Consider the following 176,313-nt stretch of genomic DNA (forward strand, 5'->3'; position numbering starts at 1 on the left):
TAGTACCTTGCGCTTCCTTAGTGGTTAGTCGATGTGTACCCCCACAGTGGACTTTCACCACCTAGATAGTTGCCATGCCTGGCACACACAAAAAAGAGACACAAAAGTGCCTCTAATTTTCCTTTATTAATTCCTCTAAAACTTTTTGAACCCTGTATCCTTCTTTAAAAGATACCAGCTTTCCTGAATCACCTTTGATTGCTTTAAGCAACTCTCCGGCTAGGCTGCTTGTTTCAGAACTTTCAAGTGGGATGATTTCCCCGTTGTCTGCAGCCGTACTCTGGGAAAGAATACCCCAGTTCACCAAATCCAATGTTCCTTTGTCACCGAAGACTTTAAATGAAAGATGCTCTTTCTGTCCAATACCAGCTATTCCGTTAAACAGAACAGGAATATCTCCTGGAAGCTTCATTGAACTGATAAAGCTTGTTTCGGACAAAAGTTCATCCTCAGGATATTGAACAAATGAATTAATATCGCCCATTTCCCCGAAAAGATCCTGGATCATTTGAATAAAGTGGGGAGCTACTTCCCGGATAAATCCCCCCTGCTCTCTGCTTGAGATCCATTCATTTTTCTGCCACGCGCGAGGCCATTGGGTAAATTGCAAATGAAGCTCTACTTTTTGTATTTTTCCAAGCTCTCTGCTTTGTATCTTTTCTTTAAATACCTGAAAGGCCTGGCTATATACCATAGGAAAGTTCATGGCATGGACAATATTGGCCCGTTCAGCGGCTTCAACCATTTCTTTCGCTTCTTCAACAGAATTGGCAAGCGGCTTTTCACACAGCAGATTCTTGCCTCTTCTGATTATATCCATCGCAATTGAATGATGGAATTTAGGCGGAACTCCTAAATAAATGAGCTCGATCGTTTCGTCCTGAAGCATGTCCAAATGATCTGTGTACATTGCTGTATCCGGCAGCTCAACCTTAAAGTTGTTTAAACGTTTAACGTTTCGATCACAGAGGGCTGCAATTTCAAATTCTTCATGCTGCTGAAATTGACGTAATATCCTTTCACCGATAGCTCCCATTCCAATTAGCCCAAATTTAACCTTTTCACTCAAAATCCTTCACCTGCTTATATAGATTCATAGCACCCAGAAGAATTATATAATTTATTTGAAAAATACAAAAGTTATATATTTATGATAATTACTTCTTGAATAATGTTCTTTTAAATATCCTTTGTTAAACTTGTCTGTTGATATCCGTTCAAAAAGTTCAGCAACCCGCGGGCGGTCCGGGTACCTCCTCGGCCCATGCCGCGCCTGTAGGGTTTCCCTTTGACTCGCTTCTCCCGCAGGAAATTGAATAACCATCTGTGAATAAAAACCTCACGAAGGATATGCTAATGCATTTTCGTGGATCCCGCGACTTCCGCTCCATCAACTTAGTGCCAAATTCAACCATGAGCTTTAACATAGCCATTAGATAAACTCTTTTCCCTTTTTTATTACAATCATGTTTCGTCTTTCGAAAAACTGGATATATAAAACTTACTTTTTAAATATAACTTTAGGGGGAATTTTATTTGTTTGGTTCTATCTGGTTCACTTTGGCTTCGTGTGCTTTTTTTATGGGATTGGTCGCTTGGATTTCTTATTTGAAAACAAAAGGCGAGGTCAGTGATTCTGCCGGATATTTTTTAGCCGGGCGAGGACTGACTGGTGGATTTATTGCAGGTTCTCTGTTATTAACAAACTTATCTGCTGAACAGCTGATTGGATTAAATGGACAAGCCTATAGAACAAATTTATCAAATATGGCCTGGGAGGTAACTGCTGCATTTGCTATCATTATTATGGCCGTTTATCTGCTTCCGAAATATCTGGGAGGAAGCTTTACGACACTGCCGGAATTTTTAAGCAAAAGGTTTGATGAAGGAGTCAGAAGATACACCGTAATACTTTTTATGCTGGGATACATACTTGTCACGATTCCTTCGATGCTTTATTCAGGTGCTTTAGCAGTATTAAAATTATTCGATGTACCTGAACTGTTCGGTATATCCTATGTGTCTTCCGTTTGGCTGGTTATCTGGATTATCGGTATAATTGGCGCCATTTATGCCATTTTCGGCGGCTTAAAAGCAGTAGCTGTTTCCGATACAATTAATGGCATTGGTTTATTAATTGTTGGTATTCTGGTACCAGTCTTGGGATTCATTGCTCTGGGCGATGGCAATGTGGTTGCTGGAATGAAAGAAATTGCCGTAAGTAATCCAGAAAAATTGAATTCAATAGGCTCTAAAGAAGACTCAGTCCCATTTGGAACGATTTTCACAGGAATGATCTTTGCGAATTTATTTTACTGGGCTTCCAACCAATATGTTATTCAGCGCACATTAGGTGCCAAAAATCTGGCTGAAGGCCAGAAAGGTGTTTTGATCTCAGGTTTTTATAAGCTTCTTGTTCCAGTGTTTATGATGATTCCCGGCGTCATTGCTTTTCACTTGTATGGTGATTCTCTCAGATCAGTGGACCTGGCTTATCCAGCATTAATTTCAGATATACTTCCTGCCTATTTATCAGGGTTCTTTTTGGCAGTCCTTCTAGGAGCGGTTTTCAGTTCTTTTAACTCCTTATTAAATAGTGCTGCAACCTTGTTTGCGCTGGATATTTATAAACCACATATGAACCCTGACGCAGATGACCATAAACTGATCAGCGTCAGCAAATGGTTTGGAACCTTCCTTGCCATTGTTTCCTTATTCATTTCCCCTATGCTAATGAATGCTTCAGAAGGCTTGTGGGATTTAATCAGGAGATTTACGGGGTTTTTTAATATTCCAATAATTGCGATCGTCCTTGTGGGCATTTTTTCAAAATATGTACCTGCCGCAGCAGCTAAAGCAGTTATTTTTTTTCATGTGATAACCTATTACATGCTTGTCTGGGGAACTGACCATTTATTTGGCATAACTGTACCTATTCACTTTATTCATATCTATGCAATTATGTTTGCAGTTGAAGTAGCCATTATGCTTGTCATTGGAAAAATAAGACCCAGGGAAACCGCTTATCAATTTAAAGTGAATCCGAAGGTTGAAATGATTCCATGGAAATTTGTACTGCCTTTATCAATTTTACTCCTTTCACTCGTCGCCATCACCTATGTCACTTTCTCTCCGATCGGATTGGCATATGAAAAAGGGGTTGTGTCTCCTGCATTTTGGGCTATTATAGGAGGGATTGCCCTATTAACAATAGGCTTATCTTTTATTTCCCTGAAGGTTTGGGCGAACAAATACGAACACTATCTAGAACTGCAAAATTCAGGACTTGTCAAAAACAGAGATAACAAAGCCAGACCCCAGTCTGTTTATTTGAAAAAATCACAGCCGATTAAATAGGGCTGCAGATCTCCAGCACTCTTGCTGGAGATTTTTTTTAGTTAATTATACTGGCCAATATATGGATAGAAAAATATAGGATGGGAACCCTGAATATAACAATACTTTTAGGAGGTATTATCATTGAACCTGGATAAAGATATGCAATTCGAAATCAAAAGCTGCTTTGCTCCGAATCTTTACCGTTCGCAGACCCTTAAGATTTTGGAGGTAACCCCGAGCAGTGTTGTCATTCAAATGGACAGATCCAGCGGGCGTGGCGTTTTTCCTGCAGAAAACTTCCATTATTGGATTAAAAGAGGTTCACTCATTAAGCTGAACGACCATCATAGAAGAACTTCCTAAAATACTGAATTTTTAGGAAGTGTTCTTTATTTTAAGACCATGTTAAAGCTCCAAGTTGATTTTAGCATTATATTGATGGAGCGAAAGGCGCGAAGATTCTCGAAAATACATTCCCATTTCTTTCGTGCAGTGTTTATTCGAAGATGCTAGTTTAGTGTCCTAGGGAAAAACGGGTCAAAGGGAGACCCCGCAGGAGCGTCATTCGCCGAGGACGCTCCCGGATCGCCCGCAGTTCGCTGAGCTCCTTGAGCGGAAAACAGCAGGCAAGTAGTTTAACAGTGCAGTTTAACAGAGATTATTTTATAAATAAGACATGAGTTGATCCAGGAAACAGGCAGGTTTTTTTGAAGCCATAGGCCCTGTAGAAGCAATCAGCCTGTTCAGTGTCTGTATGCAGAACAATTAGAGCAAAATGTTCTTTTGCATAAGATAAAATATGATCCATCAGCTGAATGCCCAATCCTCTTCTGCGGTAACTGTTTGCCACATAGAACCTTCTTAGCCTGCCAATGTTCATTTCATTTGAATAAGGGTCTTGATTAAGACCGCCTATTGTATAACCTCCCCTGAGTGGTCCTTCACACCAAACAGCCCTTCTCCCCGGTCAGAGAAGGTATTTATGCCACTTTGGTATTCGTCAATTAAGCGCGATAAGAACCTAAACCCTTCAGATTTACTCTCAGCCAGCAGACTATTGAGGTCTAATATTAACAAGTGATCTATTTTAAAAAAGTGAAATTCTTCCATAATGCCTCCTTTAAATACCCGAAGATTTTTCATATTAAAATTATATTTGGATTATCTTCTTGGCTGCAAAGGGTTTGAAGAAACAAATATATGTTAATAAGCAGTATTAGGAACATAAAGGTTATTAATAGATAAGGAGCCGTATACATATGCCTTCAAATGAGCAGATTCCGCATGATAAAAGTCTGGATAATAGTCTCGCATTAATGCAGGAAGGCTATTTGTTTATTAAAAATAGGACGGAAAAGTACCAATCTGATCTATTTGAAGCCCGCTTGCTCGGCGAAAAAGTCATTTGTATGAGTGGTGAAGAAGCAGCAGGCATATTTTATGATAATAGTCTTTTTCAGCGTAAAGGAGCTGCTCCAAAGCGGGTGCAAAAATCGCTCTTTGGCGAAAATGCCATTCAAACAATGGATGGTGAAGCACATATACACCGGAAACTTTTATTCATGTCACTCATGACCCCTCCACACCAAAAGAGGCTGGCACATCTTGCAATGGAACACTGGGAGGCTTCCACGCCCAAATGGGAAGGCGTCAAACAAGTGGTTCTTTTTGATGAAGCAAAGAAAATCTTGACCCGGATAGCCTGTTCGTGGGCTGGCGTTCCTCTTGATGAACAGGAAATTGCAGAGCGGGCGGAAGATTTCTATAACATGGTCGATGCTTTTGGTGCTGTCGGACCTCGCCACTGGAAAGGCAGAAGAGCCAGAACCAAGACCGAAGACTGGATAAAAAGTATGATCAGCGATGTTCGGGAAGGTAAACTTAAGGCTGAAGAGGGTTCAGCCCTTTACGAAATGGCATTTCACACAGAGCTCGATGGCAGGCAGCTCGGTACACAAATGGCTGCCATTGAACTAATCAATGTCTTAAGGCCGATTGTTGCGATAGCCACATTTATTACCTTCGGTGCGCTTGCTGTCCATGAGCATCCGGAGGTAAAAGTTAAGCTTCAGTCCAGTGATCGCGAATATCCCGAAATGTTTGCCCAGGAGGTCCGTCGCTTTTATCCATTCGGTCCATTCCTTGGCGCAAGAGCAAAAAAAGATTTTGAATGGAAGGAAGCGGAGTTTAAAGAAGGAATGCTGGTGCTGCTAGATATGTACGGAACCAATCATGATCCCCGCCTTTGGGATCGGCCTCATGAATTCCGTCCTGAACGCTTTAAAGAATGGAAAGGGAGTCTATTCGATTTCATTCCGCAAGGCGGCGGAGATCCGGCCAGAGGACATCGCTGCCCTGGTGAAGGCATTACGGTCGAAGTCATGAAAGCAAGCATAGATTTTCTGGTAAACAAAATTGCGTTTGACGTTCCAGTACAAAATTTGAGCTACAGTTTAGTCCGAATGCCTACTTTACCTGAAAGCGGATTTGTGATGGAGAATATTAGGTGGAAATAGTAAAGAAAGCAGCCTGCAACCTTGTTTAGCAGGCTGCTTTCCGTTTGGAATAAATTAACTAAATTATGAACTTTACGAAGAAACTGCTAAAACTTGAGAACAAAATGGTGAAATTGCAAAGAACCCTCTAAAACTCACAAACAAATTCAGTAATTTAACGAAGAAATCATAAAAATTAGCGAATAAAAATAAGCTGGCTTCCTTTTTAATAATGAATCATGTCCTCATTGCTAAAACCGCCAATTTTTATCATAATAAAATTTGCAAGAATAAGGTGAATTCTATCTTTCACAGGCAAAATTATCTTTATCCCGATCATGTTTTGAGTCATAAGCAGGATGTGTCGATGGAACTCCATTCGGATACACTTTTCTCAACTCTGTGCAGTTTTTGTAAGACTCTGATTGATTTCCTGATGATGAAGTACTGCTGTTGGATGATCTGCTGTCAGCTTCTGAGCCGCTTGAGGTATTGCCAGTTCCAGAACCTGACGATGAACCACCCGCACTGCTGCTCTCCGAAGAATCCAAATCTCCCCTGGTTGTTCCTTCATTTCCAAACGCCCAGAGACCTTTATTAGCTTCCCTTGCTTCCCTGCCAAACTTTCTAAAGTATTCACTGTATTTAACATCCGGATTATAGGTTGATGGTTCAGCGTACCCGTTAAGCACTAAATGGGCGTTGAACATTTTAGCACGTATTTCGCTTTCGTCCATATCATCTGAAGGGATTTCAAGCCAAATGAGTCTCAACAGACGGCCATATCGGTCTGTATCAGAAACGTCCTTTTGCATCCAAACTTTTTTCCCCGTTAACTTGGATGAGGTAAATTGGCTGGCTTCCTTGCCGTATTCTTCAACTTTTGTTGTCGATTCCGGCGTGTTGACCCCAATTAGCCTTACTTTTCTTCCATCGGATGTTTCAACCGTGTCTCCATCAACTACCCTCCCAATAGTCACTAGCTCAAGACCTAAGCTGGAAGCATTCTGTTCTTCTTCCTGTTGCCTTTCTGATTTTTCCTGCTTTTCTTTTTCTGCTTTCTCAGCTTCTATCCTTGCTTTCTCCTCGGCCTGTTCTTTTGCTTCCTCTTTCGCCTTCTCTTCAGCAAGCTTTTCTTCCTCTGCTTGCATTTTCTCCTCGGCTTCCCGCAGCTCTTTTTTAGCCAATTCTTCCTGTTTAGAAGTGTCTTCAATGTCCTGATCTGTTACAGTATCGGTGGTCTCAGAAAATGTAACAGCCAAAATGAGTGAGAGGACAAATCCTGCAGACATGACCCAGCCGGATTTTTTAAAATTGGTTTTATATCTGCGGTACTGATTGTTTAAAAACAATCCAATTAAAAAGACAGCCAGCCCGATTAACGCTGCTGGAGTAACGATTCCTAATAACAGCATAAATAAAATAACAAAAGTAAAAAAAACTCCTCTAAGAACCTTCAATCCCTTAATTCTCTCCCCTTTTAAAAATTCCTTATCAAGTATGCCATAAAACAGCCAAACATTTTTAACCCAATTTTTTTCACCTTCAAATCAAATAACACCAACCCGGTTAAGAATTGGTGCAGCCAATAATTTTATATGGTTATTACTTTTTCCCAAAAATTTGTTCCTGCAGCCTTCGCCCGGTCGGAGTTGCAGCTAAACCGCCTTCTGCTGTTTCCCTCAACGCAGACGGCATAGTTTGGCCGATCAGGAACATGGCATTTATGACTTCGTCGCACGGAATACGGCTCGTGATTCCAGCAAGTGCCATATCTGCTGCAGTCATAGCATTTGAAGCACCCATGGCATTTCGTTTCACACAGGGAACCTCTACAAGTCCGGCAACTGGGTCACAAACCAGCCCCAGCATATTTTTCAGTGTGATCGCCATCGCTTGCGATGCCTGGCTTGGTGTTCCGCCTGCCATTTCCACGATGGAAGCAGCCGCCATACCGCTTGCAGATCCAACTTCTGCCTGGCAACCTCCAGCCGCCCCGGAAATGGAAGCATTGTTTGCAACCACAAAGCCGAAAGCCGCTGAAGTGAATAGGAATTCGATCATTTCCATGCGAGTTGGATTTAAAACTTCCTTTACCGCGAATAATGTACCAGGCACAACTCCGGCAGATCCGGCTGTTGGGGTAGCGCAGATGGTTCCCATTGCTGCATTCACTTCATTGGTGGCTACCGCTTTGCTGACAGCATCAAGCAAAATATTGCCTGATAACGCTTTGCCGCTTTTAATATATTTTTGAAGAAGAACAGCATCTCCTCCTGTCAATCCAGTTACAGACGTCACTCCGTTCAGGCCGCGCTCTACTGCCTGTTCCATTACTGTCAGGTTACGGTCCATCTTTTCGATAATTTCCTCACGAGTCCGACCGGTAACTTCTATTTCCTGCTGAATCATTATTTCAGCAATTTTAACCCCTTTATTTTCAGCGAGCTCGACAAGCTCGGCAACATTTCTAAACAACATTAGTATTTCCCTCCTGGTGCAAAGCGTCTAATCATAGAGGTTTAAAAAGTCCGGGAAAAATAGCAGTCGACTCTCTGCGTCAGCTTGCTTCTCGGCTTTTTTGTCCTCCTTTTCGAACAATGTTTATTAGTCAACCATTCTAATAATTTGGGTAATATTCGGAAGCCCTTCCAGCTCGGCCATCACGTCTTCGTCTATTTTCTGGTCCACTTCAATGACCATGATCGCCATTTTCCCTTTTTCCTTGCGGGAAACTTCCATATGCCCAATATTGATTTGGTGTTTTGATAAAATGTTTGTAACAGCGGAGATTACACCGAACTGATCGTTATGGACGACTAAAATAGCAGGATGCTCACCTGTCAATTTAAGTTCAAATGAGTTTAGCTCAGTAATTTCAATCGTTCCGCCGCCAATGGATATGCCAACAAGTTCCAAGTCACGTTCTCCCTCTGACAGCTTGATGCGTACAGTATTCGGATGGTCTGTAACCGTATCTTCCACTGTGAAAATTACCTCTATACCTGCTTCTTCTGCTAATTTTAGTGCAGAAGGGATGCGCTCATCAAAAGTATCAAAATCAAGAATTCCGCCAACAATGGCCACATCTGTTCCATGCCCTTTATAAGTCTTCGCGAAAGACCCGTATAAAGAAATCTCTGCTTTGGCCGGCTGCTTTCCAAAAAGGGTCCGGGCAACCCGGCCGATTCGTGCAGCTCCAGCTGTATGTGAACTTGACGGTCCGATCATAACAGGACCGATGATATCGAATGCAGATCTGTATTTCATTTTGTATGCCCCTTTACTCTAATGGTCGTTATTTATCTTTTTAGCGGCAAAAGAAAATTGTAACACATAGGTTCTAGATTTAAATACATTTTCTCACTATGTTTATACTGGTTATAGTCAGCAAGGAAAGGGTTGTCTTATTTATGTTCGATAGCTGCTTCAGGATGCAGCTCATTAATGGTTCTGATTTTCTGCAAATAATTATAAATCGTAAATTTAGAAACCCCCAGCACAGAAGCTACATAGTCTGTTGCCCCCTTAATAAGGAATGTTCCTTTATCTTCAAGCTGGCGTACACATTCAACCTTTTCATCAAGTGTCATGAGGGAAGGCGCCTTTTTAAATCCTTGAAGCACTTGCTCGACCATCCCGTGGATAACGTCCTGGACAGAGTTGTAGAAGTTTTCGGATTTGGAATGACTGTCATCAAAGCCGATGAACTCCTCAATTTCACCGTTAAATTGCATTAACAAACTTATATCGTAATTAAGGCAAAGTGCGCCAATTACCTTATTTTCATCACCCCGAAGAAAAATCGTGGATGATTTCATGACATTTCCCTTTTTTGATTGAGTTTTATAATTCGCTATATCGTTTACATCATTATCATGCTTGGCTAATTCATTTAACACGAGATCAGTAATGGGAGATCCGATCTTCCGGTCTGTTACATCCCCGGCAATATGAATAAGCGATTTTTTCAAGTCGCTGAAATCGTGGACGGCCACTTCACAGCGGGAACCAAACATTTTTACCAGCATATCAGCCGTCCGGGTCGCCAAGTCGAATACAGGCTTATGGCATTCCTTCAATTTCTGTCACTTCCTTCTGTAATCGCTTTCATTACTATACTACTCTATATTTCTCAATAATTGAATCATAACATAATAATACATTAATTAAAATAAAATTTTAATAGATACAAAAAAATTGTAATGAAAAAGGCAATCTGCTAATATTAAGCAAATTGCCTCCCGTTACTTTTTCTTTTTTCCAAAAAAGAATATCCCTGTTGCCCCCCAGGCAAGAAAAAGAGCCAATGTTATAAAGAAAAACGGCCAGGCTCCAACCCCTGCAATCAAGGACATTGAGACAGCTGTAAATAATCCTCCTCCTACGAATGGCTCGAAGTACAATTGTGTATAACCAAAGCCCTCCATTGCCGGCGACTCTTTTTCAGGATCAACAATTTGAATGAGCAGAAGACCTGTTGCTGTCATCCCCATTGATTGTCCAAGACACCCTATTCCCCGTTCAAACCAATAGTCCGGCATGATTTTTGGCGCAATTAACACAAAAGCAATCAAATTCCATGCGATTCCTGTAAAACTAAGCAATAGGAATGGAATCAGGTAGTTTCCAATCACGGATAATGAAAGTGAAGCAATGGCACTGGCAATCAATAAATCCAGAGAAAGGCCCTGAATCCTATTAATGAGCTTAGAATCAAGTATGCCAAACCGATCAAATTTCCCGAGTACCAGTTGAATAAGAACTCCTCCAAACATGGCAATCGGAAAAATGGGTACATATTTGACAATATACGTGCCAGTCCATTCACCCCATGTCAGCTTTTCCAAAAATACGAATGCTTCCAAAATAGCATATCCAATGAGGATTGCCAATCCGATAAAAGCTGTATGAAGGGTCAGAGCCTCAATAAGTGTTGTTCTGACTGGCAGCTCTCCCGCTTTTTCCCTATTCTCTTTTTTAACAAGCCCTGTCCATTTACTTTTAGAGATATCGTGTGGATTCTCCAAAATATTTGTTTTGCCCTTCCGCGCTCCCCAATTGATAGCAATGATGCCGATGACTACGCCGGAAATAACTCCAATGGTTGCCAGGCCAAGTGCAATATCCTTTCCTTCTTCAAAACCCAGATCCGCAAAAGTATCTGACAGACCTGCAGAAGTCCCATGACCACCGAGAAAGCCAATTTCCAGGAGGGCACCTGCCAAATGAGGCAGCCCAAAAAAAGGAGCAAGCACAAAATAAGCGAGAAGTATGCCAAATACATATTGTCCCCAAGCAACCGTATGGGCAAAAGAGATTTGGGGTCCTGCTGTTTTCCACATTTTCCTAAAGCTCGGAATCTCTTTTCCTAGGAATAGACAGGCAAAGACAATATTGATTAACAAGCCGGGCAAATCGCTCCATACCTCTACCATTTCTTTTTTAAAGATACCTCCTGATGTTGGAGCACCTTCTCCTATGTAACGATCGCTCAATTTCCCAAGCACTTCTGGTCCCAATAGAAGCATTAGCAATCCGGCAATAATGGAGCTCGGTAAAAATATCTTTTGGATAGCAGGTGTTATAATGCGAATGGCCATCCCTATACCAAGAAAAATAGTTAAAACAATTAAACTTAAACCAATTACTTCTCCTGACATCCAACCCTCCTTTTAATAATCTTTTTGTTTTCCTGTACCCGACTAAAACAGTTAAAAACAAATAAATAAATGCCACATCCTCAATGGCTGTGGCAGTAGTTTTTTAAACATTTTTTAAAACCAGGTTTAACCTGTTTACACGCTCGCTCTTTTCCTCTTCGGATGCAAGGTCGAACTTTTTTAATAGATGAAAAACTTCATTTAATAAATCCTGGGTATGTTCTTCCTGGAAGAAGGACTGGAATAATGGTTTCATATCCTCTGGCAGAAATTCTGCCTGCTGTTCATATTTTTTCTGTACATCTTCTTGTGAATGGTCTAACTTACATTCGCTCATTGATATCCCTCCTGAATTTCAAACTGTACTCTTTGCATTTTACTATGTCAGGGCACATTATTCTAATTTACCTTCCTCCACCCTATTTTAAACCTGTAAGCTTCTGCATAGATTCTTCAATATTTTCGAATATAATAGAAGTAATTGATCTGAAATGAGTGAGTCCTATGAAAAATCTTTCTTTAAAATTGGGGTTATTGTTTCTCCTAATCCTTTTCGGGCTAGAAACCTTTACGTTTTTCTTTTTACATAGCACACTTGTTGAATCTCGTGTGGAAGAAGAACTGATTGCTCTCCAGACAAGGGGCAATTCTCATCGTGCAATCCTGGAAAGACATTTTGATAACGACACCATTTCCCATGTAGCCTTAATGGAGTCTGAAGCAAATACAGATGTGGTAATTACAAATACCAATAAGGAAATTATTGGTTCATCTGTAAAAAGCTCCATCATTCAAGAATATATTGATAGGCCCATTCCTTCAGTCCCCAAAGAAGGGCAAACGATCGGTGATAATTGGACGGATGAGGATTATATCTCTACCGTAAGCCCCATTAAACAGGAAGGCCAGCTTATCGGCTATGTTTATATGTTTCAGGATACTGTATGGATTCAATCCCTTATTTCCCGTTTAAATGAGCAGTTTTTGCTTGCAGGGGTCATTGCTGTTACCTTTACCATTACGATCATTATTTTTCTATCAAAAGCACTTGCAAAGCCTTTAATAAAAATGAAAGAAGCAACCTCGCAAATCAGCAAGGGAGATTTTTCTGTCTCCCTTCCTAAAACAGGTGATGATGAACTTGGGGATTTGGCACAATCGATACAGTTATTAGCCAATGATTTAAGTTACTTAAAAGAGGAACGCAGCGAGTTTTTATCAAGCATTTCACATGAACTTCGCACTCCTCTCACCTATATTAAAGGTTATGCGGATATCGTCCAAAAACGAAACCTTACTGCAGAGGAAAGAAATCAATATTTAACGATTATCCTGGAAGAAACAAACCGCCTTTCAGATATGGTTAAAAATCTATTTGATTTGGCGAAGATTGACAAAAATTCTTTTGATATTCACAAAACACCGATTGATCTCCATGATTTTATGAGAAAAATTGAAGCAAAATTCGCTCCAGCCTTTATGGATAAAAGGATGATACTTGAAGTAAATTGCCCGGAAGTTATCCAATTAAATGCTGATGCATCCAGACTGGAACAAATCATCTTTAATCTTTTGGATAACAGTATTAAATATTCTTCACCAGATGGTAAAACAGCCATTAATGTAAGCAGGCACAAAAAGAATATTGTTATTAGGATAAAAGATAAAGGAAAAGGAATTCCGGACCATGAACTGCCTTATATTTTTAATCGCTTCTACAGAGTGGATAAATCACGTACAAGAGCCCTTGGGGGAACGGGGCTCGGTCTAGCCATTGTAAAAGAGCTTATCCATGCCCACGGAGGGACCATAACTGTAAAAAGCAGAGAAAATGTTGGAACTGAATTTGAATTGGTTTTTAAGGGAGACAATGTATGATGAAAACAATATTGCTGGTTGATGATGAAACAAGAATGCTTGATTTAATTTCTTTATATTTAACACCGCGCGGCTACAATTGCATTAAATCAACTTCAGGCGCAGATGCTTTGCTTTACCTGGATTCCCATTCTGCAGATCTCATTCTTCTGGATGTGATGATGCCTGAAATGGATGGCTGGACAGTATGCCGGGAGATCAAAAAATTTTGGGATATTCCAATCATTATGCTGACTGCCAAAAGCGAGAAACCTGATATTGTCAAAGGCCTCAACATTGGAGCAGATGATTACATTTTAAAACCGTTTGATGAAGAGGAATTGATCGCAAGAATTGAAGCGGTCCTTAGAAGAAGTAAATCAGACGGAAATACGTTAAACTTTAAGGGATTAGTTTTAAAAGAGGATTCATTTGAACTGCTTTTTAAAAACAAACAAATCCTTTTAACCCCAAAAGAATTTTCTATGCTTAAGCTTTTTCTCGCTAACCCCAACAAAGTTTTTTCAAGAGACCATTTGATTGGTTCCGTATGGGGATATGGTGTATCTATTGAAGATCGCACTATCGATTCACATGTCCGCAATTTACGTGAAAAACTGCGGAAAGCCGGTTTCCCGGCTGATGATTATCTGCTGACTGTCTGGGGAGTCGGCTACAAATGGACTGGAAAGGAATAATGAATGTTTTCTGATATTCTTGAATGGATTTCAGCGCTGCCTTTATTGGGAGCACTTTTTAGTATTTTGATGAATGTAGGAGTCGCCATTACAGGGGTTCTCCCAAGTGCCTTTATAACGGTCGGTACTATTGCCGTATTTGACATGAACTGGGGTTTATTCATTTTAATTATTGGAGAAGCTGCTGGAGCAGTCGTAAGCTTCATTCTGTACCGTAAAGGGATCTCCAGGCTATTCTCCATTTTTCCGAAGAACCAAAATAAAGATAACAAATTTTTGCTTAAACTTAAAAATGCTGAAGGTACTACTGCCTTTTTTATCGTTATTTTACTAAGGATTCTGCCCTTCGTTCCATCTGGAGCAGTAACGCTTACTGCAGCATTTAGCAAAATGGGGTTGCTTTCATTCAGCCTGGCCAGCACACTTGGGAAGATTCCCGCTTTAATTATTGAGGCATACACAATCTCGGAAGCACTTAAATTAAAAACAGAAATTCAAATAGGCATTATTTTATTAGTTTCCGTTATCTTTTTGCTTTATTTGACATGGAAAAGAAGAGTTAATTAAAGGACAGTTTATAGCTGTTCTTTTTATTTTGGATTTTAATTGACCTAACCACTTATCAAGTAAATATTATGGCATCCTGACAAACCCTGTATTGATATACATAAAATGAATGTGAATCCGGACATTAGGAGGAGTTAAATGATACTTAAAGCGATGGATTTAAGCCTTATGGCTGAACACTTAAACACTCATAAAGCCGTTATAGAATAGTTAAAGCTATTTTTCTGTTCCGTTGAAAATCCCGAATTACGGCAGGTCCTCTATGAACAAATTGTCATTAATGGACAATCACGTAAGGGTAATGATTAGCCTGATGGATCCTCAAATCAATGAGAGCATCACTGTATCAATTTAACTCAAGTTAAACCAGTCTCAATTGATTGTAAATCCCCAGCTAATCAGCTAACTGAACAAAATATCACAATAGATGGCCGCCATACCGCAATGTCGATGGCACTTGACAATTTTACATCAGCATTGAGAATGAAAGCTGAAAACGTCAAGAACATCCATTTTCAAATGGCACTTCAGCAAATCAGGCTTCAAGATAAATATTCTCATATTATAAAAGAACAGGGCTGGGAGCATGTACCTGATGCATCACGGGAAGAACAGATTGAGGCTATGAAAGCCTTTAAAAAGAAATATTCTAAATAAATCCCATTAAAAAACAGCATCTTTTCTCTCCAAGAAGTGTGTTGATGCTGTTTCCTTTTCCATTTATATTATCTTCGTTTCTGAACGTAGATTTTCAATTCCATACCTTTTCACAAATTTATGAAAAGCTTCTCTTTTCTTGCCGTTTTGCTGATAGATTCCTATTAGTTTATCAATGGTTGAATATAGCTGGTCAGGACTCAGGGTTTCCATAAAGAGGGTTCCTGCTTCGGCATCTCTGCCTTTTGATTTCCCTCCAATATATAAGTCATAAGTCTCTTTCACCTTCATGATTCCAATATCATTCATGAGTGGTTCCCCGCAGCCAACCGGACATCCAGTATAGGCAGGCTTTAGTGTAAAGGGAACAGGTTTGCCCGAAATTCTCTTATTTATTTCATTCGCAATTGGCATTCCCTCTTCTTCTGCCCCCTTGCAAAAATTGCAGGTCCTCAAGCTTTTTACATAGCTCCCAACCGGGTAACAATTCAGCCCGGTTTCTTCAAACTCTTTAATAATTTCCTCCTTCCTGTCAGCATCGATTTCAATGTAGAGCTGCTGAAATGTCGTTAGCTCCAGTTCGTCATTTTCGTCCATATATTTCGCCAAAACCATAAGCTGTTTGGCTGACAGCTTGGCACCAAAGCCAATGCCGCCGTTAACGGCAAGTTTTACTTTTTCTTTTGTATCGCTCATAAAAACACTCCTTTATCCAAGTCATAAACAACGAAAACGTTCATCAACTCTATTATACAATACCCCACTATAGTATATAAAGAATTATATCGATTTTTTCCAGGTATTTAAAAAGAGCTTACACCCTAGTAGTATAAGCTCTTATAACCTTCAATTTTTATGTTTACTCAGCTGGGGACAGCTCATTTTCTGTTACCCACATATGATTTTTAACTTCTTCCCCATCTGTTGTAGTAAAATCAACCATATAAACGGTCATTTCCTGCACAGAATCAATTTCAGCTGTTGCACCTTCCATGCCCTCCATATGGCTTGCATTTACTCTAACCTCGTCACCTTCTGCAAATGGCTCCTCACCGGCATCCGCTAATTCTTGGTGGACTACCCATTTATGATTTTCTACTCTTTCACCGCCAGTGGTTGGAGTATAGGAAATAGTATACACCGCTGTATCATAAGCACCAACGATCGTTGCCTCAGCGCCCTCCATGCCTTCCATATGTCCATGTGTAATGATCGCTTTACTGCCGACTTCATATTTTGGATTTTCAGCTTCTTTTAATCCTTCAGGGACTTCACCCGATCCGGAGTGGTCCATACTGGCATGTTCTCCAGAATGATCAGTGCTTTTTTCGGAAGTTGTATTATTTTCAGCGGTTTCTTCAGGGGTTGCTTCCTCTCCATTTCCACTGCAAGCTGATAACATAAACACTGTGGCCAAAGAGATACACCCTGCTGCTAATTTCTTTCTTTTCATTTTTCCAACATCCTCCTTTTAATTTTGAACATATTATCACAATAAATTGTGCAGAAAATAAGGAGTAGCTATACACCAATCTAAATAATGATTCCTGTAGGGTATAAACCTCAAATACAAATAGGTTTATTGGCCTAACTCAAAAAAACCCCTGCTTCTGGCAAGGGCATTACTTCATCTAATCCATTATACTGATTCCATTGGGAATACTTCCTACCTCTATGGTTTCTACTACTTTATTATTTTCCAGATTTAATACGCTGACAGTATCTTCAAACATATTTGTAACATACCCATATTTATTATCAGAACTAGTTATAATCCTATGTGATCCTTTCCCTGTTTCAATTGTAGTCTGAACCTTTTTTGCCAATGTATCTTTAGAAATGGCAAATTATCAATACCTATTGAAATTAGAATACTTTTAAAAATAAACTCTGCTTCGCTCCTCCAATTAGAAGCATTTCCTGAGAAGGAATGATCTCAATCAGCCGGATGGATGATTTGCAGGAGGACCAATTGAAATACTATAAATAGAAATGAAAACAGAAGCTGCATTATTGAGCTCCTGTTTCGGTTATCCCTTTTCCCCTATTAAATGCTCCAATAAGTAATGGTATCCAGAGTACCCAGTAATATCATTAGTGCACCGGTAACCTTTTGAACTCCTATTCCAAGCTTTCTCCCCTTTTTCTTCATCAGCTTTCCGCCAAGTCCAAGATACCAAATTAAGAAAATAGCAATAATTAGCGGGAGTGAAGTCCCAATTGCAAAAATGGCTGGAAGAAGCGGTCCATAACTAACTGCTATTGCCATTGGCATAAGTGTAATAAAAAATAAAACGAACATGGTAGGACAGAAACCTAGTGTAAAGCTGACACCCATCAAAAAAGCACCGAGCGATCCCTTTTTTTGCAACTTATCCGGAATACTTCCCAATGTAAAACTCTTATGAAATTTCATAACACCTAATAAAAATAAGCCAATTAAAATAAATAACGGTCCTACAATTTTTCTGAACCATGGAAAATAAGCAGTTAAGGATGTCCTAATTTCCATCCCGAGAATCCATACAAGTAACCCAAGGCCAGTAAAAACAACAATTTTACCAAGAATAAAAAACAGAACCTCTTTCCACGCAACCCTTTTCTGGATGGATTGATTTCCGTAAATGGTAATCGCCCCAAGGTTTCCTGTAAATTGGCATGGCGCTAAAGCGCCAACGACCCCCAAAACAAGAGCAGAAAAGAGAGGAACTCCCTTTGTGTCCAGACCTAAATTAATTAGAGGCTGGCTTAAAAAATTACTGATTTGGCTAAAAAATTCATACATAGTTTCCTTCTCCTAAGTGTTTCACGTTTTTAACATGAATTTCCCCTAACTAATTTGTAACATGAAACTATGAAGAATTTAAGGAGATTGTTCAAAAACGCCATAAAAAAACAGACTCCTTGACAGGATGCCTGTTTTTTGTTGCATTTGGTTATATGATTAAGATGCCATTTTACGGCATTCTTCTGCACACTTAAAGCATGCTTCAGCACATTTTTGGCAATGGTCGTGATCATGCATTTTGCATTCATTTCCGCATGCTTCACAAATATTCGCACAAAGGCCGCAAATCTGCTTTACAAACGGGCTGTTTGACTGCATTGATTTTGCAGCAAACGCGCAAATATCAGCACATTCCCTGTCCATTCGAATACAATCTGCCATCATTTTTAAATCTTCTTCTCCAAAACATGCATCATAACATACATAACATGCTTCCATACATTCAAGACAAGCTTGGATACATTGTTCATATGACTGGTTGTACACTTTATCACCCTTCTTTTATATCTTCTGCATAATTAATCTACCCCTACATTGATAGAGTAAACTGCATATTTCCTGCATATTTATCAGCTTAAAAATCTACAATTATGACGTACTGTTTCCAAAGAAAAACGGAATATGAGAGGTCCCACATTCCGTTCATCTTTTTACTTAAGAATTCCTTTTTCAACTATAAGTTCCCAATTGCTTCCGCTATCTTTTGTAAAATAAATATTCCCATTAAAAGAGACAAAGGTCATCTCCTGCTCATTCTGAGGGTTTTGAGCAAAATACATAACTGCATCCTCTTTCATCTCAGGCAAAGTGATTTCCGTTTCAGATTTATCAGATAGGGAACGCTTTATTAATTTGGCATTTCCATCGTAAGTTCCATATATCAGGCTGTCATCTGTAAAGAATACTGATGTACCTTGTCCGCCTTCTGTAATTTTTTCAAAATTTTCTCCTTTATCGTCGGATAGATAAATAGCCTGCTGTCCCGCTGCCGCCAAAAAATCTGATTTTTGCGGATGTACGGCCACACTGATTAATGTATCTTGAAGTCCGTTAGCTGGTACTTCTTTCCATGTTTTAGCCTTGTCTTCACTTAAGTATAATTTTTCAGTCTCCATAATCGAGTTTTTATGTGGGTTCATGACAAAGATCGCCTGATTTTCATATCCTACTCCCATGACATGGAAATCTGTTTCTCCTTCAAGAGCCATCATTTCAAGTGTCTGTCCGTTATCAGTGCTCTTTTGAATACCTAAAGGATTAGGAAGATTGGAATCCTGCCCTGGATGCCCGCTTGTATAAAAACCTTCTTTTGTGGCACTAAAACCCATATAATCATTGTTTTGCTCTTTTGTTTTATACCATTTTCCATTTTCAAAAATTTTTAAGCCATCATGGGTAGCAAAGAAAGGAGCTCCTTGGTTCCCCGCATAGCCAACACCATGGATGTGATCAATTTTCCCATCAAACGGTTCAAAAAATTTATGGTTTGCTATAATCTCTTTATTGTCATCTGTATTTTGGCTCTCTGTTTGCCCATTCTGCTCCTCGACTGCAGTTTCGTCTTCCGTAACTTTCGGTTCTTCGTTTTGGCCGCACGCGCTTAACCCCAATGTAAGTCCAGCAGCAATGATCCATAATTTCTTCAACTTCCTCACTCCAACATTCTATTTTTCTGCTTTTGTGTCTTATAAGTGTCTAAAATAACAGCTTGCTAATGGAAAAGCAAGGAGAATAGCCACTTTAAAAGCTGTATTTTAAGTAGAGGTTACTAAAAACTTATGCAAAAAGTGTGCACGAAAAATGATAAATCAATGAAAATTTAAATATATCAACGAAAACATGTATTTTATCAGCGAAAAGTCCAATATATCAACGAATCGGAAAAATTCAGCTTTTATTCATCTAAAATAAAATAAAGAGCGGAGATTCATCTCTCCGCTCTCACTTTTATTTCTGTAAGCCAGGCCCATTTCGTTCTTCTTTATACGGCTCTTCTTTCTTCACATACGAGAAGTCATTTCGATTGACTGGTACAAACCCTTCTGGCTGATAGAATCGCAGCAGGTCTTTGTAAACAATGTTATCTGACATTTCAAGCTCTTTTTTCGCCTGGTCTGATAATGGTGCACACACGCTCGCTTCAGCAATTTCGCCTGTTTCAGTGTAGTAGCATGTCTCTTCCACTTGTGTAAACTCAGGTGAAATGAAATCTCCGTTTCGGAAAGGCACGACTTCGCGATGCTTTTCAGATAGTAAGTCTGAACCCATTTCTAAATAATCCTTTGTATCGATACCCAGCAAGTGAAGTAATGTGGGGCGCACATCCACCTGTCCGCCAATATTATGGTTTACCCCACCATCAACTCCAGGTACATGAATAAACACCGGTACTCTCTGCAGCTGTGCATATTCGAAAGGAGTAATTTCTTTCCCGATGACCTCTGCCATCGCCTCATTATGATTTTCCGATATTCCATAGTGATCACCATACATGACAACAACTGTATTATCATATAAGCCAGATTCTTTTAAGTCATTAAAGAATTGCTCAAGAGCCTGATCCATATAGTTGGCTGACTGGAAATAGTGATTGACAACATTATTATCTGTTTCTGCCGCTGGAAACTCTGTATCCCACTCATCCATCTTAAATGGGAAGTGATTCGAAAGTGTTATAAATTTTGTATAGAATGGCTGCGGCAAGCTTGACAGCAGCGGCATGGATTCCTTGAAAAACGGCTTATCCTTCAAGCCATAGTTTTTCGTATTTTCATCGTTCATATTGTAGTACTCTGCGTCAAAAAATTTATCATACCCCATTGTTTTATACATTTCGTTCCGATTCCAGAATGTTTTATAGTTTCCATGGAAGGAAGCGGAAGTATAGCCTCTTGATTTTAAAATGGCAGGTGTTCCATGAAAAGTATTTTGCGCTTTCGTGACGTAAACTGCCCCCTGTGACATTGGATATAAGGAAGTATCCATAATGAATTCCGCATCAGATGTCTTTCCCTGGCCAGTCTGGTTAATGATGTTATCAAAATAAAATGTTTTTCCATCATGGGCAAGGGAGTTTAAGAATGGCGTCACTTCTTTTCCATTTAGTTTGTAGTCGATGATAAAGGTCTGGAGTGACTCCATGGAAACGAAAATAACGTTCATACCTTCCGCTTTTCCATAGAATTCAGGATTTGGCGGAGCATACTTGGCTTTCACGTAGTTTTCCACTTCGGTAACATCATTATTATCCGCTAGCGCTCTCTGACTTGCAGATTTGGCATTTTGCACAATATCGTATACGGTAAAGTTATAGGCACCAAGATATTTAACTAAATAATTGCGGTCAAATGAGCGGGTCAGCAGTTCCGGACGATCACTTTCAGCAATTTCGAGGTTGATGAAAAAAACAATGATTCCTGCTGCGATTACAGCCAGAGCAGGTTTTCTGCTAACTTTCCTTCCAGGTTTGTACCATTTTTTTATCGCAAGAAAAATCAGTAAAAGGGTATCGGTAAAATAAAAGATATCTAAAGGAGACATTAAAGAAAGAGCACTGTCCCCAAGCTGTCCTCCATTCACTTTTGCCTGCATCAAGACTGGCACGGTAATAAAGTCGTTAAAGAATCGGTAATAAACGACATTTGCATACAGCAAAAAGGATAAAAAGAAGTTTAAGCCGATTAACATCCCGGACTGAATCTTTCCTTTAAAAAACAGGGCAAATCCTAGGAATACCAGAGTAGAACTTAATGGATTCAGAAATAGCAAAAACCTTTGTACATCATTATTAATTCCTAAATTAAACTCAATTAGATACGCAATATACGTTTTTAGCCAAAACAGAATAACTGCCAGAAAAAAAACAGCCAGGCTGCTTTTCGCCAGCTTTTTAGGCGATTTTAAAAACTGTCCCATAATGTTTCACCTCTTAAATTGTAAACATGCGAAAAACTTAGCAGCAGCTAAGTTTTTTTATTTTTAAGTAAATATGTAAAGCTACCATTAATTCTTGGTGAATGAATGTAAAATAATATAGCACAGTTTCAGCCTAATGAAAACAAAAATCCCTGCTATATCTTTCGCCTTTTTCTTGCAAAATACTACAAACTTAAAATAGCGCCGCAAATATTTCACTTTAAACGAATTGAATCTGGTGGTAAAATGGATTTTCCTTTCATAATATTGCTTCTTGGCGAGTAATGATTTTAAAAGGGTACAAGCTAAAATTAATTACAAATGATTGGAGAATCCTCATGAAGGAACGTTTTTTATTTTTTACTGCAGGGCTTCTTATACTAACGATGGGAGTTGCCCTAATTATTAAGTCGAATCTTGGTGCTTCTGCATGGGATGCATTAGCTGTCGGTGAATCTCAAATGTTCAACTTAACGGTTGGCACCTTTGTATTCATAAATGGAATTGTACTGATTTTTCTTAATGCTTTTTTAATGAAGAAAAAGCCTGAAGTGCTTGCAGCGATTTCAATCCTGATTATTGGGGCCCTTATCGACTTTTGGCTTCTGATTATCTTTAAGGATCTATCTCCCGCTACACTTGCAGGACAATCCTTTGTCTTATTATTTGGCATAATGGCAATGGGGGTCGGTGTTGCGATCTATTTGCAGGCAAAATTCCCGGCAAGCCCGATGGATACACTGATGGTTGCCATCCACACCCGTTTTGGTTTAAACCTGAGGAACTCCCGTATTATCAGTGAAAGTTTCGCCCTCCTGCTTGCCTTTTTATTTAGAGGAGCTATTGGCGTTGGAACCATTGTAGTGACACTGACACTTGGATTGGTTGTGCAATTCTTTTATCCGAGATTTGAAAAGATGCTTGAAAAAATGCAGGCACCGAAAAAGCCGATTATTACTGAATAGAAAAAAACAGCCTGGTTCTGATCGACAGGCTGTTTTTTATCTTTTTAATACCGTAAAATCTTTCCACTCTTCCGGCAGCAGAGCCTGATACTTTGTGTGTAAATACCGGTCATCAATTAAGACAATTATTCCTGTATCGTTTTCAGAGCGTATCAGTCTTCCTCCTGCCTGCAGGACTTTATTCATTCCAGGGTAAGTGTAGGCATAGTCATACCCATTCTTTTCTTGCTTATGAAAATAATTTTTCATAATATCTCGTTCCAACCCTATCTGGGGAAGTCCAACTCCAACCACAAACACTCCATTCAGCCTGTCTCCTTGCAGGTCAACTCCTTCCGAAAAAATTCCGCCCATAACTGCGAACCCAAGAAGTGTTTCTTCTGCATTTGGTATAAATGCTGCAAGGAAATCTTCCCTTTCCCCTTCTTCCATTCCTGGCCTCTGTATGATGGTCCTAATGTGCAAATTCTCATCCAGAAATCGTCGATATACCTCTTCCATATACTGATAGGATGGAAAGAAAATAAGGAAATTGCCTTTATTGCCTTTCAGCATATCCTTAATTGTTTTAATAATGGGTTCAATAGACTCCCCACGATCATGAAATCTTGTTGATAGAGGTTGAATGTAAACCTCAGTCTGGTCCTTTGAAAAGGGAGATGGAATAGATAATGTGTAGTCATCCTTAGAAAAACCAAGCATGTCTTTAAAATAGTTTAACGGCTTTAGAGTAGCCGAAAAAAAGATGGTCGACTTAAGCCCTTTCCCTGCCCGCTGCAAAAGATATGAAGGATCCAAACAGAACAATTTGATTCGGATATCATTCCGTTGTCTTTGGATATAAGTAACAAATCTTTCATCATACAGCTGTCTGATCCGGATAAAGCTTTGGACAGCAAAGTATGTATCCAGTAATTCGAATTCAGCTACATGCTTATTCAGGAAAAGATATTTCTCAGCACAAACTGCAAATTCTTGGAGCCCCTGAAGGAGTTCATCCGGATAATCCTTTTCTACAATTGCCTGGCGTTCACCGCACTTCTTTCTCAGCTCAATAAATACTTGATTCACCCGCTTAGCACTTTGTTGAATCCCCTCGTCCATCCCTTTAAAGTTCCTGCTCAACTGCAAAAAGGATGACTTATCCAATGAAGATGAATACATCTCCCTTGCACGGTCGACCAAATTATGTGCTTCATCTACAAGGAGAACGGTTTTCTTTTTTTCTTCTTCTATGAAGCGCTTAAGAGACACCCGGGGGTCAAATATATAATTATAATCACCAATAATGGCGTCCCCTGCATAAGCTGCATCCAATGAGAATTCAAAGGGACATACTCTATGCTTTAGCGCATATTTTTCAATGGTTTTTCTATCTATCAAGTTTTCATTTGCCAGAAGGTCGAGAATAGCTCCATTTATCCGGTCATAATATCCATTGGCAAATTCACAGTACTCCTTTTGGCAATTGGTTTCTTCCTTAAAGCATATTTTGTCCTTTGCTGTAATGGTTACCGTTTTATGATTCAATCCGCATTGTTCCAACAATTTTATGGCTTCTTCAGCTGCCTGGCGGGTGATGGTTTTTGCCGTTAAATAAAAGATTCGCTGGATTTCTCCTTCCCCAATGGCTTTTATAGCTGGAAAAAGAGCCGAAATAGTTTTTCCGATTCCGGTAGGAGCGTTGGCATACAAGCTTTTTCCCTCGGCAATCGTTTTATAGACTGCACCCGCGAACTTCCTTTGGCCTTTGCGATAGTTAGGAAAAGGAAAGCCCAATTCGCGGATGCTTTTCATCATATCCTTTTTGTGCAGCATCCTCATTTCTGCGTAAGGAGCGTAGGATTTCAATAGTTCCTGTATAAAATGTTCCAGTTTTTCATAGGAAAAACTTTGCCTAAATCTCTTCTCTTCATTTGTATCACTCTGAACATAAGTCAATTGAACGGTCATCCTTTTTAAATGATGATCCCTGGCATACATAAAAGCATAGCACTTTGCCTGAGCCCAATGTACAGGATATGTATCCTCGTTTATGTCTGTTATTGGCCGGGAAACAGACTTAATTTCGTCTATTATTCGTTCATTGTTTCTGTGAAGCAGTCCATCGCAGCGACCCTCCAGAGTAAATTCCAGATTTCCATAAAATAAGTCGGCAAGCAAATGCACTTCCTTTTGGTCGTCCTCCCCATACCGTTTCTGAATGCGCTGATGTACCCTGGTTCCCTCCGAAAGGGACAATGCAGAGCGAAAACCTGTTTCAATGCTGCCGCTTTTATACACATATTCAACTAGCGACCTAACAGATAGTTTCACTTTATCTTGCATCGATTTGGCTCCTTATATTAAATAATGACCTTATTATAGCACATATGTTCTATATAAGATAATATTTGCAAAAAGCGGAAATGACGATTTACACTTAAATAAGCAGAACTTAAAAAGGGGTGTGAAGGTATTGTTCAAATTAGGGCAATAGCGAACAAATGGTGAAAAAATTTATACTTTGGACGATGTCTCTATGTGCTGTTTTATTTCTCGGTGTTCTAGCCTATTTAGCTTCAATGGATATGATTTCAGATAAAGTAATGACTGAAGTGGCTGGGAGCATTACTGAAGATGATATTAAGGTGCTTTCGAATGACCCTGCTGTTAAAGATTTAATTGAAAGTCATTCAGTTTCTACAGTTAATTTAGAAGAGACCTCTTTGCCAATCACTACAAAAGAGGAGGCTGTTAATAAGATTTCTCAAGACTTCTCCGTAAAAGAAATCCGCAAGGTAGCTTCGAAAGTAAAAGGCGGCCTGACTCCTGAGGAGAAAAGTGAAATATACTCTCTTTTGACTGATAGGTTAACAGAAGAAGAACTCACTGCTTTAAAAATTATTGCCATAAAGGAAATGAAGAAATAATTAATGCTCAGCTAAGGTCTGACAATTCCAACTAAAGAACTGTTTGTTTTTTTATTCTGAAAATTTGGTTATTTGACCAGGCAAGATTGGTTCCTCCTCATAAATTATAAGGGAAGGAGGGATCAATAATGTACCAATTGGCATTATTATATTTAGCTTGTATGCTGGCAGGCTATGGTTTGACAATGGTACCTGTTACTGCAGTCATTACATCAGGTATTACTAGTTTCTTCACTATTGTCGGCGGCCTGGCCATGCTTGTATTCGGTCTAGCCATTCTTTATCTTGGCGTAAAGGCCTTGCTCGGAAGGTAAGCTTCATTTGATTATTTATGCATCGGCTAATGCCGATGCTTTTTCCTTTTTGCCCCGACTACCTTTACTCAGCCAGGAAAGGCACATTGCTTTTTAACAGTTCTGACCAATGTTATAATGATTCAAAAAGTCATGGAGGATTATAATTTGCAATCTTTAAAAGACATCGGGCAAGAAGTAATAAATAAAAAGCTTGAAATAACGAAACAATTCAATGGGCTTTTAGAGGAAGGCTATGTAAAGCGTTTAAAAGCTTCACAACACGATTTAGATGCAGTAAATGAATGGAGATCCAACCTCATCGGTTTTTTGGGAGAAGCGATCATGGAGAGGAATCCAGAATCTGTGGAAGAAAAAGTCGCTGAATGGGCAAAGGCTACAGGCGAAGGAGCAGTTGAAAGCCAGCTTCCGTTGGATAAAGCTCTAAAAACGATTAGCGCATACCGTTCTTTAACTTGGAAAGTGATTAAAGAATATGTAAAAACTAATTCTGTTGATCCAATGGAGCTTATCGAGGTATCAGATATTATTGACCCTATTTTGGATAACGCAGCATCCATATTTAGCGCTTCCTATGTAAAAGACCATAAACGCTCTTTGGATTTAGCAAAAGAAGCAATTCAGGAACTATCCGTACCTGTTATTGCACTAACCAAGGAAGTAGCAATTTTGCCGTTAATTGGCGAGCTCGATACATATCGTTCGAAGGTTTTGATTGAAAAGTCATTGCAAAAATGCTCAGAGCTAAAGGTTAATACGCTGATTGTTGATATGTCCGGGGTCGCGATTATCGATACAATGGTTGGACATGAAATTTTCCAGGTCGTAAAGGCTTTAAATCTGATTGGTGTTAAAGCCATTCTGACCGGTCTTAGGCCTGAAATTGCCCAATCAGTCGTTCAATTGGGTGTAAGTTTCGCAAATATCCAGGTGATGAGCAATCTTCAAGCCGTTATTTCACAAATGTCTATAGAAAATAGCATTTAAAGAAAGCCAGGCAGCACACATTGATTGTGCAGCCTGGCTTATAATGGGAACAGTTAATCGGCTGGGTAACCCTGAGGTGAAGCGAGCTCAATTCCATTTTTATAAAAGGTTTCCGCAATTCCATGACGCAGACGGCTTTCAAAATTTTGCTTTGCTTCAAAATGGGCAACTGGGACTTCGATAAGAAAATCCATGGCTTTATTGCGAAAATCAACAAAACGGATATCTGGAGGTGGTTTAAGCAGCACCCCGTCTGCATTTGGAATCTCCCGTACTACTACTTCGTGGAGCAGTTCTTCGACTTTTTCTGTATCTGTTCCATAGGCAACACTTATCAGTACTTGTGCCAGCATTTCTGAACCTGTCCTGTTTTTTATTATTTGTTCTATAAAATACTGGTTTGGTACGATTAGCGTCCCCTCTTTGGCTGTCCGGATGATCGTTGATCTTAAACGAATACTTTCTATTTTTCCTATCTTATTATTGATTTCGATCATCTCCCCAATTTCAACCGGCCTTTCGAACAAAATGATAATACCTGAAATAAAGTTTCCGGCAACATTCCTCATACCGAAACCAATACCAATTCCAAGGACGCCCAATATCGCAGCTGCAGCGCTTAAATCCAGCCCTACGGTCGTTAAGCTTATCCCAAGAGCAGCAATCATAACCGTGTAGTAGACCATCCGGTTGAATGAGTAACCTAATCCTCTGTCGACCCCGTAAAACTCATAAACAGATGTTAACAGATATTTGGTTAATACCTGAACCAGCCGGTGTGCAAGCGAAACAGTTAAAAATGCGACGATAAGTAATTTGAGAGTAACATCTACTTCACCTGCGGTGAACAAGATGTAAGAAAGCCACTTTTCCTTGGAAAAGTAAAACAGAAAGAGAATGATAATCCCATAAAAAGCGGCCCAATTTACTAATGAGGCAACTCCTTGAAGAATACGCTCGTTTTGGATCGACTTCTTTTTCCCCGTTTTATTCAAGACCGTGTTGATCATCCATTTTGCAGCCAAAATTACGCCAGTAAAAAAGAGAAATAGTGCAGCTTCTTGTATAGTTACATTTTTTATTAATAGTATAGATACATTCAATTCTTCCATATAACACTCACCTGTTTAATTGCTAATGTTTATCTATTCCTTCTTTTAGGGCTTATTAAACAGAAGAAGCGTTCAAACCAGCTTTGTGTTTAACAATGACAAAAAAAAGGAAAGGTGAATATTAAATACATAATGTAAGGTTGGGGTATGTGAATGTGGATTAACAAACCATTTTTTAAATATGCAACAGGCATAATTTTGGTTTTAATCATCATTTTTCTTTTAGGAAAAATTGATTACTTTCTGTGGCCAATCCGTGCTTTGATTGCCACAATCTTTTTTCCTTTACTAATTGCTGGTCTCTTCTATTATATTCTAAGGCCGCTCGTTAGGCTGGCTTCCAATATCATGCCAAAAACAGCAAGCATACTACTAGTGTTTGCGGCGGTAGCTGGCTTGATATACTTAGGGAGCAGTTTTGCCGGATCCTTGATAGGCAATCAAATTACCGAATTAACCGGGAATTTGCCTGAAAAAGTAAAGGATGTATCCAAAGAAACAGAAGAAGTGGTTGAAGAAAACAATATGGGAATGTTTTCATACAAGAATCTCGAGAACAAGGCTGTCTCCTATTTTAAATCGATTTTATCCGGTGCAGGCGAAAACATCATGAATATATTCAGTACGATTACCAGCATCGCTACAGTACTCGTCGTTGTACCTTTTATATTATTTTACTTTTTAAAAGATGATCATAAGCTTCGCCCCTTCCTATTAAAATATTTGCCGGATAAACACGAGCATGAGGGGAACAAAATTCTTACAGATGTGGATAAAACCTTATTTTCCTATGTCATTGGACAGTTCATTATCGCAGTTGTTGACGGGACACTTATGTACATTGGTTTCCTCATTATTGGTCTTGATTACGCTTTAATCTTGGCGATTTTTGCGATGTTCCTGACAGTCGTCCCATTTCTCGGCCCCATTCTGGGAGTAATCCCTGCCATTTTTGTCGGCATGATGCAAAGCCCAACAATGGTGCTTAAAATTTTAGGCGTACTTGTTGTTGTACAGCAGCTGGAAGGAAATCTTGTATCTCCTTATGTAATGGGCCATAGGCTGAACCTTCATCCCTTAACGGTCATTATTTTGCTGCTCGTAGCAGGATCCCTGTACGGCTTCATCGGAATTCTCATAGCCATTCCTTTATACTCAGTTATTAAGGTGCTGGTCAAAGACTTCAAGAGATTTTACAGATTAAGAACAAGAGAAAGTATTTTATCGGAAGAATAGTTAGTTGTTTAGTTGGAGCTGCCAAACCGGCAGCTCCTTTTTTGGGGAGATAATTCGAATGATATGAATCTTTATTAATAAAACAGTATAATAGGAATTGTATGGAAATATTTTGAGAGGGGTTTTATCATGGCTTACCCAAACACAAACGAAACAATAAGTTTATTAAAAGAAATCGTGTCTATCCCGAGTCCTTCCGGAAATACGAATGAAGTGATTAAATATGTGGAAAAGTTTTTAAATGAGCTGAATGTAGAAACTAAAAGAAACCGCAAAGGCGGTCTGATTGCAACTCTGCCAGGCAAAGATGATGCCAATCATCGGATGCTCACAGCACATGTCGATACTCTTGGTGCGATCGTAAAAGAAATTAAACCGAGTGGTCGCCTTAAAATTGATTTGATAGGCGGTTTCAAGTACAACTCTATTGAAGGCGAATATTGTGAAATTGAAACGTCCTCCGGCAAAAAATTTACCGGCACAATACTTATGCACCAGACCTCAGTCCATGTATACAAGGATGCCGGCAAGGCAGAAAGAAACCAGGATAATATGGAAGTCCGTATAGATGAAAAGGTTCAAAATGCAGAGGATGTCCGCGCTCTTGGCATTGAGGTCGGGGACTTTGTTTCCTTCGATCCTCGCGTTCAAACGACACCTTCAGGGTTTATTAAGTCCCGCCACCTTGATGACAAAGCAAGTGTCGCCATCCTTCTACAGCTTATTAAACAGGTGAAGTCGGATAATATTGAGATGCCATATACAACTCACTTTCTTATTTCCAATAATGAAGAAATCGGCTATGGCGGCAACTCAAACATCACACCTGAAACGGTAGAGTATCTGGCTGTCGATATGGGTGCTATGGGAGATGGGCAATCAACAGATGAATATACAGTTTCCATATGTGTAAAGGACGCAAGCGGCCCCTACCATTACGAATTAAGAAAGCGGCTTGTTCAGTTGGCACAAAAGCATGAGATTGGCTACAAACTCGATATCTATCCTTTCTACGGATCCGATGCATCAGCTGCTATCCGTGCCGGACATGATATCGTACACGGATTGATTGGGCCAGGAATTGACTCTTCCCATGCTTTTGAGCGTACACATGAAGGTTCAATTGAAAATACAGCCAAATTGCTGTACCACTATGTACAATCAGAGATGGTACTATAATGTTATTTTAAAAAAACTGCACCTCCAATTGTTAGATGTGCCTAACAATTGGGGGAGGGCAGTTCATCTTTATGGCGTTTTTTCTATTTCCGGGGGCCTCTTCCCTCTTTGCAGCTCCCAGATGGAAAGGCCGAAATCCATTTGCAGGTGAGGATTATCCTTAAAATGCTTCCAGTCCCCTCCCCATTCAAAACCGAGGTCCTTGGCAATCCCGACAACCTCCAACCAATCTGCTCTGGCATTGCCATTCCCGTCGTATTGCATGTCCCAAATCACCTGGCCATCAACAGACAGCAGCGCAAAATCAATGGCCAGTCCAAAGTTATGGTAAGACTCTCCGCCCTTTGCATGTGTAACAATGCTGCCTTCTTTTGAACGCCCGTTTTCATAAAGGGCGTCCTGCTCTTCGATACTTCTAAAATCCTGGGTAATCACCACATTAATCCCTCTATCTGCGGCCTTCGCAATGAGCTCATCCTTCTTCTCTTCAACCACAGGATGCAGAGCGGTTGGAGGCGGCACATCTTTTAAAAATGGTTCTTTTGCTTGCTGTATATATTGATAGAAAATGAGTCCAACTGTAGTTATGACTAATAAAAATAGAAGAAAGCTCCCTAATTGTTTAAAAAACAAAATATTATGTCCTTTCTTTGCTAGGTCTTGAAGTAGATACGTCTCTTATTTTAGCAAGATTTTGAGGAAAGTTCACTTATAAGAGGCTGTATTGTACCAATGGGATTTTTGGGCTACGAAACCGGCTGTTTTGCGCCCTTTTCACGTCGATTAAAACAGTTACTTCGTTCATTTCAACCTGCCTTACATCGTGGGTCGTTGAATGTGTCGAAATCTGCTTTTTTCGTCGAACCGTACTCTATTTACGTTGTCAAAGGGTTATGTGTCAACTCCTACCTTTGCTCACAGCACTTATTACATATATAAACTTAAGAGATAAATTACTATTTTATAACCAAAAAATACGCCGGCAAGAACCGGCGCATTCCTTCATTAATGTTATTATTGATTTTCCATCCATTCTGGTTTGCCAAAGCCTTTGAACTGTTCATCAATGACTTTCTCAAATTCAGCTGACTCAACAGCCTCTTTTAGGTCTTTGGCAAATTGGGCATCTTCATTTTTCGTGTCAATGACCACACGATTGCGGTATTGATCCGGCATTTTTTCAAGCTGCAGTGCATCAAGCAGATCCATTTTTGCAGCTAAGGCAAAGTTCCCTGGAACAGCTGACAAATCTACACTGTCTACCGCACGAGGAAGCTGGGCAGCTTCGATTGGTTTAAATTTAAGGTTTTTTACATTGTTTTCTACATCCTTCTCAGAAACAGTAAGCGGATCTGCATCCGGATTTAATGTGATTATTCCTGCATCCTCGAGAATCAAGAAAGCGCGTGCTGCATTTGTTGGATCGTTTGGAATAGCAATCGCTGCACCGTCTTCAATTTCTTCAAGTGAAGCGAACTTTTTAGAGTAGATTCCCATCGGTGCGGTTGGAACCACCACTACCTCCGATAACTCGATGTTATGTTCTTTTGCGAAGTTTTCCATGTACACTTTATGCTGGAATAAGTTTGCATCCAGATCTCCTTTTGAAAGAGCCAGATTTGGCTGGATATAATCACTGAATTCAACTACTTTCACTGTATAGCCTTTATCTTCAAGTACTGGTTTAATTGCCTTGCTAACCATGTCACTGTATGGGCCAGATGTAGCCCCGATTGTAACTTCCTTTTTATCGCTGCTTGCTTCTGAGGATGAATCTTCGCTGCCGCATGCTGCCAATATGCCCAATGTAAGTACAAGCATGAATAGTAATCCAAGTTTTTTCATTTCCCTTTTCCCCCTGTTATGTTTTTTAGACTATCGTCTATAGGTTCGATTCATTTAGTGGAGGTTTAAGGCTATCGCCGAGATTCCGCCGCCCCCACTTCTTTATCTATCTTTTATCAACTAATCTTGCAATCCTGTCTCCAGCAAATTGGAATATTTGGACCAGGCAAATTAGAATAATAACGGTTGTAAACATAACTGTATTATCATATCGGTAATATCCAAAGCGAATGGCCAGGTCACCCACACCTCCGCCGCCAACAATGCCTGCCATCGCTGAGTATGCGACAAGGCTGATGACTGTGATTGTAATCCCCTGGATAATTCCAGGTTTTGCTTCAGGGACAAGGACGTCCTTTATAATCATCCACGGTGATGCTCCAACAGCTACAGCTGCTTCAATCACCCCTTTATCGATCTCACGCAAAGACTGTTCGACCATTCTTGCGAAAAAGGGAATGGCTGCTACTGAAAGTGAAACAGATGCTGCAGTCGGTCCAATGGTTGTGCCAGTAATCAAATTGGCTAAAGGCAAAAGTGCAATCAGCAAAATAATAAATGGAATAGACCGTACCATATTGACGGTAAAGCCAACAATACTTTTAAAAGCTGTATTCTCCAAAAATAGCCCTTTATCTGTTACAAATAGCAGCACGCCTGTCGGCAGGCCCACAACAATGGCTATTATTATTGAAATGCCAACCATATAGATTGTTTCAAAGAATGCTTTATTTAGTTCTGGCAATATACTTAATAAACTATCAAGCTGCATCCCGAATCACCTCCAAATTTCTTGTTCGATCAGTAATATAATGGATGGCACGTTCTATCTCGAGCGGCGCACCTGTAAGTTCCATCACAAATATCCCAAGCGGTGTTTCCTGTATATACTCAATTTTTCCGTGAAGAATATTACCTTTAACTTTAAATTGCTGAAATACATCTGAGATGACGGATTCCTCTGCGATGCTGCCCTGGAAATATATTTTTATAATCTTTCCATTCCGTTCCTTTAAAAGCTTTTCGGGCAAATCAAATTGAAGGATACTGTTAATAAAGTCTTTTGTCAGCGGCTGCTGAGGATTTGAGAAAAGATCGTACACTTTTCCCTCCTCGATCACTTTTCCATCCTGCATGACGGCCATCCGATCGCAAATATCTTTAACAACCTCCATCTCATGGGTGATTAATACAATGGTTAAACCAAGCTCTTTATTAATTTTCTTCAAAAGTGACAGGATCGATTTCGTTGTGCTCGGGTCCAATGCAGATGTTGCTTCATCGCATAGGAGGACGGATGGATTGTTGGCCAATGCCCGGGCAATTCCAACCCTTTGTTTTTGACCTCCGCTTAACTGTGAAGGATAGACATCCCGCTTATCCGTTAACCCCACCATATCAAGCAATTCTTTCACTCTCGCATCTATTTCGCTCTTGGTCTTATGTGCTGCTTTTAAAGCAAAAGCTATATTTTCAAAGACTGTTTTCGAACTAACCAGGTGAAAATGCTGGAAAATCATACCGATTTTTAATCGTGCCTGGCGCAGCTCTTTTTTTCCTAATGAGGTTAAAGATAGTCCATCAATTTTTATTTCCCCTGAAGTCGGCTTTTCCAATAAGTTTAAACACCTGAGCAACGAGCTTTTACCTGCACCGCTGTATCCTACAATTCCGAAAATTTCTCCTTTTTCCACTGTAAGCGACACATGGTCAACACCTGTTACTCTCCCTTTTTTTGTTTCATACACTTTTACCATATCTTTAATTTCTATCATGCAGATCCCCCCGTTCATTCGCCCCTATTTCAAATAATCTATTAAACTTGCCTGTTGATTTCCGCTCCAAACAACAAAGCGCCAAAATCATCAAACAGTTTTAATATAGCCTTTTTCAAATAAAAAACCTCTTTCCATTCGGAAAGAGGCATCGCGTATGTATTACGACTTATCTTTCAGAATAAAATCATTCTGCAGGAAGTGGCACCGTTCCAAAATGGAGGTTGCCGGACGTCATTGGGCCTGATCCCTCAGTCACTCTTGATAAGTTAGCTATTAAGTTGTTAGTGAAAATATTATATCCATACAAAAGAATTGTCAATAAGCTTTTTATATTCAAACAATTAAAGGAAACGCTTTCAACGTTGCGGCTGTAAGAAAAAAGTTTTTATAGGAAATATTTATAATTGTTTGTTTTGTTTTAATAGATGTCCTGCGGGTAAATAAAAAGCAAGAAATAATTAGACAAGGAGGAAATTCCAAAATGAATCGAGACCAAACAAACGGCAATGTTGATCAATTAAAAGGCGAACTGAAAAAACAATACGGCAAATTTACAAATAATGAATCAAAAGAAGCTGAAGGAAATATGGATAAAATGAAAGGCCAAGCTAAAGAAAAATGGGGCGATGCCAAAGAAGCCCTCTCCAAAACTTTTAATGATTCAAGAGATTAATAAAAAAGTAACCAACGCGTTCGAGCCGTTGGTTACTTTTTTTCATTTCTATGTTTCATTCCAATATAAATGGGTAATAAATTAAAAAGCTGTTTTCGCACCAATGTAACGTGGCTTCCAGTAGGAATTATTCATGTCACTGATTTCTACACCTCGAGATGAACCAGCATGAATAAACTTGTTATTCCCAAGATAAATTCCTGCATGGGATGGACCTGCTTTATACGTTTCAAAGAAGACAAGATCCCCTGCTCTTGGTGTTGAAACTGACCTTGTAGCACTCCAAATGGATGCTACAGTACGAGGAATGGAGATTCCTACGTTGCTATATACATAGTTAAGGTAGCCGCTGCAATCAAATCCTGACGGCGTGCTTCCCGCCCATGCGTATGGAACACCTATATATTTCTTTGCTTCTGCTATAAGCTCGTCAACCTGTGATGCAGTCTGGGCTGCTACTTTCGTTTCTGTTGTCTGGCTAACTGCAGTCCCTTTAACCTTTAAAGTTTGGCCTGCATAAATAAGATTAGAAGAAAGATTATTCATTGCCTTTAATTGTGAAACCGATAAGTTATGGCGAGATGCAATTCCGGAAAGAGTGTCGCCTCTTTGAATTTTATAGACACTGCTGCTTCCTGAAGAAGCTGTTGCTGCAGGTACAGATACACTTTGAGATGTGCCTTTGACCTTAAGCTTTTGGCCTGGATAAATGGTGTCACGGCTAAGCCCGTTTAAATTCTTAAGAGCGCTGACGGAAAGGCCATGTTTTCTTGCAATTCCCCATAAAGTATCGCCTGATTTCACTGTATAGCTGACTGCTCCACTGCTTGATGTACCAGTTGAAGCCTCATGACTGTGCGGTGCCAACAGAGATAAAGACTGCCCTGTATAAATCGTCGAACCAGAAATGTTATTCCATTTCTTTAATTCTTCCACTGACAGATTATTATTAATGGAAATTCTCCACAATGTATCGCCTGACTGAACTTTATATCTATTTTCATGAGCACTTGCTTCACCATTGAACGTTGTAAACAATAAACCAGCTGTCGCAGCCATTGTAAGTAGTTGTTTTTTCAAGTTGTACACTCCTTAAATTTCTTTGACAACCTAATATTAGTAATAAAACTAGTAAAATCCTACCTGAAAATATTGGAGGGATTGGTAAAACTATCTCCCCGTTCCCAAACTTCCCTTAATAACCTAACTCTTCCAATGGAATCTAGTAAATTTAACCCAGAAAATAATAGAAATTTAAACTATTAATGGAAACACAAGAGCAATATACCCCAAGTTGATTGAATATTTACAATAAACTTTTTAATAGAAAATACCCCCAAAAATAAAAAAATCCCGTTCTTTAGCTGTTTATCTTACTTTTAATAACGAATATAAATAAAAAAAGCCGGTCTAAGGACCAGCTTTTAATTAATGACTGTTTTTCTCCAAACTCTTTTGTTCTCGATTCGGTTTGTAAGTCCCATGGAGTCGAGCCTCTCTAAAAAAGGAATCATATATTTCCTGGAAAGTCCCAGGACTTCCTTGGCATCTCCAACTTCGAATTCAGTACCTGTATCTTTTTTTAGTTTGTCTACTGCTTGTCCGAAATGGTCTCCATGCCAATAGAATTGCCCATCAAGTGGCACAATTGTTCCCTGCTCTTCTAAGAAACGCTTCAAATCTCCTTTTAGAACTTCTGGAATCCCAGCAGAAAAATAATAGTCATCGAAATGCTTTACTTTTAAACCATCCTTTTTTAATTCAGCCAGAAGATTCTCGATGCGTTTTTGCCAGTTTTGCGGGATGTGCGGATGGAAATCGGCATTTTGCAAGTATTGCCCTTTTCTTCTGAAAATTTCACCTTCAGTTCCAAGGCTTATCACAAATTCAACAAGCATTTTAGGATATTCTCTCAGCATAATCTGAAGAAGTTCTGCTTTATTTAACCCCTGCTTCATCGGGTTCTCATGATGAAACTCATGTAAACGGTCATATATTTCTTCTTCAATACTTTCTTTTATAGCAGCAAGTGTAAATTCTTTGCTGTTTATATTAAGGAAATCTGCATCCGACAGGGATTCTTTTACTGTCATTTCATCTAGTGATGTTCTGGTAATTATTTCGGAAAGCGACAAACTCTTACCTTCCGTTAACGCAGCCATGATTCTATCTTTAGGGCTGCCCTCTTTTTTCTTGCTTAATTCCTCTATGGTTTTTAATCCAAACCGATATTTCTCACCGTTAGGATCAATTACCCAGCCGCCTCCGATTGTCTCCTGGGGACTTGGCCTCCTCAAAATAAACCGGTCTCCTCTTTTGGTTACAATCTCCTCGTCCAATCGCAGCTGGCAGAGAATTTCTCCATCATTATCGTTTAATTCATTACGATCGAAAAATACAATTCTTCCCATTACTTCAGCTGTCCCAATATGGCATTTAATCGGCATCCGCTGTTTTATAATATGTTCAAGATTTTCAACCATTCTAACAGCTACATCAATGGTTTTCGTTACGCTAAAATGCTCAGAAGAAACAAGCACTTCTCCACGCTCAATGTCTTCCTTAGATACCCCGGAAAGGTTAATTGCTGCCCTTTGCCCTGCAAAGGCGGTAGTTGCAGGCTGATGATGCACCTGAAGCTGCCGAGCTCTTACCTCAAGTCCTTTTGGCAGAATCTTAAGAGGCTGCCCTTCTTCAACCCATCCTTCATAAACCGTTCCTCTTACTACCGTTCCTTGCCCCTTTACGGTGAATACCTGATCAATCGGCAGGCGGAAAGCCCCTTTCGCATCCCGGGTATCCTGTTCTTTCAAAGTATGAATGATTAACTGCTTTAGTTCATCAATTCCGTTAAGGGACAGACTATCTGTTAATACGAAGGGAACATGTTCAAATACTGTTCCTTTAAGTTCCTCGATTATTTCTTCCTTTACAAGGTCAATAAATTCCTCTTCTACTCGATCAATCTTCGTAATAGCAACAATCCCATTTCGGATCCCAAGAAAATCAAGAATCTCCAGGTGTTCTTTTGTTTGCGGCATTACCCCTTCATCAGCAGCAACTACTAAAACGACTAAGTCTATTCCCGCTACACCGGCTATCATCTGCCGTATAAAGCGTTCATGTCCGGGAACATCCACGACAGATATTTGAATTTCCTCATCTTCATATAAAGGTGCAAACCCGAGCTCTATGGATATTTGCCGTTCTTTTTCTTCTTTCAGCCTATCAGTATCTACATTCGTTAAAGCTTTAGTTAAAGTTGTTTTTCCATGGTCGATATGACCTGCCATGCCTATAGTAAAATATCTCTTCGTCAAATCTGCCACCTACTTCTATATACGTTCTTTTTAACTGTATCCTGAAAAAAAGAATCTTTCAATAAACAGGTATTATAAAGACAAGAAAGCCCCCACTGCACCGCTGTATTCCCCATTCTTAATAAAAACCGGATTTAAGCCAAGCATGTTGGTATAATGCTCTAAGCGGTTCTTAAGCAGCTTATTATTTTTGAGAGTATTTCCAATATAAACGATGTCTTTAATTTGATGCTGGGAAGCAGACTGCATACTTAAAAGTACAATCGTTTCTGCAATCATATTGGTTAGGCTTGCTATTTTATCCTCATTGCTTACCTCTTCATTAATGCGGACTTTTCCAAAATTGCTGGCGGTCAGGCTGCCGTCTATTGGAGGTTTGGAGGGGTGGTAGATATCTTTAACCAGCAAATCTGCAGCCGCAGCTTCCCCTTTTCTTGCCAGAGAAACCAGCTCTGAAAAGCCGGTTTCTCCAGTAAGCAATTTCCCCAGCCCCAAAAATGTGCCTCCGCCGATACCGCTCCCTAATATTCGGGTATATTCCCTGGCCTTGATAAGATAAATGGATGTACCGGTTCCAATATTAATGAGCAAATAGTTTTCCTTCGTTTTCCCTTCCTGCTTCATCAAAAAATCTGCTCCTTCACAGCTTGCCTTAAATTCAGAAACAGGAATGGCATTTGGAAAGAAATCATTTTTTAGTAATTCTGATTGGCCGCCTGTCAATGCTACTGATGCCCCAGCAGCAGTCATCTTCAGCCAATTCATTGAATTCTGTAAGTCATCCATTGAATAAGTCTTATAGTGAAAGCGTCCACTTTCTTCATAAACCATTTTCAGCAATGTACCGCCCGCATCTATCCCAACTTTAACAGTTCTCATGAAGATTCCTCCTTTCTTGCAGATTGCCTACCTTTTCCTTTTGAACGGCATCAGCAGCAAAAGAAACAGCAATATGGCAGCCCCTTCAAGTGATAATATGTAAACAGGGTACGGACCAAAATAATCCAATAAAGAGGCATTATCCGGTTTATAGGACAGGAACATATAATTTCCGTCTGTAAGTTTGTTTGCCATAAAAGCAACAGCTGCACTTATATTTAAAAATAGGACGGACATGAGCATTCCTTTACCTGTTGGCCTATATTGATGGACAAACACAAAATACAGGCATGTCCAAATAATAAGATCATGGGTAATAAAAAATTGAAAATAACGAAAGTGGGGAAAGCCTAAAAACAGCTCGGGAGTCAGGAGGGCCATCAAAGCACCGACTATCCCAATGAAATAAACAATTTGGAAAATGGCTTTAGATTTAGTTGCCAGTAAAACCAAACATAGAATTAGGCTAATCGAACAGAGATGGAGTGGCAAAGTGTAGGAAATATCCCAATAACCACCTTTGTAAAGCCATATATGATAGAAGAGTTCCATCGTAAAAAGCAAGAAAAACATTACCTTCCTGACTTGTCCGTCAATGTGGCGAAGGCGATCACGGAATATGAACATAATACCGGAAACTGCAGCAAATAAGGCAAGCATTAAAAGATGAGAACCTGTAAAAGCAATAAAAGGGAAAGCATTATAATCATGAGAAAAAACTCCGGCCATAATAACTCTCTCCCTTCAGAACATTTATCTTTTAAATTAATGTTTAATTGCTACATTCCTTCTTTAAGCAAAGGCTTTGTTAAATTTGCCTCTTGATTTCCGCTCCAGGCGCTCCCTTTCCGCAGGCGGTCGGGGAGCGCGCCTTTGTGGGTCTACCTTTGAAACGCTGCTCCTGCAGGACATTGAATAAGCACCTCGAATAAACCCGCACGAAGAACATGCCAATTCATTTTCGAGATCTCGCGCCATCCACTCCAATCAGCAGGGTGCTAAAATCAACAAAGCCAAAACAAAAGAATATGGAAACAAAGAAGATTACGATAAAAGATCATCTCAATGGGGATATGGATGAAAAAATATTATCTATTTAACATGTTTACTGTGCAACCCTTACTGATTAAACCAAAGCGGATCATCATTATCAACTTCTCCATTATAATTTATCAGTATTTCTTCTCCCGCCTTTATATCCTTATAGGCAAAAAAATCAAAAGTGTGGTTATCAAAATTAATATCATAAACAGCATTTGGTTTATAGGAATGGTTGAAAAGCATCCCATAGCCTAATAGAATTGCACTGTGTTTAGCTCCGTATTCGAAGGCATAATCAGCAAGAGCGGTTTTTTCTATATGCTGATGCTCTTCATTTGGGTAAGGCAGGACTGGTGCTTCATGGATCAGCTCACCCTTTTTAATATCACGTGTGGCAAATACTCCTCTGTTATGTTCGCCATCACTTAGCGTAGATGTTTTGATTTCAATCATTTAGTTACCTGCTCATTCTCGTCTATGACGTGTTTTATTTTTATGTTTGACAGTTATGTCTAAAGAAATAACTTTTAAAGGAATTTAGGGAGATCATATCTTATTTTCCGATAAGCTTATATTCTCCAAATTCTAGCTTTTTGGTGGTTTCAAGCTGTATTAATTTAGGGAACCCCAGTTGAATTTTTTGTGAGAACAATGGGCCGTCATATACAAACGTATGATACTCTCCCGATTCTCCCATTGGGCAAACAGCTTTTTTTTGGATATCTTGCAAAAAGGCAGCATCAAGTTCCCTGCCCAGCCAGGACGGATCCAGTACATCCTCTCGAACACGAATTACTCTGGCCATATAACCTGATTTCACAAAGGTTTCTAGTGCCTGGATACTATCTTTTTCCTCCATCCAGAGAGGATAAACAGCATTAATTCCTGCTTCTTCTGCCACCTTTTCACCCCAATGGCGATGTCCTGCTAAGTACAGGTCACCATATGCAATGCCTGTAAGATTAAACTTATCTTTTAATTTTTTTAATTCACTAATATAACGTTCTGTGTACTCTTCAAAGGAACAAGAAATGAATTCTACAGGTATAGATAATGCTTTAGCCTGAAGATGAATCAATTCGGTCTTTTCACCATGGCCAAAAGTTCTGCCAATCTCTGCTGGTACAGTTGTTATCAAACATGCAACTTCCACACCCTGCTTTACTAAAACCTCCAAAGCCAGGCAGCTGTCTTTGCCTCCGCTCCACGATAAAGCTACTCTATTAGCCACATAATCACCTTCTTACCTTTCAAAATTTGCAAAGGATAGGCTAGCTATCCTTCTATTTTCAATTAATTTAAAAATTGAAACTCCGTGCTGCTGCCTGTCTGGCTCGCTGTTACTTCAAGGCGGGCGTCGATTCTTTCCTTTAATTCCGGGACATGGGAAATGATGCCAACAAGCCTGCCGCTGCTTTGAATATCGATTAAAGCCTCAATTGCCTGATCTAATGATTCAGGATCAAGTGTGCCAAATCCTTCATCAATGAACATCGTCTCAAGAGAAACCCCTCCGGCATATTGCTGGACTACATCAGCCAAGCCAAGTGCAAGGGCCAATGCCGCTTTAAAACTTTCTCCCCCTGATAATGTTTTGACATGCCTTTCCTGGCCTGTATACTGATCGAACACAAGCAATTCAAGACCGCTTTGCGCATTTCCCTTCGAACGGTCCGTTTTTCTCAGCAATTGGTACCGGCCGCTTGTCATCCGGGTTAATCGCCCATTTGCTTCTCTAAGTATATCGTCCAAAAATGCAGCAAGCACAAACCTTTCAAAAGTAACTCTGTATGTGTTCTGCCCTTTGGAAATTTCATATAAATGTCCAATCACTTTATAACGTTCTTCAAGCACCTTCATTTTCTCATTAATTTCTGTTATTTTTTGTGAGGTTTCTTCATTATGCTTCTTTTTCATATACAGATTTGTATATTGATCCTGCAGCTGTTTTAGATGGTCATCTGTTTCTTTCAAGAGAGCTTGCAGACTTTCTATGTCTGGCTTTTCAACACCCTCTAAAAGCTGTAAGATCTCCGAATAGCGGTCAGTTACTGACCGTACTTCTTCACGATATTCCCGCACTTCTAATTCCAGGGCACGAATCTCATGTTCGGATTTTTTCGCATTTCGGTATTCTCCATATACGTCAAACCCTTGATCCTTCATACGCTGAACAAAGTTCTGTCTTTCAACTGCCAGCTTTTCTTCAAGCTTAACAGCTTGCCTTTCAATCGTCTCCATTTTTGCCTGTTCAGCCATATAGGCAGCCTTTGTATCCTGGTATTTCTGTTGTGCAATTTCCAAACTTTTTTGCAAAGTCTCCAGTTTATCAACCGCTTCTTTTAGAGTGGCCTGGTAAGCTTCAATGGAACGCAGATTTTCCGGAATAGCCTCAGTCACCCTCGTCAAATTGCCTTTCTTTTCAGCATGGAGAATGGCGATATCATTTATTTGACTCTGCATCCGTTCTATTTCTGCACCTAGTGCTTCCTTATGCTGATGAGATTTTTCCATTTCTAAGGTGCAAGCTTCCAATCTTAAGCTCTTTTTCTTTAACTCCTCTTGAAGATTCAAGAGATCCTTTCTTTGTGCAAGAAGAGTACTCTTAATAATCGGCAGATCTCCCTTTTCCATATCCGGCCGCTGTTTTTGTATAAGTTTGAATAGCTCACATAAAGTATTTTCAATAGATTTCATGTTTGATTGAGATTCATAGAACGAAGACTCCGCTTTTGCTTTATCTGCTTCGATTTCGGCTGCATGCTGTTTGGCTGCCTTTAAATCTTTTTCATCAGGAATATCAGTTTGCGATGCAGCCGGATTTGGATGATGGTCTGAGCCGCAAACCGGACAAGCTTCTCCATTTTGCAGCTGATTTGCCAAGATGGATGCTTGCCCATGCAGCCATTTACGTTCCAGCTCCTCAACAAGCATTCTGGCATCTTCCAGCCTGGATGCTGTCTGTTCAAAGTATCTTTTCTTTTTTTCGAATACTTCGAGTGCTAGCGTATAATCGCCCTGCAGGTCTTCATATTTATGAAGCCGTTCTATTTCCTCAGCCATTTTTTCCAGCAGCCGGTCATGTTCCAAAAGCTTTAAATGACTCTTTTCAATTTCCTGTTTTTCCTCAGCCAATACTTGAATTTTATGATCAGAGGTTTTAATTGCTTCATCCTTATGCTTTTTTTGAAGGCGGAGGGTTTCCAGCTTTTCTTCAAGTGCACGAACCTGCTTTTCTACTTCAGCATAAGAATGGATATCCTCTTTCATGTTTTGCAGCCGGTTAACATTCTCCCCAGCCTGCTTTCTTTCATCTTCACGTTTCTTTTCAGCTTCCCATCTTTCTTCGTTCTCCTCTAACAGCCTAGCTAGGGAAGCAATGCTTTTCTTTAGTGCAGTTAGTTCCTCTTTTGAAACGTCCAAGTCCTTCTTTAATTCATGGCAAAGCTGCTCCTGCTGGCTAAGCAAAGCTGCTTTCTGGGCAAGGGAAATTAGATTTTCCTTCCCGGCAAATTCTTCTTTTAATCCTTCCAGCTCATTTTTTCTTTGTTTCAGTTCGTCTCTTGCCTTTAACTGTTTGATAATCGTTTCTGCTTCATACAGCTTTTTCTGGAGTTTGTCTCTTTTTTCTTTCTGGCTCTTGCCTGCAGCTGTTAATTGCTCAAGTCCTTCCCTCATTTGCCCAATTTCTGCATCAATAAGCGGCAGCAAAATTGTGTCATTTACACTGCCAGCTTCCAAATACTCAATAAGTTCCTCATTAAAAACTGCCTGGACCTGGAGTAAAAGCTGATCACGAAGCTTTACTTGGTCTTCAACTGTTCTTTTTAAATCAGAAGCATCTTCTTTAAGCTTTTCTTCAATCCGCTTATAAATCTGGGTGTGAAATAGCCGCTGAAGAATTATTTCCTTATCCTTGCTCTCTGAGGTTAGAAGTTTTCTGAATTCTCCCTGTGGGATCATCAGGATTTGCCTGAATTGGTTGCTGTCAATAATCATGATTTCCTTTATTTTTTCATCGACATCTCTTACATTTGACGCAAGAAGCTGCCGGCTTCCATTTTCATCATAAATATAAAGTTCAGCTTTGGCACTTACTATTGTTGTACCATCGCCACGTTCTTTTTTCTTTTCCTGTTGAGGCGATCTGGAAATGTAATATGATTTATTTCTTAATGTAAATTCAAGAGAAACCTCAGTCAGTGTTTCATTTTTGGCAAACTGGCTTCTAAGTTCCGGTCCATTGCGGTCCTCACCGCTTGCTTTTCCGTAGATTGCATAGCTAATCCCATCAAATATGGTTGTTTTCCCCGAACCAGTCTTTCCGGAAATGACAAACATTGTTCGGTTCCCAAGTTCTGTAAAGTCAATTTGTTCACTATCTGCATAAGGGCCGAACGCTTGCATCTTTAATTTTAATGGTCTCATTTTAGCGCTTCCTCCCTTAGCACTTTTTCAATCACATCGGCCATAACCTGTTGTTTATCTTTTGTAAATTCGGAAGTAGTCATCTGCTCGTAAAACTGCTTAAAAAGCTCAAGCTCTGACTTTTTCTCTTCCTTCATAGAAATGAAGGAGCTTTTTTTCTTCATATCTGTAATAGAAATCTTTCGTTCAAGATGAAGTACATTTGGATATACCTGCCGCAGCTTATTGATCGGATCCAATAATGCCCCTTCATCCAAAAGTGTGATTTTTAAATAGTCATCCAGATTTTGTTTTTCATAAAATGCTGGATCCATCAGCTCTTCAAGATATCCTTCGACCTCTCTTAAATCCTTTTTAGGCTGTAAGGAACGGGTACGAAGATCGAATTCACCATTTTCTTTCATCTCAATAATTGAAATTGATTTTTCCTGTTTCGCTTCAGAAAAGGAATACTTTAAAAGCGAGCCAGAATAGCGGATTTTGTCATGCTTGATGGCATCTGGGCTATGCAAATGCCCAAGAGCCGTATACGAAAACGGATCAAAGCAGTTAGAATGGACACAGCCTGAACCACCGACAGAAAGAGTCCTCTCCGATTCACTCGTCGCCCCGCCAAGTACAAAGGCATGTCCAACAAGAATATTGGGTTCATTTGGATTTAAAGTTTCTTCAATCTTCCCGACAATTGCCTTCATGGCATCATCATGTGAATGGATTCTGTCATCATCAAGCAAATGCCTGACCATACCAGGCTCTGCATAAGGGACAAGGTAAAAGTTAACACCCTTGATATGTATTGGCCTAAAATCATTTACCAGCTTTCCTGATAAATAGAAATGGCTCTGTCTGTACCACGAGCTGCCAAAGGAAAGCCTTTCGGCGCTGTCATGGTTTCCGCCAATTGCTACTACTGGAGTTTTAAGTTCTACATTTATTTTAAAAAGAATTTCATTTAACAATTCTACAGCATCAGTTGGGGGTACAGACCGGTCATATAAATCTCCTGCGATAACAACAGCATCCGGCTTTTCTTCTTCAACCACTTCAACAAATTTATTTAGAAAATGGCGCTGATCTTCCGTCATGTACACCCCATGAACCAATTTACCTAAATGCCAATCCGCCGTATGGATAAGTTTCATATCAATCACCCTCTTTTCCCACCATGATTCCTTATCTACAATGTTACCATTATAGCAAATCAAAAAATTGAAGTACTTCTGCAAAATAAGGAAAATCCTTAAAAGAACATTCGTTCTTATTATAACAGAAAAATTTTCCAACAGGTAGATTATCAGGAAAATTAAAAAGAGCCTATTCCCTAGGCTCTTATATACTTCCTATTAAAGAATCTTCCTGAAACAACCTTTACTCCGCGGAGTGTATTCCTACACTGTACTATTCGTTACCTTTTCCCGCTCTTTTAATTTTGGGAAATTAATAAATATGGCGATTATACCACTGATTCCAATCAATAATGGATAAATTGAGTAAGACATAATGCTTACCGGAGAAATAGCTGCGAGACCCGAAGCAGCCAGCATCTGCCCACCGTATGGGATCATCCCTTGTACAAAACAAGCGAAAACATCAAGAATACTAGCAGATTTACGGGGGTCTATATCATACTGATCAGCAATATTTTTAGCAAGGGGTCCTGCAATGATAATGGAAATGGTGTTATTTGCTGTAGATACATTTGTAAGTGAGACAAGGGCTGCAATTCCAAATTCGGCTCCCCTGCGGGAGTTTATTTTGCTTGTAACTAAGTGCAGCAAAAATTCGATTCCCCCGTTAAAGCGAATGATCTCAACTACTCCGCCAATTAGAATAGCTATGATAGCAAGAGTTTGCATTCCGGCCATCCCTTCTGCAATCATCTGCAAGAAGGAAACCAGCGTATAGCTTCCGTCAGCAATTCCAATCAGCCCTGCCAGCAAGACACCGCCGCTTAAAACAAGAATAACATTCATTCCTAACAAAGCTGCAGCAAGTACACCCAAATATGGAACCACTTTCAGCAAGCTGAAATCCTGGCTGGCTACTGCACTTTCCTGTCCAGCTGTTAAAAATCCAAGAATTATAGCTGTTGCAATGGCTGCAGGAAGTACAATTAAAAAATTCACACGAAACTTATCCGTCATTTTTGTCCCTTGGGTCCGTACTGCTGCAATGGTAGTATCAGAAATAACGGAAAGATTATCACCAAACATAGCACCGCCAATAACTGCAGCCAACGCCAAAGCTACGGAGATATCGGTTTCAGCTGCCAGCGCAACACCAATTGGCGCAAGAGCAACAACTGTACCTGTTGAAGTGCCCATTGATAGAGAAATAAAGCAGGCGATAATAAAAATCCCAACCATAAGTAAATTTTGCGGCACAAAGGACAATGCCAAGTTGACTGTAGAATCGACTGCTCCCATTCCTTTGGCTGTTCCCGAAAATGCCCCTGCAAGTAAAAAGATAATAGCCATCAAAATAATATTGGGGTTTCCTGCCCCTTTCGTGAATATATCAACCTTTTCCATAAATGGCGTTTTCCTGTTCATGGAAAGGGCAATTCCCGCTGTTATTGCCACAGCCACAATAATCGGTACTTTTTTAAAATCACCTGTTGCAAGGCCGCTTCCAATAAAAATCAGAAGAAAAGCCAAAAGGGGCAATAAAGCCAACGGGTTACCTTTTTCGTTTGTTTTCATACTTATCCTCTCTCCTTAGTTGGTTTTATTTACATAATAAAAAGACCTCTTCAAACAAGAAGAGATCTTTGACATATCAATAGTCCCCTTCTTATCTGCCAAGCATAATGCTTGCTGGATTTGGCACAGCGCTCACGTGAGCCCGCTGCCGAGACATCTTAGGGCCAGTCCCTCCGTCTCTCTTGATAAGTTAAAAGTTATAAAGTTATCATTTATTAACTCTGTTTGAAAATTATACAGGAAAATGATTAAAGTTCAAGCTTTTTTATATAAAAATTCCCTGCCGATTTTTAGCAATACATAAAAATTAATAATTTTATCCTGATAAAGACATACTAAGGAAAAAAAGGAGTGAAATGATGTTCGATCGAAAGGTTATTCGTTTTTTGGTTGGAAGCACAATCATATCAAGTTTATTCAGTGTCGGGATTGTGATCTTGACCATTCTGCATCATTTACGAATTCAGGAATTAATACTTGATACGAGAAGAAGCCTGCAAAACTCCAACTTGGAATAATGAAAAGCCGCTAATAGGTAGCGGCTTTTTTAATTCCCAGACAATTAGCCTTGTATATTAGATTCCAATATTAGTGCAGGTCCTGGGAATGAGGCTGGGGATGTCCTTCTTTGATTTCCTCGAAAATATTATTAGACTGTTGTGGCGCTGGCTGTACCGGAGTCTGTAATATCATCCCGCCCATCAGTCTTTTAAACTCACCTCTTGTTAAAGGCTTTGCATCATCTATTAATTCATATCCAAGCTGGCCATTCGGTTCGAGTGTTGCCACTTTCACATCAGAAACCTTTGTAATTCCGTTCGTCCTAAGCCTCATTTCCAATTGATCAGCAGTAAAGCGGAGTTTTCTCATATTTGCGGGCTGAAGCTTCCCGTTTTCAATTACAATTTTCGATTTTCCGGTTAAAAATTTTTCAATAAAATTAAACTTTACCTGCAAATACTCCATCAAAATTAAAGATCCAATAAAAATGGCAGCAGCCACAATCGTTTTCCATACACTTGTCTCAATAATTGGCTGAATAATGATAGAACCAATTGAAATCATAACAACTGTTTGGGCAAGTGTCATTTGTGAAATAGATTTTCTTCCAGCCACACGCAGCAGGAGAACCCCTGCAAAAACTAAAAGTAATGATTGCCAGGCAAAATTCATCCTGTTAATCCACCTTCCTTTTTCTTTTAGGATGTGGTATAAAACGGACTAATATGCAATCTTTGCAAAATAAAACAGCCTGGCCAAAATGGCCAGGCTGTCTCTGTATGGGTCTGTCGATTATAGTTTAGTTACGTTAGCTGCTTGAGGTCCGCGAGCGCCTTCAACAACTTCGAAAGAAACTTCTTGGCCTTCTTCTAAAGATTTGAAACCTTCAGATTGGATAGCAGAGTAATGTACGAATACGTCGTTTCCGTCTTCACCTTCGATGAATCCGAAACCTTTTTCAGCATTGAACCATTTTACTTTACCGTTTTTCATGAAAAAAATCCTCCTATTGGCTTCAAAAAAGCCATGTGTAAATTCACCATATACACGCTTATAACTTTACGTCCATTACTCATCCAGACCATTGCCTAACGGTTGAAAAAGCAGCTAGCAAAATATAACACGATGCATAACGGCTGATTTAAATTTAGCATTATTAAATAGGAATGTCAACTAATTGCCATGCGTTTGAAAGCACTTTCACCCAGTCTCACGGCTTGTTGTGCAAACCGGGATCTGAACAGCAAAAGGTTAAGTTAACCTTCTTGCTTAAACTCTATTTTAGGTTCTTTTGGAAACGAGAGGCAAAGCATGGGGATTTGTTCTCATTCAGGTAAGGGATCTCTTATCCTCGATTAAAAAATAAATGTTGAAAACGGACAGGCAAACAAACGTTTTGATAGACCCATTCATATAATACAGTGAAAATAGTTAGGAGGTGATTCACATGAACCTTTTAGATTTTTTGAGCCAAAATTATTATATGCTGGTGCCGGCTTTATGGGTGATCGGGTATGCACTGAAGCAAACGCCATCCGTGCCTGATTGGTCCATACTATGGATACTTGTCATTATCTCAGTTACTGTCGGCAGTATCGCATTTGGATTTTCAATAAACGGAGTCATTAATGGAATCATTGCGGCAGGGGTGGCAGTTCTTGGCCATCAAATGATGAAACAAACAGTAGAAGGAGCTTCTGTAAGAAAAAAGAAATAATGTTTTTAGGTGTCCTCGATTTGAGGACTTTTTTTAAGCAGCGAACTCATCGTTTTTTATATGAACGTTTGCTAAAACTAGATAAAAAGAAGTTCAACCCATTTGGGATTGAACTTCTTTTAACTATTATCTATATTATTTTAAACCTGATAAGACATTTTCAATATTTTCTTCAGTCATTTCCTGTGCTTTTAAGAAGCTATATACATGATTTGAAGACCAGTAATCGTAAAGCCTCGCAAGATCATTTCGATCATATACTTTATTTGCAAAAGTGCTGAAAAAATAAACGAGCAGAACATTAACGACATTGGGCGGGAGCTGCTTTCTATTTGCCAGAGTCCCCAGTGCGATTTTTTCCAGCCCTCTAATATTGCCGTCTGTTAAATGCTCTACCATTTCAAGTGGGGATGCAGTTTCACAAAATTGCACAAAATCAGGGTTTTTTAATAGATTTATCATAGGTCTCTCCCCTTTACTATCTTTTATTTATACACATTCGGAGTAGATCTATAAACCCTTTTAGGTATCTTGTATCGAAAATGATATAAATAGCTGTTATTTGTTATATAAATGTTACTTGATTTTTTATGAAATCTCCTGCGATTACCCCCGGAGGAACCCTCCCTCGGTTAACTAAGACTCCACCGTAAAAAGGTGTATGTAATTATATAATTACCAGTGCAGCGATCATGCAGGAAACTAGCCATCTTGCAGGATATTTTCCTTTTACATAATGAACTATAAGCACTATAAAAATACACCAATACATTTCCATAATCTTTTCATTAATAAAACCCTTCATTAAGAAGGGTTCCTGATCATTATTTTGTTTCACGATGCAAGGTATTTTTTTTTAGCCGCGGGCTGTATTTCATTAATTCAATCCTGTCCGGATTGTTCCTTTTATTTTTTGTTGTTATATAATTACGGTCCCCCGTTTCGGTGCATGCTAGTGTAATTTTTACTCTCATATTATTTTCTCCTTTTTTATAAATGGAAAGCTGGAAGCGGGTCAGCCAGTGCACTCCAGTCTGTCCTCATCTCTGGGTCTGTTAACAAGCATTTGTCAAGGCTTGATTCAATTTCTTCTTTATCCATGTCTATTCCAATTAGAACCAGTTCTATCATTCGGTCTCCAAAATCCTCATCCCATTTTTCAAGCAATTCCGGTTCCTCTTCAAGAACTTCAAGTCTTTCTTCTTCCGGATAGACTGCAATCCACTCACCCGCTCCCTGCAATGTTATAGATGGGCCAGCTTGAGATAGCAATCCTGCTATATTATTCCGGGATGCCAGCCATATGAAACCTTTTGCCCTCACAATATCTACAGGCCAATCCTCCAGCCAATGCATAAATCTTTCTGGATGAAACGGTCTCTTTCTTTTATAAACAAAAGAGGAGATGCCGAATTCCTCAGTCTCAGGAATATGTTCTTCATTCAATTCCTTGATCCAACCTGCTCCCTGGCTCGCTTTCTCAAAATCGAAGCAGCCAGTATCAAGGATTTCTTTCAAATCTACTTCTGAATGCACGGTTTCGATAATTCTTGCATCGGGATTCAGCTTCAGTAAAACTCCTTTAAGTTCATCCACACTTTCTTCATCTACTAAATCTATTTTGTTTAAAACCAATACGTTAGCAAATTCTATTTGGTCGATTAATAGATCAACTATTTCTCGGGCATCACTTTCATCCGTTCCCTGTTTACGGTCTAGGAGGCTTTCACCTGAAGCAAAGTCATGCCAAAATCGATTTGCATCAACTACTGTGACCATTGTGTCCAGTCTGCATTTGTCGGAGAGGTTAATTCCATGTTCTTCATCAATATAAGTGAAAGTTTGGGCAACCGGAATAGGTTCTGAAATGCCTGATGATTCAATTAAGATATAATCAATTTCCCCGTCCTTTACCAATCTTTCAACTTCAATCATTAAGTCTTCTCTCAGGGTACAGCAGATACAGCCGTTCTGAAGCTCGACCAGCTTTTCATCTGTTCTTGTAAAACCGCCCTTTTTTACCATGGAAGCGTCAACGTTTACTTCACTCATATCGTTTACGATAACAGCAATCTTTCTATTGCTGCGATTATGTAAAATGTGGTTAAGCAATGTTGTTTTTCCTGAGCCCAAGTAGCCGCTTAGTACTGTAACTGGAATTTTTTTTATCATAAATTTACTCTCCTCATCCCACAAATAGTATTCATTACGATTTAAACTATATCACTATCGCTAAATGATGTTATAGGGGTCTTTTACATTCACCCCTTTGCAAATCGTAATTGTTACGATTTAAATCTTAATAGATATTTAAGCTGATTGCAAGCCGTAATTTTAAAAATAATTTCCCCGACATTTCTCCTATCCTCTCAAAGTGTTCATATTCCCATTTACAAATTCATAGAATTAATATAAAGTTTAAAACGAAATCATTACGATTTTGTATTTAGGAGGAAGTCATGATTCGAATATTTCGCAGCCATATTATCGATATTACAGGCATTAGTTTATTGGCCATTCTAGTTTATCTAATCTCTTTCAGTTCGGGCCTTGATTTTTCTTTTAAGATCCCCCCCTCTTTGCTAAACCTTAACGTTATTTTTATAAGTATTCTAATAGAAGCCCTGCCTTTTGTATTGATTGGTGTTTTAATTGCAGGGTTTATCCAAATTTTTATTACAGAAGAACATATACAGAGATGGATTCCGAAAAATAGAGCCGCAGCTGTAGTCATGAGCTGCGTAGTCGGGGCTCTCTTTCCTGCCTGCGAATGCGGTATTGTCCCTATTATTCGCCGGCTCATTTCTAAAGGCGTACCTGTATACGCGGCAATTGGCTTCATGCTGACAGGGCCTCTTATTAATCCTATTGTTATTGCCTCTACATACATGGCTTTTGGAAATGATCTTAAAATGGCTGGGCTAAGAATGGGACTCGGGTTCCTGGTTGCCATTATTGTTGCTTTTGCAGTGAGCTTTAAATTTAAGTCCAATCAATTGAAGGGTCAGATTCACCTAACCCATAAGCACAACACAAAACAGCGTTCTTTTATAGACCAGGTATGGTCTATGCTGACTCATTCCATTGATGAATTTTTTGATATGGCAAAATATTTGATAATGGGAGCTTTTTTAGCTTCAATTGTACAAGTCTATATGCCCGCGAAAGCTTTTCTGCAAAGTGCCAATGACCCTGTTGCTTCCTTGATCATTATGATGGGGTTTGCCTATGTCTTATCTCTCTGTTCTGAAGCAGATGCTTTTATTGGAGCATCCTTCAGCAGTATTTTTCCAAGGTCCTCGATATTAGGCTTTCTTATTTTTGGACCAATGATTGATTTTAAGAATACAATCATGATGCTTAGTGTATTTCGACTAAAGTTCGTCCTTGGAGTATTAACACTCACTGCTTCGGTTGTATTTATCACATTGCTTATTTTTCAGAACGTTATTTAAGGGGGATTACTATGAAATTTCATTTTCAGCAGGCATTAAGGGCATTAATCCTATTGGCTTTTTGTGGACTGATTTTTCAGCTACACCATACGGGTGATATAACTAAATACATTAATCCCAAATACTCTGGATTAAGCCAATCAGCATCCATTCTCTTTTTAATCTTGTTTTTTATTCAGATTACAAGAATTTGGACTTCAAAAAAAGAAACCGAGATTCATGATCATCATCATAGCCATTCATGCTGTCACAACCAAAATGATCATGAATGTTCCCATGGCCATGATCATGGAGATTCTCCGTTTACAGTAAAAAAACTGTTATCATACTCAATAATTGTTTTTCCGTTAATGACAGGTTTTTTCTTGCCGGCTAAAACGCTCGATGCATCCATTGCTGATAAAAAAGGCGGACTAGCGATACTTGGGAATCAAAATAAAGAGGATGCCGGACAGGAAAATTTTGAAAATATAGACGAAAATTCAGCAGATGATTTTGAAGAATACTCCCTTGAGGATAATTTAGAAGATTTCGAGGAACAAATTGAACAAGACCCTTCTGTTTATGAAGGTGAACAGGAGATTTCAAAGGACGAATTTGAGCAATTAAAAAAGGAGCTAAATTCAAGCTCTGTTATAAAAATGGATGATTTCGTTTTTAGTTTGTACTACGAGGAAATCAGTAAAGATATCAAAAAGTTTAAAGGCAGAGAAATTGAATTCCAGGGATTTGTATATAAAGAAGAGGGGTTAGATTCCAATCAGCTGGTCGTTTCAAGGTTTTTGATCACTCATTGCGTGGCGGATGCGAGTATGATTGGTTTTCTTTCAGAATTGGAGGATGCACCGAAACTTTATGATAATATGTGGATTAAAGTAACTGGGGTCATTGATGCAGCAGCCTATAATGGAGCAGAACTTCCACTTATTAAAATAAAAAAATGGGAAGAAATTGAGGAGCCATTTATACCGTACCTCTACCCTATTAATATCAAGATACTATAAAAAACAACTACTAAAAGGGACTCTGGCTAGAGTCCCTTTTTTCCTTCTAACAAAAAAATTTATAATTAGTCAACTATCTGTAAAAATATACATACATTATTTTTAGTTAATGAATAGGTTTTCTTCACTGCACTTTGATTAACCAGTTCCTTGGACAGTTGGCCAATTCTGCGGAAAACCTTTTTATATGGAGGTAATAATGGCAAATTCAATTTCCAGACAACATGAGTATCAATCTAAATTAAATTTTAAAGAGACCCATATTGCAATTAAAAGCTGTAAAGATTATTTTGAAAGCAGCCTGTCAGAAAGCCTTAATTTATTAAAGGTATCAGCCCCCATAATCCTTAAAGGAGGAAAGGGATTAAATGATAATTTAAATGGTGTGGAACGGACTGTTTCATTTGATGCTATAGATCTCAATAAAGAAAAAATTGAAATCGTTCAATCGCTTGCTAAATGGAAAAGAGTGGCACTAAGCGAATATGGATTTAAGAATGGAGAAGGACTTTATACAGATATGCATGCAATCAGGCGGGATGAATCATTAGATTGCCTTCACTCCATTTATGTGGACCAATGGGATTGGGAAAAGGTCATTTCGTTGGAGAAGCGAAACATAAGCACATTAAAAGAAGAGGTTCAAAAGATATATAATGTCTTAAGAAAAACTGAAAAACATGTCCACCAGCTATACCCTGCACTAAAACCAATGCTTCCGGAAAAGATTTTTTTCATTAGGTCAGATGAGCTCGAATACTTGTATCCAGATAAGGATCCAAAAGAAAGAGAGAATATCATTGCAAAAAAATATGGCGCTGTCTTCATTATGCAAATTGGAGGCCCGATGCCTTCGGGAAAAAGCCATGACAGACGCTCTCCCGATTATGATGACTGGACATTAAATGGAGATATCATCCTATGGTACCCCTTATTAAATAGAGCATTAGAGTTGTCTTCAATGGGAATTAGGGTAGATAGAAAAGCCCTTTTAAAACAGCTGAGAATATCTAAAGATGAGCACCGAAAAACCCTTGACTACCACCAGGCTATTCTTAATGGAAATTTGCCTCATACAATTGGCGGCGGAATTGGCCAATCCCGCCTATGTATGTTCCTGCTGAAAAAAGCCCATATTGGGGAGGTCCAGGCTTCCGTATGGAACGAGACCATCATTAAAGAATGCAAGAAAAGAAATATACCACTTTTATAAAAAGAAAAAGGGCATTCCTTTTATAGGAATGCCCCATACTGTAGACAAACTCGATGAAAATCGGGTTTGCCTACAGTCTTTTTTAGTCCGTCTGTGAAATGGGTCTGTTGATTTCCTTTCCAGGTGCTCAGCGAACGCGGGCGGCCCGGGGAGCCTCCTCGTCGCTTCGCTCCTGCGGGGTCTCCCCTGACCCTTGCTCCCGCAGGAGTCTTCGCACCTTCCACTCCAATCAACAGGATTTTAAAATTGAATGTGGCAGTAGAATCATGCCTATTTTAAAATAGATCTATATAACGCTTGGTGATGAACATTCTTTCGAAAAATAATCCGATTCAACGAGACCAACTGGAGATAGTTGCTTTATCCCAGCTGGTCCACAAGATCACTTAGTCCGCAAGATGGGGCATTCCTTTTATAGGAATGCCCTTTTCATACTTTCATATTTAGAATTACAATTTGAATCGAGAAACAACCACTTGAAGTTCTTCGGCAAGCCTCGAAAGCGAACCAGCAGATGACGAGACTTCTTCCATTGTGGCAAGCTGCTCTTCTGTCGCAGCCGAAGTCTCCTGTGAGGCAGCTGCATTTTTTTCGGAAATCACTTGCACATTTGTAATCACTTCAAAAATTTGACTGCTCAGTGCGGAAAGCTCTTCAACTGAGGATGAAACTTCCTCTACCTTGCCAGAAACCTCACCCATTGAATGGGCAATTTCTGCAAAGGCGACACTGGCTTCACTTGTATCTTCCAGCCCATCTTTTACCTGCTCATTCCCTGTTTCCATTGCCCGGACTGCCTGCCTGGTTTCCTCCTGAATCAAACCAATCATTTCCTGTATTTGATCAGCGGATTGTTTGGAACCTTCAGCTAATTTCCGAACTTCATCAGCCACGACAGAAAATCCTCTTCCATGCTCTCCTGCTCTTGCTGCTTCAATAGCAGCATTAAGAGCAAGCAGATTTGTCTGCTCTGCAATATTAGTAATGAGCTCCACAATATTGCTAATTTCTTTGGAGCGGGATTCAAGCGTATGAATATACTGAGTGGCATTTCCTACAGAGGTATTTATTTCATTCATCTGCCTTACCACATTATCAACTGACTTTGTCCCTTTTTTCGTAAGTATCTCTGCTTTTTCTGCTGCTTCAAGCATCAGCTCACTGCTGGAGGATATGTGATGGATACCTGATGCTATTTCCTCCACAGTGGCAGAGACCTCGCGGAAACGGTGAAGCTGCTGTTCAGTACCCAGGGCATTATTTTGCGAAATTTGGGCTACCTGTTCTGATGCAAGTGAACTTTGTTCAGCGCTGGCAGCCAGTTCTTCACTGCTGGCAGCCACTTGTGCAGAGGTATCTCTAACATGGCTGACCACAGTCCGCAAATCCTTTACCATCTTATTTAAGGATAAAATAAAAGCACCAATCTCATCGCGATTTTTTACTTTTATTTCTTCCTGGCTTAAATCACCGCTTGCAACCTTATCAATGGTTTTAGCGGCCAAGTTAATCGGACGGGATATCATCCTGCTGATATAATAAGCGATAAACATTGCAGCTACAATTGCTGCAAGCGTAATGGCCATTACGAAAACCTGAATAAATTTAACATAGTCTGTTGTCTCTTCAATCCCTTCATTTAACTGTGATTCATAAAATTTTACAAGTTCATCCGCTTTTTGATTAAACTCCTTGCTTACCTGCTTGTCAGAAGTTTCAACTAATGACATATAGGCAATATTATCTTCGAGCTTAAATTTAATTTCTTTATCAATAATGCTTTGGTAACGGTTATGGAGAACTTCAAGCTCTTTAACCAGCTCCATCTCCTCATTTTGATCCGTTACTTTATGTAATTGTTCAATATGATGTTCCATTCTTTTTCGGGCACTTTCATATTCACTAAGATAAGTAGAATCCCCTGTTAATAAATAACCGCGAATTCCTCCAGCTTCATTCATCAGCTCAGCCTTTAAAGTTTTAACGAGAATAACTTCAGAGACATTCTCATCTATTAATTTATTATAATTTCGATTAACGTTTCCAAGTTCATAGTTAGAAAGACCGGCCACCAATCCAAACAAGCAAAGGACTGATAAAAACCCTAGGAACAGCTTCTTTGCCACACTATATTTCATTATTCGTCCTCATTTCCTTCAGTGATAGGAGTTTATACTTATAATTTAACACGAACACTCGCGGCGAGTCAGGTACTTTTTTCCTATTAAATCATTTATTTACAGAAAATTCTTCCCCTTTCGCTAATTTTCTCATTTTAGAACATAAAAAAGCCGTTAATCCTGCTTACGAATTAACGGCAACTATGCAGACCAAAGATCTTTAGGGAGGAGATCTTCTATATTAATGTATTAATTATTACTGGAATGGTGTGGACAAACCCCTCCGCTATTTTCTTATTTTTGATGCATTCTCTATATAATTCATTTATTTTTACCGGTACCGGGCTTTTTTGATGGGTACTCATCAAATTATAAATTTTAGGAACTCCTTGAAGAATTACGTATTATTTCAAGTGTTCCTTACTTCAGTGTGTAGTAGTATAACAGGAAATACTGAAAAGTACACCACAGGAAAAAACAGCACTCTTTTATTTAACGGTCCTGTTCCCTTCCTGCTAACAGGCAAGACTCTAAATTGATCGTGAATGTTTCCAAATCTTCAAAACTTGAAATATCTCTGTCCAACAATGGCAACATTAGCACTCTTTTATTCGCAAAAACATCTTGAATCTCATTTAGATATCCTTTTTCGTTTTCTCGGCGCTTCTCCATAAATTGCCCGTCTGCCTTTTCTGGAATTACTTTATTCACGACCAGAGTATGTACATGTATTTTATGCTTATAAAGTGTTTCAATCGCCTTTATCGTCTCTAGAATAGGGAGCCTTTCAGCATTCAATACAAATAGATATTCTGTTTGATCGTAATTAAGCAGGTAATCTCGTACCTTCATAAATCTATCTTTCCGTTCTATCAACTTTTCATAGATTGGATCTTCAACTGGTTCGCCATCATTCATCCATTCTGCGTAATTCTTGTTTATTTTTTTACGCCGATCCAAAAGACCATCCATCCAGACTCCCATTAGCTCAGGAAGAGTTAGCAAGCGAATTGTATGGCCGGTTGGTGCCGTATCAAACACAATACTGTCATATTGATGAATCGTTTCCAGAATAAGTGATGTAATGCGGTCAAACAAAGCAGCTTCTTCCGCCCCTGGCGACGCAGCAGCAAGGTCTATTTGTCTATGGACTTCATCCAGCATTGTGGATTTGACAAGCCCTTTGATATTATCTTTTACTCCATTGATATATCGGAATGTCTCCTTCTCTGAGTTAATTTCAAGAACATCCAGACCGGTCCGGACAGATGTAATTTCTCCATACATATTGATATGAAATAAATCTCCCATATTATGTGCAGGATCAGTTGAAACAAGGAGGACCTTTTTTCCTTGCTTGGATAGCAGCAGTGCAAGTGCTGCAGAGGTTGTACTTTTTCCGACTCCTCCTTTGCCGCCGACAAAATATATCTTCTTATTTAAAAAATCCAACATTTATTCCCCTTTCTAACAGCAGCGGATTCCATCAAGCGGCGACTTTTCTATGCCCATCCGCAAATGCCAGTCGTGGAATCTCTCGATAATCATTGGGTACAGCTCCAGTGTGTAATAAAACGCCGGGTTTGGAAGCCCGAGCATTTCAGAAAAACAAAGAAGCATGAAAAGATCCTCTTCATCTCTTAATTCTCTGGCCAGTTCAGTCCTGTGCGGCTGTTTGAGGATTTCATCATAAAGGGCAATCGCTCTTTTCATCTTTTCCATTAGGCTCATGCTGTGCTCCTTTCAAAATGACAATAGAGACCGGGTCACCCCGGCCTCCATAACTTTACATGTCCTGTGTCAAAGTTGGTGTATGATCTTTATTGAATGCGCTGAAGGCTTCGACAATGATCCAAAATACAAAGATTAGAATCATGCCGCCAAGAATGAAAAGCAGCATGTTAGCATCTGATGAACCGTAACCAGACCACTGGAATACGACTTGCTGAATCATAGCCCAGACGGTCATGAAGAATACGAATACCATCGGAATAAAAGTGACTAGGTAGTTTCGTCCCTGGCGCTTCAGCCAGATGGAAATCAGCAATAAGCTTATGCCGGCAAGAAGCTGGTTGCTTGTGCCAAACAGCGGCCATAACAAATATCCGCCGGAGCCGAAACCATTTGGACCTTTTGGCAACAGAACCAGCGCGGCACTGGAAGCCACGGCAATAGTTGTTGCCACATGGGTTTTTGTTAATGGCTTTAAATTGTATTCGCTTCCAATTTCAGCAATTATATAACGCATCAAACGAACAGATGTATCAAGTGTTGTAGCTGCGAACGATACAACGATAACCGATACAATGGTGCTGGCAATATCAGCAGGTATCCAGACCCCGGTTGCTAATTGGGCAGCCCCTTGAATGAAGACTCCTAAACCGCCGGAACTTGCTGCAGCAAAGCTCGAGTATGTGGATAAAAATTCACCCTGAGTAGAGAAGAATGTAACAACCGCAATAATTGCGATTAAAGCAAGAACACCTTCTCCTACTGCGCCAAGATATCCGACAAATCTGGCATCAGTCTCTTTATCAAGCTGCTTGGAGGATGTTCCAGAAGAAACGAGTCCATGGAAACCGGAAATCGCACCGCAAGCAATTGTTATAAATAATAACGGAAACCATGAAACATCTGATGCAGCAGCATTTGTGGCCGGTGCTGTTACCTTCGGCTGCAGGAACACCAATCCTAGGTAAAGAATTAGCAAACCTACAACAAGCTGATGGGAATTAATATAATCACGAGGCTGCAAAAGCTTCCATACCGGAAGTGTCGATGCAATATAACAATACACCATTAAAACAATGATCCAGATGAAGAAAGCCATCGCCACACCATTCAATCCAAACAAAACATTGTTTTCGGCACCGCCAAAATAACTGACCAAGTCAATTTGCAAGGCAGGAACACGGCTAGCCAAAACAGCTGTACCATACATGACTGCCAGCGCAATCAGAGATGGAACCAGCATGCTTGCCTTTCGCTTATAAACGGCATATCCAATCCAGATGGCCAGCGGAATTTGGATGAAGACAGGCAGCACGCTTGCGGGAAACTTGACAAACAAATTGGAAATAACCCAGGCAAAAACAGCGTTTACCATAAGTACAAGGACTAAAATAATGAATAAGAACAACATCTTGGCGCGCTTGCCAATAAGCCTATTAGTAATAGTACCAACCGATTGGCCTTTATTGCGAACCGATAATACCAAGGTGCCAAAATCATGGACACCGGCAGCAAACACTGTTCCTAAAATAACCCAAAGGAACGCAGGCAGCCATCCCCAATAAACCGCAATTGCCGGGCCGACAATCGGTGCAGCTCCTGCTACTGAGGTAAAATGATGCCCCCAAAGAACCTTTTTATTGGTCGGAACAAAATCGACTCCATCCTTAAACTTATGAGCGGGTGTTACATAGTTCGGATCAAGCCTGTAAATCTTTTCAGCCACCCATTTTGAATAAAAACGGTAGCCTATGGCAAAAACAGTCATTCCAATGACAGCCAGCCAAATTGAATTCATAGTTAAATCCCTCCTTTTTAAGACCTGATACTACAATCTTATGATAAAAAAAGGATTCCTATTAGTCAATAAATTCAGAATTTTAAATGTAATTTTTGTCTATAAAAACCTTCCGAAAGGGCAAACCTAAAGTAAAAAGATGGGACGGTTATATCATGGATAAAAAAATAGTAAATTTACAAACATCGAAAACACATGAAAAAATGAAAGAACTTGTCGATAGCCTTACATTCACTAAAAACTTTCGATCAGCTTCTGCAGAAGAATGGTATTTGTTCCTTCCCGGCTTCCAGGACCCGCGTACAAAAGGCGCTGCTGGCAAAGCTATCATTCACTATAATCTTTATGGCACAAAAGAAATACTTATTAATACAACCATCATTTATGATGACCCATCCCTCCATCAGCCTGAAATGAAGTATGTCGTCCAGGCCATTTCGGAAGAAGTCATCAATAGGCTCGTCGGATACGCCGATACCCTCCTATCCGTCCATGCCGGAGAAAATTCATATGATACTGAGTATTTGGATGGCTAGGATTACTAATTGATGTTCGAAGGTAAACAGGGATTGGTTTACATAATAAAATTATGATAAAATAACCAGCTATAAAAAATGTGAGATACCTTCCACATAGCTATGGGCTCTATCCAATGTCTTTAAATATAGGATTAAAAAAAGACCTAACCTGGATTGAAAAGGTTAGATCTATACTTATTATTTACATGAAACCAATTCAAACTGAAGATAAACATCCCTTAATGCCGCCTGAATGGCCTGGCCTGCTTTCCCCCGGTAATGGAGTTGAACCTTTTCAATAAGTTCTTCAACTCCATCACCTAGACAATAACCTCTCAAGAGCTGCCGGATATACTCCCTTCCATGCTCGGTTGCAAGCGTACAGGATGAATCGACGATCACCCCGTATTTAAAGTCCAATTCCAACGTAATGGTAATGGAATCATATAAATTCCTGGCCGCCATTCCTTGTGGAAGTTTGGCATGCCCTGCGATGAAATAAGTGTTCATTATTTGAATCTCCTTTTTTCTCTAATAAAGAAGGGATGAATAGCCGGCTATTCCAGAAGGTTACCTTAAAGGGAATAAACGAACCCAGTTCTTAATAATTAATGAACTGAGACTTCTTCAAAAGGCCATGCCGGCAGCTGCTTTCGAAGCGGCTTATCCTCCCTGTAGCCCAGAGCGTATTCTCCTTGCATGATAGTATGGATTTCCCTGGTGCCTTCATAAATGACAGGAGCTTTTGAGTTTCTTAGGAAACGCTCGACTGGGTATTCATCTGAATATCCATATGCACCGTGAATTTGTACAGCATCATTGGCAGCTTCAAAAGCGGCATTGCATGAAATCCACTTAGCAAGGGAAGTTTCCTTTGTATTCCTTTTACCCTGGTTCTTTAGCCACCCTGCCTTGAAAACAAGCAATCTGGATATCTCTAAATTTGCACTCATATTAGCAATCATCTGCTGTACCAATTGATGTTTCCCAATCTCCTTGCCAAAAGTTTTGCGTTCGTGGCAGTATTTTAAGCTTGCTTCCAGACTTGCCTGGATTAATCCTACAGCACCAGCTGCAACTGTAAATCTTCCGTTATCCAGCGCAGACATGGCAATTTTAAAGCCTTCCCCTTCTTCACCAAGCCTATTTGATACCGGCACTCTGACATCTGACAAAAATACCTCGCCAGTGTTTCCCGCACGAATTCCCAGCTTGCCTTTAATTGCCTTTGATTCAACACCAGGAAAGCTGCGTTCAACAATAAAAGCTGTAATACCCTTGTGGCCTATATCATGTTCAGTTTTAGCAAAAATAAGAAAGTTATCTGCTGCATCACAAAGTGAAATCCAGGTTTTTGATCCATTTAAAATATAGGAGTCTCCATCACGGATAGCTGTACTATTCATAGCAGCAACATCTGACCCGGCATTAGGTTCAGTTAATCCAAATGCCCCAACCTGTTTGCCCTGTGCTTGAGGCACTAAATATTTTTGTTTTTGTTCCTCGGATCCCCACTGCAGCAAAGTCATACTATTTAATCCGGTATGGACTGAAACTGCTGTACGGTAAGCAGTATCTCCCCGCTCTAATTCTTCACAAACAATAGCCAGTGTATTATAGTCCATCCCTACACCGCCGTATTCCTCAGGAATGCACACCCCCATCAATTGAAGCTCGGCTAATTTTTTTAAAATAGAAGGTTCAAAATGGCCTTGGCGGTCCCACTCCTGAATATTAGGGATAATTTCCTTATCTACAAACTTTCTTACTAATTTCTTTACACTCTGCTGTTCTTCAGTTAATTCGAAATTCATCATATTAATTCCTCCTAAATAATTTTATTTTGTTTAAATTTTTTTATTTCGTCCGGCTGGTACCCAATTTGTTCTAATACTGCTTCCGTGTGCTCGCCATAGAGAGGAGGGTGATGCCTCATCTTCACTGGTGATTTGGATAGTTTTATCGGAGATCCTGTCAGTTTCAGATCTTTTATTAATGGATGATCCATTTCCACTACCATTTCTCTTGCTTTTATTTGTGGATCATCAAACATTTCTCTAACCGTATTTATTGGACCATTAGGAATCCCCGCTGCATCCAAAATCTCTTTCCATTCTTGTTTTGTTTTTTTAGAGAGAAGCTCTTCACAAATCGGGATGAGCTTTGTCTTATTCTCTATTCTGTTCTCATTGTGAATAAACTCATCCATCTCAGCTAAGACTGGTCTGCCAAGAGCAGCCGCAAATCGTTTAAACTGTTCATCATTCCCAACTGCTACAACCAGTTCTCCATCCATTGCAGAAAACACCTGGTAAGGAACAATATTTGGGTGCTGGTTTCCTAACCGGCCAGGTATTACTCCACTGCATAAATAATTGCTTGCGACATTTATTAATGAAGAAACCTGGCAATCCAGTAACGAGATATCAATTTCTTGCCCTTCTCCTGTTTGAGTGTGATGGTGTAACGCTGACAGGATTCCTATACATGTATAGAGCCCAGTAAGTACATCAGCTATGGCTACACCTACCTTCATAGGACTTCCATCTGGTTCTCCTGTAATGCTCATAAGACCGCTCATCGCCTGAATAATATAGTCATAGCCTGGCAGGTCCTTATATGGCCCAGTTGAACCAAATCCGGTAATGGATGCCATAATCAGAGTTGGATTCAACTCTTTTAAACTTTCATATCCCAGGCCCATTTTTTCCATAGTTCCTGCTTTAAAGTTTTGAACTACAATATCGCTTGATGTGACAAGCCTCCGAAAAATTTCTTTTCCCTCTTCTGATTTTAGATTCAATGTGATGCTTTGCTTATTGCGATTGGCACATAAGTAATAAGCACTTTCACCATTTACAAAGGGTGGACCCCAACCGCGTGTCTCATCGCCTGTTTTGTAATGTTCTATTTTGATAACTTCTGCCCCCAGGTCGCCAAGAATCATTGAGCAAAAAGGGCCCGCCAATACACGGGAGACATCAATAATCCGAATTCCCTCTAGTGCACCGCTCATACTCTCACCTCTTTCGTCCATTTAATAAACAAAAAAGAGCCAGCAAAACAGACAATGTCTTAAGGACACTGAACGCTTTACTGACTCTTATCCAAGGCTCGTCTTCCGGCAAGGAAGATCAAGTGAACAAAGCCAATTTTTTAAAATAACCTTTTTAACTAAAATTCAAGCCGTACATGCAGCAAGAGAATTGCTGTCATCGGTTTGTTAGTCTTATTATATAATAATTTGATAGAATTTTGCAATAATTAGAGAAGATATTTTTCTATAAAGTAAGAAGCTTAATTATCAGCTATTTACATAGACATGGCTTGTTTAGCGAGCATCATATCATTTTGAAGCAATTTATTTAAATTGTAAGAAGGATATAATCCTTTTCTGTACATATAGGAATATATCTGTTCATGGATATCAATTGCCTGATTAAGCTGTTTTTTTAATACCTTTCTTACCGCTGGGGTTGCTGTTTCTGTAATTGCAACCCCATAATTTCTTACAGCAGTTTTTGCAAATGCCAATAAATCCCCTGCCAGAAAGCTGTCTGATGAACGATAGTCAGCAGATTGCTGCGGATGGGGGGCATATGGATAAAATTGCAGCAATTCCCTCAGGTTCATATCCAAACCTTGAATGGTTTTCAGATAAATCTGTCTAAGTTCCTGATCTTGAATTTCTTTTAACCCCTTTTTAAGCTTCATTAAACCGATTGCTTGAAATGCTACCAGCTCATGAATTTCCAAAGTCTCATGCCATGCAAGAGCCTGTTGATAATTTGGCATTATATAATTTCTCCTACCCGTTTTGTCACCCTTAAATTATGTAACAAGAACCAATCTGTGCATGACTACATAAAAAAGCACCAAGCCCCTATGGCAGTTAGGTTAACTTCCCATAGGTGGCCTGGTACCGATTAAATTGCTTTCTTAAACATTCCCTCATACTGTTTGGAGGTTCTAAGTTCAATGGTTAATACCCCTTTACCAAAATGGGCTTTTACCAGGAGCGGTACACCAGTCGTGTTTTCGAATCTGAAGTCTTTCCCTCCGTAGGAGACCGTTGCATCCCGGCCTTTAGGAACGTAGCCTACCGTTACAGAATGATGGTGCTTTTCCACATAACTGACTCCGACTTTATCAACAGCATTGAATAAAGTCGATGATGTCTGGCAAATGCCGCCGCCAATACCCATAACAAGCTTCCCATTAATGGCTTCCTCTGCTGGCTGATACCCATGGGCCTCGTCACTTGGCCCAACTGTTGAATTAAATGAAAAATGATCCCCAACACCAAGAATGACATTATTGATTGCCTCTGCGGAAAGCTCTATGTTTTTCGTTCGACCTGCAACACCACTATTGAAATAGGTCGTATAAGAAGCAACTACAACTTCATCCAAGCCAGGAACATCCTCGGGATTATACCCGCTTTCTGTTACATAAAGCGGAAGTTCAACATCTCCTCCGCTAACCGAAGATTCAAGAATATTCTCAACTAACTCACTTTCTTCCAGTATAATCTCAGGCTGACCCTTTATTACCTTTCCGTCAGGTCCTATTTTATCGAGAATCATCCTTTGATCGTAGCCTTGCTTTGTATCTGTTCCCCTTGCTATTTCTCTGGCCCATTTTTCCAGTTCTGCTTTGTATTTCTCATCCTCGGATCCAAAGCCCATTTCCGCCGGTTTAAACGATTTTAGTAAGGCTTTTGTTTTTGGATCGATAACATTGACAACAACTGGCTTTACTTCTTCTTTTTCTTTCTTTTCTTTAGCTCGCTCCTCTAACTTGGCTTTTTCCCGGGCTTCTTCTTCCTTTGCTTGCTCCTCAGCAGCTTTCTTCTCTAATTCTTCTTCCTTCATACTTTCTTCCGCACACCCAGCTAATCCTAATAAGCTACCAATCAACAATAGTGAAATTCCCCAATTTCTCTTGCTCATATTTCCCCCAGCTTTTCCTAATATTCTTCCTGTATCTCTTTTTAGGAAGTCGTTTCCATTTTCTTATTGTATTCAGCGTTGAGTAAAGGTATTCCTGCGCAACCGCAGCTTGAGTTGTACCTTTTTTTACATTTAAAAACGCCTGCAATTAAGCAGACGTTTTTAATTTATAATCCTCCACACCCCGAATGATTATCCTGATCGTTTTCCGAGGTTCTGTTTTCTTCTTTTGAAACAGACTCCAATCCATACCCTGTAGAACTAATTTCCAACACTCCCTCGGCTTGCCTATTTTTAAGGTCCTTCTCCGCTTCAGTCTGGCCAAATTCAACATTGTCTTTATTCATCTCAAAACCTCCAACACTTTTTTAACCCTTTATACCCTGCAGCCACTCCTGATAACAATCCCTGCATAGTATTTCTTCCCTTTCACTATCCGCTACATCAAATGTAATCCTGTGCATATGATTACCCTCGATATCATCTGTACAATAAAAACACTTTTCACCCATGATGTACCCTCCATTGTTGAAAGTGTTTTTATTTTGAAACAGGAACATCATATTTATACACAAAAAAGTACCAGGTACCTATATAGTTTGCTAAGGTCGTATAGGTGCCTGGTACCGCTATAATTAAGAATTAACTGCTTTTTTCTTCTATATCAGTTTCCCCTTCATATTTTATTACTCTGGCGATTTCATCATTCATATGTTTATTCGAGTATTCCGTTCCGTATTTCGACATGGATATTTTGTAAAAGACAAATCCCAGGATAATCCAGGCAAATACGATAACCCATTCGTATGGCCAAATAAGTGCTGAAGGCATTCCTGGCATATAAAGAATACTTACGCCCAAAGACATAATAACCGCTATCCATCCGATTGATGTACCGCCTTGAAGACGAAACGGCCTCTGCATATCTGGAGATTTTTTTCGCAAAATCACGAATGATAACGCCACCATAAACCATGCTATAACTAACCCTAGTCCGCCTGCATCCACCAGCCAAACTAGTGCAGGTCTGCCTAACAATGGTGCTGCTGTTGATAAAACTGCAATTAATAAGATTGCTTTATGAGGGGTATTATATTTAGGATGGAGTTCACCTAAAGATTTCGGCAGCATGCCTGCCCTTGCAAGTGCATATATTGCCCGGCTGCCGCCAACATAAAATCCAATCCAGCTTGTTAATATGCCGCCAATACCCCCGATGACAAGAAGATTGCCCATCATTTTACTATTGAAAGCTTTTGCCATTGCGTCTGCTGTAACAAGATTGGATTCAGCGATTTCAGAAGGGCTTAACACACGGGAAACGCCGAAAATTACTGCAATGTACCATACTATTGCAAAAATGACGGACACGATTAATAATTTCCCAATTTGTTTTTGAGGAAGCTTTATCTCTTCTGCTGCCTGTGGGATAACGTCAAATCCAACAAACATAAAAGGAGTCATAATGACAACCGTTAACATTCCAGCCATGCCTTTTTCAAACAACGGCTGCATATTTTGCCCGTTTCCTGAGAACGAGCTGCCAGTTATTAATAAAACACCAGCTATAAGAATTAATAATGTCAAAATAAACATAGCTGCAGTTGAAAACTTAATCCCCCGATAATTAATCCACGCGATAAAAATAGAACCTATAATACCTACACCTGCCCATGTGACCGTTACATCCCAATCAGCTATGGTGTACAAATATCCTTTACTATAATTAGGGATCAAAAACTCAAATACAGTTGGCAGAGCCACAGCTTCGAATGCCACTACAGAAACATATCCCAAAATAATGGCCCATGTAGTAACAAAACTTGCAACCCTCCCCATTGCCTTAAAACTATAAACGTGTTCCCCTCCGGCCAAAGGAAGCGCAGATGCCAGCTCTGCGTAAGTTAAACCAACGAAAGTAACAAGCAATCCTCCAATAACAAAGGCAAGAATTGCACCGAGTGAACCCGCTTCAGTGATCCAAAGTCCAGTAGTAACAACCCATCCCCAGCCAATCATTGCACCAAAAGCCAGAGCAAGTACGTCACGATTTCCAAGTGTTTTTATGAATCTCTTTTCACTCATTCACTTTCCTCCACTCATTTTTTTATGTATAAAGATTGAACAAGCAAGAATGCCTAACCAAATATAAACAATATTCTGATAATTTTATTGGCTCAAGGGAGGGTGTCCCTAGAGTATAGCTTTTGGACACCCTCTTTTGGTAAGGCGATAGCTCTTTAAAATTTGGCCTGTTGATTTCCGCTCCAGGGACTCGCTTTCCGCGGGCGGTCCAGGAGCCTCCCCGGTGCATTCGCACCTGCGGGGTCTCCCGCTAACTCGCTACTCCCGCAGGAGTCTCGCCCCTTCCGCTCCAATCAACAGGGTGCAAAAACCTTTCGAGAACAACCTAACCTGTAAACGGAATTAAAAAATACACTGGGCCTTCAATAACTAATTGGTAATACAAATTAAACACTTTGTAATCTTAAACTTTTTTCAACAGTCTGAATAGCATCGGAAAAAATCATGATCATTTTTTCAATTTCTTCTTTTGTAATAATTAATGGCGGTGACAGCGCAATAATATTTGTACCCCCAAAAGTAACTGAGCGAACAATCAATTTTCGGGAAAGACATTCTTCAACCAGCTTTTGTGCAGCCATTTTCTCCGGTCCAAAAGGGATCCCCTGCTCCCTGTCCTCGAATAATTCAAAGGCACCCAGCAAGCCTTTTGCACGGGATTTTGTCACGGATGAATGCTTCTCCGTTAAATACTTAAATCCTTTTATAAGTTCCATTTCCATTTTACTTGCGTGGGCCGCCAGATTTTCTTTTTCAATAATTTCAATGTTTTTCAAAGCTACCGCACAGGAGGTTGGGTGACCGCTATAGGTAAATCCATGGAATAAAACATCGTCCGAAACTTCTGCAAGATTGTCCCTTAATCGTTCAGTTATCGCTACCGCTCCCAGTGGAATATAACCACTCGTAATCCCCTTCGCCATACACATGATATCAGGCACCACATTCCAATTATCTACACCGAACATTCTCCCTGTCCGGCCAAAACCGCAGATCACTTCATCAGCTATCATTAAAATTCCATATTGATTACAGAGATTCCGTACAGCTTCAAGATAACCATCTGGCGGAATAATGACCCCGCCTGCTCCTTGTATCGGTTCAACTATGACAGCCGCAATGGTTTCTGGACCTTCGTTTTCAATAATCCCTCTGATACTTCTTGAAAAGTCAGCATCATTCTTATCTCCCCATTCGCAATTCGTTTTGTGCGCTGCTGCATGAAGAAAATCAGGTGCCAAAGATGTGGTCATATTTTGAAATTGCTGAATGCCGGTTGCGCTTGTCGCTCCCATTGTAATTCCGTGGTAAGCTCGCTCTAATCCAATAATTTTCTTCTTCTCAGGCTGTCCCTTCATTTTCCAATAATGCCGTACAAGCTTAAATGCCGTATCATTTGATTCGGATCCTCCGGAAGTATAGAAAAATACGTTCAAGTCACCTGGAGTTAAACTTGCAAGCTTTTCTGACAGCTGAATAACCGTTTCGTGGGAAAGATTATTAAAAGATGAACTATAAGCAAGCTTGCCCATTTGCTGGCTCGCTGCCTCCCCAAGCTCTTTCCTGCCATGTCCTATATTTACATTCCATAACGATGCGAGCGCATCGATATATTGATCACCATTTACATCCGTTAAATAAATCCCCTTACTCTCTGTAAAAATTCGTTTCGGGCCATTTTCCTGATGCTGTTTCAAAGAAGATGTTGGGTGCAAATAATGTTTTTTATCCAACTCCTGCAGATTCTTTATTTGTTCTTTATTATACGTGACCATTCCTTTTACCTCCTTATAATGGTAAATTCATATAAAAGTTCTAAAAAGTAAGATGCAAGTCTTATGCCAATGGTTTGTATCTATTAGTTAAGGATTTATGTCTCCCAGGATAATGGGTAATAATGATTTAAAGCATTATTGATCATGCTCCCCCGCATTATTTTGTTTAGAATATTACGAATTGTTGCCACCTACTTATTATGCTATTATTTCATTATCAATTATTAGAACTTCAATTTAAAAATGGAAGTGAAGATATGGAAGCAAGCGAGCTTACACTTTACAAGGCTTTAAATCATGAATTAGAAACGATTATTAATACCTGTTTTGACGAAATTTTCGTGACTGACGGCAATGGAAAAGTACTGCGGGTCAATCCGGCAGGTGAGGTTTTTTATGGCATGAAAGCAAATGAAATAGTAGGAAAAAACACTGAAGACCTAGCCAGAAAGGGACTGTTTTCCCCTTCGCTATTTCCTATCGTAAAAGAACGGAAAGAACGGGTATCAATGATTCAAAGAACAAGAACTGGCCATACCATCCACTGTATTGGCAACCCATCCCTTGATTCTGAAGGAAATATTGAATTTATTATCTTTACTTCCAGAGACCTCACAGAGATCAGACAGCTTCGTGATAAGATTGAGCGGACCGAACATTTATTAGAAAGTTTCCAAGAAGAACTTGAAGAACTGCGGAGATTTCAAAATAAAGACCAGGAGGAATTTATCTCTTTTTCACCCAATATGCGTAAAATAGTGAAAATGGTAGAAAAAATTGCAAAGGTAGATTCCACTGTTCTTGTAACAGGAAAATCTGGTGTTGGAAAAGGTGTCATCGTATCTTTAATACATAAAAAAAGCAATAGAAGCAAACAGCCCTTTATTCAAGTTAATTGTGGAGCAATTCCCGAACCTCTCATTGAATCCGAACTTTTTGGATACGAGCCCGGCACTTTTACAGGTGCAAATAAAGATGGGAAAAAGGGATTATTTGAAGAGGCTGATGGAGGTACTTTATTTTTGGACGAGATTGGCGAAATGCCGCTTAACCTTCAAGTTAAACTTTTGAAAGCTCTGCAAGAAAATGTAATTCAGCGGCTCGGAGGTTCCAAACCAATACATATCGATACAAGAATTATAGCTGCAACTAATAAGAACTTAGAATCAATGGTGGAGGAGGGTGCATTTAGAGAAGATTTATACTACAGATTGAATGTCATACCCATTTACATTCCCCCATTAAGAACGAGGCAAGAGGATATTTCCTATTTAATGGATTATTTTTTAGACAAATTCAATAAAAAATACGGCTCTTCTACCTATCTATCTTTTGAAGCAGAGAATCAATTAATTAACTACAGTTGGCCAGGAAATGTTAGAGAATTGGAAAACTTGATGGAACGCCTGGTAGTTACAGCTGATAAGAATGAAATCCAAATGATAGACCTGCCACAAAAAATCATAAACTCCAGAAATGACTGCTCACAATATCTTGTCCAGATCAATGACATTTGCCCATTAAAACAAGCACAAGAAGAATTGGAAGAACAATTAATCATTAAGGCTTATAAGAAATATAAAAGCTCCTATAAAGTTGGTGAGGCACTGGGAATAAATCAATCTACTGCTTTCAGAAAGATTCAAAAGTATATTAAGGATTAATGAGGTACAGTGTAAGATATATTAAAATCTCCTGGCTTTATAGGCAGGAGATTTTTTAAGTAACATATTAAGTCGTCTATTAAGTCAGCGAGATTCTGCTTTTTCTTCTGTAGTTTGGATCGTTTTATCTTTAAGCAGTTCCTCAATCTTCGGCTCATCATATCCAAGCTTCTCTAAGATGTCTTTCGTATTCTCTCCAAGCTTAGGAGGTGCTTGTTTAACCTCAGCAGAGGAATTGCTTAACTCGAAAGGCAGCCGCGGAAGCTTGAAGCCTTTGATACTTGAATGCGGGACATTCTTCCACATATTAATGGCTTCTGCTTGCTCATCCTTTACAACTTCTGAAATCTTTTTCACCTTTGAACTTGGTACTCCAGCCGCTGCCAAAAGCCGAACCCATTCATCAGCAGGCTTGGATTGAAGAATATTTTCAATAGCCACTCTTAAATTCTCACTGTTTTCAACTCGTTTGGGGTTAGTCTCATATCGCGGATCTGTAACCCATTCATCTTTCCCAAGCACATTGCATAAGCGCCTAAATAAGGAATTATTCGATATTCCAATCATAACAGGTGCATCGCTGGCATAAAAAGCTCCGTATGGTGCAAAAGCAGTATGGCCGGCACCATTTTTCTTAGGTTCCTGTCCGGTTGCAAGCCAGGATAGCATATGATAGCCCACCCAAAAGACGCCTGTTTCGTAAAGTGAAGTTGTGACCAATTGCCCCTCACCTGTTTTTTCTTTATGAAGGAGTGCAGAGATAATACCAATTGCTCCCCACATAGCACTTCCCTGGTCAAGAACCGAAACGGGCACCCTCGCAATCTCTGACCCTTCTGCTCCATTAATTCCGATAATGCCTGAATCCGCTTGGACAATTGCATCATACCCGGATCTTTCACGCAAAGGTCCATCCTGTCCATAGGCAGACAAGGAGCAATAAACAAGTGAAGGATTAACTTCTTTTAATTTTTCATATCCCAGTCCCATTTTTTCCGCTTTTTTATAACGGAAATTCTCTACAAACACATCTGCTTTTTCAACAAGATCATATACAATTCTTCTGCCATTTTCCTGTTTCAGGTCTATAACAATAGAATTTTTATTTCGATTAATATGGAGAAAATATACGCCTTCCCCTTCCCAAAAGGGCCCCATCCCCCTTGAGTCATCTCCAGTAACCGGCCTCTCAATTTTTATGATTTCAGCACCTAAATCAGCGAGAATCATTGTTAAACTAGGGCCGGAAATGTTTGTAGTTACATCCACTACTGTTACACCTTTTAACGGTCCTGCCATCCTGTCTCCCCCTTTTTAAAGAGAAGGCCCTTCTGATGGGGCCCTCTGGTCTGAAATGATTAATAAGAACGCGGCAAACCAAGAACATGCTGTCCTACAAAGCTCACAACCAAATTATTTGATATAGGTGCTACGATAAACAATCTTGCTTCCCTAAACTTTCTTTCTATATTGTATTCTTTAGCAAAACCATAACCGCCATAAGTGTCCATGGCTGCATTTGCGGCACGCCAAGTAGCCTCAGAAGCAAGGTATTTTGCCATATTCGCTTCTGCACCGCAATCATCTCCTGCATCAAACATTTCTGCTGCTTTATCCCTCATTAATTTTGCAGCCTGGATATCCATGTAACCTCTTGAAATTGGAAATTGAACACCTTGGTTCTGCCCGATTGGCCTGTTAAAAACAACACGCTCATTGGCATATTGAACGGATTTATCAACGAAATACATGCCATCCCCAATTGATTCAGAGGCTATTAAAATACGTTCTGCATTCATGCCTCCCAATACATAACGGAATCCCTTGCCTTCCTCGCCAATCAAGTTCTCGACTGGAATTTCGGCTCCTTCAAAAAAGACTTCAGTGGTCGCATGATTGATCATGGTATCAATTGGGCGGATATCTATCTTATCTGCCTGCTCCTTCATATCAAGGATAAAGAGGCTCAGACCGTCCGTTTTCTTTTGCACCTGGTCTTTCGGTGTTGTTCTTGCCAGGAGCATCATTAAATCTGAATGCTCCGCACGGGAGGTCCAAATCTTTTGGCCATGTACGATATACTTGTCTCCCTTTCTCTCTGCAAATGTTTGAATACTTGTAGTATCACTGCCTGCTGTTGGTTCAGTAATGCCAAAGGCTTGCAGCCTCAATTCACCGCTTGCGATTTTGGGAAGAAACCTTTTCTTCTGTTCCTCATTGCCGTGACGGAGCAATGCTCCCATTGTATACATTTGTGCATGGCAGGCTCCTGCATTTCCGCCAGAACGATTGATCTCCTCTAAAATGATTCCTGCTTCTTTCATTCCCAGGCCTGCTCCCCCATATTCTTCAGGAATGAGAACTGACAGCCAGCCCTCTTCCGTGAGAGCCTTTACAAATGCTGTCGGATAGGCATCTCTCTCATCTGTATCTCTCCAATACTCTTCAGGAAAGCGCTCACATAAAGTGCGAACACTTTTCCGGATCATTTCGTGCTCAGTATTTTCCTTTGTTTTTGTATTTGCCATTTCAATTACCTCCAAATTTTTTCATTTATTTAATGGTTAATGATTTTTTTACTTTCCTTTCCATTCCGGTGGGCGTTTTTCATTAAATGCATAGATGCCTTCCAAACGATCTTCTGAATTCGCACATTTGTAATAAGCCTCAAGCTCGAGTACAAGCCCTGTTGCTAAATCTGTTTCCGTTCCTTTATTTACGGCTTTCTTTAAAGCTTTAAGGGAAAGTGGGGCATTTGCTGCGATGCTTTCTGCAAGTTCAATCGTTTCCTCTATCAGCGTTTCATCTGGAAAAACATGATTTATAAGCGCCAATTGCTTTCCTTCTTCAGCAGTAATTCGTTTTCCTGTAAATAGCATTTCCTTTGCCAATCCTATTGGCAGGATACGGGCAAGCAGCTGGGTACCGCCGATACCAGGAATAAGGCCTAATTTTACTTCCGGAAGACCCATACCCGCCTGTGGAGCAGCTGTTCTAAAATCACAGCTAAGAGCAATTTCCATTCCTCCTCCTAATGCATAGCCATTTACAGCGCCTATTACCGGGTAAGGGAATTCACGGATTTTTTCAGTCACTTGTTCAAAATAATCATGCTGTTTTTTCCAATCCTTTTGTGTCATTCCATTCCGCTCTTTTAGATCTGCTCCAACACAAAAACTCTTAGTGCCAGATCCTGTTATAATGAGAACCCTTACATTTTCGTCATATTTTAAGTCATCCAGCGCTTGGATTAACTCCAATGCCATTTTTGTGTTCAAGGCATTCATGGAATCAGGGCGATTTAACGTCAATAAAACAATGCCTTTTTGCTGATCTGGGTTTTCAATTTTTATCGTTTCATAGGTTTGCACTAACATCCAACTCATCCCTTCAAAAAGTTAATATGAAATTTAGCTTGGCACCGGATATTTTCGTGAGCTCTTTCCTGCCTTCGCTACTTGCCCAGGCAAATCATGCCCAAGTATTTCTTTCAATTTATGAGAAGCTTGAATTAATTTATCCAGGTCAATCGACGTTTTAACACCCATTTCCTCAAGCATGTGTACAACATCCTCTGTACAAACATTTCCTGTTGCACCAGGAGCAAAAGGGCAGCCGCCAATTCCGCCTATGGATGCATCATAAATCGTAATTCCCGCTTCCATGCCGGCAAGAATATTAGCAAGCCCCATGCCCCTTGTATTATGAAAATGGCAGCCAAATTCAAAGTTTCTCCATTCATTTACAGCTTCTTTTGTTAATTCATAAACCTGCTTGGGATTAGCCATACCAGTTGTATCTGCAAGTGTAATTCTTTTGATGTTATGTAAAAGGAGGGTGTCTAGTATTTTCATGATGCGTTTCTGGGGGACTGTTCCTTCAAATGGGCAGCAAAATGAAGTTGCAACTGTAACGTTTAATGCGATACCATTCTCAGATGCAAATTGGGATAAAACCTTAAAGCTATTCAGTGATTCTTCTGTTGTTTGGCGTACATTCTGCTGATTATGCGTATTACTTGCCGATAAGACATAATTAACAGACCTAACACCATTTGCTTTTGCAATTTCGAGTCCCTTTAAATTTGGGACAAGCGCAACAATCTCCATCTCTTCTTCAAATTGTTGGATATGGGAATAAAAATCCAAAGTATTCGCCATTTGGGGCACTAACTTTTGATGAACAAAAGAACCAAATTCAACTTCGGACACATTGGCATCCCGGAAAAAAGTAAAAACTTCCAGTTTCTCTTCAACAGTTAAAACTTTTGACTCTAACTGAAGCCCATCTCTTAAACCCACTTCGTAAATCGTTACATCATTAACTAGCTTCATAGCATTCTATTCCCCCGTTATTTTGATGAAGTAACATTAGCTTTATAAATAGGATACTGTATCCAATCTACAATTTCAATGATTATTAAGAATATTCTTAAACTTCATCCGAACAGTTTTGTCTATTGATGGAGAATTCAAGGGGATAAATAAAATATTATTTTAAAGATAATATTTCTTTTCAGTTCCGTACCTATTTTCCTTGAAATTTTGGTTTCCTTTTCTCCAAAAATGCCTGTGTTCCTTCCTTTTTATCCTCAGTTGACATTAATAATGCTTGAGCTAACTTTTCTATAACTAACCCTGTTTTTATGTCTGTTTCTAATCCTGCATTTATTGATAATTTTGCAAGCCTAACTGCTAATGGTCCTTTACTTATTATTTTTCCGGCAACTTCCTCTGTCTTTGCCAAAAGTTCTTTTGGTGGAACAATTTCTGTAATAAGTCCGCTCATTTTTGCCTCTTCACCCGAAACGATTTTCCCTGTCAGAATCATTTCCAAAGCTTTTCCTTTCCCCACAAGACGTGCCAATCTCTGTGTTCCTCCAGCGCCAGGAATAATTGATAAATTTAACTCAGGCAAGCCCAGTTTTGCATTTGTCGAAGCAATTCTTATATCACAAGACATTGCAAGCTCACATCCCCCACCTAGTGCATAGCCATTGACCATTGCAATAGTTGGTTTTGGGTAGCTTTCGATATAATCATAAACTTGCTGCATTCCTCTATTCACTAAAGTCTCAAGTCCTGTTCTATCCTTTAGTTGTGAAATATCAGCACCTGCAGCAAAGGATTTTTCTCCTTCCCCTGTAAAAACAACACACTGTATAGTTTCATTCAATTCCAACTCGTGAAGAGCCGATTGAATTTCATCTACCGTTTCCATATTAAGTGCATTTCTAACTTCTGGCCGATTTATTATTATAAAAGCAAGTTGATTATTCGTTTCGATTTTAATGTTTTTGTAATTCATATTTTCCCTCCTTTTAAATTTCTTCCTAAATCAAGCTTAAGACACTTTTATGTTTATTTAAGACCTCTCCCAACAAAAAGAATGAATTTTTAGAAAATATCAGGGCTAAATCTTCACACTAACCTTTAAAATTTGGCCCGAAACTGTTAACTTAATCACCAGTTTTTAATATAGATTGCTCTGTACCTATGTTAGTATTCTTGGTATAAATGATTCTTTCAGGTAACCAGTAGGACACCCAACTAGCAGTAATAGCTAAAAAAGCTGCCAATCCAAATGCTAAAATATGAGTCTCAAATGTATCATATCCCCAGCCGCCGATGAACGAGCCTATTGCTCCGCCAATCTGGTGTCCAAAAAAAGCCCAGCCATTTAATAGTCCAAGCAATCTAATTCCATATAAGTCACCCAAAATGGCAGATGACATGGCAATCGACCCTGCCCATACCAAGCCCCCGGTAATTGCAACTAAGTAAAGCTGCATTGGAGTTGCTACGTAAAATAAACTGAGCAGCCCAGAACCGCGCACAAGATAGATCCAAAAGAGAATCTTTTTTCGGGGATAACGGTCTGCGATAGATCCTAAAAATAATGTGCTAAATATTGCTACGACTCCAATCATTCCAATACCAAATGATGCAGTCATAGGTTCAAAATGGTGATCCATTAGCATTGGGACAGCGTGAGAGCCCATAAGATTCATGCCAAAACCGCACGCGAATAACCCGAAAACGATTTGCCAATAAGCTCGTGTCTTCAGAGCATCTTTCCAAGTAATATCCGGCTGGATGTCCTGCCTAATTTTACTCCCTTGAACAGCAGGACCACCATCTGCCCCCTCAGGCACCTCTTCCCGCATAACAAAAATAGCTGAAGGAAGTACAACACAAATGAATAGCCCTGCAAATATTAAAAGTGTATGCTGCCATCCGACTAACTGAATTAATAAAGTTTCAACCGGTGTCATAACTGCAATTCCAGCCATTCCGCCCGTGGATAGGTAAAAGAGCGCCTTTCCCCTTTGCTGAACAAACCACTTGCTAATAAGCGGCGCTAAAGTAATATTGCTTAAAAATGCAAGACCTAGTGATAGAAAAATACCGAAAGAAAGGAGAAATGAAACAAACCCTTTAGAACTTATGGTCCATATTATCGATCCACAAACGCCCAGCAATCCTGTTAACAAAACGAAACGAGTGCTGAACCTTTTTAAAAGAGTTCCAGCCAAGGGCATTCCTAATCCATAAACAATCATTCCTATTGCGACAATGAGTGAAAACTCGGTTCTGGATAATCCCATATCCTGTACCATAGGGGTAAAAAAAGGACCAATTCCCATCCGCAGTCCCATGGTGAGTAAAACGATCACAGATGCCGACGCAACGATGTACCACCCATAATATATACTCCTGCTCTTTGTCATACTGAAAACCTCTTTACATTGGCTGTTAAAAACTCCTTATCCTTCACACTATTCAGCTCTACATTTTCATTAGCCCTGATCATTGTTTCAGCCTCCTTTATCCTTTAATAAACTTAAATCAGACTTCATGTATCGCATCAATGACAAAATCTCTTTTATTAAAATCATACAACATTTCTAGCAGTCTCTTGCTAAGCAACGTAAGTAAAATTCAGCTCAAGCAATAAAAAATTAAGGAATATAAATAAATAACATTCCTTAATTCTATAAAAAAAATTTTATTTTTACTGAATTTTGCTTCTAAGAAGCCTCGCTTCTTTTAAAAATAATGATTGTTATTCAAACACTGCTTTTTATTGTATTCGGCTCTAATTCGTTTAAGAGGTCTTCAATTGCGTTGGCAGGAATTTGTTCCCAATCAATAATGGCATCTAACCATTTATTTAATGATCTATCAAAAGCATCTGGTGCAGTTGAGGAATGGAGATATCTATGAAAATAGTGCATAAATATAAACAACTTCCGGTAACTTCCATCTTTAGAAAGCTGAAAATCTGCTTCCTGTAATATTAGACTTGCAGCACAAAGATGATACATGTAATCCATATAACGTTTTGCTGAAATCTCATCTTCAAAGGTCTTTTCTTGAACGATTGCATCGATTTTTTCTTTGAACTTCGCTGCTTTCTTCAGGCAAAGTTTTGCTGCACGAATAACATAAGCGTTGTTTAAATTAGTAAGCCGTATTCTAAAGTCTTTTAGGAAGACATCCCCAGCCAGTTCCTTATTAATAGCTCTTAATACATCAAGTGCAACAATATTCGTGGTCCCCTCCCATATGGAGCCCAAGTGGGCATCACGTACAAGTTTAGGATTCACCCATTCTTCTATATATCCATTTCCGCCGCGTATTTCCATTGCCTCAGCTGTAATATATCGAGCGCGTTTGCAAATATATCCTTTTAGCAAAGGAGTTAACAGACGAAGCAATGGTTTGTATTCCTCACTTCCGTGTTCAGTTTTATCAAACACATTAGCAGTAAAAAACACCATTGAAGCTGCTGCCTCGGTATCAATAAGTATTTCAAAAACATTTTCTTTCATCAAAGGTAATTTAATTAGTGCCTGACCAAAAGCCTTTCTTCCTCTAGCTGTAACAAGCGCTTCTAAGAAACTCCTCCTCATCATCGCCGATGAACGCACTGCATTTGAGAGTCGAGATGAATTCACCATTGACATCATTTGTTTAAAACCATTGTTAATGTCACCAACTACATAACCTATAGCACCTTCAAAAGAAACTTCCCCAGAGGCCATATCTTTTGTTCCCAGTTTATCTTTCAACCGGTTTATACGATAACGGTTACGCTCTCCGTTCTCCAGCTTTTTTGGCACTAAAAACATCGCCAATCCTTTTGTTCCTTTTCTGGCTCCTTCCGGACGGCCCAGGACTAACGCAACGTCGGCAGAGACGTTTGAACAAAACCATTTTTCTCCCCAAAGCTCCCACTGACCACCAACTTTTTTAGCCATTAAAGTATTCTCTCCAACATCAGAGCCGCCTTGTTTTTCTGTCATAAACTGAGCAGCCGTCCAAAGTTTTCTCATGTCAGTACTTGTCAAATTCGGCAGATAAGTTTTCTTAATTTCATGGCTGGCAAATTGGTCAATAACCCGTGCTGCCGAATCAGTCATGGACATAGGACAGCATAATCCAAATTCTGATTGGGCGAATAAATACCAAAATGAATATTTTAAAACTCTTGAAAATGGAGTTGGCCAACCCATTACCCCTGAACGATGGGACATCGCTACAAGGCCAAATTGACTGTACCCGATTTCCTCCATCCGCTGATAGGCAGGATGGTATTTCACATGATCAACGCGCTCCCCATATTTGTTATAAGGAAAAAATTCCGGCGGGTAACGGTCTGCTTCACGAGATAAATCATCCAACTCCCCTCCTGCTACAGCCCCCATGTTTGATAAAAGAGGACGAACATGTTCATATTCATCTTTGGGAACATAGAAACGTATTAAAAAGTCCAGATTAGGATCTGTTTCGTAAAAGTTAAGACCTCTTGACTCTGGCATTCCACCTAACTTAGCATCCTGTTTCAGAACATCAAAACGTTCATTCATTTTTTAGCCTCTTTTCAAAAAAATTTTTACTATTACAATTGGGTTTTTCCTGCTGTTCGAAGGAGGAAGCTGACAGATTATGAATGTCACTTCCCAATAAAATTAGGTTCTCTTTTATCAAAAAATGCCTTAACGCCTTCTTTAAAATCTTCCGTTTGAAAACAGATATCTTGTCCTTGAGCTTCCAATTCTAAAAGAAGCTTTAAATCTTTATGCAAGTGCTGATTCATAATTTTTTTTGTTATCCCTATGGAGATACTGGATTTTTTTGTTAATCTTTCTGCTATATGAATCGTTTCCTGGAGCAGGATTTCATCAGGTACTACCCGATTAACAATTCCTAAACGTTCCGCTTCAAAAGCAGTAATCCGTTCACCCAAAAACATTAGCTCTCTTGCCCGATGCGGTCCAATTAACAAAGGAAGGAAATGAATGGCTGCAAAATCAGGTATTAACCCCACATTAACAAAACTTTGTACAAAAAAAGCCTCTTCCGAAGCAATTATTAAATCACACAACAACGTAAGGCTAAAACCTGCACCGGCGGCTGCTCCGTTAACAGCTGCGATAATGGGCTTCTCAATTTCAAGAATTTTCATTAACAATGGAAAAGATTTTTGAAGTCTTTTTCTGCCTTCGAGAGGCTTCAAGTCTTTAAGAGCAGAAAGATCCCCGCCAGCAGAAAAGGCTTTATCATGCCCCGTAAGGATGATACATTTTATCTCATCATCTAACTCTGCTTTATCCAAAGCGTGAAGCAGTTCCAATCTCATATCCATTATTAATGCATTACGGACTTCCGGTTTATTTAATCGAATGATATAAATGTTTCCTTGTTTTTCTTCCAAAAGAAAATTGTACTTCATTTGGACCTCCCCTTTCTTATTGCCATCACTTAAATGTCCTATTAAAAAATTTTGTTAAGACTGCACTGGCTGCCAGCTTTGATTCATTTTTGTGATTATTGTATCAGCTTCTGTTACAATGCCTTCAATAATCTCCTTTACGCTAGGATATTGATTAATCCGGCCAATTATCTGGCCGATGGATAATACACCTGCATTTATGTCTCCATCATTAAGCAGCTTTTTATAAGCTTCTCCTCCCATTAAAGGAAGCAGCTCTTCAATCTTGGCATTTTCACCTTCAAGTTCAAGTACTTTAAGTGCAGCCTCGTTTTTGTAAACCCTGTTTGGCTTATTGATGGAACGCTTAATAATCAATGTATCGTTCATACTGGCACTTCTTAATTGCTCTTTAATAGTTTCTGGTAAAGGTGATTCCTGACTCATTACAAACCTAGTTCCCATTTGTATCCCTTGTGCTCCTAGTGATAAAGCTGCAACTAATCCTTTCCCATCAGAGAAACCGCCTGCAGCGATGACAGGAATGCTTACTGACTCTACTACTTTAGGGATCATCACCAATGAGGTAACTTCATCAACCCCAGGATGACCACCACATTCGTATCCGACAATTACAACACCATCACAGCCTAATTCTTCAGCCTTTTTAGCAAATTTAACGGATGGTACAACATGTATAACTTTGACACCGGCTTTTTTTAATTGATCCATAAATTTAGCAGGGCTGTAGCCGGATGTAAAAACAATGTTAACTCCGGTTTCTATGACTCCTTCAACATATTCATCCATCGGTTTACGAATACCAATAGCCAGATTTACGCCAAATGGATTGCTTGTTTTCTTCCGTACATGTTCAATATCATCAATCATTTCCTTTTTTGTAGAATAGGTACCTGCTGTAATCAGTCCTAATCCACCTGATGCAGAAACAGCTGAAACAAGGGGTTCACGTCCCAATCCTTGTAAGCCGCCTTGAATAATTGGATACTTGATGCCTAATAATTTAGTTATATCTGTTTGGAATGGCATATGATTTCCCCCAGTAATATATAAATGAAATTGGATCATTCTCTAATCTAAAGAATGATCCCCATCGTAATACAAATAATTAACCTTGATAATCCGTATGTTCCTCAATGTAATTAAACAACCGCTGGCCAATACTATCTTTTCTCCCGTGTTCGATTTCTTCTACTATATGTGCCACTAGTCCAACGGCTCTTGAAGCAACTGCAAATGATTTGACAACACGGTAATCAATTTCCATGTCAGCCATTATGGCACCTATTGCACCTACAGCATTTAAGGTAATCGTTTTTCCTTTTTTCTCGCAAAATTGTCTATGAATCTCTTTCAGGAGCTGTGAATTCTTTCCGTTAAAGCCTAACTGCTCTGAAATCTCGAACAATTTGGTGGTACGGGGATCTTCAGGTTTATGAACTGGATGACCAAACCCGGGAAGCTGCTGTCCGCTTTCTTGTCTCTCATTAATAATGATGGAAGCAAGTTCTTTAATATCATATTCTTCCCCGTATTTTTGAAATGCTTTTTGAAGCATTTCTGCAACATACTCCATTGCACCCAGATAAACCGTTCCAGCTCCAAGCAATCCAGCCGCCACTGCCGATTGAACAGATTCAGGTGCACCCAGATAGGTTAAACGGGTGGAAATTGAGCTTGGCGTAAAACCATGCTCACAGATAGCCACTAGCAGTGCGTTAAGCATTTTGGATTCATTTTCTGTTGGTTTACGATGCTTTGCACCAAGGAAAGCCATATCTGCTAATGTAATATTTCCAATCAAATCCTCTGTCAGGTTATAGCCATGTACATATATTTTGTCCGGAATGGATTTTCCGATTTTTGTTTGAAATTCCAATTAATTCTTCCCCCTAACTTTATTAAGATATATACCTTCTGCCTCTTGAATTGGTTACTTTAGAATAGCAAAAGTCCCCAATGCAGTTCCGACTGTTTCACCTCTTTCATTGAAAGCTTTTGATTCCACATATTGAATTCGCTTTCCATCATTAATAAGTGTGGCCCTCGCATATAGCGTGCCTTCCTTAACAGGGGCTATAAATTGAGTGGTCAATGAAATCGTTGCTACACGGACCTCTCTTGTTGATCGAATTGTTGCACCAATAATTGAGTCTAAAATAGAAGTTAACGCTCCTCCGTGCAAAACGCCATTTGAATTGCCCAACTCTTTTTTAACCGGCATTTTAATGATGACATCTCCTGGTTCTAAACGGTCGAATGTGATACCCATATGTTTCCAAAATGGCGACTCTTCAAATTCATTTCTTAACCATTGCATATACGTCCTAGTTCCGGTATCATCCATTCTATCTCTCCTGACCTTAGTAAATTTTATATAGTTATAGAACTTTCAATTTTATTTTTCCAAACAATAATGCCATCTAGTGCGGCTATACCCTTTCCTTCTTCAAAAACCCATATTGGATTAATGTCCATTTCACTTATTTTCCCGCTATAGTTCCAGGCAAATTGAGATACTTTTACCAGTACTTCGGCAAGAGCATGAATATCTTTTTGTTTTCCGCCCCTGACACCTTTCAGTAATGGATATCCTTTTAATTCTTTTAACATGCTTTTAGCTTCCTGAATTTGAATAGGCGCTCGCCTAATGGAAATATCCTTTAAGACTTCTATGAAAATACCTCCAAGTCCACAAACTATGATAGGTCCAAATTGAGGGTCTTCCTTTATACCAATAAACATTTCGATTCCCTCCTCCTGGATCATTTCTTCAGCTAAGATTCCATCAATTTGGGCATTTGGAGAATATTTGTGTACTGACTGCAAAATTTCATCATATGCTCTTTCTAATTGAATCGGATTATGAATGTTAACCTGTACACCACCTGCTTCTGTTTTATGCAGCACATCCCGGGATATCACTTTACACACTACTGGATAACTTAGATTATCCTTAACTTTCTCCAAGTGGCTTCTATTTTTTATAACCGTTCCACTAGGAACACGTACACCTAACAATGAAAGCTCCTTCTTAACACGTTCTTCTGTCCATATACCAGATATATCATTTGGTACTTCGCATGATATTAAAGCTTGTTCTGGAGGTTCTATCATTTGTTTTTTACTGAAATTCGAAAAATCAACTAAGTATTTTAAAGACAACATTGTTTTATAAGATGTAGGATAAACAGGAATCCCTGCTTCCTGTAAAATCGTCCTTCCCTTTCCTGTCAACTCACTTGTTCCAGTTATCGTTACAATGATCGGTTTATCAGTTTTTTTGTCGATCTCTGCTATTTTCTGGCATATTTTTGTTCCCAGTTCTCCTCCAAATGTCGTTTGAAAAACGATTGCGTCAACCTGCTCATCGTCAATTAAAACTTCAAGAGTTTCAGTCAAGATATGTTGTTCTTTAAGGGCTTGTGCAGTAACATCAATAGGGTTTAATGCAGATCCATATGGAGGAATAATTGACTCTATTTTTGCAGCGGTTTCTTTTGACATACGAACCATTTCTAATCCTAATGCTTCACTATAATCAGCCATAGCAATCCCGGCAGCACCAGAGTTTGATATTGTCACAACCCGGTTCCCATTTGCTTTTTTACCCCTTGAGAAAACCTTCATTGCATCAATCATGTTATCAACGTCGTTTACAGTGATAAATCCATACTGTTTTGCAATTGCCTGAAAGGTTTCCTCAGATCCGGTTAAAGATGCTGTATGTGACATTGCTGCTTGCCTGCCTAGTTCAGAGCGGCCTGCTTTTAATAAAATAACTGGTTTGTTTAATAACTTGGAAGTTTCTGAAATTTTAATCAGCATTTCTCCATCTGGAATTCCTTCTAAATAGCCAGCTACAACAGTGGTTTCAGGATCCTCCAGCATGTACTCGATACAATCTAGCGAATGTATATCCATCTGGTTACCTGTATTCACAATATAGGAAAAACCAATGTTTTCCTCCTGAGCCAATCCGAACAAGGAAAACCCTATTGCGCCACTTTGAGAAGCAAATCCTACATTTCCAGATTTAAACCCTTTCTCTGTTTCAAAGGAGGTGGCGAATCCCAAAGGTATACTTTCTTTGACATTCAACAAACCAACGCAGTTTGGTCCTAAAATATGAATCCCTGCTTGCTTAGCCTTTTTCAATACTTTTTCTTGTAGTGCCTTCCCTTCCTCACCAACCTCTGCAAAGCCTGAACCAAATAAAATCAAATGATGAACCTGTTTTTTTTCACATTCCTCCAGGATTTGCTGCATTCTCTTAGAAGATACAGCAATTAAAGCAACATCTACTTCTCCAGGTATATCCAAAATACTGGAATAACATGGAATACCCTCTATCTCATCATACTTTGGATTAACGGGATAAATATTTCCTTTAAATTTATGGTTAAGCAAATTTTTAAAGGGTTTGCCGCTTATAGATGAAAAATCCTTCGAAACACCAATAATTGCAATTGATCTGGGATTCAAAAAGCGGTCAAGAGCATTTATTTTTGACATATTATACCTCCTGTTTTTCATCGATATTGACATTTACGGGTTTCATAAGCTTAGGAACATAAATTATCAGGGCTAAAGCTATTCCTAACACATCTGTAAGAATCCCTGGTATTAACATGCAAAGCCCTGCAACCAAAACAATCAAACGGACAAATAAATTTTGCATCCGTCCAAAACCGATTAGATAACCTTCTAATGAAGAAGAAAGCATAAACACCCCAATAATGGCTGATATAACACTCAATGCAATTTCAAGCGGTTCTCCCCGAAAGATCAATGCTGGCTGATAGACAAAGAAGAACGGAACAAGGAAAGTTACAGCACCTAGTCGCACTGCTGTAAAACCAGTCTTCATTGGATTCGCTTTCGCAATGCCCGAAGCTGCAAAAGCTGCCAATGCTACAGGCGGAGTAATATAGGAAACAGTTGCCCAATATACCACAAATAAATGAGCTGCTACAGGATCAACACCAATAGCCACAAGCGCAGGAGCCATAATAATTGCCAGGAATACATAAACAGCTGATACCGTCATCCCCATTCCCAAAATAAAGCTTGTAAGTGCTCCGCCAATTAATATAAGAATCATGCTGTCTCCCGCAGCAGCAACAAGTTCCCTTGAAAACGAAAAAGATACACCTGTAGCTGATAATGCACCAACAATGAAGCCAACACCGGCTATAATACAAACAATTTCAGCCAGTACCTTTCCAACCTCAACAAACATATTGAATAGTTGCTTTACATTCATTCTTGTGGTTTTATTAATCATCGCAATAACCAAAAGTACTAAACTAGCATAGTAGGGTGCCTGCCCCTCGGAATTAAGGATCACTAAAAAGTAGACTAGCAGGACAAGGGCAAAAAGGTAATACCAGCCACCTTTTAATGTTTCTAAGAACGAAGGGATGTCCTCTTTCTTTAACCCTTTTAGGTTATTTTTTGCGGCGTACCCATCCGCCTGTACAATTAACCCAATATAATATAGAAGGGCAGGGATGGCTGCTGCCAGTGCAATTTCATAATAGGGTATTGCCAAAAAGGATGCCATAATAAAAGCTGCTGAACCCATTATCGGCGGAGTAATTGTTCCTCCAGTGGATGCAACTGCTTCTATTGCACCCGCATAGTGCGGTTTATATCCTGACTTCTTCATCGCAGGGATTGTCATTGCACCAGTTGTAATCGTGTTTGAAATAGCACTTCCGCTTAACATTCCAAAGAAAGCACTACTCACGATTGAAACTTTGGCTTCCCCGCCCCGGAATCTGCCAAACAATGATTGGGCTAGCTTAAAGAAGAAATCTCCGCCGCCTGTATGGGTTAGTACAACTCCAAAAACAAGAAATCCAAGAATTAAATTACCTACTGTTGTTAATGCAATTCCTAAAACACCATTGGCGCTCATCATATGATTTCTGGCAATTGTGAAAAAGTCGTATGATTGTCCCTGTAAAAAACTAATTGGCATTTCTGAAGCGATAAGAGGGTAAAGGGATATCAATAAACAAATAATTGATAAAACGAGTCCGCCTGTTCTCCGTAAAGCTTCAAGTAGTAGTCCCCATAGGATAATACTTGAATAAGTCGCCAGCGGCGGTGCGTTCCAGTCCCAGCCCTCCATTATCATTCTTTGACCGTTTAACCCCAAATAGATCACGATAGCAAATGAAACTGAAGCAAAAATAAAATCATACCATTTTACTTTCTGTCCTTTTTTTGCGGGGAAGATTAAAAAGGCAATTGGCATGAAGCAGGCTAAGATATAATATAGATAAGAGTTTTGAATCGGATTAAATCCAAATAGTTTTAAATAGAAAAGCATGTTTATGGAAAGTAAGATTCCAATTAGAGTGGCAATTACAACGACTATTTTCAACAGTATATTTAATCTCTCGGACATCATTTTATCCCTCCGAAACTACCATATTTTTTAAATTAGCTTGATCCCAATTATTTTCGCTCCCTTTCTTCCCTTTCTCTCATAAATAGAATATCAGCCACATAATACTGGCTGATATTCTTGTGTTCATTGCAGATTACTTAACAAGTTGAGCTTTCTTTTCCAGCCAGAATGCAGGGAAGTCATCTTTTGAAATTCCTTCTTTTTTAGCTTCTTCCATCACTTGATCCCAAGCAGACTTCAATTTGTCATACCTCGCAACTAATTCATCATTCTTAGCCTGCTTTTCTTCATCCCAGAGCCCTTTTTCTTCTAGGAACTTTATCGTTCCTTCATGGAACGGGATTCCACGCGGTTCAGTAACGACAAGTTCCTTGTCATACAAAGCTAAGTTTGGCATTGCGTCTTTGTATGCAGAAAAGTTCTCATCCATCGCTTTCAATAATTCATAGATAGTATTTGGATCCTGGTCGGCATACCCCCCGATCAGATACCCATGGCCCATTATGTTTGTGTCACTTTCCATGCCGGCACCGTTATCCATTGTATAAGGTATCATCCAAGAGGCAGTTTCTGTTGTTCGCTCCCAGCCTTCAGTATCATCGGGGTCCATCTCGAGCCAGCGGATGCCGCCTTTGCTGTCGGCTTCAAACATAGCTGATGCAGTAGGATTAATACCCGCTGCGTCAATCTGTCCTTGAATAAGTGCTTCACCTTGACCTGCGTAAGAAGTGATATCAACAACTTCTACATCATCCCAGCTTAATCCCCCGAATGATAACATTGCTTCATTTTTAATATTAACTGACGCATTTCCAGTTACCTTTGGAATTTTCTTGCCTTTTAAGTCCGCTATTGTTTTTATGTCTGAATCCTCACGAACTGCAAAACCATATTGACTAATAGGAGCCCATATTGCACGAACATTCTGAGGACCCCAATCCTGTTGTGCAAACTCTTCATTTCCTTCAAAAGCAAATTGAATTTCATCACCTAATTTGCCAATTGAAGCTGTTTTATCTCTTAGAGGAACCATTCGGCCAACACCACTTGCTGATGGCAGCATTCGAACTTGAGTACCATATTCTTCAGTTAATGTGTTTGCGATAGCTGACATTTCTGCGTAACCGCCTGATCCAACATCATATACACTCCAGGTCATTTGTTTAGGAAGTGAGCCAGAATCGTTACTTGAGGATGAGTTTACGTTAGAAGCAGTTTTCTGAGTTTCATTACTGCTGCAGCCTACTAACAAAATTGAAAGTAAAAAGATTGTAAACAAAAATCTAATTGGTTTGTTAAACATCGATATCCCCCTTTTATTAACTCATCTTTTCTAGCCAAAATGGATTAAACGGTTACACCTCCCAAAAGAAATCGTTTTCATTTACATCTCTAAAAAGTATTTTATATATAAAATATATTTTCGTCAATGAAATTTTAAAAGATTCTGTATATTCTGTAAAAGTTTTATTATCAATTTACCATGTTCATAGTGCTTAAATTAATCCAGGTATTTTAGATATTTATAATAAAGATCTTTTTCTTGTGGTTCTCATAGATGGAGGATTTGAAAGTAACTTGAAGGGCATTGCCTCTTTCCTTCATAAAAGGAGATGTACTGAAGGCTAACGAAGCTCTTAACGAATGCTTTATTAGCCTAGTTATGTTTAAATTAATTAGATATAGGCTGAAATTTTGGTAATGTAAAATCTTCCTGTTTTTCAAACACCACTTCAACAGATAAATCACATTTCACTTTTTCAACATCAATATTAATGATGTTACTAAACATTCGAACTCCTTCGTCCAATTCAATTAATGCTACAGCATATGGGGCATCATCTTTAAATGCTGGGCCACCGCCTCTGCGGGCAATTGTATAAGAATAGATTTTTCCTTTTCCAGTTGATTCAACCCACTCTACTTGTTCAGAAAAACAATGCGGACATAATATTCGCGGGTAAAAAATATGTTTTGAGCAATCTTTGCATTTTTGGATCAACAATTTATTTTCTTTACAGCCTTGCCAAAAGACGTGTGAATCACCATCAGGTATAGGCATTGGTTTTTTCTGTTCAGCCATGATTAATCCCTCCCTAAAATAACAACTGATGTAGAAGACAGGGTTCCGCCTGTACCGTTTACAAGTGAGAGTTTTGCATCTTTTACTTGTCTATCTCCGCACTCGCCTCTTAATTGGCGGACAGCTTCAATTAAGAGAAATATGCCATACATTCCTGGATGGGCGTAGGATAATCCCCCACCGTTTGTATTCATAGGGAATTCACCGCCAGGAGCAGTACGCTGATTACTTATAAAATCTCCGCCTTCACCTGGTTTACAGAATCCAAGAGATTCAAGTGTAAGTAATACGGTTATGGTAAATGAATCATAAATTTGCACCACATCAATCTCATCATGTGTTACACCGGCCATCTCAAAAGCAGTTTTTCCCGATTGTGCTGCTGAGGTAACAGTTAAATCTGGCATTGCCTGGATGGACCAATGGCTATGAGATTCACCTTGGCCTAAAACCCATATTGGTTTCTTCCTGCAGTCTTTCGCTCTTTCAGCAGATACTAAAACGAGCGCCCCTGCTCCATCTGTAACTAAACAACAATCCAAGAGATGGAGCGGATCCGTGATCATCGGAGAATTTAATACATCTTCAATGGATAATGGATCCCGCATTGTCGCCTGAGGATTTAATTGTGCCCACTTCCTGGTAGCTACAGCTATTTCCGCCAAATGCTCAGGTTTGGTTCCATATTGATGCATATGCCGATTTGCTGCCATAGCATAAGATCCGGCAGGAGATGGTAATCCGAACGGTGTTTCGTACTGGGCTGTCAGAACAGGCGGTCTTCCAGCTAAAGATCGCGATTTTTCAGAACGTTGTGTACTTCCGTATAAAATTAAAGCAACCTCACATAACCCTGATTGAATGGCTCCAGCAGCATGCCCCACATGAGCCTCAAAAGCTGAGCCACCTATTTGGGTTGAGTCAGTGTATTTCGGCTGAATTCCCAAGTATTCAGACATAATAACGGACGGAAACGAGCCAACTCCAGGCAAACCCCATAGCCCAGCAACAAAAATGCCATCAACATCATCTTTAGTTAATCCAGCATCTTCCAAAGCCCGTTTTGCAGCAATAGCCTGAATTTGCAGGACTGATTGTCCGTCTTTTACCTTTCCTTTTTCGAGTTCAACATCTCCTACACCAACAATAGCCGCGGCGTTTTTAATTGACATTTCTCCACCCACCCGTTAAATATTTAGAGAAGACTGGAACAATCTTTCTATTCGTACTGATTGTATTGAAATTCTTTTGAATATTCAGACTCCAGCAGCAAGTTTTGCAGTATATATTCAGTCATGATTGCTGGATGTGTAATATGGGACTGTTGATATATTGATGCTTTGTACCAATAATGAATACTTTCTTCCCATGTAAATCCCATTCCGCCATGCAGCTGGATAGCATCTTCACATACTTTCTTATAAATATCTGTGGTAAAAAGGCGGCTCGATATAGCATTTAATAAGGTTTCATTTGAACTTTTCCCAGTTTGAGATGCTACATACACACTATAACTGCGGGCTTTTTCAATTGCTATATGTAAATCTGCAATCATGTGTTTTACTGCTTGAAAGGATCCCACAGGAACACCAAATTGTTTCCTTTCTTTAACATAATTTACCGTTCTATTCAAAACTTCATTTGCTCCGCCGATCATTTCGCCATTTAAACATATTAAATAACCTGTGAGCTGTTCATTAAATAATTCTTGATGATTGCTGTCAGGTCCTCCGATAAAATCATCATTATCTATCCAAACTCCATCTAGCACCAAAGTCCCCTGGGGTTTGGACAAATCCGCTGATTGCTCCGGAATTATGTTAATACCATCATTTCTGGTATTTATTAAAACTGCTGATATACCTCCGACGTTATTTTTAAAAGGGACTAAAATAACTTCTGTATGCTGTAAAAACTGAATGTGCCTAATCTCACCGGTTAATTGGATCTTACCGTTTTCTTCATTTAAAATATTGATTCCCGGCCAATTAAATCCAACCTTATTTTGTGACTTTTCCAGCTTAGGTAAAGCAGATGTTATAAGTTTTTCTCCGGAAATAACCATTTCCAATAATTCCTGCTGCTTGTTTGTTAATTTCAATTGACTTAATAAAGGGACAATAAAACCGGCTACTAAAGAATATGGTCCAGGAAAAAGTTTCTCTCCAACCGATTCGGATAGGTACATTAAATCAAGGGGGCAAACATCTTCTAAGGTTTGCCATTTGCCTTTCGCCAGTACACCCAGCCATCCATTTTCTGCAAGCTTCTTCCATGCACATTGAGAAAACCCATCTTTCTTCTCAGCAACTTCACTAAAAGCCTCGATAGGCATTTCTTTTTTTAACAATGAATGAAGAGCCTGCTTTAACATTTGCTGCTGCTCAGAGAATCGATATTCCATTTTATCTTCCTCCTTTCGAGCTAGGCAATCCCAGTGATTTGGCGATAATATTTTTTTGGATTTGTGTTGTTCCGGCATAAATGGTTTCAGCCCTGGATAAAAGGAATTTTTCCATCCAAACTTGATTATCCCCTTTTATTAAAGATTCTTCTCCTAATAATTCCACACCGACATTGAGTAAATCCTGATGGCTTTCACTCCAAACTAATTTAGCGATTGCCGGTAATGCACCAGTGTCTTCCCCTTGTGCAATTAAAGCAATATTTCGTAAACAAACACTTTTTAATATTTCACAGGATAAATAGGATTGAACCAATTTATTTTGCATAATCGGGCTAATTGCCGGAGAGCTCCCAGCATGTATTTGTTCTTGAAACAATGTAACAAGCTGTTGGAATTCTTGCTGCATTTTTAAGGAACGCTGAGCGAAGTGGATCCCACGCTCATGCGCAAGAGCATAATTAGCCATTTCCCAGCCATTGTTGATTTCCCCTACTAAATCGCTTTTGGGAACAATTGCTTCATCTAAGAAAATTTCAGCAAGTTCTGATTCGCCAGCAATATTTTTAATCGGCTTAACAGTCACGCCAGGCTGATCCAAGTCAAGGATCATCAGACTTACCCCTTTGTATCTTGATTCAGCAGTGCGAACTAAGATATAACATTTATTCGCATAGGGACCATAAGATGTCCATACTTTTTGCCCATTTAACACATAATGATCTCCATTATCTTTCGCCTTTGTTTGAAGGCCTGCCAAATCTGAACCAGCATTCGGTTCTGAGAACCCTTGACACCAAATATCTTCGTGATTAAGCATTCGAGGAAGATAATATTTCTTCTGATCCTCAGTTCCATAACGGATTAAAGTCATCCCAAATATACCAATACCATTTGAATTTAATACTTCAGGGGCATTTATTCGAACCAATTCTTCAATATATACTAATTGTTGTTCAATAGTTAAACCCAGACCTCCATATTCCTTTGGCCAGGCAGGTGCTACCCATCCTCCCAGACCTAACATTTTCCCCCACTCCTTACGCCTTTGAACCCACTTTTCCCCTGTTACCTCTTGATTCCATTCTTTTGGGAAATTTTTCTCTAACCAACTTCGAAAAGAGTCTCGAAAATTCTCAGCTTCCTGTGAATAATTAAAATTCATGTTTTCTCCTCCTTTACTGTACATTTTTTGAAGGCAATATAGCTTCAAAAGTACCAGACACCTTAACTTCTCCCTCATCATTCATAGCAGCCACTTCACTTACGATTTGATTGTTTTCCTTCTTTTCTATTACCTTTCCTGTAACATGAATCCGTTCACCGGGAAAAGTCATTTTACGAAACCGAATTTGCAGTGAATTAACATATTTGCGGGGAATCCAGCTGGTTACGCCTTGTGCAGCCATTCCCATTACTAACATTCCATGGGCTATAATCCCGGTTCCTGCTTTTTCACCTACTTCTTCAACCGTATGGAGAGGATTAAAATCTCCTGAAGCACCAGCATACTTCACTAATTGAACACGGGAAATCGGGTCCTTTGAAATTTCGGGAAAATGGTCGCCAACATTCAAGTCTTCGTAGTATTTCCACATGATTATCACATCCAAAATTTTTTAATGTCGTTCAATTGTTACATTTCTGGAGCGGGCTACCAGGTCGTTGAACTGATTTCTGTATTCAAATTCCAAGGTAATCAGATTCATACCCCCGGAGGATCCTTGCTTAACTTTAACATCAGCAACCTTACCTGAAACAGTTAGGTTATCACCCGCATATATTGTTTTTATAAATTGGTAGCCTTGTTCCCCATGTAAAATTTTTACTGGATTTAAATTTAGCATTTGGCACTTTTGTTCAAAACTATATCCTCCCCATAAATCAATCACTTGGAGGTAGGTCAATGGAATTGGTATTCCTTCATAGCCTTCTTTTCTTGCTGTTTCCTCATCGTAATAGATAGGATTGGGGTCACCGATTGCCGCGGCAAATTCCTTTATTTTGCCTTTTTCTACTGAATACGTATAAGGAGCAAGCTCTAAACCCATTAAATCTTTGATAGCACTCAGTTTTGTTCACCTGCTTTTCTATTTAATTATCGAACAGTTATATAATAGTTTATTTAAAATATTCTGAATTCGTATTCTAAAAAAATTTAATCTATTTTAAAACTTAAACTATTAATAATGCGATGATCTTTTCCTATATTCAATGAATTTAAACACTAGACAATTTACATAAATCTTCCACCCGTTACTTCAAGCACATTCCCTGTCATGTAGTCGGAATAATCGGAGCTAAGGAAAAGAACAGCTTTAGCAATATCCAAAGGTTCGCCAACCCTCTGCATAGGGATCTCGGCAATTTTAAGCTGCCGAACTTTTTCTGGTACTGCACGAGTCATGTCCGTATCAATAAATCCTGGCTGGACAGCGTTTACATTAACTTGGAATTTAGCAAGCTCTTTCGCTGCAGCCTTTGTCATCCCAACAATACCAGCTTTTGCTCCAGCGTAATTTACTTGACCCATATTTCCAACCTTCCCTGCAATGGAAGAAATATTTACAATCTTCCCTTTTTGCTTTTGCCTCATATGGACCGCAGCTGCCTGCATACATAGAAAAGTACCTTTCATATGAACATCCAACACCTGTTCAAACTGTTCTTCCGTCATTTTATGTAGCATAGCATCTCTAGTAATCCCCGCATTATTTACTAAAATATCAATATCACCAAAATGATCAATTGCAGCTTGGATTAATCGTTGAGCACTTTCTTTTTCGGAAACATCAACTTTCTGTGCCAATCCTTTTGAGCCTATCTCTTCTATTTCACGGGCGACCTGTTCTGCTGAATCTAAGTTTAAATCTCCAACAACAACATTTGCACCGTGCTTGGCATAAAACAGCGAAATTTCTCTTCCAATTCCCTGTCCAGCTCCAGTTACTACTGCAACTTTTCCTTCCAGATTCATTAAAAAATCACTCCATTCCATTTTTTGAAAAAAAATAAAAGAAAGATGCTTATAAAACATTGGTAAGGGCTTACATTTATCTTAACTAAATTTTATATAAGAAAAAAGTTTTTGTCAATGAAATTTTAGAAAATTTAGACTAGTGTTAATTTGCTTGTAATTTAACGTTTGAAAGAAAACATTGAAGCTTTACAGGTTTTATTAGTCATTTTCTTAGGAAGGCCAATGGGAGTTTAGATCAGCAGGATCCAGCACTCGTAAATTACAAGAGAGTCAATAAAAGATTAAAATAAAAATTCTCCTTAAAAATGGATGGTGGCAAAATTCATGCTGATCCAAAATTAAGGAGAATAAGTAATTAGAATTTATATAGTCAATAATTTATTGCGGAAAATATCCGCCTAATTTCATACTGATCTCTGTTGCAACACTTTTAATTTTCTCCCCCATTTTTTCAATATCCTGCTCCTTCAGCTGAGCAGTCATACCGATTATCGCAATGGCCATTTCCACACTTTCCTCGTTGTTAAAAATCGGAGCAGAAACACCAACAATACCCTCGATGTATTCACCAAATGTAGCAGCATATCCATTTCTCCGTATTATGGGCAACTCTTCCTTTAATTCTAAAATTTCTTGTTCAGTCAGCTTACGCAAACCATCATTCATTCTTAATAACTCATCTGATTCCTCTTCATCCATATAGGCTAATAAACATTTTCCATATGCGCCATCAACTACTGAAAAATGTCTTCCTACTGAAACGTTAATTCCAAATTCCTCACCTTCAACTTTAGCCAATATCGTGGAGCGTTTTTTTCCAATTCTATTAACAAGAAACGTTGTAAGGCCCGTTTCCTCAGAGAGTTTTTCCAAACAAGGGAGAATAACTGAAATATCAAACAAATTTTCTTTTGCCCTTTCTCCTAAAACAACTAAATAGGGACCTAGACTGTAGCGTTTGGAGCCTTTATCATAACGAACAATCGAAAGCTCTTCTAATTTCTGCAAAATTCGATAACACGTGGTTGGAGTAAGAGAGGTAGCTTTTGCAATCTCTGTTAAATTACTTTTATTATATTTTTTACGGCTGAGCAGTGATAATATTTTGAAAGCGCTATCAACCGCTGGGACATTGTATTTTCTTTTTCCAGTGCTTTCTGCTTCACTTAACTTATTTTCCATTGGCTTTCCCCCTGACAAAGTTGTTGTGACTTAACAAATTTGGTAAATTTAAAGCAGAACTACCTAAAAAAAATGGGTAGATTTATCTCATACAATTATTTTATATATAAAAAAGTTTTTCGTCAACGTAAACATTGATTTTTCTAATTATTAAATATTCACAAAACCTTCCCTCTAAAAATTATTAATAACACGCCTTGTCCTTTAAGTATTCACTGACCCAATAGGAGAAGGGTTAAATCTAAACCTCTGGAACACTTTTATAAGTTAATTAAAGTTTTAATAAAAAAGCCCCTACAAAAGTAGGGGCCTAATATACCATCAATTTAGCTTTTATAACGGGACGAAATAAAATTACTATTTACTTTATTAATCAAACTTTAATCTCCACACCCGCCATTCCCTCTATAAATTTCGCAATAGCCGTATGATCCATCTCCCCTCCGCCCTGAGACTTTGCGTACTGCCATAACTGAAAAACGGCACCGGAAATAAATGCAGGCACCTCTGCTCCTTCAGCTATACCATTGGCAATGGTGAGATCCTTACACATTAAGTCAATTGTAAAGCCCACCTCAAATTTTCTCGATAATACTTGCTGAGGAAATTTGATTTCACTCGAGTGGCTTCTTCCGCTGCTCGTATTAATCACTTCTAACATTTTGTCAGGATTAAGACCTAACTTTGTTCCAACAGCCAGGACTTCTGCAGTTGCCGCTAGTGTAGTAGCACAAAGCATATTGTTTAGTGCTTTAATTGTATGTCCTGCTCCTAACTCTCCTACATGTGTAACATTTGAACCGATATCGTTTAATAGAGAATAAGCACCTAAGAAAACATCCTCATCCCCTCCAGCCATAATGGCCAGGGTTCCGTCTTCGGCTTTCTTAACTCCTCCGCTTACTGGTGCATCTAGCATGTGAATCCCATTCTTAGAAAGTTCAACGCCAATTTGTTTAGTGACTCCAGGTATTGATGTTGTCATGTCAATTAAAGTGCTGCCTTCCAAGAATCCCGATAACAGACCATCGGGCCCCAGGACGACACTTTTCACTATTTCTGCGTTTGGCAGCACAGTTATAACGTAATCATTGTTTCTGGACAGAGCAGAAGGAGATTCATATGGAATGGCACCAAGCCCTCCAAAAAATTGTAATAATTCCTGATCTAAATCATAAACTGATAATTTGTATCCCTTATTTAATAAATTACGGGCAATTCGTCCGCCCAGATTTCCTAAACCTATTAAACCAACCTTCATTGACACCACCGCTCCCAATTTATTACGAAAGTGTCTTATGAGGGCCCTGAGTTAAAAACAACCAGTTATTGAGATATGGTTTACTGATTATCTACAAACTTCTCCAATACAGTCAGAGCCCGCTTTTCCTTTCGTTTTAAGCTTTCAAGTATTTTTTTGAGATCCTTCTCTTTTAAGCCAGCCATTATTTCGCTGTATTCCCTGACGGAATGGTCCATACTGGTTGGATAGGAAAGTGAAATATATCGAAATGGAATTAATTGCCCATTAATTCTCATATATAAATCTTCTAAAACTGTGTTTCCTGAGAAGACAAAGAAATCCTTTTGAAGCTCTTCCAGCAGGTCAAAACATTGCTTAACCTTATTGCCTTCAAGTGTCTCCTCCATTTTAATGATTAAATTTTCAATTTTTTTTAGCTGTTCATCGGTTCGCGAATCCATCAGTTTAGTTAAGGCTATTTCTAATAACCTGTAAACAACCTCATAAAGATCAAGTAACTCTTTTTTTGTTCTTTTTTTTACAAAAACGCCTTTTCGGGGTACCCGTTCAACAATTCCATCCTTTTCCAATATAAATAATGCTTCACGTATTGGAGCTCTGCTGGTGCCGAATTCTTTGGTCAGTTCTAATTCCAATAACCTGTCACCAGGTTTAAGAGCCCCCTCTGAAATTTTAATAGCAATCTCTTCAGAAATTCGTTGTGATAATGTTGTATTTTCAAAGCTCATTGTATCATTTTCCTCACTTATGACAATATGATTCCGGGAAGTTACAAACTATCCCATTTCTACGTAAATCATACCATCTTTAACTACCACAGGGTAGGTCTTAACTTTTCTATTACTTATGCCAAAAAGGGCTTCCCCTGTTTCCAGGCTAAACTCCCATCCATGCCATGGACATCTCAACACTTTTCCTTCAAGCCCAAACTCAAACTGTGAGGGCTTACTCGGAAGCATAGTTCCACAGACTGCCCCCTCACAAATTGGTGCCAGTTTATGAGGACAAACGTTTCTTACTGCATATACTTCTCCGTCTTCAAAAAAGATTCCAATTGATGTTCCATTTATTTCTGTAATTAGCGCCTTTCCTGCTGGAATATTGCTGAGTTCACCAATGCAAAATGCCATTCTTTTTTCCCTCCCTGTTATCTGGTGATTTCTAATTTATTTAAATTAAATAGTTCAGCAGCATTATCATAAAATATTCGCTGCCTTACAGGCTCTGGCAGGGTGGTAAAAGTGTTGTCAGGAAAATCATTATCCCAATGAGGATAATCTGTGCTAAAAATTAATGTTTTTTCAGCATGCATCATTTCGAATATTTGCATAAGGTATTTGCCTTTCTCTGGTTCCTCTACTGGCTGAGAAGTAAAGCGGACATGGTCTAATAAATATTTGCTGGGTTCTTTTTCCAGCCATGGTACTTCCTTTCTAAAATTACGCCAGTTTTGATCCATTCTCCACATTACAGAGGGAACCCAGCTGTAACCAAACTCTGCTGCTAAAACTTTGAGCTTAGGGAATCGAACAAATACTCCTTCGAAGACCATACTTACCAAATTACCATATGCGATCTGCGGGAAATCTGTATGCCTCTCAATATAGCTGGACGGTACTCCTCCTGCCATAGAAACACTTGTTGAAAAGCCGCCTTCAGTTCCCGTAGGATGAATAAGTATTGGTAATCCAAGCTCTTCAGCTGCTTCATAAATCGGATAATAATAGCTGTTCCCCATTAATATATTAAATAATGGCATAAAAACTGCAACTACTCCCTTTTCATGACCTATACGCCTAATTTCTTCTGCAGCTTTTAAAGGATCGTGAACGGCTATACACATCGCCAATTTATAACGCGAGTCTATTGTCAGCCATTCATTTAAAAAATAATCATTAAATGCCCGTGCCAAGGCGGCGGCTTCAATTGGGTTGGGATATACAACTATTTTTCCCGCCTGTACTGAAGTTAAAATTGCATGTTCAATATTGTAGCGGTTCAGCAAAACTTCGCGCATATAGATTGGATCCGATCCACCAGCACCACCACCTGGCGGTTTTGCGTCCAGTCTGATGGAAGTGGATTTTTCCAACGGGGGACGAAGTGGGTGGTCAGGTAGTGTCAAACGGCAATCGAACACTTTTTGCATTGATTTACCTAAATAAGGGAGCAGGCCTTTAATATCTCCGTTAATCCAAGGATGTACATCGGCATCGATGATTTTATTCACTTTGTTTGCTTCCATTTTCTAACCTCCTAAATAAATACCACATCCAGTAAAATATATTGTCGACAATATATTGATTATATGAACCTTATTTCTCAAGTTACTTGGTAAGGTTTGTTAAATAAAACTCGCCGGGTGAATTAGTTTCTTCTATTATATTGTTTATGATTTTAAGTATTAAATTCGTTACTACAATATGATTCTAAAGCCATTAATCCGATTTCATCACGCGCAAACGTATTAATTAGCGAAACTGTAGTCGGCTTCAAAGGAATTCCATCAACTTCCCTTTTTTTCTTTAATTCAAATTCGATTTCCCCTGGCAAATATATTCTTTCATGTCCTTTTGCTGTCGGGGATTCCCGTAAGGTACGGCTTAAATAGGCAACTCTATTCTGGAAGTTACCACCATTTCCAAACCTGTTAATATCTATTGCTCCAAATACATGTCCGCAGCCCCAGGCAGCCTGTTCATGGTTTTGCAGTTCACTTTCAGCAGGCCCTTTAGAAATTCCTCCAACTTCAAAAGAAAATAACGCTCCTGTTAATGCCGCAGATAAAATCTCGTTAATAACAGCTATGCCATAGCCTTTATACCCTCCAAATGGCAATACAGTTCCTTCGACTGCTTCACGCGGGTCTGTTGTAGGTTCTCCATCTTTTGTGATGGCCCAGCCTACAGGCAATGTTTCATTTTCACGCGCCAGCATTCTGATTCTTCCTCTAGCAGATACACTGCATGCCATATCCAATACAATCGGAGGCTCATCACCGGCCGGAATAGCATAAGAAAATGGATTATTGCTTAGAAGTGCATCCTTTCCACCCCAAGGAGCCATAACGGCAGGACCATTTGTCGTGCAAAAACCAATTTGATGATGGTGCAGTGCCTTCATTGTATAATAGGCAGCAGGCCCAAAGTGGCTGCTATTTTTTACACCTACAATTCCAATCCCATATTTTTTTGCACGCTTGATAGCTGTATCCATTGCAATATCAGATGCCAGAACTCCCAGACTCCCTTTTCCGTCAATAACTGTAATTGGTCCTTCGTCTATATCTTCATGTGTGACTTCCAGCTCGAGGTGCCCCTTTAAAAATCCTCTTGCCCACCGAGGCAAATTTTGAACCCCATGAGAGTGAACCCCTCTTAAATCAGCATCTATTAAAACGTCACTAACCAACGATGAGTTTGCTTTATTTAACCCGACTTTCATAAATGCATCATATGCAAATTTTCGGAGCGCTTCTGCACTTACGGTAATCATTTTATTTCCCCCTTTTTAATCTGGGCTCAAACTTTCATAGAATCATATTTGTCATTAATAATTGGGATATCGCTTTTTTCAAGTGCAATACCCATATTAAAAATTTCATATGGCGTTTTGCCTTGAAGCAGCAGATCTTTTATTTCTTTTTCTCGTTCAGCTCTTTTTTGGGCTTTCTGTAAAATTTCTTCAGCTTGTTCAAGAGGTACAACGACAACTCCATCATCATCGGCAACTATGATGTCGCCAGGGTTGACCAAAACTCCACCACAAACCGCTGGTACGTTTATTCCTCCGATTTTTTCAACACTGCTGGTTTTTGAGGAAATTGATTTTGCCCAAACTGGAAATTGGTTAGCAAGTATGGCTTTAATGTCTCTTACAGCTCCATCAGCTATTACACCGGAGATTTTTCTGCCTATTCCAGCGAGTGTCGCCATTTCTCCCCAAAGAGCATTATATGAATGAGTTCCCCGGAATGCAGTAACTAATATATCTCCCGGTTGAGTAAGAGATAATCCAAGGTGCATTGAAAGGTTATCCCCGGGTGTATTAATAGCGGTAACAGCGGATCCAGCAATTATCTGTCCTTTGCAGATAGGTGTAATGGAAGGATCCATTAGTGTTTCTTCAACCATTGACTCGTATATCGTGGAGACACCCATTTCTTTAAATTGTGCAATGAGGCTTGGGTTTGCCCGTTCTATTTGAGAGTAAATTTTGCCGAAATTGGACATTGACATTTTTCCTCCTTTTTTACCCTGTTATTTGCTTATTGCATGCTCACTTTTCCGTGAAGAACTAGTACCTTTCCAGTGTATAAGACACATTATCACAAATAAGCTTATACCAATTATATCTGTTATGTGACCTGGGAATAACAATAATAATGCCGCTGCAAACGCTATTATTCTTTCAGCTATGTTAGCCTTGTTTATCAAAATCCCCATTGTGCCTACCGCCAAAATAACGACACCAGCAAGGGCAGTCGTAATACTTAAAATAATGTCGATCGGTTCTCCTTTCATTAATAGAACCGGATCAAGAACAAACATAAACGGAATTATGAAAGCAGTTAAACCAATTTTCAAGCTGTATACAGCTGTTTTCACCCAATCTCCTTTAGATATTCCGCAAGCAACATATATCGCTGCACAAACTGGTGGAGTAATGGCAGATAATACAGCAAAATAAAGTAAAAACATATGTGCAGCGATACCTTCAATACCCAGGTTTATCAATGCTGAACCGACAACAGAAGCTGATAGTACGTAGGCTGCCGGAGTAGGTGCTCCCATTCCTAAGATGATTGTAATAATCATTGCCAATATTAAAGCCAAAAAGAGATTTCCTTGACTGAAGGACATGGTCACTAAAGAAAACTTTACTCCCAGTCCGCTGGTGTTAATCGTCGTCACTAAAGTCTGTGCTGCCGCAATTAACATTACAATAGTCACCATGCTTTTTGCTCCGCTATCCAATCCAGAAATAATCCTTTTAATCGCTTCTTTAAATTCCTTTTTCGATCTAACATTGCATATAAAATATAGAACAATTGTACCAATATACATCGTATATCCAGCTTTTCCTGCCGTGTATCCTGAAAATAACAATGCTACTAGCAATATCAATGGAACAAATAAAGGGATAAATGTTCTCCAATTAAATGCTTGTTTCCAAGTCGGAATCTCTTCATCGGATAGACCAGTTAAATTATTTGCCCGAGCATAAAAATAGATTGATACCATAATAGATACAAAAAATAACAAAGCTGGTATCAAAGCTGCAATCATAACATCCACGTAATTAAGAGCCAGTAATTCTGCCATAAGAAAAGCACTGGCACCCATAACAGGAGGCATGATTTGTCCGCCTGATGATGCCACTGATTCAACTGCCCCAGCAAAGTTTCTGTTGTAGCCAAGTCTTTTCATGAGTGGAATGGTGAAATTGCCTGTTGTAGCCACATTTGCAACAGTGCTTCCGTTAACGGAACCAAATAATGCACTTGTAACTGTCGCAAGTTGGGCAGCGCCGCCTCGCCACTTACCTGTTAACTTAGAACCTAAATCAAAAATAGTATTCCCTAGACCTAAACTTAGAATTAAAGATCCATACAAAACGAAAATCACCAAGATATTTGCAGAAATAGACATTAATTGTCCCCATATTCCCTGTGTGCCCAATAAGAAGGTTTGCATTAGCCTTTCATAACCAATCCCGGCATGTCTCCATATTCCAGGAAAATAGGGGCCGAGGACAGCATATGTAATCCCGCAGATGACTAAAAAAGGAATAAACCAGCCTAGTACTCTTCTGGCGCCTTCGAGAACAATAATTAACAGAATCGTTGCCATAATAATATCTGTAGTGTTATAAACTCCATGCTGTTCAATTATTCTTGGATATATGGAAATAACATATACAGTAACAATACAAGCTAATAGTATGAATAATAGATCAAACCTCAAAAGCCATTTATTGTTTTTAAACTTAGAGGAACCTGAAAAAATAAGAAAACAGATAATTGTCGCACCAATTAAATGGAGAGAACGCTGAATAATGCCTGGTAAAGTCCCAACTCCCATAGTGTAGATATGGAAAAGAGCCCATGTTAGTCCTATTACGCCGACAAACACGAGATATTTTTTTGAAAGATTACGGCTATTCTTTTTTATCTCGGATTCATCTTCAGTAAATAATTCCTCTAATTGCTTTACCAATTTTGACATAATAAACCTCCTTTCATAGTGACTTCCCTTGTAAAAAACCTCTTTTCTACAAGGGAAGAAAAGGACTATTTAGATAATTAGTTAACTTCTTTATATTCTGGCGGGATTAACTCGTCCGGAACTTCATAACCATTTTCCTTTAAAAATTGGACAGTTCCTGCATGGAGAGGAATTGCTGAACCAAGCGTAAGTTCCGGTATATCAACATCAGCAGCTGCAGAGAATGAATTCAGCCATATTTTCTTTCCTTCTTCTGACCACATAGCTTCCCACATTTTATATCCAGTCTCTTGGGAAACGGAGCTATCCAGAAGGATACTCATCGTAAATTGTACTGTATGAATATTCTCATCAACTCCTTCATAGGAACCTGCAGGGATCGTATTTGTTCCAATATAAGGAAGTTTTTCAGTTATGCTTTTGATTTGATTTTCTGTTAAACCAAGCAGTTTAATTTTTTGCTCTGCTGCTGTTTTTTGAACATAAGAATCGGGAGGAGTTCCTGTCTTTGTTAAACCTACAATTCTACGGTCGGCAAATGCAGCTTGTGCATCTGACATACTGCCAGCATAAGATTTTGGTTGAATACCGAGTGTTTCAAAAACAGCAGTCGTCACTTTTTCAGTGGAGGTTCCTGATCCGCCAAAGGAAAAGTCTTTTCCATTTAAGTCCTCAAAACTATTCACATTAGCTGACTCTGAGACAATAAAGTTAAATGGTGATGGTACAAAATACCACAGTGCCCGGATATTCTCATTTTTTATATCCTTAAAATCCCCTTCACCGAAATAAGTTTGGTAGTCACTAGGAGAAGTCCCCAAAGCCATCTTCCCCTCGCCTTTACTCAATCGCTGCATATTATCACTAGATCCGCCAGTTTCAACTACTGATACTTGAATTTCCGGATTTAATGTACTTATTGCATTTGCAATACCTACATTGTAGCCATAATAGGAAGACGAACTATCTGTAGCAAATAAGCTGATAATTTCACCCTTGCCATTCCCATTTTCTCCATCAACATTTGCAGAACAAGCACCTAGTAGCCCCATCAAGAATATCCCAATCATGCCTTTTAATATTTTCATATAGCTAAGTCCTCCTTAGTCAATGATTCTTTTATAAAATTGTAAAGAAGTTTTACTTCCCCCCCCTCTAAACAAAATACTGATGTATTTATATGATTAAAGTTATTCTCTTTTATGTTCAAAAAAATTAATTAATATTTTTGAAGCACTTACAAACTTATTTAAAAGAAAACCGATTTAAAATGCTGAAATTCAAAAGTGAAAGTTGAAAGGCATGTCTAAAAGGCTAAATAAGTAAAAAAATATATTGTCGACAATATTTAATATTAAACTGATACTATCATATATTTTAAATATTGTAAATATTACAAATATATTTATTATATTTATATTGTTTATAGTATTATCAGCATCCTTGGACTTTAAGAAAAAGCAAATAAAAAAGACCGAATAAAAAATTATTCGATCCCAACTTTTTAATTTTGTACGAAAATTCCATATTTCTGGCATTTCCTTGTCAACGTAGAAGCATCTACCCCAAGCTTCTTAGCTGCCTCTCTTAAACTTGAACTTTGTTTCAGCATATCCTCAATAATATCCCGCTCAATGATTTGCATTTTTTCTTTTAAGGTATAGGTATCTTTACTGACTTTATCTGCAGCTATGTTTGATGGGAGGTCCTTAACTGTAATCGAGTTTTCATCTGTCATGATAAAGGTTCGTTCGATCACATTTTCAAGTTCACGGATATTCCCTGGCCAATGATAACTTTCAAGTATTTTTAATACGTCAGGAGATATTGTTTTGAGAGTTCCATACCTCGAGGATAGTTTTTCTGTTGTCTTTATGATAAAAGGGATAATATCTTCTTTTCTTTCCCGTAATGGAGGAATAGTAATTGGAAGTACATTTATTCGGTAGAATAAATCCTCTCTGAACTCTCCCTTTTCCATCATTTCTTTTAATGGACGGTTAGTAGCACATATAAGACGGAAACTTACCTTCTTGGATTTTGTGCTTCCCAGCCGTGTTACTTCAAAATCCTGCAGCACCCGTAATAATTTAACCTGTAGCTTTAAAGGCAGCTCACCTACTTCATCCAAAAACAAGCTTCCATTTTCCGCAATCTCAATTAGTCCGGGCTTTCCTTTATCACTTGCTCCTGTAAAAGCCCCTTTTACATAGCCAAAAAGTTCAGATTCTAATAAATCACCCGGAATTGCTCCGCAGTTTACCTTAATAAAAGGGCTATCTCCCCCACTGCTTGTCTCATGTATAAGCCTTGCTAAAACTTCTTTGCCTGTACCAGATTCCCCTAACAATAAAACAGGAGAATCAGCTTTGGAAACTTTAGGTATCAAATTAAGTATTTGCTTCATTTGCGGGCTATTTGCAACAATTTTTTCACTTTTAATATGTTCTTTATATAAGCTGAGCTCTCTTAGATACCTTTCAGATCTTTCCTCGGCATCATTTAATTGATTTTCAAGCTGATTTAACTCAGATAAGTCCCTTGCTGTGATGACAATTCTAAAAAGCTTCCTGTCTTTATATACAGGTGTACCTGTAACTAAAACGTTTTTTCCGCTTCTGAACTTCTGAATTAATGAAACTACCTTTCTATCTCTCTTAACAATAACAGCTACAGCTTTAGAAATTGTTCCATTCTTTTCTAGTTCAATACTTGTCTTGCCGATTAACTCATCTTCAGTAAGTCCAGTAATTCTTGTATAGGCAGAATTTAACCTGACACATCTCAGGTCAGCATCACAAATATAAATTCCTTCCTGACATGCATGGATTGCTGCTTCTAGTTCAAGACAGTCTTCAAAATTATTGTGATGCTTAATCTGTTCAGTCTCGATCATCACCGTTTAAAGCTCCTTTCTGCTGCAAAACAGAAATTGGTACTGCGGAAAAAGTAACGGGAAACATAGAAATAAATTGGAACTTATTAAAATAGAATTTATATTCAGTCAATTATCTATTAATTATATCAAAGAGAATATAGGAAGTCAGTGGATTTTTGGCACGTGTCTTGCATATTTCAGACGACATTGAAATTTTAATTACCTTTTGGAATTTAGAAACCAACTATTGATAGTTTGATATTTCAATCAGATTTCCGTCAGGGTCCCTAATATAAATTGAAATAATATTACCCATTGCCCCAGTTCTTTCTACAGGGCCTTCTTCAATTTTAACCTTGCAGCTCCGTATATGTTCTGCTGCCTCATGTATATTTACATTGGCAATAAAGCACAAATCTCCTGAGCCTGGCACTGGATTATGGGCCTTGGGTTCAAACTCACTGCCTTTTTGGTGCAAGTTAATCTTTTGGCTGCCAAATTTTAAAGCTTTTCTGCCTTCCCCAAAAGTAATAACCTCCATTCCTAATACATCATTGTAAAATCGGCAAGACCGGTCAATGCTTTCCACTGTCAATACAAAATGGTCCAATGAATCGATTTTCAAGAGATCTCCACCTTTATGTTTTTTAACAAAAAACAAAACCTCAAAAATCACTCAAAGGTTTTGTCTAATTGCCGGCTATTTGGTTATTGACTGGCATGCTGATCATTAAAATGCTGTTTCCCTAATTGGTACCAATCTGCTCCATTGCTATCAATGATAACTACAGCAGGAAAATCTTTTACAGTTAATTTATAAATGGCTTCAGGCCCTAAATCCTCATAGGCGATGACTTCCATCGATTTGATGGAGCGGGTGATTAAAGCTCCGGTTCCGCCAATTGCAGCAAAATATATAGCTTTGTTTTTCTTCATACTATCAATTACTTCCTGACTGCGATATCCTTTGCCTATCATCCCTTTTAGTCCCCGATCAAGCAGCGATGGCGTATACTTATCCATTCTTCCGCTCGTAGTTGGACCGGCTGATCCTATAATCTGCCCTGGCTTAGCTGGGGTTGGACCAACATAATAGATGGTTTGCCCCTTTATATCGAAAGGAAGGCCTTCGCCTTTTTCAAGGGCTTCTGACATTCTTTTATGGGCAGCATCTCTTGCGGTATAAATAGTTCCGCTGATCAGCACGCGCTCGCCTGCATTTAAATTTTTCAAAACATCTTCTTCAATAGGGCTGGTAACTTTCGTTGCTGACAACTGAATTCCTCCTACAGTCTGACTTCTTTATGCCTGCTTGCATGGCAGTTTAAATTTATCGCTACTGGCAGTGCTGCTATGTGGCAAGGTTCTATCTCAATTTTCACATCCAGGGCAGTTGTATTTCCTCCCATGCCCTGCGGCCCAATGCCAAGTTTATTGATTTCTTCCATCAATTCCTTTTCCAACTGGGCAAGCTCAGCACGTTCACTGCGATGGCCAATTGGTCTGAACAATGATTTTTTTGCTAAATAAGCGCATCTTTCAAAATTGCCCCCTATCCCAATTCCGACTACCAAAGGAGGACATGCATTCGGCCCAGCTTTTGCTACCGTATCGAGTATATATCCCTTAATTCCCTCAAGGCCATCTGAAGGCTTTAGCATCTTCAAGCTGCTCATATTTTCACTGCCGCCTCCCTTTGCGGACATGTGAATAATCATTTCATCACCTGGAATCAACTCAATATGAATGATGGAAGGAGTGTTATATCCTTTGCTTTTTTCCCGGGTAATAGGATGGTCAACGATTGAATGCCTGAGATACCCTTCTTCGTATCCTTTTTTAACCCCTTCATTGATCGCATCATAAATGCTTCCTCCGGATACTTGGCACTCCTGGCCAACTTCCACAATAAATACTGAGACGCCAGTGTCCTGGCACATAGGAACCCGCTCACTTTTTGCTATATCTGCGTTCTGGATCAGCTGCTCCAATATGTCTTTGCCTGTTTCTGATTTTTCATTTTTTAAGGCTGTTTGAAAAGCCTCGACGACGTCTTGGCCTAAGTCAAAATTTGCTTCCTGGCACATCTTTGCTACCTGTTCAACAATCTCCCCATAAGTAATGATTTTCATGTTACCTTCCCCCTTTTCCATCATTAAGGCATTTCAGCTTTTGAAGCTGCAGGAGTAAATTGGATGCTTGTTTTGTGAATTCGATTTTTGCCTTCCCATTCCTTCTTTTCTTCCTTTATATCCTGAAGTTTATGGGCTCCGCGGCTCTCTTTTCTTACTGATGCAGCAAAAGCAGATGCCCATGCCGATCGAACTTTTTCACGAAGCTGAAGAGCCTGAAGGTTGTTTTCATTCTCCAAATTTATTGCGATTAGGTTTAATTCATCAGCAGCTTCTTTCAAGGAACGGGAGGTTCTTTCAATCCCCACTTTTTGCCACATAACTTCTTTTACTTTTTTGATTGTTTCATATTCCTCGATTTTTGAAGAACTATTTTTTAATTCATCTATTCCGAAATCCATAATGGCCGAAATGGCCCCTATTGATTTCTCCTGTACAGCCATCTTTCCCGCACGGTGGCCAAAAACAAGTGATTCTGTTAAGGAACCTCCCCCTAAACGATTAGCCCCATGAAGTCCTCCTGTCACTTCTCCGCATGCATAGAGGCCTGGAACATTGGTCCTTCCCCATTCATCTGTTTGCACACCTCCCATGCAATAATGCTGTACAGGACTCATTATCCACTCACCCGGATGCGCTTTTTGATACAGACGATACAGATATGGACTGTCATGCTGAAGTACATCTTCTTCAACTCCAGAAAAATCAATCAGTACTTTATTTTCTTTAAACATTGCATAGCTGAGTGTGTCTCTTGTTTCAAGCTCTTTTTTTGGATACTTTTCCATAAACCGTTCGTGTTGATCGTTTACAAGAAAAGCGCCTTTCGCAAAAATTTTTGTCATGACATCGATATTTGCGGGATGCTGCAAACGGTACGGATAAAATTGTACAAACTCCATATCAACAAGAATAGCCCCATGCCTCCATGCCATGCCGATTCCTTCCCCGGAAACATCCCTTGGGTTATCGGAAGATTGATAGAGTCCTCCAAAACCGCCTGTTGCCAAAATAACGGCTGGTGAATAAATAATATGAAACTCTTTGCCTTTTTGGATCAGTGCACCTTTTACTTCATTATTATCTTTTATTAAGTCAACCAATGCAGATTGTTCATGAAAATCAATTCTATTTCCATCGCATAATCACGCATTGGTTTTGTAATATTTTTTCCAAGGCCTGTTCCTGCATAAACTCTCCTTGGATAGGAATGGCCGGGAGTAATTACCACTTTTTCTCTCTCGAGGCTGATTCCAAATTTGCTTTCTAATTCATTCACTCTGACCGTACATTCTTCAGCTAAAGCTCTTGCTAATTTTTTATCTGATAAATGCCTGCCGCCTTCTACTATATCCTGTAAAAACTTATCCGGAGAATCTCCAGGAGAAAAGATGGCTGAATGCACACTATCAGAAATAACTGAGGATCCCCCAAGCCCTGCTTTTCCCTTCGTGATCAAAGCCACAGATGCTCCCTCTTCTTTAGCGGAAATGGCAGCAGCCAAAGCTGCCTGCCCCCCGCCGATTACCATTACGTCATATTGATCATATTGAAGCTTCCTCATCTCTTTAGCCAGCTCCTTAATGCATAGCGATTTGCATCCTTATTTAATTCTGCAATAGCTGTTGTTAACGGTATCTCTTTAGGGCAGACCTGAACACAATTTTGGGAGTTCCCGCAGTTTGCTATCCCTTCCTCGCTAATGATAACTTCTAATCTATGATTCTTCTGCTGCGCTCCCGTTGGATGCATGTTAAAGTATTTTGTCTGGCCTAAAGCCTGAGGCCCAATAAAGGGAGAACCGCTATTGACATTGGGACAAGCCTCCAGGCAGCACCCGCAGGTCATACAGGTGGAATACTTGTATGCTTCCTGTTGATCATCCGAAGAAATCAGCGGACCAGCTCCCATAGGATAAGTTCCATCAATCGGAATCCAACCTTTAATTTTCTTGAGGGCACTAAACATTCTATCTCTGTTCACAACGAGATCCTTTTCAACAGGAAATGTCTCCATAGGTTCCAAAACAATCGGCTGTTCCAGGAGATCAACCAATGTCGAACACGCTTGCCGGACTTTTCCATTTATTTTCATGCTGCATGCACCGCAGACTTCTTCCAGGCAATTATATTCCCAAGCTACTGATCTAACTTTTTCTCCCTGTGCGTTAACCGGATTTTTCTGTATCTCCATTAACGCAGATATAATATTCATATTTTTCCGGAAAGGGATGTTAAATTCCTCCCAGTAAAATGCATCATCTTCAGCATCTTTGCGCTTGATTCTCAGCTTAATATCAGCAGCTGCCATGTTATCACCTTCCTTTCTATGCGTTTGATGTTTCTTCTTTCTTCCCTGAAGTGACAATGTCATATCTTCTTGGTCTTGGAGCTATATATTTAAGATCGACCGGCTCATAAGTTAGGCTTGGACCGAAGGGGGTATAAGTGGCAATTGTTGTCTTTAGCCAATTTTCGTCATCTCTTTCCGGAAATTCAGGTTTATAGTGCGCTCCCCTGCTTTCATTCCTATTAAGAGCTCCAACCGTAATAACCCTTGCAAGCTCAAGCATATTTTTAAGCTGTCGGACAAACGGAACGGTTCTGTTATGCCATCTGGATGTATCATCTATTCCGATGTTCTTAAAGCGTTCCTGAAGTTCTTGAAGCTTCTCATCTGTTTGCTGGAGCCGGTCGTTATACCTAACAACAGTTACATTCTCCACCATCCAATCACTCATCTCGACATGAAGCTGGTATGGATTTTCACTGCCGTTCATCTTATAGATCTTTTCAATCTCTTCTTCTTGCTTTTTCTGTTCTTTTTCATAAAGGGATGCTGGAAGGTCTTCACAGGACTTTTCAAGCCCATTTACATAGCTGACTGCATTCGGGCCAGTCACCATTCCGCCATATATCGCTGAAACTAATGAATTGGCTCCAAGCCGATTTCCTCCATGATATTGGTAATCACATTCTCCACAAGCAAAAAGGCCAGGAATATTGGTCATTTGGTCATAGTCAACCCAAAGGCCTCCCATTGAATAATGCATGGCCGGGAAGATTTTCATTGGCAGCTTTCTTGGGTCATCTCCCACAAACTTTTCATAGATATCAAGAATCCCTCCCAGCTTGCGCTGCAATAATTCTGCAGATAGATGGGAAAGGTCAAGGTAAACCATATTCTCCCCGTTGATTCCAAGTTTGAGGTCGACACAAACATGAAAAATTTCCCGTGTTGCAATATCCCTTGGTACCAGGTTTCCGTAAGCTGGATACTTTTCTTCGAGGAAGTACCATGGTTTACCTTCACGATAGACCCAAACTCTTCCTCCCTCACCTCGTGCTGACTCTGACATTAACCTGAGCTTATCATCGCCCGGGATAGCTGTTGGATGGATTTGTATGAATTCTCCGTTTGCGTACCTGGCTCCTTGCTGGTATGCAATACTATGTGCACTCCCGGTATTTATAATGGAATTGGTGCTTTTGCGAAATATGTTTCCGATCCCTCCGGAAGCTAAGATTACAGCATCTGATTTGAAAGCTTGAATTTCCATTGATTTCAAATTTTGGGCTGAAACCCCGCGGCATCTTCCCTCATCATCTTTAATAAGAGATACCAATTCCCAATACTCATACTTCTCTACCAAACCTTCTGCCTCATATTTTCGAACCTGCTCATCAAGCGCATACAGAATCTGCTGTCCAGTAGTTGACCCTGCAAAGGCTGTACGGGAGTATTTAGCTCCGCCAAGCCTCCTGAAATCAATATGCCCTTCTTCTGTCCGGTTGAATTGAACGCCCATTCTGGCCAGTAAATAAATGATGTCCGGGGCAGCCTCGCACATCGCTTTTACAGGCGGCTGATTCGCTAAAAAGTCGCCGCCATAAATCGTATCATCGAAGTGTTCCCATACAGAATCCCCTTCTCCTTTTGTATTGACTGCCCCATTAATGCCCCCCTGGGCACACACTGAGTGGGAACGGCGAACCGGGACAAGGGAAAACAATTTCACTTTCTTTTTTGCTTCTGCTATTTTAATAGCGGCCATTAATCCGGCTAAACCGCCGCCAATCACGATAATTTCCTGTTTTTTCATAAGATCCCCTCCTCCGTTCGAATATCTCAATATAAGGTTCGAACTTAACTGACAAATGAAATTAAGCTTCCGATTCCTAAAGCAGCAAGTGCAACAAATATTCCAAAGCATATATTTCGGACGGTTTTTTGGGAAGCTGGACCGACTGTGATTCCCCATGTTATAAGAGCAGTAGATACCCCATTGGCAAAATGATATGTTGTGCTCAATACTCCGGCAATATAAAAACCCATCATAAAAGGATTTGCCAAATGCTCGCCTACCAGCTGGTGGTTCACTTCCGTTCCACTAATTACAGGACTAATTCTTAACGCCCATACATGATAGATAACAAAAATAAAGGTAATAATTCCTGTCACTCTTTGGAGCAAAAAACTAATGTTTCGCTTATATTGGTATACATGAGCGTTTGGTTTGGAAATGAAAGAGAGATAGATTCCATAAATAGCATGGAACAGGAGAGGAAGCGCTATAAATCCTATCTCAAGAAAAAGCAGAAATGGAAGACTGAGCATAAACTGGACATGCTCATCATATTTCTCGCTGCCCAAAATAGCCAAGGCATTTCCCATTAAGTGCTGAACTAAAAAAAGGCCTAGCGGGATCAGCCCCGCTAGTGAGTGCAATCTGGTAAAAACGAATCTTCTTGAAGATGAAAGAGGCACTACTGTGTTTGTTTGCATTGCTCTTCCCCCAATGCCATTGACATCCATTCCGCTGTGTCAATTTTCTCTAATCGCAAAACAGCCTGGACATGTTCTTCTGCGTTCCAAACCTTGCCCAAGGTCATCGATTTAAATTTTTGAATCAGCTCTTCCCTATCGGCAGGCTTTTCAGGATCCCCTTTAGGATAATCAGTTGCTTCACTGAAGGTTCTTCCATCATTCAGGGTGATGACAACCTTTGCCCCCCATTTTTCAGGATAAGCATTTTCATAATAGGGATCGGCCACTACAGTCACTTTTTTCATAAGCTCCCTTACCTCAGGAGATTGTAAAATTTCCTCATTATAATCGATTAATGATGCAGACCCTTTAATGGCAATCAAGGCTGCACAAAATTGGCTGCTGAACTTAGAGGCGTACACTGTCTCGGGGTTCGGATTATCTGTAATATTCAGGACAGTCTGGTAGGTTTGAATAGAAATGTTTTGTATTTGTTCATGGCTGAGGCTGTTTTCCTTCATGATGGTTTGGACACAATCCATTGCCGGGTGTGTGTGACGGCAGGAAGCATGGATTTTAAAGCTATTTTCAAGAATTTTAAATTCTTTGCCAAGATTTCTGGTGATTTTATCTGTATTATATTTTTCAGACATCGCATTGAAAAAGCCCCTTCTGCCTTCAAGAATCCTGGAGGCAGAGGTAAAATCTTTTTTCGCCAGCAAGGCAGCCAGAGCTCCGTTGTATGCAGCTTTAGCAGTATGAAGCTGTTTTGTGTTTGCCCCATCTTCAATAAATTCCCATAAACCTGCTGCTTGTGTGCCAGCATTTCCAAGAGCATACATCGTTTGCTCTACATTTAACTTCAAAAGCTTTGCCACTGCTGCAGCGGAACCGAAAGTCCCGCATGTTGCTGTGTTATGCCAATAATAATAGTGGGAAGGCGAGACGGCCTCTCCGATTCTATAGCAAATTTCATATCCAACAGCTACGGCGGTAATTAAGTCTTTTCCGTTTAAGTTATACGCTTCTGCCACGGCAGCTGCTGCAGGAATAACAACGGTACCTGCATGGATAATCGACGATTTATGAATATCATCCAGCTCTACAATATGGCTGGATGCTCCGTTGACTAAGCAGGCATTGCCAATGGACGACTTCCCACCGGTAATTAAAGTCGCTTGTTCATTCCCTCCCCACTCCTGAACCAACTCCAATATAGATTGAATCGGTTTTTCATCTTTACCTGCCAGTGCGGATCCATACCAATCTAAAATACAAAGTTTTGAATATTCCACAACTTCATCAGGTAAGTCCTCATATTTAACTTTAACTGCATATTCAGCCATTCTCCTTGATAAGGTCATTTTGCCTCACCTACCTTTGAAGATAATACAGTTTGTAATACACCGATTATGTCGTCGTATTTTTCAACGACATGCGCTCCAGATTCTTTAAGCGCTTTCATCTTTAAGGAAGGACGGCCCGTATTGCCAGAAATCATTGCTCCCGCATGGCCAAAAACAGTTCCTTCCGGCATAGATTCTGTAAACTTTCCAGCAACAAACGAGACTAGCGGCTTTGTAAAACCGCCCTCTTTTAGCAATTGAGCGGCTTCTTCCTCGAAGGAAGTGCCAGGTTCCGAAAAGGTTACAACTGCTTCTGTTTCTTCGTCCTTTTCAAATAAAACAAGAAGGTCTTTAATGTTTGTACCGATCAGGCTATCCCCGCCAATCCCTATGCAGGTTGTAACACCAAAGCCTGCCCTCTTTACCATCCAGGATGTTTCGGCAGTCATTCCGCCGCTCCTTGATATCACTCCGACGTTTCCGGGAACGAAACACCTTTCAGGGCGGTCACCGCCGATGGATCCCATTTTAATCCGATCCTTTGGATTAATCATTCCGACAGTATTAGGCCCAATTATCGTTACATTTTCTTTCCGTGCAGCATACAGTAGCTTTACCGCATCATGCTGGGGGATATTTTCGGTTGTGACCACAATCAGCTTTACTCCATTGGCAATAGCCTCGAGAACGGCATCTAAAGCAAACGCAGGTGGCACAACAATGAGGGTTGCATTAATGTCATGCTGTTTTACAGCTTCGGCCACCGTATCATAAACAGGAACCCCTTGTACGTACTGTCCGCCTTTTCCTGGAGTAATGCCCGCAAAAATCTTAGTACCATAGGCAAGTGTATGGCTGACAATCATGGAAGCTTCCCGGCCTGTAATTCCCTGTACAGCCAATCTGGTGTTTTGATTGATTAAAATGGACATTTAGGACACCCCTCTCATTTTTTTAACCATTTCTGCTGCGGCTTCTTCTATGGTCAAATCTTCACCAAAATAAGTAATCCCAGCATCCTGGAAAATTTTCTTCCCTTCCTCATCATTAACTCCTGCTTCCCGCACTACAATTGGAAAGACTTGAGGATCTATTCCTAATTCCTGAATGGCATTTACAATCCCTCTAGCCATTACGTCTATCTGTGTATTATTGGTGATGTTATGAGCGACAAAAAGGCCTTTAACTCCTTGTTTTGAGAGGATGCCTTTTGTTAACCCTTTTACTTTCTCTTCAGGCGGATTGCCGCCCGTTTCAGTGTAATTTGCAGGGGCAGCACCTAAATTGGTGAGGGCATCAAAGCTTAATAAACTTCCGCCTCCACCGCCGCACATAAATCCGATCTCGCCGCCATCCATTTCGGTATAACGGGCTGTCCCTCGGTAATCAGCGTCATTTACTTTTACCATTTCCTTCTCCAGCTGGGTTAAAGGCCTCCAGGAACGTTCGCTTCCTGATTCAACTTTGCCTTCAAGTTCCGGTTGGCGGTAAAGGGCTGCATCATCTACACCCATAACAGAAGCAGCTGCCAAAACATTTTCATCCTTCGTGAGGACCAATGGATTAATTTCAAGAATATAGCAATCATACTTCATAAACACCTGATATAATTTGCAGAGAATTCCTGTAGCCTTTACTAATGGCTTTCCAGTTATCCCAAGTTTGACCCAGATTTCTTTCGCCTGATATGGCTGAAGCTCAGTAAATGGTTCTACGTGATAGATTACTACCTTTTCGGGTGCATCTTTTACCAGGTCTTCTACTTCTACTCCGCCCTCTGTTGTCGCTATAATAACCGGAATCTGTTTTTGCGGATCAATGGTTATAGAAACATACCATTCCTCATCTATATTAATCTTTTCTTCTATCAATATTTTTTCTACCGGGAAATTTCTCACAGTCATTTGAAAAATCTCATCAGCTTTGGTTTTTGTCTCTTCTACTGTATCTGCAAACTTGATAGCCCCGGCTTTCCCTCTTTTCCCTACCGGTACAAGTGCCTTTAACACACAGGGCTTTCGTAAATGCTGTTCATTGATTTCTTCACTGCTGGAAATAACCGAATGTCTCGGTACAGGGATTCCATTTTCTTTAAGAATTGTTTTACTCGCATCTTCCAACATTCTGCCCATCTATACAGTCCTCCTTTTGGATATTGGATCCTATTTATAAAGAAAGGGAACTTACTTCCCTTCTTTTCTTATACTCCCTATTAGCGATTCTCCAGTTCGATATATGTGTTCAGATACAAGATTAGCGGCTGTTTCTTTATCTCTTTTGGTAACGGCTTCAAGGATTTTTCTATGTTCTGTATTTGAGGTTTCAATTTGTCCGGTTAAAAGGTGTGGAGTTTGCTGCGGAAGGCCATTCCACAATGTCCCAATAAATGAATTAAGACGTTCCCAATTACACCTTTTGACAAGCAAACGGTGAAAATCAATGTTATACTGTACAAAAGCGTCTGCATCATCGGCATTCTCCATTTCTGCAACCAGGGAGGAGAGCTGTTCGATATCTTGGTCTGTTAATAAATCGACACTTTGGTAAACAGCCATTTTCTCCAGCTCTGACCTAAGGGCATAAATTTCTTCAATGTCCTCGATGCTGATTGATTTTACTACAGCGCCTTTATGGGGCTCCAGCTTAATAAGGCCCTCTGATTCCAGCTTTCTAAATGCCTCTCTAACAGGCATTCTGCTCACGCCCATTTTTTCTGCCAGATCTGATTGCTTTAACCTTTCGCCCGGCTTAAAATCCCCCCTGATAATCGCTTCTCTTATTACATTGCATACTTTTAAGTGGAGTGTATCCCTATTCTCAATTCGCAAATCCTGATTCATAGACATATTTCAAATACCTTTCCTTATCCTATTTTAGCTTTAGGATACAGGATCCAAATATTATTGTCTACACTTTTCTGACATTTAAATTGATTTTACAAAAAACCGATCCAGTTCCACCACGTTACAGCCGTTAATATTGTAACGAGCATCATAATAATGGTCATATAGATTCCTGGAATAATAAACTCTTTTTGCCGGATCTGGCCAGTGCTATGGACAATAATATTAGGAGTTGCTTCAACTACAAGAATATATCCATGCAGGCATGCGAGTGATGCAGTTATACAAATTAATACCGGATCTGCACCAGCCTTCGCTGAAAGGCCCATAAATATAGGAATAAGAGTAACTACTGCGGTTGAAACATTGGCAACAGCTAAATGCAGAATTTGTGTGATCATTAATATAGAAGCAACAGCGATAATGGGCGAACGAAGCAAATCGATGAGCCACCCAGCACTCAAAGTGGCTCCAACCAGTTCAGCTGCACCCGAATGATTAAAAGCATAACCAAGCGATAATGTCACACCCATTATAAGGATGGTATCAAAATTGATCTTCACCATGTTCTCCCATTTTGAACAGCCCACACCTGGAAATGCCATTAAAATAACGCCTATCAGGGTAGGGATGCTGGCATGGAGTCCATGCAGCGGTTCAGTAAACCATAAACCTACAATCAGAATTAAGATTCCGATGCATTTTTTCTCATCTGTATTGATATTTCCTAACTCTTTCAGCTTTTTGTCCATTTCCTCTTTCAAATGATGGAATTCCTCATTTTCTTTTGGTAAGGGAAAGGACTTGATTAATATCAGCCAGGATAACGGAATCAAAAAAAGCCATATTGGAACCGTATACATAAACCATTGTAAATAAGATATCTGAATCCCCAAAAATTGCTTTAATAATTCCACAGTCAAAATATTCCCGATTGCTGCGGTCATGACAACTGTTCCGCTGATCGTTCCGCCAAATGCTACACCAAGAAGAATCATTTTACGCAGATTCCCTTCCTTCTTTACCCCAATATGGTCGAGCGCCATTAATGCAACTGGCAATATCAGGGTAGCTCTTACAGCTACTGCAGGGATAAAAAAAGCCTGCAACTGAGGGATGAGCAAAATGCTCGCCAATAAACCTTTAGCTGTGCCGGCCCACTTTGCCAAAATCAAATACGCCAGCCTTTTCGCAAGAGGAGTATCATTAACTCCTCTTGCCAGCATCATTCCTCCTATTATCAAAAAAATGGCAGGTGAGGAAAAACCACTGAAGATGATGTCCATGGTCACAATTTTGAATAACAGCATTAACACAAGCAGCAGCACAGCAGTAACACCCAGCGGCAAAGGCTCAAATGTCCAGTAAAAAACACTTAAGACTAAAAGAGCAAGCATAATCTTGGCCGTGTCACTGTTGCCGGGTAGAACAGCATAAACAGATGCAGATAGAACAACACCCAGCAACAGGGTAAATACTTTTGATGAATCAATTGCAATTGCACCGGAGGGCTTTGGCATAAAATTAACTTTTGCCTTCGTGTTCGGAGAACCCAATATACTCTCCTTCTTTCTTTGCCTTAGGCTCTTTTCTCATAGATTTTTGTTTTTGCCTATGAATTACACCCGTTGATTACACTAAGTCTTCCATCAAAAAGCAACAAACTTTACGAAAACCACAACCTTGGCCTAAATACGGCTGGCTGACTCAACCGGTGTACACAACTGAAAAAATCCTTCCAAATCCTCTAATTCTTCAAGCCTGTACACCAGATCTATAAGTAATTCTTTGGATTCTTCGCTGATGATATTTCCAGTTACATCCTTAAATTTTTCAATTAATTGCTGGTCAGTCATCGGCAGATCCATGCTGCCTATAGCATGCTCAACGAAATGGCCGAGTTCCCTCCCATCTGTTAATTTAACTGCCAGTTTCACCTGGTCTTCTTTAATATTCTCGTCAATCGTTAAGTGAACTTTTGACCTTAAAGCCTTCACCTCCGGCTTATTGACAAATTCGTCTGTAAACTCATTTACGCCTGCTTTTAAATGGAGGAACCCTGCAGCAGCACAGTGGTAAACACTAAATTTCCCTTCAAGCCCTGTCGTAAAATCAGTTTTGCCGGTTAGTTCTTTAACAAGCGGATGGCCTGTAATATGAATTTCTTCTACTTCTTCAGGTTTTAAGTTATGTGCTCTCTGAATGGCTATGATTCCATCAATGGCCGGATGGGTAACAATGCCGCTGGCAAATGGTTTATAGCTGTTCTTCTCAATTTCCCAATTACCTCCCCAGTTATCTGTCAGAAGCTCCAATTTTGTTTCTTCTGATAAAACATTGATAAATCCGCGCTCTGCTTCCAACGCTTTTTTAGAACTTGTAAATCCTTCGCCTGCAATGAATGCGGCCAGCATCCCATTCATTGCCGCTTTTCCCGGATGGTAGGGCTTCGTCATGGTTCCAAACATTTCCCTTAACCCGGTAGGATCTGTGGCGGCTATTCCAATGGCAAAGGAGGTTTTTTCCTCGTCCAGCCCCAATAGCTTGCTCATTGCCGCAGCGGCTCCAATCCCTCCTACACTGCCTGTTATATGCCAGCCTCGCCAATAGTGGGAAGGATATACAGCCAGGGCTAGTCTCGCCTGAACCTCACATCCTATAATGAAAGCCTCTAAAACCTCTTTCCCGGTTTTTTTCTTATATTCGCTATAAGCTAATACAGCAGGAAAAACAGGTGAAGAAGGGTGAAGGACCGTTTCAAGCAATGTATCATCAAAATCATAAATGTGGGAGGACATTCCGTTTAGCAAAGCAGCGAATAACATATCTGCCTTTTCTTTTCTTCCCAGAATAGTTGCTTGCGGGCTGCTCTCCATCAATCTTGAAACATTTAAAACTTTGTCCATTGATTCATGGTGAGCTGCTCCAATAGCAACACCGAGCCAGTTTAATAGACTTCTTTTTGCTTCATATACAGCATTTTCACTGATTTGGCCTAGATTTGTACGGTTGATATTTCTGGCAAGTTGATCGGTTACCATATTCGTCTCTCCTTTTATAAACCTGAATACTGTAAAAGCCCTTTTGCTTTTTTATATACAGGATAATCCACTAATTTATTCCTTACCGAAATAGATGCACTGCCCTTTTGTTCAGCCTCCTCAAATGCTTCTACAATTTCTCTGGCTTCCTCCAGAATTTTTTCATCCGGAGTAAAAACCTGATGAATAACATTTAGCTGTTTTGGATGGATGGCCAGCTTGGATTTAAATCCTGAAATTCTCGCCCGGTCTGCCTCTCTGTTTAACCCTTCTTCATTGGATAGATCAGGGTATACTGCATCCACTGGGCTGCCGATTCCGGCTGCTCGCGATGCATTAACAATTTGGGATCTCGCATAATAAAGTTCTTCTCCGCCATCCGTCAGCTCGCAATCTATATCTAGTGAATAGTCAATAGAGCCAAACACAAGCCTCGAAACTAAGTAATGAGAATTTGCAATTTCAAAGGCAAAGTGAACGCCAGACGCTGTTTCGATAAGGGGCAGCACTTCAAAAGTATTCCCTTTTCTGCCCGCTCTTTCAAGCAGCTCAAGTACTGTTTGGCAAATAACTTTCATATTGCTGCCGCTTTCCGCTTTTGGAACAACGATCCCCTTCGCACCTGATTCCACGGCACACTCGATGTCCTTTCTCCAATACACTGTAGTAAAATCGTTGATTCTAATATATACATCTTTTTCAGCCGGATAATTTAGTAAGTAGTTTTTTGCTCTTTCTCTTGCAATCTCTTTTTCATTAATGGCTACAGCATCTTCCAAATCGAAAATAACGCTGTCTGCTTCACTGGATATTGCTTTTCCCATCATTTTTTCAGAAATGGCTGGAACAAATAAGTAGGACCGCTTGGGTGCCATCGTAACTCCTCCTTAATGGATATTGGATCCGATTCTAATGAAGAAATAACTTACTCAATTACTTGAGTAAGCGCATTCCCTGCCCTCATGATGTGATTTTCAACCAGCTGCCTTAGCATAATAGGATCCTTCAATTCAAGTGCTCTTAACATTTGTTTATGCTCTTCATTCGAAACAAACATTGTTTTTGGAATGAGGCTTGGAACATGTGCTGGATAACCCTCAATAAATTCCTTCGTCAGCAATTTAATTTTTTTCCAATCGCATCCCTTTTGCAGCAGCATGTGAAACTGATGATTATGGGTGATAAAGGAATCCATATCATTGTTATCAATATCCTGATCCATTTTTTCAACCAATGTGTTTAGTTCAGTCCTATCCTTTTTAGTAAGAAAATTCATTGATTTTTGGACTGTGATGCCTTCCAGGAGTGCCCTCAGATAATATAACTCTTCTATATCTTCCCTTTTAAAGCCAATTACCTGGGCTCCTTTATGGGGAAGAAATGCCACTAGTCCTTCTCTCTCCAGACAGCGAAGCGCCTCCCTTACAGGCATCCTGCTCACGCCAAATCTTGCAGCTAATTCATCTTGAATCAATCTTTCCCCTGGTTTATAAACCTGGGTAAAAATAGACTCCCTGATCATATCTGTCACTTTTTCTTGTAATGTATGAAACTCTTTGACTTGGTTCATTTAAAAACTCCTTAGACATTAACAGCTTTAAAGATTATTTTGCTAAAAGCAAAGAAATTTGCGGGAAGATGACAATCAAAACAAGCGCAACGAACATCAATCCAAAGAATGGAAGAACCCCTCTTACGACTTCCCCTACCTTCTCTCTTGTTATGCCGCTCACAACGAAGAGATTTAATCCAACTGGAGGTGTGATCATTGCCAATTCCATATTAATTGTCATGATGATCGCAAAATGAATAATATTGATATCAAACATCACTAAAACCGGTAGCAGGATTGGCAGTGTAATTAAAATGATCGCTACAGCTTCCAGGAACATTCCCAGTACGAAGAACATCAGATTAACACCAATCATAAATATCCACTTATTAGTTGTGCTTTCTTCAATCCAGGCTGCAAAGTTTTGCGGAACCTGCTCTGTCGTCAAGAACATTCCAAAGATCATAGCAGAAGCAATAACCAGGAAAATCATCGAAGTAATATTGATGGATTCTTTAAGTACTTCCCTGAACTTAGGAAATGACATTTCTTTATAAATAAAAACCGAAACAATGATTCCGTAGAAGCAAGAAACAAATGCTGCTTCAGTTGGGGTTACAATTCCTGAGTAAATACCGCCGAGTATAATTACCGGGAGAAGGAATCCCCAAATGGCTTTATAGGTTTTTTTCCAGCGGACATTCATTGGCTCCTTCGGTAATTTCCCATAGTTATTAATTCGTGCATTAACAATTGCAGAAACAAGTAAAATACCGCCAAGCATTAATCCAGGGATAATACCTGCAGCAAATAACTTACCAACAGACTCTTCTGCAACTGATGCGTAGATAATTAATGGGATGGACGGCGGAATCAGGATTCCAAGCGTTCCGGATGCTGCAACTAATCCCATCGCATATCGCTTGCTATAGCCTGCTTTAACCATTCCAGGAATCATAATGCTTCCAATAGCTGCTGCTGTGGCAGGGCTTGACCCTGAGATTGCTGCAAAAATCATGCATGCAAGGATGGTTACAACCGCAAGTCCTCCGCGAATATGACCTACCCACGATTTTAGAGCTTCAATCAAATGATATGATATACCGCCTTTTGACATGATGATTCCGGCAAATACGAATCCTGGAATAGCCATTAGTGTTGCGGAGTTTAAAGAGTTAAACATTTTTTGGATGACAGTATAGAGTGTAAAATCGATCATTGAAAGAGCCACGATACTGGATAACCCCAAACTGACTGCAATCGGGACTCTAATAAGACATAAAATGGCAAACACCAAAAATAACACTAAAACCGGACTCATGCTCCTACTCCCTTCTGCTCAGCTTCTTTGTTTAATTCCTGCATTTCTTCATAGAGATGTTCAAGCTCTCCTGTGATTTCACGTTTATCTCCTGTAAATGCCCGATAAGCCTTCACAATAAAGTACAGCCCCAGTAAACCCATTCCCACTGGCAGAACCAGATAGGTGATCCAGATTGGAATACCAACATCGATGGTAGTAATCCCCTGCTCCTTTGAAAGCGTTATCAATTCCAGGGATGAAAAAGCGAGATAAAAGGAGAAGCCCGCTCCTATTATATTACTAATACCGGCAACGATCTTTTTTACTGCTTTTGGCAGCAAATCAAACAATAACTCTACTTGAATATGGCGATTGTCTTTTAAGGCCATTCCAAAGCCGATAAATATGGCCCAAACGAGCAGAAATTCGAAAATCTCTGTTACCCATGCCTGTGGTGCATTAAGAACATATCTTGTAAATACACCGTATAAACTTACCACTACTCCTCCAATAAATAGCAATCCAGCTGCTCCTTCTTCGATGCGATCGAGCCATTTAAAGAGCTTCATACAACTCAACTCCTTTTTTGGATTGTATCCAATCCGCGCTTGGTTTCTTTTTCAATATACAAGAAATGAAAATAAAAATAAACAGAAAATTTTATTTTTTTATTATTTTTTGTGTATTCACAATATTCCGCTGTTTTGTTATACTATTTTCATCAGCCTGTATTAGCACCTGGTCAAAACTTGTTTTGTATCCAAAATCCAAAAAGGAGGTCGAAAGGTGGTATTAAAAGACAGGACTTTAGCATTAATCAAGAAATCCTTCATAGAATGTTTCAAGGTAGCTGAAGAGAATCTCGAAAATATTGCTTTTGTCCAAAGAAGAAATAGGGTTGGCTCTTTACATAAGGGGCTTAGGGGAGATGCTTCTTTATGAATGAAAATATTGGCTTTATCGGACTAGGAAAAATGGGTCTGCCAATGGCAAAGAATCTCCTAAAGAACGGATACAATGTTTTTGGAGCAGATGTAAGTGAAAATGCATTAGAAGAACTCCAGGCATTGGGCGGAAATACCGGCAGCATGGAAGATTGGATTCGTAAAGTGGAGTATATTGTGTTGATGCTCCCTTCCTCTGCCATCGTTAACAAAGTATTAGAAGATATTATTGACGAAATATCTTCCAGCACTCAGAAACATCAGAATTCGCTCATGATTATTGATATGAGCAGTTCTTATCCGACTGATACAAAAGAGAACAGCAATAAGCTGGAGCCCTATAATATTGGTTTTGTCGATGCTCCTGTAAGCGGGGGAGTCAAAAAAGCAGTTGATGGGACATTGACGATTATGGCTGGAGGATCAGCGGAACATTTCGAGAAATGTAAGCGTTTGCTAGGCGCCATGGGCAGCAGTATTTCTTTAGTCGGGCCATCCGGAAGCGGCCACTTAATAAAAGCAATCAATAATTACTTATCAGCTACCCATCTTTTAGCATCTTGTGAGGCTGTACAACTGTTGGAGAACTTTGGCGTGGAACCTGAAAAGGCAATCAATGTCATTAATCAAAGTACCGGCAGGAGCGGCTCTACAGAATACAAGTTCCCGAATTTCATTTTGACAGAAGCTTATAATTCGGGATTTTCTCTTGAACTGATCAAAAAAGATATAGGTATGGCAAATCAGCTTTTTAAGGATGCAGGTGCCGCTACTTCATTGCCTCAAATGATCTATCAAAAATTCAGTGAAGCAAGCAATGTACTGGACAAAGAAGCTGACCATACAGAGATAAATAAATTTGTCTCTGCCTATTTATTAAAAAGGGGGATTTTAAATGAAGAAAATGAAAAAATTGTTTCTGGCGGCTCTTGCTCTGGTAATGATGTTCGCCCTGGCGGCGTGCGGCAATTCTGAGAAAACAGAGGGCTCAGGAGGCGGAGCAGAAAGTGATGGAATACAGGAGATAACCATTAAAATTTCTCACGTTGTAGCTGAAAATACTCCTAAACATCAAGGTGCTCTTAAAATGAAAGAAGTCATTGAGAAAGAGTCAGACGGCAAAATAAAAGTTCAGGTTTATCCAAATAGCTCCTTATTTGGCGATAAAGATGAATACCAGAACCTTGTAGCAAACAATGTCCAATTCATTTTACCGGACATGTCAAAGCTGGTTGGTAACGACCCTGGATTTAATATCCCTGCCATGCCTTTCCTATTTGAAAGTGATGAGGCAGCAAATGCATTCTGGGATGGAGAAAAAGGACAAGAAATCTTTAAGCGTTTAGAAAAAGATGGTGTTTTAGGCCAGGCAATGTGGCCAAATGGTGCAAAGCACATGACTAATGATAAAAAAGCGATAAAGAAGCCAGAAGATTTAGATGGAATGAAAATCCGTACACAAGGCGGACAATTGCTTGAAGCAATCTATGCTAAGCTAGGAGCTGGTTCTGCTTCCATTCCTTTCGGTGAATTATATACTGCCCTTCAGCAGGGAACTGTTGATGGACAGGAAAACACATTCAGCAACATAGAGTCCAAGAAGTTTGACGAAGTTCAAAAGTATATGACAATTATGGGCCATACACGTGTTGACTATGCATTGCTTACTAACACTAAGTTCTGGGATAGTTTAAACGAAGAAACAAAGGCGGTTGTACAAAAAGGTGTTGACGAAGGAACCAAGCTTGCAAGAGAATCTGCTAAACAGCTTAACGACGATGCTTTGGCAAAATTAAAAGAAAATGGGCAAGTTGAAATCAATGAGCTTTCAGATGCTGAAATTGAAGAATTCAAGAAAGCTCTTGAACCAGTTTACAATGAATGGGCTGAAAAAATCGGCAAGGATATCATTGAGGACGCAGAAAGCAAATAATTCTTTTATTTCAAGTGAAATCTAAAGAACAACCGCAGCCATTAAGGCGCGGTTGTTTTTTACGTATCCTAAGACAATTTTTCAACTTTGTCATCAGCCGTTGTGATAAGCCGCCGTCTCAGAGGAATTTTCCTGCCGCCCGCGGAATATAGAGCATGGAGCAGAAATATCAGACAGCTTAAAATAAAAAGAATCCCAGGAGCCTGGGATTCTTTTCTTATTAAAGTAAGAGTTAAACAGAAACCGCCTTTTTAAGCCTTCTGCAAATTTCATCCCCAACCTCTTCTGTTGACGATGTTCCGCCAATATCTGGAGTCTTTATACCATCATTTGTAACATCCTCGATTACATCCAGTAGCTTTTTGCCCAGTTCCTCTTCACCGAAGTGGTCCAGCATCATTTTGGCAGTCCAGATTTGTCCGATTGGATTAGCAATTCCCTTGCCTACGATATCAGGAGCAGAGCCATGAACCGGCTCAAACATGGATGGATACTTTCCGTTAAGATTGATATTAGCTGCAGGTGCAATTCCAATGCTTCCCATAATTGCGCCTCCAATATCGGTTAATATGTCGCCAAATAGATTGCTTGCTACGATGACATCAAATATTTGAGGACGAGTTACAAAAAATGCAGCTAGTGCATCAATATGGTAGGAAGCTGTCTGCACATCCTGATACTCTTTCTTGACTTCGTTGAATACTTCATCCCAGAAAGGCATGGAATGGAAAATGCCATTAGACTTGGTAGCTGAGGTCACATGGCCCCTTCTTTTCTTTGCAAGTTCGAAGGCATAGCGCATGGCTCTTTCTGTTCCTTTTTTTGTAAAAACAGCATTCTGGATGGCCAGTTCATCCTCACCTTTGTGAATTCTCCCTCCTACTTCGCTATACTCTCCTTCACTGTTTTCCCTGACTACGATTAAATCAAAATCATTAGGGTTGACCAGAGGCGACTTTAACCCTTTAAAATATTTTGCCGGACGAATATTAATAGATTGTTCAAATTCCCTTCTGATTTTAATTAACAGGCCCCATAAGGAAATGTGGTCCGGCACTAATGCTGGGTTACCGATGGCACCAAGAAAAATAGATTCAAAGTTTTTTAATGTTTTTAAGCCATCTTCTGGCATCATCTTCCCATGTTCAATATAATATTCGCTGCTCCATGGAAAGGATTGAAATTCGAATTTTAATCCGCCATGTACTTCTGCAACCGTTTCTAATACCTTTAATGAAACTGGTACTACCTCTTTTCCGATTCCGTCTCCCGGTATTACGGCAATTTCATATTTTTTCATGATCATACAGCTCCCTTATTTGTTTTTTGGTTATAATTTTCATATTTTGCAATCTCCTGCTGGTATAAATCGTCCCCGTTTGAATCATAAGCGACAAGCAAAGGAAAATCCTGAACTTCTAATCTTCTTATCGCTTCCGGCCCTAAGTCTTCATATGCAACCACCTGGACAGCTTTCACTCTCCTGCTTAAAATGGTTGACAACCCTCCAATAGCAGCAAAAGAAACAGCTCCATATTTCTTGCAGGCATCCTTGACCAAATCCCTTCTTGGCCCTTTGCCAATCGTTCCGACAACACCATATTCGTACATTGCAGGTGCATAGGGGTCCATTCTAAATGCAGTAGTCGGTGCCACCGGCCCTATTACCTGACCAGGTTTTGGAGGACATGGACCTGCATAAAAGATGACTTCTCCTTTTAGATCCACTGGCAAAGACTGATTATTTTCAAGCAGCTCTACCATTCTTTTATGTGCAGCATCTCTAGCCATGTAAATGGTTCCTGAGAGCAGAACCGTATCGCCGATTTTCAATTTTTTAATGTCTTCCTTGGTAATAGGTGTTTGCAGCCTGTATTCCGGCAAACTGATCCCTCCTAACTCTTCGTTTATATAACAATTGTTTTCTTTCTTGCAGCATGACACTGAATATTGACTGCAACAGGCAAAGCCGTAATATGACATGCGTAGGTTTCAATAGGTACCCAAAGGGCTGTACTCGTTCCGCCAAGTCCCTGCGGTCCAATCCCTGTATCATTAATGGCTTCAAGCAGTTCCTGTTCCAGCTCTGCAATGTGAGGATCAGGATGATGAACACCGATTTCTCTTAATACAGCATGTTTCGCAAGAGAAGTTACCTTATCAAAACTGCCGCCAATCCCTACTCCTACCACAACAGGCGGGCATGCCTTTCCTCCAGCCTCTTTGATCGTCTGAAGGACAAATTTCTTCACACCTTCAGCACCTTCTCCAGGGAGCAGAAATTTCATGGCACTCATATTCTCACTGCCGCCGCCTTTTGGCAGGACAGTAATTTTAATTTGATCACCAGGCACAATTTCCGTATGTACGACAGCTGGTGTATTATCGCCTGTGTTTACGCGCAGCAAAGGATCTCCTACAACAGATTTTCGCAAATAGCCCTCTCTGTAGCCAGTCCGTACTCCTTCTTGTATGCTGTCCAGGTAACTGCCTCCTGTAATATGCACATCCTGTCCAATTTCTACAAAAACAACTGCCATCCCCGTATCATGGCAATAAGGCATGTGATTGGTTTTGGCTTCATCAGCATTTTCCAGGAGCTGCTGAAGAATAGATTTGCCGATCGGAGAAGCTTCTGTTTTTTCGGCACGCCTAAATCCTGCCAAAACATCCTCCGGCAAATAGTAGCAGGCCTCCCAGCAAAGCTTGGCAACGCTTTCAGTTAAAACCTCAGCATCTACAATCCTCATTTAATTCTCCCCTTTTCCCTCAATAAGCTTAATCAGGTTTTTTAAATCCTCTTGCGTATGTTGCATTAAGCTTTGTGCAGCTTTTTCAGGATCTCTTTCTCTAATAGCATTAAAAATTTCTTTGTGTCCTTTTAAAATGGTTTGTCCGCGTTCGTTGCCCTCTATATTCAAAAGCCGATAATAATAAGTTAAGGAATGAAGTTCATCCACCAGTTTTTTTAACCTTACATTTTCGCTTATTAAAATGATTTGCTCATGAAACTTTGTGTTCCACTTTACGATTTCTTCTTTATCATTTTGTTTGATAGCAGTTTCTGTTCCAGCTAAAATTCTTTCCAGTTCTGCTATTTGCGACCCGGTTGCCCGCTCTGCTGCCAAAGCCACAGCAGCGGATTCAAGCGCAATCCTGCAGCCATATATATCTTTTACATCTTTCAGCGTAGGCTTATATACAGTTATCTGCGATTTTTCATCCATGATCAAAAGGCCCTCATTAATTAAAGTCCGGATCGCTTCCCGCACAGGGCTGCGGCTGATGAAGAATTGCTTGGCAAGCTGGGCTTCGTATAACCGGTCTCCTGGTTTATATTCTCCGTGCCAAATTCGCTCTTTAATGGTTTGCTGAATTTGAAGGTAAAATGGAAGTGCTTTCTCAAGAGGTTTCTGGCTCACATTCCCCCCCCCTTTCATTCCTTATGTGGTAATCTGTCGTCTGTCGACAGCTTTAATTTTATAATAGTATCAATTATCAAACCATTTAATAAATAAGGAAACACCATTCTTTTTAACCTTTCAGAATGGTGTTTTATAACTAGAAGTAGGGCGAAGGCAAACTATTATTCTTCTATTCCCATTTCCTTGAAAATTTCCTGGGCAGTCTTAAAGCTATCCAATGAAGCCGGCACTCCGCAGTATATTGCAGCCTGTAAAAATATCTCCTGAATTTCTTCTTTTGTTACTCCATTATTAATTGCACCGCGTAAGTGAAGCTTTAATTCATGCGGGCGATTCAACGCAGTCAGCATAGCTAAATTGATCATGCTTCTCGTCTTTTTAGGCAACCCATCTCTAGTCCATATTTCTCCCCAGCAATATTCCGTCACTAACTCCTGAAGAGGCTTTGTAAAACTAGTAGCATTTTTAATTGAATTATCAACATACTCAGCCCCTAAAACTTCACGCCTCACTTGCAATCCTTCATCAAATTTTACACTCATTTTATATCCTCCTTTGTTTTAAGTTTTAGCTCTGCTAAATTTGCCTGTTGATTTCCGCTCCAGGCACTCAGCGAACGCGGGCGGTCCGACGCTCCTCGACGCATTCACGCCTGCGGGGTCTCCCGACGACACGCTCCTCCCGCAGGACTTTGAATAAGCTTCCTTGAATAAACACCGCACGAAGAAAATGCGATAGCATTTTCGAGGAGCTCGTGCCCTCCGCTCCAATCAGCAGGGTGCTAAAATCGACATTGAACGTTAACACACCTTATGTTTTAAAAAAAATGTACCTAACGCGATTGCAACTGCCTGCCCTTTTTCATCTATGATTCTGCACTCGGAAACAACTGTGCTTTTTCCTAAATGAACGATTGCAGGTTTTGCATACAACTTTTCCCCTTTGCCAGGTTTGATATAATTCATTTTCAATTCCAAGGTGTAGACTTGAGAATCTTTTGGTATCTTGGTCATTATGTGGAAACCTATGGCTACGTCTGCCAATGTGTAGAGAGCCCCTCCTTGGGCAACATCATATGTATTAGCGTTCTGCATTCCCAATTTCATGCTCATTTCTCCATTTTCTTCAAAGCCGATGCCTAAGAGCCTGCCTGTGTAATGAAGCTCCTTTTTTGATCCTTTAAGCGCCTTGATCACATGGGAAACTTGATCTAATTCCTCGCTTGAAAGATCCTCCATTTCTTTTAAAATATCACTGGCAGCTGTCATAGTGTTAATTCGCAGTCCTCCTCTCTTATTCATTGAATATTTAACCACCTAATATTAGGATACTGGATCCAATCGAAAATATCTACACTTTTCTGAATCTTTTTAATAATTCATAAAAAGTTTTATATAATAAAACAAAATAAGATTCTGCACTATTAAATTATTAATATTTATGATACAATAAAAATAATTATAGGTATAAACTATAAATTTTATATAAGGGTGACATTTAGATGGATATAAAACAATTAGAGGTTTTTAATACGATCTATAAACATAAAAACTTTTCAAATGCAGCGAAAGAGCTTTTTATTTCGCAGCCTACTGTAAGCGCTCACATTAAAAGCTTAGAGGAAGATCTAGGGCTGCAGCTGTTTAACAGAAAAAATAAAGCGATGGGCAATTTAACGGATGCCGGAAAAATTCTTTATCAGTATTCCACCCAAATCCTTTCGCTTGTTAAGGAAGCTGAAGCTTCATTGGCCAATTATAAACAAGGCCATTCCGGTTCCTTGTCTTTGGTTACTTCGCATTCGTTTTGTTATTGGGTTTTGCCAAAAATATTAGAGAATTTTAGTCACCTATATCCGTCCGTTGACATTATCCTGCATACAGAATTTACACCCAAAATGATTGAAATGGTTTATAACCGTGAGGTACACTTTGCCATCGCAAGAACGAGTACACCTGACTTCAGCGACGACCTTCTTCATAGTGAACTGATTGGACAGGATCCTTCTGTTTTTGTTGTTTCACCACATCATCGACTCGCCGATGCAACAGATGTATCAATTGAAGACATTCTGCAGGAACTATTTATTGTTTACGGGAAAAAGTCAAGCTTCTGGCCGCAAATTGAAAGTATTTTTACCAATATGGGCTATACTCTTAAAACAGGAATGGAACTCAATGATATTAATGCAGTTAAGAAAATGATTGAAATCAACATGGGGATTTCCATTTTACCGCAAATTTCGGTTCAAAATGAGCTTGAGAACGGAACGATTAAAATGGTTAAAGTTGAAGGCTTTCCCCAAATCATGCGATATTCAAATTTAATATACCAAAAAGATTTAATCATGACAGGAGCTATTGAAAATTTCGTTAAATTCATTCATGATACCAAGCCTTATTCCTTGGAAGGACCCATTTAAAAACAGGCTATCTCAAAAGTTTTTTGCACCCTGTTGATTGAAGCGGAAATCAACAGGCCAAATTTTAAAGAGCTATTGTCTTACCAAAAGAGGGTGTCCAAAAGCTATACTTTTGGGACACCCTCTTTTTTAAATGTTTTTAGCTTTAATTCCCGGGGTTTTTGTAATGAATCCCCATAAATCTTGTGAATGTTGAAGAACCCTTTCACCAAGGTGCCTGGCCAGCATACTCTCTGAACCAAATTCATCGCGCCAGGACCACAACCGCCTCGTGCTTTGGTGTAAAGAATGTTCGTCTGTAAAACCCATAGCGCCATGTACCTGATGGGCAATCCGGGAGCCTGCCTCTGCTGCATCACCAAGCTGGATTTTTGCCATGGCAGCTTCCTCCGCACTAATCTTTGAATCAATATTTGAGATGATAAAATCGGCAACAGCCAAAGAAGCTGTTGTTTCACCAGCTAAAGCAGCTAGATTCTGCTGAACAGCCTGGAATTTGCCAATGGGCCTGCCGAATTGTGTTCTTTCTTTTGTATAAGTAACCGACAGCTCCAAAGTTCTTTCCAAGGCACCTGCCATTAGCATTACCCTTGTAAGTGCCGCCAGATTAATAAATTCACTTATCATTATATTGTCTATGTCCTTGACCTCATGTTCATTCAGGCGGATTTGGTTGAGAAGGACTTCATCACGAGGCTCACCTGCTAAGTTCTCATGGTGGCGGGCTTCACAATTTTCTAATGATACATTGGCAATCATTCTTTTATTTTCAAAAGTTTTACCTAAGACTGTAATGGTTTTGGCATTTCTGGCCCATGGAACATATTTCGCTTTACCAGATAGTACCCAGCCCGAGTCTGCCTGGTCAAATTCAATTTCATTTTCAAAAGAAAACGTACTAATTTGATCACTTATGGGCAGGCCGCTTTTTTCCAGTGCGATATTAGAGAGGATATTTTCAGCCAGTGGCACAGGGGCAGCATAATATCCTGCGGTCTTGACCAGGGACATAAAGTCGCCTAAATCACCTCCGGATCCGCCCCTCTCTTCACTAATTCCAACTGAGGTAACTCCCAGTTCTTCAAGTGTCTTCCACAGCATTGCCGGGAATTCACCTTTCTCTGCAGCTGTAATTAACTCCTTTGTACAAAGATCTTTTAATACCTTGCTTACCGTATCCTCCAGCATAGACCTTATTTCACTCATCGTACTCCCAACCCCCTTGCAATGATCCCGCGCAGTATTTCTGTCGTTCCTCCCCGCAGAGTAAAGCCTGGGGCATGAAGAATGGCCTGAGCCAATAATGCATCAAAACTTGATTCTGCTGTTACGGAAGGATTGCTTGGAATCAGCAGCCTTGCTACTTTAATAATTTCATTTTCATATTCTGTTCCCAGGTCTTTTACAAGGGCTGCTGCGATTTCCGGTGATTTTCCCTGCTCAAGCAAACCAGCTACACCCAAAGACATTTTACGGAGTGTCCACAACCTGGCAACAAGACGTCCAACTGCAATTTTGGCATAATCGCTGTCAGAATCTGAAAGCCTTCTCACTAACTCTTCCAGAAGCGGGTATGTACTCATAAACCGCTCAGGGCCGCTCCTCTCATATGCAAGCTCTGCGAGGCTTTGCTTCCAGCCTTCCCCCTCTTTCCCGATTATCATATCCTCCGAAACCTCAACGTCTTCCATGATGACTTCATTAAAATGATGCTCCCCCGTCATTAAGTGGATCGGACGGATCGTTATCCCTGGTGCAGATAGATCCAGCAGGATTTGGCTTAGTCCCTCATGTTTTTTATCACCTACAGGGGCAGTGCGGACTAATGTAATCATATAATGAGCATGGTGGGCTCCACTGGTCCATATTTTGCTTCCATTAACAATCCATTTATTGCCGGACTTTTTGGCCCTGGTGGAAACGGAAGCAAGGTCTGATCCGGAATTAGGCTCGCTTAAGCCAATTGCAAAATAGATTTCTCCTTTTGCAAGCAATGGCAGAAACCGCTGTTTTTGCTCTTCGGTTCCGTAGCGCAGCAATAAAGGGCCTGTTTGCCGGTCCCCAAACCAATGTGCTGCAACTGGCGCTCCTGCTGCAAGAAGCTCTTCGGTTACCACAAATCGTTCTAAAGCAGATCGTTCATGGCCTCCATATTTTTTAGGCCAGGTCATTCCAAGCCAGCCTTGATGACCGATTTTACGGCTGAATTCTGCTGAGTAACCTCCCAGCCAAGTGTCACACTTTGGTTCAAAGCTCCCCTGTTTTCTTTCCTTATTTAAAAACTCTCTTATTTCCTTTCGCAAAAATTCAGCATCTTCCGGTAATTCAATATTGGGCAGAGTTAATTCCTTCAAAATCATTCCTCCTATATACCAAGAGTCAAAAGATATTAACCAGAAATATGCTTACCTGCCTTTAAACACAGGCTTTCTTTTTTCCTTAAATGCAGCAAGTGCCTCGTTGCGGTCTTCTGTTTTCAGCACTCTTTCATATGCTTCAGCTTCATATAAAAGTCCCTCTTCCAATGTCACTGACCGGCCAAAATTGATTGCCGCCTTTGATTCCCGTACGGATAAAGGTGCATTCTGGTTAATTTCCGCCGCTATTTCCAGGGCCCTTTCCATTACTGGCTGATCTCCAACAGTCTCATTAATCAAGCCGATGCTTAAAGCCCTTTCGGCACTTATCTTTTTGCCGGTAAGGATTAACTCCTTTGCATATAAGTCACCAACTGCTCTTAGAAGCCTTTGTGTCCCGCCAACACCAGGAATTATTCCAATCCTGACCTCGGGCAGGCTAAATAAACTATGTGAGGCTGCTATTCTTAAATCACAGGCAAGGGACATTTCAAGCCCCCCGCCTATGCATAATCCATTTACAGCTGCAATAACAGGCTGAGGAAGGCTTTCTATTTCCAGATAGGTTTTCCTGGCTTTTTCAAGGTAACCCTGCACTTCCTTTGAATTCATGTTAATCCTCTCTTTTAAATCCGCACCAGCTGTAAAGGCTTTGGATCCGGAGCCTGTAATAATAATTGTTTTATAGAAGTTAGAATCCTTAATCTTGATCAGCGAATCATGCAGCTGCAAGATCGTTTCATAATCAAGTGCGTTATAGCCATTTTCCCTATAAAGCTGTAAGATTGCCGTCTCGCCATTTTCCTGAAAAATAACACTCAATATACTTCACATCCTTGATTCCTTGTTTGTGAACCATATGCAGCGGTTAGATTGCTTTTACCATTCCTCCGTCTACCAACAGGGAAGTTCCGGTAACAAATGAGCTTGCATCAGATGCGAGGAATGCAACGACCTTTGCAAATTCTTCCGGATTCCCATAACGCCCTAAAGGGATCGACTTTTTAGAGGCTTCCTCTATTTCCTCACGGGTTTTCCCCTGATTATCTGCTTTCATTTGATCTAGGAACGCGACCCGATCAGTCGCAATTCTTCCCGGAGCGACTGTGTTTACGAGGATGTTATATGGTGCCAGTTCTTCTGCCAGGCTTTTGGCCAGCCCAACCACTCCTAAACGGAAGGTATTGGATAGAATAAGGCCAGGAATTGGCGTTTTAATAGAAGAAGAAGCGATGTTAATAATACGTCCGCCCTCTTTCTTTAAATCTGGAAGGGCAGCCCGAACCAGCCTAACATAGCTTAATAGATTTAATTCAAATGCATTTTGCCAATCTTCATCATTAAATTTTTCGAAAGTTCCCCCTGGAGGGCCACCTGCATTATTTACAAGAATATCAATTTTCCCTAATTCTTGATTTGTTTTTTGCAGCAGTGCCTGGATCTCTTCGGGTTTTGTAATATCGCACGAAAAATAAGAGACTTTGCCTTCACCCAAGCTATTAATCTCTTCCTTCACTTGCTGCAGTTTATCTTCATTCCGGCTTGTTAGCATCACATGGGTTCCCTCTTTGGCCAGTTCGGATGCGATTGCCTTTCCTAACCCCTGGCTTGATGCCACTACTAATGCTACTTTTCCTGCTAGATTCAGCTCCATACTATACCGCCCATCCTTTAATTTTTTATTTGTAGTAGAATTGTTCTTCTTACCTGTTGATTTCCGCTCCAGGCACTCGCTATCCCCGGGCGGTCCGGGAGCCTCCTCAGCGCGAGCGCTTGCGAGGTCTCCCTTTAACACGCTCCTCCCGCAGGACTTTGAATAAGCATCCTCGAATAAACACCGCACGAAGAAAATGCGAATGCATTTTCGCGGGATTAGCGCCTTCCGCTCCAATCAACAGGGTGCTAAGATCAACTATGAGCATTAACACACCCTTGAATTACCTGCCAGATCTTTATGGCAGCCGGGTTACGCAGAATTGTTCATCATGACCGAGAACTTCAGATTTTACATATTTTCCTGAAGCCACTTCTAAAATTTCCTGATAAATTTCATTTCCCATTTGTTCTAACGTCTTTTCTCCATTTAGTACCTGTCCTGCATTGATATCGATGTTTTCTCTCATTTTTGTGTAGGTCTTTGGGTTGCCGGTGATTTTTATTACGGGAACACCAGGAAATCCTGTTGGCGTACCTCTGCCTGTTGGGAACAGGATTATTTGTGCGCCGGCTGCCACTTCCCCTGTCGATACCTCTCCGTCGTGGCCAGGAGAATCAAGTAAAAACAGCCCTTTTTTATCAGGCTGGTGTCCATATTGAATAACACCTGAAAAAGGAGCATTTCCCGACTTCTTCATGCTTCCGAGAGACTTTTCGACTACGCTTGACAGCCCCCCTGCATAATTTCCTTTGGAAATTAAATGTGTTCTCTCTTTATTGCTGGAGTTTTGAGTCTGCTTTCTCAGCTTTTCTTCGGTCCTAAAAATCGTTTCCCTTATTTCATTGGCTACTTCTTTATTAACAGCTCTTCTCGCTAATATTTCTTCCGTGCCAATTAATTCGGTAATTTCACTTAGAATCGAGGAACCCCCTTGGGACACAAGCTTATCAGAAGCTATTCCTAAAGCAGGGTTGGCAATTAAGCCGGAGGTCATATCCGAACCCCCGCAATTTAATCCAATCATTAATTCACTTACAGGTACTTTTTCGCGAACCTGCCTTGAAGCAATCTGCTGCATTTCCCTAGCAATCTTGCTTCCTTTTTGAATGGCTGCCAGTGAATCTCCTTCCGTCTGAATGACGACGGTTTCCAGCATTTTATTTACGGGTGCAATTCCATCCGCCAATTCATATGGAGAGAATCTTTCACAGCCCAGGCCGACTACAACTACACCTGCAAAGTTCGGATTTTTTCCAATGGCGATTAAAGTTTTGGCTGTAACCTCCAAATCTTCCCCAACCTGGCTGCAGCCTACCGGATGCCGAAAATAGACGCTCCCCGGGACCTGGTTGGCAATTCTTTCGGCCACTTTAGCCGAACAAAAAACAGATGGGATAATGGCTATTTGATTCCGGACACCTACCGAACCATTTTTTCTCCGAAATCCCATAAATGTATCTGCCATTATTTCATCCCCCTTTCACAGTACATATTATGGTTATGGATATAAGCTCCTCTTTGGACCGGGACCATCATTTTTCCAATTTCTTCTCCGTATTTTAAAACGCTTTCATCTTTTTCAATACCTGATATTGCTACTTTATGACCGAAAGCTATGTCCTCCAGCAGTACGACCTTTTCTTCTCTGTCACTAAAGCGCAGAATACATTCTTCTCCTTTTTTCAAATCAGTAAGGGCAACAGCCACATTATCTGAGCGATCTATCACAAGAGCAGCTTTCTGAGGATTAATAGTTTTTTCCATTGTTAACCTCCTAGTTAACTATACTGATGGACAGTCAATTTCCTTTGAATATCTCCGTTCTCGTCAAATGCTAGCTGATGTGATCCTTTTATAGTAAACTTGCGGTTTGATTTTTTTAGCTCCTCGATCACAGGGGATGTTGCAAATAAACGATTTAAATGAAGAGTATTTGGGATTTGAACAATTTTAATTGTTTCTTTGGCGACTTTTGGCCCGAGGCTATAGATGGCTGTTTCCACTGCTTCCTGTTCTGTGTCAAATATCATAGGAAGCATGGCACGTCTTAAATATGTTGACGTAAGTGCATTCGTATATGTAGATTTTCGGTCCATTTTGTCCACCAATCTTTGTGTCGTAAAATCAGCCAGTCCAATTCCTTGTGCATTGCCAAAGGACTTTTCTGCCAGATCCAGGACAGCCAGCTTGCTGACAGCAGGATTTTCCGGCTCCTGTACACCATCAATACGCCATCTTCCTATGATATTGGGGTCCATGCCAGTACCGCTAAAGCATTTACCCATTTCTTCCACCAGGAGTAAATCAACTTCATTCACTGGCAGGCTCGGCATCATAGCTTTGGAATAATTGAGAAGTTCCGCTTCCCTGGAATGCCAGTTTTCCACAGTTACACCTGCTATATCAGCCGTTTCATCATAGCCATTTTCGATAATAGCCAGTCCCATCAGAATAGGACTGTTTTTTAGGGCAAAAGAAGATACCGCTTCTATATTTTCTGCCATTTTTAGAGCGCCGTCGCTATGGACAAAAGAAGCGCCTTTTATTTTGCCGAGTCCAATCGTGACCATTTTACTCAAGCCGCTTTCCACTCTTCCTCTAAAAGCTGTATGAGCTTTAACTCGGTTGATAACCAGGATACCGTCAGCTTCATAGGCGTTTTTGTCCATGTAAACCGGCTGACCTTTAGGAGTGTGGCCTAAAAGCTGTACCTCCATGGAAGAACGGATTTCTGTGCCAACCGTTTCCTCCGTAATGCCCAGATGTCTAAGAACCTCTATCTGCCCTTCCGCTGTTGCACGTCCATGGCTGCCCATTGCCGGAACCAGAAAAGGCTTGAAGCCTCTGTCCTGCAGAAAAGCTGCTGTTTCTTTCAGGATCTGAACAATATTGGAGATCCCTCTGCTTCCCGCAGTAATCGCTATCTCTGCATTCCCCGGCAAACTTTCTGTTGAGAGATATTTACTTAACTCGCTGTGTATTTTCCCTTTAATATCAGTAAGTCGATCATCTGGAAATTGCTGTTCAATTTCATAAAGCGCGAACAACTCCTCACTCCCTTTCATTTTTCAAAGAACCATAGTAAAAAAGGCAATTATATACCATTAGTATAAGATATTTCTGAAAATTAAGTCAATAAATTATTGATTATCTTTATTAATTTATTATATTTTATAGAAAATATTAATAAAATGAAATATAATTATATTCATAATTTTCATTTAAAATTGTTTGGTTTGGCTGGCAAGCTATTGATTGGAGCGGTAGGCGAGAGATCCTCGTAAATGATTTAACCTTCCCTTCACCCCGGTGTCTATTCAAGGATGCTTATTCCATGTCCTTCAGGAGGAACGTGTCAGAGGAAATCCCGCACGCGGATGCGCCGAAGAGGTCGTACCGCCCACGGTACGTTGTACGCCCAAAGCAGAAATCAACAGACAAAATTAACGTAGCAAATTTTTAATAGAAAAGGAGAATCGACCATGACAGAGGGTAATAAAACAAAAAATTTGACCTCATATGGAGATAAGGGGTTTAGCCAATTTATTAGACAAGCCTTTAACAGGCATCTTGGCTATGACCCTGAGGATTTTACGAAACCTGTTATCGGCATATGCAATACTAAGAGTGAAATTAACCGCTGCCACTCCCATATTGAACCTTTAATTACAGCCATTAAAAATGGTGTCCTTATGGCTGGCGGAATCCCATTGGAGTTCCCTACTATATCTTTAGGCGAAATTAACACAAGTCCGACAACCATGCTTTATAGGAATCTGGCAGCTATGGATACAGAGGAAATGATTCGTGCCCAGCCTATCGATGGAGTCGTATTAATTGGGGGATGCGATAAAGTAACGCCATCTCAGCTGATGGGTGCGGCCAGTGCCAACATTCCTTCCATCCTTATTACAGGGGGGCCAATGAATAATGGTGAGTATGAAGGCCGGACTTTGGGAGCTTGTTCTGACTGCAGGTTTTTTTGGCAGGAATACCGCGGTGAAAAAGTAAATGACCAGGAAATTAATGAAATAAATAAGGCGCTGGCTCCCACTGCCGGACATTGTATGGTTATGGGCAGTGCCAGTACGATGGCTGTATGTGCAGAAGCAATGGGAATGATGCTTCCCGGCGGTGCTGCCATCCCGGCAACACACAATCGCAGGCTTGAACATGCAGTTCAGACAGGAAAGAAGATTGTTGAATTAGTAGAAAAGAATATTACGCCGTCACAAATCATTACAAGGAGATCACTCGAAAATGCCGTACGAATGTTAATGGCTGTAGGAGGATCAACAAATGCCGTCATACATCTAACAGCCATTGCAGGGCGTTTGAATATCGAACTGCCGCTGGAGCTATTTGATGAACTAAGCAGAACCACACCATTTATCGCCAATCTGCGCCCTGCTGGCAAGTTTCAGATGGAGGACTTCTTTAAAGCAGGCGGTGCTCCTGTGGTACTGAAGGAGCTTGAATCTTTGCTGTATACAGAGGAATTAACGGCCACAGGAAAAAGCCTTCGTGAAAACTTAGAAGATGTAAGATGCTCTGATACATACAGAGAAATTATTACACGTTTCGAAAAACCATTGCATCAGGAAGGAGGCATAGCCGTTTTAAAAGGCAATCTTGCACCGAATGGAGCTGTCATAAAACCGAAGGCCGCAACTAAGGAGTTATTAAAACACAAAGGACGAGCTGTTGTTTTTACTTCATTAAAAGATCTTGAAGAAAGAATCGATGATCCGCAGCTTGATATCTCACCGGACGATATAATGGTGCTGCAAAATGCAGGACCGATAGGCGGTCCAGGCATGCCTGAAGCAGGGATGCTGCCGATTCCACAGAAGCTTTTGAAACAGGGAGTACGTGATATGATTCGAATTTCCGATGCCAGGATGAGCGGCACTGCCTTTGGTACGGTCATACTTCATGCTGCACCAGAAGCTGCTGCAGGGGGTCCCATCGGCCTTGTTAAAACAGGTGATATAATAGAACTTAATGTAGAGGAACGGGTCCTTCAGCTCCATGTTACAGATGAAGAGCTGGAAAAGCGGCGTATGGAATGGAAACCGCCTACATATTTTGAAAGAGGCTATACCTCTCTGTATCAAAAGCACGTTCTTCAAGCTGATAAGGGATGTGATTTTGACTTTTTGGTTTCTAATCCCGATAAACGCTAATTGATAGAAGTGGGCTGTTCCCGCAATGGAGAACAGCCCATTTTTTCAATTTGCTTTTAAGTCCTTCACAGGATTTTTTAACGTTTCAAAACCATCAATTTGGCATTCTACTACATCTCCATCACGAATGACGACCGCTCCTGGAGTTCCAGTGGAAATAATGTCCCCCGGAAGAAGTGTCATAACTTTGGAATGGAAAGATACTAGGTGCCAAGGATTAAAGGTCATATTGGAAACAACATTTTTCCGGTGCAATTTTCCATTGATAACTGTAGAGACATTTAAACCTAGTACATTTTCTACTTCATCTGGTGTCACTAACTGCGGACCAAAGCTAAAGAAAGTATCAAAGCTTTTTGAACGGGTTAGATAGCGGGGATTCAGCTGCAGAATATCTTCTGCAGTCATATCTATAATCGTAGTAAAACCAGCAATCACATTCGGTGCATCTTCAATGGTTACGTCCTTGCATTCTTTTCCGATTATAATACCCAGTTCGGACTCTGCTGTTGTACGGTTTGATTGGGTCGGTATTTTTATTGTATCTTCAGGGCCAATAATGGATGTTGTCGGCTTCATAAAGCTTGCTGGTTCTGTACTTGGAGCAGATTCACTTAAATCTGCTGCATGTTCTACATAATTTAACCCTATGCCCCAAATTTTTGGGGGGAATCGGTATAAAGGACCGTATTCAATATTGCTTGCTGGAATTACCTCATGAAAATCTTCTATCATACTTTTTCCGCCATTATTATACCAATCTGTTAAATGCCTAAGCTGTCCGGAGTCGATAATTTCTAAAACCTTTGTTGACCAATTTGAATTCAGGTTTTTATTGATGGAGTCTACCAGTACCGCACCTTTTCCGGTTATGATTGCAGCCTTCTCTTCCCCAAATCTTTTTACCGTTGCTAATCGCATATTTTCATCTCCCTATAATATATGTATGGTTTCCTGTATATGACTTAGCAATGACATTGTCAGTTTTCAGCGGTTTCTACTTCAATCCCTTTTTTCTTTAAGGTTTCATCGACCCATGACCGGTCCCACAGTCCCTGGCCAATTGATCGCATAGTCTCTTTTTCCTTTGCTGCCAATTCAAGTGCTTTTTCTAAAACAACTCGGGCTTCATCTCTTGGGATTACAACAACGCCATCATCATCTCCGACAATAACATCACCTGGGGAAACGGGAACATTTCCGCAGCTAATGACTGTATTTATCTCGCCTGGCCCTTCTTTATAAGGCCCCCTGGGTGTTGTTCCCTTTGCAAAAACAGGCAGCCCCAGTTTGGCAATCCCTAATCTGTCCCTTACAGCCCCATCTATTACAAATCCGCCAATCCCTTTCGTTTTTGCATAAAAGGACATGATTTCACCAATGATGGCATGTTCTGTATCACCGCTTGCATCTATAACGATAATATCCCCCGGCTGTGCAATGTCCATCGCTTTATGTACAAGTAAATTGTCTGAAGGATGGGTCCGGACCGTTAAAGCACTGCCAGCCATGTGAACTCCAGGCTCGTTGACAGGCTTAATCGCATAGTTCATTACCCTCATTCTGCCCATCACATCTCCAAGAAGGGAAGTGGCGATCATTCTGCATCCATCGATGATGCTCTGGTCACTCCGCACAAAATCATTTATAACACGATAGCCTGTTCTTCCCATTTACATACCTCCAGGATTCTATTTATGATTTCTTCTAAATTACCTGGCAGTTAAAAGAGATTTATTGATGAGGGACGGCGGTGTTTCTCCAGATAAACCCTTTACCAGGTTTTCAGCAGCAAGGTAAGCCATTTTAGCTCTTGTTTCTGAGGTAGCCGAACCCATATGCGGGAGTGTAACTGTATTTTTCATCTGCAGAAGCGCATGATCACGGTTTATTGGTTCTTCTTTATAAACATCAAGCCCGGCACCTGCTATTTGCCTGGTCTTCAAAGCTTCGACTAAAGCTTCTTCATTTACAGTCTCCCCCCTGGAACCATTTATAAAAATGGCGGTCTTTTTCATTAATTGAAATTCACGATAACTGATCAAATCTTTCGTTTCTTCAGTAAGAGGAGTCATTAAGCAAACAAAATCTGACTTGGACAGCAGCTCATCAAGCTCGGTTTTCTTTGCGCCATAAAGTTTTTCGGCATTTTCATTCCTGCTCCTGTTATGGTATAAAATCTCCATATCGAACCCAAGGTTAGCCCGTTTGGCAATGGCCGAACCAATTCTCCCCATCCCAATAATGCCGAGAACTTTATGATGAACATCCAACCCAAATAGATCTTCCTCTATAAGTCTCTCCCACTTCCCATCTTTCACAAATCTATCCATTTCGCAAATTCTTCTAGCAGTAGAAAGCAACAATCCAAATATGGTATCTGCGGTAGTATCGGTTAAAACATCAGGTGTATTTGTTGCCATTATTCCCCTGCTTGTGAGTTCATCCATATCAAAATTGTTATAGCCGACTGAAGCATTGCAGACAATTTTTAATTGAGGGGCTTTATCAAGCAATTCTTTATTGATGCTCATACTGCTTCCGAGGAGCCCATGTGCATCAAGTAAATCCTTTAAAAAATCCGGATTTAACCAGCTATCCAGATTTTCATAATAGCTAACCTGGCAATATTCCTTTATATAAGACAGAACTTCATGGGGTACTTTTTTATAAATCACAACTTTTGGTTTCATATCTGCTCCTTAAATCCATATTAGAGTTTTCAGGGCTAAGCAATACATTATGGCTTTGACTGTTTTTCCCATATTCGACATCTTCCCCGTCCTTTCCTGCTGAATATCACTCTCCTATGATCTGAAATTGTATTTTTTAATTGCTGGTAAACAGCGTTCGGCTTTTTCATCGGATAATCCCTCATCATGCAGAAGCCAGCTTCAACTGTAAATCATCAGTTTCTGCCTGGCTATTCCTTTTCATATAAACCTGCTGATCAGCTGATCTTTCATCCTCTCATTCAGTTTAAACTGACCCTCTCTTAACATATCTGTTCCTGCCCCTTTTGGCAGTGATTCCGTTAATGTTTTTCTTTCATTCTTGTAAAGGACTCCAGTAAACATGCTGGAGGTTTCTTCCACAATATTAAAGGCCATGCCCCGATTGGATGGATCGTATTCTTCCACTTCATCCAAGTTCATCAGGTTCTTTTTTAAAAATTCATAGGTTAATATTTTATTAAAAGTCACACAGGGGCTAAAAACATTGATAAAAGAAAAGCCTTTGTGCTTCATGCCTTGCTCAATAAGCGATACTAGCTGTTTTAAATCTCCGGAAAAGGCTTGAGCAATAAAGCTTGAACCTGATGCGAGAGCCATTTGCAGAGGGTTGATAGGCTGTTCCGGATTTCCGCCTGGGCTTGACTTTGTTTCCATGCCCTGTGGGCTTGTAGGCGACATTTGCCCTTTGGTTAACCCGTATATTTGATTATCCATTACAATATAGGTAATATCTACATTTCTCCGTGCAGCATGAGCAAAGTGGTTGAGGCCAATTCCAAAGCCATCACCGTCACCTCCTGCACAGATCACATGCAAACCAGGATTAGAGAGCTTTACACCCTGTGCTACAGCCAACGCTCTTCCATGCATGGTATGCATACTATACACGTTAACATAGCCTGAAATTCTCCCCGAACAGCCAATACCGGAAATCAGAGCCATATCCTCTGGTTCGATATTCAGGTTCACGGCACTTTTTTGAATAGCGGCTAGCACGGAAAAGTCACCGCAGCCAGGGCACCAATTAGGCTTAATATCCATGCGGTAATCTTTTAATGTCGACATTATACCAGCTCCTTGCAAAATTCCCTGATATCTGATGGTGCAAATGGCCTGCCGTCATACTTTGAAAGCTTTTGGATTTTGGAATGGTCAGGTATGTGCTGTTTTATTACATCAGCCAGCTGGCCCGTAAAATTGTTTTCAACTACAATTACCTGTCTTGCCTTGTTAATCATGCCTTCCAACTGATCTGCAGGAAAAGGGTGCAATAAACGGATATGAGCAAGCCCTGCTTTTATCCCTTCTTTGTTGAATGCCTCACAAGCTTCTCTGATCGCCCCATAGGTCGAGCCAAAGCCGATTAGTAGAAGATCTTCACCTTTGCCCTCTGCCTTTATATCTTCTCCAAGAGTAACAGTTTCGATCTTTTTCATCCTTTTGATCATCATTTTTTTCCGGTTTTCATAATCCTCTGTTGGATGTCCGGTCTGGCTATGCTCTATTCCTGTTGCATGATGTGTTCCAAATTTTTGTCCCGGTATGGTTCTTGGTGAAATATGATCATCCGTAAATGCAAACCTGTCATATACAGCCTTTCCTTGTTCTGCCAATTTTTCATCGGATACTCTTTTACCCCGTTCCATTTCAATTCTGAGAGGATCCAGTATCTCTGCACTTTGTTTAGATGTAGACAAAACAAGATCTGCAGCAATAAAGACCGGGCATTGATACAGCTCTGCAAGGTTAAAAGCTGTACTCATATCATACATAGCTTCTTGCACAGTACTTGGCGATATAATAATTCTTGGTATTTCGCCATGGGTTCCTCCCAACATGGCTGTTAAATCACTTTGCTCCATTTTAGTAGCAAGTCCGCTGCTGGGTCCTCCGCGCTGGGTATCAATAATAACTAAAGGAATCTCAACAGCACCCGATAACCCTATCGCCTCCTGCATTAAGGAAATCCCAGGGCCGGAGGTTGCTGTCATTGAGCGAGTTCCAGCAAAGCTGGCGCCGATTGCCATTGCTACAGAGCTTAATTCATCTTCTGCCTGAACAACAACTCCTCCACATTCTGGCATCATATTTATCATATTTTCCAATATTTCTGAAGCCGGAGTAATCGGATAGCCAGCCATGAAACGGCACCCTGAAGCAAGGGCTCCAATAACCATTGCCTCGTTTCCAGATAAAAACATTTTGTTAGAGTTTATGGGCGGAACTACCGGGATGGAGAACAAGTTTTTTTCTTTAATAAAAGCGTAACCTTTCTCAAAAGCTTCAACATTTAATTGCGATATTTTCATTCCCTTTTTTAAGAACTGTTCCTGAATGACCTTATGGAAACTGCTGGCTGAATGATTATTCAATGCACAGATCATTCCCAGGGCAACCATGTTTTTCATAATTGGAGATCCCAGTTCAGACGCCAATTCCTGAAAAGGAGCTTCAATTATTATCACTCCGTTCGGGGCCATCGGCAGGCTATCAGATTTAACGCTTTTAGAGTCATAAAGAATAATACTATTTTTATCCATATGGTTTATATATAGATCTATTGAAGCCCTATCAAAAGCCACAAGGATGTTGACTTTTTCGGCATTTACATAGATTTCTTTTCTTGAACTGATCCTTAAGTTAAAATCTGAGTGTCCCCCTTTAATCCTTGAAGAAAAATTACGGAAACCATATAGGGAAAAACCGATTTGGCTTAAAACCTTTGTGAGAATCTCACCTACACTTTCAATTCCTTCCCCTTGCTCACCGCCAATTACAATCGTAAGTTCCTCCACATTTTTCCTCCTAACGGATAATGGATATTGTATCCCTTTTTAGGTTTTAGAATCTAGTCGACAGCGCCTTTTCCGCCATCTACATTTACGGATGTTCCCGAGACATATGACGCGGCATCTGAAGCAAGAAAGGCAATGACTTTGGCTGCTTCCGATGTTTCGCCTATCCTCCCAAGCGGAATATCGTGCTTTGGATCACTGGAGAATTCTTCCCAAGTTAAGTGGCCTGCAGTCTTTTTCCACTTTTTTTCTTCAATTTGGCTGCTTCGGATTAAACCAATACATACGGTATTAACCCGAATCGAGTATTTACCTAAATCCCTGCTCATCGCTTTCGTCAGAGCGATCCCTGCTGCTCGCGTAGCAGAAGTTGGAAGGGATGAAGCCGGAGGTGACTTTCCGATCACTGCGGTGATATTAACGATGGAACCGCCGCCTGTTTTCATGTGCTTAACCGCTTCCCTTGAGCAATTTATTGCTCCAAATAGCTTTAAATTTATATCTTCTTCCCACATTTCCGAAGTAACATCTTCAAAGCCATGTGCTGAAGATGTCCCTGCATTATTTACTAATATATGGAGGGACCCATAATGGGCTATGGTTTCTTCTATTAATCTAATACAATCATCTGCTTTGGAGACGTCTGCCTGAATCCCCAAAACCCTTTCGCCTGTGTCGGCATAAATGGATTGAACTGCTTTATCTAATGCCTCTTTGCCCCGGCCGCAAATGGCTAACTTTGCTCCTTCTTTCAATAACTGGCAGGCCGTTTCATAGCCTATCCCCTTGCTTCCGCCAGTAACGATGGCCACCTTTCCCTTTAATCCTAAATCCATCGGGTGACTTCCTTTCATATTTTTAATAACTAGCACGGTTAATAAAAAAGTTAGATAATCCCTTCTTCTCTCAATCTATCAATTTCCGCCTTGTCAAATCCCAGCTCTTTCTCCAAGAACTCATCTGTATGCTCTCCTAATAAAGGGGGATGGTTTTTGGTTTGAATTTGCAGACCAGAAAATCTTATGGGACTCTTTACAAGTTTTATTGTTCCAAGGGTTGGATGTGAAACCTCTTCTACTGTTTCCCTGGCTTTTACCTGAGGGTGTTCAAATACCTGTTCGATATTATTTACAGGTCCGGCTGGCACACCGGCATTTGATAGCAATTGGAACCATTCATCAGCAGACTTTCCAGAAAAGACTTCCTGTATTTGGCTAGTCAGCTCCTGGCGGTTTTCAATTCTTTTATTATTGGTTTTGTATTTTTCATCATCTGCCCACTCGGCATGCCCAAGCACATCGCAAAACTTTTTATATAGCCGGTCATTTCCAGCACATACCATCAATGGTCTATCTTTGCACTGGAACACCTGATAAGGAACAATATAACTATGACTATTCCCGATTCTCTTAGAAATGGATCCTGTATTTAAGTAGCTGCTCGAGATGTTTGCAAGGGAGCTTAGCTGAACATCCAAAAGTGAGATATCGATGTGCTGCCCTTCTCCTGTGTGGTCTCTCAATCTAAGGGCTGAAATAATGCTGATGGCAACATATTGAGAAGTCATAATGTCAACAACAGGAACCCCTACTCTTGTGGGTTCCCCATCCGGGAAACCGGTAACATCCATAATTCCGCCAATCGCCTGAATAACCGGATCAAATCCAGGCTCATGGCTATAAGGACCCGTTTGCCCATAGCCTGTTACAGAGCATAAAATGATAGCAGGATTTACTTTTTTAAGCTCTTCATATCCAAGGCCCATTTTTGCCAATGTCCCAGTTTTAAAATTTTCAAGAACAACGTCAGCGTCTTTTACCATTTTTAATAATAAATCTTTGCCTGTTTTATTTTTCAGGTTGAGTGTAATGGATCTTTTGTTTCGGTTGGCACACATATAATAAGTGCTTTCTCCCTCAACAAATGGCACCCAGTCTCTCATGCTGTCCGTTCCATTAGGTGATTCAATGCGAATCACATCTGCTCCCAGATCCCCTAAAATCATTGATCCGCCTGGACCGGCATAAACGCGTGACAAGTCCAGGACTTTAATATCCTCTAATGGCTGTTTCATGTGTTTTCCTCCTATGTATTTTTAGGTTAGGTCTGTTAATCTTGACTGTAACTTTCCGCTTCAGGCGCTCAAGCGTTTCGCGGGCGGTCCGGAAGCCTCACCGGCGCCCTGCTGCCTGTGGGGTCTTCCTTTGACTCGCACTCCCGCAGGACTTTGAATAAGCATCCCTGGTTTAATACCGCACCCAGAAAATATTTTGGTAGAACTATGCCTTTTTATAAAGACAGCCTATTTTAACCTGCCTAAATTGGCAAACTATCTCCCACCGCTTACGGTAATGATTTCACCCATCATATAATCAGCTGAGTCTGAAGCCAAAAATGCGACTACTTTGGCTATATCTTCAGAAGTTCCTGCACGGCCAATTGGGATTGTAGGGACAATACGGTCAATTCTCTCCTGCGTTGAATATTTATCCTGAAAAGGTGTAAGGATAAATCCTGGTGCAATTCCATTCACTAAGATTCCGTGGGGGGCAAATTCTTTAGACAGACCAACAGTGAGAGTGTTGACTGCTCCTTTTGCTGATGCATAGTGAATGCTTTCACCAGGTCCCCCAAGCCTTGCTGCTACTGATGAAATATTAATAATTCTTCCTGACTTTCGGGGAACCATATGCTTTAAGACTGTCTGTGATACCAAAAATACACTTTTCACGTTGACATCGTATGTCTTTTCCCAAAGCTCTTCATCAATTTCTAAAAACGAACTGCGTTTTATAGCGGCTCCGGCATTATTTACTAATATATCTATCTGGCCAAAGGCATTTAAAGTTTCTTCTACCAGTCTCTGAACCTCTTCCTTAATGGTTACATCAGCTTTAACGATTAGACACTCACTGCCGGCCTGCTCTACCAACTGCTTTGTCTTTTCGGCGCCTTCAGCATTTGAATTATAGGCGGCCACAATGGCATATCCTTTCCCAGCCAGGATTTTTGCTGAAGCCTGCCCGATTCCGGAACTGCCGCCTGTAATTAAAGCGACTTGCTTTTTATCAGTGTTCATAGCTACCCGCCTTTTTGCTATTCAGAATTCTACGGCTGGAATTTGATTGCAGCCATAGTGTATTTTGCATCAACCGGAAATGTTGCTAGTTGTTTCGCTTACATCATTTGTCTTTTGGTCTTCAATATTAACGGAGGCAATTTTTTGCCAGATGATAATAGCTGCTAAGATCGACAGCCCAATAATATCAGTCAATAAAGTAGGCTTTATCATTAAGAAAGCTGTAACAAACAGTGCCAGCCTTTGAATTAAATTTGTTTTTGTTAAAAACCAGCCTTGCAAGCCCCCCGCCAAACAAACAACCCCAATTGTTGAAGTTGCCATAGCAATTAGGCTTTCGGTAACAGTTTCGCCATTAAATAATAAGACTGGATTAAATAGGAAGAAGAACGGGATGATAAACCCGGTAATCCCTATTCTCATTGCCTCTATTCCAACTTTATTAGGAGGAGCCCCTGCAAGCCCTGCCGCAGCATAGGAAGCCAGCGCAACAGGAGGTGTAATGTTTGAAAGTGCCGAGTAGAAGAATGCAAACATATGCGCCGCCAATGGAGGCACCCCAAGTTTTACAAGTAAAGGCGCTGCAATCGTAGCAACAATAATGTAAGCCGCTGTTGCTGGAATTCCCATCCCTAAAACGATACTAATTAACATGGTCAGGATTGCAGCAATAATCAAATTATCTCCAGCCAGGGCAAGAATGTTATTTCCTAGTGTTAAGCCTAAACTTGTTAAAGAAATCGTTCCCACTACGACTCCGACGATGGCACAGGCAATTCCTACTCCAATTGCTCCCTTGCTTCCTTCTACTAGAGAATCAACAATCATTTTAAAGTTCATTCTTGTTGATTTCCTTAGCCAGCTGGCCAATACAGTTGAAATTAAAGCAAATACTGCTGCATATAAAGGAGTAACTCCTGTACTAAGCAAACCGATTAATATGATAAGCGGCAAAAGTAAGTGGCCCCTGTCTTTCAGCACTATGACCATATTTGGGATGTTTTCCTTTGATATGCCAGTCAGTCCAATTCTTTTTGCTTCGAAATGGACAACCATAAATACAGTGACGTAATAAAGAAATGCAGGGATGATGGCGGCCAGCATGATCGTTCTGTAAGGAACTCCCAGGAATTCAGCCATGATAAACCCGGCTGCCCCCATAATAGGCGGTGCAAATTGACCGCCAGTTGACGCGACAGCCTCAACCGCACCAGCAAACTTAGATTTATAGCCTGTTTTTTTCATTAAAGGTATGGTGACAGCACCTGTTGTAACAACATTGGCTACCGCACTGCCATTTACCATCCCCATGAATCCGCTTCCGATAACGGAAACTTTGGCAGGTCCGCCTGCAGTCCAGCCGGCAATGGATAAAGCAATGTCATTAATAAAATCAGTAAAACCGCTGTTCTTCAAGAAAGCCCCAAATAAAACAAACAAGAAGATATAAGTGGCAGAAACCCCTAACGCAATTCCAAATAACCCCTGGCTGCCCCAGAACATAATATCCGTAACCCGTTCAAAGCTGAACCCAACGTGTCCTAGTGCTCCTGGGATATAAGCACCAACGAAATTATAGATTAGAAAAATCGCACATATAATTGTGAGTGCATTCCCGATAACCCTTCGGCTTGCTTCAAAAACAACCAGAATCCCAATTGCAGCCATGTAATAGTCCATCTCAACATGTATGCCAAATCTTTCTCTTGCAAAAGTGTCATAGGTTAAAAGCAAATAGCCGATTGAAATCAATGTCAGCAAAATGCATATCATATCCCAAATTGTCGGCAATGTTCGGCTTGCTGCTGATTTTTTTGTCGCTGGATATATTAGGAATGATAAGATTAAGAGAAAACCAAGATGCCATGCACGCATTTTAATAGCTTCCAATATTCCTAAACTGCTAGTGTATAGCTGAAAAAGAGCCCAGATTATCAATATCCCTGTCACAACTTTGGCAGTTAGGCCGACGTAGTCTCTTGTCCTAAAATCGCTGTCATATTTTTTTAGGATTTCTTCTTCATTTTGAACTTGGTTTGCCAATTGACTCAACTTCCATTCCTCCTTATTAACTCGCAATATTCTAGGTTTTTTCTTTATTTACAAATGTCCCTGTTGCAAATGCCACCAACTTGTCTTGTTCATCATAAATTTCACTTTTGCATATTGTTACAGTTTTTCCATTCTGGATTACCTCTCCTTTTCCGATTAGAATGCTGCCTGTTGCTGGCCGTAAGTACTGGATTTTCATTTCAGCTGTCACAGAAAATACATGATCTTCCAAAACAGAATTAATGGCTGAAGCCATCGTAGCATCTAAAAGAGTTGCCAATATCCCACCATGGACTTTTTCGAAAATCTGCAGAAATTCTTTTTTTACAGGCATGGAGACTTTAGACTTGCCGCTATCAGCATATTGCAGTTCTAGACCAATATGATTCCAGACTGGAGATGATGAGAGCGTTTTCGATTTTTCCGTTAACATGTAGGAAACCACCTTTTAATATTCTCATTTTCAATAATTATCCTTGTTTTATTTAATTTTATAATAAAAAGTATAAAAAAATCCATAATTATTTAAAAATTATAATAATTATATATATTTTATTAATTTAAAATTTTACGAATATAACTTTAGCAGATTCTTTTTTATTTCCTTGCCAATCGTATTTCTTAAGATTTCGTTGCTCCCTCCTGCAATCTCATAGGACTTGGCATCCCGTAAGTACCGGCCAAAAGGCGCATTAACGGTTGTCCCATAAGCACCGCAGACCTGTATGGCATCCGAGCATACTTTTGTTGCCATCTGTCCGGCAAAAAGCTTTGCCTGGCTGGATTCAGAAATAGAAGCTTTTCCAATATCATGTAAGAAAGCGGCCTGATAGGTTAATAGTCTGGAAGCATTTATATTCATAAGCATGTCTGCAAACATCCATTGAATGCCCTGAAAATCGATCACAGACTGATCAAACGCTTTTCTGGATGATACCCACTCCAAGCTATGTTCATAAGCTGCCCTGGCAATCCCTACACTTATAGCGGCGGCGGCAGTCCTGCTGTTATTAAGGGTAATGACCGCTTGTTTAACCCCTTTTCCTTCTTCCCCGACAAGACAGTAATCCGGGACAGCAACATCTTCAAAATATGCATCCACATGCGGTCCATTTCGGAGGCCTATTGTTTGTGAATAGTCACCGATTTCTGTCGTAATGCCAGGAAGGCTACGGTCAATAGCAAAGATGGAAACCCCTTTATTTGTTTCGGCCAGCAAAATAAAAAATTCGGCCGCAGAGCCGGATGTAATAAATGTTTTTTTTCCATTTATAATCCAGCTCCCGCCCTTTTTTTCTGCTTTTGTATCAACACTTCTGATATCCGATCCTCTTTTGGATTCTGTTAAAGAATAGGAGGCGATTAGTCCTTCCCTAAAAAGCGGAAGGTAATGGCTTTTAACTTTTTCATTCCCAAAAAGCAGGAGCATGGTTTCAGCCTGAAAAATAGTAATCAGGGAAATCGCTGTAGCCGCACAGCCGTATGCTACCTCTTCCATCAAGATACAAGCATCGATCTTGGAACGGTTTAAACCATTATATTTCTTAGGCACAGTTAAGGCTGTATATCCCTGTGCGGCCATTTCTTTTATGATTTCCTTTGGATATAGATCTTTGCGATCTCTTTCATCCGCTGTGGGTATTATTTTTTCTTTTGTAAACTCCCGAATTTCCTCCTGAAATTTAAGCTGTTCTTCAGATAATTGCAAAATCAAGCTATGCACCTTACTTTCGTTTAGATTTCATTTGTTCCAGTAAAGCCATATATTCATGTGTATCTGTTACAACAGCCATATGCGACGATACCATATCCAGGTGGTTCCTCAGACTGACTTTGTTATGGTTTTTAACAAGCCTTTTTATCATTCTTATAGCATTCTGTGGTTTTGAGCATAAGACTTTTGCAAATTCCTGGGCCTTTTCAAAAACTTCATCCTTGTGATAAACATAATCAACCAGCCCGATCTCCAAAGCTTTTTCTGCATTTAGTCTTTCTCCTGTCCACAATAGCTCCAGCGCTTTTGACTCTCCCACAATTTTAGGAAGGAAGTATCCGCCGCCATCTCCCGGTACAAGCCCTAAATGGATGTACCCCTCTCCCACTCTTGCATGGTCTGCACAAAAACGAAGATCACACATTAGAGCCATATCCAAGCCCGCTCCAATAGCATCGCCATTCATGCATGCAATAACCGGCTTATCAATTTCTTCTAATAATAGAGGGATTTTCTGAATGTTTTCCCATAAAGAAGCTTTTCGCTTAACGGCATCACTCCATAAATCCTCTGTAGGGTCTCCTATAAAGCCCTCTCCATTTGATAATGCTTTAATATCTCCCCCTGCGGAGAACGCCTTCCCTGTACCTGTAAGAATAAGAACCTTTAAATTATCATTCTCTTTAAATTCCACGAGTGATTTATACCAGTCCGTAATCATTTCGTGGCTGAAAGAGTTTAAAAAATCCGGCCTATTTAATCTAAGCACGGCTATTTCATTTGTAAGGTTTTCAAAAACAATATGATTATTTTCCATTTTTAAAACTCCTTTTTATCTGCTTATTTTTTTTCTTTCTCTGTCCCATACATGTTTAATTCCTTCATCTATAAGCTCCTGCAGCTTAATTTTTTCTGATGAAGTTTTCTCAAAGGATACCCTGATTTCCAAGTACCTTGGAACCATATGGGATGGCAGGTTATCCAGCAGCCACTTATATAATTCCTCAATGGAAACCTCATATCCTTTTCTGCAGACTACACTTAATTTAATCTCTTGTCCGGCAATTTCATCAGGAATCGGCACGACTGCATTTTCCAGGATACCTGGATGCTGCTGTACCATATTTTCAATGTCATAGGCGGAAATGTTTTCTCCTTTTCTGCGAATCATATTTTTCTTTCTCCCCTTGAAATAGAAGAATCCATTTGGATCTTTCTCAGCCAAATCACCAGTGTGGAACCATAAATTCCTCATTGCTGATATAGTGTTTTTCTCCATATTAAAATAGGAAGTGAACATTGAATAAGGAACATTGGGGCGTACAACAATTTCCCCCACTTCCCCAGCAGGCAATTCACAGTCATGATCATCAAAAATGCGAATCTCATAGAGTTCACGCGGCTTTCCAATACTCCCAATCTTTGATTCTTTCAGGGAATTCATAATAGCAAAACCGCCAATCTCCGCCATCCCATAGCCTTCCATCATTCGAGCATTTGTTTTCTTCTCAAGGCTTCTCCAAATGTCCTCTGGAGCACCGCCTCCATAAGCCGTCCTCAAACTGGTGCGAACCTGTTGCGGTGTCACTTTATCCAATATGCTTAATACCGTCCCAACATAGGTGAAAAGCGTAACATTATAATGGTTAACCGTATCCCAAAAAGAAGAAGCTGAAAATTTTCTTCCTAAAACAATCGTCGCGCCATTTAGAAGCAAAGCGGGTATGCCCATTAGTTGGGGATTGGCATGAAACAGGGGCAAAAACAAATATAAATTGTCAGTTTGGTCCATTCCGACTGCATCTCCTATATCTCTGCCCGATAATACAAACGTTTCGTGGGGATTCACGACTCCCTTGGCGGGACCGGTTGTTCCTGAAGTATAGACGATCGTTAGAGGCCATCCAGGCTGAAGAGTATATTCGATTAAACCTGAATCAACTTCACTTTCATTTAATAGAGTATTAAGTTGAATCATCTCCTTTTCGATGCCTATAACATCTTTATCAGAGATGATAATTAAACGATCAATGCATGGATCATTTTTCATATCCATATCAAGTATGGCAGGGAGAAACTCTTCCTCAGTTATGATTGCCATACTTTCACTATTTTTTAATTGATGGTGCAATAAGGCTCCTTTTAAACGCGTATCAAGCGTTACAGCTATTGCACCAATCTTTGACAAAGCAAACCAGCTCCAAATAAACTCTGGCCGATTTGATAGAATAATGGAAACATGATCACCTTTCTTAATTCCTTTTTTTAAAAATCCATTTGCCAGCCTGTTCGTGATTTTCCACATATCTGCATAGGTATAGCATTCTTCCTCAAATTTTAAAAATATATTTTGGGGGTAATTTTCATTTCCAGCCAAAAGCAATTCATTAAAATTCATGTTCTCCGACCTCCTATCTTTTCCTCAGGCGCCGGGAGTAATGGCATCAACTTCAACATTTAGATATTCAAGGCATTCAGTTACAACTCTTTTGCCCGCCCTGCTCAGAGCGTCATATGTTAACCCGGCAATGTGCGGGGTTGCAATAAAGTTATCAAGGGAAAATAAAGGAGAATGGCAGCACGGTTCAGTTTCCTGAACGTCAAGTCCTGCGAAGCGCAGATGCTGATTCTTTAAATATTTATATAGTGCATCTTCATTGATGATCCCGCCTCTTCCGGCATTTAGCAAAATGGCACCCTTTTTCATCTTTTTAATTTCTTCTTCTTCAATCAAATGATATGTTTCATCTGTCAGCGGGGCATGAATGGTAACGACATCTGATTGTGTTAATAGCTCCTCAAAAGACACCAATCTTGCACCGTTTGCTTTGGCTTCCTCCTCATCAATGTATGGGTCGAATGCAAGCACATTCATATTAAACCCTTTTTTCAAAATGGAGCCAACACACTTGCCAATATTTCCAAATCCGATAATGCCAACGGTTTTTCCGTTTAGTTCCAGCGCAGAAGTGAATCCATGTTTATTCCAGATGGATTCCTTCATTTGCTGATAAGCAAGGAGGATATGCCTCATGCCACACAAGAGAAGGGAAACAGTATGTTCGGCCACAGATACCGAATTGACGCCAGGAAGATTGATTAATTTGATTCCTTTAGAGGCTATGTAGTCCTGATCAAACTGATCCAGGCCAACAGATGCGATTCCAATAACTTTTAATTTGCCGCTGTTCTCCAATAAGGGTTTTTCAATTTTGCCCGTTAAATGTGTAGCGCGCCCTAGCAAAATATCATAATTCCCAACAATTGCAGCCAGCTCTTCAGGTGATAGACCATAATTAACGTCTACTTCACAATATTGTTTTAAAAGGGTAATACCCTCTTCGTGAATATGGTCTATGACTAAAGCTTTCATACTTCTCCCCCTCATGTATTATGATTTTCGAATTTTTCTGAAAAATTATTCCGGATTTCTATTTTACATTTGGCGCCTGCGGCTTTATAGTTAAGATACATCTGTTAAGACTGTATAGAGAAAGAATCTTTCCCTATACAGTTTTTTTCTATTTATTTAAGAAACTCGAAAACTTATATGCCAGTACAGCGGGGTCATCATTTAAAAAAGGATTCTTTTGATTTTCCTGATTGATCTTTGCATGTAAAACAATTGGGCCGTCCTCTTCGATCGACTTCTGAACTGCCCTTTCAAAGTCCTCAGCATTATCTGCCTGAATCGTTTTTAAATTAAATCCTTCTGCAACTTTGGCTATATCAATGCGGCTGGCCAAGGAACATTGGCCACCTGTCGATGCAAAACATTCATTATCAAAAACAATCAGCATCCATTTATGCGGGTTCAAATAGCTTGATGATGCCAGAGAATTGGGATTCATTAGTACCCCCCCATCCCCTTCTATGCCAATGCACTTTTTAAATCCTTTCTTTTCCAATGTTAGGCTGACACCGATTGCAACGGATGGAGTCAATCCCATCGTATCAACCATATATAAATGATTATCCCGTCTTCCAAGGCTAGCCCATTCTCTTGAGGTATTCCCGCAAGAAGAAATGACAGGTATATTCTCTGTATATTTATAAAGAATTTTTAGCGCATCGATTCTTGACATCATTGCTCTGCCCCCCCTTTAATATTGAACATAACAATAATAGGGCGATGTGTATCCTTGGCATACTTAGCCCCTTGCTTTATGGCTGTACTCCATTCCTTCAAGGGAACACGATAATCAAGCTTAAATGTTTTCACCCTGGCAGCATCCAAAATGTCCGGCAGAGGTTCTGAAAACAAGTTAACTGCCGAATTAATTTCACCGAAACCGCCTCTGCGGGTTACTAAAATAAGCATGGGAACATGATAGGCCTGTGCAAACGTTGTGATGGCCAGGATTGAATTTCCGATTCCAGTATCCTGGATAAGCATAATTGGAAATTGTCCGCCCAAGCTGATCCCTGAAGCAATGCCTACTCCATCCTCTTCCCGGCTGATTGGGAAGGAAGTTATTTTATCAGAGTTCTCGAAATGTTCTATAACCTTTCCGATCGTGCTGCAAGGCAAAGTCAGCAAGTAATCCGCCTCTGTTTCTTCAATGCCCTTAATGATTTCTTCACATGCTAAATCCTGAAATGCAGGCATGTTTATTCCCCCTTTACCATTTGCTTGGCGGCAGGATACTGCTTATCTCTTCAATGGACGCGCCGCTTTCAAAAAGTCTCACAACTGCCTCTTCTCTTTTTGTCGCATGAATTGTCTTCTCCAGCACTTCTTCTGCTTTTGAACCTGGGACTACCACAACCCCGCTGTCGTCAGCAATAATCAAATCACCCGGATTCACCCTGACACCTGCTATTGAAATGGGGCCATTGATTTCCATTGCCTCCACACGGTATTTGCCTGTAATTGGCGTTTGGCCAGTACTCCAGACTGGATAATCCAATTTGCGGACGGTATCCACATCCCTTACACCGCCATCAACGATATTGCCTGCCATTCCCCATTGCTTGGCAACAAGAGTGGAGAGACCTCCCATTACAGATATATCACCCAAGGCAGCGGCGTCAAATACTGCTACATCTCCTTTTTCTGCAATCGCATAAACGTCTCTGTCTGCCAGCTTTGCCCGCTCCATATTGTAATACCCATGGTCAGGAGTGTTGCTTTCAGGTATATAGCGGATCGTTACAGCCGGACCGACTATCTTTTTGCCTGTAATGATGGGGCGCAGCCTGCTTGCTGAAATTGCCCCTTTGATGCCCATGGAATCCAGGACATCTGAAACTGTAGGTGTAAGCCCATCCATTTCCATGAAAGCTTCTATAATTTCCCGGGACGGCCTCGTAAATTCCACTTTTACAATTCTTTCAGGCGGGATTAACCCCATTAATCTATTTTTATATTTTTCCAATTCCTCCGTCTCCATTTACTTGCCTCCTTTAGCTTAGTAACAATATAACTCTATCGACTTTGACTGCGATCGATAGAGTTATATTAGTGTTCATTCTTAATTACTTAAGAATGCCCTTTTCTTTATAGTACTTTTCAGCACCAGGATGGATAGGAATACCCGATGTTCCTTCAAGCGCTTTCTCAATATCAAATTGTTCGATTACAGCATGAGATCCTTTTAATTCTTCAAGGCCTTCCCATAAGGTCTTAACCAGATCATAGGCTACTTCGTCCGGCATATCTGCTGAACCTACAAGGAAGTTATTTTGGGCAACTGATAAAACATCTTCAGGCTGATTTTCATAACTGTTAGCTTCGATTGTATATTCCATCGTCCAAGGGTATTTCTCTTTAAGATAGTCAACAGCTTCTGGAGTGTATGGAAGCAGCATACCATTTGCAGTTGACAGCATTTCAGTTACAGCGGATGTAGGAACTCCAGCCATGACCATTGCAACATCTGTTTGCTTATTTCTCATCAAGTCGGTTGCTTCTGTAAATCCAACAAAATCTTTGCCAAGTCCTTCATAATCGACGTCATAAGCTTCCATTGCACGCTGGGTTTCAATTTCGGTTGCACTTCCAGTCGCACCTGGAACAATCTTTTTCCCTGCCACGTCAGCGATTGATTCGATACCGGCTCCTTTTCTTGCCACTAGATGATTGACGTTTGGATATAAACCAGCCAAAATGCGTACATTTTCAACTTTATTTCCATCAAATGAGGCCTCGCCATTATACCCTTCATAAAGAGTCCCTGTTGGTGTAAGAGCTACTTGAGCCTCCCCCTGTTTAATAAAAATCAGGTTCTGAACACTTCCATTTGTGGCTTGAGAGGAAGCTTGAACATAATCCAGTTTTTTATTCCAGTAATCAGAGAAAATAGCTCCCAATGGATAATAAGTTCCAGTAGTTGTTCCTGTTGCAAACATGATTGAATAGTTATCCGGTTTGCCGGATGACCCTGAATCTGAACCGGAAGAACCGGCATCCGAATTTCCTCCACCGCTCGTACTGTTGGAGCTGCAGCCGATTAAAGCAAATGCCATTAATGCAATCATAAAAATGGTTAAAAGTTTTTTCATCTCTCTTTCTCCCCTCGTTTATTAGTTTGGTGTCATGTTCATTATTAAAAAAATAGTACGATTATTACTTTAAATAATCACCTCCCTAAAAAAATAAAGTGTTGGTACCGCTTTCAATACTATTAAAAAAGGAAACTGTTAATTGGCACTCTGACAGGCACGTATTCCGCAGAGGAGCTTTAGAACACCCCCGGCAACCGAGTAGTGCGGAAAATTAACAGCAAATTTAAAAGTGTTTTTTAAAAAAACATATTTATTAGATAGATGGAAATGGATGATACTAGTATGATTGAAAAGGCATATTTTATATTCCAAATCCCTATTTCAAACGGTTTTGTCTTAAACAATGCAGATGCAAGCAAGTTTGCTGCTGAAACTGGGGATAAAAGCGGTGTGATGCCCCAGCTTATAACCAAGATCAAGACATATAGTTCAGGCTTTAGTCCAATGACATCAGGAGATAGAGTTGTTGCAAAAATTGAGATGGGAAGCACTTGGTGTATGAAAAAAGAAGATATAACACAAGTAAAAATGATGGTTATAATCGTTAGGATGAGAGAAATCTCGCTTATGCTTGAGAATAAGGATGATAAGTATGCAGGAAATTCTGTAAGTAAAACCATCTGGGAAAAAAATGTTGCTGAAATAATCATGATCGATTCTGTATGGACATTTGGAGCCACTTCTGTAAAGTAATCTTTTAAGGAGTATGCAAACTCCTTAATTTTATTGATTGCCAAAGACCAGAGGATGGAATAGGAAATGGCAAGTATGGAAATTAGCAGCAGCACATTAAAATGATGCAGCCATTTTTCCAGAAAGAATAACGCCATGAATAGCCCTATGAAAGCAATTATTAATTCAATTCCTCTTTTATGCTCTACCTTTTTTGGTTTCTCCTTGCTCACATCTTTATCAATACTGGCTGCTACATAGGGAGCTGTATTTGTTGTTACTTCTTTGGATAGGTATCTTAAATTGATAGCCACAGATGTCAGGTAGCAAATGATGACCATAACAAGCCCATATCCAAAAAATGATACAAAGCTCACCCCGACAAGATGCAAAATGATGGCTACACCCGCAAAATATGGAGACCAAAAGGCTGCAAGGGAAAATCCTTGAACAAGGCTTCTTACAAATACTTTATTCAAATGCCGGAATCGCACCGAGAATAAATCATACATGACTCTTAACGATCCCAAATTTAAAAATGAACTGACAATACAAGTTATCGCTGTTACAAAGGCAATTTTTTTCATATCTTTCTTTAGAAAGGTCACCACAAAATAATCCATATATTCGATGTAACCGCCATTTTTTAGTGGATAGGATAACAGTGGCACGGTTATAAACAAAGAAATCAGGGCTACATTGTTAAGAATGGAGTCTACCCAGTATTCGCTGCTTCCATCATAGATAAAGAAAATCATATTGCCAAAGATAAGAAGCGCACCGCTCATTACCTTGGGGAAGTTAGCCATCCAGGGCAAAGAAATTAAAAATGCGAGAACCACCAAAGATACTAGAAAAAGATCCAAAGGCAGCGAGAAAAAAGAATAAAGCATATAGGACAATGCCAATGTTAATAAAGTAACACCTCTTGTTAATATTAAAACCGGCATTAAGTGCTGCATAACTTCACGACCTTAACTATTTGAAATTTCTTCTTTCTGGATGGCAAATAAAAAGCTTCCGTATTCCTCCTTCTTTTCTTCCCATTCCTGCAAAAAAGCCATATGCTGCCGAACGGCAGCCAAAGACTTTACAGCTCTCTCGGCACTAGGGTATAAAGGTATTTTAGCTTTGCGGAGTTTACTCATTCCATCCCTTGCAAGCGACTCGGCAATCGTCCAGGCAACATACATGGGTTTCTCAGTCTTTTTTGAGAGTTCTATGATATCCTCTGATACTTTAGATGCGATTGTCCCTCCAATTGTTGTCAGCATGAGCACTAAAGCATCAATATTCTCATCTTCTATAAAAACTTCCAAACTCTTTTTAAATGAATCTGGATCATTTAATATTTGTGCGGTTGTGTCAAAAGGATTCTGCGGAGTTGAAAATTCCGGCGAGATATCTGCCAGCTTTTTAATGCTTTTTTGCGATATGGCAGGAACATGTAAACCGTACTTAGCACACTGATCAGCAACAATCGTGCAGGCTCCCCCCGAAGTTGATATAATGCCTATCCGGCTGCTTTTCAGCTTATTGGGAGAATCAAATGCAATAGCGTAATCTAATAAATCGTCAAGGTCTTCAGCATTAACCGCTCCGAATTGTTTAAACACTGCCTTGTACACCTCATGATTTCCCGCCAGTACACCTGTATGGGATTTTACTGATTTTTGCCCAATTTCACTTCTGCCATTTTTATAAATAATGACAGGCTTTTTATTGTTGGCCGCTTTGGCCAATGCAGCTTTAAAGCTCTCTCCATCTGCCAATCCTTCAAGGAATATGCAAATCGTTCCGGTTGAAGGATCATCAACGGCATATTCGAGATAATCTGAAGCATTTAAATCGGCTTCATTCCCAGAACTAATCCATTTATTTATGCTTATTTTCTTTTCCCACCCCTGGCTTAGCATGGCACCGCCAATTGCACCACTTTGGGTTATATAGGATATTTTTCCTCCCATAGGGATTTCTTTACTCGTCATGGACATGCTAAAGCTGGCAAACACCTTTTGATTTACGTTAGCAATGCCAATCGTATTTGGGCCGCATATCCGTATATTATGCTCCTTGGCAAAATCAACAATTTCCTGCTGAAGCATTCCCCCCTCATTGCCAGTTTCTGCAAACCCAGAAGCATGGATCAAGACCATCTTAATTTTTTTTGACGCACATTCCCTTAGTGCTTCCATCAGGAGGCCTGGAGCAATTAACAGGCAGGCAAGATCCGGTGTTATGGGAATATCTAAAATGGATTTATAGCATGTTAATCCCTGGATTTCTCCTCCCCTTGGGTTTACAGGGAAAATCTCACCCTTGTACTGATGTTTTAGCAAGTTCTCAATCAATCTTCCGCCATGCTTTTGAACATTATGTGATGCCCCGACTACAGCAATGGATGAAGGATTAAGCAATTTTTCAATAGCATCGTATTTACTCAACTTGCTGCCACCCCCGATCTTCCATAGTCAAGAATAATGCGGGCATCCAACGCAACGGCCCCTCCCCCTTGTTCATAAACAATAATGGGATTTAATTCAAATTCAGAAATTTCAGGGAAATATAGCGATATTTTGGCTATTTTTTGGATGATTTCCTTTAAGCTCGATAAATCGGCTGGCGGGGAACCTCTATATCCTGTAAGTATTTTGCTTGCCTGTATCTCTGTAAGCATGTTATCGATGTCCCTATTTGCTATGGGCAGGACTTTTAATGACACATCTTTTAGCACCTCAACAAATATGCCTCCAGCACCGAACAATAACACTGGCCCGAATACAGGATCCCGGTTCATGCCCACAATTACTTCTTTATCGCCTTTTATCATTTCCTGGATGGATATCCCTGTAATTTCTGCATTTGGATTGTACCTTTTTGCATTCCGGAGAATCTCTTCAAAAGCACTTCTAAGCTCCGGCTCATTCTTAATATTCAGCATAACGCCTTTAGCGTCTGACTTGTGGACGATTTGAGGCGAAACTATTTTCATAGCCAAGGGAAAGCCAATAAATTGTGCAAGTTCTGCTGCTTCATCGGCAGATGTGGCTAACCGAAAATCTGGAACTGGAATTCCAATATGCTGCAAAATTTGTTTTGATTCTATTTCCGTCAAGACTGTCCTGTTTTCTTCCTTCGATAAATTAATGATTTGCTGTATAGCTGTTTTGATCATTGAGAAATCCTTTCTAATCGTTATAACCATTTCAAGAATCATATCAACAATAAGCTTTAACACAGTCTTTATTTAAGAGCGATTTAACCGCTTATAGATTCTGCTTTTTTACCCTCCCTAATATCACTGCTTAAAGCAAACCTTCTTTCAATATGGTGCCTGTTTGCATTTTTAATTCCTAAAGCATCATTAGCAATTAAAATTCGCTGGATATTGGCAGAGCCTTCTCCGAAATGAAGCATATTGGCATAGTTGACGTATTTCATAATCGGATATTCATCTGATATGCCATTGCCTCCAAAGATTTCAAGAGCATTCCTGGAAACCTTTGCAGCAACTTCTGAAGCAAAATATTTTGCGTAGGAGCTTTCCCTTGTAGCCGTTTCCCCTTTGTCCTTCAGGTAAGCACTTCTATAAGTTTGAAGTCTTGCTGCATCTGTTTCAACAACCATGTCTGCAATCAGATGCTTAATCATCTGGTATTCACCAATCGGGTTTCCGCCTACTATTCTTTCATTACAGTATTTTATCGATTCGTCTACACACCCTTGGGCAATTCCGACAAGGCGGGATGAAACCGTTAGCCTCCCGTAGTCAAGTGCGTTCATCGCTATCTTAAATCCTTCTCCCTCTTTTCCTAGAAGATTTTCTTTCGGTATTCGGTAATCTTCCAAAAATACTTCACAGCTTCTCATCATAAAGCCTAAAGAGCTGATTTCAATCGGTTTTGCAGTAAAGCCAGGGCGGTTTGCTTCGACGATAAATGCTGAAATTCCTTTATGGCCTGCCTTTAAGTCAGTTTTAGCAAAAAGGACTCCGACATCTGCTTCGTTTGCAAACGTAATCCATGTTTTTGAACCGTTGATGACATATTCATCGCCTTCCAAACGTGCATATGTTTTCATGGATCCGGCTGGATCTGACCCTCCTCCTGATTCTGTTAGGGCAAACATGCCGATCAGATTCGCTTTAATCAAGTCGGGTACATATTTTTTGATTTGTTCCTCTGTTCCCCAATTTAATATCGTAAAAGGGCAAGTCATAGCCTGCATATTGAAAGCGTATCCAAAAGAAGGATGGGCTTTAGAAATTTCCTCTGCTATGATTGCCAGGTTCAGAAATCCCATCTCCGAGCCGCCATACTTTTCCGGGAAACATGCCCCAAATATTCCGGCTGCCCCCATCTTCTGCAAAATTTCCTTAGGAAATTTTCTTTCTTGTTCAAAGTATTTTACATTCGCCAGAATTTCCTTTTCAGCAATGGCTCTTGCCATGTTCTTCACCTGAATATTTTCACTGCTCAATTCAAAGTTCATCCAATCAGACCTTTCCATATGGTTTATTCATTTCCTAAAGTCTCAATCCTCTTCTCCAATGACTCTTTAAACGGCTGTTCCCATTCCATTAGCTGCAGAAGCAATCCAAATGAACTCTTGGGATGAGTAAATAATTCCTTCCTTAAACCATGGCATTCTTTGAATCCGGCAACTTTAACTTCACTATCCAGTAAACGGCTATGTAAATCGTCAATTCCATCAATATTAAAAGCTATATGATGTAAGCCTTCACCCCTTCTTTCTAAAAAGTTATGAATGTCTCCTTTTTCACTTAATGGAGCCTCAAGGCCTATTACAATATCCCCGACCAAGAAGTAAGCAGCCCGGGCATTTTGTTCCGGCAAGACCGTTTCTTTTAGAAACTCCCCTTTTAAAACAGCAGAAAAAACCTGCTTGCTTTTTTCTAAATCTTTCACCGCGATTACAATATGATCAATACTGCTTGCCACATTAAGCACTTCCTCGGACTAAGGTTATTAATTGAGAATTTTTTGAATGTTTGAAATTAACTTTGTTTTTATATTATTATATATATAAATATAATTCAATATTATATAGATATTTTCTAAAACTTTTTGGATCCTGGTTTATCATTTAGTTTTTTTCTATAGGAAAGGATTGATCTAGGTGGTCAGAAGAAAGGTTTCTGCATATCCAAGACTGAAACTGTTTAATCCGCTATTAGCTCAAACAATAGCAGCATTTGGGGTTCTTGCCTTACCCCCTTTGTCAACTTTTATTGTAAAAGAGCTGGAACTTTCCGCTTTCATGATGGGCCTTATGATGTCATCATTTTATTTGGGCTGTATTGTCTTCTCCTTTTTCACGGGCAAAATTATCAACTCCCTTGGCATACATAAATCGATTTTTATATCACTCATTGTTATTGGTTCTTTTATTATGGCAAGCAGCTTTTTCGACTCGGTATGGGCAATGCTTTTGCTGCTGGCGTTATCGGGAATGGGATACAGTTTAATTAACCCTGCCATTAATTTATTGATCACACAGGATTTTTCAGTCGAAGTTCGGGGTTTTGCCATGAGCGTAAAACAAATGGGGGTAACATTAGGGGGAGTATTTACAGCGTTATTGCTTCCTAAGCTTGCCTTTATCTTCGATTGGAGGACTTCACTTTTTATGGGAGGTGCCATGGTGGTATGCTTTTCGCTTTATTTCTATTTTATGCTTAAGAGCTATGCCTCACCGCCAGCTCCCAACCCTAACCTAAATCACCTAAAAAATATTAAGATCTTTTTCCAGAATTCAAAGCTTGTCCGTTTAAGCATTTTGTCTTTCTTCTTTGTCGGTGCTCAATTTTCTTATTTTATGTACCTGGTTTTATATCTAAATTTGGATCTAAACTATTCGATCGCCGCTTCAAGTTTTCTGTTGGCCCTTTCCCAGGCATCGGGAGCAATTGGAAGGGTCATATGGGGAGCAGCAAGTGACCATTCAGGAGATAAACGGAAGGTTCTTTCATTGATAGGGATTCTTTCCTCCATATTTTTGGTGCTATTATCTTTGAGTCCCTTCTTTTCTATGCCCTATTTACTGATGGCAGCTATTACGATCATACTTGGATTTACTATTAGCGGATGGAATGGCATCTTCCAGGCCGCAATTATAGAGTATGGAGGAGAAAAAACAGCTGCTGTTTCAAGTGGAGTCAGCTTAACCTTTACCTATCTGGGCATTTTTCTCTTTCCACTCTTTTTTGGCTGGACGAAAGATTTATTTTCAAGCTTCAGCATATCCTGGGTCATCTTATCCATTTGTTTAATATTATCAACCATACTAATCTATAAAGATCAGCGTTCAGCATCAGTCAAAACGAAAAAATTTGCTGGATAATAGTAACAAACCACATAATCCCTACTTGACTAATCGGATAAATAGGAATTATAATGATTTTAATAAAACTTTTGGACAGTCTCACTCATAAGGGGGAGTAAAAAATGCCATTCAACAGAGAAACGCTCATCAAAAAGCTTCTTTCATTATCCAAGTTCCAGCACCAGCATAGTTTGTTTAGCTTAAGCGACAGAAAACTGGAAGCTCTGTATCTTGATCATATTTTATATTCCCCACACCCTCATAGCGGACATCAATCAATCAAATTAACAGGAAAAAATAGATGAGAAAAAAGCCTTCAATTGCTAACTTGCAATTGAAGGCTTTTTTTGTTTCTCAATCCCAAAATTCCATATGTTCCTTTTCAGATCGATAGTATTCCAATCTGTCCTGAAGTGTTCCCGTATGGAATTCAAATTTGTGTCCATCCGGATCTGTGAAATAGATTGATTTCTTATCCTTCTCATCTCTATGCCGGCCTGGCAAAATGTTAACATGAAGCTTCCGAAGCTTTTCGTAAATTTCTTCAAACTTAGACTCGTCAATGGTAAAAGCTATATGAGTGTAAGATTTTTCAATTTCATTCCGAGGTACATCACGTTCCTCATTCAATGCAAGCCACATGCCATTTAAATCGAAATAAGCAGTAGTCCTCCCTTTAACCAATAGCTTGGCATCAAACACATTCTGATAAAATGGAATCGACTTTTCCAAATCTGAAACTGAAAATAGGAAATGGTTCAAGCCTTTGACTGTCACATAATCAACCTCCTATCCTATATCCCTTGTCTTTGAAGCTTTTAAAAGCAAAATGGAAAGGATAATCAATAATAATACAAACACAATAGAACCCGTTTAATTCCGTGCCAGCTTCTGCACCATCTTTTCCTGCTTTACTTCTTCTTCTGCAGGTTTGGCGCGTTTAATGAAGAATGCTAAAACCAGAGCAACTGCAGCTATAAAGGTCGCTACAAAGAAAGCATCATTAATTCCTTCGAGCATAGCTTTCATTAGTACTTGCTGCTGCATTTCAGACATAGCAGCTTCAGTCAGCTGACCGCCTCCATTAGCCATCGCGCCTTCTTTTGCTATTTCGGCAGCATGTGTTTCCGTTCTTGTTGACATTACTGTCACTAATAGAGCAGTTCCAATGGCACCCGCAACTTGATTTAACGTATTGTTCATGGCTGTACCATGAGGATATAAATGTCTTGGCAATTGGTTTAAGCCATTTGTTGATACAGGCATCATGACCATTGACATGCCAAGCATTCTTATCGAATTTAGAATAATTAATTGCGTATAAGTCGTTTCCAAAGTCAACCTGCTGAAAACATATGTGGTTGCCACAGTGATCGTTAAACCGATAACAGCTAAAATACGGCCGCCAATCTTATCAAAAAGTCTGCCTGTTATAGGAGACATTACCGCCATGACAAGTGCTCCAGGGAGCATCATCAATCCTGCATCCAATGGGGAAATACCACGGATGGTTTGAACATAAATCGGAATAAGAATCATACCGGAAAACAGGGCCATATTTACAGTCATGGCAATGGCTGAAGACAGTGCGAACATTGGATATTTGTATACGTCAAAGTTCAGCATGGGGCGGTCGGTTTTAGATTGCTTCAATATAAACCATACTAAAGAAATTACACCAATCATAATGGTCAGGTATACATGGGGACTATCCCATCCTTTGTTGCCGGCAGAGCTGAATCCATAAAGAATCCCCCCGAAACCAATACTTGAAAGGAGGAGAGAAAAGATATCCAACCGGATATTTACTTTATCCTTTTTATCTTTTAACAAAGCAGCCCCCAGCAGCAAAATAGCTCCTGCTATTGGCGAAAGGAAATGGAAAAGCATTCTCCAGTCATAATGTTCAATAATCCAGCCTGAAAGAGTTGGACCAATAGCGGGAGCAAACATTAAAATCAGGCCAAATACACCCATTGCTGCACCGCGTTTTTCTACCGGAAAGCTGATCAGCATAACATTCATCAAAAGAGGCATCATGATGGCTGAACCGGAAGCTTGCAGCATTCTCCCCGTTAGCAGTATCGGAAATAAGTGAGCAACTCCAGCAATAATTGTTCCAGCTGTAAAAAGGCCCATCGCAACAATGAATAATCTGCGGACGGTATATTTTTCAATTAAAAAAGCTGTAGCAGGAATTAAAATACCATTAACAAGCATAAATCCTGTGGTCAGCCACTGCACAGTTGCCGCTTCTATTTTTAAATCTGCCATTATCGAAGGCAAAGCGATATTTAGTAATGTATTATTTAGAAAGGCAATAAAAGCCCCTATCATTAAAACAGCCAGTATCCCATAAGGGGGACGATCTGTTTTATTATTTATTGTTTGATCCATTGTTTTTCCTCCTGTACACTCAGTTCATTCTTTTATACTCACGTTACACACCAAACATATAATATACCATGAGTACAATTATTGCAATAAGAAAAAACCTTGTAAAATAGAGGGTTTGTATAAATCATTAGAATAAGGTACTATGAGATTATACCGACAGTTCAAATAAAGTGACAGGTGATTACGTATGAATGACAGGAAACAGCTTGTAATTAAAAAAGCACATCAATTATTTCTGGATAAAGGCTACCAAGCTACATCTATTCAGGATATTTTAGAATACACCGGAATATCGAAAGGAACTTTTTACAACTATTTTTCCTCAAAAAATGAACTGCTTATTTCCATTTTTAAAACCTTGCATAAAAAAATGGAATATGAGCGAAATCAGCTTCTTATAGGCAAGGACCCTTCAAGCATAGAGGTTTTTACAATGCAGGTTGAGTTTCAAATGAATATGAATCGCTCAAATAATTTGGTCACTCTTTTTGAGGAAGTGCTTGTTTCACACGACCCGGAACTCATGCAGTTTATAAAAGAAGGACAATTAAGAATGGTTCATTGGATTTTCCAGCGGTTTATTGAAATCTTTGGAGAAGAAAAGAAACCATATTTACTCGATTGTGCCGTTATGTTTCTCGGGATTCTTCATCATAACGTCAAATTCAGTACGAAATTCTTTGAACAGCCATCCAGCATCAATCATGTGATTCGCTATAGTGTGGATCGTATTTCAAAAGTTGTTGAAGAAGTTAGCTCTGCAGGAGAACAGCTGCTAAAACCTGAACTAATAGACAACCGCTTTAATCATTTAAAGCATAGGGACCAGGGATTTAAGCACAATCTTTGCAAAACCATATTCACGCTGAAAAAATCAATTCGGCAGCAGGAACAATCTCATTGCATTGAACTACTGGACTTTATTCAGGAAGAGCTGCTACATTCCAAAAAGCCAAGAAAGTTTTTAATCGATAGTGCTCTCCAAACTCTGCGCAACTGCCTTGCCTTTTTAGATGAAAAAGAATTTGAAACACTTGACCAGCTTGCTGCTGCATTTTTTAATCAAACAGAAGAAGAACTAGTTTAATCTTAGCCTACTCCTTTATGGGTAGGCTTTTTTAATGCCTTAAATGGAAGACTTCATATCCCTGCCCAATATGATCTTTCCCTTTTTCCGCTATGCATTCATATTCCTTCCAAAAACGGAAACAATAAAGGATGATGCCAAACTAACCGGTGATTTCTTTATGAAAAAAGAATTAAAAAAGAAGAAAGCCTTTACTGACTTTGACCTTGATGATTTGGAACGTTCTTTTTCCAAGTCCAATGATTTTAAAAAGGCTGCCTATTGCAATAAAAAAACGGGCACAAATTTTTCATTCATTTTTTTCTCTACACTTACTGATCAACAAATTATTAGCAGGAGTATACTCCCCGGGCTGCTGCTGGGTGAATTTTCAAAACTTGATGACTTAAAGAAGCTTCTCCCTTCGGCGGACATCCAGATATGCGAGGACCTTTCTAGGACGGAACAAAAGCTGCTAAATGGCTATGTCATGATATTAGTTGACGACGAAGAAAAAAAAGCTGCCTTCATTGCAGCTCAAAAAGAATTTGTCCGTGGATTGGGCCATGCAGAAGTTGAACATACAGTTATTGGGCCGAAAGAAGCTTTTGTGGAATCATTCGGGCAAAATTTAAATTTAATCAGAAAAAGGCTGCCTATTTCGGAACTTACAATTGAAGAATATTCGATAGGCAGTATATCCAAAACTCAAGTAGCGGTCTTATATATCGCCGGCATAACAAACGAGGATAACGTCAACATGGTAAAGGAGCGTCTCGAGAATGTTGACTTTGATGAAATAACAGATAGTTCCTATATTGTCCAGCTCATCTCAGATAACTCAAAATCTCCTTTTCCACAATTATTAGATACAGAAAGGCCGGACAGAGCTGCAGCTGTACTGGCGGAGGGCAAAGTTGTAATTGTTGTAGATGGTTCTCCCCACGTCTTAATTACACCGACAACCTTTGCGGAATTTTTCAGTTCCTTTGAAGATTATTTTCTTAATTGGATCGTGGCATCTTTTATAAGGATACTACGAGCGTTTGCTGTAATCTTTTCCATCCAGATTACACCCATTTATGTAGCAACGCTTACTTACCATCAAGAAATGATTCCTACTGATTTACTGGGAACACTCGTTTCCTCGAGACAGCATATCCCACTTCCGCCATTTTATGAAGCCTTATTGCTGGAATTGGTTATTGAACTTCTTAGGGAGGCTGGAGCAAGATTGCCAACCAAGGTTGGCCAGACAATCGGTATCGTTGGAGGGATTGTGATTGGGACTGCATCCGTTGAAGCTGGCCTAACCAGTAATGTCCTTCTTATTTTCATTGCATTAGCAGCACTGGCTGCATTTGCTACACCTGTCTATAAAATGAACAATACCATCCGGCTATTAAGATTCCCCTTTTTATTTTTTGCAAATCTCTGGGGGTTAGTGGGTGTATTATTTTGCTCATGCTTATTATTAACCCATATGATTAGGCTAACCTCTCTTGGCAGGCCCTTTTTAGAGCCATTTTATCCGCCAAGGTACCGGGACTTGAAGGATTCCTTTGTCAGATTTCCATTTAATCCACTTCGGCCCGTATATTTAAGAACACAAAATCCCTATCGATTTCATAAGGAAAAGACGAAAAAAGTAAAAAAAGATATCGATGAATAAGCCTGGCTTACAGCCAGGCTTATTCAGGATTTTGAATAATGTCCGGTTAACTGCTTTCGCTTTCACTTTTATTTGATTGATCTTCCCAGGGTGCAAAAGTAAATGGAATTCCAATCATTTTAGCAGTCAGCTCATCATAAGATACTAAATCTTTTTTGGACAACTCTTGAAGAGACTTTTTCCCCATCGCCCTTAAAGCGATTTTAATTTCCTCCGTACTCGCTGTTAAAAATTTTTCTGCTGATTTTACCCCATCTTCGACTTTAAAAGTATCCTTGAATTTTCCTTGGTTCCAAACGGCTTGAGTTGGCGGTTCGAATGGGAGTGAATTTAAGGTATGCAGATGGGATACAGTAAACAGTATCACAGATCCAAGATAGACAGCATCTGCTCCAAGGGCAAGAACCTTTAGAAAGTGGCCTGGTGTAAAAAGGCCTCCTGAAACAATTAAGCTGATTTCCCCCTTCTTTTTTCTTTTTTCAAGATGATTGGCAGCACGGACAACCGCATGCAAGGTAGGGATTCCAAAATCGTCAGCCAATAGAGGTGGCGCTCCCATTGTGGCTGCCTGCCCTCCATCAACAGCAATGAAATCCACCCCCATTTCTATCAGGTTATCAATATCTTCTTCGATTTTTCCGCCGGCTCCTATTTTTGCCCCGATTGGCACTCCACCTGACAGCTTCCGAAGTTCTTCCACCAGTTCCTTCAAATCATTTAAGGTCTGATTTTCAAAATAATGCTCCAATATATGGGCGACCTCATTATTTTTAAGACCCATAATTTCCCTGGCCCGCCCAGTCAAATTCTCTGGCGAAATATTCCCGCCCATGCCTTGCATCGCACCTTGGCCCAGCTTAAGCTCAATCATATCAGCACGTTTGATAACCTCTTCTTCCTTCCCCCATTCGGTTTTTGAAAACTGTAAAATATACTTTCCTGCACTTTCGAGTTCTTCAGGCAGAATCCCGCCTTCCCCTGAATTAATAGCTGTTCCTGTATTTTTGGCTGCTGTAGCCAGCGCAACTTTAACTTGTTCACTCAGGGCTATGCCATAGGCCATTCCACTGATCATAAGCGGGATTTTAATTTTCATTGGCTTTTTGGCTTTTGGGCCAATGGTAACCTTAACCTCCACATCCTCATCACCATCAATAGGAAAGGGCGATGTCTGAACAGGGATAAAGGTAATTTGGTCAAAATGAGGCCATTTTTTCGAAGAGCCAAACGGTCTGTGAAGAATATCACCAGTTTCAGCACGAAGGTTATTTTCAAGTGCATTTTGTACACCCATATGGCGGAATCCAGGGATTATTTCAATTAAGTTTTCCTGATAGCTGTCAGTAAATATAATTTTCCCAGCTTGCTTAACAATCCGCTTCATAATCCAGCGCCAGCCAATAAGCAAGAATAAAAAAATGACGAATAATAATGAAATCATACTTAAAATAATAATTTGTAAAATATCAGACATGCAAATTTCACCAAATCCTATATAGTCTTTTGTAATCCATTATTGCCATAGGACTAAAATTTAACCTGTAAATGGGAATTCACTTGATCAAGTATGAGTATATGCTAAGAAACTTACAGTGGTTTCTCAGTATTGATAAGGATCCTAAGAATATACTAGGAGTAGAAGAATATTTAACCGGGATCTTTTTTATTTAGTAGCGAAAGTTTGTCGTATAAGGAGTCTAAAAATGCACTTGTTAAATAACACCGCTCACCGTCCTTGGCCCGTCCCTTCTAACAACTGGATTATGAGGCAAAAATGGATAAATTTCCTATTTTTGCACTGGCCTGTAAAACCCGAACTTGTAAGAAATTTGATTCCCTCCCCCTTAAAATTAGATAATTTTCAAGGTTACGCATGGTTAGGATATATCGCATTTTTAATGGATGGCATCTATCCGCGCGCATTGCCAAAATTGCCTTTGACAAGAAGTTTCCCAGAAATAAATGTCAGAACCTATGTACAATATGACGGTAAGCCAGGAATATTCTTTTTATCTATTGATGTGAAAAACTGGGCTTCTTTAAAAATTGCACGGCATTGGTATCGTTTGCCATATCATGGATCAAACGTAACGATTGAAAATAAGGGGACAACCTATTCTTTTCAAAGCATACGCAATGAAAATAACCGCCATATTTCATTCAAAGCTTTGTATAAGCCGATCTCAGATGTATTTTTCCCTGAAGAAGGCACCCTGGATCACTGGCTGACAGAAAGATATTGCCTCTACAGTAGAGATAAAACATCGAATATCTATTGCGGTGAAATTCATCATCTTCCCTGGCCGCTCCAAAAGGCGGAATTTGAGATACAGTCTAATTCACTGGTTTCCCCTTTCAATATAAACCTAAGAAATACTAACCCAATCGCTCATTATTCTTGCGGCGTTGATGCACTTATATGGAATATCAGAAAATTTCACAGTAGATGAGAAAAATGTTCGACATTCCTTTTTCTCCGGATATTTTTATAGAATCTTGTTCAATCTATCAAAAGGGCATGATTTACTGAAATGAGGTGGAAGTGTGAATAACCCTGATTCAAATCAAGCGAGAAATACTGAGGAACCAAAACAAACAAAAGGCAGCCTTCTTGAATCTATGATGGAGCCAATGGATCAACTTTCAAAAGTCGCACCAGAGAATACGGAGAGAAAAACAAATAATAATGAAGAACGAATGTAAAGAAGGAAAGCTGGTATCGAAGGCTTAATTACATTGATGCCGGCTTTTTTATAAATATGGATTAACATGATAAAAGTAATTAGGCATGTTCACTTTATTATTATACTGCTTTTGGAAGATGTGAGTGGCAGGTGATACTGGGGGGAGTCCACCCGGAATAGACTATCTCCCACGATAGGATAGCTGGGAGCTTGGTAAAAACAAATGGAGTTTTGTAACTTATTTTAACTATCATATTTAATTTCTTCCGCTTCTGGCCAGTCTGGTTGTTAATACATTGGATTAACTCCCATATTCCACTAACTTTGCTCAGTTTCGTCGTTATTCTCTTCGATTAACTACCGTTTTCTCTTAACTTGGTCTGTTTCGTCGTTATTCTATTCGATTAACTACCGTTTTCCTCTTACCCTAGCCAGTTTCGTCGTTATTCTCTTCGATTAACTACCATTTTCCTCTTACCCTAGCCAGTTTCGTCGTTATTCTGTTCGATTAACTACCATTTTCCTCTTACCCTAGCCAGTTTCGTCGTTATTCTGTTCGATTAACTACCATTTTCCTCTTACCTTAGCCAGTTTCGTCGTTATTCTCTTCGATTAACTACCGTTTTC

169 protein-coding genes and 2 riboswitches are annotated in these 176,313 nt (G+C 39.9%); of the genes, 32 read left to right on the top strand and 137 right to left on the bottom strand.

Features of this window, described 5'->3' with window-relative positions; all coding sequences use genetic code 11:
- Positions 1-112 precede the first annotated feature (112 nt).
- The gene (locus DFO73_RS21655) at positions 113-1,069 is read right to left on the bottom strand and encodes a Gfo/Idh/MocA family protein (protein WP_258309684.1); all 957 of its coding nucleotides are present in this window, start codon (positions 1,067-1,069) and stop codon (positions 113-115) included.
- Positions 1,070-1,536: 467 nt separating this feature from the next.
- Here DFO73_RS21655 and DFO73_RS21665 point away from each other — a divergent pair, with 467 nt between their 5' ends.
- Both DFO73_RS21665 and DFO73_RS21670 read left to right on the top strand, forming a co-directional pair.
- On the top strand, positions 1,537-3,357 hold the full coding sequence (locus tag DFO73_RS21665) for a solute:sodium symporter family transporter (protein ID WP_110066782.1): 1,821 nt from the start codon (positions 1,537-1,539) through the stop codon (positions 3,355-3,357).
- A gap of 123 nt (positions 3,358-3,480) precedes the next feature.
- Positions 3,481-3,702, top strand: a complete 222-nt coding sequence (locus tag DFO73_RS21670; protein WP_110066783.1) for a hypothetical protein — start codon at positions 3,481-3,483, stop codon at positions 3,700-3,702.
- Positions 3,703-3,997: 295 nt separating this feature from the next.
- Here the strand turns inward: DFO73_RS21670 and DFO73_RS29470 are convergent, their stop codons facing one another.
- Together DFO73_RS29470 and DFO73_RS29475 are read right to left on the bottom strand one after the other, a co-directional pair.
- Positions 3,998-4,219, bottom strand: coding sequence for a GNAT family N-acetyltransferase (locus tag DFO73_RS29470; protein WP_375137342.1), 222 nt, complete (start codon positions 4,217-4,219; stop codon positions 3,998-4,000).
- 32 nt (positions 4,220-4,251) lie between these two features.
- Entirely contained in the window at positions 4,252-4,449 is a 198-nt protein-coding gene (locus DFO73_RS29475) for a hypothetical protein (RefSeq protein ID WP_258309686.1), read from the bottom strand.
- A 149-nt stretch (positions 4,450-4,598) separates the two neighbouring features.
- Here DFO73_RS29475 and DFO73_RS21680 point away from each other — a divergent pair, with 149 nt between their 5' ends.
- On the top strand, positions 4,599-5,855 hold the full coding sequence (locus DFO73_RS21680) for a cytochrome P450 (protein ID WP_110066784.1): 1,257 nt from the start codon (positions 4,599-4,601) through the stop codon (positions 5,853-5,855).
- A gap of 281 nt (positions 5,856-6,136) precedes the next feature.
- Here DFO73_RS21680 and DFO73_RS21685 read toward each other — a convergent pair whose 3' ends face one another.
- The 6 genes from DFO73_RS21685 to DFO73_RS21710 form a co-directional block, all read right to left on the bottom strand.
- Entirely contained in the window at positions 6,137-7,294 is a 1,158-nt protein-coding gene (locus DFO73_RS21685) for a thermonuclease family protein (protein WP_258309687.1), read from the bottom strand.
- A 145-nt stretch (positions 7,295-7,439) separates the two neighbouring features.
- Entirely contained in the window at positions 7,440-8,312 is an 873-nt protein-coding gene (gene sdaAA / locus DFO73_RS21690; protein ID WP_110066932.1) for an L-serine ammonia-lyase, iron-sulfur-dependent, subunit alpha, read from the bottom strand.
- A 129-nt stretch (positions 8,313-8,441) separates the two neighbouring features.
- On the bottom strand, positions 8,442-9,104 hold the full coding sequence (sdaAB, locus tag DFO73_RS21695; protein WP_110066785.1) for an L-serine ammonia-lyase, iron-sulfur-dependent subunit beta: 663 nt from the start codon (positions 9,102-9,104) through the stop codon (positions 8,442-8,444).
- A 137-nt stretch (positions 9,105-9,241) separates the two neighbouring features.
- Complete coding sequence (locus DFO73_RS21700; RefSeq protein ID WP_110066786.1) at positions 9,242-9,916, bottom strand: helix-turn-helix transcriptional regulator; 675 nt, start codon at positions 9,914-9,916, stop codon at positions 9,242-9,244.
- A gap of 165 nt (positions 9,917-10,081) precedes the next feature.
- Complete coding sequence (locus tag DFO73_RS21705; protein ID WP_110066787.1) at positions 10,082-11,497, bottom strand: sodium/glutamate symporter; 1,416 nt, start codon at positions 11,495-11,497, stop codon at positions 10,082-10,084.
- Between the two features lie 103 nt (positions 11,498-11,600).
- Complete coding sequence (locus DFO73_RS21710; protein ID WP_110066788.1) at positions 11,601-11,834, bottom strand: group-specific protein; 234 nt, start codon at positions 11,832-11,834, stop codon at positions 11,601-11,603.
- A gap of 167 nt (positions 11,835-12,001) precedes the next feature.
- On the opposite strand from DFO73_RS21710, the gene DFO73_RS21715 reads away from it, so the two are divergent.
- The 4 genes from DFO73_RS21715 (at position 12,002) to DFO73_RS21730 (ending at position 15,276) form a co-directional block, all read left to right on the top strand.
- Positions 12,002-13,375, top strand: coding sequence for a sensor histidine kinase (locus DFO73_RS21715; protein ID WP_110066789.1), 1,374 nt, complete (start codon positions 12,002-12,004; stop codon positions 13,373-13,375).
- Positions 13,375-14,052, top strand: coding sequence for a response regulator transcription factor (locus DFO73_RS21720; RefSeq protein WP_110066933.1), 678 nt, complete (start codon positions 13,375-13,377; stop codon positions 14,050-14,052). Before DFO73_RS21715 ends, DFO73_RS21720 begins: the two co-directional genes overlap by 1 nt.
- Before the next feature lie 3 nt (positions 14,053-14,055).
- Positions 14,056-14,619, top strand: coding sequence for a TVP38/TMEM64 family protein (locus DFO73_RS21725; RefSeq protein WP_110066790.1), 564 nt, complete (start codon positions 14,056-14,058; stop codon positions 14,617-14,619).
- Between the two features lie 444 nt (positions 14,620-15,063).
- A complete protein-coding gene (locus DFO73_RS21730) occupies positions 15,064-15,276 on the top strand; it encodes a hypothetical protein (protein ID WP_110066791.1) in 213 nt (70 codons plus the stop codon).
- 63 nt (positions 15,277-15,339) lie between these two features.
- Here DFO73_RS21730 and DFO73_RS21735 read toward each other — a convergent pair whose 3' ends face one another.
- From DFO73_RS21735 to DFO73_RS21765, 7 genes are all read right to left on the bottom strand, one after another.
- Entirely contained in the window at positions 15,340-15,972 is a 633-nt protein-coding gene (locus DFO73_RS21735) for a nitrite reductase (protein WP_110066792.1), read from the bottom strand.
- A gap of 163 nt (positions 15,973-16,135) precedes the next feature.
- Positions 16,136-16,729: a YdhK family protein gene (locus DFO73_RS21740; protein WP_110066793.1), complete on the bottom strand. Its 594-nt coding sequence runs from the start codon at positions 16,727-16,729 to the stop codon at positions 16,136-16,138.
- A gap of 178 nt (positions 16,730-16,907) precedes the next feature.
- A complete protein-coding gene (locus DFO73_RS21745) occupies positions 16,908-17,102 on the bottom strand; it encodes a YncE family protein (protein ID WP_258309688.1) in 195 nt (64 codons plus the stop codon).
- 221 nt (positions 17,103-17,323) lie between these two features.
- Positions 17,324-18,061 (bottom strand): urease accessory protein UreH domain-containing protein, encoded by a 738-nt coding sequence (locus DFO73_RS21750; RefSeq protein ID WP_110066795.1) that lies wholly within the window; start codon positions 18,059-18,061, stop codon positions 17,324-17,326.
- Between the two features lie 159 nt (positions 18,062-18,220).
- Entirely contained in the window at positions 18,221-18,550 is a 330-nt protein-coding gene (locus DFO73_RS21755; RefSeq protein WP_110066796.1) for a four-helix bundle copper-binding protein, read from the bottom strand.
- Between the two features lie 164 nt (positions 18,551-18,714).
- Complete coding sequence (locus DFO73_RS21760; RefSeq protein WP_375137343.1) at positions 18,715-19,710, bottom strand: F510_1955 family glycosylhydrolase; 996 nt, start codon at positions 19,708-19,710, stop codon at positions 18,715-18,717.
- A 301-nt stretch (positions 19,711-20,011) separates the two neighbouring features.
- Positions 20,012-21,979: an LTA synthase family protein gene (locus DFO73_RS21765; protein WP_110066798.1), complete on the bottom strand. Its 1,968-nt coding sequence runs from the start codon at positions 21,977-21,979 to the stop codon at positions 20,012-20,014.
- A gap of 338 nt (positions 21,980-22,317) precedes the next feature.
- Between DFO73_RS21765 and DFO73_RS21770 the strand changes: the two genes are divergently transcribed.
- Positions 22,318-22,944: a YczE/YyaS/YitT family protein gene (locus DFO73_RS21770; protein WP_110066799.1), complete on the top strand. Its 627-nt coding sequence runs from the start codon at positions 22,318-22,320 to the stop codon at positions 22,942-22,944.
- A gap of 36 nt (positions 22,945-22,980) precedes the next feature.
- Here DFO73_RS21770 and DFO73_RS21775 read toward each other — a convergent pair whose 3' ends face one another.
- Complete coding sequence (locus DFO73_RS21775) at positions 22,981-25,272, bottom strand: ATP-dependent DNA helicase (protein WP_110066800.1); 2,292 nt, start codon at positions 25,270-25,272, stop codon at positions 22,981-22,983.
- A 158-nt stretch (positions 25,273-25,430) separates the two neighbouring features.
- Here DFO73_RS21775 and DFO73_RS21780 point away from each other — a divergent pair, with 158 nt between their 5' ends.
- The 3 genes from DFO73_RS21780 to DFO73_RS21790 all read left to right on the top strand — a co-directional run bounded on the left by DFO73_RS21780 (position 25,431) and on the right by DFO73_RS21790 (position 27,157).
- On the top strand, positions 25,431-25,856 hold the full coding sequence (locus DFO73_RS21780) for a hypothetical protein (protein WP_258309689.1): 426 nt from the start codon (positions 25,431-25,433) through the stop codon (positions 25,854-25,856).
- Positions 25,857-25,984: 128 nt separating this feature from the next.
- Positions 25,985-26,170 carry a hypothetical protein gene (locus DFO73_RS21785; RefSeq protein WP_110066801.1) on the top strand — a complete coding sequence of 62 codons (186 nt, stop codon included), beginning with the start codon at positions 25,985-25,987 and terminating at the stop codon, positions 26,168-26,170.
- Positions 26,171-26,317: 147 nt separating this feature from the next.
- On the top strand, positions 26,318-27,157 hold the full coding sequence (locus DFO73_RS21790; RefSeq protein ID WP_181396090.1) for an STAS domain-containing protein: 840 nt from the start codon (positions 26,318-26,320) through the stop codon (positions 27,155-27,157).
- Positions 27,158-27,210: 53 nt separating this feature from the next.
- On the opposite strand, the gene DFO73_RS21795 is transcribed toward DFO73_RS21790, so the two are convergent.
- On the bottom strand, positions 27,211-28,269 hold the full coding sequence (locus DFO73_RS21795; protein WP_258309690.1) for a mechanosensitive ion channel family protein: 1,059 nt from the start codon (positions 28,267-28,269) through the stop codon (positions 27,211-27,213).
- A 153-nt stretch (positions 28,270-28,422) separates the two neighbouring features.
- On the opposite strand from DFO73_RS21795, the gene DFO73_RS21800 reads away from it, so the two are divergent.
- Positions 28,423-29,505 carry an AI-2E family transporter gene (locus DFO73_RS21800; protein WP_110066803.1) on the top strand — a complete coding sequence of 361 codons (1,083 nt, stop codon included), beginning with the start codon at positions 28,423-28,425 and terminating at the stop codon, positions 29,503-29,505.
- A 129-nt stretch (positions 29,506-29,634) separates the two neighbouring features.
- A complete protein-coding gene (locus tag DFO73_RS21805) occupies positions 29,635-30,684 on the top strand; it encodes a M42 family metallopeptidase (protein WP_110066804.1) in 1,050 nt (349 codons plus the stop codon).
- Between the two features lie 69 nt (positions 30,685-30,753).
- On the opposite strand, the gene DFO73_RS21810 is transcribed toward DFO73_RS21805, so the two are convergent.
- From DFO73_RS21810 to DFO73_RS21825, 4 genes are all read right to left on the bottom strand, one after another.
- Entirely contained in the window at positions 30,754-31,317 is a 564-nt protein-coding gene (locus tag DFO73_RS21810) for a M15 family metallopeptidase (protein WP_110066805.1), read from the bottom strand.
- A gap of 381 nt (positions 31,318-31,698) precedes the next feature.
- Positions 31,699-32,529: a MetQ/NlpA family ABC transporter substrate-binding protein gene (locus DFO73_RS21815; protein ID WP_110066806.1), complete on the bottom strand. Its 831-nt coding sequence runs from the start codon at positions 32,527-32,529 to the stop codon at positions 31,699-31,701.
- A gap of 106 nt (positions 32,530-32,635) precedes the next feature.
- Complete coding sequence (locus tag DFO73_RS21820) at positions 32,636-33,301, bottom strand: methionine ABC transporter permease (protein WP_110066807.1); 666 nt, start codon at positions 33,299-33,301, stop codon at positions 32,636-32,638.
- Positions 33,291-34,304 (bottom strand): methionine ABC transporter ATP-binding protein, encoded by a 1,014-nt coding sequence (locus DFO73_RS21825; RefSeq protein WP_110066808.1) that lies wholly within the window; start codon positions 34,302-34,304, stop codon positions 33,291-33,293. The genes DFO73_RS21820 and DFO73_RS21825 overlap by 11 nt, the downstream gene beginning before the upstream one ends.
- Positions 34,305-34,470: 166 nt before the next feature.
- A riboswitch (SAM riboswitch) is annotated at positions 34,471-34,575 on the bottom strand.
- A gap of 213 nt (positions 34,576-34,788) precedes the next feature.
- Here DFO73_RS21825 and DFO73_RS21830 point away from each other — a divergent pair.
- Positions 34,789-34,980: a CsbD family protein gene (locus tag DFO73_RS21830; protein ID WP_110066809.1), complete on the top strand. Its 192-nt coding sequence runs from the start codon at positions 34,789-34,791 to the stop codon at positions 34,978-34,980.
- A gap of 81 nt (positions 34,981-35,061) precedes the next feature.
- Here DFO73_RS21830 and DFO73_RS21835 read toward each other — a convergent pair whose 3' ends face one another.
- The 9 genes from DFO73_RS21835 to DFO73_RS21875 form a co-directional block, all read right to left on the bottom strand.
- A complete protein-coding gene (locus DFO73_RS21835) occupies positions 35,062-36,060 on the bottom strand; it encodes a C40 family peptidase (protein ID WP_110066810.1) in 999 nt (332 codons plus the stop codon).
- Positions 36,061-36,404: 344 nt separating this feature from the next.
- Positions 36,405-38,273, bottom strand: coding sequence for a selenocysteine-specific translation elongation factor (gene selB / locus DFO73_RS21840; RefSeq protein ID WP_258309696.1), 1,869 nt, complete (start codon positions 38,271-38,273; stop codon positions 36,405-36,407).
- 99 nt (positions 38,274-38,372) lie between these two features.
- The gene (gene coaW, locus DFO73_RS21845) at positions 38,373-39,179 is read right to left on the bottom strand and encodes a type II pantothenate kinase (protein WP_110066812.1); all 807 of its coding nucleotides are present in this window, start codon (positions 39,177-39,179) and stop codon (positions 38,373-38,375) included.
- Between the two features lie 27 nt (positions 39,180-39,206).
- Positions 39,207-39,908 carry a YwaF family protein gene (locus DFO73_RS21850; RefSeq protein ID WP_110066813.1) on the bottom strand — a complete coding sequence of 234 codons (702 nt, stop codon included), beginning with the start codon at positions 39,906-39,908 and terminating at the stop codon, positions 39,207-39,209.
- Positions 39,909-40,298: 390 nt separating this feature from the next.
- Positions 40,299-40,673: an SET domain-containing protein gene (locus tag DFO73_RS21855; protein WP_110066814.1), complete on the bottom strand. Its 375-nt coding sequence runs from the start codon at positions 40,671-40,673 to the stop codon at positions 40,299-40,301.
- Positions 40,674-40,773: 100 nt separating this feature from the next.
- Positions 40,774-41,451: a diphthine--ammonia ligase gene (locus DFO73_RS21860; protein WP_110066815.1), complete on the bottom strand. Its 678-nt coding sequence runs from the start codon at positions 41,449-41,451 to the stop codon at positions 40,774-40,776.
- A gap of 62 nt (positions 41,452-41,513) precedes the next feature.
- Positions 41,514-44,648 (bottom strand): AAA family ATPase, encoded by a 3,135-nt coding sequence (locus tag DFO73_RS21865; RefSeq protein WP_110066816.1) that lies wholly within the window; start codon positions 44,646-44,648, stop codon positions 41,514-41,516.
- On the bottom strand, positions 44,645-45,790 hold the full coding sequence (locus tag DFO73_RS21870; protein ID WP_110066936.1) for an exonuclease SbcCD subunit D: 1,146 nt from the start codon (positions 45,788-45,790) through the stop codon (positions 44,645-44,647). The genes DFO73_RS21865 and DFO73_RS21870 overlap by 4 nt, the downstream gene beginning before the upstream one ends.
- A 246-nt stretch (positions 45,791-46,036) precedes the next feature.
- Positions 46,037-47,350 carry a Na+/H+ antiporter NhaC family protein gene (locus DFO73_RS21875; protein ID WP_110066817.1) on the bottom strand — a complete coding sequence of 438 codons (1,314 nt, stop codon included), beginning with the start codon at positions 47,348-47,350 and terminating at the stop codon, positions 46,037-46,039.
- Between the two features lie 88 nt (positions 47,351-47,438).
- A riboswitch (SAM riboswitch) is annotated at positions 47,439-47,542 on the bottom strand.
- A gap of 167 nt (positions 47,543-47,709) precedes the next feature.
- Between DFO73_RS21875 and DFO73_RS28855 the strand changes: the two genes are divergently transcribed.
- Complete coding sequence (locus tag DFO73_RS28855) at positions 47,710-47,868, top strand: hypothetical protein (RefSeq protein WP_219993444.1); 159 nt, start codon at positions 47,710-47,712, stop codon at positions 47,866-47,868.
- Positions 47,869-47,938: 70 nt separating this feature from the next.
- On the opposite strand, the gene DFO73_RS21880 is transcribed toward DFO73_RS28855, so the two are convergent.
- Together DFO73_RS21880 and DFO73_RS21885 are read right to left on the bottom strand one after the other, a co-directional pair.
- Positions 47,939-48,523, bottom strand: coding sequence for a DUF421 domain-containing protein (locus DFO73_RS21880; RefSeq protein WP_110066818.1), 585 nt, complete (start codon positions 48,521-48,523; stop codon positions 47,939-47,941).
- Between the two features lie 120 nt (positions 48,524-48,643).
- Positions 48,644-48,844, bottom strand: coding sequence for a cold-shock protein (locus tag DFO73_RS21885; RefSeq protein WP_009334826.1), 201 nt, complete (start codon positions 48,842-48,844; stop codon positions 48,644-48,646).
- 454 nt (positions 48,845-49,298) lie between these two features.
- Here DFO73_RS21885 and DFO73_RS21890 point away from each other — a divergent pair, with 454 nt between their 5' ends.
- Positions 49,299-49,568 carry a phage holin family protein gene (locus tag DFO73_RS21890; RefSeq protein ID WP_110066819.1) on the top strand — a complete coding sequence of 90 codons (270 nt, stop codon included), beginning with the start codon at positions 49,299-49,301 and terminating at the stop codon, positions 49,566-49,568.
- Positions 49,569-49,703: 135 nt separating this feature from the next.
- Here DFO73_RS21890 and DFO73_RS21895 read toward each other — a convergent pair whose 3' ends face one another.
- From DFO73_RS21895 to DFO73_RS21905, 3 genes are all read right to left on the bottom strand, one after another.
- Entirely contained in the window at positions 49,704-50,030 is a 327-nt protein-coding gene (locus tag DFO73_RS21895) for a hypothetical protein (protein WP_110066820.1), read from the bottom strand.
- A gap of 362 nt (positions 50,031-50,392) precedes the next feature.
- On the bottom strand, positions 50,393-50,542 hold the full coding sequence (gene rpmG, locus DFO73_RS21900) for a 50S ribosomal protein L33 (protein ID WP_110066821.1): 150 nt from the start codon (positions 50,540-50,542) through the stop codon (positions 50,393-50,395).
- 16 nt (positions 50,543-50,558) lie between these two features.
- Positions 50,559-51,740, bottom strand: a complete 1,182-nt coding sequence (locus DFO73_RS21905; protein WP_110066822.1) for a GTP-binding protein — start codon at positions 51,738-51,740, stop codon at positions 50,559-50,561.
- A gap of 287 nt (positions 51,741-52,027) precedes the next feature.
- Between DFO73_RS21905 and DFO73_RS21910 the strand changes: the two genes are divergently transcribed.
- The 3 genes from DFO73_RS21910 (at position 52,028) to asnA (ending at position 55,240) form a co-directional block, all read left to right on the top strand.
- The gene (locus DFO73_RS21910) at positions 52,028-53,023 is read left to right on the top strand and encodes a permease (RefSeq protein ID WP_110066823.1); all 996 of its coding nucleotides are present in this window, start codon (positions 52,028-52,030) and stop codon (positions 53,021-53,023) included.
- Positions 53,024-53,034: 11 nt separating this feature from the next.
- A complete protein-coding gene (locus DFO73_RS21915) occupies positions 53,035-54,027 on the top strand; it encodes a TIGR03943 family putative permease subunit (RefSeq protein WP_110066824.1) in 993 nt (330 codons plus the stop codon).
- 199 nt (positions 54,028-54,226) lie between these two features.
- The gene (asnA, locus tag DFO73_RS21920) at positions 54,227-55,240 is read left to right on the top strand and encodes an aspartate--ammonia ligase (protein ID WP_110066825.1); all 1,014 of its coding nucleotides are present in this window, start codon (positions 54,227-54,229) and stop codon (positions 55,238-55,240) included.
- A 449-nt stretch (positions 55,241-55,689) separates the two neighbouring features.
- Here asnA and DFO73_RS21925 read toward each other — a convergent pair whose 3' ends face one another.
- The 4 genes from DFO73_RS21925 to DFO73_RS21940 form a co-directional block, all read right to left on the bottom strand.
- Positions 55,690-57,378, bottom strand: coding sequence for a HAMP domain-containing methyl-accepting chemotaxis protein (locus tag DFO73_RS21925; protein WP_110066826.1), 1,689 nt, complete (start codon positions 57,376-57,378; stop codon positions 55,690-55,692).
- 474 nt (positions 57,379-57,852) lie between these two features.
- Positions 57,853-58,815 carry an ArsA family ATPase gene (locus tag DFO73_RS21930; RefSeq protein WP_110066827.1) on the bottom strand — a complete coding sequence of 321 codons (963 nt, stop codon included), beginning with the start codon at positions 58,813-58,815 and terminating at the stop codon, positions 57,853-57,855.
- 12 nt (positions 58,816-58,827) lie between these two features.
- Positions 58,828-59,091: a cory-CC-star protein gene (locus tag DFO73_RS21935; RefSeq protein ID WP_110066828.1), complete on the bottom strand. Its 264-nt coding sequence runs from the start codon at positions 59,089-59,091 to the stop codon at positions 58,828-58,830.
- 55 nt (positions 59,092-59,146) lie between these two features.
- The gene (locus DFO73_RS21940) at positions 59,147-60,889 is read right to left on the bottom strand and encodes a carbon starvation CstA family protein (protein WP_110066829.1); all 1,743 of its coding nucleotides are present in this window, start codon (positions 60,887-60,889) and stop codon (positions 59,147-59,149) included.
- A gap of 155 nt (positions 60,890-61,044) precedes the next feature.
- Between DFO73_RS21940 and DFO73_RS21945 the strand changes: the two genes are divergently transcribed.
- Positions 61,045-61,425: a hypothetical protein gene (locus DFO73_RS21945; protein ID WP_258309691.1), complete on the top strand. Its 381-nt coding sequence runs from the start codon at positions 61,045-61,047 to the stop codon at positions 61,423-61,425.
- Positions 61,426-61,605: 180 nt separating this feature from the next.
- On the opposite strand, the gene DFO73_RS21950 is transcribed toward DFO73_RS21945, so the two are convergent.
- The 9 genes from DFO73_RS21950 to DFO73_RS21985 all read right to left on the bottom strand — a co-directional run bounded on the left by DFO73_RS21950 (position 61,606) and on the right by DFO73_RS21985 (position 70,219).
- Positions 61,606-61,917 carry a DUF3870 domain-containing protein gene (locus DFO73_RS21950; RefSeq protein ID WP_110066830.1) on the bottom strand — a complete coding sequence of 104 codons (312 nt, stop codon included), beginning with the start codon at positions 61,915-61,917 and terminating at the stop codon, positions 61,606-61,608.
- A 98-nt stretch (positions 61,918-62,015) separates the two neighbouring features.
- On the bottom strand, positions 62,016-63,221 hold the full coding sequence (locus DFO73_RS21955) for an acyl-CoA dehydrogenase family protein (protein WP_110066938.1): 1,206 nt from the start codon (positions 63,219-63,221) through the stop codon (positions 62,016-62,018).
- A 14-nt stretch (positions 63,222-63,235) separates the two neighbouring features.
- Positions 63,236-64,423, bottom strand: a complete 1,188-nt coding sequence (locus DFO73_RS21960) for a CaiB/BaiF CoA transferase family protein (protein ID WP_110066831.1) — start codon at positions 64,421-64,423, stop codon at positions 63,236-63,238.
- Positions 64,424-64,719: 296 nt separating this feature from the next.
- Positions 64,720-65,202, bottom strand: coding sequence for a spore coat protein (locus DFO73_RS21965; RefSeq protein ID WP_110066832.1), 483 nt, complete (start codon positions 65,200-65,202; stop codon positions 64,720-64,722).
- 131 nt (positions 65,203-65,333) lie between these two features.
- A complete protein-coding gene (locus DFO73_RS21970; protein WP_110066833.1) occupies positions 65,334-66,359 on the bottom strand; it encodes a VanW family protein in 1,026 nt (341 codons plus the stop codon).
- A gap of 167 nt (positions 66,360-66,526) precedes the next feature.
- Positions 66,527-66,706 (bottom strand): hypothetical protein, encoded by a 180-nt coding sequence (locus tag DFO73_RS21975; RefSeq protein ID WP_110066834.1) that lies wholly within the window; start codon positions 66,704-66,706, stop codon positions 66,527-66,529.
- Positions 66,707-66,727: 21 nt separating this feature from the next.
- Positions 66,728-66,871 (bottom strand): hypothetical protein, encoded by a 144-nt coding sequence (locus DFO73_RS28860; protein WP_181396092.1) that lies wholly within the window; start codon positions 66,869-66,871, stop codon positions 66,728-66,730.
- Between the two features lie 130 nt (positions 66,872-67,001).
- Positions 67,002-68,444 (bottom strand): APC family permease, encoded by a 1,443-nt coding sequence (locus DFO73_RS21980; protein WP_110066835.1) that lies wholly within the window; start codon positions 68,442-68,444, stop codon positions 67,002-67,004.
- 386 nt (positions 68,445-68,830) lie between these two features.
- A complete protein-coding gene (locus tag DFO73_RS21985) occupies positions 68,831-70,219 on the bottom strand; it encodes an aminotransferase family protein (RefSeq protein ID WP_110066836.1) in 1,389 nt (462 codons plus the stop codon).
- Positions 70,220-70,476: 257 nt separating this feature from the next.
- Here DFO73_RS21985 and DFO73_RS21990 point away from each other — a divergent pair, with 257 nt between their 5' ends.
- The gene (locus DFO73_RS21990) at positions 70,477-71,883 is read left to right on the top strand and encodes a sigma-54 interaction domain-containing protein (RefSeq protein ID WP_110066837.1); all 1,407 of its coding nucleotides are present in this window, start codon (positions 70,477-70,479) and stop codon (positions 71,881-71,883) included.
- Positions 71,884-71,967: 84 nt separating this feature from the next.
- Here the strand turns inward: DFO73_RS21990 and DFO73_RS21995 are convergent, their stop codons facing one another.
- From DFO73_RS21995 to DFO73_RS22235, 49 genes are all read right to left on the bottom strand, one after another.
- Positions 71,968-73,182 (bottom strand): CaiB/BaiF CoA transferase family protein, encoded by a 1,215-nt coding sequence (locus DFO73_RS21995; RefSeq protein WP_110066838.1) that lies wholly within the window; start codon positions 73,180-73,182, stop codon positions 71,968-71,970.
- A 59-nt stretch (positions 73,183-73,241) separates the two neighbouring features.
- Positions 73,242-74,411, bottom strand: coding sequence for an acyl-CoA dehydrogenase family protein (locus DFO73_RS22000; RefSeq protein ID WP_110066839.1), 1,170 nt, complete (start codon positions 74,409-74,411; stop codon positions 73,242-73,244).
- Positions 74,412-74,459: 48 nt separating this feature from the next.
- Positions 74,460-75,260, bottom strand: a complete 801-nt coding sequence (locus DFO73_RS22005) for an enoyl-CoA hydratase/isomerase family protein (protein ID WP_110066840.1) — start codon at positions 75,258-75,260, stop codon at positions 74,460-74,462.
- Positions 75,261-75,293: 33 nt separating this feature from the next.
- Positions 75,294-76,217: a hydroxymethylglutaryl-CoA lyase gene (locus DFO73_RS22010; RefSeq protein WP_110066841.1), complete on the bottom strand. Its 924-nt coding sequence runs from the start codon at positions 76,215-76,217 to the stop codon at positions 75,294-75,296.
- Between the two features lie 193 nt (positions 76,218-76,410).
- Complete coding sequence (locus DFO73_RS22015; RefSeq protein ID WP_110066842.1) at positions 76,411-77,190, bottom strand: enoyl-CoA hydratase/isomerase family protein; 780 nt, start codon at positions 77,188-77,190, stop codon at positions 76,411-76,413.
- 151 nt (positions 77,191-77,341) lie between these two features.
- Positions 77,342-78,613: an MFS transporter gene (locus DFO73_RS22020; RefSeq protein WP_110066843.1), complete on the bottom strand. Its 1,272-nt coding sequence runs from the start codon at positions 78,611-78,613 to the stop codon at positions 77,342-77,344.
- Between the two features lie 339 nt (positions 78,614-78,952).
- Complete coding sequence (locus tag DFO73_RS22025) at positions 78,953-80,755, bottom strand: acyl-CoA dehydrogenase family protein (RefSeq protein ID WP_110066844.1); 1,803 nt, start codon at positions 80,753-80,755, stop codon at positions 78,953-78,955.
- 86 nt (positions 80,756-80,841) lie between these two features.
- Positions 80,842-81,621 carry an enoyl-CoA hydratase/isomerase family protein gene (locus DFO73_RS22030; protein ID WP_110066845.1) on the bottom strand — a complete coding sequence of 260 codons (780 nt, stop codon included), beginning with the start codon at positions 81,619-81,621 and terminating at the stop codon, positions 80,842-80,844.
- Between the two features lie 54 nt (positions 81,622-81,675).
- Entirely contained in the window at positions 81,676-82,650 is a 975-nt protein-coding gene (locus DFO73_RS22035) for an NAD(P)H-dependent flavin oxidoreductase (RefSeq protein WP_110066846.1), read from the bottom strand.
- Positions 82,651-82,729: 79 nt separating this feature from the next.
- Entirely contained in the window at positions 82,730-83,500 is a 771-nt protein-coding gene (locus DFO73_RS22040; protein WP_110066847.1) for a citryl-CoA lyase, read from the bottom strand.
- Positions 83,501-83,554: 54 nt separating this feature from the next.
- Entirely contained in the window at positions 83,555-83,968 is a 414-nt protein-coding gene (locus DFO73_RS22045) for a PaaI family thioesterase (RefSeq protein ID WP_110066848.1), read from the bottom strand.
- Positions 83,969-83,994: 26 nt separating this feature from the next.
- The gene (locus DFO73_RS22050; protein ID WP_181396093.1) at positions 83,995-86,136 is read right to left on the bottom strand and encodes an acetate--CoA ligase family protein; all 2,142 of its coding nucleotides are present in this window, start codon (positions 86,134-86,136) and stop codon (positions 83,995-83,997) included.
- A gap of 1 nt (position 86,137) precedes the next feature.
- A complete protein-coding gene (locus DFO73_RS22055; protein WP_219993445.1) occupies positions 86,138-88,042 on the bottom strand; it encodes a TRAP transporter permease in 1,905 nt (634 codons plus the stop codon).
- A gap of 133 nt (positions 88,043-88,175) precedes the next feature.
- Positions 88,176-89,345: a TAXI family TRAP transporter solute-binding subunit gene (locus DFO73_RS22060; protein ID WP_110066850.1), complete on the bottom strand. Its 1,170-nt coding sequence runs from the start codon at positions 89,343-89,345 to the stop codon at positions 88,176-88,178.
- Between the two features lie 369 nt (positions 89,346-89,714).
- Positions 89,715-90,125: a Zn-ribbon domain-containing OB-fold protein gene (locus DFO73_RS22065; RefSeq protein ID WP_110066851.1), complete on the bottom strand. Its 411-nt coding sequence runs from the start codon at positions 90,123-90,125 to the stop codon at positions 89,715-89,717.
- Positions 90,126-90,127: 2 nt separating this feature from the next.
- Positions 90,128-91,297 carry an acetyl-CoA acetyltransferase gene (locus tag DFO73_RS22070; RefSeq protein WP_110066852.1) on the bottom strand — a complete coding sequence of 390 codons (1,170 nt, stop codon included), beginning with the start codon at positions 91,295-91,297 and terminating at the stop codon, positions 90,128-90,130.
- A gap of 47 nt (positions 91,298-91,344) precedes the next feature.
- Positions 91,345-92,475 (bottom strand): acyl-CoA dehydrogenase family protein, encoded by a 1,131-nt coding sequence (locus DFO73_RS22075; protein WP_181396094.1) that lies wholly within the window; start codon positions 92,473-92,475, stop codon positions 91,345-91,347.
- Positions 92,476-92,530: 55 nt separating this feature from the next.
- Positions 92,531-93,694 (bottom strand): acyl-CoA dehydrogenase family protein, encoded by a 1,164-nt coding sequence (locus DFO73_RS22080; RefSeq protein WP_181396095.1) that lies wholly within the window; start codon positions 93,692-93,694, stop codon positions 92,531-92,533.
- A gap of 13 nt (positions 93,695-93,707) precedes the next feature.
- Positions 93,708-94,127: a MaoC/PaaZ C-terminal domain-containing protein gene (locus tag DFO73_RS22085; protein WP_110066855.1), complete on the bottom strand. Its 420-nt coding sequence runs from the start codon at positions 94,125-94,127 to the stop codon at positions 93,708-93,710.
- Between the two features lie 21 nt (positions 94,128-94,148).
- On the bottom strand, positions 94,149-94,580 hold the full coding sequence (locus DFO73_RS22090; RefSeq protein ID WP_258309692.1) for a MaoC family dehydratase N-terminal domain-containing protein: 432 nt from the start codon (positions 94,578-94,580) through the stop codon (positions 94,149-94,151).
- Between the two features lie 185 nt (positions 94,581-94,765).
- Positions 94,766-95,506, bottom strand: coding sequence for a 3-oxoacyl-ACP reductase FabG (gene fabG, locus DFO73_RS22095; protein ID WP_110066857.1), 741 nt, complete (start codon positions 95,504-95,506; stop codon positions 94,766-94,768).
- A 381-nt stretch (positions 95,507-95,887) separates the two neighbouring features.
- Positions 95,888-96,691 (bottom strand): IclR family transcriptional regulator, encoded by an 804-nt coding sequence (locus DFO73_RS22100; protein ID WP_110066858.1) that lies wholly within the window; start codon positions 96,689-96,691, stop codon positions 95,888-95,890.
- Positions 96,692-97,064: 373 nt separating this feature from the next.
- Complete coding sequence (locus DFO73_RS22105) at positions 97,065-97,952, bottom strand: NAD(P)-dependent oxidoreductase (protein WP_110066859.1); 888 nt, start codon at positions 97,950-97,952, stop codon at positions 97,065-97,067.
- Between the two features lie 80 nt (positions 97,953-98,032).
- Positions 98,033-98,683: a GntR family transcriptional regulator gene (locus DFO73_RS22110; RefSeq protein ID WP_110066860.1), complete on the bottom strand. Its 651-nt coding sequence runs from the start codon at positions 98,681-98,683 to the stop codon at positions 98,033-98,035.
- 48 nt (positions 98,684-98,731) lie between these two features.
- A complete protein-coding gene (locus DFO73_RS22115) occupies positions 98,732-99,085 on the bottom strand; it encodes a Rieske (2Fe-2S) protein (protein ID WP_110066861.1) in 354 nt (117 codons plus the stop codon).
- A 17-nt stretch (positions 99,086-99,102) separates the two neighbouring features.
- Complete coding sequence (locus DFO73_RS22120) at positions 99,103-100,200, bottom strand: amidohydrolase family protein (RefSeq protein WP_110066862.1); 1,098 nt, start codon at positions 100,198-100,200, stop codon at positions 99,103-99,105.
- A 152-nt stretch (positions 100,201-100,352) separates the two neighbouring features.
- Positions 100,353-101,450, bottom strand: a complete 1,098-nt coding sequence (locus DFO73_RS22125; RefSeq protein ID WP_110066863.1) for an Ldh family oxidoreductase — start codon at positions 101,448-101,450, stop codon at positions 100,353-100,355.
- A 26-nt stretch (positions 101,451-101,476) separates the two neighbouring features.
- On the bottom strand, positions 101,477-102,193 hold the full coding sequence (locus DFO73_RS22130) for a 4-carboxy-4-hydroxy-2-oxoadipate aldolase/oxaloacetate decarboxylase (RefSeq protein ID WP_110066864.1): 717 nt from the start codon (positions 102,191-102,193) through the stop codon (positions 101,477-101,479).
- Between the two features lie 21 nt (positions 102,194-102,214).
- Positions 102,215-104,182 carry a TRAP transporter permease gene (locus DFO73_RS22135; RefSeq protein WP_110066865.1) on the bottom strand — a complete coding sequence of 656 codons (1,968 nt, stop codon included), beginning with the start codon at positions 104,180-104,182 and terminating at the stop codon, positions 102,215-102,217.
- 77 nt (positions 104,183-104,259) lie between these two features.
- On the bottom strand, positions 104,260-105,270 hold the full coding sequence (locus tag DFO73_RS22140) for a TAXI family TRAP transporter solute-binding subunit (protein WP_110066866.1): 1,011 nt from the start codon (positions 105,268-105,270) through the stop codon (positions 104,260-104,262).
- Between the two features lie 416 nt (positions 105,271-105,686).
- Positions 105,687-107,078, bottom strand: a complete 1,392-nt coding sequence (locus tag DFO73_RS22145) for a sigma-54 interaction domain-containing protein (RefSeq protein WP_258309697.1) — start codon at positions 107,076-107,078, stop codon at positions 105,687-105,689.
- A gap of 226 nt (positions 107,079-107,304) precedes the next feature.
- On the bottom strand, positions 107,305-107,685 hold the full coding sequence (locus DFO73_RS22150) for a VOC family protein (RefSeq protein WP_110066868.1): 381 nt from the start codon (positions 107,683-107,685) through the stop codon (positions 107,305-107,307).
- A gap of 83 nt (positions 107,686-107,768) precedes the next feature.
- Positions 107,769-108,335, bottom strand: a complete 567-nt coding sequence (locus tag DFO73_RS22155; RefSeq protein WP_110066869.1) for a Fe-S-containing hydro-lyase — start codon at positions 108,333-108,335, stop codon at positions 107,769-107,771.
- Between the two features lie 11 nt (positions 108,336-108,346).
- Positions 108,347-109,192, bottom strand: coding sequence for a fumarate hydratase (locus tag DFO73_RS22160; protein WP_110066870.1), 846 nt, complete (start codon positions 109,190-109,192; stop codon positions 108,347-108,349).
- Between the two features lie 23 nt (positions 109,193-109,215).
- Positions 109,216-110,295, bottom strand: a complete 1,080-nt coding sequence (locus tag DFO73_RS22165; RefSeq protein ID WP_110066871.1) for an FAD-binding protein — start codon at positions 110,293-110,295, stop codon at positions 109,216-109,218.
- A complete protein-coding gene (locus DFO73_RS22170) occupies positions 110,283-110,756 on the bottom strand; it encodes an FAD-dependent oxidoreductase (protein ID WP_110066872.1) in 474 nt (157 codons plus the stop codon). The genes DFO73_RS22165 and DFO73_RS22170 overlap by 13 nt, the downstream gene beginning before the upstream one ends.
- Positions 110,753-111,502 (bottom strand): succinate dehydrogenase iron-sulfur subunit, encoded by a 750-nt coding sequence (sdhB, locus tag DFO73_RS22175; RefSeq protein ID WP_110066873.1) that lies wholly within the window; start codon positions 111,500-111,502, stop codon positions 110,753-110,755. Before sdhB ends, DFO73_RS22170 begins: the two co-directional genes overlap by 4 nt.
- A 16-nt stretch (positions 111,503-111,518) precedes the next feature.
- Positions 111,519-113,294 (bottom strand): succinate dehydrogenase flavoprotein subunit, encoded by a 1,776-nt coding sequence (sdhA, locus tag DFO73_RS22180; protein WP_110066874.1) that lies wholly within the window; start codon positions 113,292-113,294, stop codon positions 111,519-111,521.
- A gap of 44 nt (positions 113,295-113,338) precedes the next feature.
- Positions 113,339-113,977 (bottom strand): succinate dehydrogenase cytochrome b558 subunit, encoded by a 639-nt coding sequence (locus DFO73_RS22185; protein ID WP_110066875.1) that lies wholly within the window; start codon positions 113,975-113,977, stop codon positions 113,339-113,341.
- Positions 113,959-115,323, bottom strand: a complete 1,365-nt coding sequence (locus DFO73_RS22190) for an MmgE/PrpD family protein (RefSeq protein WP_110066876.1) — start codon at positions 115,321-115,323, stop codon at positions 113,959-113,961. The genes DFO73_RS22185 and DFO73_RS22190 overlap by 19 nt, the downstream gene beginning before the upstream one ends.
- Positions 115,320-116,237 (bottom strand): succinate--CoA ligase subunit alpha, encoded by a 918-nt coding sequence (locus DFO73_RS22195; RefSeq protein ID WP_110066877.1) that lies wholly within the window; start codon positions 116,235-116,237, stop codon positions 115,320-115,322. The genes DFO73_RS22190 and DFO73_RS22195 overlap by 4 nt, the downstream gene beginning before the upstream one ends.
- Positions 116,238-117,437, bottom strand: a complete 1,200-nt coding sequence (locus tag DFO73_RS22200) for an ATP-grasp domain-containing protein (protein ID WP_110066878.1) — start codon at positions 117,435-117,437, stop codon at positions 116,238-116,240.
- 51 nt (positions 117,438-117,488) lie between these two features.
- On the bottom strand, positions 117,489-118,151 hold the full coding sequence (locus DFO73_RS22205; protein ID WP_110066879.1) for a GntR family transcriptional regulator: 663 nt from the start codon (positions 118,149-118,151) through the stop codon (positions 117,489-117,491).
- Between the two features lie 89 nt (positions 118,152-118,240).
- The gene (locus tag DFO73_RS22210; protein WP_110066880.1) at positions 118,241-119,704 is read right to left on the bottom strand and encodes an SLC13 family permease; all 1,464 of its coding nucleotides are present in this window, start codon (positions 119,702-119,704) and stop codon (positions 118,241-118,243) included.
- 132 nt (positions 119,705-119,836) lie between these two features.
- Positions 119,837-121,189, bottom strand: coding sequence for an MmgE/PrpD family protein (locus tag DFO73_RS22215; RefSeq protein ID WP_110066881.1), 1,353 nt, complete (start codon positions 121,187-121,189; stop codon positions 119,837-119,839).
- 14 nt (positions 121,190-121,203) lie between these two features.
- Positions 121,204-122,064: an HpcH/HpaI aldolase/citrate lyase family protein gene (locus tag DFO73_RS22220; protein ID WP_110066882.1), complete on the bottom strand. Its 861-nt coding sequence runs from the start codon at positions 122,062-122,064 to the stop codon at positions 121,204-121,206.
- Between the two features lie 50 nt (positions 122,065-122,114).
- Entirely contained in the window at positions 122,115-122,759 is a 645-nt protein-coding gene (locus DFO73_RS22225; RefSeq protein ID WP_110066883.1) for a GntR family transcriptional regulator, read from the bottom strand.
- A 34-nt stretch (positions 122,760-122,793) separates the two neighbouring features.
- Entirely contained in the window at positions 122,794-124,062 is a 1,269-nt protein-coding gene (locus tag DFO73_RS22230; RefSeq protein ID WP_110066884.1) for a TRAP transporter large permease, read from the bottom strand.
- Positions 124,059-124,613 (bottom strand): TRAP transporter small permease, encoded by a 555-nt coding sequence (locus tag DFO73_RS22235; protein WP_110066885.1) that lies wholly within the window; start codon positions 124,611-124,613, stop codon positions 124,059-124,061. Before DFO73_RS22235 ends, DFO73_RS22230 begins: the two co-directional genes overlap by 4 nt.
- Before the next feature lie 217 nt (positions 124,614-124,830).
- Here DFO73_RS22235 and DFO73_RS28865 point away from each other — a divergent pair, with 217 nt between their 5' ends.
- Genes DFO73_RS28865 through DFO73_RS22245 form a run of 3 tightly spaced genes read left to right on the top strand, consistent with a single transcriptional unit; the run spans position 124,831 to position 126,921 of the window.
- Complete coding sequence (locus DFO73_RS28865) at positions 124,831-124,986, top strand: hypothetical protein (protein WP_181396096.1); 156 nt, start codon at positions 124,831-124,833, stop codon at positions 124,984-124,986.
- On the top strand, positions 124,983-125,963 hold the full coding sequence (locus DFO73_RS22240; RefSeq protein WP_110066886.1) for an NAD(P)-dependent oxidoreductase: 981 nt from the start codon (positions 124,983-124,985) through the stop codon (positions 125,961-125,963). Before DFO73_RS28865 ends, DFO73_RS22240 begins: the two co-directional genes overlap by 4 nt.
- Positions 125,884-126,921 carry a DctP family TRAP transporter solute-binding subunit gene (locus tag DFO73_RS22245; protein WP_110066887.1) on the top strand — a complete coding sequence of 346 codons (1,038 nt, stop codon included), beginning with the start codon at positions 125,884-125,886 and terminating at the stop codon, positions 126,919-126,921. Before DFO73_RS22240 ends, DFO73_RS22245 begins: the two co-directional genes overlap by 80 nt.
- A gap of 232 nt (positions 126,922-127,153) precedes the next feature.
- Here DFO73_RS22245 and DFO73_RS22255 read toward each other — a convergent pair whose 3' ends face one another.
- From DFO73_RS22255 to DFO73_RS22280, 6 genes are all read right to left on the bottom strand, one after another.
- A complete protein-coding gene (locus tag DFO73_RS22255; protein WP_110066889.1) occupies positions 127,154-128,227 on the bottom strand; it encodes a tartrate dehydrogenase in 1,074 nt (357 codons plus the stop codon).
- Positions 128,224-128,805, bottom strand: coding sequence for a FumA C-terminus/TtdB family hydratase beta subunit (locus tag DFO73_RS22260; RefSeq protein ID WP_110066890.1), 582 nt, complete (start codon positions 128,803-128,805; stop codon positions 128,224-128,226). The genes DFO73_RS22255 and DFO73_RS22260 overlap by 4 nt, the downstream gene beginning before the upstream one ends.
- 23 nt (positions 128,806-128,828) lie before the next feature.
- A complete protein-coding gene (locus DFO73_RS22265; RefSeq protein WP_110066891.1) occupies positions 128,829-129,671 on the bottom strand; it encodes a fumarate hydratase in 843 nt (280 codons plus the stop codon).
- On the bottom strand, positions 129,672-130,343 hold the full coding sequence (locus DFO73_RS22270) for a GntR family transcriptional regulator (protein WP_181396097.1): 672 nt from the start codon (positions 130,341-130,343) through the stop codon (positions 129,672-129,674). It lies immediately after the preceding gene.
- Between the two features lie 164 nt (positions 130,344-130,507).
- Entirely contained in the window at positions 130,508-130,888 is a 381-nt protein-coding gene (gene pcaC / locus DFO73_RS22275) for a 4-carboxymuconolactone decarboxylase (RefSeq protein WP_110066893.1), read from the bottom strand.
- A 258-nt stretch (positions 130,889-131,146) separates the two neighbouring features.
- Positions 131,147-131,647: a PaaI family thioesterase gene (locus DFO73_RS22280; RefSeq protein ID WP_110066894.1), complete on the bottom strand. Its 501-nt coding sequence runs from the start codon at positions 131,645-131,647 to the stop codon at positions 131,147-131,149.
- A gap of 200 nt (positions 131,648-131,847) precedes the next feature.
- Here DFO73_RS22280 and DFO73_RS22285 point away from each other — a divergent pair, with 200 nt between their 5' ends.
- Positions 131,848-132,768, top strand: a complete 921-nt coding sequence (locus DFO73_RS22285; protein WP_110066895.1) for a LysR family transcriptional regulator — start codon at positions 131,848-131,850, stop codon at positions 132,766-132,768.
- A 129-nt stretch (positions 132,769-132,897) separates the two neighbouring features.
- On the opposite strand, the gene DFO73_RS22290 is transcribed toward DFO73_RS22285, so the two are convergent.
- The 7 genes from DFO73_RS22290 to DFO73_RS22320 form a co-directional block, all read right to left on the bottom strand.
- Complete coding sequence (locus DFO73_RS22290; RefSeq protein WP_110066896.1) at positions 132,898-133,974, bottom strand: acyl-CoA dehydrogenase family protein; 1,077 nt, start codon at positions 133,972-133,974, stop codon at positions 132,898-132,900.
- Positions 133,971-135,128: an acyl-CoA dehydrogenase family protein gene (locus DFO73_RS22295; RefSeq protein WP_110066897.1), complete on the bottom strand. Its 1,158-nt coding sequence runs from the start codon at positions 135,126-135,128 to the stop codon at positions 133,971-133,973. Before DFO73_RS22295 ends, DFO73_RS22290 begins: the two co-directional genes overlap by 4 nt.
- A gap of 45 nt (positions 135,129-135,173) precedes the next feature.
- Positions 135,174-135,947, bottom strand: a complete 774-nt coding sequence (locus DFO73_RS22300) for an enoyl-CoA hydratase-related protein (RefSeq protein ID WP_258309693.1) — start codon at positions 135,945-135,947, stop codon at positions 135,174-135,176.
- A 46-nt stretch (positions 135,948-135,993) separates the two neighbouring features.
- Positions 135,994-136,779 (bottom strand): SDR family oxidoreductase, encoded by a 786-nt coding sequence (locus DFO73_RS22305; RefSeq protein WP_110066940.1) that lies wholly within the window; start codon positions 136,777-136,779, stop codon positions 135,994-135,996.
- A 298-nt stretch (positions 136,780-137,077) separates the two neighbouring features.
- Positions 137,078-138,247: a UxaA family hydrolase gene (locus DFO73_RS22310; RefSeq protein ID WP_110066899.1), complete on the bottom strand. Its 1,170-nt coding sequence runs from the start codon at positions 138,245-138,247 to the stop codon at positions 137,078-137,080.
- Positions 138,247-138,546 carry a UxaA family hydrolase gene (locus tag DFO73_RS22315; protein ID WP_110066900.1) on the bottom strand — a complete coding sequence of 100 codons (300 nt, stop codon included), beginning with the start codon at positions 138,544-138,546 and terminating at the stop codon, positions 138,247-138,249. The genes DFO73_RS22310 and DFO73_RS22315 overlap by 1 nt, the downstream gene beginning before the upstream one ends.
- A 14-nt stretch (positions 138,547-138,560) precedes the next feature.
- Positions 138,561-139,829 (bottom strand): nickel-dependent lactate racemase, encoded by a 1,269-nt coding sequence (locus tag DFO73_RS22320; RefSeq protein WP_258309694.1) that lies wholly within the window; start codon positions 139,827-139,829, stop codon positions 138,561-138,563.
- A gap of 435 nt (positions 139,830-140,264) precedes the next feature.
- Between DFO73_RS22320 and DFO73_RS22325 the strand changes: the two genes are divergently transcribed.
- The gene (locus DFO73_RS22325) at positions 140,265-141,968 is read left to right on the top strand and encodes a dihydroxy-acid dehydratase (protein ID WP_110066902.1); all 1,704 of its coding nucleotides are present in this window, start codon (positions 140,265-140,267) and stop codon (positions 141,966-141,968) included.
- Positions 141,969-142,013: 45 nt separating this feature from the next.
- Here the strand turns inward: DFO73_RS22325 and DFO73_RS22330 are convergent, their stop codons facing one another.
- The 23 genes from DFO73_RS22330 to DFO73_RS22440 form a co-directional block, all read right to left on the bottom strand.
- On the bottom strand, positions 142,014-142,889 hold the full coding sequence (locus DFO73_RS22330) for a fumarylacetoacetate hydrolase family protein (protein WP_110066903.1): 876 nt from the start codon (positions 142,887-142,889) through the stop codon (positions 142,014-142,016).
- 59 nt (positions 142,890-142,948) lie between these two features.
- A complete protein-coding gene (locus DFO73_RS22335) occupies positions 142,949-143,641 on the bottom strand; it encodes an RraA family protein (RefSeq protein ID WP_110066904.1) in 693 nt (230 codons plus the stop codon).
- A 39-nt stretch (positions 143,642-143,680) separates the two neighbouring features.
- Positions 143,681-144,661 carry a 2-hydroxyacid dehydrogenase gene (locus DFO73_RS22340; protein ID WP_110066905.1) on the bottom strand — a complete coding sequence of 327 codons (981 nt, stop codon included), beginning with the start codon at positions 144,659-144,661 and terminating at the stop codon, positions 143,681-143,683.
- Between the two features lie 240 nt (positions 144,662-144,901).
- Complete coding sequence (locus tag DFO73_RS22345) at positions 144,902-145,768, bottom strand: 2-oxoacid:ferredoxin oxidoreductase subunit beta (protein WP_110066906.1); 867 nt, start codon at positions 145,766-145,768, stop codon at positions 144,902-144,904.
- The gene (locus DFO73_RS22350; RefSeq protein WP_110066907.1) at positions 145,768-147,498 is read right to left on the bottom strand and encodes a 2-oxoacid:acceptor oxidoreductase subunit alpha; all 1,731 of its coding nucleotides are present in this window, start codon (positions 147,496-147,498) and stop codon (positions 145,768-145,770) included. The genes DFO73_RS22345 and DFO73_RS22350 overlap by 1 nt, the downstream gene beginning before the upstream one ends.
- 53 nt (positions 147,499-147,551) lie before the next feature.
- Positions 147,552-148,334, bottom strand: a complete 783-nt coding sequence (locus DFO73_RS22355; protein ID WP_110066908.1) for an SDR family NAD(P)-dependent oxidoreductase — start codon at positions 148,332-148,334, stop codon at positions 147,552-147,554.
- Positions 148,335-148,384: 50 nt separating this feature from the next.
- Entirely contained in the window at positions 148,385-149,572 is a 1,188-nt protein-coding gene (locus tag DFO73_RS22360; RefSeq protein ID WP_110066909.1) for a CaiB/BaiF CoA transferase family protein, read from the bottom strand.
- Positions 149,573-149,827: 255 nt separating this feature from the next.
- Entirely contained in the window at positions 149,828-150,577 is a 750-nt protein-coding gene (locus tag DFO73_RS22365) for an SDR family NAD(P)-dependent oxidoreductase (protein WP_110066910.1), read from the bottom strand.
- 69 nt (positions 150,578-150,646) lie between these two features.
- Positions 150,647-152,629 carry a TRAP transporter permease gene (locus tag DFO73_RS22370; protein ID WP_110066911.1) on the bottom strand — a complete coding sequence of 661 codons (1,983 nt, stop codon included), beginning with the start codon at positions 152,627-152,629 and terminating at the stop codon, positions 150,647-150,649.
- Positions 152,630-152,660: 31 nt separating this feature from the next.
- Positions 152,661-153,062: a PaaI family thioesterase gene (locus DFO73_RS22375; protein ID WP_110066912.1), complete on the bottom strand. Its 402-nt coding sequence runs from the start codon at positions 153,060-153,062 to the stop codon at positions 152,661-152,663.
- Positions 153,063-153,197: 135 nt separating this feature from the next.
- Positions 153,198-154,343 carry an acyl-CoA dehydrogenase family protein gene (locus tag DFO73_RS22380; protein WP_181396098.1) on the bottom strand — a complete coding sequence of 382 codons (1,146 nt, stop codon included), beginning with the start codon at positions 154,341-154,343 and terminating at the stop codon, positions 153,198-153,200.
- Positions 154,344-154,353: 10 nt separating this feature from the next.
- Positions 154,354-155,160: an enoyl-CoA hydratase/isomerase family protein gene (locus DFO73_RS22385; protein WP_110066914.1), complete on the bottom strand. Its 807-nt coding sequence runs from the start codon at positions 155,158-155,160 to the stop codon at positions 154,354-154,356.
- Positions 155,161-155,175: 15 nt separating this feature from the next.
- Positions 155,176-156,741 (bottom strand): AMP-binding protein, encoded by a 1,566-nt coding sequence (locus tag DFO73_RS22390; protein WP_110066915.1) that lies wholly within the window; start codon positions 156,739-156,741, stop codon positions 155,176-155,178.
- 24 nt (positions 156,742-156,765) lie between these two features.
- Complete coding sequence (locus DFO73_RS22395) at positions 156,766-157,716, bottom strand: hydroxyacid dehydrogenase (RefSeq protein WP_181396099.1); 951 nt, start codon at positions 157,714-157,716, stop codon at positions 156,766-156,768.
- Positions 157,717-157,864: 148 nt separating this feature from the next.
- A complete protein-coding gene (locus tag DFO73_RS22400; RefSeq protein WP_110066917.1) occupies positions 157,865-158,431 on the bottom strand; it encodes a thiamine pyrophosphate-dependent enzyme in 567 nt (188 codons plus the stop codon).
- A complete protein-coding gene (locus tag DFO73_RS22405) occupies positions 158,428-158,952 on the bottom strand; it encodes a thiamine pyrophosphate-binding protein (RefSeq protein WP_110066918.1) in 525 nt (174 codons plus the stop codon). The genes DFO73_RS22400 and DFO73_RS22405 overlap by 4 nt, the downstream gene beginning before the upstream one ends.
- A 13-nt stretch (positions 158,953-158,965) precedes the next feature.
- Positions 158,966-159,736 (bottom strand): RraA family protein, encoded by a 771-nt coding sequence (locus DFO73_RS22410; protein WP_110066919.1) that lies wholly within the window; start codon positions 159,734-159,736, stop codon positions 158,966-158,968.
- Between the two features lie 85 nt (positions 159,737-159,821).
- Positions 159,822-160,847 carry a TAXI family TRAP transporter solute-binding subunit gene (locus DFO73_RS22415; RefSeq protein ID WP_110066920.1) on the bottom strand — a complete coding sequence of 342 codons (1,026 nt, stop codon included), beginning with the start codon at positions 160,845-160,847 and terminating at the stop codon, positions 159,822-159,824.
- A 239-nt stretch (positions 160,848-161,086) separates the two neighbouring features.
- A complete protein-coding gene (locus DFO73_RS22420) occupies positions 161,087-162,484 on the bottom strand; it encodes a hypothetical protein (RefSeq protein ID WP_110066921.1) in 1,398 nt (465 codons plus the stop codon).
- Between the two features lie 12 nt (positions 162,485-162,496).
- Positions 162,497-163,966 carry an acetate--CoA ligase family protein gene (locus DFO73_RS22425; protein WP_110066922.1) on the bottom strand — a complete coding sequence of 490 codons (1,470 nt, stop codon included), beginning with the start codon at positions 163,964-163,966 and terminating at the stop codon, positions 162,497-162,499.
- A complete protein-coding gene (locus DFO73_RS22430) occupies positions 163,963-164,697 on the bottom strand; it encodes an acetate--CoA ligase family protein (RefSeq protein ID WP_110066941.1) in 735 nt (244 codons plus the stop codon). The genes DFO73_RS22425 and DFO73_RS22430 overlap by 4 nt, the downstream gene beginning before the upstream one ends.
- Positions 164,698-164,780: 83 nt before the next feature.
- Complete coding sequence (locus DFO73_RS22435; RefSeq protein WP_219993447.1) at positions 164,781-166,031, bottom strand: acyl-CoA dehydrogenase family protein; 1,251 nt, start codon at positions 166,029-166,031, stop codon at positions 164,781-164,783.
- 5 nt (positions 166,032-166,036) lie between these two features.
- A complete protein-coding gene (locus tag DFO73_RS22440; protein WP_181396100.1) occupies positions 166,037-166,483 on the bottom strand; it encodes a VOC family protein in 447 nt (148 codons plus the stop codon).
- A 178-nt stretch (positions 166,484-166,661) separates the two neighbouring features.
- On the opposite strand from DFO73_RS22440, the gene DFO73_RS22445 reads away from it, so the two are divergent.
- Together DFO73_RS22445 and DFO73_RS22450 are read left to right on the top strand one after the other, a co-directional pair.
- Entirely contained in the window at positions 166,662-167,885 is a 1,224-nt protein-coding gene (locus tag DFO73_RS22445) for an MFS transporter (protein ID WP_110066924.1), read from the top strand.
- A gap of 104 nt (positions 167,886-167,989) precedes the next feature.
- On the top strand, positions 167,990-168,172 hold the full coding sequence (locus DFO73_RS22450; RefSeq protein WP_110066925.1) for a hypothetical protein: 183 nt from the start codon (positions 167,990-167,992) through the stop codon (positions 168,170-168,172).
- Positions 168,173-168,221: 49 nt separating this feature from the next.
- On the opposite strand, the gene fosM is transcribed toward DFO73_RS22450, so the two are convergent.
- The gene (fosM, locus tag DFO73_RS22455; protein ID WP_110066926.1) at positions 168,222-168,644 is read right to left on the bottom strand and encodes a FosM family fosfomycin resistance protein; all 423 of its coding nucleotides are present in this window, start codon (positions 168,642-168,644) and stop codon (positions 168,222-168,224) included.
- A 96-nt stretch (positions 168,645-168,740) separates the two neighbouring features.
- On the bottom strand, positions 168,741-170,264 hold the full coding sequence (locus DFO73_RS22460) for a DHA2 family efflux MFS transporter permease subunit (protein ID WP_110066927.1): 1,524 nt from the start codon (positions 170,262-170,264) through the stop codon (positions 168,741-168,743).
- 187 nt (positions 170,265-170,451) lie between these two features.
- On the opposite strand from DFO73_RS22460, the gene DFO73_RS22465 reads away from it, so the two are divergent.
- Positions 170,452-171,351, top strand: a complete 900-nt coding sequence (locus DFO73_RS22465; protein WP_110066928.1) for a TetR/AcrR family transcriptional regulator — start codon at positions 170,452-170,454, stop codon at positions 171,349-171,351.
- A gap of 160 nt (positions 171,352-171,511) precedes the next feature.
- On the top strand, positions 171,512-173,002 hold the full coding sequence (locus DFO73_RS22470) for a spore germination protein (RefSeq protein ID WP_110066943.1): 1,491 nt from the start codon (positions 171,512-171,514) through the stop codon (positions 173,000-173,002).
- A gap of 46 nt (positions 173,003-173,048) precedes the next feature.
- Here DFO73_RS22470 and DFO73_RS22475 read toward each other — a convergent pair whose 3' ends face one another.
- Positions 173,049-174,476 (bottom strand): FMN-binding glutamate synthase family protein, encoded by a 1,428-nt coding sequence (locus tag DFO73_RS22475; RefSeq protein ID WP_110066929.1) that lies wholly within the window; start codon positions 174,474-174,476, stop codon positions 173,049-173,051.
- Positions 174,477-174,705: 229 nt separating this feature from the next.
- On the opposite strand from DFO73_RS22475, the gene DFO73_RS22480 reads away from it, so the two are divergent.
- Both DFO73_RS22480 and DFO73_RS28870 read left to right on the top strand, forming a co-directional pair.
- Positions 174,706-175,452 (top strand): YqjF family protein, encoded by a 747-nt coding sequence (locus DFO73_RS22480; RefSeq protein ID WP_110066930.1) that lies wholly within the window; start codon positions 174,706-174,708, stop codon positions 175,450-175,452.
- A 94-nt stretch (positions 175,453-175,546) separates the two neighbouring features.
- A complete protein-coding gene (locus tag DFO73_RS28870; protein WP_181396101.1) occupies positions 175,547-175,705 on the top strand; it encodes a hypothetical protein in 159 nt (52 codons plus the stop codon).
- Positions 175,706-176,313 lie beyond the last annotated feature (608 nt).

Source organism: Cytobacillus oceanisediminis, from assembly GCF_003182355.1.
GTDB classification, from domain to species: Bacteria; Bacillota; Bacilli; order Bacillales; family Cytobacillaceae; genus Cytobacillus; species Cytobacillus oceanisediminis_A.

Coding starts and splice junctions, on each gene's coding strand:
- DFO73_RS22390 (WP_110066915.1), bottom strand. CDS start 156,741: ATGAATTTTAATGAATTGCTTTTGGCTGGAAATGAAAATTACCCCCAA.
- DFO73_RS21970 (WP_110066833.1), bottom strand. CDS start 66,359: ATGAGCAAGAGAAATTGGGGAATTTCACTATTGTTGATTGGTAGCTTA.
- DFO73_RS22000 (WP_110066839.1), bottom strand. CDS start 74,411: ATGGCAAATACAAAAACAAAGGAAAATACTGAGCACGAAATGATCCGG.
- DFO73_RS21800 (WP_110066803.1), top strand. CDS start 28,423: ATGTGGATTAACAAACCATTTTTTAAATATGCAACAGGCATAATTTTG.
- DFO73_RS21865 (WP_110066816.1), bottom strand. CDS start 44,648: ATGAGACCATTAAAATTAAAGATGCAAGCGTTCGGCCCTTATGCAGAT.
- DFO73_RS22195 (WP_110066877.1), bottom strand. CDS start 116,237: ATGTCCATTTTAATCAATCAAAACACCAGATTGGCTGTACAGGGAATT.
- DFO73_RS21725 (WP_110066790.1), top strand. CDS start 14,056: ATGTTTTCTGATATTCTTGAATGGATTTCAGCGCTGCCTTTATTGGGA.
- DFO73_RS21945 (WP_258309691.1), top strand. CDS start 61,045: ATGGATAAAAAAATAGTAAATTTACAAACATCGAAAACACATGAAAAA.
- DFO73_RS21890 (WP_110066819.1), top strand. CDS start 49,299: ATGAACCTTTTAGATTTTTTGAGCCAAAATTATTATATGCTGGTGCCG.
- DFO73_RS22315 (WP_110066900.1), bottom strand. CDS start 138,546: ATGGAAAAAACTATTAATCCTCAGAAAGCTGCTCTTGTGATAGATCGC.
- DFO73_RS22285 (WP_110066895.1), top strand. CDS start 131,848: ATGGATATAAAACAATTAGAGGTTTTTAATACGATCTATAAACATAAA.
- DFO73_RS22090 (WP_258309692.1), bottom strand. CDS start 94,580: ATGGGTTTAGAGCTTGCTCCTTATACGTATTCAGTAGAAAAAGGCAAA.
- DFO73_RS22305 (WP_110066940.1), bottom strand. CDS start 136,779: ATGGAGCTGAATCTAGCAGGAAAAGTAGCATTAGTAGTGGCATCAAGC.
- selB (WP_258309696.1), bottom strand. CDS start 38,273: ATGGCAGGTCATATCGACCATGGAAAAACAACTTTAACTAAAGCTTTA.
- DFO73_RS21730 (WP_110066791.1), top strand. CDS start 15,064: ATGTCGATGGCACTTGACAATTTTACATCAGCATTGAGAATGAAAGCT.
- DFO73_RS22035 (WP_110066846.1), bottom strand. CDS start 82,650: ATGCCATTCCAAACAGATATAACTAAATTATTAGGCATCAAGTATCCA.
- DFO73_RS22460 (WP_110066927.1), bottom strand. CDS start 170,264: ATGGATCAAACAATAAATAATAAAACAGATCGTCCCCCTTATGGGATA.
- pcaC (WP_110066893.1), bottom strand. CDS start 130,888: ATGAGTGTAAAATTTGATGAAGGATTGCAAGTGAGGCGTGAAGTTTTA.
- DFO73_RS22030 (WP_110066845.1), bottom strand. CDS start 81,621: ATGAAGTACAATTTTCTTTTGGAAGAAAAACAAGGAAACATTTATATC.
- DFO73_RS22375 (WP_110066912.1), bottom strand. CDS start 153,062: ATGTTAACGGAAAAATCGAAAACGCTCTCATCATCTCCAGTCTGGAAT.
- DFO73_RS22415 (WP_110066920.1), bottom strand. CDS start 160,847: ATGAAAAAACTTTTAACCATTTTTATGATTGCATTAATGGCATTTGCT.
- DFO73_RS21950 (WP_110066830.1), bottom strand. CDS start 61,917: ATGAACACTTATTTCATCGCAGGGCATGCCAAACTTCCACAAGGAATG.
- DFO73_RS22465 (WP_110066928.1), top strand. CDS start 170,452: ATGAATGACAGGAAACAGCTTGTAATTAAAAAAGCACATCAATTATTT.
- DFO73_RS21965 (WP_110066832.1), bottom strand. CDS start 65,202: ATGCCAAATTATCAACAGGCTCTTGCATGGCATGAGACTTTGGAAATT.
- DFO73_RS21850 (WP_110066813.1), bottom strand. CDS start 39,908: ATGGCCGGAGTTTTTTCTCATGATTATAATGCTTTCCCTTTTATTGCT.
- DFO73_RS22190 (WP_110066876.1), bottom strand. CDS start 115,323: ATGACCTTATCAAGGAGAATGGCTGAATATGCAGTTAAAGTTAAATAT.
- DFO73_RS21855 (WP_110066814.1), bottom strand. CDS start 40,673: ATGATTGAAATCAAAACATCTACGCTAAGTGATGGCGAACATAACAGA.
- DFO73_RS22280 (WP_110066894.1), bottom strand. CDS start 131,647: ATGAATAAGAGAGGAGGACTGCGAATTAACACTATGACAGCTGCCAGT.
- DFO73_RS22130 (WP_110066864.1), bottom strand. CDS start 102,193: ATGTCAATGTCCAATTTCGGCAAAATTTACTCTCAAATAGAACGGGCA.
- DFO73_RS21870 (WP_110066936.1), bottom strand. CDS start 45,790: ATGAAACTTATCCATACGGCGGATTGGCATTTAGGTAAATTGGTTCAT.
- DFO73_RS22345 (WP_110066906.1), bottom strand. CDS start 145,768: ATGTCGACATTAAAAGATTACCGCATGGATATTAAGCCTAATTGGTGC.
- DFO73_RS22025 (WP_110066844.1), bottom strand. CDS start 80,755: ATGAATGAACGTTTTGATGTTCTGAAACAGGATGCTAAGTTAGGTGGA.
- fabG (WP_110066857.1), bottom strand. CDS start 95,506: ATGAATCTGGAAGGAAAAGTTGCAGTAGTAACTGGAGCTGGACAGGGA.
- sdaAB (WP_110066785.1), bottom strand. CDS start 9,104: ATGAAATACAGATCTGCATTCGATATCATCGGTCCTGTTATGATCGGA.
- DFO73_RS22355 (WP_110066908.1), bottom strand. CDS start 148,334: ATGGATTTAGGATTAAAGGGAAAGGTGGCCATCGTTACTGGCGGAAGC.
- DFO73_RS22230 (WP_110066884.1), bottom strand. CDS start 124,062: ATGAGTCCGGTTTTAGTGTTATTTTTGGTGTTTGCCATTTTATGTCTT.
- asnA (WP_110066825.1), top strand. CDS start 54,227: ATGGCAAATTCAATTTCCAGACAACATGAGTATCAATCTAAATTAAAT.
- DFO73_RS22420 (WP_110066921.1), bottom strand. CDS start 162,484: ATGCAGCACTTAATGCCGGTTTTAATATTAACAAGAGGTGTTACTTTA.
- DFO73_RS29470 (WP_375137342.1), bottom strand. CDS start 4,219: ATGAACATTGGCAGGCTAAGAAGGTTCTATGTGGCAAACAGTTACCGC.
- DFO73_RS21975 (WP_110066834.1), bottom strand. CDS start 66,706: ATGAATAAAGACAATGTTGAATTTGGCCAGACTGAAGCGGAGAAGGAC.
- DFO73_RS22185 (WP_110066875.1), bottom strand. CDS start 113,977: ATGCAAACAAACACAGTAGTGCCTCTTTCATCTTCAAGAAGATTCGTT.
- DFO73_RS22400 (WP_110066917.1), bottom strand. CDS start 158,431: ATGATGTCAAGAATCGATGCGCTAAAAATTCTTTATAAATATACAGAG.
- DFO73_RS22220 (WP_110066882.1), bottom strand. CDS start 122,064: ATGGCACCCAAGCGGTCCTACTTATTTGTTCCAGCCATTTCTGAAAAA.
- DFO73_RS22085 (WP_110066855.1), bottom strand. CDS start 94,127: ATGTGGAAATACTACGAAGACTTGAATGTTGGCGACCATTTTCCCGAA.
- DFO73_RS22310 (WP_110066899.1), bottom strand. CDS start 138,247: ATGGCAGATACATTTATGGGATTTCGGAGAAAAAATGGTTCGGTAGGT.
- DFO73_RS22255 (WP_110066889.1), bottom strand. CDS start 128,227: ATGATCATGAAAAAATATGAAATTGCCGTAATACCGGGAGACGGAATC.
- DFO73_RS22450 (WP_110066925.1), top strand. CDS start 167,990: ATGCCATTCAACAGAGAAACGCTCATCAAAAAGCTTCTTTCATTATCC.
- DFO73_RS22295 (WP_110066897.1), bottom strand. CDS start 135,128: ATGATTTTGAAGGAATTAACTCTGCCCAATATTGAATTACCGGAAGAT.
- sdhB (WP_110066873.1), bottom strand. CDS start 111,502: ATGGCAGCTGCTGATATTAAGCTGAGAATCAAGCGCAAAGATGCTGAA.
- DFO73_RS21815 (WP_110066806.1), bottom strand. CDS start 32,529: ATGAAAAAACTTGGATTACTATTCATGCTTGTACTTACATTGGGCATA.
- DFO73_RS22290 (WP_110066896.1), bottom strand. CDS start 133,974: ATGAGTGAAATAAGGTCTATGCTGGAGGATACGGTAAGCAAGGTATTA.
- DFO73_RS22470 (WP_110066943.1), top strand. CDS start 171,512: ATGAAAAAAGAATTAAAAAAGAAGAAAGCCTTTACTGACTTTGACCTT.
- DFO73_RS22070 (WP_110066852.1), bottom strand. CDS start 91,297: ATGTCAATTAAAAACGCCGCGGCTATTGTTGGTGTAGGAGATGTTGAA.
- DFO73_RS22235 (WP_110066885.1), bottom strand. CDS start 124,613: ATGAAGCTCTTTAAATGGCTCGATCGCATCGAAGAAGGAGCAGCTGGA.
- DFO73_RS22430 (WP_110066941.1), bottom strand. CDS start 164,697: ATGATCAAAACAGCTATACAGCAAATCATTAATTTATCGAAGGAAGAA.
- DFO73_RS21680 (WP_110066784.1), top strand. CDS start 4,599: ATGCCTTCAAATGAGCAGATTCCGCATGATAAAAGTCTGGATAATAGT.
- DFO73_RS22385 (WP_110066914.1), bottom strand. CDS start 155,160: ATGGAAAATAATCATATTGTTTTTGAAAACCTTACAAATGAAATAGCC.
- DFO73_RS22335 (WP_110066904.1), bottom strand. CDS start 143,641: ATGGGAAGAACAGGCTATCGTGTTATAAATGATTTTGTGCGGAGTGAC.
- DFO73_RS22265 (WP_110066891.1), bottom strand. CDS start 129,671: ATGAGGATTGTAGATGCTGAGGTTTTAACTGAAAGCGTTGCCAAGCTT.
- DFO73_RS21995 (WP_110066838.1), bottom strand. CDS start 73,182: ATGGCAGGACCGTTAAAAGGTGTAACAGTAGTGGATGTAACTACAAAC.
- DFO73_RS22120 (WP_110066862.1), bottom strand. CDS start 100,200: ATGGAAGCAAACAAAGTGAATAAAATCATCGATGCCGATGTACATCCT.
- DFO73_RS22240 (WP_110066886.1), top strand. CDS start 124,983: ATGAATGAAAATATTGGCTTTATCGGACTAGGAAAAATGGGTCTGCCA.
- DFO73_RS21765 (WP_110066798.1), bottom strand. CDS start 21,979: ATGGGACAGTTTTTAAAATCGCCTAAAAAGCTGGCGAAAAGCAGCCTG.
- coaW (WP_110066812.1), bottom strand. CDS start 39,179: ATGAGAACTGTTAAAGTTGGGATAGATGCGGGCGGTACATTGCTGAAA.
- DFO73_RS21990 (WP_110066837.1), top strand. CDS start 70,477: ATGGAAGCAAGCGAGCTTACACTTTACAAGGCTTTAAATCATGAATTA.
- DFO73_RS21955 (WP_110066938.1), bottom strand. CDS start 63,221: ATGAATTTCGAATTAACTGAAGAACAGCAGAGTGTAAAGAAATTAGTA.
- DFO73_RS22410 (WP_110066919.1), bottom strand. CDS start 159,736: ATGGAGACGGAGGAATTGGAAAAATATAAAAATAGATTAATGGGGTTA.
- DFO73_RS21825 (WP_110066808.1), bottom strand. CDS start 34,304: ATGATAGAAATTAAAGATATGGTAAAAGTGTATGAAACAAAAAAAGGG.
- DFO73_RS22170 (WP_110066872.1), bottom strand. CDS start 110,756: ATGAGGAAGCTTCAATATGATCAATATGACGTAATGGTAATCGGCGGG.
- DFO73_RS21915 (WP_110066824.1), top strand. CDS start 53,035: ATGAAATTTCATTTTCAGCAGGCATTAAGGGCATTAATCCTATTGGCT.
- DFO73_RS22060 (WP_110066850.1), bottom strand. CDS start 89,345: ATGTTTAACAAACCAATTAGATTTTTGTTTACAATCTTTTTACTTTCA.
- DFO73_RS22160 (WP_110066870.1), bottom strand. CDS start 109,192: ATGAAAATCATTACTTATGGGGAGATTGTTGAACAGGTAGCAAAGATG.
- DFO73_RS21875 (WP_110066817.1), bottom strand. CDS start 47,350: ATGAAAACAAACGAAAAAGGTAACCCGTTGGCTTTATTGCCCCTTTTG.
- DFO73_RS21885 (WP_009334826.1), bottom strand. CDS start 48,844: ATGAAAAACGGTAAAGTAAAATGGTTCAATGCTGAAAAAGGTTTCGGA.
- DFO73_RS22360 (WP_110066909.1), bottom strand. CDS start 149,572: ATGAAACAGCCATTAGAGGATATTAAAGTCCTGGACTTGTCACGCGTT.
- DFO73_RS21735 (WP_110066792.1), bottom strand. CDS start 15,972: ATGAGCGATACAAAAGAAAAAGTAAAACTTGCCGTTAACGGCGGCATT.
- DFO73_RS21775 (WP_110066800.1), bottom strand. CDS start 25,272: ATGCAAGATAAAGTGAAACTATCTGTTAGGTCGCTAGTTGAATATGTG.
- DFO73_RS22020 (WP_110066843.1), bottom strand. CDS start 78,613: ATGACAAAGAGCAGGAGTATATATTATGGGTGGTACATCGTTGCGTCG.
- DFO73_RS21985 (WP_110066836.1), bottom strand. CDS start 70,219: ATGGTCACGTATAATAAAGAACAAATAAAGAATCTGCAGGAGTTGGAT.
- DFO73_RS21705 (WP_110066787.1), bottom strand. CDS start 11,497: ATGTCAGGAGAAGTAATTGGTTTAAGTTTAATTGTTTTAACTATTTTT.
- DFO73_RS22405 (WP_110066918.1), bottom strand. CDS start 158,952: ATGCCTGCATTTCAGGATTTAGCATGTGAAGAAATCATTAAGGGCATT.
- DFO73_RS21930 (WP_110066827.1), bottom strand. CDS start 58,815: ATGTTGGATTTTTTAAATAAGAAGATATATTTTGTCGGCGGCAAAGGA.
- DFO73_RS22010 (WP_110066841.1), bottom strand. CDS start 76,217: ATGAAGCTAGTTAATGATGTAACGATTTACGAAGTGGGTTTAAGAGAT.
- DFO73_RS22050 (WP_181396093.1), bottom strand. CDS start 86,136: ATGTCAAAAATAAATGCTCTTGACCGCTTTTTGAATCCCAGATCAATT.
- DFO73_RS21750 (WP_110066795.1), bottom strand. CDS start 18,061: ATGTATGAATTTTTTAGCCAAATCAGTAATTTTTTAAGCCAGCCTCTA.
- DFO73_RS22225 (WP_110066883.1), bottom strand. CDS start 122,759: ATGAACCAAGTCAAAGAGTTTCATACATTACAAGAAAAAGTGACAGAT.
- DFO73_RS21980 (WP_110066835.1), bottom strand. CDS start 68,444: ATGAGTGAAAAGAGATTCATAAAAACACTTGGAAATCGTGACGTACTT.
- DFO73_RS22205 (WP_110066879.1), bottom strand. CDS start 118,151: ATGTCTATGAATCAGGATTTGCGAATTGAGAATAGGGATACACTCCAC.
- DFO73_RS21820 (WP_110066807.1), bottom strand. CDS start 33,301: ATGCAGCTTGATAGTTTATTAAGTATATTGCCAGAACTAAATAAAGCA.
- DFO73_RS22325 (WP_110066902.1), top strand. CDS start 140,265: ATGACAGAGGGTAATAAAACAAAAAATTTGACCTCATATGGAGATAAG.
- DFO73_RS22365 (WP_110066910.1), bottom strand. CDS start 150,577: ATGAACACTGATAAAAAGCAAGTCGCTTTAATTACAGGCGGCAGTTCC.
- DFO73_RS22065 (WP_110066851.1), bottom strand. CDS start 90,125: ATGGCTGAACAGAAAAAACCAATGCCTATACCTGATGGTGATTCACAC.
- DFO73_RS22110 (WP_110066860.1), bottom strand. CDS start 98,683: ATGAGCTTTGAAAATACAACATTATCACAACGAATTTCTGAAGAGATT.
- DFO73_RS22055 (WP_219993445.1), bottom strand. CDS start 88,042: ATGATGTCCGAGAGATTAAATATACTGTTGAAAATAGTCGTTGTAATT.
- DFO73_RS28855 (WP_219993444.1), top strand. CDS start 47,710: ATGTTCGATCGAAAGGTTATTCGTTTTTTGGTTGGAAGCACAATCATA.
- DFO73_RS28860 (WP_181396092.1), bottom strand. CDS start 66,871: ATGGGTGAAAAGTGTTTTTATTGTACAGATGATATCGAGGGTAATCAT.
- DFO73_RS22100 (WP_110066858.1), bottom strand. CDS start 96,691: ATGGAAAATAAGTTAAGTGAAGCAGAAAGCACTGGAAAAAGAAAATAC.
- DFO73_RS22480 (WP_110066930.1), top strand. CDS start 174,706: ATGCACTTGTTAAATAACACCGCTCACCGTCCTTGGCCCGTCCCTTCT.
- DFO73_RS21940 (WP_110066829.1), bottom strand. CDS start 60,889: ATGAATTCAATTTGGCTGGCTGTCATTGGAATGACTGTTTTTGCCATA.
- DFO73_RS22215 (WP_110066881.1), bottom strand. CDS start 121,189: ATGGTAACCGATCAACTTGCCAGAAATATCAACCGTACAAATCTAGGC.
- DFO73_RS22115 (WP_110066861.1), bottom strand. CDS start 99,085: ATGGCATTTTGCATTGGTGAACTCAGCAATATTCCAGCAGGAAAGGCG.
- DFO73_RS21805 (WP_110066804.1), top strand. CDS start 29,635: ATGGCTTACCCAAACACAAACGAAACAATAAGTTTATTAAAAGAAATC.
- DFO73_RS22435 (WP_219993447.1), bottom strand. CDS start 166,031: ATGGAAAGGTCTGATTGGATGAACTTTGAATTGAGCAGTGAAAATATT.
- DFO73_RS22080 (WP_181396095.1), bottom strand. CDS start 93,694: ATGAATTTTAATTATTCACAGGAAGCTGAGAATTTTCGAGACTCTTTT.
- DFO73_RS22395 (WP_181396099.1), bottom strand. CDS start 157,716: ATGAAAGCTTTAGTCATAGACCATATTCACGAAGAGGGTATTACCCTT.
- DFO73_RS22475 (WP_110066929.1), bottom strand. CDS start 174,476: ATGTCTGATATTTTACAAATTATTATTTTAAGTATGATTTCATTATTA.
- DFO73_RS22015 (WP_110066842.1), bottom strand. CDS start 77,190: ATGAATTACAAAAACATTAAAATCGAAACGAATAATCAACTTGCTTTT.
- DFO73_RS22105 (WP_110066859.1), bottom strand. CDS start 97,952: ATGAAGGTTGGTTTAATAGGTTTAGGAAATCTGGGCGGACGAATTGCC.
- DFO73_RS22330 (WP_110066903.1), bottom strand. CDS start 142,889: ATGCGATTAGCAACGGTAAAAAGATTTGGGGAAGAGAAGGCTGCAATC.
- DFO73_RS29475 (WP_258309686.1), bottom strand. CDS start 4,449: ATGGAAGAATTTCACTTTTTTAAAATAGATCACTTGTTAATATTAGAC.
- DFO73_RS22245 (WP_110066887.1), top strand. CDS start 125,884: ATGAAGAAAATGAAAAAATTGTTTCTGGCGGCTCTTGCTCTGGTAATG.
- DFO73_RS22125 (WP_110066863.1), bottom strand. CDS start 101,450: ATGATTACCGTAAGTGCAGAAGCGCTCCGAAAATTTGCATATGATGCA.
- DFO73_RS22200 (WP_110066878.1), bottom strand. CDS start 117,437: ATGGGCAGAATGTTGGAAGATGCGAGTAAAACAATTCTTAAAGAAAAT.
- DFO73_RS21720 (WP_110066933.1), top strand. CDS start 13,375: ATGAAAACAATATTGCTGGTTGATGATGAAACAAGAATGCTTGATTTA.
- DFO73_RS21830 (WP_110066809.1), top strand. CDS start 34,789: ATGAATCGAGACCAAACAAACGGCAATGTTGATCAATTAAAAGGCGAA.
- DFO73_RS21925 (WP_110066826.1), bottom strand. CDS start 57,378: ATGAAATATAGTGTGGCAAAGAAGCTGTTCCTAGGGTTTTTATCAGTC.
- DFO73_RS22145 (WP_258309697.1), bottom strand. CDS start 107,078: ATGATCGAGACTGAACAGATTAAGCATCACAATAATTTTGAAGACTGT.
- DFO73_RS21910 (WP_110066823.1), top strand. CDS start 52,028: ATGATTCGAATATTTCGCAGCCATATTATCGATATTACAGGCATTAGT.
- DFO73_RS21795 (WP_258309690.1), bottom strand. CDS start 28,269: ATGGAAGAATTGAATGTATCTATACTATTAATAAAAAATGTAACTATA.
- DFO73_RS22340 (WP_110066905.1), bottom strand. CDS start 144,661: ATGAAACCAAAAGTTGTGATTTATAAAAAAGTACCCCATGAAGTTCTG.
- DFO73_RS22140 (WP_110066866.1), bottom strand. CDS start 105,270: ATGAAAATATTAAAAGGCATGATTGGGATATTCTTGATGGGGCTACTA.
- DFO73_RS21715 (WP_110066789.1), top strand. CDS start 12,002: ATGAAAAATCTTTCTTTAAAATTGGGGTTATTGTTTCTCCTAATCCTT.
- DFO73_RS21785 (WP_110066801.1), top strand. CDS start 25,985: ATGTACCAATTGGCATTATTATATTTAGCTTGTATGCTGGCAGGCTAT.
- DFO73_RS21740 (WP_110066793.1), bottom strand. CDS start 16,729: ATGAAAAGAAAGAAATTAGCAGCAGGGTGTATCTCTTTGGCCACAGTG.
- DFO73_RS21895 (WP_110066820.1), bottom strand. CDS start 50,030: ATGATAAATCTATTAAAAAACCCTGATTTTGTGCAATTTTGTGAAACT.
- DFO73_RS21905 (WP_110066822.1), bottom strand. CDS start 51,740: ATGATAAAAAAAATTCCAGTTACAGTACTAAGCGGCTACTTGGGCTCA.
- DFO73_RS21935 (WP_110066828.1), bottom strand. CDS start 59,091: ATGAGCCTAATGGAAAAGATGAAAAGAGCGATTGCCCTTTATGATGAA.
- DFO73_RS21770 (WP_110066799.1), top strand. CDS start 22,318: ATGAAGGAACGTTTTTTATTTTTTACTGCAGGGCTTCTTATACTAACG.
- sdhA (WP_110066874.1), bottom strand. CDS start 113,294: ATGAAAAAACAGGAAATTATCGTGATTGGCGGCGGTTTAGCCGGATTA.
- DFO73_RS22005 (WP_110066840.1), bottom strand. CDS start 75,260: ATGTTAGTGCAAACCTATGAAACGATAAAAATTGAAAACCCAGATCAG.
- DFO73_RS22135 (WP_110066865.1), bottom strand. CDS start 104,182: ATGTCAAAATTGGTAAAGCAATTAGAGGAATTATTTACTGAAGATGAA.
- rpmG (WP_110066821.1), bottom strand. CDS start 50,542: ATGAGAGTAAAAATTACACTAGCATGCACCGAAACGGGGGACCGTAAT.
- DFO73_RS22045 (WP_110066848.1), bottom strand. CDS start 83,968: ATGGATGATACCGGAACTAGGACGTATATGCAATGGTTAAGAAATGAA.
- DFO73_RS21780 (WP_258309689.1), top strand. CDS start 25,431: ATGGTGAAAAAATTTATACTTTGGACGATGTCTCTATGTGCTGTTTTA.
- DFO73_RS21880 (WP_110066818.1), bottom strand. CDS start 48,523: ATGAATTTTGCCTGGCAATCATTACTTTTAGTTTTTGCAGGGGTTCTC.
- DFO73_RS21710 (WP_110066788.1), bottom strand. CDS start 11,834: ATGAGCGAATGTAAGTTAGACCATTCACAAGAAGATGTACAGAAAAAA.
- DFO73_RS21960 (WP_110066831.1), bottom strand. CDS start 64,423: ATGAGCGGTGCACTAGAGGGAATTCGGATTATTGATGTCTCCCGTGTA.